This is a genomic window from Lutibacter sp. (genome assembly GCF_016342705.1).
Taxonomy (GTDB): domain Bacteria; phylum Bacteroidota; class Bacteroidia; order Flavobacteriales; family Flavobacteriaceae; genus Lutibacter.
In genome coordinates this window covers 1-230,686 of record NZ_JAEINV010000003.1, presented here as the reverse complement: position 1 = coordinate 230,686, position 230,686 = coordinate 1, and the positions used below count along the sequence as shown (strand labels likewise).

Here is a 230,686-nt window from a genome sequence, read left to right as displayed (position 1 = left end):
GACCAAATATGGCTTATTTTTCAAAAGAAGTTACTTTAAAAGATATGGTTAATCATATTTATGGAAAAAGCAATGTAATTGCTTACCAAAATAGACCTCATATGTTTATTAAAGAATTAGCTATGTATGTTGATTATTTTTCAAATAAAGTTGATGAAGTTAAAGATTCCTTTTCTGCAAAACAGGAAAAATATTTAACAACTTTTAAAAGTAATTTAAATGATGGTATCGCTTATTACCATAATCTTTTCTCATCAACTAAAGAAGCTTTTGAAAATAACAAAGAGCATTTAATTGTTGAATTAGAAAAACTACAGCAAGAGTTATTTAAAATTGAAATACCTATTTTGGTAAAAGCATAAAAATAAAAAGGGCTTTCAAATGAAAGCCCTTTTTATATATTAGGTACCGCAATGAAAATCTTCAAGGGTTTTATTTTCTAAAATTTTTAGGGTGTTATCTCTAACTTCTGCCATTAACCTATTTAAACTACAGCTTTCTTCACTATTGCAATCATCACATTTTTGATAATAATTTAAACTTACACAAGGTAACATTGCTATTGGACCTTCCAAGATTCTAATTAAAGTTGAAATTTTAATTTCACTTGGTTTTTTTAGTAAATAATAACCGCCGCCTTTTCCTTTTTTAGAGGATAAAATTCCATTCTTTTTAAGAAGCAACAAAATACTTTCTAAAAATTTTTTTGAAATATTTTCTGATTCGGATATTTCAGAAATTAAAATGGGTTCAAGAGGTTTTTGCCTAGCTAAATAACTAAGTGCTTTTAAACCATATTTTGTTTTTTTTGAAAGCATTTTTTAAAATTACTAATTAAATTTATATTACCCCATTTTTGGCAAAAAAACTTCAGCCATCATACAACGTGCACTTCCTCCTCCACAAGCCTCAATAGTATCTAATGAACTATGTACAATTTTACAATGCTTTTCTAAACTGTTAATTTGTTGTTTGGTTAAACAGTTATATGCAGAAGATGACATTACTAAATATTTTTCGTTATTTGCCCCCATTACTTGCAACATATTTCCAGCAAAATTAGTTACTTGTTCTTCTGTTATATAAATAATTTCCTTTTTATCTTCTTTTAAATGCTTTAGAACATTTTTCTTATCATCTTTAGCGTCAATGCTATCCATACAAATTACTGCAAAAGTTTCTGTCAAACACATCATCACATTTGTATGATAAATAGGTAGTCTTTTACCATTAACGGTTTGATTGGCAACAAATGAAACTGGTGTGAATTCAAAATCTTCACAAAATTCAATAAATAAGTCTTCATCAGCTCTTGGAGATAAGGCACAATAGGCTTTAGAATTTGCTCTATCTAATAATAAACTTCCTGTTCCTTCTAAATAAACTTGTTCTTCTTCTGCAGACGTGTAATCAATCACATTCGTAATTTCAAAACCTTTATCTTCTAAAATATCTAAAATATCTTCTCTTCGTTCAAGTCTTCTATTTTCAGCAAACATAGGATACATTGCAACATCTCCACTTTCGTGAAATGAAATCCAGTTATTTGGAAAAATAGAATCTGGTGTATCTGTAGTTTTCGTATCATTTATAACAATAACATGTACGCCAATATTTTTTAATTTCTCTACAAAAGCATCAAATTCCTGAACGGCCTCAAACTGAACTGTTTCAGGTGTTAAAGAATCCATTACTTTTTGGTAATAGTTATTTACAGCAGTTTGTTCATTCATTCTGAATGAAACTGGACGAATCATTATTATGGTATTGGTAATTTGTTTCATATTTTAATCTCTAATTAAAGGCATTGTTGAACATCTCAAAAGTCCTTCTTGTTTACTAATTTCTGCGTATGGAATTTCTTCTACAACAAAACCTTGTGCTCTTAGCCAATTATTTAAACGTGTAAAGTTTTTTTCTGACACAACTACTTCTGGTGATATTGAAAATACATTTGAAAACATATTATACATTTCATCTTTAGTAATATGAAATAAATTCTCCATTCCAAATAAATTTACTAAATAGTGGTAGTCATTTATATCTCTAAAACCTTCTTTATGAATAATTGCCTTATTGGTACCAACTGGCTGAAAACAACAATCTAAATGCAACGCATTTTCTCTTGCAACGGTATTAGACTTTACCAAATCAAATTCTTTTACAATTTTATTGGGAAATAAGTTTTTAATAAAATTAACACCTTTCATATTTGTACGAGCTGTTATAAATTTTTCATAATCATCGCCTTTATAAGTTCCTATAAAAATGTGATTATTCCAAAGCATAACATCACCTCCTTCAAAATGAATATCATCGGTAGCTTTTATAATATTTCTCTCGTCTATTTGTTCCAATACATATTGAATTGCTTCAATTTCCTTTTCTCTATCTGGTAATATATTTGATTTAAATAATTTATCTTCTATAACAAATGCAATATCTCTTGAAAAAATTTGATTATAATTCTCAATTATATTTGGGCGATAAACTTTAACATCATATTTTTCAAACACTTTATTAAATGCCTCCATTTCTGCCACCATATCCTTTTCTAATGGATATGTTCCTGCTTTTATATGTTCTAATGATTTAGGATCATATGCTTCTTCTATAGATGGAGTGCTTCCGTTGTTAAATGCAGTTCCTAATACAACCGCTCTTAATTGAGAAGTTTCATCTTGAACGTTTAAATTTATCATATTAATAATATTTTGCAGTAAAAATAACAAAACCCCATAAATTAATACGAGGTTTTATCAATATTTTAAAAACAAAAAAAATTATCTTTCGGCTTCTTCAACAAATGCTCTTAAAGGAGCTCCTGTGTAAAGTTGTCTTGGTCTACTAATTGGTTCTTTTCTTAAACGCATTTCTTTCCATTGAGCTATCCAACCTGGCAGTCTTCCTAAAGCAAACATAACAGTAAACATTGGTACTGGAATGCCTAAAGCTCTATATATGATACCTGAATAAAAATCAACGTTTGGATATAAATTACGGGATTTAAAATATTCATCGCTTAAAGCCTCTTTTGCCAATCCTCTTGCAATATCTAATACTGGATCATCTATTCCTAAATCATTTAAAACTTCTTCTGCGGCCTCTTTAATTATGTTTGCACGCGGATCAAAGTTTTTGTACACACGGTGTCCAAATCCCATTAAACGGAAAGGATCATCTTTATCCTTTGCCTTTGCTATATATTTTTGATAATCACCACCATCTTCTTTAATAGCTTCTAACATTTCAATAACTGCTTGGTTAGCACCACCATGAAGTGGCCCCCATAAAGCAGAAATACCAGCTGATAGTGAAGCAAACAAACCAGTTTGAGAAGAACCAACAACACGAACTGTAGATGTAGAGCAATTTTGCTCGTGATCTGCATGTAAAATTAATAATTTATCTAATGCTTTAACCACCACAGGGTTCATAACAAACTTTTCATTAGGTCTTTCAAACATCATTTTAATAATATTCTCAACATAACCTAATGAATTATCTCCATAAGCTAAAGGCAAACCTTCTTCCTTTTTATAAGTCCAAGCAACTAAAACAGGAAATTTTCCTAAAATTTTACAAACTGCTTTAAACATATCTTTTTCAGATTCAACATTAACACTTTTTGGATTAAAAGCTGTAAGTGCACTTGTTAATGCAGAAAGTACACCCATTGGGTGCGCTGACCTTGGAAAACCATCTAAAATTTTCTTAATGTCTTCATCTACAATATTATTCTTCTTGATTTCTTTTGTGAAATCAGCCTTTTGCACTTTGGTAGGTAATTCACCAAATATTAAAAGATAAGCAACTTCCAAAAAATCGGACTTTTCAGCTAATTCTTCAATTGAATAGCCTCTATATCGTAAAATTCCTTTTTCACCGTCTAAAAAAGTAATAGCACTTTCACAAGAACTCGTATTTTTAAAACCCGGATCTAAGGTGGTAATACCTCCTGTTACAGATCTTAAATTGTTAATATCAATGGTAATTTCATTTTCCGATCCTTTTAACATTGGAAACTCATACCTCTTTCCGTCTACTTCTAATATCGCGATATTTGACATAGTTCAATTATATATAAATTAATTTAAGAATTTTTATTTTAACTGTAGCGAATTTAATGATTTTCTAACTATTCTAAAAGGATTTTGTAGAATGTTTTACTAATAATGTATATATTGTTACAAACGTAAAAAAGCCGAGTAAAAACTCGGCTTTTTTAAAAAATATTTATTTAAAATTAAAGAACCTTAAAAGCTTTCGCTTGTGGGTAGTAAGCAACGCTTCCTAACTCTTCTTCAATTCTTAATAATTGGTTGTATTTAGCCATTCTGTCTGAACGAGAAGCTGAACCTGTTTTAATTTGCCCACAGTTTAAAGCTACCGCTAAATCAGCAATAGTATTATCTTCTGTTTCACCAGAACGGTGAGACATAACAGAAGTATATCCTGCATTATGAGCCATATTAACAGCTGCAATAGTTTCAGTTAAAGTACCAATTTGGTTAACTTTAATTAAAATTGAATTAGCAATACCATTTTCAATTCCACGTGATAAACGCTCTACATTAGTTACAAATAAATCATCACCAACTAATTGAACTTTATCTCCAATTTTTTCTGTTAAGTATTTCCATCCTTCCCAGTCATTTTCATCCATACCATCTTCAATAGATATAATTGGGTATTTAGCACTTAATTCAGCTAAATAATCCGCTTGTTCTTCAGAAGTTCTAATAACACCTTTATCTCCTTCAAATTTAGTGTAATCGTATTTTCCGTTCACATAAAATTCTGCAGCAGCACAATCTAATGCTAATTTTACTTGTTCTCCTGGTTTGTATCCTGCATTTTCAATAGCTTTTAACACTGTTTCAATTGCATCTTCTGTACCATCAAAAGTTGGAGCAAATCCACCTTCATCACCTACTGCAGTACTTAAACCACGATCGTGAATTAATTTTTTCAAATTATGAAAAATTTCACTCCCCATTTTTAAAGCCTCCGTGAAGTTTTTAGCCATAACTGGCATAATCATAAACTCTTGAAAAGCAATAGGGGCATCTGAATGAGAACCTCCATTAATAATATTCATCATTGGAACTGGTAAAGTATTTCCACTTACACCACCAACGTAACGATATAAAGGCATTTCTAATTCATTTGCTGCTGCTTTTGCAACTGCTAATGAAACACCTAAAATTGCGTTAGCTCCTAATTTAGATTTGTTTTTTGTTCCATCTAATTCAATCATCATTTGATCGATATAGTTTTGTTCAAAAACTGAAGTACCTAAAAGTTCTTCTGCAATAATTTCATTTACATTTTTTACTGCTTTTAAAACTCCTTTACCCATATAATCTTTTCCACCATCACGCAATTCCATTGCTTCATGTTCTCCAGTAGAAGCTCCAGAAGGAACCGCTGCTCTACCTAATACTCCATTTTCTGTGATTACATCAACTTCTATAGTTGGATTTCCTCTTGAATCAAATATTTGACGTGCATGCACACTTAAAATTATACTCATTTTATTATATTTTTGTTAATTATTTTTCTAGTTCAAATTTACAAAATTTACCCGATTTGTCACTTTTAATTTATTCTTTTATACGATAACGTTTTCGGATAGATTAGTTATAAAAAAAGCCGTTAACTTTACTGTTAACGGCTTTATATTTAATTATTTAGATTTTTTTATGTTTTCTATAAATTCATCAAAAAGATATGATGAATCATGGGGTCCTGGGCTTGCTTCTGGATGGTATTGAACAGAAGAACAATTCTTGCTTTTCATACGCATTCCAGCCACCGTATTGTCATTTAAATGAACGTGAGTAATCTCAAATTCATCATGTTTTTCTAATTCATCTCTATTTACCACAAATCCATGATTTTGGGAGGTTACTTCACCTTTCCCTGTTATTAAATTTTTAACAGGATGATTTATTCCTCTATGTCCATTATGCATCTTATATGTCGAAATTCCATTAGCTAATGCAATAACTTGATGTCCTAAACAAATTCCAAACAAAGGCAAATCTCTTTCAATAATCTCCTTTGCTACCAGCTGAGCATCTTTTAATGGCGTTGGATCACCAGGTCCGTTTGATAAAAAGAAACCATCCGGGTTAAATGCATTCATTTCCTCAAAAGTAGCATTGTATGGAAACACCTTAATATAACAACCTCTAGTCGCCAAATTTCTTAAAATATTCTTTTTTATCCCAATATCTAACGCTGAAATTTTATATGCAGCCTTTTCATCACCATAAAAATATGGTTCTTTAGTTGATACCTTTGATGCTAACTCCAAGCCTTCCATATTTGGAACTGATCTCAATTTTTCTTTTAAATTTTCAATATTTAAATCGGTTGAAATAATAGCATTCATCGCTCCTTTATCTCTAATATAGCTCACTACAGCTCTCGTATCAATATCAGAAATTGCCATTAATTTTTCATTCTTAAAATAATTTTCTAATGAATCCTGAGCATCCTCTCTTGAGTAATTGAAACTGAAATTTTTACAAACCAAACCGGATATTTTTATAGAATCAGACTCAATTTCATCTGTATTAATTCCATAATTACCAATATGTGCATTGGTAGTTAGCATTAATTGTCCAAAGTAAGAAGGATCTGTAAAAATTTCTTGATAACCAGTCATTCCAGTATTGTAACATATTTCACCATATGCCGTACCATCCATTCCAATTGATTTTCCTTCAAAAATAGTTCCGTCTTCTAATAACAGAATAGCTTTTTTACGTTGCGTATATTTCATTTATTTAAAAATTATTAAAGTAGTACTAGATTATTAAGTCTGGGTTTTTATCTATAAACTCCATTATTTTTATAATATCATCTTCCTTTTTATACGATAATCTTTCTTCTTTAACAAAAGCTTCCAGTTTATCTTTATTTTCATCATTATTAAACAAATCTAAAATATCATTTTTAGAAAGTTCGATCATTTGATATTCATTAGTTAGTTTTATCAAATAGCGATAATCCAACTCTTCTTTAGGTTTCCCGGTAGACCCATCTAATCGATTAAAAGTTCCAGGTTTAATTTTAATGTCATATTTTTTGAGAAATTGTCGATTAAAATTTTCAAAAAGAACTTCATAAAAAATATTACCAATTTTTTTAAAAAAATGATTATTTATTTTAATAGAGTCTACAGAGGTATTTCTATATGAAAAATTTTTATTTCTATTAATTCTACTTTCAAAAGAATTTGTTTCAACATTAAAATTTAAATTTGACAAGGAATATACATTATTATTAACATATATCATTCCATCATTATTAAAATTGTCAAAAACATATAAATCATTAGAACTATCTTTTAGTTCTCCTTTAAATTCCACACCTTGGTGAGTTATAAGAGTGCTTTCAATTAATTTAATTGTAAGTTGTTGACTAAAGGCCCAAGTACTTATAAAAATCAAGGATACAATTATAATAAAACTCTTTTTCATATTCAATCTATATTTAATTATAAACAAAAGGGATAAACTTTATAAAAGCTTATCCCCTAGTGTTTTAAATAAAAGCTAACATTTAATTATCGCTCTTAGTTTCTTCAGTTGTTTCAACAGTGTCAACAACAGCATCATCAGCCTTTTTAGACCTTCCTCTACGCGTTGTTTTCTTAACCTTTTTACTATTAGGGTTATAAGTTGTATTATAATCAACTAATTCAATCATTGCCATTGGAGCATTATCCCCTTGACGATTTCCTAATTTAATAATACGTAAATACCCTCCTGGTCTGTCGGCAACTTTAACGGATACTTCATTAAATAATTCAGAAATTGCATATTTGTTACGTAAGTAACTAAATACAATTCTACGATTATGTGTAGTATCGTCTTTTGATTTTGTAATTAAAGGCTCAACAAACTGACGTAATGCTTTTGCTTTTGCAACAGTAGTGTTAATTCTTTTATGCTCAATTAAAGAACAAGCCATATTAGCAAGCATTGCTTTTCTATGCGCCGTTTGTCTTCCTAAGTGATTAAATTTCTTTCCGTGTCTCATCTTATCTTATCGTAATTAAAACTTTCGTTTTAAATTAATCTTTATCTAATTTATATTTGCTTAAATCCATACCAAAATTCAAACCTTTATTATGAACTAATTCATCAAGTTCAGTTAAAGATTTTTTACCGAAATTACGGAACTTCATTAAATCGTTTTTATTAAATGATACTAAATCTCCTAATGTATCTACTTCGGCAGCTTTTAAACAATTTAGTGCTCTTACAGATAAATCCATATCCACTAACTTTGTTTTTAACAACTGACGCATATGTAAAGATTCCTCATCATAAGTTTCAGTTTGAGCAATTTCATCAGCTTCTAAAGTAATACGCTCATCAGAGAATAACATAAAGTGATGAATTAAAATTTTTGCAGCCTCCGTTAAAGCATCTTTAGGTGCAATAGAACCATCTGTAGTAATATCAAAAACTAATTTTTCATAATCTGTTTTTTGTTCTACACGAAAATTTTCTACAGCATATTTTACATTCTTAATAGGTGTAAAAATTGAATCAGTAAAAATGGTTCCTAAAGCAACACCAGATTTTTTATTTTCCTCTGCAGGTACAAACCCTCTTCCTTTTTCAATTGTAATTTCAAAATCTAAAGTAACAGATTTCTCCATATTACAAATTACTAAATCATGATTTAGCACTTGAAATCCAGAAATATATTTTTGTAAATCTCCAGCAGTTAATTGATTTTGATTTGAAATTGAAATATTTACAGTTTCTCTGTCAGTATCATCAATTTGCTTTTTAAAACGAACTTGCTTTAAATTTAAGATAATTTCAGTTACATCCTCAACAACACCTTTAATTGTTGAAAACTCGTGCTCAATACCTTCAATACGAAGTGATGTTATTGCAAAACCTTCTAAAGAAGATAATAACACCCTTCTTAAAGCATTACCAACCGTTAAACCAAATCCAGGTTCTAAAGGTCTGAACTCAAATCTACCGCTAAAATCAGTAGAATCGATCATAATTACTTTATCGGGCTTTTGAAAATTTAAAATTGCCATAATAGAATTGGTATCTTTAAAATTATTTAGAGTATAACTCTACGATTAATTGTTCCTTGATATTTTCAGGGATTTGAATTCTTTCAGGTACACTAACAAAATTACCTTGTTTAGTGTCTGAATTCCAAGTAAGCCATTCATATACATCATTTCTATTAGCTAAAGAGTCTACAATAGCTACTAATGATTTAGATTTTTCTCTAACTGCAACAACATCACCAGCATTTAGAGTAAAAGAAGGAATACTTACTAATTCTCCATTCACAGTAATATGTCTATGAGAAACTAATTGACGTGCTGCGCTTCTACTACGAGCAATTCCTAATCTGTATACTACGTTATCTAATCTAGATTCACATAATTGTAGTAAAATTTCACCAGTAACACCAGAAGATGCCGATGCTTTTTTAAATATGTTTCTAAATTGTTTTTCTAAAATACCATAAGTATATTTAGCTTTTTGTTTTTCTTGTAACTGAATAGCGTATTCAGATTTTTTCCCTCTACGCTTGTTAGCTCCGTGTTGTCCTGGAGGATAATTTCTTTTTTCAAAAGCTTTATCATCTCCAAATATTGCTTCGCCAAATTTACGAGCAATTTTAGTTTTTGGTCCTGTATATCTTGCCATTTCTTTTTGTTAATTAATAGGGATTATGAATTAAGGCTAATCCTTCGATAATCATATAATCCTATCGGTTAAAATTTATTATAATTATACTCTTCTTCTTTTTGGAGGTCTACAACCATTGTGTGGTAATGGAGTAACGTCAATAATTTCAGAAACTTCTATTCCTAAATTGTGAATAGATCTAATTGCTGATTCTCTACCGTTACCTGGTCCTTTCACATATACCTTTACTTTTCTCATTCCTGCTTCATGGGCAACTTTACCACAATCTTCAGCAGCTAATTGAGCAGCATAAGGAGTATTCTTTTTTGAACCTCTGAATCCCATTTTCCCAGCTGATGACCAAGAAATTACATCACCTTTTTTATTAGTAAGTGATATAATAATATTGTTGAATGAAGCAGTGATATGTGCTTCACCAACTGCCTCAACAATAACTTTACGTTTTTTTGTACTTGCTTTCGCCATAATATTAGTTATTATTTAGTTGCTTTTTTCTTATTAGCTACAGTTTTACGCTTACCTTTTCTAGTTCTAGAATTGTTCTTAGTTCTTTGACCACGTAAAGGTAATCCAGATCTATGACGGATTCCTCTATAACAACCAATATCCATTAAGCGTTTAATACTTAATTGAATTTCAGAACGTAATTCACCTTCAATATTGTAAGTTCCTACTTGTTCTCTAATGTTATGAATTTCATCATCAGTCCAATCTTGAACTTTAGTGTCTTCATTAACCTTTGCAATTGCTAAAATTTCTTTAGCTCTGCTTTTTCCAATTCCGAAAATATATGTTAAGGCAATAACACCTCTTTTATTTTTTGGAATATCAATACCTGCTATTCTTGCCATAATTATCCTTGTCTTTGTTTAAATCTAGGATTTTTTTTGTTGATTACATATAATCTGCCTTTTCTACGCACAATCTTGCACTCGGCACTTCTCTTTTTTACTGATGCTCTAACTTTCATCGTTTTATCTTTAGTATCTGTAAGTAATTCTTGCTTTTGTTAAATCGTATGGACTCATTTCTAACTTTACTTTATCTCCAGGTAAAAGTTTTATATAATGCATACGCATTTTTCCTGAAATATGAGCAGTTACCACGTGTCCATTTTCCAACTCCACACGAAACATGGCATTAGATAATGCTTCTGTAATCGTTCCGTCTTGTTGTATGGCTGATTGTTTTGCCATTATGCTAATGATTTTCTTTTAGTTCCTTTTTTCATTAAACCATCATAGTGACGATTCAATAAATGAGAATTGATTTGTTGAATAGTATCTATTGCAACTCCAACCATAATCAATAATGATGTACCTCCATAAAATAATGCCCATCCCTGTGTTAATCCAAAATTGATAACAATAGAAGGCAAAATTGCCACTAACGCTAAAAATAACGAACCCGGAAATGTTATTAATGATAATATTCTATCTAACATTTCTCCAGTATCTTTTCCAGGTCTAATTCCAGGGATAAATCCTCCACTACGTTTTAAATCATCTGCCATTTTATTGGTAGGTATTGTAATTGCAGTGTAAAAGTAACTAAAAATTATAATTAAAAATGCAAATAACAAATTATACCATAAACCAAACATATTAGAAAATTCAATCCCAATAGATTTAATTACTTCATTATCAGACCTAGCTAATAACGCAGGTGCAAACATAATTGCCTGAGCAAAAATAATTGGCATTACTCCAGATGAATTCAATTTTAAAGGTAAATAATCCCTTGATCCAGCAACGCTATTAATATTTCCAGCCACTGTTTTTCTAGCATACTGTACAGCAATTCGTCGAACAGCAGTCACTAAATAAACACAAACCATAATCACTAAGAACCATATAATTACCTCAATAAGTATCATAATTAAACCACCATTTGATGCTGAAATTTTTGATACCGCTTCTTGAATAAAAGCTCCAGGAAAACGTGCAATAATACCAATCATAATTAATAACGAAATACCGTTACCAATTCCTTTATCAGTAATTTTTTCACCCAACCACATTGCAAATATTGTTCCAGCTGTTAAAATTACCATAGATGATAACCAAAACATACTACCACTAATGTAAAATGCAGAGGAAGGAATTAATTGATAAATATTTGTAATATATGCAGGTCCTTGAACCATTGTAATTGCAATTGTTAACCAACGTGTAATTTGGTTGATTTTTTTTCTTCCACTTTCTCCATCCTTTTGAAGTTTTTGTAAATAAGGAACAGCAATTCCCATTAACTGAACAACAATAGATGCAGAAATATAAGGCATAATACCTAACGCTACAACAGAAGCTCTCGCAAAAGCACCTCCGGTAAACATATCAAGTAAACCTAAAATTCCACCTCCACTAGTTTGATTATGTAATGCAGCCTGAGCAGCAGTGATATCAATTCCAGGAAGTGGTATTTGAGCAGCAAAACGATAAATAGCCATAAACCCAAGTGTCAATAAAATCTTATTTCTAAGTTCTTCTATTGTCCAAATGTCTTTAATGGTTTGTATAAATTTTTTCATCTTACTTAAATATTATATTGTTTCTGCTGTACCGCCTAATTTTTCAATAGCTTCTTTAGCAGTAGCTGTAAATTTATGAACTTTTATATTTAATTTACCTTTTAATTCGCCATTTCCTAATATTTTAACTAGGTCATTTTTACCGGCTAATCTATTTTCAATTAAAATATCTAAAGTTACAGTATCTGTAATAATATTATTATCTATTAATTCTTGTAATTTATGTAAGTTCACACCCACATATTCCTTACGATTAATATTTTTAAAACCAAATTTAGGCACACGTCTTTGTAAAGGCATTTGACCTCCTTCAAAACCAACTTTCTTAGAATATCCAGAACGTGATTTTTGTCCTTTGTGTCCTTTCGTAGCTGTACCTCCTTTACCAGATCCTTGACCTCTACCTATACGTTTACCTTGATTTTTAACTGATCCTTCTGCAGGTTGTAAGTTATTTAATGTCATTTCTTAAATATGTTATTTAACTTCTTCAACAGAAATTAAGTGTTTAACTGTATTTACCATTCCAAGGATTGAAGGAGTAGCTTCATGCTCCACTACTTGATTCATTTTACGTAATCCTAGTGCTTCCAAAGTTGCCTTTTGACTTTTTGGACGTCTAATTTTACTTTTTACTTGAGTAACTCTAATTTTTGCCATCTTCTCCTTGTTTTATCCTTTGAATAATTTTTCTAAAGAAATTCCTCTCTCTTGAGCGATCATACTAGCACTTCTTAATTGTAATAAAGCATCAAACGTTGCTTTTACCACATTATGAGGGTTTGAAGATCCTTGAGATTTAGAAAGTACATCGTGTACACCAACTGACTCAAGTACCGCACGAACTGCACCACCTGCAATTACTCCAGTACCATGTGAAGCTGGTTTTAAAAATACTTTTGCTCCACCAAATTTACCTTTTTGTTCGTGAGGTAATGTTTGTTTAAACAAAGGTACTCTTACTAAGTTTTTCTTTGCGTCTTCAATTGCTTTTGCAATAGCAGAGGCAACATCTTTAGATTTACCTAATCCATGTCCAACTACACCATTTCCATCTCCAACTACAACAATAGCTGAAAATCCAAATGCCCTACCACCTTTTGTTACTTTAGTAACTCTTTGTACTCCAACTAAGTGATCTTGTAGTTCTAACCCACTAGGTTTTACTCTTTCTACGTTATTGTATTTCTGATACATAATTTACTAAAATTTTAAACCTGCTTCTCTTGCAGCGTCTGCTAGAGCTTTCACTCTTCCGTGATACAAAAATCCATTTCTATCGAATGCTACATTTGATACTCCAACTTTCACAGCTTTTTCAGCAATACTTTTACCTACTAATTTAGCTACTTCAATTTTTGTTCCTTTTGCATCGATTTCTTTATCTCTAGATGATACAGATACAATAGTAGTACCTGAATTATCATCAACTAACTGAGCATAAATTTCTTTATTACTTCTAAACACAGATAATCTTGGTTGATCAGCAGTACCAAATACTACTTTTCTAATTCTGTGTTTAATTCTAACTCTTCTTTCAAGCTTTGATAATGCCATAATATACTTAATTATTATGCAGATTTACCTGCTTTTCTTCTTAATATTTCTCCAACAAATTTAACACCTTTTCCTTTGTATGGTTCTGGTGCACGGAAAGAACGAATCTTAGCTGCAACTGCTCCAACAAGTTGTTTGTCAAAAGAAGTTAATTTAATAATTGGATTTTTTCCTTTTTCTGAAATGGTTTCAACTTTAATTTCAGGAGCTAATTCTAACACAATATTGTGAGAAAAACCTAAAGCTAAATCAAGTACTTGACCTTGATTACTTGCTCTATATCCTACTCCAACAAGTTCTAATTGTTTAGACCATCCTGTTGAAACACCTGTAATCATATTGTTTAATAAAGCTCTGTATAAACCATGTTTTGCTTTATGGTCTTTACTATCTGATGGACGTACTAAAACAACGTTACCATCTTCAACTTTAACAGTAATATCTCCTGCTAATTCCTGAGTTAACTCTCCCAATTTGCCTTTTACGGTTACTACATTTTCTTTAATATCAAATGTAACATCTTTTGGTAAAGCAATTGGATTATTTCCTATTCTTGACATCTTTGTTTAGTTCTTTATTAATATACGTAACATAAAACTTCTCCACCAACATGCTCTTGGGTAGCCATTTTACCAGTCATTACACCACGAGATGTAGAAACTATAGCAATACCTAAACCATTTAATACACGAGGCATTTCAGTAGCCCCAACATATTTTCTTAAACCTGGTGTACTAACTCTTTGTAATTTTTTAATTACTGAAGATTTAGTAGCCTTATCATATTTCAAAGCTATTTTAATAGTTCCTTGAACCTTATTGTCCTCAAACTTGTAGCTTAAAATATAACCTTGATCGAATAAAATCTTAGTTATTTCTTTTTTAATTTTAGAAGCTGGAATTTCAACAATTCTGTGCCCTGCCATAATAGCATTTCTAACTCTAGTTAGATAATCTGCGATTGGATCTGTAATCATTTTATTTAATTTTGCGGTTTTGGTTTTCAATTGTTTATTGAACCTAAAACCAATTTATAATTTTACCAGCTAGCTTTTCTAACTCCTGGAATTAAACCTTGGTTAGCCATTTCACGGAATGTTACACGTGAAATACCAAATTGTCTCATATATCCTTTAGGTCTTCCCGTTAATTTACAACGGTTATGTACACGAATTGGAGATGCATTTTTAGGAAGTTTTTGTAATGCTTCATAATCACCAGCTTCTTTTAAAGCTTTGCGTTTTTCAGCATATTTTGCAACAACCTTTTTTCTCTTAACCTCACGGGCTTTCATTGATTCTTTAGCCATTCCTTAATTATTTTTAAATGGTAAACCTAATTCCGTTAATAATGATTTTGCTTCTTTATCAGTATTTGCAGATGTTACAAAAGTAATATCCATACCACTAATTTTGTTTACTTTATCAATATCAATTTCCGGAAAAATGATTTGTTCAGTAATACCTAAATTATAGTTTCCTCTTCCGTCAAAACCATTTGCTTTAATTCCGCTGAAATCTCTTACACGAGGTAATGATGAAGTTACCAATCTATCTAAAAATTCATACATTTTATCACCTCTTAAAGTTACTTTAGCGCCAATTGGCATTCCTTTACGTAATTTAAAAGTTGCAACGTCTTTTTTAGATATAGTTGATAATGCTTTTTGACCAGTAATTTTAGTCAGTTCTTCAACAGCGTAATCAATTAATTTCTTGTCAGCTACTGCAGCACCAACTCCTTTACTAACTACAATTTTTTGTAGTTTTGGAACTTGCATTACATTTTTGTAACTGAATTCTTCAGTTAGAGCACCTATTACTCTACTGTTATACTCTTCTTTAAGTCTTGGTATATAAGCCATAACTAAATTGCTTTATCAGATTTTTTAGAAAACCTAACTTTCTTATCACCTTCAGTTCTAAATCCAACTTTAACTGCAGTACCATTTTCGATAAGCATTAAATTTGAAATATGAATAGAAGCTTCTTTTTTCACAATTCCCCCTTGAGGACTTTGTGCACTAGGTTTTGTATGTTTTGATATCATATTGACACCTTCTACAATTGCTCTGTTTTTACTTGAAAAAATAGTAACTATTTTTCCTTCTTCACCTTTATGGTCTCCTGCCATTACTCTAACAGTATCTCCTGATTTTATCTTTAACTTCATAATTTATAAGTTTTAAAGCACTTCAGGTGCTAATGATACAATCTTCATAAATTGTTTTTCACGAAGTTCTCTTGCAACAGGACCGAATACACGAGTCCCTTTCATTTGCTCAGAAGCATCTAACAATACACAAGCATTGTCATCAAAACGAATGTAAGACCCGTCTTTTCTTCTAATTTCTTTTTTCGTTCTAACAACTACCGCTTTTGCAACTTGGCCTTTTTTAATAGATCCATTTGGAGTAGCATCTTTAACTGCTACAACAATTTTATCTCCAATTGACGCATAACGTTTTTTGGTTCCTCCTAAAACGCGGATAACTAAAACTTCTTTAGCTCCAGTATTATCTGCTACTCGTAATCTTGATTCTGTCTGTAACATATTATTTTGCTCTTTCTAGGATTTCTACTAATCTCCAACGTTTAGATTTACTCATTGGACGTGTTTCCATTATTCTAACAGTATCTCCAATATTGCAATCATTTTTCTCATCGTGCGCAACATACTTTTTAGTATTTAACACGAATTTACCGTACATAGGGTGCTTCACTTTTTTAACTTCAGAAACAACAATAGATTTCTCCATTTTATTGCTTGAAACTACACCTATTCTCTCTTTTCTAAGATTTCTTTTTTCCATCTTTTACTTCTGAATACAATTATTGTAATTCTCTTTTAGTTAATTCTGTTGCCACACGTGCTACAGATTTTCTAAGGGCTCTTAATTGCATTGGTGTTTCCAATGGCGAAATAGTATGAGCCATTTTTAGGTCTGTATAACTTTTCTTTAAACTTCCAAGTTTCTCTTGTAACTCTTCCGTTGATAATCCTTTAATTTCTGATTGTTTCATTTCTTTAATCGGTTATTAAGCGTTATCAAAATCTCGAGCTACAATAAACTTAGTCTTAACAGGCAATTTTTGCGCTGCTAAACGTAAAGCTTCTTTTGCAATTTCCATAGATACTCCACCTACCTCAAACATTATTCTTCCTGGTTTCACTACGGCTACAAAATATTCTGGTGCTCCTTTACCTTTACCCATACGTACTTCTAATGGTTTTTTGGTAATAGGCTTGTCCGGAAATATTTTAATCCATAATTGTCCTTCCCTTTTCATATGTCGAGTCGCTGCAATACGAGCTGCTTCAATTTGACGAGATGTAAGTAAGTCTTGTTCCAAAGCTTTGATACCAAACATTCCATTAGAAAGTTGGTGCCCTCTTTGTGAATCTCCAGTCATTTGTCCCTTTCCTTTCTGTACTTTACGATATTTAACTCTCTTTGGCTGTAACATTTTACCTTGTAAATTTTAAATATTATTTTCTTCTACGAGTTTGTGACTTTTTCGAGTTTCCTCTACCTTCTCCTTTTCCTTCTTTTTTAGAAAGACCCACTAAAGGTGATAATTCTCTTTTTCCATAAACTTCGCCTTTCATAATCCATACTTTTACACCCAAACGGCCATAAGTAGTATGAGCTTCAACAAGAGCATAATCAATATCGGCTCTAAAAGTAGAAAGTGGAATTCTTCCTTCTTTATAATGTTCAGAACGTGCCATCTCAGCACCATTTAAACGGCCTGAAATTTGAACTTTAATACCTTCTGCATTCATACGCATTGTTGCTGCAATTGCCATTTTAATAGCTCTTCTATACGAGATTCTATTCTCAATTTGACGAGCAATACTTGCACCAACTAAACGAGCATCTAGTTCTGGACGTTTAATTTCAAATATATTTATCTGAACTTCTTTACCGGTAATTTTTTTAAGCTCTTCTTTTAACTTGTCTACCTCTTGTCCGCCTTTCCCAATAATAATACCAGGCCTAGCTGTAGTGATAGTAACGGTTACAAGTTTAAGTGTACGCTCAATAATTACAGTTGAAACACTTGCTTTAGATAATCTGGCATTAACATACCTTCTTATCTTATCATCTTCAGCAATTTTATCTCCGTAGTTTCTTCCTCCATACCAGTTAGAATCCCATCCTCTGATAATTCCTAAACGATTTCCTATTGGATTTGTTTTTTGTCCCATTTCTACTTATAATTAATTGCTAACGTTTTTACTTCCTAAGACTAAAGTCACATGATTAGAACGTTTTCTAATTCTGTGTGCACGACCTTGTGGTGCTGGTCTTAATCTTTTTAACATTCCTGCGCTATCCACAAATATTTCTTTTACAAATAAACCTGCATCTTCAATATTTGAACCTTCGTTTTTTGCTTGCCAATTTGCAATAGCACTCAATAATAATTTCTCAAGATTAATTGACGATTCTTTCACATTAAATTTTAAGATTTGTAAAGCTTTCTCAACTTCCACTCCTCTTACTAAATCTGCAACTAAACGCATTTTTCTTGGTGATGTAGGACAACCTGTAAGCTTAGCAAAAGCTACTTGCTTTTTCTCTTCTTTTATCTGTTGTGCTCTTATTTTTTTTCGAACTCCCATGATTACCTACTATTTTTTTCCTTTATTTTTTCTGTCAGCACCATGTCCTCTGTAAGAACGTGTTGGTGAAAACTCTCCTAACTTATGCCCTACCATGTTTTCAGTAACATATACAGGAACAAACTGACGTCCGTTATGAACAGCTATTGTTTGTCCAACAAAATCTGGTGTAATCATTGAAGATCTCGACCAAGTTTTGATAACTGATTTATTTCCTGATTCTATTTTCTCTTGAACTTTCTTTTCAAGTTGAAGAGCAACGTAAGGTCCTTTTTTTAATGAACGTGCCATATATCAATTATTTTTTTCTACGTTCTATAATATATTTATTACTCGCTTTAGTCTTAGACCTAGTTTTGAATCCTTTAGCAGGAATTCCTTTTCTTGATCTTGGATGACCTCCAGAAGATTTACCTTCTCCACCACCCATTGGGTGATCAACAGGGTTCATTACAACTGGTCTTGTACGTGGTCTTCTTCCTAACCAACGAGATCTACCTGCTTTTCCAGAAACTAATAACTGATGATCTGAATTTGATACAACTCCAATTGTCGCTGAACAAGTTAATAGAATCATTCTAGTTTCTCCAGAAGGTAATTTCACAGTAGCGTATTTACCATCTCTAGCCATTAACTGAGCAAAAGAACCAGCACTACGTGCTAATACAGCTCCTTGACCAGGATGTAACTCAATACAAGAAATTGTTGTCCCTAATGGAATTTGGCTCAACAACATTGTGTTTCCAACATCCGGAGTAGCTCCTTCACCAGAAATTACAACCTGTCCAACCTTTAATCCGTTTTGTGCAATAATATATCTTTTATCACCATCAGCATAATGCAATAATGCAATAAAAGCTGTACGATTTGGATCGTACTCTATTGTTTTCACGGTTCCTGGAACACCATTTTTATTTCTTTTAAAATCAATAATACGGTATTGTTTCTTATGCCCACCACCTATGTAGCGCATTGTCATTTTACCTCTATTATTACGACCTCCAGATCTTTTATTCGGAGCTATTAAGCTTTTTTCCGGCTTATCAGTAGTAATGGTGTCGAACCCATTTACTACTCTAAAACGCTGACCTGGTGTTATTGGTTTTAATTTTCTAACTGACATTTTTTATCCTTCTTATATATTGCTATAAAAATCAATATTATTACCCTCAACTAATTGAACTACAGCTTTTTTATAAGCTCCTTTCATTGCTTGTACAATTCCACTTTTAGTGTATTTTGTATTGCGTTGAACAGGATAGTTCATTGTTTTTACACTTTCAATTGTAACACCGTACGTTTTCTCTACAGCATTTTTAATTTCAAGTTTATTAGCTTTCTTTGACACAATAAATGTATAACGATTAAATAATTCGCTTGCATTTGTTGCTTTTTCCGTTATAATAGGTTTAATTAAAATACTCATATCTGCTACCTATTTACTTAAATTAGATTCAATTCCTTCTAAAGATCCTTCAGAAAGAATTACTTTATTTGCATTCAACAATTCGTAAGTGCTTAAACTTGAACTTGTTACAGTTTTAGCCGTTTTCAAATTGCGCGATGACAAATATACATTATTATTTGATTCAGCCAACACTAATATAGATTTTTTGTTTTCTATACCTAATGCTTGTAAAACTGTTGCGTAATTTTTAGTTTTTGGAGTTTCAAAATTAAAGTCTTCTACAACAATAATATTGTTCTCTTTCGCTTGAATACTTAACGCAGATTTACGTGCTAATCTTTTTAAGTTTTTGTTTAATTTAAAAGAATAATCTTTAGGTCTTGGTCCAAAAACTCTACCACCACCTTTAAACAACGGAGACTTAATACTACCCGCACGAGCTGTACCAGTTCCTTTTTGTTTTTTAATTTTTCTTGTACTTCCAGATATCTCAGCTCTTTCTTTTGCTTTGTGAGTACCTTGTCTTTTGTTAGCCAAAAACTGTTTTACATCTAAATAAACAGCATGATTGTTTGGCTCTATTCCATATACAGCATCAGAAAGTTCAACTTTTCTTCCTGTATCTTTTCCTTGTATGTCTAAAACTGATACTTTCATTATTTTTGAATAATTACATAAGCGTTAGTATGACCAGGAACACTTCCTTTAACCACAAGTATGTTCTTTTCAGGAACAACTTTTAAAACTCTTAAATTTTGAACAGTTACTTTATTTCCTCCCATTCTTCCGGCCATTTTCATACCTTTGAATACTCTAGCTGGATACGATGCCGCACCAACAGATCCTGGAGCTCTTAAACGGTTATGTTGACCGTGAGTAGCTTGACCAACACCAGCAAAGCCGTGACGTTTTACTACACCTTGAAAACCTTTACCTTTTGTATCTGCTGAAACATCAACAAATTCTCCTTCTTTAAAAAGCTCAACTGTAAGTTGATCTCCTAATTTGTAATCTTCTCTAAAATCTTGAATTTCAACAACTTTCTTCTTAGCAGAAGATCCAGCCTTTTTAAAATGGCCTTGTAACGCTTTACTTGTACGTTTTTCTGCTTTGTCATCGAAACCAAGCTGAAGAGCACTATACCCGTCAACCTCTTCGGTTCTGACTTGGGTAACTACGCATGGACCTGCTTCGATCACTGTACAAGGAATATTTTTCCCGTTCTCGTCGAATAAGCTGGTCATACCGATTTTTCTACCTATTAACCCAGACATAATTAATTAATTATTATTTATTGTTACTATTTATTTAAAAAAATTCAGGGTTGAAAATAATTCAACCCTGAATATATTTTCTTTCCGTTTTTCCTTCGTCAATCGCTCCGGACATGTAAGCCAAACAATTACTTTTGACTTTTAAGAAATTAAACTTTAATTTCTACTTCAACTCCACTTGGAAGTTCTAATTTCATTAAAGCATCAATAGTTTTTGATGATGAACTATAAATGTCTAATAATCTTTTATAAGAACTTAATTGAAATTGTTCTCTTGATTTTTTATTTACGTGCGGAGAACGTAACACTGTAAAAATCTTTTTATGTGTTGGTAAAGGTATTGGTCCGTTTACAACTGCACCAGTATTTTTTACCGTTTTAACGATTTTCTCAGCAGATTTATCTACTAAATTGTAATCGTACGATTTTAATTTTATTCTAATTTTTTGACTCATCGTTTATAATTTAGCGATTAATTACCTTTTGCTTTAGCGATTACTTCTTCCGAAATATTTGATGGACAAGCTTCATAATGTGAAAACTCCATTGAAGATGATGCTCTACCTGATGATAATGTTCTTAAAGTTGTAACATAACCAAACATTTCCGATAATGGAACATGTGCTTTCACAACTTTCGCTCCTGCTCTATCATCCATCGCATTTACTTGACCTCTTCTTCTGTTTAAATCACCAACAATATCACCCATATTCTCTTCTGGAGTAACAACATCAATTTTCATAATTGGCTCAAGAATTACGGCTTTCGCAGCTTTTGCAGCCACTTTATAACCCATTTTTGCAGCTAATTCAAATGATAACTGATCGGAATCCACTGCGTGGAATGAACCATCATATAAAGTAACCTTCATACTATCCATTTCATATCCAGCTAAAGGACCGTTTTTCATTGCCATTTTAAATCCTTTCTCTATAGAAGGAATAAATTCTTTTGGCACGTTACCACCTTTAATTTCATTAACGAAAATTAAACCAGTTTCACCTTCACCTGCAGGCTCCATAATAAATTTAATATCAGCAAATTTACCACGTCCACCAGATTGTTTTTTATAAACTTCACGGTGATCAGCTTTTGCAGTAAGTGCTTCTTTATATTCAACTTGTGGTTGACCTTCATTCACTTCAACTTTAAACTCACGCTTTAAACGATCAACAATAATTTCTAAGTGTAACTCACCCATTCCAGAAATAATAGTTTGACCTGAAGCTTCATCTGTTTTTACAGTAAATGTTGGATCTTCTTCAGCTAATTTACTTAAAGCCATCCCTAATTTATCAACATCAGCTTTCGTTTTAGGTTCCACAGCAATACCAATAACTGGATCAGGGAAATTCATCGATTCTAATACAATAGGGTGTTTTTCATCACACATAGTATCACCAGTTTTGATGTCTTTAAATCCAACACCAGCACCAATATCACCAGCTTCAATATAATCAATTGCATTTTGCTTATTCGCATGCATTTGATAAATTCTTGAAATACGTTCTTTTTTACCAGAACGACTATTCAAAATATAAGAACCAGCATCTAAGCGTCCAGAATATGCTCTAAAGAAAGCTAAACGTCCAACATAAGGATCGGTAGCAATTTTAAAAGCTAATGCTGCAAATGGTTCTTTTACATCCGGCTTACGAATTTCTTCTTTTTCAGTATCTGGATTCATACCCATAACACCTTCTTTATCAGTAGGTGAAGGTAAATAACGACAAACAGCATCTAACAAGAACTGTACTCCTTTATTTTTGAAAGCTGACCCACATACCATTGGTATAATAGACATATCCATTACAGCAGCACGAAGCGCAGCATGCACTTCATCTTCAGTAATAGAATCTTCATCTTCCATATATTTTTCTAATAGGTTTTCATCATACGCAGCAACTTCTTCAATTAATTTACCACGTAATTCTTTAGCCTCTTCTTTTAAATCTTCAGGGATTTCAACTACATCAAAAGTAGCACCCATTGTATGGTCATGGAAAATTACTGCACGATTCTTAACTAAATCTACAATTCCTCTAAAGTTTTCCTCATCACCAATATTGATTACGATAGGCACTGCATTAGAGCCTAACATTTCTCTTACTTGTTGACAAACAGCTAAAAAGTTAGCACCTTGACGGTCCATTTTATTAACAAAACCAATTCTAGGCACTTTATAATTATCGGCTAATCTCCAGTTAGTTTCAGATTGAGGTTCAACACCATCAACTGCACTAAATAAGAAAACCAAACCATCTAAAACACGTAACGAACGATTTACTTCAACCGTAAAATCAACGTGACCTGGAGTGTCAATTATATTAAAATGATATCCTTTTGCGTCCGCAGTTGGTTCTCCGTTTTCTGTTGGGAATTTCCACTCGCAAGTTGTTGCAGCAGAAGTAATTGTAATACCTCTTTCTTGTTCCTGCTCCATCCAGTCCATAGTTGCAGCACCATCATGTACTTCTCCAATTTTGTGAGAAACACCAGTGTAGTAAAGAATACGTTCTGTACACGTAGTTTTACCAGCATCAATATGTGCAGCAATTCCTATATTTCTTGTATATTTTAAATCTCTTGCCATTTCTTATTATTAAAATCTAAGGTGAGAGAATGCTTTGTTAGCATCTGCCATTTTATGAACATCAATTCTTTTCTTAACAGCAGCACCTTCTTCTTTTGCAGCAGCTAAAACTTCACCAGCTAAACGCTGAGCCATTGATTTTTCATTACGTTTTCTTGAATAAGATATCAACCATTTTATTGCAATAGACACCTTACGGTCTGGTCTAATTTGCATTGGAATTTGAAAAGTAGCTCCACCAACACGACGGCTACGAACCTCAACGTGCGGCATTACATTTGATAATGCATCTTTCCATATCTCTAATGATGATTTTTCATCATTTTGCTTTTTTTGTTCTACAATGTCTAACGCATCATAAAACACTTTGAAAGCTACAGATTTTTTACCGTCCCACATTAAGTTGTTCACAAAACGTGTTACCAATTGATCATTAAACTTTGGATCTGGTAAAAGAACTCTTTTTTTCGCCTTTCTTTTTCTCATGTCTTTACATTAAAGTTTTTTAATTACTTTTTAGGTGCTTTTGTACCATATTTAGAGCGACGTTGTGTTCTTCCATCAACACCTGCAGTATCTAATGCTCCACGAACAATATGATACCTAACTCCTGGTAAATCTTTAACCCTTCCACCTCTAACTAATACTATCGAGTGCTCTTGTAAATTATGTCCTTCTCCAGGGATGTAAGCGTTTACTTCGTTACCATTTGTTAGCCTTACCCTTGCAACTTTACGCATTGCTGAGTTTGGTTTTTTAGGTGTAGTTGTGTAAACACGTGTACATACTCCTCTACGTTGAGGACATGAATTTAAAGCAGCCGATTTACTCTTCTTAGTTATTTTGGTTCTTCCTTTTCGTACTAATTGCGAAATTGTTGGCATACTAAAATTTTGTTATTATATTACTTATAAATTTCTTAGCTCTTTTCTAAGAGTTTGCAAATGTACAAATTAATTCTTGTTAACCAAACTTGTATATAATTTATTTTTCACATAAAAGTTCAATAAATATTCATGTATATTCACATCAAATTTATATTGTGTTGAAATCCCTTTTAAAACCAGTACTATTTTGTGTGCTATTTATCTATTGGAGTCCTAAAATTATCGCACAACAATTTGAATTAAAAATTCATTCAACTGATAGCATCCAAAACAACGAATTTGAAGGTGTTTTGTACAACAACAAACCTACTTCTAAAAAAGAAGCACTATCAGAAGTAAAAATGTTTTCTGAAAAATTACATAAACTTGGCTACCTACATAATAAGTATTCATTTACACAACTAGATTCTATTTTTATAGCTGAATTTAGTTTAGGAACAAAAATTGAGTTCACAAGGATTTATTATAAAGAGAATGTAGATCCTAATTTTTTAAAAAAAATTACTTCAAGTTTTAACGCTACTTATTTTGAAATACCATTTTCTCAAACCGAAGCAACTATAAATTCCATCGTAAATTATTTTGAAGAGAATGGTAACTCATTTACGGAAGTATCATTAATTAATCAAACCATATTAACTAATATTTTAACCACAGAACTTTCAATAAATCAATCCAAAGAAAGAACTATTGACAGAATTGTAGTAAAAGGGTATGATGAATTTCCAGAGAAATACTTCAAAAATCATTTTGAGTTAAAACCTAAATCAACATTTAACATTAATACGCTCAATAAACTTAATCAGCAACTAAGCAACCTTTCTTTCGTCACAAAAATCAAAGCACCTGAAGTTCTTTTTACAAAAGATTCAACACTGGTATATGTTTACCTTAAGAAAAAATCAAACAATAAATTTGATGGAATCCTTGGTTTTTCAAATAATAAAAATAGTAATAACCTACAATTAACTGGAAATATAAACATTGCATTAAACAACACCTTTAATAAAGGAGAAGTGTTAACACTCTCCTGGAAAAGCAGTGTAAATGAAAATATATCTTTTGAAAGTAGTTTTTTTACACCATATATATATAACTCAAAACTTAGTCCTTTCTTAAATTTTTCTATAATTAAACAAGATAGCACTTTTACCAATGTTAAAGCATCTATAAAGCTTAATTATCAAATTAATAAATCTCACAGTTTTAATGCGCTAATAAGAAACGAAAATTCAAGTACAATCTCAGCGAATAATACAACTACAATAAAGAATTTTAAAAAATCAATTATTGGAATCTCTTATGCATTTAATACTAAAAATTATAATAGTCCTTTAGCATTAGAATTTGGCTACCTGATTGGATCAAGAAAAACAGATGCTACCACTATAAACCAAAAAAATATTGAATTGTTAGGCAACTACACCCTCTCTTTAACAACAAAAAGTTCTTTACTACTAAAACTACAAAGTGAATTATTATTCTCAAAAAACATTCTTGAAAATGAACTTTTTAGAATTGGTGGCGTAAATTCCATTAGAGGTTTTGATGAGTTAGCCATTTTGGCATCTAAATATAGCATCATAAATTTTGAATACCAGTATCAATTGAATGATTCTTCTAAAATATATACAATTACGGATGTTGGTTACCTAGAAAATTCAATTATAAATCAAACTTCAAAGATTTACAGTGTAGGAATTGGATACTTTTTCATTACTGAAAAAAGTAGGACAAATTTAAGCTACGCTTTGGGTAAAAATTCAAAAACCCCTTTTAAATTAAATAATTCTAAAATTCACTTAAAGATTACCTACTTTTTTTAAGGATATACCAACAGAAATATCTAAAAATGCATATTCTGCAAAAACCAACTATTGTCATTTATTGATTATTTGTTAACATTTAAAGCCTTTTATTTAAGCAATTTTAACATATTTTAAGACTTTAACATCGAAATGTTAGGAATATTAATAAATTATTAAGATTTTTGGCAAGATTAATTCAAATAATTATATAATGAAAACAAAGTTTAATGGTTTTTTAACGCTACTATTAGCGTTTATGTTGCAAATATCGTTTGCACAAGAAAAAACTGTTACAGGTAAGGTTTCCGATGCAAGCGGACCGTTACCTGGAGTAACAGTTATTATTAAAGGTACCAAAACAGGTACTCAAACCGATTTTGACGGTAATTATTCAATAAAAGCAGCAGCAGGTAACATCCTGCAGTATAGCTTTATTGGATTACAAACTGTTGAAAAAGCTGTAGGTGCTTCGGCAACTATAGACATCATAATGAGAGAAAGTGCTGAAGCACTTGAAGAAGTTGTGGTGACAGGATTTGGTAGAAAAGTTGAAAAACGTTCTGCAACATTTGCTGTACAACAAGTTGGAGGAGATGAAATGACTCAAGCAAGAGAAACTAACATTGTAAATTCTTTATCTGGTAAAGTTGCCGGTGTTCAGATTACAAATAGTTCTGGTGCAGTTGGTGCTTCTTCAAGAGTTGTATTAAGAGGTGCAAGTTCTATTACTGGTAACAACCAACCACTGTACGTTGTAAATGGTGTACCATTAGAAAGCGGAAACTTCGGTAACGCAGGTTCAGGTGGTGGTGCAGATTTACCAAATGGTGTGTCTGATATCAGTCCTGATGATATTGAATCTATTTCTGTTTTAAAAGGTCCTGCAGCAGCTGCACTTTACGGTGTTAGAGCAGCAAACGGGGTAATTCAAATTAAAACAAAATCTGGTTCAAAAAGTAAAGGATTAGGAATTACTTTTAACAGCACTATGTCTGTTGAAACTCCTTTAATGTTGCCAAATTATCAAAACTCATATGGTCAAGGTGGAAATCATGATTATTTTGAGTGGATAGATGGACAAAATGGTGATGGTGGTGTTGACGAAAGTTGGGGACCTCCTTTAGACACTGGTTTAGAGTTTGTTCAATGGAATTCATATACTGTTGGTGGCGCTCCGCTTCCTTGGGTTTCACAGCCTGACAATATTAAAAATTTCTACGATGATGGTATTACTTTAAATAACAGTTTGTCATTTTCTGGTGGTGCTGAAAACATTGGTTATAGATTATCTATAAACTCAATGGATCAAACAGGTATGGTTCCAAATACTGATTTAAGTAGATTTTCAGTGGGTGGTTCTTCAACATATACAATGTCTGATAAATTAACAACTTCTTTAGATGTTAATTATACACGTTCTAAAAGTGACAACTTCGTAACGCAAGGATACAACAATGAAAATCCAGTGCAACAAATGATTTGGGCAGGTAGAAACGTTGACTTCAGTTTATTAAAAGATTGGAGAAACTTACCATTAGCTCCTGTAGGAACAGCTGCTGAAGGAACTCCAATTAACTGGAATACAGTGTTCCAAAACAACCCATACTGGGTGTTAGATACTAACACAAGAGAATATTACAGAGATAGAATTGTAGGAAATATAGCAATGAACTATGAATTTAGTGATAAATTTTCCGTTTCTGGAAAAGTAGGAACTAACTTCTGGAACATGAGACAAAACAGAAGACAGGCTTTTGGAAGTAATGAAGCTCCAAATGGTTCTTATTCTGAAACTAACCGTAGTTATACTGAGACAAACACTGAGTTAATTGCATCTTACAATACTAAATTAACTGAAGATTTAGATTTTGAATTTAGCGCAGGTGGAAATTCCATGTACAGAAAATCTGAATTAGCTTACACACTTGCTCCTCAATTACAATTGCCAGGATTATACAATGTGAGCAATTTAAGAGCAGGAAGCAGCTGGACAGTGAGCAATTCATTCTCAGAACAAAAAATTAATAGTTTATTTGGTTTTGGTAAATTCTCTTATAAAGATTACTTATACTTAGAATTTTCAGGAAGAAATGACTGGTCTAGTTTATTACCAACAAGTAATAACTCATTCTTCTACCCTTCTGTAACAGCAAGTGCTGTAGTTTCAGATATGGTTGATTTAAATTCAGAAGTTATCAATTTCTTAAAAGTAAGAGGTGGATGGTCTGAAGTTGGTGGTATTGGTGCTTTAAGCCCATATAGCTTACAACCAACTTATTCATTATCAACTGAGACTTGGGGTGGTAATTCAGTTGCCTTTTTACCTGGTCAGTTGAATAACCCAAATATTAAATCAGAAACTACTACTGGTACTGAGTTTGGTTTAGATATTAGATTATTAAATAGTAAAATTCGTTTTAACGCCACTTACTACGATCAAACAAGTAAAGATTTAGTGGTACCAGTTCAAGTAACTGCATCTTCTGGATATACGAGTGCCGTTCAAAACGTTGGTGAATTAAATAATAAAGGAATTGAATTACAATTAGGAACTACTGTTGTTGAAAAAGGTGATTTCAGATTTGATTTGGATTTAAACTTTGCTAAAAACAAAAACACGGTGGTATCATTAGGTGGTTTAGAATCTTTAGTTCTTGGTGGACAATGGTCTATGACTTTAGAAGCTAGAGAAGGCCAACCATATGGTTCAATTGTAGGTACTTATTTTGACAGAAGCCCTAGCGGTGACGTAATTTACGAAAATGGTTTACCTAAAATTGCATCTGGAACAAAAATATTAGGAAACATTACTCCAGACTGGACAGGTGGTGCTAACTTTACATTTACATACAAAAACTTAAGTTTTAATGCTTTAATTGACGCTAAAATTGGTGGTGATATTCATACAATGACTTATACTTGGGGTAGATACGCTGGTATATTAGCTGAAACTGCTTTAGGTAGAGAAACTGGAGTTGTTGGAGATGGTGTTATGTTAGACGCTTCAGGAAACTATGTGCCAAACACAGTTGTGGTACCTGCAGAAAATTATAACAAAAGAGCGTATTCTAACAGTATTGTAGAAAGCGCTGTATTTGATGCTTCATATGTTAAATTAAGACAATTAATGCTTACATATAAATTACCAAAAGCACTGACTGCTAAAACATTATTTACTGATATTAATTTCTCATTAGTGGGTCGTAATTTAGCTATATTGCATAAAAATGTTCCTCATATTGATCCAGAATCATCTTTTAGTGATGACAATGCTGAACAAGGACAGGAATTTGGACAATTGCCTTCTGCAAGAAGTGTTGGTTTTAACTTACAATTAAAACTATAATCTAAATTATATAAAAATATTTAATCATATGAAACGATTTAAAATTATAACAATCTTATTATTCAGCTTACTAGTTTCTGTAAGTTGTGATAATGGATTTGAAGAAATAAATACAGATCCTAACAATCCTGTTGCGGTTCCTTCGGACCTATTAATTCCAGGAGTTGTTAGAGGCGCAATGAACAGATCTTACAGTACATTTGTAGGAGGTGATATGGGAGCTTGTTGGTCACAACAATTTGCTAAAGTACAATACAACGATGAAGAAAGATACCAACCACGTCAAGGGGTAATTACTCAGGTTTGGGATGATTATTATTCTGTTGTTATTTCTGATGCTGATGCAATGTACAATATTGCCGTTGCTGAAGAAAATAATAATATGCAAGGTGTTGCTTTAACTTTACAAGCCTATGGATTTGCATTTTTAACAGATGCGTATGGAGATATTCCTTTTTCAGAAGCTATTAAAGCTGATGAAGGTATTATAGCACCTGTATATGATAGCCAAGAAGATGTTTATGCTGGTATTTTAACAATGTTAGATAACGCTATTGCATTACTTGGAACTTCAGGTACTATTAACAGTACAAATGATATTTTATACGGTGGAAATGCTGCAAAGTGGAAAAAATTTGCGACCTCTTTAAAATTTAGAGTATTAATGAGAGCATCAGGTAAAATGGATGTTGCCTCACAATTACAAGCTTTAAAAGCTTCAGGTAATTTATTTAGCAGCAATGATGACGAAGCTAAATTAGTGTATCTAAGTGCAAACCCTAGTTCTAACCCATTATACGAATCAATCGTTTTTGGAACAAGAGGTGAATGGAAAGTAAACTCAGTCATGGTAGATATGTTAATAACTGCTAATGACCCAAGGTTAAGTGTTTATGTAGCTAAAAACGGTGCAGGAGCTTACAGAGGAAAACCTTCTGGATATGTAAATGTCCCTAATGATGATTATAACTACGACAACGTTTCTCCATTAGGTTCTTTTTATTTACGCCCAGAATTACCAGGCTATTTTATCTCAAATGCTGAGTTAAAATTCTTAATGGCTGAAGCTGTTACTAAAGGATATATGACAGGAGATGCTAATGCGCTTTACTTAGAAGGAATTACTGCTTCTTTAACTTATAACGAAGTTCCTAGCGCAAGTATTAGTGCTTTTTTAAACGAAAAATCTTTAAGTGGAACAAAATCTCAAGCATTAGAGCAAATTGCTACTCAAAATTGGATAGCATTATTTAGCCAAGGAGTTGAAGCTTGGACAGAATGGAGAAGAACTAAAATACCTGTTCTTGCACCGGCATTTGAAGCGGATTTAACACAAATTCCTTCAAGATACAATTATCCAACTACTGAAAGTTCAATAAACAAAGCTAATTATGAAGCTGCTGTAGCTTCACAAGGTGCCGATTTATTGACAACACCAATTTGGTGGATGAACTAATCTAAAATTTTAAAATTAAAGTATGAAAGCAATAAAAACTTTAAGCATCTTATTTCTATCATTAATTACATTCTTTGCTTGTAATGATGATAACTTAAATGTTGACAATCCTGACGGAAACATTGTTGAAGGTGGTCTGTTAGATGTAAAGAATACTTCAATAAACTACGTAGTTGGTAACCCTGGGCCTTACACGGCTAGTATGAGAGTATACCAAGGCGCAGTAAAAACAACAAGCATTAGAGTTGCTAAAACATTTTATAGCGGTTCTTTTGTTTCCAACACAATAGAAGAGTTTAAAACTATTGGAATTTCAGATACTAACCAAAATAGTTTTGCTAGTTTTAGCTTTACGTTCCCTGAAGCAATTCAAGGGTTAATTGGAGCTAACGGAGCACCATTATCTTCAAACGACGGAGATTACCAAATTGGAGATTATTGGAAATTTGACTATTATGTTACTACTAGTGAAGGCGAACATTTAAATTACGCAAGTACTAAAGCAACTATTTCTACAAGATTTGCAGGTACTTATAAAGTTGTTGAAAGTGCTTATTGGAATTCAGGTGGTTACCAAGGCGACTGGAATGGTGATGAATTTGTGATTGAATCTATTGACGCTAGTATTTATAAGCATAACGGTTTAGCGTTTTGGGCGGACAATACCTATTATTTCACAGTAGATAATGCTACTGGTGCAATCCAAGTTTTAGGTCAAGATTTAACTGGTGCAGATGTACTATTAAACGGTTCTCCAATTATGATTTCTCCAGGCGGAAGTTACAACTTCGAATCTTTAACACCAATTAACAAAGCTACACCAAATGATGTAACTGGTGAAGACACCCTTGAATTCACAACAGGTTATTTTAGAGGTGTTGGTGCAACAAGAGAATTTTACGAGAAAATGGTAAAATTAGTAGACTAATTATTAATATTAAAAAATATAAAAATGATAACAAAAAATTATAAAAGTATTTTTTCTTATATAGCTGCTTTTACCGTAGGATTTTTTATGGTAAGTTGTGACCAAGAAGAAAATACTGGTTTGGCAACGCTAACACCAACGTCACCAGATCTAACGGTGACTACACAAGTTAGCAGTAAAAGCTTAATTGAAAATAATGATGTGTATACATTTACAGCTACCTTAAGTCAAGTTCAGCTAGTAGATACAAAATTGTATATCAATCAAGTTGGTGGAGACGCTACTATGGGAGATGATTTTGAAGTAACAGGATATATTATTATTCCTGCTGGATCATTAACTGGAAAGGGTTCCATTAAAATAATTGCTGATGAATTGTATGAAGAAACCGAAACTGTAAAAATTCAAATTGGAGATGAAAGAACTGCAAATGCAAAATTAACTCCTGCAACAATGGATTTTACTATATTAAATTATACAGATGGAGATTTAGCAGTTGATTTAAGTTGGGAACTTGCTTCTATAGCAACAGATAATGCTGGTAACGAATTTGATCCTGAAGATTTCGCTGATATGCGTTTATTAGTTTCATCAACACCAAATAACTTAAATGTTGTAAAAGAAGCTGATGGAAGTGGTTTTGAAAGTTTAGTAATCCCTTCATCTCTTGCTAGTGGTACATATTACATAGTTGCTGATTTTTATGATGCAAATAGTGATATTCCAAGAGATTTAAACTTAAATGTAGAGTTTAATCAAGCAGGTGTTATTAACGGTAGTACGGATTCTTTTTCAGGGGCTATAAATACTGCTGATGTGTGTGCTAATAATTTTTATGTACTTACAAAAATTGTAAAGTCATTAAATTCATACACAATTACAAGAGAAGCTATTAACAATTTTGAAAATCAAGTTGTAACTTGGGATGGTACTGATGCTGATTACCCAAGTGAAGTTGCAACAGGTGTTGATTGTTCTGGAAAATTAATTTCAGGATTAAACGCAGGTTGGATGTTAGATTTTTGGGGTGAAATAGTAGTAGATGCTGGAAATGTATACTATACTGTAAGTTCAGCTGGCGTTGTAACAATTGCAAAACAATTTTTATACACAACTACTTATAATGGTGCTGTACAAGATGATTATTATATTACAGGTACTGGAACATATAATGCATCAACTGGAACTTTAAATATTCAATATTATTTAGACCAAGGAGGTTTCTCTCCAAGTAATTGGGCTTTTAATAATGGCTACCAAAGTACACCTTACTTTGCAGCAACTTTAACAGTTGCTCCATAAGTATTAAATACTAAGCAAATAAAAAAGCCATCGATTAATATCGATGGCTTTTTTTGTTTAACTTAACATACTTTACAAAGAGTAATAATAGTTAACAAACTTAACAACTTCTAACTCCTTTTTTAAATTCATTTTATGTTGTGATAAATATTGTGAAACGAGTTTAGAATGTTCATTTAAAACGTTTAGTATACTTTTTTTATTTAAAGAAACCTTTTCATATAAACCAGAATGATTTTTAATAAAATAGGTCACTTTATCTTTATATTCTAAAGGTATAAAATTCATGGGTTGGCTCCCTTTACTTTTACTAGCGTCATACAAATATTTAGTGCTTTGCTTCAGAAAATAATTTTTATTTTCTAAATTAAACACAATTTCAAAATATTTTCCAGGAACCATTTCATTAAATTTTGAATTATCTAACTTCACAAAATCATGTTTTACGCCACTCTTAGCATCTATAAGTGAAAAACCAGTTAAGGAATTATCATAAATTTCAATAATTTCATTCAAATTCTTCATATTTTTAATTAACACCCTATCATTATATGCATCATATTTAACAAAATCTTGCACAGAAAATATACTATCGTTCAACACTAACATTCCTTTATTCCACTCATTATAAATATAAAGTTCTCCTTTATAATCATTGGTCTGTTCCAGAATGATACGCCCTCCTCCTTCTTGAAATAGGCTCAATGGATTTTGACCTATTGATAATGAAGATATTAAAACAACTACTGCAAAAAAAACTTTTCTCATATTTATAAATTTAAATTAAAATGACTTGTAATATTTTAGTAAAGTTAACTAAATAAACTATGCCAACCCAAACGCAACCTTTTCAAAATATGAACATCTTTTTAATACTTGATTAATATACATCTTATTTAATTACTACTCTTTTTAACAAAAAATTAGGTATTTTAATATTAATTTAAGATTTTTGGTAAAAATTTAATTCAAACAATTATATAATGAAAACAAAGTTTAATGGAATTTTAACACTAATTCTAGTGTTACTGGTGCAAATTTCTTTTGCACAAGAAAAAACGATTTCAGGGACAGTTACGGATGAAAGTGGTCCACTTCCTGGAGTGAATGTTATAATCAAAGGCACAAATAATGGTACTCAGACTGATTTTGATGGAAAGTATTCTATCAAAGCAAAATCAGGTGATATTATAGTTTTTAGCTATGTTGGTATGACAGCTGTTGAAAAAACAGTTGGTTCTGGATCAATTATAGATGCTAAATTAGAGGGTTCCAATCTTTTAGAAGAGGTTGTAATTGTTGGTTATGGTACATCAACAAAACAATCATTTACAGGTACAATTAAAACAGTTAAAGCTGAAGATTTAGAAATAAAATCAGTTTCTAACGTTTCACAAGCTTTAGCGGGTGAGGTTTCTGGGGTACAAGTAATAAATACTTCTGGACAACCTGGTACAGCTTCAACAATTAGAATTAGAGGTTTTGGTTCTGTTAATGGTAACAGAGATCCTTTATATGTTGTTGATGGTATTCCTTTTTCAGGAAGTATCAACTCTATTAACCCTGCAGATATTGAATCAACATCTGTACTTAAAGATGCAACTGCAACAGCTATTTACGGTTCTAGAGGAGCAAATGGTGTAATTTTAATTAATACTAAAAGAGGTAAATCAAATTCTTCTGCTATTGAAGTAGATGTAAAAACAGGTATTAACGTTAGTTTATTACCTCGTTATAGTACTATTAAATCGCCTGAAGAATATATCGCTTTAAGTTGGGAAGCACTTTATAACAAAGGTGTTGCTACTGGTGAAGCTAATCCTACTGATTACGCAAATAACACTTTATTTTCAGGTGGAGGAATTGACCCTAAATACAACTTATGGAATGTTGATGGAGCAAATCTAATTAACCCATTAACTGGTGCAGTAAATGATAACGTTACAAGAAAATACGATCCGGAAAATTGGGAAGATTACGGTTTTCAAGATTCATTTAGAACAGAAGCTAACTTAAAAATGAGTGGAGGAAGTGATAAAACAAGGTATTTTTCTTCTTTCGGTTATTTAGAAGATGTTGGATATATTATTAATTCTGACTACAAACGTTATACTACTAGAATAAATTTATCTCATGAAGTGAAACCATGGTTAACAGGATCTGTAAACTTAGGTTATGCAATGTCTGAAACTAATAATAATGGACAAAGCTCAGACTCAGGAAGTATTTTCTGGTTTGTTGACAATATCCCTTCTATTTTCCCTTTATTCTCAAGAGATGCTAGTGGGAATTTTATTCCAGAAACTATTTATGGTGGAAATGAATACGATTATGGTGTTGGTAGAGCATTTGGAGCTTTAACAAATTCAATTGCAGATGCACACTATGATAGAAGTAGAGCTAAAAGACATGAATTAAATGGTAATTTTAGCTTTAACATAAAATTTAGTGATAAATTTACTTTTGAAAACTCATTTGGTGCTCAATACTATAATAACAAATACAATAGCTTAAACAATCCTTTTTATGGATCTGCAGCTGGTCAAGGTGGTTCAGTTTATAAAAGTGATACGGAATTATTGGCTTACAACTTCTTAAACTTATTACGTTATAAAAATAATTTTAATGACCATAGCGTAGAGGTTTTAGTAGCACACGAAAGTAATGCTTGGGAGCAAAAAAGGTTTACTGCCAGTATGGAAAAAATGGTGCATCCTGACATTGATGACTTAAACAACTTTGTAATTGTATCTTCTCCTCCAAGATCTTGGACAGACGAATCAAGTTTAGAAAGTTATTTTGGACAAGTAAACTATAATTTCCAAGAAAAATATTTTTTAACAGGTTCTGTTAGACGTGATGGTTCTTCAAGATTTATAGGTGATAACAAATGGGATACATTTGGTTCTGTTGGAGCATCTTGGATTTTAAGTAAAGAAAATTTCATGACTCAATATAGTTTAATTGAATTCTTGAAGTTTAAATTGAGTTATGGTTTAGTTGGAGAGCAAGCAGGTGTTGGATATTATCCTGGTTACACAACTTATAACGTAAACAACTTAAATGATGAAATTTCAATTTCTGAAAATCAAATTGGAAATCCTGATTTAACTTGGGAAACTTCAAAACAATTCCAAACAGGTTTAGAATTTAGTTTAGGAAAGTATGTTGATGCGGGTATTGATTATTACATTAAAGATACAGATAACTTATTATTTGACAGAAGAGTTGGTCCTTCAGTAGGATACGCACTTCAAACTGTAAATGATGGTCAATTACGTAACAGTGGTTTAGAATTTGATATCACAACTCATATTCTTAAAAAAGAAGATTACAGTTTAGACTTTACTATTAATGGTGAACTTTTAAAGAATGAATTAACTCAAATGCCGATAGACCCTGCAACTGGAGAGCCTAAATTGTTAGATATTAGCGGTTTATATGGTAGATCTACTGGACATTCTTTATATGATTTTTATACAAGAGAATGGGCTGGTGTTGATCCTGCAGACGGTACTGGTATGTGGTTTGTTTATTACAACGATGCCAATACAAATGGGGTAGTAGATTCAGGAGAGCGTATTAGTTCTTTAACAGAGTATATGGATGCTAATCCAGATAATGTTATTAGTAAAAGTACTACTAAAACATATTCTGATGCCACTCAAAAATATATTGGAAAATCAGCTATTCCTAAAATAAGAGGAGCGTTCAGATTATCTGCAACATTTAAAGATTTTGATATTAGTTCTCAATTTATTTACAGCCTTGGTGGTTATGCTTATGATGGTGCTTATGCAGGTTTAATGCACAACCGTACCATTGGAAATAACAACTGGTCTACAGATATTTATGACAGATGGCAACAACCAGGTGACATTACTAATGTTCCAAGATTATCAAGCAACTATGATACAAACGTAAATAGTTCTTCAACAAGATTTATTTCAAAATCTGATTTCTTATCATTAAACAATGTTAAAATTGGTTATACAATTCCTAAAGCTTTTGTTGAAAAAGCAGGACTTTCAAGTTTAAACATTTCTTTATCAGGAGATAATTTATTCTTCTTAAGTGAAAGAGATGGTTTTAACCCATCTACTGCTGAAACAGGTGGATCTGACACTTATAGATATTCACCATTAAGTACATTTACTTTAGGGGTAAGAGCAAAATTTTAATAACGTAACAAATTTTAAATTATGAAAAAATTAATAATATATTCACTTTCAGCTTTTGCTCTTTTAACAATTAGCTATAGTTGTAGTGAAGACTTTTTGGATGCAAAGCCTACTGAATTTTTGACATCTGAGCAAATTCAAGAAGCTAGTGCAAATAACCCAGACGTAATTGCTGGTAGTATGAAAGGTATTTATACCTTAATGTTCGAAACAGGAACTGGAGGAACAAATTTAGACCATGATGATTTTGGTCAAAAAGGATATGATATCTATAGTGATATGTTATCTGGTGATATAGCTTTATCAATTAGTACTTATGGATGGTATAGAACTGGAATTACAGAATTTCAAGCTACCACAGACTATACTAATATTGCAAATTACAAAGTATGGAGATATTACTATAGACTAATCCGTTCAGCTAACTCAGTTATTGACGCGCTAGGTGGAAATGATATAACTCCAGAATTGGATGCAAATAAACACATTATGGGACAAGCAAAAACAATGCGTGCTTACTGCTACTTTTATTTGACTCAATTTTTTCAAGAGAGCTATAACCCAGATGAATTAATATTACCTATTTATACAGATGCACTTTCTCCAAATCAACCAAAAAGTACATCTAAAGAAGTGTATGACTTAATTATAAAAGATTTAACAGAATCTATTACACTTTTAGAAACTTTTAATAGATCTGCTAAAAATGAAGTAAATAAATCTGTTGCACAAGCATTTTTAGCCTATACCTATGGAGCAATGGGTGGTACTGAAAATTATAAAAAAGCAAAAGATCTAGCTGCATCTGTAATTAACACTGGAGGATATACACTAATGTCTGCTGATGAAATCGCATACACCGGCGCTGGTGATGAAATTGGAGGTTTTAACGATGTGAACACTGCAGGATGGATGTGGGGAGTAGATTTAACTAGTGACAATGGCCTTGATTTAGTTTCTTGGTGGGGTCAAATGGATGCTTATACATATAGTTACCAATGGGCTGGTGATAGAAAAGCAATTGATGCTGGATTATATGCAAAAATACCTGCTGATGATGCACGTAAAAAACAATTTCACCCAACAACAACATCTTCATATTACTTAGTACCTTTAAACAAATTCTATGACCCAGCACGAAAAATTGGAGGGCAAAGAACAGTAATAACAGATTACCTTTATATGAGAGTTGCTGAAATGTATTTATTACATGCGGAAGCTGCTTCTAAATCTGGAGATGATGGTGCTGCAAGAACTAGCTTAAAAGCTTTGTTAAGTTTAAGAATTCCAAATACTTCATACGTGGATGGCCTTTCTGGACAAGCTTTACAAGATGAAATTTACTTACAAACCAGAATTGAATTATGGGGAGAAGGAAAAAGTTATTTAGCTATGAAACGTAATAAAGCTACAATTACTAGAGGTTCTAATCATTTATCAAATGTTGGTGTTGCAATTAGCTATGATGATGATAGATTAACTTTTGAAATTCCACAAAGTGAAGTTCAAAATAACCCTTTCATTGATTAATTTATTATAACATAAGCAAATCAACTTTTTAAGTTGGTTTGCTTATTATAAACTTTTTAAAACAATATATATTATGAAAAAAATTTCACTTTTACTTTTGATGACAATATCATTATTTGTTTTCAATAGCTGTGGAGACGATACTGAAACAACAGATGATTTGAATTTTGTGAGTTTTGAAAGTACTTCCTATGATTTTGGTGTAGCTTTAGATGGAACTACTTCACAAGAAGTTCTTGTATACTCAACACAAATTAAAGGTTCTGATAGAAATATCAATATAACAGTTGACACTGAAAAGTCTACTGCTGATCCAGCTTCTTATACTATTCCTTCTTTTGTAACTATTCCTGCAAAATCAAATGTTGGGGCACTTCCAATAACAATATCAGATATTAACATTGGTGATGCTGGAAAAAAATTAGTTCTTAAATTAAGTCAAGAATCTAATTTATTTGTTGGTAAGGATATTACAATTAACGTAACTCAAGTATGCCCATTTAATGAAGTTGTTCTAAACATTTTATTTGATGGTTACGGAAGTGAAACTACTTGGGACTTGAAAAATAGCTCAAATGTAGTTATTGCATCTGGTGGACCATACACTGATGGATTAGCTAGTGCTTCTGCTAAATTTTGTTTAGCAAATGGTACCTATTCATTTACCGTGAATGATGCTTACGGTGATGGACTTTCTTATCCTGCGAATGGAAAAGTTACCCTAATTAACAATGGTAATGTTTTAGCTGAAGTTATTGGAGACTTTGGTGCTTCTGCTACAAAAACTTTTACAGTAGGTAACTAATACGTTACTTTAAAATATTTTTAAAAAACCACCTCTAACGAGGTGGTTTTTTTATTCAAACAATATAGCTACATTTGCAGCATGGAAAACGAAGTTTCAAAAATATTTGGATTAAGAGCTGTTATAGAAGCTATAAACTCCGGCAAAACAATTAGTAAAGTTTTTTTACAAAAAGACTTAAGTGGTCATTTATTTTCAGAACTAAATACGCTTATTAAAAAAAATAATATTGCTAGTAGTTTTGTACCTGTAGAGAAACTAAACAGACTTTCTAAAAACAGTAATCATCAAGGGGTTGTTGCCCAAACTTCTGCTATTGATTTTATAGATTTAGAAGATTTAATTACGGATACTTTAGAAAAAACAACGACACCTCTATTTTTATTACTAGATAAAATATCTGATGTTAGAAACTTTGGCGCTATTATTAGAACGGCTGAATGTACCGGAGTAGATGGTATTATTATACAAAAACAAGGCAATGCGCCCGTAAGTGCAGATACTATAAAAACTTCTGCTGGTGCTGCTTTTAAAGTGCCTGTTTGTAAAGTTGACCACATAAAAGATGCTGTTTTTCAATTACAAGCAGAAAACATTCAAATTGTTGCTGCCACTGAAAAAACAGATCAGTTAATTTACGATGTTGATTTAACCTTACCTACTGCCATTATTATGGGATCAGAAGATAGAGGAATCAATCCATCCATTTTAAAAATAGTAGAGCACAAAGCTAAATTGCCTTTATTGGGTGACATTGAATCTTTAAATGTTTCGGTAGCTTGTGGTGCAATTTTATATGAAGTAACAAGACAACGCATAAAATTATAACAGGCCAAATTAAGCGTTACAACATTTAAAAATAGTTGCACAACAAAAAACAAAAGTTGCGCAACTTTTAAAATTAGTTGTGCAACTATTAAAATAAGTCGGGCAACTTTTTAATTGTATTCATATTCCTTTTAATCTTGTGGTTCTTGTACTTCCTCAGGTGGATTATAATTTCCGTTTTCATCAAACAAACTTTCAAATTCTTCATTGGGCGTAAATTCAAAAGTTTCTGGTTGCGGCCCTACCCTTTTAAACAATATTGCAAAAATTAAACCTGTTACAAAACCCGCTAAATGACCTTCCCACGAAATGCGTTCTTCTACTGGTAATACATACCAAATCATACTTCCATATAAAAATACAACGGTTAACGACAGTGCAATTAAGCGATAATATTTTCGGAAAATTCCACTAAAAAATATAAAGCTTACTAAAAAATAAATAACACCACTTGCCCCAATATGATTGGCTGGACGTGCAATGAACCACGTTAATAGTCCTGAGACCATGATACCTAAAATTAAAACTCTGTTCGCTATTTTATGATAGAAAAAATACAAACTCCCCAACATGACAAACAATGGCACTGAGTTGCTAAGTATATGGTTTATATCACTATGTATAAAAGGTGAAAAAAGAATGCCTCGCAATCCTACTATAGTTTTAGGATAGATTCCGAATTTATTGAAATTAAAACCAAAACCAATTTCAATGGTATAAACAAGCCAAATAGCCACTAATGCTGCTATTGGCACTGTAAAAGTTCCTTTTTTAATTTTAAATTGATGCTCTGACATTTAAAACCGTTTATTTTTTAGTATTTTAAATAATGCTAAATTTAAGAAATTATCTGCGTTAGGGATAGCAGTGGTATCCTTTTTTATTTTTTATAAAAAAGATTTAACGTATAGCCCGACACAAATGTAATGCAGTGTAACGCCCAAAGCATTTTTATTATTATTTTTACAGTATGAATGAACCATTGGCAGAACGTATTAGACCAAAATGTTTAGAGGACTATATTAGTCAACAACATTTGGTGGGTAAAAATGGTGCGTTAACGCAGCATATTAAACGTGGTATTATTCCTTCGTTAATTCTATGGGGACCTCCAGGCATTGGTAAAACTACCTTGGCAAATATTATTGCACAGGAATCTAAACGTCCGTTTTATAGTTTAAGCGCTATTAATTCGGGTGTTAAGGATGTACGTGATGTTATTGATAAGGCAAAACAAAGCGGTGGTTTATTTACAACTAAAAATCCTATTTTATTTATTGATGAAATTCATAGGTTTAGTAAATCTCAACAAGATTCTTTATTAGGTGCTGTTGAAAAAGGTTGGGTTACGTTAATTGGCGCAACTACGGAAAACCCGAGTTTTGAAGTTATTCCAGCGCTCCTATCTCGTTGCCAAGTGTATATTTTAAATTCGTTTAGTAAATCTGATTTAGAAGAATTATTAGAACGCGCTATAAAAACAGATGCTTTTATTGCCAAAAAGGAAATTAAAATTGAGGAAACAGAAGCTTTGTTGCGTATTTCTGGTGGAGATGCGCGCAAATTGCTGAATATTTTTGAATTGGTTGTGAATAGCGAAGATGAACCTATTACAATTACCAATGAAATGGTGCTTTCTAAAATTCAGAAAAATACGGTACTTTATGATAAAACTGGCGAGCAACATTATGATATTATTTCAGCCTTTATAAAATCGATTAGAGGAAGCGATCCGAATGGAGCTGTTTATTGGTTGGCCAGGATGATTGAAGGTGGTGAAGACGCCAAATTTATTGCCAGACGTTTGTTGATTTTAGCGAGTGAAGATATTGGAAATGCAAATCCGACTGCGTTAATTATGGCGAATAATACCTTTCAGGCAGTGAATACTATTGGCTGGCCAGAATCTCGGATAATTTTGAGTCAATGCGCAGTGTATTTGGCTACTTCAGCAAAAAGTAATGCTAGTTATGAAGCTATTGGAAAAGCACAGGCTTTGGTGCGTGAAACTGGTGATTTATCGGTTCCGTTACATTTAAGAAATGCACCTACCAAATTAATGAAAGAATTGGATTATGGTAAAAATTATAAATATGCACATAGTTTTGAAAACAACTTTGCGGAACAAGAGTTTTTACCTGATGATATAAAAAACACGAAACTATATGAGCCTGGAAATAATGCCAGAGAATATAGTATTCGTGAGTTTTTAAAAAAATTGTGGAAAAGTAAATATAATTACTAACGCACTCTTTTATATGTTTTTATTCCTGTAGCACTATCTACTTTTAAACTACCATCTGCGCTTAATTCTAACATTTGAGGTTGTTTGTACGCCGCATATTTAATAATAAAAATAGTTGGTTTTGAAGTTGGATATACTACTGCAAATTCAAAGTTTTCATCGCCTGCGGTAAATGCATAGCCTTCATCTGTTTTTAAAATTTTACAGCTCCCCCACTTTTCAACTTCGTATGTTCCTTCAATTGCTACTACTGGTTTAATTTCAATTTCTTTAATTTCTTCTTGAATTGGTTTTGTTATTGTTTTCTTTTTTTCAATAATAGGTGCTACCACTTTTATTGCCTGTGTTGTTTCTATCTTTTCTTCAACAACCACCACTTTTTGAATATCATCTACAGCCTCAACAACTTCTTTTACAATTGGTTTTGGAAGTGCTGTTTCAACCACCTTCACCTCTTGTTTTGTTTCTATTTGTGGCTTATTATATTCATAATTTAATGCTTCAATTTCTTCAAATGCCTCTCTAATTGCCTCATGATATGCTTTTTGATATTCTTTTTCTTTAGAATTTCCTTCTTCTGTTAAATACACTACATTATTGTAACAATCTACTAACTTTAATTGCATTTTGGTACGTAACATTCCGGAATTGTTTACTACCATTGCTTTTAAAGCCATACACGAATTATTTGCCAATTCAGCTGGTATGGTTTCATTGGTCATAAATACAGTAAAACCAGCTCGGTTAAATAAAAATTTGGTTAATGAATTTACTTGGTATGCATCTTCACTTTTTTGAAATTCATATTGTGCAGGTACTAGTATATATTTATAACTATTAAGATTGTTTTTTTGTGCGTAACTCACAGCTGAAATAGCCATTATAAAAGTTACAATTAAGAAAGATTTTTTCATTTTTATAAGTATTGTTTTATTTCTATTAATTTTGAAACTGATTTTATATTTTCACTCACTGGTTTTGAATTAAAATTACAATAAATTACATCAAAACCAACATTTTTTGCACCCATGATATCGGCTTCCCAATTATCACCAATCATAATAGATTCTGATGAAATCGCATTGGTTTGTTTTAAAGCATATTCAAAAATAACAGGGTTTGGTTTTTTTACACCTGCTTCTTCAGAAGTTATTGTTTTATCGAAATATTTTGTTAAACCCGAATTTTCAATTTTTTTAAATTGCACTTCATTAAAACCGTTGGTAATAATATGCAATTTATAATTAGGCTTTAAATGTTCTAAAATTTCAAACGTACCATCAAAAAGTTGATTGTTTTTTGGGAGGTATTCAATATAATCAACTGATAAATTATCAATTAATTCCATATCTACTTGATACTTAATTTTGGCAAATGCATCTCTTAACCTACCAATACGCAACTCTTCTTTACTAATACGTTCTTCTCTGTATAGTTTCCAATAGTTTTCATTAATACTACGGTAATAATTTAAAAACTTTTCTAAACTGGCATTTACGCCATATTTTTTAAAAATGGCTTCAAATGCAATATCTGAATTGGTTTCAAAATCCCAAAGTGTGTGATCTAAATCGAAAAATATGTGTTTGATGTTGTTCATAGGGTAAAAATATCAATATTAATTGATTTTGAATATATGATTTTAATTTAAAGTATATTTGAAAAAAATATTTTGGTGTTAAATCATTTCAAAAATATAAAAATAACATCTTTTCAAAAGGATATTCTTTCAATGTTTAGAGGAACTATAATTGCCCAAATAATTGGCGTTATTGGATCTATCTATTTAGCAAAAATTTATGGCTCTGAAGCTTATGGATTTTTTGGTCTATTTATTAGTATTTCAAGTGTCTTGACTATAATAAACACACTTCAGTTAGATAATCTAATAATTACTATAAAAAACAAAAATGAAAGTAAAAACTTAATGAACTCTCTTTTTATTATTAGTTTAATAATGGCATTTATTTCATTTATTATTTATATTTTTTTAGTTCAGTTTTTTGATTTAACATCATTAAACTTGAGTGTTATATCTCTTTCTATTTTAGCCTCAATTATATTCTCTTTTAATAAAATTCATGAGTCTTTTTTTACATTTAGAAAAAAGTTTATACCAATTTCAAATGCCAAAGTACTTATTGTTATTTTTAACATTTGTTTTCAGCTTGCATTATTTGTTAGATTTAATTTATCAGGGCTGGTGGTTGGTAACATTCTTTCAATATTTATTATAAATATTTATTATTTAAAGAAAAACAAAAAGTACTTTAATAAAATTGATATTGAACAATTAAAAAATAGCATCAAAACAAGTAAATCAATTTTAAAATATAATTTCCCTTCAACTCTTATTAATAGCCTCGCTATTAACTTAATGCCAATTTTAATAGTTACCTATTTTAATTTAAATGATTCAGGTGTTTACTTCTTAAGTTTAAAGTTATTAGGCACACCCCTTTTTTTAATTTCATCATCAATTTCACAAGTATATTATCAAAAATCTTCTGAAATGTTTTACACCTCAAAAGAAAACTTATTTGCTTTAACAAAAAAAATAGTATTAACAAACATAGTGATAATGATTATATTTATAATTTTAATAAATACTATTGGAATTTACTTTTTAGAACTTTTATTTGATAAAAATTGGGATGACTTAAGGCTATACACTTTAATATTATCATTTTTAATATTAGCAAGGTCATCGTTTAATCCAATCAGTAATATTATAATTGTACTCAATAAGAATCATGTGAGCTTAATATTTAACAGTTACTTATTATTTGTAAATTTAGCAGCTATTTTATTTGGCTATTTAAGTAATAGCTTAATAAATACAATTATTTTTCTATCTATATTTGGTGGTCTTGGATATATTGCATTGCTAATTTATTTCATGAAGAGATTAAAAGAATTAAAGTCATAACATGAATAAAACGACTAAATTTAAAAAAATTGATTTCCTTATTTTTGGATGGATTATTAATTTAGCCTATCCAGAATATTACAGACCAAAATATGATTACATAAAATATCGTGTCCTATTTTTTCATTATTTAATTCCACAAAAGCTATTTAGATTAAATCCCAAAGTAAAATGGCCAGTACATTTCACTTCAAAGGTAATAGATCATCAAAATATAAAAAAAGGCATTTTATGCGATCCTGGGGATAATTTAAACAATTATATTCAAGCTACAAACGGAATTTTTTTTGGAAACAACATTGAATTAGGTCCTGGTGTAAAAATAATTTCATCAAACCATGATACTTCTAATTTTAGAAAACATGTTAAATGCAGTCCTATTATTATTGGTGATAATGTTTGGATTGGTGCAAATAGTATTGTTTTGCCAAGCGTAGAAATTGGTAATAACGTGGTAATTGGAGCAGGAAGTGTCGTTGTAAAGGATATTCCCTCAAACTCAATTGCTTTTGGTAATCCTTGTCAAGTAATCAAAAAAAAGGAGGAGTATATAGAAGATTTTTCTAAAATTATATTTAATAAAAAAATCCCTAAAATTTACTCAGAATTTCTAAAATAATTGAATTGATTTTTGAAAACTAGAATACTCTTCCGTTTTCCCCCCAAAACTTTTATAAAAACTTGAAATCCCCTTTATCATAGAACCTTCAAAATCTAATACAAAATTGCTTAATGAAAACTCTTTAATTACATTGGCTAAAACTAAACTAATTACGTGATTTTTCTTGCCCATTTCAGTAGCAACGGAATACAAATAGGTTACCCTCGTATTATCCTTTAAAAACATTGAACCTCCTAAAAAATGATTATTAGCATCATAAACACCTAATAAAAAACCCGAATCATTAATTAAAACTATTTCTGAAAGACTTTTTAAGTTCTGATAACTTTTATTTTCAATTTTTAAATATGAATAATCGATTTTTCCGAGCAAAATAAGCTCATCAATGGTAGTGTTTTTAATAATAAATTTTTTATTATTAATTTGATTTAGACGGTATTTTCTATCCTTCCTAAAACTTTTAAGAAGTGTTTCATAAGGCTTATTCAAATCCAATACATAATTGATTCTCTTTTCAGTTTTTATTAAACTCACATTGTTTTGAGAATTAAACTGAATGGTAATTTTTTTAAATTTTTTAGGAATAGAATTTACAAACTCCTCCATAAGTGTTTCATGTACCTCAGCACTTGAAAAAACACCTAATTGCTGAGTCCAAGCTGGTGGATAAATATACTTTATAAAATATTTTTGTCGCCACGGTAATGGCATCACAGCTTCATAATCATTCAACACCAATGCATCCCAATTATCGGCTACGCAATTTAAATACCAACTATACGCATAAATTCGAGAATTTATTGCTGATTCAATACAAGCATCATACTTCTTAAAATCAATTTCATTGTTCTTTAAATATTGAATCATGCGGTTAACTCAACATTTGTTTATAAATGGTACTCCATCCTTTCCACTCCTCATTTTCACTCAATGTATTGTTATGAAACAAGCTAATAAACGTACCATTTACCTTTTGAACTTCATCTTTTAATTGTAATATTTTGGCTAAACTTTCTTCATTGGTTAATTTCATATAATCTTTTAAAGTTCCGTCCATAAATGCAAATGGGTACAATTTTAAAGGTGTTTGAATTTCAAAATCAAGATCATAAAAATAAAAAGGCGTACAAGTACTGGCTCTAAATCCAACAACTCTTGCATAACCCATGGTGTAATCTTCTTCAATATCTAAATCAATTAAATTTTGATAAGTTTCTGGAATGCTTAACCGTAAATAATGCTGTCTAGAAAAAGTTATTGGTGTATTAATTATATTTTCTAAACGCAGCTTTTCTTTCTTTAAAAGAGCGGCATCTGTATGAGAATAATATGATGGATGCAATCCAATTTTAGCATAGTCTGCAACAGATTTTACCAATGACCTATATTTATTATTTGAAGAGGAAATATTTTTATCAAACGTGGTATAATCGCCCACTAAAAAGAAAAAAAGTGTGGTTAAGTTTAATTCTTTTTTAATTTTTAAAATTTCGGAGAAGGTATCATATGGGTCTTGTCTAAAATTAAGAATTGTTAATAATCTATACCAAATATTTACAAATCTAAATTGAACAAAGTCTTTAAAAAACCCTCCAAAAGTTCTTATAACTCCTTTGTTTTTGTATGAAAACGCAATATCAACATCTATCGTTGATATCATATTAAATGACCTCTCTTTATACGTATAATTTGGAAACTTTTCTTTTAACAGCTCTAAAAATTTAAATGCCCAAATATCTACTACTGGTTTTTCTAAAAATCCATTTTCAAAAGCTAAACTTTCATTTGATGGAAATCGTTCATGAATATCTCTCACGTGAGGTAAATATTCTTCATATCTGCTAATTAAATAAAAACTTGCTGCAAAAATATCATAAGGAATTGATGAAAATTCACCTGCAGGAAAAAAACAAGGAATAGTATCCCATGTTAACACCTTAATATCTATATCATTAATTCCTTGTTCAAATAAAATATCATGACTTCTTATAAAAAACTCCGAACCTAAGGGTGATTTTGAATACGTTATTTTTGGCCCGCTATGAACCACAAACTCTTCAACTTTGGTGGTAAAACTTACTGGAATTTGTAATATTCTAACAAAAATATGTTTAAAAATATAATTGAGTCTTGGTGTAATTTTGTGTGTATAAACTAGGAGCATCTTTTTAAATAGTTGGTTATTTGTCTTAAATTAAATCAAAACTCATAATTTGTAAAAGTATTTTATTCGCTAAAGAATATTTTCATCAGCAAAGCTAAAATAAGCATTTTCAGTAACAATTAAATGGTCTAAAACTTTTATATCTAATGTTTCTCCTGCTTGCTTCAACTTTTGTGTAATTGATTTATCAGCATTGCTTGGTTGTAATTTTCCTGACGGATGATTATGACACAAAATTATGGCTGTAGCGTATAAATCCAGTGCTTTTTTAAACACCAATCTAACATCTACTAATGTACCCGTTAAACCTCCTTTACTTAATTGTTCTTTATACAACACCTTGTTAGAATTATTTAAATAAATGACCCAAAATTCTTCGTGCTTTAATTCACCAATAATAGGTTGCATAATATCAAAAACAGCTTTACTACTACTTATTTTTGGCAGTTCCAAAGCTGCTTCTAGTCTTCGTCTCCTTCCTAACTCCAATGCCGTTATTATTGAAATGGCTTTTGCTTCACCAATTCCTTTAAATTTTTGTAAATCTTCAACTGTTAATTTTCCTAAACTATTTAAATTATTATCAATAGAAGCTAAAATTCTTTTCGCCAAATTAACCGCACTTTCATTTTTACTTCCTGAACCTATTAAAATTGCAACTAACTCAGCATCAGACAAAGCTGTTTTACCTTTTAAAATCAATTTTTCACGCGGCCTATCATCTTCCGCCCAGTATTTAATTGATATTGAATTATTTTCATATCTCATACGCAAATTTTTTTATCAAAGATAAGAGTAATATCTTTGTAACAAATAATCAATATATGAAAATTATAATTGCTGGTGCAGGAGATGTGGGATTTCATTTAGCAAAACTTCTTTCTTTTGAATCGCAAGATATTTACCTTGTTGATACAGATGCTGAAAAATTAGAGTACGCAAGTAACCATATTGATGTAATTACCAAGCGTGGTGATGCTACTTCCATAAAACTTTTAAAAGAAATAAATATTGATAAAGCTGATATTTTTTTAGCGGTTACTGAATCTCAAAATACCAACTTTACCATTGCTGTTTTAGCAAAAAAATTGGGGGCTAAAAAAACAATTGCTAGAATTTCTAACCACGAGTTTACCCAAAATTCTGAAATTGATTTTGTTGAATTAGGGATAGATAATATGATTTCTCCTGGTGAATTAGCTGCTGATGAAATTAAAATGTTATTAAATCAATCTGCGTTTAACGATACCATTCAATTTGAAAATGGCACCTTAAATATTTTAGGAAGTACATTAGACTATAACTCGCCGCTTATAAACTTAACCGTTCAAGAAGCGAGAGAAAAATTTTCGGATATAGATTTTATAACAATTGCCATAAAACCAGAAAAATCTGACGAAACTATCATTCCAAGAGGAAATACAGTGTATAGAGCCGATGATCAAATTTATTTTTCTGCTCCAAAAGAAAGTATTAAAAAACTTTACAAATTAATGGGGAAAACCCAATTTGGAGTTAAAGATGTGATGATTTTAGGTGGTGGTAAAATTGGGGTAAAAGCTGCACGAAGTTTATGTGATAATAAATTCAATATTAAATTAATTGAAATTAATAAAGAACGCGCAAAAGAAATAGCCGAAAAAATTCCTAGTGCTTTAATTATAAAAGGTGATGGACGAAATGTTGAACTTTTAGAAGAAGAAAATATTTCTGAGATGGATGCTTTTGTAGCTGTAACAGGAAATTCAGAAACTAACATTATGTCGTGCTTAGTTGCAAAATCTAAGGGTGTTAAAAAAACAATTGCCTTGGTTGAAAACATGGATTACATTAATATTTCTCAAACCATTGGTATAGATACACTTATAAATAAAAAACTATTAGCTGCTAGTGCTATATTTAAACACGTGAGAAAAGGAGATGTTTTAAAATTAGCCAATTTACATAATGTAGATGCTGAAGTTTTAGAATTTAGAGTAAAAGAAAATTCATTTGTTACAAAAAAACTGGTAAAAGATATAAACATTTCCAAAAAAGCTGTTTTTGGGGGTGTCATTAGAAATGGAGTAGCACATATGACTTTTGGTAATTTTCAAATTTTAGCAGGTGACAAAGCTGTTGTATTTTGCTTGCCTGAAGCTATTCATAAAGTAGAGAAACTGTTTAACTAATTTATGAAAGGACTTAATATTAAAATCATCATCAGTTTTTTAGGATTAACTTCTATGTTAAATGGAATGTTTATGCTGTTTGCAGTTCCTTTTAGCATGTATTACGGTGAATCTGAAAAATGGGGAATTTTACAAGCTGGACTTACCACCATAGTAATTGGTTTTATTCTATGGTTTTTTAATAGAAATGCAAAAAAAAATCTTGGAAAAAAAGAAGGGTATTTAATTGTTACTTTAGGATGGTTAATGCTAACCATTACAGGAACGTTACCTTATGTATTCACTAACTCTATCCCCGTATATACCAATGCTTTTTTTGAAACACTTTCCGGGTATTCAACTACAGGTTCTTCTATTTTAACAGATATAGAATCTATGCCAAAAGGTATTTTATTTTGGCGAAGTGCAACACATTGGATTGGTGGTATGGGAATTATTGTTTTAACAGTTGCCATTTTACCATTATTAGGAATTGGTGGTATGCAATTATTTATGGCAGAAGCACCAGGACCATCAGCTGATAAAATGCATCCAAGAATTACCGAAACCGCTAAAAGACTTTGGTTAATTTATTTTATATTAACATTTACAGAATTTTTTCTTTTAAAAATTGCAGGAATGACTTGGTTTGATGCTATTAATCACGCTATGGCAACTATGAGCACGGGTGGTTTTTCAACAAAAAATGCAAGTATTGCACATTATGATTCTTTTCCTATCATTCAATACATCATCATTATTTTTATGTTTATTGCTGGTGCAAATTTTGTGCTTACTTATTTTGCTTTAAAAGGAAAAATTAGAAAAGTTTTTAAGAGTGAAGAGTTTAGGTATTACTTTTTTGGAACAATTGGGGTTACTCTTTTAATTACTTATTTAATTGTAAATTATCAAGATTCCGATTTACAAACTAGTTTGCAACACGCTTACACTTGGGGAGAAACCGAAAATGCATTTAGGCATGCCGCTTTTTCTGTAGTTTCCGTTTTAACCACCACAGGATTTGTGTCTGCAGATTTTACTATGTGGAATTCTATGGTAACAGCTATTATATTTTCACTCTTTTTTATTGGTGGCTCTGCTGGATCTACTAGTGGTGGAATTAAAGTTGTTAGGCATATTATTATGATAAAAAGTAGTTTTTATGAATTTAAAAAATTATTGCATCCAAACGCCATAATTCCGGTAAGGTATGATGGCGGAAGCGTTCCTAAAACTATCATTTACAACATATTATCATTTTTTGTATTGTATATGCTTATTTTTATTGTAAGCAGTTTATTATTAACTTTTTTTGGATTAGATTTTTTATCAGCTATGGGAGCTGCCGCATCATCTTTAGGAAATATTGGTCCTGCAGTAGGTTCTGTTAGTCCGGTTGATAATTTTGCACATTTAACTATACCTGCTAAATGGTTTTGTTCATTTTTAATGCTAATAGGAAGACTTGAATTATTTACGGTTTTAATTTTATTAACGCCATTCTTCTGGAGGAAAAATTAAATAATCTTTTTTTAGTATTTTATTTTAACAATGGGCATCCGCAATTTCTACAAATGTGTTCATCAATCTCGTGCATAAAAGCACAAGCATTGCAAAAAATAATGTCATCTTTTGATTTATCAAATTTCTCATAAGATCTTAATTTTCCATGATAACGAACCTTCTCCCCTATTTTATAATAATTATACAAAGTTGCATCATTCTCTGATCTAATTTCATGTTTTTGATGTTCTTGATCTTCTATATACACAACAAAATCTGTGCTTTTTTCTTTTTCAATAATTTCTTTTTCTACTACTTCTCCATCCCAAGTTGGTGTTTTTTTAACGGAAAGCGCAGCATAAACTCCAATTAAAAAAAACATTCCACCAATTCCTAATCCTATATGAAGTGCTTCTGGATTGTCCATTTCATCACTCATTTCTCCATATAAATAAAAACCTACAATGGCTATAATTGCCAAAGCAAAACCAAACTGGTATCTATAATCTTTCGTATTTTTTAAATACTTGTCAAATCTAGGATCGTGAATTTTTAGTGAATAAGCCATCTTATATTTTGTTTAAGTTACTCTTTATTTAATACTGCTAGCAATGGCGATAAATCAACCCATTCTGAAGCAGGGATATTCAATTCTTCTGTATTTGTAAATGTTCTATCTGTGTAATAATACTTTATATATAAACCATAAAACGGCTCTTTTATAATCTTAGCTTTTTTAATTCCTGAAAGGGGAAAATCCCAATTATGAAAAAACCCATTGATATAGGCAAAATTCTTTCCTATTAAAATTTTACCATCGTTTTTTAAATTTTGATTTTTATAATAGTAGGGCATTCCAAAAGCAAAAAAGGAAACAAAAGCTAGTAATCCTATTAGGGTTAAAAACATAAATAACTTACCTTCTTCTATTACCAAAATAAATATTCCAAAAATTACAATTGCCAAAACCGAAATAACAATAAGCAAACCCTTATTTTTAGCTTTTTCATTATTATACAAGAAATCTACGTAATTACGCTTTTCACTATCTGTTAAGGTCCAAGCGGCTATTAAATTTTCACCTGATATTAACGATTGTAATTTTGTTTCACGACTTCTAAATATAAAACCAATTACCAAAGACGATAATAAAAAGAAAAATGATAGAAAAGCAATTGCAGGATGAATTGGCATTGTATCAAAATTCATGATGGCAATTAATATGACTAACCCAAAAAATAACGCTGAGTACATTGATTTTTTTACAATACTTGTTTGATTATTTTTAAGTGAAATGACATTATTTATTTGTTTTAATGCATTTGAAGTCAAATCGTTTGGAAGCTCTGAGGTAGGTTTTTGCTTCTTTTCCTCTGAGGTTTCATCTTTAAAATTTCCATCCATAATTTTAACACCACAATTTGTGCAAAACTTAGCTCCTTCATTTAATTCTTCGCCACAATTAGTACAAAATTTCATATCATTTAGTTTTAATTATTCTTTTTTAAATACCAACTACTTTTTGTTAAAGTGCTAAAAAACACCAATTTGTTTTCTTCTTCATAAAAATGCAATTCAAAATCTCCTTCTACACCTCTCAACGTCACTATTGCCTGATAATTATTAGCGCCAAAAGGGGTTATTTTAGCGGAAAACAAATTATTTTCATCTTTTCCAATCACTACATCTCCTTTTTTATTGAATTCAATAATCGCATCATTATTCCCTAAAATAACACCAGTAGGATCGTGCCATTCACCTTCAATTTTTGACAATTGTTCCTCAATAGAAAATGGTTGTTCTGAAGGCACAATATCTTCCATAAAAAATTTTCCAATAAAAAACAATATTGCTAAAACTACCATTACTAAGAGTGCAATAGAAAATCTTTTGCCTTTATTTGGTTGGTTTAAACTTTCTTCAACTAGGTTAATATCATTATTATTTGTGTGATTATCAATTAATGAAATTCCACATTTTGTACAAAATTTTGTTTCTTCCTTTAACTCAGTATTGCAATTTGAACAGTATTTCATAATTTAAATATTTCTAATTGTTTTGCGGATGGTTTTTCTATATTTATCCATTTCTTCTTCTGTGTAACTTTTTCTTATGCAAATACAAAATTTTGGATAAGCGCACCTATTCATAAATTATTGTCGGGGTTCGTTTTCTTTGACAATTACAAGATGTTGTATCTTTTTCTAATTGGAAATCAGCTTTCATTTTTGCTAAGTTTTTACTTGCTTTTTCAGCATCTTCAGTGCGGCCTTGTTTTATAAAATCATTAATTACCTTTTCCATTTCTTTTACAGAGTTTTCAAACATTACCTCGCCAGAAGGACTTACATTGCAACCATAATAATTTGTATCACAGCGATATATAACTTTCTTTACTTTACCACCGTCAATATCTGTCAATTCTTTTGTTTTTTCATCTTCTTCCACATAAATAGTCACATTATCTTCACTTAAAAATTCATTTTTTAAATTATAAAGTTTAACGTTTACATTATACTTACCTAATTTTTTAGCAACCGGTGTAAAAGTAGATTCTTCTCCTTGATACGTATATGAATTACTCATACCTTGAATATACCATTTGAAGTTGTAAGTGTCTGTTGGTGATGCTTTAGCAGTTACATCAAATGTTGCTCCTGGAGGACCAATAAGATGCCGTGTTGTAATAAAAACGGTAGGTTTAGGTAACTTTAACAGTATATTTGCTTCAGCCATTGCTAAAACTTTTTTTGTACTGCTTTCTCTTAAAATTACTTTTAAAGGATAGGTTTGTTCTTTATCGCTTTCTTCATAGGTATGTGCAACTTTAATTTTTACTTCACCTGAACTTGGTATAATACTATTTTGAAAACCTGTACTTTTTTCAGTGTTATCGCTAAAATCCCACTCAATATCTACTTTTTCAATAACATCAATAATATCTTTTGCTGATATTTCAAAACTATAGGCTTTATTGCTAACAGCATCAAGCAATTCTGAAGGTGTAATTATTAACTGAGGGCTTACATCTTTAACTGTTACTTTGGTTGTACCGCCTCCATAATCGCTATTGCATAGAACTAAACTAATAAGATCACCATTATTTACTGAAATAAGTTTTTTATCTTCTTTTTTAAATAGCGTTCCAATAGTAGTTGTTTTTTTTGTAGCTTCATTTATAATAACTATATCAACAGTTTGTCCTATTACTTCTTTTTCTTCTAAAGTTATGAGCACTAATTTAGATTGTTGGTTTTTAATATTAACTTTTACTACACCCATTTGTGCACTAAACTTATTTCCCATAGTAAACTCTTGAGATTTTTCTTTGATTTTTTCAATATCCCAGTTGTAAAAATTGGTTGCAAGGTCAAGACTAAAATCAAATTTACTTAATGGGCTTTTCTTTGAAAAAAACATATCAATAGAAAATTTGCGATATATATCCCCCATATTATTCTTTAAAGTATTCCATAAGAATTTTTGCTGACTGTAAAGTGGTTTATAATAATCTGCAGCATCATATTCAATTAGATCTTTAAGTTTAACACCCGATGCTACTAAATATTTAATCCAAATGGATGTTTTGTATTCATATCCTTGGTCTGTCCAACCTTTACCTCCAAGTCCTTTTTTACTGCCTGAGGAATTTATTGAATATTTAAGATAATCACTTCCTGTAAAATTCGACATTTTATCTTTTTGACTTGGCCAAGCAATTTCATAAGCTGCGTATTCAGCTGTTGCTTCAATAAACCAATTATTAGCTGGCCTAGCCATTCCTAAAACACCGTAATACTGCGCTTGCATTCTATGAAATAGCTCATGAGCAAGCACAATTTGTGCTCTTTTGTAATCTGAAGTCTCAAACGATGGAATATGTATTCTTTCGTAAATCTTTTCGTAACTTGGTAAACCTTGCGAGTTATTAGAAAGAGGATTTTCAAAACTAGAAACTTTAGAATAATAAGAGTCTAATTTAACCGTAATAGGTTTTTTATAAGTACTATTAAACATTTCCTTATCAGATGCTGGATTTGAAAAGCCAGCTTCAACATACCTTTTTAAACTAGTCTCCAAGAAATAACCCATATCTTGAATGTAATTTGGATACGCTTTATTATAGGAATAGTTTGATCTTGTAAAATTATGTTTCCAAGTTTTATTATTAAAATGAAGACTATTATCTATAGTACTTTTTGAATAGTAAATTCTAAAATTTCCTTCTGGAGTAATATACATATTGTTCCATATACGCTCATCAAGTTCATCAATTTTTTCATTTATTTTATCATTAGCTTTTATTACTGTATCAATTACAGTGGAAAAAAAACCTATAGGAGAAAAGTGATCTACATATGCAGAAACAATATTATTTTCATAATCAATATGTATAGGTAAACTCACCCATCCACCACCTTCTTCATCCCAGCGAAAAGCGTCTAATTGCTCTTCAATAGTTAAATTTGGATTTAATTCATTTGCATCAAATTTATATGATAATTGAACCGGTTTATTTGGTTGCTTACCATTATCTAGTGTAAGATCAACTAAAAATAATGGTTTACGATCTTCAACCATTATAGCTTTATTAACAGCAGCTTTACTAATTGCAAGTGATTGCTCAAAACTATTAAAACTTGCAGGAATACTAACTTTTATTTTATTACCGTAATTGATTTGTTGAAATTTACTACTCGGGGAAATAGTATACCTAATAGTTTCAGTAATAACAAGATTAGCATTACGTACTTTCATTAAAGGTAATTTCATTTCTTCATCTGAAATAGTTTGTTCTAACCCAACTTTATTTCTTGTTTTATCTACAATTGGGTTTTCTTCTGCATCTCCAATAAAATAAAGAACTATTAAACCAACAAACAAAAAACCAACAATCCATAAAAATGTTTTAAATAGTTTTTTAAAACAACCTGGCTTGTTATTTTTTTTAGTATATATTGGTTTATTTACGGTACTTTCAACAACTTGCTTATAAATATTCTCTGTTGGTTCATTTATTTCCTTTATTTTGAATTCTGTTTGTTTATTTAAATTACTTAGGATTTCTCCACATTCTGGACAATATTTATCATCCTTTTTCACAAAACATCCACAGTTAAAACAAACATTATTATCTGTTTTAATTGAAGTTACTTTTATGCCACATGTTCCACAAAAACTAGCTCCTTCAATAATTTTAACTCCGCAATTTTGACAATATACTGACATAACTTTTATGAATTATTTCCTTTTAATAATAACATTATATTAGTAATTAATAATCCTATAAATAAAATTGTAATAGCTGAAAAATTTTCTAATCTATCTGCAACCAATGCAACTAAAAAAATGAGTTGAACACCTATAATAATTTTAACCAACCAATTATATGGTTTTTCTTTTTTTCTTCTAAAAAAAACAATACCTAGAATTAATATAGAAAAAATTAAAACTCCTATAACTTCTTCAGATTGATTTCCAAAATACAATAATAAAACAGTGATGATTATATATATCCAAGTCCATTTATTTATTTTTTTTGTTGATGAATTTGGCTCTTCTACTTCATTATTAAAAGTTTTTGTTGCCTTAAAAACTTCAGAAATACTTTGGCTTTCTTCTGAAATATTTTTACTTTTTGACAGTGCGGAATTAAATACTTCTTTGGCTTTGTTTTCTACAATTTTTTTACCTTCATTTTTTAGGCCTATAATTGTATTTTTGTACATCTTTTCTTTGTAGGACGAAAGGTGTTTTTTTGAAGCTTCAATACCTATTTTAGTACCGCAAGAAGGGCAAAATTTAGCTTCCAAAGGATTATTTATTCCACAATTTGAGCAATAGGACATCTTTAATTAAGATTTATAAATTATACAACATTCTTATTAGTATTACCAACCAAAAATTACCTGTCTAGGATCATTTGAGTCGTGTTTTTTCAAATCTTTAAAACTCTCAGCCATATCTTTAGCTACATCCCCTACATTTTCATATTTTAAATCTTTAAGCTGTTCGTTGAGCATTTTTAAATGTTCCGGTGTAGCGCTAGCATCTATGTGAGCTTTTTCAACAATATCCATTGCTTTTTTTAACCTATCTGGAATTTCAGGAACATCCAGACCTTGAACTCCATAACCATCTCGAACCTCTTTTAACGTTTTCACTCCTTTTTGTGCTTGCGCATAAGCTTCGGGTTCCATTCCTGGATCTAGTGCATTATTCACTTTATTTTTATACATATTACCCAATTCTTCGGAGTCAATCAAACGGCCTTTGCCTTCTTTTACTTGTAAAATATTAGGTTTATTTCTATTGACTTCACCTGTGCTTGGATTGTATGTGTTATCGGCATAATCTTTACAGGCTTCAGCATCAAATCTATCTGTTCCTCGTTGTTGATGCCTTTCAGCCCATTCTAGTGCATCCACTCCAAAAGGTTTACCTGTGGTTTCTCCAAAAATTTCATACGATTTTTGTTTCCAATTTGGACTTTGAACTTCTATCCAAACATCGCCACTTTCAGTTTTCACTTTTCGTAATACCCTATAATCTCTATCGGTATTAAGATTGGTTTTTCCTCCTGTTCCAGGTGTTCTGAAATCATCTATTTTTATATCATTTGGGTCAATTTTGTAGGTTTCAGAAATATATTTTTTAAGATCAGCATCGTGTTTTTGATAAATTTTATCACGTGATTTTTCAAAAACCTGTTTCATCCATTCCGTTCCGTGTTTTTTTATGGTTCTCACTGCTGCAGGATCTCGCATAAATTCCAATAATTTTTTTGGATCTATAATTTCTTCGCCATTTACGGTTTTCACACTTTTCACCAAATCATCTAAAACTTCATCAGGTGATGTGAATTTCACATTATATTTTAATGCGTTTTTTTGTAATTGAGCGGTTATTTTACGCATAATTAATTCATCTCGCATTTGAGCTGCTGTTAATTTAGCTGCTTCCACAACAGACTTTGTTTGATACAAATTGTATAAAAATTCACAACTGATGAAAATAGTCCAGGCTAAAACTTTATTCTTTTTGACAACCAGTTCAATGTTTTCGATGCTTATAATCCTTCCTTTGGCAACATTCATTAATAATGGAATTATTTTTTCATATTGTCTATCTGCAAAAGCATCCCAACCTTTATCATTTTCATAAATGTAAAAATTCAAAGCTTCAATTATAATTCCTTTAGACAATCCAGTTACTGTTGCTCCAGCTCCTTTTAAATAATATGCCATTAATGCATTAAAAGCCAAATCTCCAGCCCATTCTGTCCACTCAAGTGTTACGGTTATTCGATTTGCCCAAACCTCCATATTTTTATAACCTTCTGCTCCTTCAGCTAATATTAAATTTTGGGCAATTTCCCAAATATTATTTCTTAATTTGGTTAAGCCTTCAGCACCTAAAGTATATTTCCGTTTTTCTAATATATCATTTAGTTTATTTCGTGATTCGCCAGCAGGAACATATTTATTGATGATGGTTTTACATTGTTCATAAGCTTCAACCCATTCGGGGAATTCTTTTCCAATACCAAAAGTTCGGACTCTTACTTTTAATACTTGTTCAAAAACTTCCGGATTGTCATCCATTCCAAATGGTGCCTTTACTAAATAATTCAATGTTCTAATATCACCAAAACCAGGAATATCTTCTTGTGTTTTAAATATATAACGGCCATATGGTATGTTAGAAACCAATGTGTCATATTTAAAAGTTGGTTGCAAAACACTTACAAAATTGATACTTTCCTGATCCTCGTTTTGCAATTCAAATGTCAATTTATTGTCTAAACCATCTTTATCTACTATGATTTGATTGGTATTTTTATCAAATTTATAAAGGGCAAAATCTAAATTAGATTCAAAAGGCTTATCAGCTGTAAACATCAATTCATTTTTACCTTCCACTCCATGTTTTACAAATAATCCAACTTGCGAAACGGTAACGCTTATGTGTCTTTCCAATGGTTTTTCTTCACCTTGTGCGGCAAAAATAACCAACGTTTTATTCAAAAACGTTTCATCATCACCAGGTTTTAAAATAGGACCAGTAAGTGTAATACTAACTTCTGTTTCAGATTTTCTACTAATACTAATTTCTGTAAGTGGTTCATCTAGGTCAATTCCTTTGCGGTATTCTCCATTAAAATTCCAATCTTTCTCTCCATCAGGATTTTCTATATAAGCATCAAAGGTCACTTCACTTAAATCATCAATTACAGGAAACGAGCATTCCGTAATTTCTACTTCTAGTTTACAATCTATTAATGCAATTTCTAATTCTGTCTGCAAAGGTTCTACTCCTTCTGCAACATCATCCATTATAATTTTAACAATTACAGATTTTGGAGGGTTTGGAATTGAAGCATTTGGATTTGGATTTGTACATCCTATATTGAGGCCTTTTTTACTATTTTCAATGATACTTGTTGATAAATCTAACCAATCACTTTTTGGTACAAACTGAATTTTTTCTGTTAAATCGGCTATACATTTACCGTTTTCATCTACAACTTGCGCATAACAAGCAATGGTTTGATATGTATCTGGCCGTAAAGTTCTTTTGTTATCCGGTAGCGTTTCTATTACAATTTGTAGTTCACCAAAAGGCTGAATACTAACCTCTTTTTGAAATTCATGACCTTCAGCATTAGCGTTTACCAAAATAGTAAAACTCGTTTCTTTGGGTTGCTTTTCAAGTAGTAATTGTGCTTGTAAACTATTTACACCCGTTGTTGGAGTTATTTTTAGTGCTTTTTCAAAGTTTTGAATTTGTATGATCGCAGAACATCTTTTTTCACCTTTTGATGTAACTTTCCAAATTTGAATATCTAAATTTTCTGGTTCGTTTAACTTTAATTGAAAGCTGTTTTTATTCAGTTGTAAAATGTAATTGGCATCCTCTTCGTCCTCTTTTTTCTCCTTTTTATTTTTATTGGGTTTTGTTGTTTTAGAAGTAGCTGTTTTTTTTAATATTTTTCTAATTATTGCAGCTACAGCCGCAGCAATTGAACCTCCAATAACAAGTTCCCAAGGAATTTCACTTTCTTCTCCTTCAGTTGAAACAATGCCATCTATATCGGTTCCCGAATTAGTTGAAGTTGATGATGATGAACCCATTGGAGGAGCAAAACCAAAAGCGAAATCATCTGAATTTTTAATAAAATTATATTCTTCATCATAAGTTTCCAAAAGAGTAGTTGGGCAATCTGCACAAAAACTATATCTAAAAGCAAACTTTCCTGTTTCATGATCCTGAACCAAATGATATCTTTGTATTTTATTTCCAACTATATATGGATAATATACATATATTTTTACAAATGATATTCTTGAAGGTTCATATTGTCCAGCTAATTTCTTATTATGATATTTAAGAATTTTAGATAATTCAAGATCAGTGTCAATTTTTGCTGTACCAGCCACACATCCTTGAGTTAAACCATACGTGGCGTTTAGTGCATTGTTAATTTCTGTGTCCGAGGGTAAATATGTCCATTCATCTTGATAAAAACCTTGATCTGATTGAGAATATATTATTAATGAAAAGAAAAAAAACAATAAATAAGAACAAAAACTTTTCATAACCATCTAATTTAAAACATCAATTAATAATTGTGTTAATTCAGACCTGTTTTGATTTTTGTTTAGTAGCTCAATAAATTTACAATTAGTTTCCTAAATTTCCAAAGAAATTATATAAATTTGGAATACAATCAGTTACACATTAACTATGAACTGTATTAAACAAAATAATTTTGGTAAATGGTTGATTTTTTCAATAGGTTTTTTATTTACTATTTACGGACTTTTTTTAGGGAGTTTAACCTTATTTGGAACAGAAACAAAAGCCAAAATAACAAGTTATAGACAAGAATATGGTGAACGAAATGAAACCATTAGAAACCAATATACGTATTTATTTGGCTATGAATTTGAATACAAAGGCAAAGTTTATACTGGAACTGGACAACAAATAGGAAGTCCTGTGTTTTTAAAAAACAATGGAAATAGTTTTATAACAGTTAAGTTTCTACCAGCAATTCCTCAATTAAATTCAAGTTTTAATGGTGAAAAAACAATTTGGAACATCGCCATTTCCTTTGTAATAGGGATTGGATTAATGTATATTACAAAAAAAATGGAATAACAATTACTTCTTAAAATAGACTATACAGTTTCTAGTATTTCTTTAAACTTATTTAAATCTAAACCACCATAATTTCCTGAACTCATTAACAATAAAGCTGTGTTTTCAAAATTTTGATTAAATATAAACTCCTGAAATTCAGCAGGGTTTGTGTATACAATTAAATCTTTTCGCTGAAAAGCATCTTTAATTTGTTTTTCTGTAATTACTTCTAGCTTTTTAATTTCCAATGCGTGTGGAGAATAAAAAACCACTGCAACATCTGCTGAATCTAACGCTCCAACATATTCCTTCAAAAAATTAGCATTTAAACTACTATAGGTATGTAACTCTAAACAAGCCAACACTTTTCTATCTTTATATTGATTTTTAACCGCTTTTGTTGTAGCTTCTACCTTACTTGGTGAATGCGCAAAATCTTTAAAAACAACAGTTGATTGATTTTCAGCAATTTTCTCTAATCGTTTACTCGCTCCTTTAAAACTTGCAATTGCCTCATAAAATTCATCTTCATTAACGCCCATATGTTGGCAAATCCATTTAGCACCCGCCATATTTTGTAAATTATGTTTTCCGAAAAATTCTAACGGCATTTCTCCTTCAGAAGTTTCAATATACGTTGTGCCATTTACAATTTTATATTCGGGTGTTTTATATGGGTATTTTTTAATTGGGCTTTCAGACTTTTCAACGACATTCTTCACTTCTATATCTTCTTCATTATACACCATAATTCCACCATTAGTTAATGAATTGGTAAATATTGAAAATTGTTCCACATAATTTTTAAAAGTTGGAAACACATTAATATGATCCCAGGCTATGCCACTTAACAAAGCTATATTAGGTTTGTACAAATGAAATTTAGGACGCAAATCTATTGGACTCGATAAGTATTCATCTCCTTCTAAAACTATAAATTCATTTTTTTCGGTTAAACGCACCATTGTGTCAAATCCATCTAATTGGGCACCAACCATATAATCTACATCAATAGAATGATAATGCATCACATGTAAAATCATGGAGGTAATTGTAGTTTTTCCGTGAGAACCACCAATTACAACCCGTGTTTTATTTTTAGATTGCTCATATAAAAATTCTGGATAGGAATAAATTTTTAACCCTAACTCTTTAGCTTTCAACAACTCTGGATTATCCGCTTTTGCATGCATTCCTAACACAACGGCATCAATATTTGAAGTTATCTTGTCTGAAAACCAACCAAATTCTGCAGGTAATAACCCTTTTTTTTCTAGTCTAGATTTAGAGGGTTCAAATATAGTATCATCACTACCAGTAATAGTGTACCCTTTTTCATATAACGCTAATGCCAAATTATGCATTGCACTTCCTCCTATTGCTATAAAATGTAAATTCATTTGAAGTAAAAATTTATAAAATCAAAAGTAAATATTCTAACAAATATAGCATCACTTAAACTAATTTCTTTGTAAAATAACTACAAAATGTAATTGATTACACATATAACGTTAGCTTTGACAAATAAATGGTTTTTTTCCATATATTTATAATCATTTTCAAAAGTAAATAAATTTAGCCTTGAAAGCGACAACTTAAAAAATATATTCTATGAAAAAGGGGAAATTTTCAGTACTACTATCAATAGTTTATCTGGTACTTTTTTTTGCTGTTACTCAAGAATCTTTTTCACAATGTACAAATCAGACACCCACAGGTGCTACGTCTCAATCATTTTGTAAAAATGATAATAAAAAAATTTCAGATTTAGTTGTGCAAGCAACCTCTATTGCTTGGTTTGACAGTGCAACTGGTGGTAATCAACTAAACCCAACATCATTACTTTTAAATGGAAAAACCTATTATGCTGATGATATTTCGGGAGGAAGTTGTAGTACTCCTCGTTTAGCTATTACAGTTGCTATTTATGGAAACTATCCTTCTGGTGTAGATATATTTGTTGGAAAATGTAAAAGTGATAATCCAACAATTGCAACATTATCTGCCACTGGTAGTAATATTCAATGGTATAGTGCTCAATTTGGAGGGAATTTACTTCCTAGTAATTTACCTTTAACAAATGGACAAACATATTGGGTGCAACAAACTGAAAATGGCTGTACTTCTAACCGTTTACCAACAACTGTGACAGTTGTAGATCCTCAACCACCTATTGTTGCTCCAATACAATCTTTTTGCTCACCACCAACCCCAACGGTAGGTAATTTAAGTGCAACAGGGATAAATATTAGCTGGTACGATAGTGAAAACTCAGAAATTCCACTAGACCCTAACGTTCCTTTAGAAAACAATAAACAATATTGGGCATCACAAAATTCGTTTCCTTGTGAAAGTACTGAAAGAGTAAGTACAACTGTATTTATTGATACAACTCCAAATGCTGGAACAAGTAATAATTTTAATGTGTGTGAAAAAGACGCTGTAAAAACTGATTTATTTAATTTATTAGGCGGATCCCCTGATATTTCTGGAAGTTGGTCTGGGCCGAGTAATTTAAGTGGTGGATATTTAGGTGCTTTTGAGCCTGGAATTAATATTGAAGGTGTTTACACATATACCGTTTCAAGCACTTTAAATATTTGCCCGGATGCCGCTGCAAATATTACAGTTACCATACAAAAAACACTTCCTCCAACTACCAATCAAACAATTCAAACCTTTTGTGAAATTGATAAACCCACCATATCAAATTTATCTGTAAGTGGAAATAACATACAATGGTATAGTTCTGAAACTTCTACATCTCCTTTAGACTCCACTGAATTGTTAATGGACGGTGAGGATTATTGGGCCGCACAAAAAGATCCTCAAACCAATTGCGAAAGTGTGACTAGAGTTATGGTAACTGTTACAATTATTTCTGTACAACCGCCAACTGTTTCTGAAACCAATCAAACTTTTTGCGAAATTGATACACCAACCATTGCAAACCTTTCTGCAAATGGAACCGGTATTAAATGGTATGCTTCTGAAACTGATACCGCTGCCATAGATCCTACTGAATTGTTAATTAACGGTTCAACATATTGGGCTTCTCAAACAAATACAAACAATACATGTGAAAGTGCAAATAGAGTTGCTGTAAATGTTACAATTATTTCTGTACAACCGCCAACTGTTTCTGAAACCAATCAAACTTTTTGTGAAATTGATGCGCCAAGTGTTGCTAACCTTACTGCAAATGGAACTGATATTGAATGGTATGATTCTGAAACTGCTACTACGCCACTTGACTCAACAGTGTTATTAATTGATGGCCTTTCTTATTGGGCTTCAAATAAAAATTCACCAAGTGGTTGTGAAAGTATCTCTAGAGTCATTGTAACTGTAACAATTAAAAACGTTCCACCTCCAGAAATTTCAATAACAAATCAAACTTTTTGTGAAGTAGATAAACCAACCGTTGCAAATCTTGCTGCAAATGGAAATACAATTGAATGGTATGCTTCTGAAACTGCTACTGCTCCATTAAACTCCTCTGAATTATTAATTGACGGGGCAACTTATTGGGCAACTCAAAAGGACGCTCTAACAAATTGTGAAAGTGCCACTAGGATAGCAGTGAATGTTAGTATTATTTCAGTTCCTCCACCAACTATAACAGAAACAAATCAAACTTTTTGTGAAGTTGATAATCCAACTGTTCTAAATTTATCAGCCAATGGAAATAACCTTCAATGGTATAGTTCTGAAACTTCTACAACTCCTTTAGACCCAAGTGAATTATTAATTGACGGTTTAACTTATTGGGCAGCTCAAAAAGAACAAAATGGTTGTGAAAGTGCTAGCAGAGTTGTTGTAAATGTTACTATCATTTCAGTTCCTCCACCAACTTTAACAGAAACGAATCAAATTTTTTGCAAATTAGACAATCCTACTGTTTCAAATTTATTTGTTAATGATTCTAATATTGTTTGGTATGCTTCAGAAATATCTAATATTCCTTTAAGCCCTTCGGAATTATTAATAGATGGGTATGCTTATTGGGCGGCCCAAAAAGATGCCTTAACAAACTGTGAAAGTACTTCTAGAATAGTTGTAAATGTAACTCTAACTGAAACACTACCTGTAAATACAATTATTAAAAATCTGCAATTTTGTATAGATGAAAATGCCACAGTTTTTAATTTAAATGCTGTAGAAAACAATCTACAATGGTATTCCAACAATAGTTTTGAAACTCCAATAGCTAGTGATGAGCTTTTAATAAACGGACAAACTTATTGGGCGAAAATTTCAAATACAACTTCAAATTGTGAAGGAATTACACTTTATCAAGTGACTATTTCTATCTTAAATTTACAAGCTCCAACAACAGAAAAATCAAACCAAGCTTTTTGTATTGATGAAAACGCTACCATATTTAATTTACAAGCTACTGGAGAAAACATAAAGTGGTATGTTTCAGAAAGTTCAACAATTCCATTAAATAGTTCGGATATATTAGAAAATGGAAAAACTTATTGGGCAACACAATCAGATAATATTACAGGATGTGAAAGTGTTTCAAGATTGCCAATAACTGTTTCAATAAATGCTAAAATTCCTCCAATAAAACTAGAAAAAATTGAAACTTATTGTGAAATTGAAAAACCTACAATTGCGAGTTTAAGTCCTAAAAATACAGTTTGGTATGCTTCAGAAAATTCAACAGTTGCTTTAAATCCAAATGATATTTTAATAAATGGAGAAGATTATTGGTCCACTAATATTGATACTTCAACTGGTTGTGAAAATAGCGTAACAACTGTTATAACTGTCATTATTAATGTTGTAACCCCCCCTACAACGGCAAGTGTAAATCAATCATTTTGTGAAATTGACAATCCAACTATATCAAATTTAAATATCAATGGAAATATTATAAAATGGTATAGTTCAGAAACGTCAATTATTGCACTATCTAATAGCGAGTTTTTAATAAATGGATCCGCTTATTGGGCTACAAATACAACAAACGGTTGTGAAAGTGCAAAAAGAATTAAAGTTAACGTAACCATTAATTCAACACAAGCTCCTACTACTTTGCAAGAAAATCAATCTTTTTGCATTAATAATGCTGCAACCATAGCAAATTTAATAGCCAATGGTACAAACATTCAATGGTATGATACCGAACTTTCAACAACTCCGTTAAACACAACAGATTTATTGATTGATGGGGAAGATTACTGGGCAACACAAACCAATATAACCACAGGTTGTATAAGTAAGAATAGATTAATGGTGAAAGCTCATATTTTAAATCTTCAAAAACCAACAACTATAAATATAAATCAACAGTTTTGTAAAGCTGATAAACCAACTATTGCCAATTTACAAGTAAATGAAAATGCCATTTGGTTTGATTCAGAAACAGCTACTATTCCTTTAAATAGTACAACGATTTTAGTTAATGGTAAAGAATACTGGGCTGCACAAATAAATACCGTTGTAAATTGTGAAAGTATAGAAAGAACAAAAATTACAGTTACTTTAACCGATGTAGAAGAAGCTATAATAGTAAACACCAATCAAACATTTTGCGCTGCTGATTTACCTACAATTGCACATTTAGAAGTTAGTGGAAATCAAATTATATGGTATGCAACAGAAACTTCTATTTCACCGCTAGAAATGAATGAATTATTAGTTGATGGAGAAGATTATTGGGCAGTTCAAACGAATGCTTCAAATGGTTGTGAAAGTTCAACTAGAAAGGTTGTAAACATTGCTTTAACGCCAAATAGTACACCACAACTAATGGAGTATGGTAATGAATTTTGTAAAATTAGTAACCCAACGCTACTAAATTTAAACGAAAATGTACTACCTCAAATAAATGGAAGCGTCACTTGGTATGATAACTTTCCAAATGGTACTCTTTTAAATTTATCAGAAGCATTAATTGATGGTGAAACTTATTATGCTGTTGAAACAAAAAATGGTTGTACAAGTACAAATCCATTAGCAGTAACAGTAAATTTAAACAAGTGTGAAACCTATGATATTGAAATTTTTGATGGATTTTCTCCAACAGGAAATGGTATTAATGATACTTTCACTATTAAAAATTTAAGAACATTATACCCTAATTTTAAAGTGGAGTTTTACAATAGATGGGGTTCATTAGTGTATACATCAACTAGTTCAAATAGTGATTGGAATGGAAAAAATAATGGAACTGGAGAATTAGCACCTGCAGGCATTTATTATTTCATCATATATTTTAATAAAGACAATAAAAAACCTATTCAAAAAAGATTGTACTTAAGCAGATAAAGAATGAAAAATCTAACACTAAAACTTGTAGTTCTTTTAGCACCACTTATGTTATGGGCACAACAAGATGCTCAATATACTCAGTATATGTACAATATGAGTGTCATTAATCCTGGCTACACAACAGATAATTTTGGAGTTTTAACCTTAGGTGGTTTACACAGATCTCAATGGAGTGGCGTTGTTGGGGCTCCTTATTCATCTAATTTATTTGCACATATTCCTTTAAACAACAATATTGAAGTTGGAGCTTCTATAATAAATGATAATATTGGAGATGTAGTAAAAGAAAATAATTTATTTTTTGATGTTGCTTACAAATTAAATTTAGAAGAATTAGGCACTATTTCATTTGGAATTAAAACCGGATTTACGTTATTTGATGTTAATTTTAATGGATTCTCATTAGAATCTGGTGATGTTTTTACAGATCCTGATTTTGAAACAAATATCAATAAAACTTTTTTCAACTTTGGTACAGGTGTTTATTATAATACTGAAAATTACTACGTTGGATTTTCAATTCCAAACATATTAAACTCTAAACATTTAGATAGAAATAACGGAAAATATCAAGGAACTGAAAATGCACATGTGTATTTAACAGGCGGTTATGTTTTTGATTTAAATGATCAATTTAAAATTAAACCTGCCTTTATGATGAAATCTGTAAAAGGTTCTCCAATTGCACTGGATATTACTGCAAATGTTTTATATAACAATAAAGTTGAATTCGGGTTGGGTTACAGAATTGAAGATGCATTAAGCGGTATGGTTAATTTTAGTGTAACTCCAGAATTTAGAATTGGTTATGCTTATGATCATACTATTTCAAATTTAGGTCCATTTAGTACTGGATCACATGAAATTATTCTTTTAAACAATTTATTTATTTCAAACCTAAATAAAGGTTTTGAAAAATCACCTCGATTCTTTTAATAAAATGCTTATAAAAATGAAAAAAAACGTACTCTTACTTTTTATTGTAGCATTTTGCTCCCAGCTTTTAGTTGCTCAAAACTTAAAAAAAGCCAATTATTTATTTGAAAAAAGAGCCTATTTAAATGCTGCCGAATTATTTTTAAATGAAACTGCCAAAACGCAAGATGTTTTAGCAAAATTAGGAGATTGCTATTATTTTAATTCAAAAATGGCGGAAGCTACTGTTTGGTATCAAAATTTGATGAATTCATATGAAAATTCAGTTGAACCAGCCTACTTTTTCAGATATTCTCAAGCCTTAAAAGGAATTAAAAAATTTGATGAAGCCGATAAATGGTTTCACAAATATGCAGAAAAAAAGCAACCTAATTCAACAACTATAAATACTACTCAAACCTTTATTGAAGATTTAGCAACTAACAAAATAGAAACTTATACTGTAAATAAAATTGATATCAATTCTGAATTTTCAGATTTTGGAACGTCCTTTTTTGGCGATAAAATTGTGTTTGCTTCTAATAGAATTCAAGGCAAAAATTACGACTGGAATAATTTACCTTATTTAGATTTATTTCAGGTTGAAATTAATAATTTAAACAATTCCTCTAAAGTAATTCCATTTTCTGAAACTATAAATACCAAATTGCACGAATCAAATGCAGTATTTACAAAAGATGGTAAAACCATGTATTTTACTAGAAATAATTTTATTGATGGGAAAAAAGGAAAAGATGAACATAAAATAACGCATCTTAAAATTTACAAAGCAGAATTATTGAATAATGAATGGACAAATATTGTTGAACTTCCTTTTAATGGCTCAAATTATTCTACAGAACATCCAGCTTTAAGCAAAAATGAAAAACAATTATATTTTGCATCCGATATGCCAGGAACCATAGGTTCTTTTGATTTGTTTATGGTTGATATTCATGAGGATGGCTCTTATGGTTTACCCATAAATTTAGGTCCATCAATAAATACTGAACAAAGAGAACAATTTCCTTTTATAAGTAACCAAAATGAATTATTTTTTGCATCTGACGGGCATTTTGGCTTTGGTAATTTAGATGTTTTTAAAAGCAATATTTCAGAAAATAATTTTTCAAAACCCCAAAATTTGGGTGAACCTATAAATAGCAATTTAGATGATTTTGCCTTTATCATAAATGCTGAAAATAACAATGGGTTTATTTCATCTAATAGATTAAATGGTATTGGAAACGATGATATTTATAGTTTTACCTATAAAAAATCAATTTTTGTTTCTGGAATTGTTCAAAATAAAAATAGTTTAGCCTTACTTCCGGGCACTTTAGTAACCTTATATAACAATACTAACAAAATTTTAAATGAAACAATAGTTGATAAAAACGCTTCTTATTCTTTTGAAATTGAACCAAATAAGGCTTATAAATTAAAAGGTGCATTAAAATTATTTAATCCAACAATTATTGAATTTTTAACTGATACGAAAGGAAATATTAATAAAAATATTTTATTACACCTTGAATCGTATGAAGATGCAGAAAAAAATATTGTAGTTGATAATGGTAAAACTCAAATTAAAATTAATCCTATTTATTTTGATTTTGATAAATGGAATATTAGAAAAGATGCCGCTTTAGAATTGGATACTATTGTTGAAATAATGAAAAAATATCCTGATATGGTGATTGAAATTGGTGCGCATACAGATTGCCGTGGAACCGAAGAATACAACTTAACTTTATCACACAAACGTGCAAAATCTGTTCGCGAATATTTAGTACGTCAAGGTATTTCTAATGAAAATGTAAAATCTGTTGGTTACGGAGAAACACAACCTTTAAATCATTGTATTAAACCAGGCATGTGTAAAAGTGAAGAATACGATATTAACAGACGATGTGAATTTGTTATTTTGAACTAAAAAATTTAAAAACCGCTAATTAGCGGTTTTTTTTATTCAATTATTTATAATTGCAATTTTAGGCATCACTTTTGCTAACTTTACTTTAATAAATAACGCATTATGAAAAAAGCTATTCTTCCAATTATTATCGTATTATTTTCAACCGTAGCAAATTCACAAAACAACACTCAAAATTTCCAAGAACTTTGGAATGAAGTTCAAAAATTTGAATTGGAAAACCTGCCAAAATCGGCATTAAAAGTTGTTGAAAACATTTACACTAAAGCAAAAAAGGATCATAATGCTTCTCAAATAATTAAATCGTTATTATACAAATCTAAATTTGCGTTAACCCTTGAAGAAGATGCGCAACTTTCAATAATTAAAAATTTAAAGCAAGAAATTTCAGAAAGTCCTTTTCCAACAAAAAACATTTTAGAAAGTGTTTTAGCCGATGTATATTGGCAATATTTTCAACAAAACAGATGGAAATTCTACAATAGAACCGAAACCGAAGAAAAAATAGATACCTCAGATTTTAGGACTTGGGATTTAAAAACCATTTTTAGTGAAGTTCAAAATCATTATAACAATTCACTGTCAAATAGTTTAGAAGCGCAATTAACTGCATTAGATAAATTTGATGAAATTATTGACACCACCAAAGATTCTAAAGTATTTCGCCCAACTTTATACGACTTTTTAGCACATAGAGCCATTGATTTTTTCCAAAATGAAGAACAAAATATAATTCGACCTTCCTATAAATTTGAATTAGATAATGAACATCTTTTAGGGAACAATTCAGAATTTACATCCCAAACAATACAATCAAAAGACAGTATTTCTAATCATTTACAAGCGTTAAAAATTTATAAAAACTTAACGTTATTTCATTTAAAAGACACCAATCCAACTGCTTTAATAAATGTAACTCTTGAACGTTTAAATTTTGTTAAAACAAATACTGTTTTAAATACTAAAGAAGAATTATACCTTAAAGCACTTCAAACATTTAAAAAAGAATTCAAAAATCACGAAGCTTCATCAGAAATAGACTTTGAAATGGCTAAATTATTAAACGATCAAGGTAAATTATATCAGCCAAAAACAGCCACCACAAATCAGTTTAAACTAAAGGAAGCATTAGAAATTTGCAATACTGCCATTCATAATTACCCAACTTCAACAGGTGCAAAAAAATGTGAACTATTAAAAAATGAAATTCTTTCAAAATACATTTCCATCCAAACGGAAAATTATGTTCCAATAACTACAAATGCACGATTATTAGTTACCTATAAAAATTTAGAACAAGTATATTTTACCGCTTTTGAAATAACTAAAACCCAACAAACTAAATTCAACAGTATTTATAAAGATTCTTTAAAAACAACATTTATAAATAACTTAAAACCAACCATAAAATGGGAAGCTGAATTAAAAAGTGAAAACGATTTTCAACAACATGCCACTGAAGTTTTATTACCAAAATTAACCCAAGCAACCTATTTAATTGTGGCAACTGTAGCAGATAAACTAACATATGAAAATCCAATTTTTACACATACATTTATACAAGCTACTAATTTAGCATTGATTGAAAACAGACAAACTTCCAAATACGTATACCAAGTTGTAGATAGAAATACAGGAAAACCAATTGAAAATGCTCAAGTAAATTTAAAAAATTATAACACTAGCAGATACAATAAATCTATAAATAAAAATTTTGTAACCAATAATAATGGAGAATTTAATTACACCCCCAACAACACCTATAGAAATATAATTGCCACTGTAAAAACTAACAAAGACCATGCTACTTTTGGAGATTTTTACATGTACGAAAACCGCTATAGAGATACAAAAAACAAAGATGAAAAGCCACGTATAAATTCATTTATTTTTACAGACAGAAGTATTTACAGACCAGGGCAAACTGTATATTTTAAAGGAATTTCATTAAAAACCTTTAATGAAAAAACGGAAGTTCACACCAACGAATTTATTGAAATCTCGTTAAAAAATCCAAACGGTGAACTCGTTAAAAAACACGATTTAAAATTAAATGAATTTGGTTCCATTTCAGGTGAATTTATCTTACCAACTAACGGTTTAACTGGTGAATATACTATTGTTTTAAATAGAAGTAATCAGCAAAACGGAACAGATTTCAATACTGTAAATTATAATTATACAAGCAAATCTATTTCCGTTGAAGAATATAAACGTCCAAAATTTGAAACCACATTTAAACCAATAAAAGAAACCTACAAACTAAACGATAGTGTTGTAATTAACGGTGAAGCTATTGCTTTTGCAGGAAGCAAAATAAGCAACGCCAAAGTTATTTATCGTGTAAAACGAACCGCCAATTTTCCACGTTGGTATAATTGGAGAATGTCAAATAATTACCAATCTGAAGCATTAGAGATTACCAATGGAGAAACTTCTACAGATAACGATGGTAGTTACAAAATAACTTTTAAAGCACTACCAGATTTAAAAGTTTCAGAAGAAAGTTTACCAACATTTAACTACACCGTTTATGCCGATGTTACCGATATAAATGGAGAAACCAGAAGCACTGAAACTATTGTAAAAGTTGGTTATCATGCATTGGAAGCATCTGTTGCAATTCCTTCAAAAATTGATAAAAACAGCAAAGAGAATTCACTAACTATTACTACAAATAATTTAAATAATGAGTTTATTCCTACCAAAGGAACTATCAAAATTTATAAGTTAAAATCACCTAAAAATCCGCTAAGAATTAGACCTTGGGAAGCTCCAGATTATGAAGGTTTTTCTAGAGATGAATTTGAAAAATTATTCCCTCACGATCCCTTTTCTAGTGAAGAGAATGGTATTGAAAATTGGGAATTAAGCACGTTAGTTTTTGAAAAAGAATTCAATACTGAAACTTCTAAAAAAATGGAGCTAGGGAACTTAAAAAAATGGCTATCAGGGAATTACAAAGTTATACTAGAATGTAACGATGAATTTAATCAAGCTGTAAAAGACAAACAAACTTTTGAGTTGTTTGGAGAAAATGAAAAAGTAATTGCAGATAATAAATTGTTTATAATTTCAACGGATAAAGATAACTACAAACCAAATGAATTTGTAAACCTTTCTGTTGGATCAGCATCACTAGATATGACTGTAATGCTTTTTGTAGAAAAAAATTATGCAGTCGTCGCTTCACATTATATACATTTAAATAATGAAACTAAAACTATAAAAATTCCAGTAAGTGAGAATGACTTAGGTGGTTTTGCCATTAAATATCATTTTGTTAATTATAATAGTTTTCAAAATGGTACAGCGTTAATTTCGGTTCCTTATCCACAAAAGAAGCTTCAAATTGAAACACTTACTTTTAGAGATAAATTACAACCTGGAAGTGAACAAACTTGGAGTTTTAAAATTACTGGCTCTCAATCAGAAAAAATAACTTCAGAAGTTTTAGCATCTATGTATGATGCTTCTTTAGATGAGTTTAAAACACATCATTGGAATTTCAATCCAATTAGTTACCCAACCTATTATTCGTATTCAAATAGCAACGCAAATAACAGTTTTAAAACATTGCAATTTGTGGTTAAAAATGAAACTTTCAGGTATTCATATTTTCCAACTCAAAGCTATGATGCGTTAAATTGGTTTGGTTTTAGTTTCAATAATAATTTTTGGGTAAAACAACAATATTTAAATAGTGTTAGAGCAGTAACCGTTAAAAATTCGTACGATGCTACAAAACCAAAAGGTTTTATTTATGGAACCGTTTATGCTTCTGATGGTTTACCATTACCTGGAGTTTCAATTATAGTAAAAGGAACAACCAACGGTGTTGTAAGTGATTTTGATGGAAATTACACTATAAAAGCAACCAAAGGAGATAAAATAACATTCAGTTTTATTGGTATGAATACTTCTGTAGTTACAATTGATAAAAACAACATAATTTCTGTATATCTCTCAGAAAGTGGAGAAAGTTTAGACGAAGTTGTAGTGACTGGTTATGGTTCTGTTAAAAGAAAATCAGTAACAGGTTCAGTTGTTGAAATGGAAGAAGATGTTTCAATGGATTTAGAAGGCGTTGTTGCTGGTGTTCAAATTAGAGGTGTTGCTTCGTTAGATTCAAAAGCACAACCAATCTATATTATTGATGGCGTTATTTACGAAGAAAACCCAAATTTAAATCCTAATGAAATTACTACTGTAGAAGTTTTAAAAGATGCCGCTGCAACAGCTTTATATGGCGCAAAAGCTGTAAATGGCGTAATTATTATCACTACAAAAAATGGTTCTTCAAAAATTGAAAATGAATTATTAAAAGTTCAAACTAGAAAAGATTTTAAAGAAACCGCCTTTTTCTATCCGCATTTAACCACTGATAAAGATGGATCTATTAGTTTTAACTTTACTATTCCTGAAGCTTTAACCCGTTGGAAATTGCAATTATTAGCTCATACAAAAGAAGCTACTTCTGCAATAAAAACATTAACAACTGTAACACAAAAAGAGTTGATGGTGATTCCAAATCCACCTCGATTTTTACGTGAAGGTGATGAAATTATTTTTTCAAGTAAAATTGCGAATCTTTCCGATAAAAAACTAAACGGATTTGCGCAATTAATTTTAACCGATGCTATTTCTGGTAAAGAGATTAACCATCTAATTGAAAACAGTTCAACAACACAAAATTTCACTGTTGATGAAAAAGGAAATACAAACTTGAGTTGGAAATTAAATATCCCTAACGGAATACAAGCAATTCAATATAAAATTGTGGCAAAAGCAGGAGATTTTAGCGATGGCGAACAAAATGCTTTGCCTGTTTTATCTAACAGAATTTTGGTGACAGAAACTTTACCAATGTGGGTTAGAAGCAATCAAACTAAAACATTTAGTTTAAATAAATTAAAAAATAATACCTCCACTACACTCCGCAATCATAAATTAACGCTAGAAATTACGTCAAATCCGGCTTGGTATGCTGTGCAAAGTTTACCGTATTTAATGGAATATCCGTATGAATGTGCAGAGCAAACTTTCTCTAGATATTACTCAAATACCTTGGCTAGTCATATTTTAAAATCTAATCCCCGTATTCAGGAAGTATTTAATCAATGGCAAACAAGTGATGCTTTAGTTTCAAACTTAGAAAAAAATGAGGAGTTAAAATCTATCATTATTCAGGAAACACCTTGGCTACGCGATGCACAAAGTGAAACCGAACAAAAAAAACGAATTGCCTTATTATTCGATTTAAATAAATTGAATAACGAAAAAGAAACAGCTATTAAAAAATTAGAAGAAATGCAATTTGGCAACGGTGGATTTCCTTGGTTTAAAGGAAGTAACTATCCAAACCGATATATTACACAACACATTGCAACTGGTTTTGGACATTTACAACAATTACAAGTTGATTTGAATTCTGATTCAGATAAAATTCAAAAAATAATCAAAAAAGCTGTTCAGTTTTTAGATGATGATATTGAAGATGACTATAACAAATTACTTATTGAAGCTAAAAAAATTAGAGAAAAAGCAAAAACCAAACAACAAGGTGTAAAAGATGAAGCTACATATTTGGCTAAAAACCATTTAGGGCATATTCAATTGCAATATTTATATATGCGTAGTTTTTATACAACTATAAAAATTGATAAAAATCTACAAACGGCCATAGATTATTATACCAACCAATCGGCTACCTTTTGGAAAGATTTTAACTTATATTCTAAAGGATTAATTACTTTAATTCAACACAGAAATGGAAACAAAGTTTTAACTGCTGCTATTTTAAAATCGTTAAAAGAAAACAGCATCATTAGTGAAGAATTAGGAATGTATTGGAAAGAAAATACTGCAAGTTGGTATTGGTACCAAGCACCTATTGAAACTCAGGCATTGTTAATTGAAGTTTTTTCTGAAATAGAAAATGATACTGCAACTGTTGATGAATTAAAAATTTGGTTGTTAAAAAATAAACAAACCAATAGTTGGAAAACTACCAAACAAACTACAGAAGCTGTTTACGCTTTATTATTACAAGGAAGTGATTGGTTGGCCGTAAATGAAACTGTTGACGTAACTATTGGAAACAAAAAAATAGAGCCTTCTAAATTAGAAAATGTAAAAATTGAAGCTGGTACAGGGTATTATAAAACTTCGTGGAATGCAAATGAAATTAAACCAGAAATGGGAACAGTTACCATTGCTAAAAAGGATAAAGGTATTGCCTGGGGAAGTTTATATTGGCAATATTTTGAAGATTTAGATAAAATTACCTCAGCTGAAACTCCTTTAAAATTAAGTAAAAAATTATTCTTAAAAACCAATTCCGATACTGGTAAAAAACTAACAGAAATTAAAGAAACCTCTGTATTAAAAGTGGGCGATTTAATTACGGTTAGAATAGAATTAAAAGTAGATAGACCAATGGAATTTGTGCATATGAAAGATATGCGCGCCAGCGGATTAGAACCTATAAATGTGCTGTCTAGTTATAAATACCAAGACAATTTAGGGTATTATGAAAGTACTAAAGACGCAGCAACCAATTTCTTTTTTGACTATTTACCAAAAGGGGTGTACGTTTTTGAATATGATTTACGCGTAAATAATGCAGGTAATTTTAGTAACGGAATTACTACAATTCAAAGTATGTATGCGCCAGAATTTAGCAGTCATAGTGAAGGTGTTAGAATTAAAATAGCTAATTTAATTTACTGAATTCAATGTTAGATTTTTAAACTTTCAACTCAATAATGTACCTTTGCATAAAAATTATTTAAAATGAATTTAAATCTAATTCCGAAAATAAAACATACAGATTCTAATAATTTCTTTCTATTAGCTGGTCCTTGCGCTATTGAAGGTGAAGAAATGGCTTTAAGAATTGCTGAACATATTTTAAAAGTAACTGATAAATTAGAAATCCCATTTGTTTTTAAAGGCAGTTTTAAAAAAGCAAACCGAAGTAGAATTGATAGTTTTTCGGGAATTGGAGATGAAAAAGCATTAAAAATATTAAGAAAAGTATCTGAAACTTTTGACATTCCTACCGTTACAGATATCCATACAAATGAAGATGCAGCAATGGCTGCTGCCTATGTTGATGTTTTACAAATACCTGCTTTTTTAGTTCGTCAAACTGATTTAGTGGTTGCTGCTGCAAATACTGGAAAAGTAGTGAATTTAAAAAAAGGACAATTTATGAGTCCGGGAGCAATGAAACACGCCGTACAAAAAGTGAAAGATTGTAATAACGAAAAAGTTTGGATTACAGATAGAGGAACAATGTTTGGCTACCAAGATATGATTGTTGACTTTAGAGGGATTCCTGAAATGCAACAATTTGCACCCGTAATTTTAGATGTAACCCATTCTCTACAACAGCCAAACCAAACAAGTGGTGTAACTGGCGGAAGACCAGATATGATTGAAACAATTGCCAGAGCTGGAATTGCAACAGGCGCTGATGGAATTTTTATTGAAACACATTTTGACCCTGCAAATGCCAAAAGTGATGGGGCTAATATGTTAGATTTAAAATATTTAGAAAATTTAATGACTCGCTTGGTAGCTATTAGAAAAACTATTAATTCATTCTAGTTTATTTCGGAATTGCATTGGCGTTTCTCCAAAATATTTTTTAAATGCTGCACTAAAATGTGTGGCATTTTTATATCCAATTGCATCTGAAATTTCATAAACAGAGAGTTGGGTGTTTAATAATAGCACTTCAGCTTTTTCCATTTTTAATTTCTTTGAATATTCACTCATAGTTGCACCATAAATTCTTTTAAATTCTATTTTTAAAACATTTTCATTTAAACCAACTTCATTTGAAAGATTTTTAACTAAATAATTTTTTGCTAAATTTTCTTTTATTAAACGTTCAACGGCATATACTTTTTTAATACTTCCCATACATATTCTATATTTATTAAAACTCATTATGTTATAATTTTCCATTTGAATTGCTAACAACTCAAGCACTTTTGCTTCCATAAATATTTTTTTAGAAATGCCATTTAAACGGGATGATTCAAAATTTAATAGTATATTAAATAAATCATTTGAAATTGGTTGAGCCCTATTTGTTTCAACTATTTTTTTAAAATTTAATTGATTTGTAATTCCGTGCTTAAGTAAAAAGGTACTCGGTAATTTTATTCTTATTTCTTTATAAGTTTTTGCACCACAAATTCTTATGGTTCCTTTAAAATTATGAGTATTTGCTATATAAGAATCTTGACTTTCTAATAAAATATCATTTTTAAAATTAGATGAGGAAATTATTTTTTCACCTTCTACTACATATGTTAATTGAATAAAATCATCATCATTGTTATAATGAATTACTAAATCTTTAGTTAATTTAAACCTACAAATAATAAGTCTAACCTCATCAAAAATAAAACTAGAAATACAACCATTACCATATTTAGGTTGTACAACTTGCTTCTTAAATTGAAAAAAGGAATTATTTTTTCTTTCCATTTCAATGGCCAAGGTTTGAAAAACTTCGTCATCCGATTGATCTACATGCAGTATTTCACAATTTTTATAATCACGTCTTTTTTTATTCAAAATGCGTCTTTATTGATTAAATATCTCTTCTATTTTTGCGGTAAATTTATTTAGACTAAATTAAAATAACAAACAAATCATGAAAAAATATTTTACGATTATTACAATACTTCTAACTATTGTAATAGTAAACGCACAAAATGAAAGCCTTAAAGGAAATGTAGTTTCAATTCAAAATACACCTTTATCTGGTGTTAACATTCAAATTTTATCAACAACTAAAGGTACAATTACCAACAATTTAGGAGAATTTGAAATTAAAGGACTTTTAGTAGGAACTTATGAATTAAAAGCTTCCTATGTAGGCTATACAAGCAAAACAATATCCGTTAAAATAACTAATAACCACAACGTAAATTTACAACCAATTGTTCTAATAGAAGGCGAAGAGCAATTAAATGAAATTGTTATTGAAAGTAACGGAATTAATAAAATTATAAAAAGTGAAGGGATTTTTGTTTCCAAACTACCACTAAAAAACATAGAAAATCCCCAAGTTTATAATTCAATTTCAAATGAAATTTTAAAAGAACAAGTAGTTACTAATATTAATGATGCTATAAAAAATGCAACTGGCGTAGCACGTTTATGGGAATCTACCGGACGAGGAGGTGATGGTGCCGAGTATTATTCATTGCGAGGTTTTTCAGTACAACCCTCAATTACCAATGGTTTACCAGGTTTAAACAATGGTGGATTAGATCCAAGTAATATTGAAAGAATTGAAGTAATTAAAGGCCCTTCGGGAACATTATACGGCAGCAGTTTAATTTCTTATGGAGGTTTAATTAATGTTGTTACCAAACAACCTTACGAAGAGTTTGGCGGAGAATTATCAAACACAAATGGCTCAAATGGACTCCATAGAATTACAGCAGACATAAATACACCTATTGGAAAAAACAATGCCTCTTTTTTAAGAATTAATACAGCTTATCATTCAGAAAATAGTTTTCAAGATGCTGGTTTCAACAAATCTTTTTACATAGCTCCTTCGCTAAAATTAAAAGCAAATGACAAATTAACGTTTTTAATAAATACCGAAATTCTCAACAAAGAAAGTGCAAATGCGCCAATGCTTTTTTTAAACAGATACGCACCTTTAACGTATAACTCCATAGATGTTTTTGAAAAAAACTATCATAATTCATTTACAAGCAATAACTTAACAGTTAAAAATCCAACATTTAATTTACAAGCGCAAGCTTTTATTAAACTATCTGAAAATTGGACATCTCAAACAGTACTATCTTCTGGAACCGCTAAAACTGATGGGTATTATTCTTATCTATGGGATTTAAGTGATGGTGATACCTTTGCTCAATATATTTCTAAAGCTAATAGTGAAACAAGAACAACGGACATACAGCAAAATTTTATTGGAGATTTTACAATTGGAAAGTTAAGAAACAGACTTGTAGTAGGACTTGATTATTTTAATAGTAACCTAAATAACAATGGCTTAGGATGGGTAGCTATAGGATCTGTATCAATAAATAACAGTACTACAACTTCAACGCTTTCACAGGCCGCTGTTGATAATGCTTTGGCTGCAACATCTGTTAGTAATTCAAATGCCGAACAAGAAATATTTAGCGTTTACTTTTCAGACGTATTAAATATTACTCCAAAACTATCTGCAATGGCAAGTGTTAGAGTTGATAAATTTGAAGGTGATAAAAATAATGACGATGACGACCAAACGGCATTTTCACCAAAATTAGGGTTAGTTTATCAACCAATAATAGATAAAATATCTGTATTTGCAAATTATATGAATGGATTTTCAAATGTTTCGCCAACGCAAGTGTCTGATGCAGATGGCTCAAATCCAAGAATAAAAACTTTTGATCCAGAAAAAGCAAATCAATGGGAATTGGGAATTAAAACCAATTTAATTGATAACAAATTAAATGTAACAGCTAATTACTATAATATAAATGTGTCAAATAAATTAATGACAGATCCAACGAATATAAACAATTCAATTCAAGGTGGTGAAGTGGAAAGTAACGGAATTGAATTAAGTCTAATTGCAACTCCAATACATGGGTGGAATTTAATTGCTGGATTTAGCCATAATAAAAGTGAAGTTTTAAAAGAAACAGAAGACGCAGGATATTTAGGATTGAGACCTGAAGAAGCTGGACCAGAAAAATTAATAAACTTTTGGACAAGTTACACCATTCAATCTGGAACTTTAGAAGGATTTGGGGTTGGATTAGGAGGAAACTATGCTAGTGAATTTAACACCTTAAATAGAGAAACAACAGGTTCATTTACATTACCAGAGTATACAATTTTAAATGGTTCCTTATCTTATTCTGAGGACACATTTAAAATTATTTTAAAACTTGACAATATTACAAATAAAAAATATTTTACTGGTTGGTCTACTGTTACACCTCAAAAAACAAGGAGTATTTCAGCAAATTTAACTTACAACTTTTAACCTTTAATATTTGAGTTTTTTTGAATAAAAGGCTCTTGTAGAATTTTACAAGAGCCTTTTTAAAATTTAACATTATACAATATGAAAAAATTACTACTAACAATCAGTGCCGTTCTATTAGTTTCAGCATCAAGTTTTGCACATTATTTATGGATAGAAACAAATTCTATAGGAATAATAAATCAAGAGCAAGAAATTAGAGTTCATTATGGAGAATATACATATGGAGTTGTTGAAGAAGTAAAAGGTGATGCTTTTTTAAAAGTTCAAAATTTTACTTTATGGATTTCTGATCCTTTAGGTAACAAAACTGAATTAAAAACAACAGCAGAAAACACTTACTACAAAGCAACTTTTAAACCTGAACTTAATGGAACATATACTGTTTATTTAAACAATAACGCTATAGATGTAATTGATTATACTCAATACAATTTTGGAATTTTTAAAACGCACTATCATTCCGTTGCTAAAATAGTTGTTGGAAATAAACACTCTGAAACAACTGCAGACAACCAAAATGGAATTACAATAAAAGATATTTCTGAAAACAACACTAATATTACACTTAAAGTTTTGTTTAAAAACAATCCTTTACAAAACAATGAAGTAAAAATTTTTGTAGCCGATTTATGGTCTAAAACTTTACAAACCGATGAAAATGGTAATGTATCATTTAAACTGCCTTGGAATACTAAATATATAATAGAAACTGCTTATAAAGAAGAAATTCCGGGCAAGTATAATAATGAAAACTACCAATTTATTTGGCATTGTGTTACTTATACCATTCCATCTAAATAACTTTTATGAAAAAAATTAACTTCAAAAAATTTATTAGAAAAATACATTTATGGCTCGGACTCACCTCTGGGCTTATTGTGTTTATTATAGCTATTACTGGTTGTATTTATGTTTTTAGTGATGAGTTTACCTATTCATTCCGTAAAAATGACATGTATGTTCAATCGCAAGAAAAACCACTTGATTTAAATATACTTTGGGAAAGCACACAACAACAACTTGGACCAACTTTTCAGTTATCTTGGGTAAATGTGTATAACAATCCTACAAAAAGTTACATTTTTTATGCCTACAAAAGCAATGAAAATGCAATAACCTATTTTGAAAATTTAGAATATTATAAATCTATTTATGTAAACCCATATACAGGTAAAATACTAAATATTTATAATGAAGAGCTCGACTTTTTTAATATTGTAAAAATGTTGCATTGGAGCTTATTATTAAAAACGGAATATGGTCAACCAATTGTTGGATATAGTACTATAATTTTTGTACTAATGCTAATTTCGGGACTTATTTTATGGTTGCCAAAAAATAAAAAATCAAGAAAACAACGATTAACATTTCAATGGAAAAATACAACAAAATGGAAACGTAAAAATTATGATTTCCATAATATTTTAGGCTTTTATGTTGGCTCAGTGGCTATAATTATAGCTTTAACAGGATTGGTTTGGGCATTTTCTTGGTTTCAGGCAATTGTTTACGTGGTTGGTTCTGGCACAACTACTCCACCAGATTTTTCAAGAGCAACATCAACATATACTGTAAGTCCAAAAGAAACTGCATTAAAACTTGCATTAGAAACTTCAAAAACTAAATACTTAACAGCTAATGGATTTAGAATAACACAAGCAAAAGATAGCACCGATATTATAAATGTTTACATACAGCAATATGATGGATTATATTATGTAAATCACAGTTTACAATTTGATCAATATTCTGGTAAATTATTAAAAGAAAGAAATCATAAAAATAAAAATTTTGGAGAAAAAATAATTAATGCAAATTATGACATTCATGTTGGGGCTATTTTAGGAATGCCAGGTAAAATTATTGCTTTTATAGCTAGTTTAATATGTGCCTCTTTGCCACTAACAGGATTTTTAATATGGATTGGAAGGAAAAGAAAAAATAAAATTGATTATAAAAAAACACTGGTAAAAAATTAAATTTTACCAGTGTTTTTTATTGTTTACCTATTAATAGTTTTTATCCACATTTAGTTTGTCCGCAATTTTTACATTTTAAACAACCTTCTTCATAAATTAACCCTTCAGGATCTCCACATTCTGGACATTTTTTATCTGCAGCTACTGTACCGTCTTCTACAAATTGTTTTAGTGTACGTGCAATACCATTTTTCCATGTATTTATATTTTCATCGTACATATTTAAATTATTTACTAAATCTACTACATATTGTATAGGCATTCCGTGACGTAAAACACCAGAAATTAATTTAGCATAATTCCAATATTCTTTATCAAATGTACGCGATAATCCTTCTAAAGTAACTTTATAACCTTGTTTATCTTCAAATTGAAAATCGTAACGAGTAGCTCCTTTATCATCTTTATTTTTAATTACCCAACCTTGCTCTAACCAAGTAGGTAATAAAAATGCATCTTCTAACTTACCTGTAAAAATTTCATAGGGTCTGTTATTTATTAAACCTACAACAGCCACCCATTTATCATAATCATTTTGAAAACGAACTACTTTTGCTTCAATTCTTTTTGGCCTTTTTGGAAAGATAGTTTCTGCAAAACATTCGTTGTTTTTTTTCTCTTTTTTCGCATCGCTCGCTACTAAAATTCCGCTTCTTGATCCATCTCTATAAACAGTAATTCCTTTCAGTCCTTTTTTCCAAGATTCAATATAAATATCACCCACATTTTCTACAGGAACATCTGCCGCTAAATTAATTGTTGAACTAATTGAATGCGTTGTGTATTTTTGAACTAATGCCTGCATTTCAATTCTTTTTAACCAATCAATTTCTGGAGCTGTTGCACCAGCGTATGGACTTTTTTTAATATCAGTTTCTCCTGTAACTTCCATCCACTGTTTTAATTTTGGATGATACACTTCAAATTCTTCAAAAGCATCACCCATATCATCCACATATGCAATTTTAGCATTTGCATCATCTTGATTTACTTTTCTTCTTCGTTTATACGACAATAAGAAAACTGGTTCAATTCCTGAAGAGGTTTGTGCCAACATACTTAAACTTCCTGTTGGTGCAACGGTACTAATTGATATATTTCTTCTTCCATATTTCATCATTCTCTCATACAAATCAGGGAACTCTTTTTGAACCATTTGAATAAATTCAGAGAAGTTTTCAATTTCAGGGCTAAAAATTTCAAATTTCCCACGAGTGATAGCCATATCAATACTACTATCAAATTCCCCGCGTAACTTGGTTTTCATAATTTCATCAACCATGGCAATTGCTTCATCCGTATCAAACTTTTTACCTAATGCAGCCATAGCATCTGCTAATGCAGTAAATCCTAAACCTGTTCTTCTTCCTTTTTTACCCGTTTTGTATAACAATTTCCAAGTATCAATTTCAACTTGTTTAATATTATTTGGCTCTTTATCGTGCATTATTTTGTTGAAAATTTTATCAACTGCCTCTAATTCTAAATCTACCAAATCGTCCATTAAACGTTGAGTTTCATATACTACCTTGTAAAACTTATCAAAATCGAATGTTGCTTTATCTGAAAATGGATTATCAACAAAACTATATAAATTAACAGCAATTAAACGACAACTATCTCCTCCTTGCATTGCAATTTCTGAACAAGGATTTGTAGAACTATTCTTAAATCCTGGATAAATAGATGAAGTTGAATAATAATGTTGACGATCCCAAAAAATTAATCCAGGCTCAGCAGTATTATGGGCACATTTAATAATTGTATTCCACAAATCTTTTGCCTTTACTACTTTTTTATACGTTGGAGTTTTGCTTTCAATTGGCCAACGTAATGTAAAATCATCATCATTTACTACAGCCATCATAAACTCATCAGACAAACGCAATGAAATATTTGCTCCTGTTACTTTTGATAAATCTTGTTTAATGGTTATAAAATCTTCCACGTCTGGATGTGCAATATCCATAGTTAACATTAACGCACCTCTTCTTCCATTTTGAGCAACTTCACGTGTTGTATTTGAAAAACGATTCATAAATGAAACTGCTCCCGTTGTAGTTCCAGCTGAATTTGATACTTGCGCTCCGTTTGGTCTTAAATTAGATAAATCTACTCCTACTCCACAACGTCTTTTAAATAATTGTGCCAATTGTTGATCTGTGTAAAAAATACCTCCATAAGAATCAAAAACTGGTGGTACAACTACACAATTTGATAATGAAGCTATTACATTTGTATTTCCTAAAGAAGACATGACACTTCCTTGAGGAATTACATATTTAAACTTATCGAATAATTCAAAAATTGCTGTTTCCGACAAAAATTTACGATTTTTTCCATATTCAGATAAACCTTCTGAATTGGTTTCGCTTTCTTTATAATTCTTTTCTATTCTTGCAAATTCCTTTGCCATTCTAGTATGCATTTCAACGGGTGAAGCTTCTAGCAAATCACCTTTTTTGTTTTTCATTGCATATTTATTTATCCAAGTAGTGGCGGCTAACTCATCATTATTAAAATAAGCTAAAGCTTTCTCTAACACCTCATTATAAGTGTAAATTTTCGGGAACACTAATTCTTCTGTCATTTTTCTCGTATATTTTTTTGTTTGATTTTTGAATTCTTAAAAATATTGAATATTTAAACCCAAATAGTCTTTTTATGAGATTAGTTAATAACATTTTATTGTTGAAAAGTTGAAAAATTAATTTGCTATATTCAAATATTATTATTTACTTTGTTTTTCAAAGTACTTTTTATGAAAGATAAAGACTATTTAAAAGACATCTTAGAAATTAAATCAATCATGAATAAATCATCTCGATTTATCTCATTAAGTGGCCTTTCTGGAATACTTGCAGGAATTTATGCTTTAGCTGGAGCAATTGCCGCAAATTATATAATTTCAAATTACCAAATTGCAGATAGCCCAGTTTCGGTAATTCCAATTTCGTATTTAGAGTATATTTTAATAAGTATTGCTTTATTAGTTTTAGCATTGTCTGTAATTTCAGCATTTATTCTTTCTTCAAAAAAAGCAAAAAAAAGTGGCGAAAAATTATGGGATGCTACTTCTAAACGTCTTTTAATAAATTTTTCAATTCCGCTTTTTACGGGTGGTGCGTTTTCAATAATATTGTACCAATTTGGTTTAATTGGTTTAATTGCTCCAACAACACTCATTTTTTACGGTTTAGCTTGTGTAAATGCAAGTAAATACACGTTGGGTGATATCCGGTATTTAGGCGTGCTGAATATTTTAATTGGACTAATTTCAACGCAGTTTATTGGATATGGACTTTATTTTTGGGGATTTGGTTTTGGAGTTCTACATATTATATATGGTATTGTTTTATATAATAAATATGATAAAAAATAAGCATTGAAAGATATACTTAAACATATTAATAAAGTTTTTGATCATAGAGTTCGGCTAGGAATTATGTCGGCTCTTATGGTAAATGAAACTGTAGATTTTAATACACTAAAAGAAATTTTAGGTGTTACTGATGGCAATTTAGCTAGCCATATTAAAGGCTTAGAAAAAGTTAATTATATTAAGGTTGAAAAGCAATTTATTGGAAAAAAACCGAATACCACCTATAGTGTTACTAAATTAGGTAAACTTGAATTTCAAAAACATATTAACGCTTTAGAAAAATTAATAAATAACAACTAAAATTTTTTATTCACTTACTTTGTTTTACAAAGTTCTTTTAATTATTAAACAATGGAAAAACAACAAAACAAATTCGGAAATTGGTTAAAAACATCATTAACAGCAAGAATGCTTATGATTGGAATATTAATAATTGTACTATTAATACCTTTATCATTTATAGTAAATTTAATAAATGAACGTGCAATTAGGCAAGAATCTGTTGTAAATGAAATTAACGAAAAATGGGGAAATGAAGTTTTACTTTATGGGCCAATTTTAAAAATACCCTATAAAACGTATTCAGAAAAAATTATAACAGCGGCAAATTCTAGAGAAAACCGAACAGAAAAAATAGAATCTATAAACTATGCCTACTTTTTTCCTGAAAAATTAGATATGAAGGCAACTATAAATCCTGAAGAAAAAAAACGTGGGATTTATAAAACTTCCGTTTATAAAAGTGAAATTGCCATAACGGGAAATTTTGATAAACCAAATTTTTCCTCTATTGATATAAATGATGAAAATATACTTTGGGACAAATCAATTATATTAATAAAAACATCTAACTTAAAAGGAATAAATAATCAGGTTGAAATAAATTTTGACAATAATTCATCACCTTTTTTTCCAAAATACGAAGAAGTTTATAATAAACTTAAAGACAATATTATATTAAATAATTTAGAAACCAACCATTTAACTAAAGAAGCCCTTCAAAAACTAACAACTAATCCGTTTTCCTTAAAATTAAATATTAGTGGAAGTAAACAAATAAGTATTATTCCAATTGGTAAAGAAACAGATTTAAACATAAAATCTAACTGGAAAACAGCCAATTTTATAGGCAATTTTTTACCTTTAAATCCGGATAAAATATCTGAAAACGGCTTTAATGCCAAATGGAAAGTTTTACATATTAACAGACCTTTTCAGCAAGAATATTACACTGCATTACCAAATTTAAACGAATTTGCCTTTGGTGTAAACTTTATGATTCCGGTAGATGAATATCAAAAAAGTGAACGTTCTGCCAAATACGGATTTTTAGTAATTTCACTAACTTTTTTAATTTTCTTTTTAATACAATCTATTAGCAAAATAAACATTCATCCGTTTCAATATTTAATGATTGGTTTGGCGCTAACAATGTTTTATACCTTATTAATATCAATTTCAGAACATAGTAATTTTTTAAAAGCATATTTAATTGCCGGAAGTTCTGTTATTGGTTTAATAACGCTGTACTCAAAATCAATTTTAAAAAATTTCAAATTTCCAATATTTATAGGTTTATCACTTTTAGCATTGTACACATTTATATATGTAATTATACAATTGGAAAATTATGCACTACTAGTTGGAAGTTTAGGATTGTTTATAATATTATCTATAATAATGTACGCCTCTATAAAAATTGATTGGAATTAAAAATAAAATAGCCTGTTTGAAAAGTGAAATACATCAACCTGAACTTCATTCAGGTTCAGAATGACGATTCTAATTACTACCCAGACAGGCTATTTAAAAATTTTCTAAGTTTTAATATTTTAATTTTCGAACTAAATCTTCCAATCCGTTTAACTGAATTTCATACACCAAACGAAGCTGGTCGCCCAATTTTCCCGTAGGAAAACCTTTATTATTGTACCAAACTATATAATGTTCCGGTAAATCTATTAAATATTTGCCTTTATATTTTCCGAAAGGCATTTTAGTATTTGCCAACTTTTCTAGCTCATGTTGTTGATTATTTACCATCTATAAAATCTTGCAAATAATTAAAACGTTTGGTCAATTTTCCGTTTGATGTCATTTTGGCTCTGTTTAATACACCATCTTCATCATTATTAAAAAAAGCAGGAATTACGTGTTTTGCAAAACTTTCACCAAATCCTTCTGATGCGTCTTTTGGTAATTCACAAGGTAAATTATCAACAGCCATAACTGCTATAGCATTTTCATCTCGATAATCAACTTCCTTTTCTAACTCAGGATTATACCCATAAATAGGATTTTCTATGGTTGAAGAACGAATTGTTGAAGCCACTGGACCATCAACATCACAACTAATATCAGCAACAACTTTTATGTTAAAATCTTTAGACCTAGCATCATTTCTAGTAAAAATATACGGAGCTCCAGTTCCATAAAAATGTCCGGCAATATATAAATCAGCAACTTTTGCAAAGCGCATAAAATCACTTTTGTATTCTGTTGGGTTTGTAAAAAAATCTATCTCATCTTTTACATCTCCATCTTTTCGTTTATTATAATCTAGCACATCAATTTGAACATATACTGGTTCATTAAAAGTTTTATGTAAAAAATCATTTACCGAAACTTTTTTCATTCCCATTCCTTTCAGCATTTCTTTGGCTCCATTTCCTACTCTACCTTTACCAGTTAAAACAACTTTAATATTTGGCAACTTTAATTTTTGTAGCTCATGAATTAACATTAATTGATCGTGTAATTCCTCAGCCTTTGGTAAATTATATAAATTAAATTTTAACCCATAAGCTCTAAAACCATTATAAGCACCAACAATCCCTGCATATCTTCCAAAAGCAACTAAACGTTGATTTTTTTCGTTAACAATAACTTCGTGGTCATACAACTCAATATTTTTTGACAAAATGGCTTGCAATAGTTTTCTGTTGTACTGTTGCTTTTTTATAGTATGCGAAAAGAAAAAATACTTTTTATTTGGAATTAAAAAATCAATAGGTACTTCTTTTACACCTAGTAAAACATCACAATCGGAAACATCATCAACCACATCAATTCCCTCAATTATATAGTCATCATCTGTAAAAAAACGATTATTAGATGATTCAACTTTAATCACTAAATCAGAAAATTTTCGCAACAATCTTTTACATTCTTTAGGTGTTAATACCACTCGCCTATCTGGTGGATTTTTACGCTCTTTTATAATTCCTATTTTCATGATTTGTTTGGTATAAATATTGTTACTAATATATTATGAATTAAAGGAACTGACAAATAAACTATGTAACATATTTTTAGTAGATTTGCAGCCTTAAAGATTTTGTTCTTTGAAATTTTGGGGACGACTGGTTTTGACTGCAAGGTCAATTAACATAGAAGCATGTCGAGTAATGAAATCGCACTCGTTAATCTCAATTTCAAACCTATAAACGGCGAAGATAACTACGCTTTAGCTGCTTAATCCGAATTACAGTAGGATAAGCCTCGGCACACTAGGTGTGCAAGCTAAATGTCTCTTGAAAGCCTTGGTTAGCGGCGGTCAGCATAGAGGCATCGTAAAAGTTAACATAGATTTGCTATAGTTTCGATAGCATTTTGAAATTTAAGAAACTAAGCTTAAAGTAAATTGTTTTCGGTTAGCTTTAAGACTAAAATTAAAAGAAAACTAAACATGTAGAAACTATCTTGGTTGCTTGTTTGGACCCGGGTTCGATTCCCGGCGTCTCCACTATTATTTTAATTCTTTTTAACTTTTCCTTTTTGTATGAAATTAATTATACGAACTTTTAATTTAGAATTAAAAGATCCTTTTACAATATCTAGAGGAACACGCACAGAAATTCCTTCATTAATTGTTGAATTGCAAGAAAACGGATTTTCTGGTTTTGGTGAAGCCACTGCAAACCCATATTACAAAACTACAACTACTCAATTTGTTGAAGAATTAAATAAAAAACGACTAATTATTGAAAATAATTTTTCAAAAACTCCTGAAAAATACTGGGAATACTTATTTCCACATTTTAAAAATAATATGTTTTTATTATGCGCTTTAGATGAAGCATACAACGATTTATATACAAAAAGCTTAGGAATTAAATTATATGAGTACTGGAATTTAAACTTAAAAAATATTCCACTTACTAATTATACAATTGGAATTGATAATGTTGAAAAAATGGTGTTAAAAATGAAAAAAATGCCATTTCCAGTTTATAAAATTAAATTAGGTACAAAAAACGATTTAGAAATAGTTACAGAACTTAGAAAACATACCAATGCTATTTTTAGAATTGATGCAAATTGCGGTTGGACTCCAGAAGAAACTATTAAAAACTCTATGGCACTAATAAAATTAGGCGTTGAGTTTATTGAACAACCGTTGCCAACAGATGATTGGCATGGAGCCGAAAGGGTTTTTCACAGGTCTGAACTACCAATCATTGCCGATGAAAGCTGCCAAATTGAGTCAGATATTGATAAATGTTATACTCATTTTCATGGTGTAAATATAAAACTTATGAAATGTGGTGGATTAACACCCGCTTTAAAGATGATTAAAAGAGCTAAACATTTAAATCTAAAAACAATGGTTGGCTGTATGACGGAATCTTCCATTGGAATTTCTGCAATTGCTCACCTTACTCCATTACTGGACTTTGTTGATATGGACGGCGCACTTTTATTAAAAAACGATATTGCAACAGGAGTTAAAGTAGTAAATGGAAACATTATTTTCAATAATTCCAATGGCATTGGTGCTAAACTTATGTAAAAAACATCTCTATTTTTCATGGAAAACTGATTTATATCATATAATAAGAAATTTAGAAAAATTTAACAAAAAAAATGTTTTACAAATTAAAATAGTTTGTATATTTGCCTCGGTAAGTTTCATAGCTTACCAATCTTTTTCATAGCAATTTTCCTCACTCATACTTTGGGTGAGGTTTCTTTTTTTAAGGACATATTGTATTTTAATTTATTGTATATTTGTCGCCCTTAAAAAAATAATATGTTTTTAAATATTTCAATTACCGAGTGGGTTGGTTATTTGGCTTCCTTAGCATTAATCATTTCTTTTATGATGAAAAACCTGAACACTTTAAGAATTATAAATTCTATTGGAGCAGTTCTATTTGTAGTTTACGGTGTTATGTTAGCTATTTCTTGGCCAATAATTATAACAAACGCTTTTATTTTACTTGCTAATATTTACTACCTAACTTTTAAGAGAATTAAGAAATAATCCTTAATTTGCAAGAAATTTTTTCTTTTGAAACGCATAATTGTTTCTGTTACAAACGATTTAGTTACTGACCAAAGAGTACATAAAATTTGTACTACTTTATTCAAAAATAATTTTGATGTCTTACTAATTGGCAGAAAATTAAAAAATAGTTCATCAATTTCAAAAGAATATAAAGTTTTTCGCTTTAAATTATTGTTTAGAAAAGGGTTCTTATTTTATGCTGAATATAATATTCGTCTATTTTTTAAACTGTTCTTTTTAAAAAAAGACATTTTACTTGCCAATGATTTAGACACTTTGCTTCCCAATTTTTTAATAAGCAGTATCTTTAAAAAAAAATTAGTTTATGATAGTCACGAACTTTTTACTGAAGTTCCAGAATTAATAAACCGACCTTTTCAACAAAATTTTTGGTTGAAAATTGAACAGTTTATATTTCCAAAACTTAAAAATGTTTACACCGTAAATGAAGAAATTGCAAAAATATATTGCAACAAATACAATGTAAACGTACAAGTAATAAGAAACTTAGCGCCAGTTTTAAGTAATTTAATTATAAACAAAACTTTAGCTGAGTCCATAAAAGGAAAATCTAAAATGATTATCCTACAAGGTTCCGGTATTAATATAGATAGAGGAGCGGAAGAAGCAGTTGAAATGATGAAATATTTAAATGGATTTATTCTATATATTATAGGTTCTGGAGATGTTATTAAAACATTAAAATCTAATGTTATACATATGAATCTTACTGATTTTGTATTTTTTAAAGATAAAATGCCTTATGAAAGTTTAATGGAATATACTAAAATTGCAGATTTAGGACTTTCTTTAGATAAAAACACCAACCTTAATTACACCCTCAGTTTACCAAATAAAATATTTGATTACATTCAGGCTGGCACTCCTATTTTAGCATCCAACACTAAAAATGTATCTCATTTAATTACCAGGACAAATATTGGAAAAGTTATAGACTCTCATAACCCTATAATATTAGCAAAAGCTGTTGAAAATATTTTTTCAAATGAAACCCAATACAATACTTGGCGCAAAAATTTAAAAGACGTTTCTAAAGAGTTAAATTGGGAAAACGAATCAAAAAAATTAATAGAAATATTTAAAAATATTGAATAAATTTCTAAACCTCAATATAAACACTTTATATATTTATTACTCCATTTCCTATTACAAATCATATAATTAATCATTTATTTAAATAACAAAAATATAAAAGTTTATAGGTATCAAAAACAATCAAATTAGGCTTGTTGCTTTTTAAATTATATTCGAATGATTTATGAAAATTAATAAATATTCTAACTAAAAGCCTATTTAATTTAATTGCTTTTATTATGTTAAATATTTTTAGAATTTTTATAGACTTTCCAGTTAATAAATCATTATTTCTTAAAAAATTTAAATTTTCTAATGCTTGTTTTGTTTTCTCTAAAAATATTAAATTGTTATCCAATCCAAAATGGCAAACAGGATTATATATATGACTAATACTTATCTTGTTTTTTTTCAAGTCTTCAGCAAAAAGTAAATCTTCATAACCATATTTTGAAATATTTTCATTAAAACTGCAATTTTCAAAAATAGATTTATTTATTAAAATATTTGCGCCTGAAAATTTTTCGTATGGATTAAGAGTCCTCTTGGATACCTGAATTTCTTCTCTTTTTTTACCATAAACCCATCTTAATAATTTACTTGATTCTGGCTTATTTCTTTGATAAACAATTCCACCACAACAAACTCTATTTGAATTTTTCTTTATAAAATCAATATAATTAATTATAAAATTTTTATTTTCTGGAAGTACGTCAGTATCTAAAAAAAGTAACCATTCAAATTTAGATTCCTTTACTAATATATTTCGAATTTTACTTCTGCCTACATTAGTTTTTAACTCTATCAATCTAAAATTAGGAATAATAAAATTAATTTCATTTAAATATTTTTCAGAAGCATCATCAATACAAATTATTTCATACTCAATATTTGCTTTTGACAATTGAAAATTTAATTTGGTAATTAAATTTTCAATATTATAATTATAAACAGGTATTAATATTGAAATCATAGCTAATGTTGACCTCTTTGCTGCACCACTTCAAACAATTCGCCTCCTTCACACTTAATAGTTTTGTGCGGAAACTTTAAAATAATGGCATAATCATGCGTTGCCATTAAAATAGTTTTTCCGCTATCGTGAATTTCTTTTAAAACATTCATTACACCAACTGAAGTTGCCGGATCTAAATTCCCTGTAGGTTCATCTGCTAAAATTAAATCTGGATCATTTAATAACGCTCTGGCAATACCAATACGCTGTTGTTCTCCTCCAGATAATTGAAAAGGCATTTTAAAATCTTTAGTTTCCATTCCAACTTTTCCTAAAACTTCCATAATTTTAGTTTTCATTTTAACATCATCTTTCCAACCTGTTGCTTTTAAAACAAATCGTAAATTTTCAAAAACATTTCTATCATTTAACAATTTAAAATCCTGAAAAACAATACCTAATTTTCTTCGTAAAAATGGAATTTCTTTTTCCTTTAGCGTATTTAAATTAAATCCAACTATACTTCCGGTGCCTTTTTCTAAAGGTAAATCTCCGTACAAAGTTTTCATTAAACTACTTTTACCACTTCCAGTTTTTCCAATTAAATATACAAACTCACCTTCATCAATTTTCAAATTAACATGAGACAAAACCAAGTTATCTCTTTGAAAAATTTGAGCATCTTGCAACATTAAAATATTTTCTGGCATAGGAATTGTTATTTTAAACAAAACTAAATATTTAAATGTAAAGTTTCAACAATTTAGCAGTTAATAATTTTAAAGTTTTTAATCTTAACAAACCAAAAATGTTAATAAAGTTCTTTATTAAAAATATAACGTAGGTATGCAATTTCAATAAAATATTACGTTATTAGAGTATAAGTTTAATACATATAATGTTTATTAAAAATGATAAATAAAAAAGTTGTTCACGTAGTTGTAATGTTTCTAATAACATTTTCAATATCAGCGCAAAAAACCGAAATATACACCAACAATCTTAGAGAATACAATCATGCTGTTGAATTGTATCAAAACAAATCTTATGCAGCTGCACAGCAAAAATTTGAAGAAATAAAACATAATTACGATAATTTATCTGAACAAAAAGCAAATTGCGAATACTATATTGCAAATTCAGCCATAAGACTTGGGCAACAAAATGCCGATGAATTAATGCAAAACTTTGTAGATAAATACCCAACTAGCACAAAAAGAAACGGTGCTTTTTTAGATATTGCAGAATATTATTTTAAAACAGGTAATTACCCTTATGCTACAAAATGGTATGCAAAAGTTAAAACAATAAACCTATCCTTAAAAAAGGAAGAAGAATTTAACTTTAATTACGGATATTCCTTATTTGCTACCAAAAATTTTAAAGAAGCTCAAAGCTATTTTTTAACTTTATTAGATTCTCAAGAATATGGCGCTAGAGCAAAATATTATTATGGCTATATTGCTTATGATACTGACGATTATGTTACTGCCGACAAATATTTAGGTGAAGTTGCCGACAATTCTTCTTTTAAAACTGATGTATCGTATTATTTGGCAGATATGAATTTTAAGTTAGGAAAATTTGACAAAGCTATTGAAAACGGTTTACCATTATTAAAAACTGCCAGAGGTGTTGAACATTCTGAAATTTCAAAAATTGTTGGTGAAAGTTATTTCAATCTTCAAAAATATAATGAAGCATTGCCACATTTAAATAATTACAAAGGAAAAAGAGGTAAATTTAATAATACCGATTTTTACCTATTAGGTTACAGCTATTACAAACAAAAAGATTTTGAAAATGCCATTAACAACTTTAATAAAATTATTGATGGAACAAACAGTGTGGCTCAAAATGCCTATTATCATTTAGCAGAATGTTATTTAAAACTCGATAAAAAACAAGAAGCTTTAAATGCATTTAGAAATGCTTCGCAAATGGAATTTGATTCCGAAATAAAAAAAGACGCTTGGTTAAACTATGCCAAATTAAGTTATGAAATTGGAAATCCTTATAAAAGTGTACCTGATGTTTTAAAAGAATACATTGATTTATATCCAAATTCTACCTCAAAAAATGAAATTAACGATTTAATTATAAGTGCTTACATCACTTCAAAAGATTATAAAGGCGCACTTGATTTCTTAAAAAGTAAAAGAACTACAAAAGAACAAGGTTTGTATCAAAAAGTGGCATTTTACAGAGGTGTTGAGTTATTTAATGAAGAAAATTATTCGGCGGCCAAAGAAAATTTCGAAAATTCTTTAACAGTCACTCAAGATGTAACTACAACCGCACAAGCTACTTATTGGAAAGGTGAAACTAATTACCGATTAAATAATTTTAATGATGCTATTAAAGATTTTAAAAACTTTATTTCAAACAATAGCGCATCTAAAACAACCGAATTTAATGATGTAAATTACAACTTAGGTTACGCCTATTTTAAACAAAAAGAATTTGACAATGCAATTGATCAATTCAAAAAATATATTGGGAAAAGCACTACAGATCCAATCAAAAAAAATGATAGTTATTTAAGAATTGGCGATAGCTATTTTATAACCAGAGATTACAATAACACCATTTCTTTTTACAATAAAGCTATTGAAATGAAAGGTGTTGACACAGATTATGCGCAGTTTCAAAAAGCTATAAGTTATGGCTTAGTTGGTAATGAAAACGCCAAAATTAAAGAGTTAAATTCATTTTTAAATACACATACTAAATCTGGATATAGAGATGATGCGTATTATGTTTTAGGAAATTCTTACATCAATAAAAATGAAAATAATTTAGCCTTAGAAAATTTTGATAAACTAATAACTGGTTTTAAAAGAAGTCCGTTAGTTTCAAAAGCAATGTTAAAAAAAGGTTTGGTGTATTACAATACAGACAGAAACGAACAAGCTTTAACAACTTATAAAACAGTAGTAAAACAGTTTCCAAATTCTGCTGAAGCAAAACAAGCCATTAAAAACTCTCGTCAAATTTATGTAGATTTAGGTAGAGTTGATGAGTATGCAACTTGGGTAAAAGATATAGATTTTGTGAATATTTCTGATGCAGAATTAGACAATGACATGTACGAATCTGCGGAAAAAAAATACTTACAAAACGATCATAAAAAATCTATTTTAAACTTTAAAAAGTATTTGCAAAGTTTTCCAAATGGTTTACATAAAATTCAAGCAAATTTTTACTTGGCGCAATCTTTACAATCTAATAATGAAGCTTCAGAAGCCATAAAATATTATACGTTTGTAATTGATCAAAATCAAAATGAATTTACTGAAAATGCCTTGTATAAATTAGCTGTTATTTATTTAGAAAAAAATAATTGGACAGCCGCAATTCCTGTCTTAGAACGTTTAGAAAAAGAAGCTGAACAAGCACAAAATAGAACCTTTGCTCAATCTAACTTAATGAAAGGTTATTACGCAAAAGAAAATTATTCAAGTGCTGAAAGTTATGCAGAATTAGTTTTAAATGATGCCAAAGTTGAAGACAGAATTAAATCTGACGCCCACATAATAATTGCTCGTTCAGCCATTAAAACCAATAATGAAACCAAAGCAAGAGCAGCTTACAAAAAAGTTGAAGAAATTGCTGGCGGCGAATTGAAAGCCGAAGCGTTATACTATAAAGCTTATTTTGAAAACCAAGACGGAAGCTACAGAGTATCCAATGAAATTGTTCAAAAAATTGCCTCAGATTACGCCGCTTATAAATATTGGGGTGCAAAAGGTTTAATTTTAATGGCTAAAAATTTCAACAAATTAAACGATGCTTACCAAGCAACCTACATTTTAGAAAGTGTTCAAAAAAACTTTGCTGAATTTAAAGATATTGTTGAAGAAGCAAATGCCGAACTTACTAAAATTAAAACCGAACAAGCAAAAACAAACGAATCTGTAAAAAATTAAATTGACGAGTAATAAAATGTACAAAAATTCAATTCCAACATTAAAAAAACATACAATGCAAAAGCTTTTTATAACTTTCATTTCAATTTTAATAACAGGATTTTCTTTTGCTCAAGTAAAAAAAGATACGCTAAAAACCGAAGAAATTGTTGTTGAAAAACCATATACACCAACAATTTCCGATGCCTTTAAAATAAAAATAAATCCAAGTTTGGAAAGCGTTACAAATTTTTCAAAAGAAAAAGTGAACTATAGTATTTTCTCAATTCCTGTAGCCTCCACTTTTACACCTACAAAAGGAAAAGCACAAAATATTGCCAGAGCTCCAAAAGAACAAATTTATCAAAACTATATAACAGCCGGTTTTGGAACGTTTAAAAGTCCACTTCTTGAAGCTTTTATTCATACTGGAGATACACGTTATAATGATTATGGCTTTTTTGTAAAACACGAATCTTCAGAAGGCGGTGTTGAGGATAGTCCGTTAAATGATAATTTTGCAAATACTAGAGTTGATCTTTTTTACAAACAATTTGATAGAGAATTTAATTGGCAAGTAAATGCTGGAGTTCAAAGAAAATTGTATAATTATTATGGTCTTCCAGAAAGTACGGTTTTTGATACTTCTTTCATTGATAATTTAGATGAAAAACAAGTTTATAAAACCATTTATGCTGGAGGAAAAGTTGATGTTGAAGATGGAATTTTTAAAGGCGCAACTGCGGAAGTAATTAATTTTTCAGATAATTATGACAGTAATGAAATACGCTTATTGGCAAAACCAACTATTGAATTTCCAATTTCTTCTGAAATAATTACTTCAGAATTTATGGTAGATATTGTTACTGGTAAATTTCAGCAAGAATATAATTCAATTTCAAACCTAAAACATAGTTTTGTAAATTTAGGAGCTAGTCCAAATTTTGAAGTTTTACGTGAAAACTTAACAATTAATTTAGGTGCTAAAATCTATTATTCTAATGATTTAGAACGAAAAATAAATAAATTTTTTGCATACCCAAATGTTTCAGCATCCTTTAAAATTGTAGATGATATTTTTATTTTATTAGCAGGAGTAAATGGAGATTTAATTCAGAATACCTACAACAGTTTTGCAAATGAAAATCCATACATTTCCCCTACTTTAAATATTCTTCAAACGGACAAACAATATAATGCTTTTGTAGGTGCAAAAGGAAAACTGGCTTCAAATATTGGTTTCAACTTTAATGTGAGCCATAGTAATGAAAAAAATAAACCATTATTTATCCAAAATCAAACAAAAACCGATGGAACTATCACAACTACTGAAAGTTACCAAGCCGGAAATTCTTTTCATGTAATTTATGACGCAATAAAAACGTTAAACTTTTTTGGAGAAATAACCATTGAAGCGTCCAAAGAATTTAATTTTAGCACTACTGTTAATTATGCAAATTACACAACTACCAATGAGTTGGAGGCTTGGAATTTATCTCCAATAACTGCAACTATTTCGGGAGATTTTCAAAAAAACAAATGGTTTGCTGGCGCTAAATTATTTTACCGTGGCGAAACAAAAGATTATGTAATTCCATACACAATGCCTTTTGAAAATGGTTCCATTGTAAAAAATGATTCGTACTTAGATTTAAACTTAAGTGGTGGCTACAATTTTACAGATAGATTAACAGCTTTTGCAAAAATTAACAACGCTTTGGGTAAAAAATACTACCAATTTAATAATTATCAGGTGCAATCTCTACAAGCGTTGGCAGGAATTACTTATAAATTTGATTTGTAAAACATTAAACATATCTTATTTTTTCAAGATTTTTGTGTAGTTTTAAACTTTTAAAAAACTACACAAATAATGAAACACATTTTTACTTGTATTATCTTAATTATCACATTAAGTTCTTGCACTAATGTTAAAAATTCAAAAACTACTGAAAATCAAGTTAATAAAAAAGATTCCATTGTTATTAAAAACATTTTCAACACAGCTTTAACAAATGGACAATCGTACCAATGGTTAGATTATTTATCTAATGAAATTGGAGGTAGATTATCTGGTTCTCACGAATCCATAGCTGCTATTTTATGGGGAGAACGATTAATGCAAGATTTACGTTTTGATAAAGTTTGGTTGCAAGATGTAATGGTTCCAAATTGGTATAGAGGGGAAAAAGAAGAAGCTAGCTTTACTTTAAATACAGAAAAATATAATGTTCCAATTTGTGCTTTGGGAGGTTCTATTCCTACTCCAGTAACTGGAATTACTGGTGAAGTTATTGAAGTTCAAAATTTAGAGGAAGTTGAAAGTTTAGGAGAAAAATTGAGAGGCAAAATTGTATTTTTCAATAGACCTTTTGATAATACACATATACAAACTTTTAAAGCTTATGGAGGTTGTGTAGACCAAAGGTATGCCGGAGCAATGGTTTGTGGTAAATTTGGTGCTATAGGAGCAATTGTTAGATCTATGACAAGTAGTATTGATGATTATCCACATACTGGAGCTATGAGCTACGGAGATATTGCTGAAAATGAAAAAGTTCCAACGGCAGCAATAAGCACAAAAGCAGCAAATTTATTAAGCGAAAAATTAAAAGAAAATCCAACTTTAAAATTTTACTTTAAGCAAAGTTGTAAAACATTACCTGATGAACCATCTCATAACGTAATTGGTGAACTAATAGGAACCGAATTTCCTGATAAAATAATTACTGTTGGTGGTCATATAGATTCCTGGGATTTGGGAGATGGCTCTCATGATGATGGGGCAGGAATTGTGCAATCTATTGAAGTTTTACGTTTATTTAAATTGAACGGAATTAAGCCAAAACATACTATTAGATGTGTTTTATTTATAAATGAAGAAAATGGTTTAAGAGGAGGAAAAAAATATGCCGAAGAAGCTAAAGCTAAAAATGAAAATCATATTGCAGCTTTAGAATCAGATTCTGGAGGATTTACACCTCGCGGTTTTACGTTTGAAGCAACAAATGAAAATGCCGAACTATTTTTAAGCTGGAAACCATTATTAGCACCATACGGTTTAAGTGAAATTGAAGAAGGCCACTCAGGAGCAGATATTGGCCCTTTAAAATCTGAAACAATATCATTATTTGGTTACAGACCAGATTCTCAACGTTATTTCGATTACCATCATGCAGAAACAGATACTTTTGATAAAGTGAATAAAAGAGAGCTAGAACTTGGAGCGGCATCCATGGCTTCTTTAGTATATTTATTAGACACATATTTAAAATAAATACAATGAAAAATTTATACTTTTTTTTAATTTTCTCTTTCGTGTTTTTTTCTTGTACAAAAAAAATTGAAGTTGATACAATTATAATAAATGCCCATATTTATACTGCAAATGATAGTCTTCAAAAAGCTGAAGCCTTCGCCATAAAAGATGGTAAAATAATTGATGTTGGAACTTCAGTGGAAATGCAATTAAAATACTCTCCAATATATATTAATGATGCAAAAGGTAAAACTATAGTTCCTGGATTTATTGATGCACATTGTCATTTTTACGGATTAGGTTTACAACAACAAAAAGTAAATTTAGAAGGCACCAAAAGTTTTGACGAAGTTGTACAACGCATTGTTGATTTTCAAAAAGAAAAAAATGTTACTTATATAACAGGAAGAGGTTGGGATCAGAATGATTGGGAAATAAAGGAATTTCCTTCAAAAGAAAAGCTAGATGAATTATTTCCAAATACACCAATTGCCGTAACCAGAATTGATGGTCACGCAATATTAGCCAATCAAGCTGCTATAGATTTAGCAGGAGTTACAGTAAAAACACCATTTTCTGGTGGAGAAATCATTCAAAAAGATGGAAAACTAACGGGGATTTTTATTGATGCTCCAATGGAATTAATTGAAGCAAAAATTCCTGAACCTACAAAAGCTGAGAAAATTAAAGCATTAAAAGATGCTGAGAATATTTGTATTAACCTTGGCTTAACAACTGTTGATGATGCCGGTTTATCAAAAGAAACTATTGAATTAATTGATAGTTTACAACAAGCTGGAGAATTAATAATAAGAATATATGCCATGGTTTCTGTAAGTGATAAAAATATTGATTATTTCACTAAAAGAGGAATTATAAAAACCGATTTACTGAACGTTCGTTCTTTTAAAGTTTATGCAGATGGTGCTTTGGGATCTCGTGGAGCCGCAATGAAACAACCATATAGCGATCAACATAATCATTTTGGAGCATTAGTTACGCCATTAGCAGATTTGGAACGTTATGCTAAAAAAATTGCAGGTTCCGATTATCAAATGAATACACATGCAATTGGAGATTCTGCAAATTTTGTAATGCTAAAAACTTATAAAGAAGTATTAAATGACAAAAAAGATAGACGTTGGAGAATTGAACACGCCCAAATTGTTGACAAAACAGATTTTCACCTTTTTAATAACATAATTCCATCCGTACAACCCACTCATGCAACAAGTGATATGTATTGGGCTGAAGGCAGAGTTGGTACAGAAAGAATAAAAGGCGCTTATGCTTATAAAGAACTGTTAAACACTTATGGAAAAGTGGCACTTGGTACAGATTTCCCTATTGAAAAAGTAAGTCCGTTGTTGACATTTTATGCGGCTGTGGCTAGAAAAGATTTAAATAATTTTCCTGAAAATGGATTTCAAAAAGAGAATGCTTTAACTAGAGAAGAAACCTTAAAAGGAATGACCATTTGGGCTGCCTACTCTAATTTTGAAGAACAAGAAAAAGGAAGTATTGAAATTGGTAAATTTGCTGATTTTATAGTTATTGATAAAAATATTATGGAAATTGAAGAATCTAAAATTCCGACTATTAAAATTGAGGAAACTTATATTAATGGAGTGAAAGTAAAATAGATTTTTAAACTATTTTTTATACTTTTTAACTGATTCTATTAAATTTTCAGAAAGCTTAAATAACCACTTTAATTGTTCTGAAACTAATAGTATTTCTTTCAGTTGACTTCCCGTTTTTGCGGAATGTTCTTCGCCTTGAGCAATTTCAAAATCTCTTTTATCAGAAAGTTCATTAAATGTTTTTTCATAAGAATTTTCAGCATCTTCAATTGATGTTTCTGCCAATTTATGAGAAATTTCAGTATCTTCTAAAATGCTAATTGCTGTTTTTATATTAGAGCATATTCTTTCAACAAAAACATCAAATTCAATAGGTACAGTAGATGTTTTATTATTTCTAAAATAGGTTCCTAATGAAGTAAGTGACGATAAAAAAGTATTGTTAAAAACAGTAATTTCATAAATAGTAGAAAGTTCTAGTTGTTTAGATTTTGGATCTTGGCTCAATCTTTGAAAAGCTGAATTCATTTCTGCAATATCTAAAAACGCTTTCTTTCTAATCACTTTATAAGTTGTTGAAACCTCGCCTTTTGCATGATAAAATGACGCTATTTCTTTCAAAAACAATTGATTAGATTTTATAGCGTTTATAAAATATTCATGAATATTTTGAAACTGCCAAGAAGGCCATAAAAAATAGGTTGCCGAAAATGCCAATGCTGCGCCAATAAGAGTATCAATAATTCTAAATTGAATAACCGATAAAATATTTGGTTCAAACAAAGCATATACAAAAACCACATTTAACGTAATAAATACGGCTGCATTTCTATAATTTAATTGAACTAATGAAAAAGCCAAAGGCAATGATATTGTTGCAATTATACCATAAACTACAGGGTTTTGAGTGAATAAGATTACCACAGCGGCAATTGTTGCGCCAATTAATGTACCAATAACTCTATGAATAGATCTGGTTTTTGTTAACCCAAAGCTTGGTCGCATTATTACGGCTATGGTTAATAAAATCCAATATGGATTTTGCATTGAAAATAATTTTCCAATTATAAAACCAATAATTGTAATAATAGCTAAACGCAAAGAATGCTTAAAAATAGGAGAACTAAATGTGAAATTCTCTGTTAACTTTTTAAAGTCGTAATCCTGCGGAGTTAAAAAACGTGTTGCTTCCTTAACGCTTAAAATCTTATCATTGGTTGCATAATTATTTAAAATTCGTTCTAAAGAAATAACATTTTGAACTTGTTTTTCTTGGTAGTTTTTTAAATTTAATAACATTAATGTACCAAATCTAGCTTTTGGCATTGTTACTAAAATTCTATATAAATCAATATTTCGTTCAATATTTTTTATAATTGAAGGTATTTCAGTATTTGGTTTTAATTCTTCTTCTTTTCTAATAACTCTAGAAATATGATCTAATTGATGTGATATTTCATACATTAATTTTTTAAAATCCTCAATTTTTTCTTTATGCTTTTCAAAAACTACATCAAATTTTTCATAATCAACTGGATTTGCAACAGCCAATTCTAAAACATCAACCAATTGCGTAAATAACAGTTGTTGTCTTCTAACTTTATTAGATAATGTATTTTTACTTTGTGAAGTTAAAATAATATCTCTTAAAGTTTCATGATGCTCATTAATTTCAAATTGTAGTTTAAATAGCTTCTGAAACAATTCGTTTCTATCAGTTGTACAAAGCAGCAAATCTCCTCTCACTCTTAAATAATCAGCCGTTTTTTCTATGGTTTTAATAAAAAATTGATCGGTTTGAATTTTAGGAAATAATCGTGTTTTTAAAAATGTTAACATTAAATACCACAAACCACCCAAAGCTATTAAACTTGCATGTTGCAGTAAACTTTCTTTAGAATAATCTCTGGTAAAACTTAATATAATTGATAGTAAACCTACAAATGAAATTAACGAAGCTCTAAAACCAAAAACAGCAATATACGATACTGCAAAAACTGAAATTCCTAAAATTGGCAGCAACAACCAAAAAATAGTTGCAATTGAACCAAATAATAATGTTAAACTAAACGATAAAAATGTAGCAATTAAAATACCGAAAAAAACGTGTTTTGTGCTTCCTGGAACGTCTGCAGGCGCACAAAATAAAACGCCTAACGCAATACTAAACCCAAAATGAATATCTTGTAAAAAGTATTTACTTAAAAAAACAGGAATTAATATGGCAATTGCCATTACAATTCCTTTTAAAAAATCTAAACTTTTAAAAAACCGTTTTAAAACTTCCAATTGTATATATTTTGAAAGTTCAAATTTACGCAGTATTATTTTTATCTAACAACTATTGAAATATTTATTAGTAGATTTATCAAGTAAATAACCATTGTATTATAAATGATCTTCCATAAACATCCATACAAACCATTTATTCCAAAAAACGCAACAAAATTAATAGTAGGAACTTTACCTCCGCCAAGATTTTCGTTAGGAAATTTAAAACAAGGTGATGTTGATTTTTGCTATGGAAGTATTGATGGGCAATTATGGAAAATTTTAAATGAAATATACTCTTTGAATTTACAATTTGAAACTACCGATTTTGCTATTGAACAACGAAAAGATTTTTTAATTAAAAACAACATTGGTATTTGTGATATTGTTGAATCTTGTGAACGTAAAAAAATAGATGCTTCCGATATTGGGATGGAAAATATTCAACTACGCGATATGCTTTTTTATTTGAAAAAAAATCCAACAGTTACTTCGTTGCTTTTAACTGGCGGAAATAGTAAAAATGGTCCAGAATACCATTTACGAAAACAATTAAAAGCCCATAACATTCCTTTAAAAACGATTTCATTAGAGACACCAAAAATTCATCATTTTGAAATTGATAATACCAGAATTATTGAAGTAATTTCTTTAACAGCGCCAACAGGAACAGCAAACAGAGCAGTTGGAAGTAATCCAGAATATAAATTATTAAAAAAACAAAACCCTAACTTCAATACATTTGACTTTAGGGTTTTACAGTATAAAAAATACTTTTAACTATTTGTGTGAACCATCACAAAATGGGCCATTTTTAGTAGCTTTACACGTACATAAATGTTTTGTTTCAGACTTTTCAGCTATAAAAACATTCGGACTCATTCCTTGTCCTTTATGTTTTCCATCACAAAAAGGTTGACTTTCAGACAAACCACATGTACACCAAGCATATCTCTTTCCTTCTTCTAATTCAATTTTTATTGGCGCATCTCCTGCTCTTTTTGGTAATTCCATTTTTTATTTTTTTAGTTAATTTATAAAGTTAATCCTTTAAAATTGCACTTACAAACTTATCTATACTGTTTACTCCATTTTGTGAAAGATGATTCACAAAAGCTGAACCAATAATTGCTCCTTTAGCAAATTTAGTAGCTTGCTGAAAAGTTGCAGCGTTTGAAATACCAAAACCAATAATTTGCGGTGCTTTTAAATTCATTGCTGAAATACGTTTAAAATATTCATTTTGAACAGCACCAAAACTATTTTTAGAACCCGTTACACTTGCTGAACTTACCATATAAATAAATCCGTTTGATATTTCATCAATAAATTTAATACGTTCATCTGAGGTTTGAGGTGTAATTAAAAATACGTTTATTAAACCATATTTTTCAAATATTACTTTAAAATTATCGTTGTATTCATTTACTGGTAAATCAGGAATAATTAATCCATCAATCCCAATTTCAGCACATTTTTTACAAAACTCTTCAATTCCGTATTGCATCATAGGGTTAAAATATCCCATAATAATTAACGGAATTGATACCGTTTTTCTAATATCTTTTAACTGATCAAATAAAACCGATGTTGTCATTCCATTATTTAAAGCAGTAGTTGAGCTCGCCTGAATTGTAGGACCATCAGCCAGAGGATCACTAAAAGGTAATCCAATTTCAATCATATCAACACCACTTTTTTCTAACTTTTCTATAATGGAAACGGTATCTGTTAAAGTTGGAAAACCTGCTGTAAAATAAATAGACAGCAACTTTTTACTTTCTTGTAATTTATTATTTATTCTGTTCATTATTTTACAACTTAAAATATTTAATATACGTATCTAAATCTTTATCACCTCTTCCAGATAAATTCAAAACAACAACATCATTTTCCTTAAACGTTTTTGAATTAAAAACTGCCAATGCATGTGAACTTTCAATTGCTGGAATAATTCCTTCTAATTTACAAAGGTCCAACCCTGCCTGCATTGCTTCAGCATCGGTAATTGAAATAAATTCTGCACGTTTAGATTTGCATAAATGAGCGTGTAATGGACCAACTCCTGGGTAATCCAATCCGGCGGAAATTGAATATGGCTCAGTAATTTGTCCGTCTTTAGTTTGCATCAATAAGGTTTTACTTCCATGAATAATTCCTTCGTTACCTAAAACACTAGTTGCGGCACTTTCTCCTGAATTCACCCCCAAACCTGCTGCTTCAACTGCAATTAATTGTACACTTTCTTCATCTAAATAATGATAAAATGCACCGGCCGCATTACTTCCACCTCCCACACATGCAATTACATAATCTGGATTTTCTTTTCCTTCTTTTTCTTTTAACTGCCATTTCATTTCTTCAGAAATAACCGATTGAAATCGAGCCACCATATCTGGATACGGATGTGGCCCAACAACAGAACCAATAATATAATGTGTATCAACTGGATTGTTAATCCAATCTCTAATCGCCTCATTTGTAGCATCTTTCAATGTTCTACTTCCTGATAACGCTGGAACAACTGTTGCGCCTAACATTTTCATACGCGCAACATTTGGCGCCTGACGCGCAATATCAATTTCGCCCATATACACAATGCATTCAAGTCCCATTAAAGCGCAAACTGTAGCTGTTGCAACTCCATGTTGCCCCGCGCCTGTTTCGGCAATAATTCTATTTTTACCTAAACGTTTTGCCATTAAAATTTGCCCAATTGTGTTATTCACTTTATGTGCTCCAGTATGACAAAGATCTTCTCGTTTTAAATAAATTTTTGTGTTGGATTTTTCTGATAATCTTTTAGCAAAATATAATGGTGTTGGTCTTCCAACATATTCTTTTAATAAGCTTTGAAATTCCTTTTGGAAAGAAGGTTCTTGCATTATTTGAACATATTTAAGACGTAATTCTTCAACATTTGGATATAACATTTCTGGAATATAGGCTCCGCCAAATTCCCCATAATACCCATTTTCATCTACAAAATAATTCATAATAAATTTTGTTTAAATTCTTTAATATCATCTATATTTTTTAGTCCTGGCTTTAATTCAAAACCACTATTTACATCAACTCCAGCAAAAGCTTTGTGCTTTATTTTAACAATTTCAGTGCTATCAATTTTAGAAATCCCTCCACTCAATAAAAACGGTGTATTCCCTTTATATTTTGAAAGAATTTCCCAATTAAATTTCACTCCGTTTCCACCATAATCTTTTCCTTTGGTATCAAAAATAAAATAGTCACAAATTTGTTCAAATTGTTCCGTTTTTGAAAAGTCAAAATTTTCATCAACTGAAAAAGCTTTAATAACCCCTAACTGAAATGGCTCCATAAAGCCATCATTAACTTGTTGACTTTTTGCTAATTGCAAACAAAACTCAGACGATTCATCTCCGTGTAATTGCACATAATCTAAATTATATGTACTTACCGTTTTTAAAATATTTTCGGTAGTTTCATTTACAAAAACACCCACCTTTTTTATATATAACGGAATTTTAGTTTTTGGAAAATCACTCACAAATCGTTTAGATTTATCATAAAAAATAAAACCAATAAAATCTGGTTCCAAAGCTATTAAACTTTGAAGATTTTCTGATTCTCGCATTCCACAAACTTTAATTTTCATTTTTATCTAATTTGAGAAATAAATTCTTGACAAGCATATCCAGGATCTTCAGTTTTCATAAAATTTTCACCAATTAAAAATCCTTGAAATCCATATTCTTTTAAACCAGTTATAATTCTTGGATCGGAAATACCGCTTTCTGAAACTTTTATACAACTACTTGGAATTTGACTAGCTAATTCTATAGAATGTTCTAAATCCACTTCAAAAGTTTTTAAATTACGGTTATTAATTCCGATAATTTTATTGTCTAATTCAATTTTATCGAGTTCTTCTTTACTGTGCACTTCATACAATACATCTAACCCTAAATCTTCTGCTAATTTTCCGTAATTTTTTAATTCTTCTTTAGTTAAAAAAGCAGCTATTAATAAAATTACATCGGCACCAATAGCTTTAGCTTCAACTATTTGAAAGCCATCAACAATAAAATCTTTTCTTAAAATTGGTGTTAAATCATTTACAGCACGTGCCTGCATCAAATCTAAAATAGTACCACCAAAAAAATGAGTATCTGTTAAAATAGATTGCGCTGCAACTTTGGCTTTTAAATAACCTTCGGTAACATCTACCACCGAAACTTTATCGTTTATAATTCCTTTTGAAGGAGATTGCCTTTTAAACTCAGCAATAATTCCAGTTGACCCATTTATTAATAAAGATTCTTTTAATGAAAGTGGTTTCCGCTTAAAACCCGGACTTTTTACTAATTTTTCAACTAAAACTTCTCTTTTTAATTGAGCAATTTCTTTCTTTTTATATGCTATAATTTTATCTAAAACGTTCATTTTAACTTACTAATTTAGTTAAACATTCCTTTGCTTTTAATGCTAGTAATGAGTCTTTTGCCTCTTCAAAGGCGTCTTCAAAAGTTTTATTGCTATCAAAAGTTTTTAATGCAAAAGCTGCATTTGCCAAAACCACATTGTTTTGAGCTTCTGTTCCTTTTCCTTCAATAATTGAAATAAATATTTTTGCAGATTCTTCAACCGTATTTCCTCCAAAAATTTGAGATTGATTTAATCTCTTTAACCCTAAATCTTCTGGCGTAATTTGCGCTTCATTGTTTTTAGTAAATAACTTAAAACCACTTGTTAATGAAATCTCGTCGTACCCATCTATACTATGAACTATCCCATAATTCTGAGCTGTTTCTTGCAATAAATAGTTATAAATTCTAGCAATTTCTAAATTAAAAACACCTACTAATTGATTTTGAGGGTTGCTTGGATTTACAATTGGTCCTAACATATTAAAAAATGTTTTAATACCTAATTCTTTTCTAATAGGCCCAACTGCTTTCATTGCCGGATGAAAAAGTGGTGCATGTAAAAAACAAATGTTTGCTTTATCTATTTGGGATTTTAAAATGTCTTGATTATTTGTGAATTTATATCCTAAATACTCCAACATATTTGAAGAACCACTTACTGATGAGGCACTATAATTTCCGTGCTTTGCAACTTTATTTCCGGTTCCTGCAACCACAAATGAAGTTAATGTAGATATGTTAAAAGTATCTTTTCCATCTCCTCCAGTACCACATAAATCTATGGTGTTAAATTCAGATAAGTCAATTTTAACTGCTAATTCTAGCAAAGCTTCTCTAAAACCAGCCAATTCATTTACTGAAATTGGTCTCATCATAAAAACAGTTAAAAATGATGCTAAATGAGCTTTATTAAATTTTTCACTTGCTATTTCAATTAACACTTTTTTCGCTTCTTTTTTAGTTAAGCGTTGTTGTTCAAATAATTTATTTAAAATTGTTTTCATACTCATTCTATTTATTTGCTTCAATAAAATTACGAACCATTTGCTCTCCCAAAGGAGTTAAAATAGATTCCGGATGAAATTGTACTGCGCTAATATTATGCACTTTATGTTGTAACGACATAATATCTCCAAACTCATCAACCGATGTGATTTCTAATTCTTTTGGAAAATCATGTTTTGCTGCAATCCAAGAATGATACCGTGCAGCTTCAAATTCTGTTGGAATATCTTTATAAATTACCGCATCAAAGTTTGTGATAGACATTTTAGTTGCTACGCCATGAAAAACTGAGTCTAAATTTTGTAAACTACCTCCAAAAACTTCGGTAATTGCTTGTAAACCTAAACAAACACCAAAAATTGGTTTTTTACCCGCATACGCTTTTATGGTTTCTTTTAAAATACCAGCTTCATCTGGTATTCCAGGTCCTGGTGATAAAAAAATTAAATCATACTCATTAATTGCTTCTATTGAAATTTCATCATTTCTAAATACAGATGGATATTCACCTGTTATATCTTCAACCATATGTACTAGGTTGTAAGTAAATGAATCATAATTATCTAATATTAAAATTTTCATAGTTTTAAATTTTTTCTGCTAAGATTAATGCTTTTTTCAAAGCAGCCAATTTATTATTAACCTCTTGTAATTCACCCTCTTCTGTTGAATTTATAACAATTCCTGCTCCGGCCTGATAAAACAATGTATTGTTTTTGCTTACAAATGAACGAATGGCAATTGCTAAATTCACTGAATTATCTAGCCCAATAAATCCAACTGCTCCACCATAAAAACCTCTTGATTGGTTTTCATACGTATCTATTAATTCCATTGCTTTAAATTTTGGAGCTCCACTTAAGGTTCCTGCTGGAAAAGTGTCTCCCACAATTTCAATAGCTCTCCCTTTTGGTTTTCCTTGAACCGTAGAAACTAAATGAATTACGTGACTAAAATATTGAACTTCTTTAAAAACCTCCACAGTAACATTACTGGCGTGTTTACTTAAATCGTTTCTTGCTAAATCTACTAACATTACATGTTCAGCATTTTCCTTTTTATCTTTTGATAGTTTTTCACCTAAAGCAATATCTGAAGTCAAATCTCCTGTTCTTTTAAATGTTCCGGCAATTGGATTAATAATTGCTTTCTCTTCATTTATTTTAATTTGAGCTTCTGGTGAAGATCCCATTAATTTAAAACTTCCATAATCGAAATAAAATAAATATGGTGAAGGATTTATTGAACGTAAGGCTCTATATACATTAAACTCATCGCCTTTATATTTTTGTTGAAATTGACGTGATAACACCAATTGAAAAACATCGCCTCGTTTACAATGCTTTTTTGCTTTGGTAACATTGTTTTTAAACTCACTATCTGTACAGTTTGACTGTTCCTTTCCAACAGATGCATATGTATACAATCCATATGTACTTGAATTAATTAAGGTTTCAATTTCATGAATTCTCGATTTTTCTCCTTCTTCAATATTTTCAATTAAAGTTAATTCTTCATTAAAATGATTGATTGCAATAATAAATCTAAAAAAACTAAACTGTAAATCTGGAATTTCAGATGGCGCTTTTGTAGCCTTCAGCTTTATGGTTTCAAAATATTGAACCGAGTTGTATGAAATGTAACCATAAAACCCATTATAAGATTTTACTGATTCATGACAATCTACAGCTAAAGTTTTAGTGTAATTTTGAAAAATATTATAAAAATCTCTATTAATTTCTTTCATATCAATTACACTATTTTTATACGTATAATAAAACTTGTTTTTATCTGCTTTTAAAGTGACTATTGGCTCAATACAAATAAACGTATAACTCTCTTCCTTACTGTGATAATCAGAACTTTCCAACAACAAACTATTGGCATACTTGTCTCTAATTTTTGAATACAATCCAACCGGAGTTACTGTATCTGCCAATTGTTGTTTTGTTATTGTTTTAAATTTTAATTGTTTCATATTTCTTGAAATAAAAAAGGACTTATCTTGCGATAAGTCCTTTCATTTATATTTTTAAAATAATAAATATAGTAGTTGCTTCTCGCTTATTGTTTAAGAGAGTTCCACCACCAATTCATATTTACGTTATTGTCCTTCATTTGATTTAGCAAAAGTAACATAGATTTTTAAATGAGCAAATAAATCATAAAAAAATATTATCTTTAATAACGATAAAGTTTAAAAAAATGAAAAATATTTACAAGCTTTCACTATTAATTGCATTTTTTATATCATTTTCTACTTTTTCTCAAGAAAAATTAAAAGGAAATAAAGATGTTACTAACATTGATAGAAATATTTCCAATTTTGAAAAATTAGAAATTATTGATGATGTTGATATTTATTTAACTTTTGGAGAATCACAATCGGTTTTTGTTGAAACTGATTCTAATTTACAAGAAGTTGTTACAACTGAAGTAAAAAATGGTGTTTTAAACATTAAAACGGATAATAAAATTGGACGTAAAAAAGAATTAATTGTTCATATTAAATTAAATAAAAACTTTAAAGAAATATCTGCTTATAATAATGTAAATGTAACTTCAAAAAGTTTATTGATTATTGATTCATTACAAATAAATGCTTTTGATAATGCGGATTTTAATTTGAATTTAAATTCTAAAGAAGTTCAGTTAAACTGTAAAAAAACAAGCAATCTAAAACTGGAAGTCCTGTGTAATGAAATAACAATAACTTCAGAAGAATCTAGTAATTTTAAAGGTACTATTCAAGCCAAATCCTTAAATATCCATTTGTTAGATAAAGCCAGTATTAATATTACCGGAAGCGCTAACGATATTGAAACAGAATCACTCGGAAACAGCTCTTTTAAAGGTAGTGATTTTAAGGTAAGTAATGCAATTATTAAAGCTACTAATGATTCTAAAATTTACATTAATGCATCGCAAAACATTGATGTTTTTGCAAGAAACTCATCTGAAATTTATATATACTCTAACCCAAAAATTCAGTTAAAAGAATTTTTTGATAGGGCTACACTTTATAAAAGAGAAGTCGATAAAAAATTATTTTAATTACAATTAAAGTAAACTTAAAATTTGCACAACTACAATTAGTAATACCATTGCAATTGGGTAAACTGTTGCATAAGCAATTGCAGGAGCGTCAGCATCTACCATATTATCTATGGCGGCTAAACCTGGTGTACTCGTCATACTTCCGGTTAAAGTTCCTAACAATGTTAATATGTTTAATTTAAAAAAATATCTTGCAAAAAATGTTGTTATTAACATTGGTATTAACGTTATTAATACTCCATAGAAAAATAATTCCAACCCATATTTTTGAAAGGTTTCAACCAAACTTGTGCCAGCACTTGTGCCAACGGCGGCTAAAAAGAATAACAACCCAAATTGCCTTAATAATTGGTTTGCTGCACCAGTCATTGTCCATAAAATTGGTCCTGTTTTACCAGTTCGTCCCAAAACTAAAGCAACCATTAAAATACCACCAGTAAGCCCTAAACTAAATGAAAAACTATCAAAAGTAAGGCTTATTTTCCCTACTAAAATTCCTAATATAATTCCTGTTGCAATAGGTAAAAAATCGGTACTTGATAATTTACTTGTATCATCACCAAAAATTCTACTTACATCTTTCATGTTATCTTTATGACAAACCACAATCAATTTATCACCAAATTGTAATTTTGATGAAGGACTTGGAGAAATATTAATACCTGAACGTCGGATTCTGGTAATTGTGGCATGATACGTTTGTAAAATATTTAATTGCCCTAATGTTTTTTTAACAACCTCTTTATTTGTTACTAAAATAGATCTAACATCATAATTAGTATCCAACGGAATTTCAGTATCAACTTCTGCTCCAATTAATAATTTAACTCTCTCTAAGGCTTCTAAAGTTCCTACAGCCTTTACAATATCACCTTTATGAAGAATAACTTCAGGTTCTGGAGCCATAGCAACATTATCGTGTACAATTCTTGAAATTACAGCCTTTGTCATAAATCGAATATTCAATTCTCCAAAATTTTTCCCAATAACATTTTCATTTTCAACTACAAAATGCTTTCTAATAATTTCAGGAAAGTCAGTTGTTAATTGTTCTTTGTATTTTTTTTCTTCATCCTTAATATTCAAACGTAACGCTTTTGGTAAAAAACTTACAAAAAGAATCACTCCAATTACCCCAAAAGGATACCCAATACCATAACCAATAGATGCTAGCGGAGAACCAGTTGAATCAATTGCGGCAGCTAAACCAGGTGTACTAGTTAAAGCGCCATTTAACAATCCAATTACTAAACTTTTATCTATATCAAAAAAATAAAATATTAAAAAAGTAATAAACCCTGCACTTAAAATAAGTATACTTGCCAAAATTGCTAATTCTCTACCATTCTTTTTGAAGGATTCAAAAAAACTTGGTCCTGCTTGTATACCAATGGTGAAAATAAAAAGCACTAATCCTAAATTTTGAAAATCTTTTGGAACAACCATACCAAAATGTCCAAAAACTAAAGCAACAAATATTACCGCCGAAACATCTAGCGATATTCCTTTAATTTTTATTCTCCCAATAATAAAACCAATTACTATTATTAAAAACAATACAAAATAACTACTTGTAAATAAATCCATTTTTATAAAAATTTAGTTGTACAAAATTAATGAGTTCACATATTCAAAGTAATTAATAATTTCAGAAATTACGAAAACGATTGCTCTATAATAGCTAAAAAAAAGACCTAAGTAAAAACTTAGGTCTAAATTACTATACTAATAAGTTTAATCTAACGCTCCTAAATAACGTTCAGCGTCTAAAGCTGCCATGCAACCTGTTCCTGCAGCAGTAACAGCTTGGCGGTATTCTTTATCCTGCACATCACCTGCAGCAAATACACCCGGCACATTAGTTTTTGTAGATTTTCCTTTGGTTGTTAAATAACCCGTTTCATCCATATCTAAAATACCTTTAAATATATCTGTATTTGGCTTATGACCAATAGCAACAAATACTCCAGTAACTTCTATAACTTCTTTCTCTCCAGAAATATTATTAAATACTTTAACGCCTTCTACAACATTTGACCCTAAAACTTCTTCAATTTCAGTATTGTATTTTACTTCTAAATTTTTAGTTTTATCAACTCTATGCTGCATTGCTTTTGATGCTCTCATATAATCTTTACGAACCAAAAGTGTTACTTTTCTACAAATATTTGATAAGTAAGTAGCTTCTTCAGCAGCCGTATCTCCTGCTCCAACAACTACAACATCTTGCCCTCTATAAAAGAAACCATCACAAGTTGCACATGCAGAAACTCCACCACCAATTAAACGCTGTTCACTTTCTAAACCTAAATATTTTGCGGTTGCTCCAGTACAGATTATTATTGAATTTGCTTCAATTATTTTTGAACCATCAACGGTAACTTTATGAATACCTCCAACTTCCTTACTAAAATTAACTTCAGTAACTAAACCAAAACGCACTTCAGTTCCAAAGCGTTCTGCTTGATTTTTTAAATCCTCCATCATAGCAGTTCCATCGGTACCTTTAGGATATCCCGGAAAATTATCAACTTCAGTTGTTGTTGTAAGTTGACCTCCCATTTGCATTCCAGTATACATAACTGGCTTTAAATCTGCTCTTGCCGCATAAATTGCAGCTGTATAACCTGCAGGACCAGAACCAATTATTAAGCATTTTATTCTTTCAATTGTATCAGACATGATTAAGTTTTGTTTTAATGATCAACAAATTTATACCATTTAATCTTATATTAACACCATTGTTTATAATTTTTAATAATGTACTTATAATAAATTGTAATCATTAACTTTTGTTACTTTAAAAACATTATTAAACGTTAAATTTGCGCCTTAAATAAGAAAAATGTTTACCGAAAATACAATAACAACTATTAATGATGCAACGAGCGTTTTAAATACAGAAACCGCTGTTTTAATTTACTTTTCAACAATTTCTTGCAGTGTTGGAGAAGCTTTTGAACCAAAAGTTAGAAAATTGCTTGCAACAAAATTTCCAAAAGTAAAATTTTATAAAGTTGATTTAAATTTAGCTCCTGAAGTTGCTGCTAGCTATTCAGCGTTTGTTGAACCTACTATTCTGGTGTTTTTTGAAGGAAAAGAAACCATTAGAAAAAGCAGAACCATTGGGATTTTTGAATTGGAAGAAGCAATTAAAAGACCGTATGAACTTATTTTTGAATAATTACTTGTATTCTATATTATATGTTTTATATTTGCAGCCTTAAATTAAGATAACTATTCGGGGTGTAGCGTAGCCCGGTTATCGCGCCGCGTTTGGGACGCGGAGGTCGCAGGTTCGAATCCTGCCACCCCGACTGCATTAAAACCTTTCAATAAAATTGAAAGGTTTTTTGTTTTAATACAAATTACTCATTTCCCAACTCTAAAAACTTAGCTTAAATGCTAAAAATACCGTACCTTTAATAGTCAATTCACTCAACGTATTTTATTTAGTTGAAAAATAAATCATCTTTAAAAGATGAAAAATTCAGTACAAATATTAGGTAACTTTAAATTGTTTTTTATTGAAATAGGTGAACTTTCTTATTTTGCAAAACGCTTTTTCATTGAAGTTTTTTCTACACCTTTTGAATTTAAAGAACTTTTAAGACAATGTTATAATATGGCAAATAAATCGCTTGTATTAGTTGGCGTTACTGGTTTTATTTTAGGACTTGTTTTTACATTACAATCGCGACCAACATTAGCACAGTTTGGTGCAGTTTCTTGGATGCCATCAATGGTAAGTATTTCAATTGTAAGAGAAATTGGCCCAGTAATTATTGCCCTCATTTGTACAGGTAAAATAAGTTCTGGTATTGGAGCCGAACTGGGCTCAATGCGCGTAACTGAGCAAATTGATGCTATGGAAGTTTCAGGAACAAATCCGTTTAAATACCTAGTTGTTACACGAATTTTAGCCGCTACTTTAATGTTGCCTTTACTAATTATTTTTGGTGATGTAATTGCACTATTTGGATCTGCACTAGTAGAAAATTTAAAAGGAAGCGTTTCTTTCTTATTATATTTTAATAAGGTTTTTGATGCTATTAAATTTTCAGACATAATACCTGCAACTGTCAAATCGTTTTTCTTTGGCTTTGCCATTGGCTTAGTGGGCTGTTTTAAAGGCTTCTACTGTAAAAAAGGAACTGTTGGCGTTGGTGAAGCGTCAAATTCAGCAGTTGTTTACACATCAATGTTATTGTTTATTATAGATTTTATTGCTGTATTTATTTCTGATATATTCTTTGAAATTTAAAAAATGGGAACTATAAATAAAAAAACTTCTGTATTAAAAATTCAAAATTTAAAAAAAAGTTTTGGCAATAATGCTGTATTGAATGGTTTTTCTATGGAATTATTTGAAGGGGAAAATTTGGTTATCATGGGGAAATCTGGCTCAGGAAAATCTGTAATGATAAAATGCTTGGTTGGTTTACTAATTCCAGACGAAGGAAGTATTGAAATTTCAGGGAAAACAATTTCAGAATTATCACAAAAAGAAATGAATTTATTGCGGACAGAAATTGGTTTTCTTTTTCAAGGAAGTGCCTTGTACGATTCTATGACAGTGAGAGAAAACTTGGAATTTCCTTTACGAAAAAGTAATTTAAATTTAACTGAAATTGAAAAATTAGTAAATGAAGTTTTAGAAAGTGTTGGGCTACTAAACACCATAAATTTAATGCCTGAAGAACTTTCTGGAGGTATGAAAAGAAGAATTGCCTTAGCCAGAGCTATTATAATGAAACCAAAAATTATAATTTTTGATGAACCAACAACAGGTTTAGATCCTATTACGGCAAAAGAAATTCTTGAATTAATGAAAAACATACAAAACCAATATCATACATCTTCTTTAATTATTACGCACGATATTGATTGTGCCAGAGTGATTTCCAATAGAATGATTTTGCTAATTGATGGAATTAATTATGCGGAAGGTACTTTTAAAGAATTATCTTCTTCAACAGATAAAAAAATTCAAGCATTTTTTAAATAAACAACAATGAAACAATCTAGTACACAAAAATTTTATTTAGGCCTATTTATTGTTATTAGCACTATTGCGTTAATTATTGCGCTATATTTTATTGGAAATCGTCAAAATTTATTTGGAAAAACTTTTAAAATAAATGCTGTTTTTAACAATGTAAATGGCTTACAATTAGGTAATAATGTAAGATATTCTGGAATTAATGTTGGTACAGTGAAAGGCATGAATATGGTGAACGACACAACTATTTGTGTTGAAATGATTATTGAAGATAAATTTTTAAGCCATATAAAAAAGAATGCAGTTGCTGCGATAGGATCGGACGGTTTGGTGGGAAGTATGGTTATAAACATTGTTCCAAATTCAGAAATATCTTCAGCACTAACTCCTGGAGATACTATAAAATCTTTTAGTAAAATTTCTACCAATGATATGCTAGAAACCTTGAACACCACAAATCAAAACGCTGCACTTTTAACATCGGATTTACTAAAAATAACTTCTGCCATAAACCAAGGAAAAGGAACTTTAGGAATGTTAATTAAAGATCCTGAATTAGCAACCAATCTTAAACAAACAGTATTTAATCTTAAAATAGCAAGTGCAGATGCTTCCACAACAATTAAAGATTTAAAAAACATTGTAAGCGCTATAAATTATGATGAAAGTTTAGCGTCAGTTATTTTAAGCGATTCTATATCAGCAAATAAAATGAAAACTATTTTAACAAACTTAAAAAAATCGAGCAAACAAATTAATACTTTAACAGAGAATTTAAACGAGCTTATTTTAAATTTTAAAGAAGCAAAAGGAACCGTAAATTATATGGTTAACGACACTTCTTTAGTAAAGACCATTGATACAACCATAAAAAATATTGAACAAAGCAGCGTGAAATTAAATGAAGATTTAGAAGCATTACAGCACAACTTTTTGTTTAGAGGTTATTTTAAAAAATTAGAAAGAGAAAAAATTAAAGAAGCGAAAAAGAGAGAATAAAATTAATAATTATGTATTTGCAATCTTATTTAGTAATTATAGGTTCTTTATGCATTTTTTTTACGAAATTTAAAGTGAATTAGTCTTTTTTATAAATTTTATGTTTTATAAAGATAAACATATCTTAAATATTCTTTTTGAAGCAATTCCAGAAGGTGTAATTATAGTGGATGAAAACCAAGTTATAGTGGCTGCAAATCATCCTGCAGAAAAAATGTTTGGTTACAAAAAAGGCGAATTAACCAATAACCCGTTAAACTGTTTAATTCCAAAAAAAATACATTCTGTGCATAATTCGCACTTTACTAATTTTTTAAATTCGAATGGAAAAAGGCAAATTACACATAATCTAAATTTAATAGGCGTTAAAAAAAGTAACAAAACATTTCCATTAGAAATTGGGTTAAATCCATTTAAAGTTGAAAATAAAATTTATGTTTTAGCATTAATCATTGATATTTCTGAAAGAAAAGAAAATGAAAGAAGAATAGATTTTATAAATACTGAATTAGAAAAAAAAGTACAACAAAGAACAGCAGACCTTCACAATACAATAACGCAACTAAAAGAACTAAACCTAAGTTTTAAAAAAGAAATAAGAAAAAGGAAGGCTGCAGAAAACCAATTAAAAGAGGCTTTAAAAAAAGAGATTGAACTAAATGAATTAAAATCAAAATTTTTAACAATGGTTTCTCACGAATTTAAAACGCCTTTAAGTGGTATTTTAACATCATCAATGCTACTAAACAAATACCAACTCACTGAACAACAAGAAAATAGAGAGAAACACATAAAGACAATTACAAATAAAGCACATTACCTTGACACCATTTTAAATGATTTTCTATCCATTGAAAAATTAGAAGCAAACAATATAAATTATAAATTCACTACTTTTAATTTAAGCACTATTATTAACGAAGTTGTATACAACGCCAACATGTTATTAAAAGAAGGGCAACACATTCAATTTCCTAATAATATAGATGAATTTAAAGTTACGCAAGACGAAAAATATTTAAAATTGGCTTTATCAAATATTCTAAATAACGCCATAAAGTATTCACCTAAAAATAGCACTATAATTTTAGAAGTTTATCAAAACAACTCCACTATAGAATTTAAAATAACCGATAATGGCATTGGAATTCCTGAATACGACCAGAAATTTATATGTAACAGATATTTTAGAGCTGAAAATGTATTAAACGTTCCCGGAACCGGAATAGGGTTAAATATTGTAAAAACTCATATTGATAATTTAGGTGGAAATCTAAGTTTTTTAAGTAAAATTAATGAAGGTTCAACATTTATTATAAGCTTACCTAACAAACTTTAAAATGAAAACAATTTTATTAATAGAAGATGATGCAGTTGTGCGAGAAAATACAGCAGAACTTTTAGAGCTAGCAAATTATAAAGTATTAACTGCTGCACATGGTAAAATTGGAGTTAACATAGCAAAAACTCAATTGCCAGATTTAATAATTTGCGACATTATGATGCCAGAATTAAACGGCTATGGCGTGCTTCAAATATTATCAAAAGAAAAAGCAACACAACAAATTCCGTTTATTTTTCTATCAGCAAAAACTGAACATAAAGATGTTAGAAAAGGAATGAATATGGGAGCTGATGATTATATAACAAAACCTTTTGATGAATCGGAATTATTTAGCGCTATAGAAAGTAGGTTAGCAAAAGTGGCTATTTTAAATGAAAACATACATACTTCAAATAAAAAAGAACAAATTGTTGCTAATGAAGGTGAACTTAAAACAATAGAACATTTAAAAAACTATTTTATAAATAACGCAGAAGAACATACTTTGTTTGCTGGAGAAGTTATTTATCATCAAGGCGACAACTCTAACTATATATATTTAATAAACAAAGGAATTGTTAAAACATATAAAATAGATGAGCAAGGTAAAGAGCTAATAACTGAATTGTTAAAAGAAGGCGATTTTTTCGGATTCACATCCTTTTCACTCAACATTCCGCATCAAGAATTTGCTGCAGCTATTGAGGACACATCAACTTTAAGATTATCAAACAATCATTTAAAAACAATTTTAAATAACAACCACGATTTAACATTAGAATTATTTGATTATTTAAGTGATAATGTGTACGAAATTAAAGAACATTTATTAGAAATGGCTTATAGTTCTGTTAGAAAAAAAACAGCAAGTACCATTTTACAATTTTCCGAAAAAATTAAAAAAACTCCCAACATTTGCGTGCAAATATTACGAAGCGATTTAGCAAGTATTGCTGGAATAGCAACCGAAACTTTTATAAGAACACTTTCCGATTTTAAAAAAGAAGGATTAATTGATGTTGATGGAAGAAATATTAAAATTTTAAATATTGAAAAATTAAAACGAATAAATTAATATTACCCAAATATTCCTTTCTTCCTCCTGACGAATATCATTTTACTGTTTCATTTTGCTTCCTAACTTTGAGTATCACAGAAATTAAAAAGCACCATGAAAAATATACTATTACCAACCGATTTTTCAAAAAATTCTTGGAATGCCATAAAATATGGTCTTGAATTTTACAAAAATTTACCGTGTAACTTTTATATATTACACGTTACCCTAATGCCAACTTATATTGGCGGCGAAATTCCTATATACCCAACAACCAACATATTAGAAGCTACTGTATTAAAACAAGCTAAAATTGAATTACAAAAATTAATAAAAAAAATAAAAAAAATAGATTCAAACCCAGAACATCATTTTTATACCATTTCAAAATATGACTTTTTTATTGACGCAGTAAAAACTCAAATTGAAGAAAAGAAAATAGATCTTATAATTATGGGTACAAAAGGAGCAACTGGTTTTAACGAAGTTGTAATTGGCACAAATACTGGTGATTTAATAACAAAAATAAAATGCCCTGTACTAATAATTCCAGAAAATTCAACATTTATTGCACCAAAAGAAATTGCTTTTCCTACAGATTTTCATAATTTTTACCAACCAGTTATATTAAATAATATTTCTGAATTTGCCGAAATATATAATTCATCAGTTAGAATTTTACATATTGCTAAAAAAAATGAAATACTAACAGGCAACCAATTAGAAAACAAGCATTATTTACATAATTATTTTACTGAAGAAAAACACAGTTTTCATAAAATTACCAACAATAAAATTGAAGATGGCGTAGAATGTTTTGTAGAGAGCAGACATATTGATGTTATTATAATGATTGCAAAAAATTTAACCTTTTTTCAACGCATTTTGTTTAAACCAACTGTTGAAGAAATTAGTTACCATACAAAAGTTCCTTTTTTAGTTTTACACGAAGATTAAATATACAATTATGGAAAATGCGTCAACTTTTTTAGCCAAATTTTGGGGATGGTATTTAATTATATTCTTCTTAATATTAAGTTTTAACCCAAAAAGAATTGTGCAAATAATGAAGGATTTAAAAGATCAAAAATTTGTAATAATTTCCTCTTTTATTGCCATAATTATTGGATTATTAAACATCCTTTTTCATAATATTTGGGAAAACAACTGGACAATAATTATAACTTTAATAGGCTGGTGTTCTCTAACTATAGGCTTATCTCTATTTATTTTTCCACTTCGAACAGTGAATTGGTTAAATTTTATTAATATTAAATTTGTTCAATTACTATATATGTTGCTTTTTTTAGTGGGTGTTTTTTTATTAAGTATGGCTTACGGCTTTGTTTTTGTGTAATTTATTAAAAAAACACAAATTATAAAACTGACAACAATCAATCACTAATTTGATTTAAATCATTTAAAATCTTTAATTTACACCTTAAATTTATACTGTAACTTAAACGTTCTTTGAGTTCTTTGAAAATTCAAAAACTTCAAAAAAATTTACATCGGTTAACAAAAATGTAAATGGAAAGGTTTAGATACTGCATGAGTAGTTTGGTTATATTCTTAATTTTAGAAATAAAATTTTGAAAAATTATTTAATCTCATAACGTTACTGTAATCTTCCCAAAAGGAAACAGGAAGTGAAAACTTCCTGTTTCTTAATAATTTAAGTCTAGATTATTATAATTTTAGACAATTTTGAGGATTATTAATATTATAATTTAATATAACGGAGTATTAATTTCAAAAAAGGTGAAAGCCGAAGTTAAAAAGAAGAAACGTTAAATTATAAAATTAAGCCTCAAAAAGGAAACAGGGAAGCGCAAGTTTCCCTGTTTCTATTTACAGCATAAATTATGCTACTAATCTTTTAAATACTTATCAAACCAACCACTTGACAGTTTTGTGATCATTTCTAATTTTCCTGTTTCCGTGAACAAATGTGATGCTCCGTCAATTATTTTCAACTCACTATAGCATTTTAAATTAGCTCGTGCTCTTTTATTTAATTCAACAACAACATCATCATTCCTTCCTACGATAAATAAAGTTGGTGCTGTTATATACATTAAACTATAGGTTACTAAATCTGGTCTTCCTCCACGCAACACAACAGCTTTAACTTTATTTCCCAAATATGCTGCGGCATTTAAAGCAGAAGCTGCACCTGTACTAGCTCCAAAATACGCAATAGGTAAATGCTTTGTATGCTTATAGTTACGCACCCATTTTGTAACCTTTAATAAACGTTCTGTTAGCAAATCTATATCAAATCTATTTTCGTAAACCAAATCTTCTTCAGGTGTTAGTAAATCAAAAAGTAAACTAGCAAACCCTTCTTCAATTAATAAATTAGCTACAAAATTATTTCTAACACTTAAACGGCTACTTCCACTTCCGTGTGAAAATAAAATTATTCCTTTAGTTTCTACATTTTCTGGAAGTCTCAATTTTCCTTTTAAACTTATATTACCAATATAAATTTCAATTTCTTTATAAGCATCTGCAATTTTCATTATTTTTATTTTTTAAAACATAACACTCTGATAAATTATAAATTTTAAATCTTTTGGAAGTTCAGTTCTTATATCTTCTAGCTCTCCCAAAGACACATATTTTCGTAAAACGATAAAGGTTGTTTTTATATAGTTTTCAGCTTTTTCATCAGATTCAAAATCGTGTATAGAAGTGTTTCCATCATACCTTCGAACTAAATCTATAAAATCGACCAAATTTTTAACTTTTCTTTTCTTTTTAAGTGACCAGCCATTTACATAAACAGCTTTTAAAAACATTGGAAATTGAGCAATTAACTGTAAAGATTCTTCTGTAGAAATTATATCGCGCAATCCATGAAGAGTTGCAGAAAGTATTCTACCTGCCTTTTCTATATCATTGTTTAAATTCATTTGTTTGGCATACGCCTTTAAAAATGAATTAGCTTCTTTTGCAAATTGATTAAAATTAAGTCCCATATTTGTTATTGTTAACTCCTAAAACTTATAAATATCCCACTTTTCTCTTTTGTTTTTTACAGCAATTAAATTTGGAGCTATAAATTTTGAATGGAATTCTGGCGGTGTATTATTTTTTGATGGAACGTAATTTCGTATGTTATTTAAAAACATATATAAATTTCCATTTACATCAATAATATATTCCTCTAACTTTTCTGCAATTATTTGTTTTTTCAACAATTCATTATAACCTATTTCTGTTTTAACTAGTTTTATAATAATTGCAAAACCGTTCATAAAATTTGAAGCATTTAAGAATTGTGGTTCAATTATTTCTTCCCCTTTTTCATTAATATATCCATAATAATACACCCCATTTATAAGTTTTTTTATTAAACATCTATTATCGCTTAAAACTGGATGAATTGTAGATTCAAATTCTGAGTTACACACATTTTGACTGCTTTTTTCAACAACTAAATCATTTCTAAAATTTATAACTTGTACACCTTCCCTATTTATAAAACCCCATTTTCCATCTTGTTTTACCGCAGCAAAATAGCCTTGAAAAGGAAAACACTCATCAATTTCATTTAATATTTGGGAATTAGATTGTGAATAAACAAATAGACAAATAAATAAAAAATACAAACTTTTCATTATACTAATATTTTAAAGTTTTATAAATCTATTATTTGTTTAAATTTTACAAAATGATATTGCTCAATGAGCTTATGCATTAAAGAAAATACAGCTTTCCAACAATAAAAAAACTCATACTAAATCAATGTTTTTCAATTGTTTAATTATTTTTCATCTTATTTTTATAATTTTTATTGAAGTAAATTTTTCCAATTAAACTGATAAGAATCATTCCTAATCAACAAAACATTTTATTACTTTATATGAATATAAAACTGAAAAAAATGATCACCGAAGTTCACTATAAAACATTTGGTTATGGCAAAAGTATTAATGAAATACTTTACCAAATAAATTGCTGGGAGAATGAATTTGGGTATATGCACACAGAACTTAATTTTATCACAAATTTGCTAAAAAACTACCCTGTTAATTCTAATACTCCAAACCTTTATGAACGTATTCAACTATTTTTAAAAGAACTTTCAAATGTTGAAAACACAAGACATTCACTACTTATTGAAATTGATGATTATAAAAACGATTTAATTGGCCAAGATGAGAAACATCATCTTGAAAGTCACGATTACTATTTGATTACTTATCAAAAAATAGCAGAATCAATTTTTAATTATTTCAAAAATTATAATACCTTAAAGTGCAATATTTATGAATATGTTGAAGGCTTATTGGAAACTAATTAAGAAATTGAAAATAAATAATACTATTTTTTAAATATTAAAAAAACTTAAAATTATGACAACAACTATAAAAAAAACTTGGTCAAATACCCGAAAAAGTGTTTCAGAATTACATGAAGAATCTAAAAATTGGCTTTCTGAGTTAGCTTTTATAAGAGATGAAATTAAGTTCTTAAATCATTTATTAAGTGAAAAATATATAGATTATCTTTTTGCAGGCTTGGGTAAAAGAATTGAAATATTTACAAAGAAAATGAAAGTTGAAGATGCCTCTGGAGAAATTTTAATCGAAACAATAAATAAACACGAACTTTTATTGGCTGAATTAATTGAACATAATAACCTACTAACTAACATCAACTATATTGATCAACACAAAAAATTAGAAAAAGAAATTGAAATTTATATGAAGAAATATAAAAATTTAAAAAAACAAATTTTTGAAGTTGTTGAAAAAGTAATGCGTAAAAAAAACATAAAACAAATTCAATAATCAAATAGTTTAATTTCTATAAAACTACGCCAGAATATATGTTAAATATACTTCTTTAATTGGTTTTTTAACAATTTTAAAGTCTACAAACAACTAAAACCTAGTATCTACAAGGAAAATATTTTTTTAATATCTGAAAAATTTAACAACCAACATATTTAAAAATAAAATACATTTGCCTAAATTTTAAATATTAATTTGGCATCTAAATGAAGTTATATCAATTAATTATAGTTCTTGTACTATTTATTTCATCCGTAGCAAATTCTCAAAACGATTTACCTTTACGTTTAGATGATTCAAAAATTAAAACGTTAAATAATTTATCAAATCCCTTACTTCAAAAAAGTTTAGAACAAGAATTAAATAAAGTGCCTGCTTGGAAAAAATTAATTGCAGAAAACAAAATGGCTGTTGGAGTTATAGATTTAAGTAATCCAGAAGACGCAAAATATGCAAGCGTAAATAGCAACCAAATGATGTATGCTGCAAGTTTACCTAAAATTGCTGTGTTATTAGCAGCAATGGATGCTATTGAAAAAGGACAATTAAAAGAAACTCCAGAGGTAGTAAAAGATATGAAGCTAATGATTAGTAATTCTAATAATCAAGCTTCTACAAGAATGATAGATAGATTAGGTTATGCCAAAATAGAAAGCGTTATGACCGATGATAAATACAAATTATATGATAAAACTTATGGAGGTTTATGGGTTGGCAAACGTTATGCCGCAGGAGGACCTACCAATAGAGAACCTCTAAAACATTTAAGTCACGCTGCAACAGTAGCCCAAGTTTGCAAATATTACTATTTATTAGCAAATGGAAAACTGGTAAATAATGAAAGATCTAAAGAAATGTTAGATATTATGGAAAATCCAGCTTTGCATCACAAATTTGTAAATACGTTAGATTTAATTGCTCCGGATGCGCGACTATTTAGAAAATCCGGTTCTTGGAAAAACTTTCATTCAGACTCTATTTTAGTTTGGGGAAAAGAAGCTACCAGGCGCTATATTTTAGTGGCATTAATTGATGATGCAAATGGAGAAAGCATAATTAGAAACTTAGTAGTTCCTGTTGAAAAGGTACTAAAAAAAGCATTGGTTATATAAACAACATACTAAAGTTGTAATTATATAGTTTTAGTATAGTATTCTTCTAAATTACAAATTATCAAATTTAGTTTAATACATTTAAAACAAAACGGAAAATGAATAGGTTTCAAGCACTGCTATTTACAATTATTTTTGCCACAACTATTATGTTTGGGCAAAACGACTTACCAATACAAACTAATGATTTAAATATTAAACCATTAGGAAGCCTTTTAAATAAAGAATTGCAAACTGGTTTAGAATTAGAATTAAATAAAATTCCTAAATGGAAAAATTTAATACAACAAAATAAATTAGCTGTTGGTGTTATTGATTTAAGTAATCAAAACCAAATTGAATACGCCAGAATTAATGGCAATAATATGATGTATGCCGCAAGTTTACCTAAAATTGCTATTTTATTAGCTGCCATGGATGCTATAGAAAAAGGAGAATTAAAAGAAACTCCTGAAGTTAAAAATGATATGAAATTAATGATTAGCAAATCTAACAATCAAGCTGCAACCAGAATGATTGACAGATTAGGCTTTGATAAGATTGAAACCGTTTTAACAGATGAGAAATACCAATTATATGATGAAGAACACGGAGGTGGTTTATGGGTTGGTAAACGTTATGCTAGCAGTGGAAAAACGCATAGGGAGCCGCTAAAAAATTTAAGTCACGCTGCAACTGTAAATCAAGTTTGTAGGTTTTATTATTTATTAGCCAATGGAAAATTGGTAAACAAAGAAAGATCTAAAGAAATGTTAGGTATTATGGAAAAACCAGCATTACATCATAAATTTGTAAATACTTTAGATCAAATTGCTCCAAATGCACGGTTGTTTAGAAAATCCGGTTCTTGGAAAAATTTTCATTCAGATTCTATTTTAGTTTGGGGAAAAGACCCAAAAAGACGCTATATTTTAGTGGCTTTGGTGAATGATGCATCTGGTGAAAAAATAATCAGAAATTTAGTAAAACCAGTTGAAAAAGTATTGGCTAAATATTAAACTAAATTCTATTTTTTTAATATTTCTTCAAAAAACACACACTTATTTATTTTAGAATTGTTTGGGAATAAATACTTTGCAATCACTTTTCAATTCAATACCTTTATCAAAAAATCATCAACTTACAAAAGCATTATAAATGTTGATTAGCGTTGTTTTAAAAAAATATATATTAAAAGTATTTGATTTAAAAGAAGAAGAACTTCATAAAACACTTTTACTACAACTTAATATATTTTTATTAATAACCACATTATTAATTGTTAAACCCACCATAAATTCACTTTTTTTATCGGAATTAACTTCTGACGCCTTACCGCTTGGTTATGTATTAACGGCAATAATGGCAATGGTTGGTTCCTTTTTTTACGATAAATTACTAGAAAAGAATCCATTAAATAAAATAATTGAAGGCACTATAATTGGATCGGTAATTTCATTAATTGTTTTTGGAGTTGCTTTCACCTTTAATATTGCTGGTGGAATAATTTTATACATTCCATACGTTTGGGTGGCTATTTTTGGCTTACTAACAGCATCTCAATTTTGGATTTTAGCCAACTTAGTTTATAATGTTAGAGAGGCTAAACGAGTATTTGGTTTTATTGGTGCAGGAGCAATTGCAGGTGGTATTTTTGGTGGTTATTTAACATCAATCTTGACTACGTTTTTAAGAACCGAGGTGTTGTTTTTTGTGGCTGCAGTTTTTGTAGCTTTTTGTTTACCTATCACAAAATACATTTGGAAAAATGAAGTCGTTAAGTTAAACACATTTCAAGTTTCACTTCGTACAAATCCAAAAGGAGAATCGCCATTTAAATTAATTAAACAATCTAAACTTCTCAGTTTAATTGCCATTGTTGTTGGTTTAAGTGTACTGGTTGCAAAATTGGTAGATTACCAATATAGTGATTATGCTTCACGGCTAATTCAAGACCAAGATGAATTAACTTCCTTTTTTGGTTTTTGGTTTTCAACTTTAAGTGTTATTTCTTTATTAGTACAACTTTTTTTAACACAACGTATTGTTGGTACTTTTGGAGTTGGAAGATCGTTATTATGGCTACCTTCAGGAATTGTAATCGGTTCTATTTTACTATTATTTCTACCTCAAATTTGGGTAATAATAGTTATTAAAATCATTGACGGAAGTTTAAAACAATCGGTTAATAAAGCAGCAACCGAATTATTATCCATTCCAATTCCAATTGAAACAAAAAAGAAAACAAAAACATTTACCGATGTTGTTGTAGACAGTATTGCAACTGGTTTAGCAGGATTTATATTAATATTTTTTATTAACGGATTAGATATTTCTTCCACCTATATTAGTTTAATTATCATCGCTTTAATTTCAGTTTGGTTGTATTTTATCTATCATTTACGAAAAGAATATATTATTTCTTTTAAAGAATTATTAGATACATCTCACGTTAAAAAAGAAAAAGTAATTAAAAAAGAAATTGCAGTTACTTCTATTATTGATACGGTAAATAAGGTTTTAAATAATGGTTCTGAAGGACAAATTCTGCATATGCTTCAAAAAACCTTAGAAGCAAAAGATGAACGCTTTTTTACTGCAATCAAAAAATTATTAATTCATGAATCTCCAAAAATCAGAGCTTTAGCTATTGAAAATTTATACTTTTTAAAGTCCGAAAATTTAAGTTTTCAAATAGAAACTATGGTAAATGACCGCGATCAGCAAGTTACAACGGCTGCTTTTAGGTATTTATTAAAAAAATATGGTGAAGATACTATTGACCTTTTTGATAAATATTTAAACAGAAAAGATGACACTATTGCTAATGCTGCACTAATAGGACTTTCGTTGGAGTTAAGAAACCATCCGTTACTTCAAAATAGATTTGATTTAGAAAAAAGAATTCAATTAGCGTTACAACAAAGTGATGAATTAATTTCTGAAGAACAAAAAACATATAAAATTCAAGCTATTTTAGAAGCTATTGGAAATGCAAGAGTTGAAAATTTTTACCCTATTTTAAATCAACAATTACACTCCAAAAATCAAACTATCCAGAATACAGCAATTTTAAGCAGCGGTAAAACTTTAGATAAAGTATTTATTCCTCAACTAATTGATTTTTTAAGCGGAAAAGACACGAGAAAAGCGGCAATTGATGCATTATTTAGCTATGGAGAGCCTATTAATGATATTTTGGTTAAAAGCGTTAAAGAAGAATCTATTGCTTTAGATGATGCCGTTCATGTTATTGCAGTTATTGAAAAATTTGCTTCTCAAAAGGCTATTAGTTCCTTAAAAAAATTAACAGATGAAACAGAACATTCTGTTAAAATTGAAGCTATTGAAGCTTTAAAAAGATTAAAATGGAAATATCCAAACTTATATATTAAAGATAGGTATATTGTTGATAAAGTACTGGATGAATGTCATTTATATCAAAACACACTTTCTGTAATTCATTCTCAAATTGTTATTCAATATAAAAAGAAAGATTTTTCAAAAGATAATGTTGAAGTTATAGAAGCTAGAAATGGTTTAATGCAATTATTAGAACAACGTTTAGATAGACAGTTACAACGTATTTTTAGATTTTTAGGAATTAAATACCCCCCAAATGATGTAGAGCCAATACTAAACATCATTCTAAATGGAAAAGAAGAACAACGCATACACGCTATTGAATTTTTAGATAATATTTTAGATAACCAGCTAAAAAAGGAATTAATTCCAATTGCCGAATCTATTTTAGTAGAAGCAATTTCTGAAGAAAAAATAAAGAAACTGAACTTAAAAATGCTAAGTGAAGCTGAGTGTTATAGAACTTTATTAGAAAGAAAAGACAGTAAGTTAAAACTTGCCGTTTTATATTTAATTGAAAAAACCAACGATTCTAAATATAAACCGTTGGTTGAATTAGTTATAAATGACACAAATGACAATATTAAAAATAAAGCATTGGAGATTTTAAATAAAATTTAGCTTATTTATTAATTAACTTATCTATACTTCCTGCTAAATACATATGATCACTTGCTGAGTTTTTACGCAAAACATTGGTCATTAATGCAACCATATATATTTTACCATTGGGATGTTCAACAATCGCCACTGAATTCATGAAATTTTGAACATTCCCCATATATTTTCCACAAACTTCACCTTTACTTCTATCGCATTTATATAAACTTCCAGATTTAAAATAAACTGCAGCATCTTTTAATGCAGTTGCTTGTGCATAACGTATTCTTCTATCTGTCATATACATTAATCTTTTCATTTCTAAACTAGATTTTTCGTCAACCACTTTACCTTGCTCTAATTGCACTAAAAACTTCATTAAACCAATTGGACTACCAATACTTCCATCTTTACTGCCTATATAATTATTAGCACCTCTTGTAAAAAAAGTTCCCAAACGCCATTCTTCAAATGTAATTCCCAATTTTCTTAAAGGTAAATTCACTACATCATTTCCTAAATCTGTCAATTCTTTTTTCGGTGTATTTTTAAAATAAGCATCTGCTCCTTCTTGTGTTAAAGATGGGTAATCTTTGCCAAAAGAAGCCATCAATAACGTTTCTCTCCAAACAATACTCGCGGCTCCATTATTACTGACAGACATCATATGGTCTGCCCATTCAAACAATGAAAAAACATCACTAGGAATTACTGTTCGTTTTACCAATTTATTTGTTTCAATATTAAAAATTGGAACTGTATGTTCATCTGTCATTCCCCATTGTCCTGCTTTTACTGATTTTGTTCTTAATAATTCAATTCTTTTTTCAAAAGAATCTGGATATATTTTTGCTAATTGTGTAAATAAACCTGTTAAAACCGCTAATTTCCCAACACTTCCAGGCTGATATCCTGCCGATTCATTTCTGGCAGCATATCTAATATTATTAACATCAGAAATATCTAAAACAGACAACGAATAACTTTTATCCAACCCATAAAATAAACCATTAATTTCCTTGTTAAATTTTTCATCTTTAACTAAAAACTGAGCTGTACTATCTTTCTTTTTTGAAGTTAAACTTAATGCAATTTCATTGTAAGATTTTAATGCACCAGAAGGTAAATTTAAATTCTCTTTTATTACACCACTCTTTATGCGTTCTAATCTCAATAGTCGTTTTATTCCTGTTCTTGAATATCCATCTATTGGATACGGATTCATTCCAACAAACGTCCAACTTAATATTGCAACAACTGCTATTTTTAAATAATGCTTCATTTTATAATTTTTTAGAAAGTATTACTTCCTTGTTTTTATCAATTTTTGGTGTAATGGATTCTAAATATCCAGAACTTAATGCCTTTTTATTTTCTACAAATGGTCTAATTTGAAACAACCATAATTTATTATTTTTAAATCCGAGCTCCACATCATACGCACCTTTGTATTCTGCATTTACTTCTTTGGCCATTTTTTGTCGCACATTGTCTGCTAATTCTCTAATTTCTTTTATATTCTGTTGATTTAGAATAGAACTTTCAAATGTTGCAGATTTTTTAGCTGTTCCGCCGGTAGTTGGCAAACTATTGTAATCCGATTCTCTTGCCGGTGCAATTAATTTGGTTGTTCCATCAGCACCTAACTGATAAGCTTCTGCCGATTGTCCGTCAACTGCACCCCCTGCTCCTCTACTAAAAGCAATGGTTAAATCTTTTGAATTTCCAGAGTTTATTCCCGTTGTAATCATAACACCAGAATAATCAACATCAACACTCGGAATTACCAAAATAGAAGGAAATACATTTTCTGGATTCAATAAATATTTTTGACGCCATTTAAAACTACGTTCTGTATAAGGTGATGCCCAAACATCCTTTATTCCTTGTAAGATTTTATCTTTTGCAACAACATTAAACAAGGTTAAATTTAAACCAGCTCCCGAAAAATCTTTTAAATCTTCCATATTGGTATCACTTCTTAAAAACACCGGAACTTCACCTAATTTTTTTCCTAAAACCGCTACAAATTCACTTTCTAGTTGTGAAATAAAACTTGCTTGAATCGGCATTTTTTTAATTGCTTCTCGTAAAATTTCTAGTTGTTTTAATTGAAATTTTTCCACTTCAGCTTCCGAAATATTAGTAGAACGCTGTTTATCTGCTTCCAAAAACATATTGGTTAAAAATTTCCAATAGGAAACATTTTGACCTGGCATTGGTTGATTCATATGCGATTTAAAAATCCCAAAAGGAATTACAACGCCTTCCACTACTTTATCTGGAAACATTTTTTTCAATTGTCCCAAATTAGCTGCTTTCGGTCCGCATATTTTCCCTGAATCCTTCGCATCAACTTTTCTCATATTTAAAATGCTATTCACATCTAAACGAATTTGTTCAACAGGAACAGCAATTTTAGCTTCATTTCGTGCTGTTTTTGAAAACAATGCCTTCTCTTCAGCAGTCATATCTTTTTCTAATTTCATAATAACATTTCCTTTATTTGAAACCGCGTAAAACACTTTTTGACCGTTGAATTTTTTTAAATTTTGAAGATTATCATCCGACAATGCCGCATTTGGAATTCCTAAATTACGCGCCAATAATTGCACGTGCGAAACTAAATTTCCTTCAGCAACAGTGGCAATTCCTCCTACAGGTTTTAAATCTGATGGTGGTTTTTGAAAAATATAAATTTTTTTTGAAGAAACCTCAACACCTTCTGGTAAACCATCAATAACTACCAATTCTCCAAAAGCATAACCTGGATTTAATCCACGAACAGAACTTTGGTTTGAAATATTAAACACTTTATTGGTTAATGAAGATTCTGTGGCAATAAAATCTCCTAAATCACCCACCGTTTTACCTAAATGTAACGTCACCGAACTTCTAATTTTATCATCAATAAAACCATACGATTTTGGTTCAAATCCAGTGTAAATATTCACAACATCTTCATAATTTGCTTTTACCATAGATGAACTCCACTCTACAACACTTCTTGCCGATTGTAAAATAGTGGTTAACTCATTTAAAGTAAGTGAAGTTGCGCTTTTTGATTTTAAAATTGGTTCAATTTCATTCCATTCCCATAATTCAATATAACCAGCTCCAGCAGTTGCCATTGCTAAATAATATGTTTTATCTAATAATTCTTTTATAGTTATTGGCTGCCATTGGGATGCGTTTTTAAAAACAACTTCTTCCAATTTTAAAGAAGCATCTAGTAATTGAACTCTGGCTTGTGCTCGTTTTTCAACTAAAACTGCTTTTCTTAATTCCAACAACAACAAAGCAGATTCCGAAACTAGTTTTGAAGCATTAGCAGTTGTACTAATATTCACAGCATATTCTTTAATGAAATTTCCAATGGGTGTATTTTTAACCAAACCGGTTTTATTAGGTAACGCCTGAATATCAATTGGCTTGTAAAAATTGGCCATAGTTACCAATAACTCATCAAATTTTAGATTTAATGCAGCTGTTAATTTTGTTTCATTTTTTATTTTAAATTGTTTTACTTTTTCTATATCTACAAATTCTGGTTGTCCGTGAATTTTAACACGTAAATCCATAAATTGAGGAAATAAATCTGATAAAACTTTAGATTGGCTGCGCATTAATTGCGCTACATTATCATCTCCTTTATGTGGAATATCTTTTAATGATTGACGAATTAAAAAGAAATTTTTAGTAATACTTGTATCACCTGTTAATAACCATTTATAAAAATCAATTCCCCAAGCTTCTTCATCTTCAACCTGAACCGCTCCTCTATAATATTGTGCTTTTTGTAATACCCAACCATCATCTACACTTCGTAAATACTTATCTAATTGATATTGTTTAATACGTGAATTGTGATTTTGAGAATCCCAAAATTCTTGATTTGTGGAATATGCCAAAATTTGTCCTAAAAAAACGTGATTTTTTTTACCAATATTCTCAACTACATCTTTATAACGCGCATGTTGTACTCCAGGTCCAATTTCTAGTGGACAAGGATCTTTTGGTTGGCGCACACTTCCATCTTTACAAAACCATCGTATATCTTTATAAGGACCTCTTACATCATTTTTAAATACTGCTATTTGTTCTTTAATATATTGATTACTTAAATTTTGCGAAAAAATTACTATTGAGAAAATACTTGCTAAAAAACTGAAAAGTATTTGTTTTTTCATATAATTGTTATTGATATAATAGTTTGAATTTCAAATATAATGCCATAAATTCTAAATTTAAGGTAAATCCATTTTAAATCAAATTAAAAAAATCCATTTATTCTTAATTTTATTTTAAATTTAAATTGTTGACAGCATTATTTGTTTACTTTTATCCAACAAAAAGTGACTAATTTTATAGTTACTTTAAATGAAATTTAACTAGTATTTATTTTTTATTATGAATAAAACATTGGTATCCGCTAAGGCAAATTTTGGCACTCTTCCTGTTTTTTTAACAGCTATTTCAACAATTTTAGGAGCCGTAATGTTCTTACGATTTGGATTTGCTGTTGGTTCCGTTGGTTTTATGGGAACACTAGCTATTATAATAATTGGCCATTTGGTAACAATTCCAACCGCAATGGCTTTAGCAGAAATTGCTACCAACCAAAAAGTTGAAGGTGGTGGCGAATATTTTATTATTTCTAGATCATTTGGAGTTAATATTGGTGCTGCTATTGGTATTACGTTATACCTTTCTCAAGCAATTAGCGTAGCCTTTTATGTTATTGCATTTGCCGAATCTTTTGAAGCCATAAAACCTTGGGTTGCATCTGAATTTGGTTACGAGTTATACGACAATCGTTTATTTAGTATCCCTGCATTATTACTTTTAATTTGGCTCATGGTTACTAAAGGTGCAGATTTAGGAATGAAAGCATTATATGTTGTTGTGGCTATTTTGGCCGTTTCATTAGTATTATTCTTTTTTGGTTCCACTGAATTTGGAAATGTTTTTGAAAGTTCACAATTATTTAAAGGAACTACTCCCGAAAATGGTTTCTTTTATGTTTTTGCTATTATTTTCCCCGCATTTACAGGTATGACAGCCGGCGTAGGATTATCAGGAGATTTAAAAGATCCGAAAAAATCTATTCCAATGGGAACATTATCTGCCACTATTATTGGTATGATAATATATGTATTTATAGCTTTAAAATTAACCTCATCCGCTAGTGCTAGTGATTTAATTAATGACCAGCTTATAATGAGTAAAATTGCACTTTGGGGTCCAATTATCCCAATTGGTTTGGCTGCTGCAACTATTTCATCAGCTTTGGGTTCGTTTATGGTTGCTCCACGTACTTTACAAGCTATTGGGGGAGATTATGTATTTCCGAATAAAATGTTAAATACTTTTGTGGCTAAAGGAACTGCAAAAAATAACGAGCCAAGAAATGCAACTATTTTAACAAGTGGAATTGCACTTATTTTTGTTTTAATGGGTGATGTAAATGCCGTTGCTGAAATTATTTCTATGTTCTTTATGGTAACTTATGGTTCTCTTTGTTTAATCTCTTTTATGCAACATTTTGCTGCAGACCCATCATACCGTCCTTCATTTAAATCTAAATGGTATTTATCTCTTTTAGGAGCTGTAATGTGTGTGTTTTTAATGTTTAAAATTAACACAACTTATGCTATTGCAGCAATTGCTTTAATGGTTGGAATTTACTTTTATATTACCATAAAAAGTGAAAATAAAAAAGGAATGGCTACTATTTTTCAAGGAGTAATTCATCAATTTAGTAGAACAATGCAAGTATTTCTTCAAAAAACGGAAAAAGAAAAAACTGAAGAAGCCTGGAGACCGGCTGTAATTTGTTTATCTAAAGATAGTTTTGAACGTTATGGAGCTATGGAAATGATGAAATGGATATCTCATAGATATGGGTTTGGAACCTATATTCATTTTGAACAAGCTTATTTTTCAAAAGAATCTAAAAAAAGTGCTGAAATAAAACTTGAAAAATTAATTAAAACGGCGTCTTCTAGTAAAAATAATGTTTTTGTTGAAACTTTAATTTCACCTTCAAATACCGCCGCAATTATTCAGGCAATTCAACAACCAGGGATTTCGGGTCAGCCAAATAACATGATGCTTTTTGAATATAAAAAAGGTAAAAAAGATTGGCTAACTACTATTATTGATAACTTTAGTGTTTTAAAAAGTGCTCAGTACGATTTATGTATTTTAGCTTCTTCTGATAAAGGTTTTGGTTATAAAAAAGATATTCATGTTTGGATAAGCAAACAGGATTATGAGAATGCCAATTTAATGATTTTACTATCTTATATTATTTTAGGCCATCCAGATTGGAAAAAAGGAGAAATTAAAATATTTGCAACTTTTGCAAAAGAAAATATTGCCCAAGAAGAACAAAATTTAATTGAATTAACTTCTTCTGGACGTTTACCAATTTCAGCAAATAATATTCGTGTGCTACCAATTGAAGATGATAAAAGTAGAAGAGACTTGATTAATGAAAATTCCGTAGATGCTGATTTAACTCTTATAGGATTCCACGAAGGAATGATGAAATCTGAAAATAACCTAGAAATATTTGAAGGTTATGATAATATTGGAAATATTCTTTTTGTTAACACATTAACCTCTAAATCAATTAAATAGATAATTAAAATTGTTTTAAAATTATTGGTAACGTAAATTCTGTAGTAACTGGCATATCTCTTTTTATTGCCGGTTGCAATGTGGGTAAATTTTGTAAACTAACTTTAACAATACTATCAAAATTTGGGAGAAGTGTTTTTGTTTTTTCTGAAATTTTTATGCCCGACAAACTAATTTTACCAAAATTATCAACTTTTAATTTTACTAAAACAGTATCATTTATAATTTCTTTAGCATTCAACTGGTGCTCTTTTATAGACGCGTAAATGTGTTGCGACATTTCTAACTGAAAACAAATTTGTTGCTTTTCTCTTGATGGAATATGTTCACAATTTGGAAATAATGGAAATGCATCCACCGTATTAAAATCCACAATAGTATCTACTGGCATAATGCCATCCTTTTTGGATGTATTACCAAAATAGGAACAAGAAACTAATACGATAATTAAAAATACTAGACTTAAAAATTGCTTCAACATGGTTTTTTAATTCACCGGGTGAAAATACAATATTTTCTGTTAGTCAACAATTTCACCTTCAAGAAAGTATTGTTTTTTAATTTCTTGAATTCTTCCTTCAGCATAAATGGTCATTTTTTCATCGTTTCCTTTAAACCTACTTACATATTGTTGAAACCTTTTTAAAGCCATTTTTTTATCTTCATAATACATATCAGAAGTTGTTGCCAATTCAAACAAGGCTTTATAATTGTTATAATTATTTTGAAAAGATTTCTCAAAATTATCAATAGCTTCTTTTAAATTATGCTCTTCTTTTAACATAATTCCCATTAAAAAATATTGCCGATCTAAATCTGGTTTTGCCGTACCAATAGATCGAATGAGGTAAAATCTAGCCATTTCAAAATCCTTTTTATCATAATACAAAGTGGCTAAACGGTAATAAATAGTATAATCACTTGGATCTAACTTTATGGCATTTTTAAAATATTTTTCAGCCAAATCAAAATCTTGTAAATTATAATAACACATTCCAGCCATTTCATACGTACTTACTGAAACATAATTTAAACTGTCTAATTTTTTTAAATAGACTAAGGTGTTTTTAAAATCTTTGGTATAATATAAATCGTTTGCTTTTAACTGGTTGAAATTAATGTTATTAGAATCTATTTGTAACCCTTTATTAATAAACAGTGTTGTGGAATCTTTAAAACGTAACTTTTTAAAAAAATTAACCAATTCAAAAATACTTTTTAAATGAAGTGTATCTAATTTATAGGCATCTAAATAACTCTGTCCCATTTCATTAAACTTGTTTTGCTTATCTAAGCACTCACCTATTTGGTATGGATAATTTGGGTTTTCAGCATCTTTACTTTGTAAAAACCGAAACAATTTCTCAGCTCTTATTGGCTGATTTTGTGATAAATACAACTTTCCTAAACTATTTGCAACCAATAAATTAGAAGTATCTTTTGCAATTAAAACCTCATACGTTTCTATAGCTTTTGAAGTTAATCCAATGGCTAAATACAATTGTGCTAATTTTACTTTTGCCGTTTCACTATTTTCTAATTCAAGGGCTTTATTTAAATATATTAACGCTTTATTTTCATTGCCTACGGATTGATAAATACTAGCTGTTTTTTCAAAAATTGCAAAGGTTTTTGGTTGTGACCTTTCTAACAAAACCAATGCGTTTTGATAGTTTCCTTTTAACAACAAACTATCTACAGCGCTAAAAACCGAAAATTGTGCTTCGGTTTTTAATACAACTAATAATAGCAATAATGATATAATAATCTTTTTCATAGCATTTAAATTTTTAATCTACTTTAAACGCAATTGGCAAACTATATTTAACACCAACTGCTTGTCCACCATATTTCCCTGGTATCATTTTAGGCAAACTACTCACAACTCTAACAGCTTCTTCTTCTAAATTTTCATGTGGTGCTCTTGCTTGAACATCTGTAATATTCCCTTCTTTATTAATTTTAAATATCACAAAAACTCTTTTAATTCCAGGTTTTAAACCCAAGGTTTTTGCTAATCCTGAATTAAAGTTTTTAGCCACATGATTTGTAATGTTTTCTTGGATACAAGCTTTTAACTCTTCTTCTGATCCTTCACAACCTGGAAAAACAGGAACATTTTCAATAACAGCAAAAGGAAGATCAACATCCACATTTTCTGATATTAAACTATCAATGCGTTTTTTAGTATATTTTGGAATTTCATCTTTAGCTATTTTTCCATCAACCTTAAAAGCAATTGGTAGAGCATATTTAACATTTACAAAATTACTTTTGTGCTTTCCTGGAGTCATTTTTGGCAACAAACTAACCACTCGAATAGCTTCATCTTCTAGTGCTTTATGCGACGCTCTAGATTTAATATCAGAAATATTTCCATCTTTATCAATTTTAAACATCACATAAATTCTTTGAACACCAGGTTCTAGTTTTAATTCTTTTGTAAGATTTGTATTAAAATTCTTATTTACATGATTAGTAATACCTTCTTGTAAACATTTTTTTAATTCTTCTTCAGTTCCTGTGCAACCCGGAAAAACTGGAACATTTTCTATTTCACTAAACGGAACATCTAAAGTTTCAATAAGTGTATCATTCTTCTTTAACACTTTACTACTTTCTTCAACTTTTACATTCTCAATAATTTCATTTGAACTTATAACCTCATCAATTATAGGCAATGCTTGAATATTAGATTCTTTTTTATCTTCAAATGAACTTAAAACCAACATTCCTCCAATTAAAGGGATCATTAATAAATACTTTAATTGTTTAATTTTTTGTGATTTGTTTTTGGTAATCATAGCTATTCTTTTTTTAATTAATGAATGTTTAAAAAATTGGTTGATAAATGAAATGTTTTCTACATTAAAAGTTTGGGAAAGTATGGTGTTAAAATAATTATGCTTATCCGTTTTCTTTACAACTTCGGCATCAGAAATATACTCATGTAATAAGGTAATACGGTTTTGATACACATAAATTAAAGGATTAAACCACATTGCTATTTTTAAGAATTCAAAAAACAATAAATCTAATGTGTGTAATTGTTTGCAATGCACCATTTCGTGTTGGATAATGGAAAATACTTTTTGTTTAACAAAATCTCTTTTTATAAATATATAATTGAAAAACGAAAAGGCTGACTTCTTTTTATTTAATAAAACCAATTTAAAGTTTTCGCTTTTCACAACTTCATTAGTTACAATTAATTGAATAATTTTAAATAATTTGATTAAAAATAGAATTAAAAAAAGTACGATTCCAACATAAAAACCAATTTCAAAATAATTCATAGAAGACTCAATTTTAACGGTTTGCAAAATTACTGCTTGCGGATTTAAAAACACAGTTGGCAATTGTTCAACATATTGAATGGGAACACTTTTTTGCAAACTTTCAAATTTTAAAAAAGGAATTACAAATGCTAAAACGGGAGTTAACAATAAATAAAATCTGTTCCATTTAAAAAAGGTTTCCTTTTGTAAAAAGAAATCGTACACCGCTAAAAACAGTGCTTGAAACAATACCACTTGAAGTATAAAATTTATCATTTATCAGCATTTTTTTTGTTAATACTTTTTAAAATAGTTTCTAATTCATTTAAATCAACATCGTTTTTTTTCACAAAAAAGGATACCAAACTTTTAAATGAACCATCAAAATAGCCATCAACCAACTTTTGCAAACTTTGGTTACTATAATCCGCTTTTTTTATGAGCGGAAAATAAATATAACCTCTACCCTTGGCTTTATGAGCAACAAATTCTTTAGTCTCTAAAATTCTAATAATAGTTGAAACTGTGTTATACGCTGGCTTTGGCTCGGGTAATTTGTCAATAATATCTTGCACACTTCCCTGCTCTATTTCCCATAAAACTTGCATAAATTGCTCTTCAGCTTTTGTTAATTGTTTCTCCATTTTATAACTAATTGTTTAGTTCAATAATACAAATATAACTAAATATTTAGTTTTAACTAATATTTTAGTTGTAAAATAGTAAATTTTTAGAAAAACCTTTACAATTTAAAATTGAAAACTTACTTTAGCGTATGGATATTTTTCTTTTAATAGTTGGTTTTTTATTAGCCGTCACAGGAATTATTGGTTCAATTTTACCGGTTTTACCTGGTCCAATATTGGGTTGGTTTGGTTTATTATTATTGTACCTCACAAAAATTGTTCCTATTAATTATACACTGTTAGGTATTACTTTGGTAGTTGCAATTGCAGTTTTAGTTTTAGACTATGTCATTCCATCGGTTGGAACTAAAAAATTTGGAGGTACTAAATTTGGAGTTATAGGCACAACCATCGGTTTAATTCTGGGAATATTTTTCTTCCCTCCTATTGGATTAATTATTGGACCTTTTGTTGGTGCTTTTATTGGAGAAATGATTTATGATAGTAAAAATCCGAAAAAAGCATTAAAAGCATCTTACGGATCATTTATTGGTTTTTTAACAGGAACGCTGTTAAAATTTGTAGTAGCAGTAATTTTTACAGGCTTGTATTTTTCAATTTTTTGGGAATATAAAGCCTCTTTTTTCAATTTTTAAGCTTTAACATATACCTCTTAAAAACAAAAAAAGCGTCCCGGTTTTTCGGGAAGCTTTCCATTGGTTTATTAAACCACGACGCTTTTACACGTCAAACAACACAACTAAATCGCTTTAAAAGCGATACGCAAATATATAAATTTATTTTTGATTACAAATTCTAAACACTTTTTCTTTCTAAATTACCTATTTTTCTGAATTGATTGTATCTTTGCGCACTGTAAAATAAATACAACATATAAAAATCGCATTATGCAATTATCACCACTTGAAATAATTAGAAGAGAATCGTTACAAAAATTACGTGATTTAGGTATCAACCCATATCCTGCTGAAGAATTTAAAACTACAGCAACTATAAAGGATATCATAAATAATTTTGAAGATTTTGATGGTAAGGAGGTTGTATTAGCTGGGAGAATGATGAGCCGTAGAATTATGGGTAAAGCATCATTTGCAGAATTAAAAGATGCCAGTGGAAGAATGCAAATCTACATTAACAGAGATGAAATTTCTTCTGATGATGAAGGGACAATGTACAATACTGTATTCAAAAAATTATTGGATATGGGTGATATTATTGGAATTAAAGGTGAAGTTTTTAAAACCAAAGTTGGGGAAGAATCTGTAAACGTAAAAGAATTAACAGTGCTTTCTAAAAGTTTACGTCCATTGCCGGTTGTAAAAACAGATGCTGATGGAAAAGTTCACGATGCTTTTTCAGATAATGAACAACGTTATAGAAGACGTTATGTAGATTTAATTGTAAACGATCACGTTAAAGAAACATTCATAAAACGTACAAAAATAACCACTTCTATGCGTGAATTTTTTAATACACGTGGGTATTTAGAAGTTGAAACACCAATTTTACAACCAATTCCTGGAGGTGCAGCTGCACGCCCTTTTATGACACATCACAATGCATTAGATATGCCATTGTATTTGCGTATTGCCAATGAATTGTACTTAAAAAGATTAATTGTTGGTGGTTTTGATGCTGTTTACGAGTTTGCGAAAGACTTTAGAAATGAAGGAATGGATAGAACGCATAACCCTGAATTTACAGTGATGGAATTGTATGTTGCATACAAAGATTATAACTGGATGATGAGTATGACGGAAGAGTTATTGGAGAAAATTTGTTTGGATACAAATAATACTTCTGAAGTTATGATTGGTAATAATAAAGTAAGTTTTAAAGCGCCTTATCCAAGAGTTCCAATTTTAGAAGCTATTAAAATCCACACTGGTTTTGACGTGGCTGGAATGAATGAAGTTGAATTAAGAGACGTTTGTAAAAAAGTAGGGATTGATGTTGATGAGACTATGGGAATTGGAAAAATGATTGATGAATTATTTGGTGAAAAATGTGAGCACCACTACATTCAGCCAACATTTATAACGGATTATCCAAAAGAAATGAGCCCACTTACCAAAGAACACAGAACAAATCCTGCTTTAACAGAACGTTTTGAATTAATGGTAAACGGTAAGGAATTAGCCAACGCATATTCTGAGTTAAACGATCCTATTGACCAACGTGCTCGTTTTGAAGATCAATTGGCACTTTCAGAAAAGGGTGATGATGAAGCTATGTTTATAGATCAAGATTTTATTCGTGCTTTAGAATACGGAATGCCTCCAACTTCAGGAATTGGAATTGGAATTGACCGTTTGGTAATGTTTATGACCAATAATGCTTCTATTCAAGAAGTTTTATTCTTCCCTCAAATGAAACCAGAGAAAAAAGCACCTTCTGTAGAATTAAATGATGATGAAAAAGTATTGTTTGAAATGCTTAAAAAAGTAAATAAAATTTTATTGAATGATTTGAAAATACAAAGTGAATTCAGTAATAAAAAATGGGATAAAACCTTAAAAGGATTAACTAAACACAACTTAGCCAAAGTAAGTAATACCGATGATGGTTTATTTGTTGAGTTAATTTAAATTAAAACGTCATGCTGAACTTGTTTCAGCATCTCATATATTATTAAAAGGGAATTACTTCAACGTAGTTCCTTTTTCATATAAAAGCTATTTAGTATTAAAACCTGCTAAATAAAGTAAAATACCAATCAGTAAAAAAGTGTATCTTCGGAGGCTAAAATTAAAAAATTACATATGTTTCAAAAATTTAAAGGATTTACAAGAGCTTTTTGGACAGCAAATATTGTTGAACTACTAGAAAGAGCCGCGTATTATGGTGTATTTATTGTAATTACACTTTATTTATCAAGAATATTAGGGTTTAACGATATGGAAGCCGGTTTAATCTCTGGTGTGTTTTCTGGAGGGCTTTATTTATTACCAACTTTTACTGGAGCTTTAGCTGACAAAATCGGATTTAAATATTCATTAATAATTGCTTTTTCATTACTAACATTAGGTTATTTTGGACTTGGAGTATTGCCTTCAATTTTAGAATCAATGGGACTTGTTGACTATTCTGGTGATATTACTTTTACAGGTATTGTTGAATCTTACCAAAGATGGGCGATTGTACCAATTATGTTAGTACTTATGATTGGAGGCTCATTTATTAAATCAGTTATTACGGGAACTGTTGCAAAAGAAACCACTGAAGCAAACAGAGCTCAAGGATTTTCAATATTTTATATGATGGTAAATATTGGTGCTTTTTCTGGCAAAACCATTGTAAAACCATTAAGAGATTCTATGGGAGATATTGGTTATGTTTATATCAATTATTTTTCTGCAGTAATGACATTGTTAGGTTTAATTATGATTGTTGCGTTTTATAAAAGCTCAAAAAATACTGGAAAGGGAAAAACTTTTGGTGAAATATGGACTGGTTTAATAAAAGTTTGCACAAACGGAAGATTAATTTCACTTATATTAATTATTACCGGATTTTGGATGGTGCAACATCAATTATATGCAACTATGCCAAAATATGTACTTAGAATGGCCGGAGAAAATGCATCTCCATCATGGTATGCAAATGTTAATCCATTAACCGTGGTATTAACAGTAGCTTTTATTACTAGAATGATGGCAAGCAAAACTCCGTTATTTTCCATGACTGTTGGTATGTTTATAATGCCGCTTTCTGCTATTGCAATGGCTTCTGGAAATTGGTTTGGACAAGCTGAAATTGATTTAGTATTTATAAGTATGCACCCAATTGCGTTGATGATGATTGCTGGTATTGTGTTACAAGGTATAGCAGAATCGTTTATTTCTCCAAGATTTTTACAATTTTTCTCTTTACAAGCCCCTAAAGGTGAAGAAGGAATGTACTTAGGGTTTAGCCATTTACACTCTTTCATTTCATCTATTTTAGGTTTTGGTTTATCTGGTTATTTATTATCTAAATATTGCCCTGAACCAAAGTTATTTGAAACCAGAGAAGCTTGGGAAGCTGCGTCTGTAAATGCGCATTACATTTGGTATTATTTTGCTGCAATTGCACTAGTTTCTGCTATTTCTTTAATTATTTATGGAAAAGTAATTAAAAAATTAGACGCCAAGGAAGCTTAAAAAGTAATTAGTAACACATATTTATTAAATAAAGAAGCTTTCTACAAGAAAATTTTCGTCAACCTTAACTTGATTCAGGTTCTCATAATCATTGATTATAAACAGAATAAGATTCTGAAATAAATTCAGAATGACGATTTTAAATTTCTTGTAGAAAGCTTCTTCTATTGTTTATTTTTCACAAACTAATTCAACTTGTAGAAACTACTCAACGCCTTTATCATAAATGTATGGTCATCTACTCCACTTATTTCTCTAACGGAATGCATTGCCCACATAGGATTTCCAATATCAACAGAACGAATGGCTAATTGACCTGCAGAAACATTTCCTAAAGTACTTCCCCCAACCATATCCGATCTATTCACAAATTTTTGATACGGAACTTTTGCTTCTTTACAAACCATTTCAAAAACTGCACACGAATTACTATCGGTTGTATATTTCTGATTTCCTTCAATTTTAATAGCTGGACCACCATTAATTACAGGTCTTGAAACTGGGTCATGTTTATCTGGATGATTTGGATGTAATCCGTGCGCCATATCTGCACTAACCATAAAAGAATTATAAATTGCTCGCTGAACTTCCTCTTCATTTTTACCTTGAACAAAAGCAATTCTGTTTAAAATATCTTTTAATATTGGAGAACCAGCTCCTTGTTTAGAGCGGCTTCCCACCTCTTCATTATCAAAAATAGCCAACACATTTGTAGCTTTAGAAATTGGCGCGTCAATAAAAGCTGTTAAACCAGCGTGAACCATTGCTAAATCATCTAATTTACCCGATGAAATAAACTCATTATTTAAGCCAATAATACTTCCTTTTGTAAAATCGTATAAATTTAAATCTACTTCTAAAATGTCTTCAACTGCTACATTTATATGCTCTGAAATTTTAGTAGCTAATAAATTCTCTTTATTAATTTCTTTAGTTACAACAGCTGCAACAGGCAACATATCAACTTGCTTGTTTAAGGCAACTCCATCATTTACAGTTCTATTAAAATGAATTGGCAAATTAGGAATAACAAGTATTGGTTGTTTAATATTAAATAAATACGTTTTTGGTTTTAAAGGGTTTTCACCTTTTACACTTACTCTACCTGCAATTGATAAAGGTCTGTCTAACCAAGTATTTAAAATTGGACCTCCATAAGTCTCCGTATTAAATTTTATATATTTATCATCTACTGAAATTTCAGGCGATGGTTTAATTTTAAATGTTGGAGAATCAGAATGCGCAGCAACAATTTTAAAACCAGTTTCTTCAACTTCACTAGTTCCCAAAACAAAAGCAAAAAGCGAAGAATCATTTTGGCACACAAAATATTTTCCTCCTTTTTTAATTTGCCATTTTTCACCTAAATTCAATTCAATAAATCCTTTTTCTTTTAGAATTTTTACTGAATTTTCTATGACGTGATATGCACTTGGACTATCGTAAATAAAATCGATAAGATTTTGAGCGTTTTTTAAATTTTCATTCATAAAATTAGAATTATAATACAATTCAAAGATACTATTATTAACTATGAATTTTAACAATTGAAAGGAAACATAGGTCTCGATTTCAATTTTAACATCATTCAGATTCAATTAGTATTATTTTAACATTTCATTAACAAAAGTAAGCACTAAAATAAAATTCAAACACTACGGTTCTAACCATAAATACTTAATTTTGAGAAATTCAATCTACAAAATCAATTTAATTATGAATCTTTATTTTAATTCTAAAAAGTTTCAATTAATTACAGCTTTAAGTTTTATACTGGCTTTAACTAGTTGCAAGCAAACAAAAGAAAACGAACAACCTATGGAAGCAAACAATATTTTATTATCTGAATGGACAGGAGATTACGGTGGAACTCCAGCCTTTGATAAAATGAATATTAAAGATATTAAACCAGCCATTGAAAAAGGTATGGCAGAAAAATTAAGTGAAATTGACGCTATAACAAGCAACACAGAGCCTCCAACTTTTGAAAACACCATTGTTCCTTTAGAAAAATCTGGTAAAACGTTAGATAGAGTTTTTACATATTACGGAATTTGGAGTAGCAATATGTCTTCTCCTGAATTTAGAGAAATTGAAAGCGAAATGGCTCCAATTTTATCGGATTTCAATTCTAAAATCTCACAAAATTTAGAATTATTTAAACGTATTAAAACAGTTTATGACAATTCATTAGAAACACCTCTTGAAGAAGATCAACAAAGAGTAGTAAATTTAATTTATGAAGGTTTTGCTATGAATGGCGCTGAATTAGATGATGCAAAAAAAGAGAGATATGCAGCAATAAATAAAGAACTTTCTACTTTGTATACCAATTTTTCTAACAATGTGTTGGCCGATGAAGAAAACTATGTAGAATATTTAACCAAAGAACAATTAGGTGGTTTACCTGAATCTTTAGTAAAAGCAGCTGCAAATGCTGCCAAAGAAAAAGGAAAAGAAGGTATGTATGCAATTACAAATACACGTTCTTCTATGGATCCTTTTTTAACATATTCAACAGAAAGAGCCTTAAGAGAAAAAGTTTGGAAAAATTATTATTCTCGTGGTGATAATGGAGACCAATATGATAATAATGCAAATATTGCTAAAATTTTACAACTTAGAAAAGAGCGTGTTGGATTACTAGGGTTTGATAACTATGCTAATTGGCGTTTACAAAACAGAATGGCTAAAACTCCAGAAAATGCAATGGCTTTAATGAATGCTGTTTGGCCAGCTGCAATTGCCAGAGTAAAAGAAGAAGTTGCGGATATGCAAGCTGTTGCTGATAAAAATGGAGACAAAATAACCATTGAACCTTGGGATTACAGATATTATGCTGAGAAAGTTAGGAAATTAAAATACGATTTAGATTCTGATGAAGTAAAACAATACTTGCAATTAGATAAATTAACACAAGCATTATTTTTTGTTGCTGACGAATTATTTAACTATAAATTTACACCAGTTCCTGAAGGGTCAGTTTCAGTTTTTCAAGAAGATGTAAAAGTTTGGGAAGTTACTAATAAAACTACTGGAGAACATATTGGTTTATGGTATTTAGATCCGTTTGCGCGTCAAGGAAAAAGATCTGGTGCTTGGGCAAATACATATAGAAGTCATACAACTTTTGATGGAAATAAAACTGTTTTAGGTTCCAACAATTCAAACTTTGTAAAACCAGCACCGGGTGAACCTGTATTAGTTTCTTGGGATGATGCAACTACTTTTTTACATGAATTTGGTCATGCCTTACATTTCTTTTCATCAAACGTAAAATATCCAACATTAAATGGTGGTGTAAGAGATTATACAGAATTCCAAAGTCAGGTTTTAGAACGCTGGTTATCAACTGATAAAGTTATTAATCAATTTTTAGTACATTACAAAACAGGAAAACCAATGCCTGCAGAATTAATTGCTAAGATTAAAAAATCTGCAACTTTTAACCAAGGATTTTCAACAACTGAATATTTAGCATCAGCAATTATGGATATGAAATTTCATATGGCTGACCCAACAAATATTGATGTTGATGCATTTGAAAGAGAAACTTTAGCAGCATTAAATATGCCTAAAGAATTGGTGATGCGTCATAGAACACCACATTTTGGACATGTATTTTCTGGTGAAGGATACGCAACAGCGTACTATGGATATATGTGGGCAGATGTTTTAACTGCCGATGCTGCCGAAGCCTTTGCTGAAGCTCCAGGAGGATTTTATGACAAAGAATTGGCCGCTAAAATGGTAAAATATTTATTTGCACCTAGAAATTCCGTAGATCCTGCTGAAGCATATAGAAACTTTAGAGGAAGAGATGCAAAAATTGAAGCCCTTATGAGAGATAGAGGATTTCCAATTCCAAAAAAATAAAACTATTTCAACAATTTTATCAAAAGGGAGTACGGAAACGCACTCCCTTTTTTCTTTGTTATTATCTTATTAATTAGTAACTTGTATAGTCAAATTATGCTTCAATTAAATATTTGAAAATTATGAAACAGACACCTTTAAAAATAGCTTCAAAAAAAATAGTGAGCACCCTTTCTCTGCTATTTTTGTTTACTTTTTTAATTCAAACTAATGGTTTTTCTGCAACAACAATTAAAAAAGATACCGTTGAATTTAAACAATACCAAGGTGTTGTTATTGATAGTAAAACCAAAAAAGAATTGGTTTATGCCACCATTACGGTTAGCGGAACAAACATTAGTACAATTACAAATTCGCAAGGTGATTTCTCTATAAAAATCCCTACAGTTTACCTTACAAATAAAATTATAGTTTCATATTTAGGATATACTAGTCAGGTAATTGATATTCAAAATTTAGCCGAAAATAATAATATCATAAAACTTGAAACTTATATTGAAGAACTTTCCGAAGTGAAAATTGAAGTAAAAGATGCCAAATCACTTGTACTGGAAATGCTAAAAAGAAGGAGTCAAAATTATTTTTCTGAACAAACTACAATGACTGGTTTTTATAGAGAAACTATTAAAAAAAGAAGAAGTTATGTGTCACTTTCTGAAGCTGTTGTAGAAATATATAAGCAATCTTATTCCAACTCAAAAAATGATATATTAAAATTATACAAGGCTAGAAAAAGTACTGACTATAACAAATTAGATACCATTACTTTAAAATTACAAGGCGGACCATTTAGTGCTTTGTATATGGATATCATTAAAAATCCTAATTTATTTTTTAGTGAAGAAGGAACAGATAGTTATGATTTTCATTTTGATGCTGCTACAAAAATTGACAACAAACCAGTTTATGTAGTTAGTTTTGCGCCGAAACCACATATTGAAGATCCTCTTTATATTGGTAAATTGTATATTGAAGCAAAATCATTAGCATTAAAAAGTGCCACCTTCCAATTAGATTTAAAAGATATAGAAAAAGCAGCAAGATTATTTGTTGTTAAAAAGCCAAACAGAGCGGATGTTATTCCAATTGAAGCCAATTATCACGTAGATTATAGAGAGAAAAACGGCGAATGGTTTTATGGTTATAGCAGAATTGAATTAGGCTTTAAAATTGATTACGATAAAAGATTGTTTAATTCCGTTTATTACTTAACTATGGAAATGGCAATTACAGATTGGGAAAAAAACGAAGAAAATATGTCGCTCAAATATAAAGACAGATTTAAATCTAATGCAATTTTAAGCGATGAAGCATCCGGCTTTAGTGATCCAGAATTTTGGGGAGAATATAATGTAATTGAACCTGAAAAACCGATTGAATCTGCCATTAAAAAAATTCAAAAACAACTTAAAAAATCAAATTAAATTAATAGCTATAAAATTTCTTTAACAAAAAAAGCCATATTGTAACAAATATGGCTTTTTCTTTAACAAATATTTAAGAAATTTTGAAGTTTCATTTAATAATTTCAGCGCTTAATAATTATGCAATCAAACTTCATATTAATGACAAAACGAATTCTAACTTCAATTTTAACACTATTGTTAATTATAGGAGTATCGACTAGTGCCGAAGCACAAAAGAAAAAGAAAAACAAAGAGGATAAAGAAGCTCCAACTCCTCCAAAACCAAAAAAAGGAGAAATTGAACCTTATTCCAAAGTTATAACTAGCGAAGCTAAAACTGATGAAGGTTTATTTAAAGTTCATTTTTTAGATGATAAATATTTTTTTGAAATTCCTGATTCTTTGATGGAACGAGAAATGTTAATGGTAACTCGTATTGCTAAAAACACATCAAACAATGCAAGTTTTGGTGGTCAAAAAACAAATACACAAGTTTTACGTTGGCAAAAAAAAGATAAAAACATTATTTTAAGAGTTGTCTCGCACAACATTGTGGCCGATGAAGAATTACCTATTCATGAAGCTGTTGTAAATTCAAATTTTGAACCTGTTTTATTTTCTTTTCCGATTAAAGCATTTACTGATGATAAAAAAGCAACAGTTATAGATGTTACAGAATTATTTTCTACGGATGTAAAACCATTAGGCTTGCCAGAATATGTTAGAAAAGGTTATAAGATTTCACGACTAGAAACAAAAACATCCTTTATTGAAAGCATAAAAAGTTATCCTTTAAATATTGAATCTCGTCATGTAAAAACATATGTTGCAAGTGAGCCACCTTCTAATTCAAGCACAGGAACAGTTTCTGTTGAAATGAGTAACTCCATGATTTTACTTCCAAAAGAACCAATGAAACGAAGAATTTTTGACGAAAGAGTTGGTTGGTTTACTACAAGTCAAACAGATTATGGGTTAGAAGCTCAAAAAAGTAAAGAAATTACATTCTTAGATCGTTGGAGATTAGAAATTAAAGATGAAGACATTGAGAAATTTAAAAATGGTGAATTAGTAGAACCAAAAAAACAAATTGTTTATTATATAGATAGAGCAACACCAAAAAAATGGATACCATATATTAAAGCCGGTATTGAAGATTGGCAAGTTGCCTTTGAAGCTGCTGGATTTAAAAATGCCATTATTGCAAAAGATCCACCGTCAAAAGAAGAAGATCCAGAATGGACTCCAGAAGATGTGCGTTATTCAGTTGTAAGATATTTAGCTTCACCAATTGCAAATGCAAATGGTCCTCACGTAAGCGATCCACGCTCTGGTGAAATATTAGAATCTGACATAAACTGGTATCATAATGTAATGAGTTTATTACAAGGATGGTTTTTTGTACAAACCGCAGCTATAAATCCAGAAGCTCAGGGAGCAGAATTTGAAGATGATGTGATGGGAAGATTAATACGTTTTGTATCATCACATGAAGTAGGTCATACTTTAGGTTTACCACACAATATGGGAAGCAGTGCTGCTTATCCTGTAGATTCTTTAAGATCTGCCACTTTTACTAAAAAACATAGTACAGCGCCTTCTATTATGGATTATGCTCGTTTTAATTATGTAGCGCAACCAGGCGATAAAGATGTTGCTTTAAATCCAAATATTGGAGTGTATGATAAGTACGCAATGAGTTGGGGATATCGCCCAATTTTAGAAGCTAAAACTGCTGAGGAGGAAAAACCAATTTTAGATAGCTGGATTTTAAAACATGCTGGAGATCCATTATACAGATTTGGACATCAACAAGCAGGAAGTGTAGTAGATCCAAGTTCTCAAACTGAAGATTTAGGTGATGATGCTATAAAAGCAAGTGCTTACGGAATTGCAAATTTAAAAATAATTGTTCCTAATTTAATTAAATGGACAGCTGAAAAAGGTAAAAATTATGATGATTTAGAAACTATGTATGGTCATGTAATTGCTCAGTTTAACAGATATATGGGTCACGTTTCATCTAATTTAGGTGGTGTTTACGAAAACTATAAAACCTATGATCAAGAAGGTTTAGTGTATACTCATGTGGATAAAGCGCATCAAAAAAATTGTTTAAACTTTATTAATGAACAATTATTTGCAACACCTAATTGGTTAATAGATAAAGAAATTATTGGTAGAACTGAATATTCTGGAATTACAGAAAGAATTAGAAGTATTCAAGTTAGAACCTTAACTAATATTCTAGACATAGGTACTATGATGCGAATGATTGAAAACGAAACTTTAAACGGAAACAAAGCGTATACATTAATAAGTATGATGACCGATTTAAGAAATGGTATTTGGTCTGAATTAAATTCTGGAAAAGATATTGATACGTATAGAAGAAATTTACAAAGAGCCCATGTTGAAAGACTTGCGGAATTGTTAAATTCTAAAGATGTTAAAGTAAGTAGTCGTAAATCAAGTTATGTAAAAACAACTGCTGTAACGGTTAAAGAATCTGATATTATTCCAATTGTTAGAGGAGAATTGAATAGAATTAAAAAAGATGCTTACAGAGCTTCTTTAGCTACAACTAACACTGTTAAAAAATATCATTTACAAGATATTTCTGAAAGAATAGAAGCTATTTTAAATCCAAAAGGTTAATAATAGAATAGGTTTTTATAAAAACAAAAAAGGCTCTCAAAAATTTGAGAGCCTTTTTTTATATGTATTATTTTTTACATCATTCCTGGCATTCCTCCACCCATTGGAGGCATTGCAGGAGTGTCTTCTTTAATGTCAACAAGCGTACAAGCAGTTGTTAAAATCATTCCAGCTACAGAAGCAGCATTTTCTAACGCAATTCTTGTAACTTTAGTTGGATCAATAATTCCGGCTTTTAGCATTTTTGTATACTCATCTGTTTTAGCATTGTATCCAAAATCACCTTTACCTTCCATTACTTTTGCTACAACTACAGAACCTTCTCCTCCGGCGTTTTCAACAATTTGACGTAATGGCTCTTCAATAGCTCTTGCTAAAATTTTAACACCAGTTAATTCGTCTAAATTGTCTGTAGTAATAGTTTTTAAAACATCAATTGTTCTAACCAAAGCAACTCCACCACCAGCAACAATTCCTTCTTCAACAGCAGCACGTGTTGCGTGTAAAGCATCATCAACTCTATCTTTTTTCTCTTTCATTTCAACTTCACTAGCAGCTCCAACATATAAAACAGCAACTCCACCAGCTAATTTAGCTAAACGTTCTTGTAGTTTTTCTTTGTCGTAATCTGAAGTTGTAGTTTCAATCTGAGCTTTAATTTGGTTTACCCTAGCTTTAATATCTTCAGGATTACCTGCTCCATTTACAACTGTAGTGTTATCTTTATCAATAGTAATTCTTTCTGCGGTACCCAACATATCAATAGTTGTGTTCTCTAAAGTCAATCCTCTTTCTTCAGCAATTACAGTTCCACCTGTTAAAATTGCAATATCTTCTAACATTGCTTTTCTTCTGTCTCCAAAACCAGGAGCTTTTACAGCTGCAATTTTTAAAGCACCACGTAATTTATTCATTACTAATGTTGCTAAAGCTTCACCTTCAACATCTTCAGCAATAATTAATAATGGTTTTCCGCTTTGAGCAACTGGCTCTAAAATTGGTAATAAATCCTTAAGATTTGTAATTTTCTTTTCAAATAATAAAATGTAAGGATTTTCTAAATCGGTTAACATTTTATCTGCATTTGTAACAAAATATGGTGAAAGATACCCTCTATCAAATTGCATTCCTTCAACAATATCAACATAAGTAGCAGTTCCTTTTGCTTCTTCAACAGTAATTACTCCTTCTTTTCCTACTTTTTTAAATGCTTGAGCAATTAATTCTCCAATGGTATCATCGTTATTTGCTGAAATAGATGCTACTTGTTTAATTTTATCTGAATTGTTACCAACTTCTTGAGATTGTGCTCTTAAATTTGCAACAATAGCTTCAACAGCTTTGTCAATTCCGCGTTTTAAATCTAATGGATTTGCACCAGCAGCCACATTTTTCAATCCTTCTTTAACAATAGCTTGTGCTAAAACGGTTGCTGTTGTTGTTCCATCACCTGCTAAATCGTTGGTTTTAGATGCAACTTCTTTCACCATTTGAGCGCCCATATTTTCTAATGGATCTTCTAATTCAATTTCTTTAGCAACGGTTACACCATCTTTTGTAATTATTGGTCCCCCAAAAGATTTTCCAATAACAACATTTCTTCCTTTTGGTCCTAATGTTACTTTAACTGCATTTGCCAAAGCATCTACCCCACGTTTTAAACCATCACGTGCTTCAATATCAAATATTATATTTTTTGCCATTTTATTTTATTTTTTAATATTTAAACAATTGCTAAAATATCGCTTTCTCTCATAATTAAATAGTCAGTATTATCAACTACTAGTTCAGTTCCTGCATATTTACCATATAAAACGGTATCACCAACTTTAACTGTCATTGGTTCGTCTTTTAATCCGTTACCAACTGCAATTACAGTTCCTTTTTGCTGTTTTTCTTTTGCTGAATCTGGAATAATTAATCCTGACGCTGTTGTTTTTTCAGCTGGAAGAGGTTCTACTAAAACTCTATCTGATAATGGTTTAATATTAATTTTATTCATTTTTAATTAGTTTAAAAAATTATTAATTCTGTGAATTAAATGGTCTAAAAGTGTGCCAAGGTTTTAAAACTGACAAATGTACTTTTTAAGTGTTGTTTAAAAACAAAAAATGCCAACGTGTCATTTACGTTGGCATTTTCTAAAATATTATTTATGTACAATTATTGAACAGTATCTTGCGTAGTTGCAGGAGCTGTTGTTTCAATTGGTGCACTTTGAACTTCTCTATTTTGAAGTGTATTTTCAATTTCTGAACTAGTATCAACTGCATTTGGTTTTGGTGCAGCAAAATTAGATAATAAAATTAGTGCTAATAATACTACTGAAAGTGTCCAAGTACTTTTATCTAAAAAGTTAGTAGTATTCTGAACACCACCTAATGATTGTGATCCACCACCACCAAATGAAGAAGATAATCCTCCACCCTTAGGATTTTGAACCATAATAATTAATATTAGCAAAAATGCTACTATCATAATTAGAACTAAAAATAATGTATACGTCATGACTTATTTTTTTGTAAAATTTTTATTGCTTTAATTCGGTTTGCAAAGAAACTACTTTTTTCTGGATATTTCAAACTTAAAATGCGGTAAGCTTGCAGTGCATTATCATATTTTTTTTGTTCAAGGTAAACTTTGGCTAAAGTTTCGGTCATTAAACTTTCATTTTGATGATTACTTTCACTAGAAACATCAATATTTACGGCTTGTTTATCTACTGGTTTAATTTTAGGATTAGCTTCTATAAACTTATCAATTAAACTAAACTTATCTTCAATTTTTGATGAAATTTCTTCAGTTTCAGGAACTTTTTCTACTCTCTCAATTGGTTTTTGAGAAATTAACTGCATCCATTCATTAAAGGAATGCGGCTCAGAGTCACTAAACTGTAATGGTTTTCCTATTTCTAAAACTTCATTCACATCTTCTGTTTCAACCAATTTATTTTCTTCCTTTTCACTTTTTTCAACAAAATTAGTTGGTGTTTCTTTTGGTGGTTTTGGTTTAAACAAGTTAGTTATTCTAGTATGAAGAACTTTTATGGTTTCTGGCTCAATAACCTCAATTTCTTCTAAAATTTCAATTTCTTTTGAATTTTTTTTATCGAAACTCTTAGATGTTATATATTCAAATAGTACTTTTCTATCTATAGTATATGCTGCAGTTTTTTTTAGCGCTTCGTTATATTTAAAATTGTTATTTTTTTTAAAACTCTTTAATTGCACTGCTTTTACAGCTTGAAAATAAGGAAATTCATGAATAATACTCTCTAATACTTCAGATGATATAGCATCAGTATTTTCAGAATTATCCAATAAATTATTAAATTCAGTACTATTCATTTTTTACCATTTTGCTACAGAAGCATTAAAAATATCTTGTGTTATACGTTCAATAATTTCACTAAAAGCATCTTCTAACGCACTCCCTGAAAGAATTACATTTGCATCATAATCATAGTAATGTGAAAATGATTGTTCAAAATTATCATCTTCAAATTTATTGTTGAAAAAGCGAACATTTACGGTAATTGTTAACCTGTTTTGGGCTGCAGTTTGAGCTGCAGTAGCTGTCATTGGGTTAATTTTGTATCCTGTAATTTCACCTTCAAACTGTAAGTCTCCACCAGATTTTACTAAATCTAAATTGGTTTGTCTTAAAAACAAATCTTGTAAATCAGTTGTAAATTTCTGACTTAAACTTGGCTCAACTAATACAGCATTATTGGGAAAATAATCTATTTGAATTGTTTTTACATCTGGTTGAATATTTGTTCCTGTAAAAGAATAAATACCACAACTTTGAACTATAAAAGATAAAATTAATAAAACTACTATCTGTATTTTTTTCATTTATGAAATTGCTTTTTTTAAAATGTTTTCAAATTTAGGTATTTTAACTATAAATCGTATTGTTTAATTTTTCTATATAAAGTTCTTTCTGAAATACCCAACTCTTTTGCGGCTAATTTTCTTTTGCCATTATTACGTTCTAACGATTTTTTAATCAATTCTATTTCCTTTTCTTGAATTGATAAACTTTCATCAGCATCTATAGTTTCCGCAAATTCGTATTCTGTAGATTCATCATATTTTTCGTTTAAACGAACAACTTCAACATGATTTTCTTCTTGTTGCTGAGAAGGAACTTCGTTGTATATTTTTTTAATTAAATTTTTATTTTCTTCCTGAACCTTTTCTGCATCACCACTTTGCATTAACTCTAATGTAAGTTTTTTAAGATCGTTAATGTCATTTCTCATATCAAAAAGAACTTTGTACATTATTTCACGCTCTGAGCTAAAATCACTGTTGTTTTTTTTATTTTCAATTACAGAAGGTAAGTTAGTTCCTTTAGTAGGTAAATATTGTTGTAAACTAATTGGTGTAATTATTCTATTTTCCTCAACTACTGAAATTTGTTCGGCAATATTTTTTAGTTGACGAATATTTCCAGGAAAACCGTAATTTTCTAAAACTTTTACAGCTTCATCAGTTAGCCTAACGCCTGGCATATTATATTTTTGAGCAAAATCTGAAGCAAATTTTCTAAATAACAAATGAATATCACTTAAACGCTCTCTTAAAGGAGGTAAATGAATCTCAATAGTACTTAATCGGTAATATAAATCCTCTCTAAACTTTCCTTTATTTATTGCTTGATGCATATTTAGATTTGTAGCGGCTACAATTCTAACATTGGTTTTTTGAATTTCAGACGAACCAACTTTTATAAATTCTCCATTTTCTAAAACACGTAATAATCTTACTTGTGTTGTTAATGGCAATTCTCCAACTTCATCTAAAAAAATAGTACCGCCATCAGCCACTTCAAAATAACCCTTACGCGAAGCTGTTGCACCAGTAAAAGACCCTTTCTCATGTCCAAATAACTCACTATCAATGGTTCCTTCAGGAATTGCACCACAGTTTACAGCAATATATTTGGCGTGTTTGCGATGTGATAAAGCATGAATTATTTTTGGGATATTTTCTTTTCCAACACCACTTTCACCTGTAACTAACACTGAAATATCTGTAGGAGCAACTCTTACTGCTTTTTCTAACGCTCGGTTTAAATGCATATCGTTTCCAATAATGCCAAAGCGTTGTTTTATTGCTTGTAATGAATCCATAATTTTAAATTCTTTTCCCTAATAGTGTTGCAGAAGTACAATCTTCTATATAAATATTTACAAAATCACCAATTTGTTCATCTCCTTTTGGAAAAACAACTGTGGCGTTTTGAGAATTTCTTCCTTTCCAATGCGCATCCGATTTTTTTGATGAACCTTCAATTAAAACCTCTACAGTTTTACCAACAAATTTTTGGGTATTATATAAGCTGTATTTTTGTTGTAAAAGAATTATTTCAGCCAGGCGCCTTTTTTTAACTTCTAAAGGAATATCATCAACCATTTTTTTCTCGGCAGCTGTTCCAGGTCGTTCAGAATAAGCAAACATAAAACCAAAATCGTATTTCACGTACTCTATTAAACTTAATGTTTCTTGGTGTTCTTCTTCTGTTTCACCACAAAAACCTGTCATCATATCTTGTGAAATAGAGCAATCTGGTAGAATCCTTCTAATATTGTCTACTAATTCCATATATTCTTCTCTAGTATGTTGACGATTCATTCTTTGTAAAACAGCCGTACTTCCAGATTGAACCGGTAAGTGAATATATTTACAAATATTTTCGTGCTTTGCCATTGTATAAATAACATCTAAACTCATATCTTGAGGGTTAGATGTTGAAAATCTAAAACGCGTTTTTGGAAATTCAGCAGCTACTAAATCTAATAAATGTGAAAAATCTACCGCTGTGGCTTGGGCTATTTCTGAAGCATTTTTAAAATCCTTTTTTAATCCGCCGCCATACCAAAGATAACTATCTACATTTTGACCAAGAAGTGTAATTTCTTTATAATTATTATCTACTAGCTGTTTAATTTCTTCAACAATACTTTTCGGATCTCTACTTCTTTCTCTTCCTCTGGTAAACGGAACAACGCAAAAAGTGCACATGTTGTCACAACCTCTTGTTATTGAAACAAATGCAGATACTCCATTGCTATTTAAACGAACAGGAGAAACATCTCCATAGGTTTCTTCTTTAGATAGAATTACGTTTACAGCATCACGTCCAGCTTCTACTTCTTCCAATAAATTAGGTAAATCTCTGTATGAATCTGGCCCAACCACTAAATCTACTATTTTTTCTTCTTCTAAAAATTTAGCTTTTAAGCGTTCTGCCATACAACCTAAAACCCCCACTTTCATAGTTGGATTTATTTTTTTTACAGCATTGTATTTTTCCAATCGTTTACGAACAGTTTGTTCTGCTTTTTCCCTAATTGAGCAGGTATTTACCAAAACCAAATCCGCTTCTTCTAATAAATGTGTTGTATTATATCCTTGATCAGCAAGGATAGCTGCAACAATTTCACTGTCATTTAAATTCATGGAGCAACCATAACTTTCAATAAAAAGTTTTTTATGATTTCCTTCCTTATTTTCAGTTAAAAGCGCTTGTCCTTGCTTTTTTTCTTCTATTACTTTATCGGCACTCATATGTTTTATTTGGTTTGCAAAGATATAACCAAAAAATTAAAATCGTGACAATTTGGCAGAATTTTAACAATCAATTAAAGTGATAAATAAACCCAATAAAAAATAATCTAAATAGTTTCTGGAACTATTTAAATCTTCACTGTAGCGTTTTTATGTTTTTTATCGTATTGATTTATATAATTTTGAATTAAATTTAAACAAATGAAATATTCTTAAAATGAAAACAAAATTAATAGTACTTATCTTAAACTTAGCACTTATCTTTTCATGCACTAAAAATAATGAGGGCCTTGAAACCGTAAATGTTGCTAAGCCTCAATTTATGAGTTTAACGGCGTTTAGGTCTTCTGTAAAAATTGAGGAGCCTAAAAGCATCACAGAATCTGGAAAAATTTATGCTTTTAATAATTTGGTTTTAGTAAATGATGTTAATGAAGGAATTCATATTATAGATAATTCAAATCCAAATAGCCCAAAGAAAATTGCATTTATAAAAATAATTGCTAATAAGGATATGGAAATTAAGGACAATTATTTATACGCAGACAGCTTAATGGATTTATTGGTTTTTGACATTTCAGATCTTAATAATATTAAGGAAGTTTCGCGTCTAAATGATGTTTTTCCAACTTATATACCAATGCCATTTATGGATAACTTAATATTAGATTATAACACAAGTGGAAATGTTCAAAACGGTGTAATTGTAAAATGGACAATAACTCAAGAATTAAGAAGTAAGGAAGAAATAAATACAATTAGAAATAATACAGATATGATTTTTACTATGAATATGGCTTCTGCCGCTTCTACTGGGCAAGGTGGATCATTGGCTAGATTTAAAATTGTAAACGAGTATTTATATGCCGTTGATAGTCATAATATTAATATTTTTAATATTCAAAATTTAAATGCTCCAAGTTTATCAAAAACCGTTTTTGCTGGGTATGATATAGAAACTATTTTTTATAATGGAAATAATTTGTTTTTAGGAAGTATGAGTGGTATGTATGTTTACAATATTGAATTTCCAAACAATCCTCAATTTATTTCTGAATTTAAACACGGAACAGCTTGTGATCCGGTTGTGGTAGACGAAAAATATGCATACATAACATTGCGTGCTGGTAATAATTGTGGTGCTTTTGAAAGTAGTTTGCAAATTGTTGATATTTCAAATATTGAAAAACCATTTTTGGTAAAATCATACGCAATGGTAGGTCCATATGGATTAGGTGTTAAAGATGAAAAACTATTTATTTGTGATGGAGATGATGGTTTAAAAGTATATGATAAAACAGATATAAGTAATTTAAAACTCTTAAATCATTTTGAAAATATAAATACATATGATGTCATTCCGATGGAAAATCACTTACTTATGATTGGGGATAAAATATTGTATCAGTACAAATATTCTAACAATGGCATCACATTATTGAGTGAGTTTAAATTAATTTAAAATCAATTTTCATCAATAAAAACAGGCCATACAGCCTGTTTTTTTGTTTTTTTACAAATAGTTTTTCATAATTATTAAAAATCTTATATACATTTGCAATCCAAAATCACATATAATATATGTGGTGTATTTTAAGAAAAAGAAAAGATTTATGGCAAAAAATTTAGTAATAGTAGAGTCACCAGCAAAAGCAAAAACAATTGAAAAGTTTTTAGGAAAAGATTTTCAAGTAGAATCCAGCTTTGGTCATATTGCTGATTTACCTTCAAAAGAAATTGGAATAAATGTAGATGGAGATTTCATGCCAAATTACAGAGTGCCTTCAGATAAAAAAGCACTTGTTAAAAAATTAAAAGATTTATCTAAAAAAGCTGAAATGGTTTGGCTAGCATCAGATGAGGATCGTGAAGGAGAGGCAATTGCATGGCATTTATTTGAGCAATTAAAATTAAAAGATGCTAATACAAAACGTATTGTATTTCACGAAATTACCGAAAAAGCAATTTTAAAAGCAGTTGAAAACCCTAGAACTATTGATTATAACTTAGTAAACGCTCAACAAGCACGTAGAGTTTTAGATAGATTAGTAGGATATGAACTTTCACCTGTTTTATGGAGAAAAGTTAAAGGAGGTTTATCTGCAGGACGCGTTCAATCGGTTGCTGTCAGACTAATTGTTGAAAGAGAAAGAGATATTATAAATTTTGTTCCACAAGCTTCTTATAAAGTGGTTGCTGAATTTTTATCAGAAGAAGGTAAAAAGTTTAAAGCATCTATTCCTAAAAACTTTGAAACTAAAGAAGAAGCTCAAACTTTTTTAAATTCATCAATTGGAGCTAAATTTAAAGTTGAAGATTTACAAAAAAAACCAGCTAAAAAATCACCTGCTGCACCTTTTACAACATCAACTTTACAACAAGAAGCATCAAGAAAATTAGGTTTTCCTGTTGCAAAAACTATGATGATTGCACAACGTTTATATGAAGCCGGTTTAATTACCTATATGAGAACGGACAGTGTAAATTTATCTGAAGATGCAAAAAATGATGCCCAACAAGAAATAATTTCATCCTACGGCAAAAAATATAGTAAGCCAAGAAACTACAATACAAAAACAAAAGGTGCACAAGAAGCACACGAAGCTATTAGGCCAACAAGTATGAGCCAACAAACTATTAATGTTGATTTTGATCAAAATAGATTGTATGATTTAATTTGGAAAAGAACTATTGCTTCACAAATGAGTAGCGCACAAGTAGAGCGCACAAACGTTAGAATTGCTAATAACAATAACGAGAGCATTTTTACAGCAAATGGTGAAATGATTAAGTTTGAAGGGTTTTTAGCCGTTTATTTGGAAGGAAATGACAATGAAGATGAAGAACAAGAAGGTATGTTGCCAAAACTAGCCATTGGAGAAAACCTAGTAAATAAATATATTACTGCAACTGAACGTTACACAAAAGGCCCTTATAGATTTACAGAAGCATCTTTAGTTAAAAGTTTAGAAGAATTAGGTATTGGTAGACCATCCACGTATGCGCCAACCATTTCTACTATTCAAAAAAGAGAATACGTTCAAAAAGGAACTATTGAAGGAGATGACAGAAATTATACGGAGCTAAAATTAAAAGGGAAAGAAATTATCACTAAAATTTTAACCGAAAAAGTTGGTTCAGATAAAGGAAAATTAGTTCCAACAGATATTGGTAATATTGTAAACGATTTTTTAGTTGAAAATTTTTCAAGTATTCTAGATTTTGGGTTTACAGCTAAAGTTGAATCTGAATTTGATGATATTGCTGAAGGAAAGGAAGATTGGATAAAAATGATTAAAGATTTTTATAAAAAATTCCACCCAAATGTTGAGCATGTTGCTGAAAATGCAGACAGAGCAAAAGGAGAGCGTTTACTTGGTATTGATCCAGAATCTGGTAAAAACGTATATGCGCGCTTAGGTAGGTTTGGCGCTATGGTTCAAATTGGAGAAGCTACAGATGAGGAAAAACCGAAATTCGCAAGTTTATTAGTAGATCAAAATTTATCTACAATAACATTTGAAGAAGCAATGGATTTATTTAAGCTCCCAAAAACAGTTGGAAACTATGAGAAAAAACCAGTAGAAGTTGCTATTGGTAGATTTGGTCCTTACGTAAAATTTGATGACATGTATGTTTCCATCCCAAAAGATGAAAACCCTATGGAAGTAGATTTAGCCAGAGCAATTGAATTAATTGAAGAAAAGCGAGAATCAGATGCCCCAATTGCAACCTACGAAGACTTGCCAGTTCAAAAAGGAGTTGGTAGATTTGGTCCTTTTATTAAATGGAATAACACTTTTATTAATGTAAATAAAAAATATGATTTTGATAATTTATCTAAAAGCGATATAAAACTATTAATTGAAGATAAAAAAAGAAAAGATATAGAGAAAGTAATTCAAAATTGGCCAGAAGAAAAGATTACTGTTGAAAAAGCACGATGGGGAAGATTTAATATTATTAAAGGAAAAACGAAGATAGAATTAGCCAAAACTGTAGATGCAGCCAATTTAACATTAGAAGAAGTAAAAGAAATAATTGAAAAAAATGCTCCTAAAAAGAAAACAACAAGGAGTAAAAGTTCCAAAAAATAATTTTTTTTAATTATCTTGGCACCGAAAAAGAAAGTTTTAACCCCTAAAAATGAATTTCGAATACCTAAGTCCTATTGATGATGCATTGTTAATGCATTCAAAAATGCAATCCAACAAACCCATTGGTCAGTGTATTGATATTTATACTACTCTAGGTGAATTTCCTGATTTAGAAGGTAAAAAAATAGCTATAATTGGTGTTGAAGAAGATCGTAGTGCAATTGATAATTATGGCACTGGTAATAACTTAGATACTGTTAGAAAAGAATTTTATTCTTTATATCCTGGAAATTGGCCTATAAACCTTGTTGATTTAGGAAATATTAAGAAAGGTAACTCTATAGAAGACACTTATTTTGCCCTAAAAAGCATCCTATCAAGTTTAATTAAAAATAAAATTATTCCAATCATTCTTGGAGGCGGTCAAGATTTAACCTACGCAAACTATAGAGCCTATGATGTTTTAGAACAAACCGTAAATTTGGCTTGTGTAGATAACAAATTTGACTTAGGTTCAATAGAAGCCGATTTAAATTCTCAAACATTTTTAAGCAAAATTGTTATGAATCAACCCTGCAACCTGTTTAATTACAGCAATATAGGGTATCAAACTTATTTCAACTCACAAAATGAAATTGATTTATTAGAAAGCTTATTCTTTGAATCGCATAGATTAGGAGAAGTTTCCAACTCATTACAAATTGTTGAACCAGTTTTGAGAGATGCCGATATAGTTAGTATAGATTTATCTGCAGTAAAAAATTCTGAGGCTCCAGCAAATAATAAAGCTACTCCAAATGGATTTACTGGTGCTGAAATATGCGCAATCTCAAGATACGCAGGGATAAGTGATAAAGTTTCATCCTTTGGAATTTATGAATACAATTCTAAGTACGATAACAAAAACCAAACTGCTCAATTAATTGCCCAAATGATTTGGTATTTCATTGAAGGTGTAAATTATAGAGCAAATGATTACCCTTTTGGTTTGAAGGATAATTATCAGAAATTTATTGTTCCCATAGAAAATGAAGTTTTGAATTTCTTTAAAAGCAACAAAAGTGGAAGATGGTGGATGGAAATAAGTTTAAATGAAAATAATAAATACAAAAGACATGCGTTAATACCTTGTACATATCAAGATTATATTAGCGCTACCGACCAGGAAATTCCTGATAGATGGTTAAATACATTAAAAAAATTAATATAAAATAGCATTAGAATATAATAAAAACTGTTTTTTTTAGTTTTAAACAGATTAAAGAAAATATTGTTTATTAAAATAATTAGTAATAGGTTTGTCTTAAAAGAATAAGAGTATAAAATATGAAGAAAATATCATTGTATATTTTATTAGCTTTAATCATATGGAGTTGTGGATCAAATGATCAAGGAGAGTTAGTTGGTGTACGTTCGGCTAGTAAATGGAATTCTGAAAAACCTTTTGGAATGACATTAATTCCTGGAGGTTCTTTTACAATGGGAAAACAAAGTGAAGATGTTGCAGGATCATTAAGTACCCCTACCAGAACAGTTACAGTTCGTCCTTTTTATATGGATGAAACTGAAATTACAAACAGTGAATACAAAGAATTTGTTTTTTGGGTTAGAGATTCAATAGTAAGAACACAATTAGCCTTGTATTCTGAACTAATGTCTGCCGGCGGAACTCCAGTTCCTGGTTTAGAAGATTATCAATTTTTAAATATTGATGAAACTAAAATGACACCTTACCAAAAGTATATGATGAATACTTATGGAAGTTTAGGAGATTTAAACTCACCAACACAAGGTAAAATGTTAAATTGGGATGCTGATATTATTTGGAATGTAAATGAATTTCCAAGTGAAGAATATACAGAAGTTATGATTGATTCTGTTTTCATGCCAATTGAAGATAGTTTTGAAGGAAGAAGAATGATTAATACCGACAAACTAAAATTTAAGTATTTTTGGTTAGATCAAGAATCAGCTGCAAGAGATAAAGGAGATCGAAGAAAATTTATAAAGCAAGAAGTCGTAAAAGTTTATCCTGACACAACTGTTTGGGTTCGAGATTATAATTATTCTTATAATGACCCAATGCATCAAGATTATTTTTATCATCAAGCCTTTAATGATTACCCTGTTGTAGGTGTAACTTGGATGCAAGCAAAAGCATTTTGTAGATGGAGAACAAAAAAGAAAAATGACTACTTAAGTACCAAAAGAAAATCTACACAAATTCCTCAATTTAGATTAGCAACTGAAGCTGAATGGGAATATGCAGCTAGAGGTGGTCTTGAAAATGCAACATACCCTTGGGGTGGACCATATGCTACTAGTGATAGAGGATGCTTTTTAGCAAACTTTAAACCTACAAGAGGAAATTACTCAGTTGATGGGGCATTGTATACTGTGGAAGCCAAATCCTATTTTCCAAATGATTATGGTTTATACAATATGGCTGGAAATGTTTCAGAATGGACAAATACAGCTTACAGTGAGGCATCCTACTATATTGGATCAACAATGAATCCAAACGTAGAAATGTCTAAAAATCATAGAAAAATTATTCGTGGTGGCTCATGGAAAGATGTAGCTTACTTTTTAGAAGTTAGTACACGCGATTATGAATATGCTGATACAGCAAGAAGTTATATTGGATTCAGAACAGTACAAGACTTTTTGGGAACCAATTTAAGTGGAAAATAATTTTATAAAAAACCAATACCTATTTTATCATGTCACAATCAAAATCAACTAAAAAATTATTTAATATGGCCTATGGCCTAGGTGCATCAGTCGTAATTATTGGTGCTTTATTTAAAATTATGCATTTTAAAATTGGACCATTAACAGGTGGTGTAATGTTAACAATTGGAATGGCTGTAGAAGCTTTAGTTTTTGCTATATCAGCTTTTGAACCAGTAGAAGATGATCTTGATTGGTCTTTAGTTTATCCAGAATTAACTGGTGGAAACATAAGAAATAAAGATGCCGCACAAACAAAAGAAGCACAAAGTTTACTTTCTCAAAAACTTGACTCTATGCTTAAAGAAGCTAAATTAGATGCAACATTAATGCAAAGTTTAGGTGAAAGTATCCAAAATTTTAAAGGAGCAGCTGATAATATAGCACCAGCCGTGAACTCTATTGCAGCTACAACAAAATATAGCGAACAATTATCATTGGCAGCTGCACAAATGGAGTCATTAAACAGTTTATACAAAATTCAATTAGAAAGTTCAAGCAGACAAGCTGATATTAATGAACAAGTTACCGTAAATGCTGGTAAACTAAAAGAGCAAATGGAATCATTAGCTACTAACTTATCTTCTTTAAATGGAGTTTATGGAGGAATGTTATCTGCAATGTCAAATAAAAAATAATTAGTTGTGTATCATAATTATTTATTAACCAAAAAAACTAATTAAAATGGCTTCAGGTAAATTATCACCAAGGCAGAAAATGATTAACCTTATGTATTTAGTATTCATTGCTATGTTAGCAATGCAAATGTCTAAAGAGGTTCTTTCTGCATTTGGTTATATGAATGAAAAATTTTCAGAAACGAATATAACCGCAGATGCTAGAAATACAGCTACATTACAAAATTTAGCTACAAAAGCATCCGAACAACCGGAAAAGTATAAATCACTTTATGAAACCGCTACTAAAGTTAGCGCACTGTCTAAAAGTTTTAGTGACTACTTAGATACTAAAAATTCATTCTTTTTAGAAGAACAGGAAGACCCAAAAGCTTATGAAGCTATGGATAAAACTGATGTAGTTGATAATCACTTTTTTGCCGGAGATAAATATACAAAGGATGGTCAAGAATTTCTTGATCAAATTAATGGTTACCGTGATGGAATCATTAGTTTATTAGGAGAAAACAATACATTATCAAATACCATTGCAAATAGATTTGATACATCTGATCAAGATGTTGAAGGAGGAAAACAACCATGGCTAAAAAACAGGTATGAAGGTTTCCCTTTAATTTCAACAATTACTAACTTAACTTCTATGAAATCAGATATCAAAACAACTGAATCTGAAATCTATAGTTTATTATTAGGCGGTCAGTTAGAAAGTGATGTTTCAATGACAAAATATGAAGCAATTGTAATACCAGAAAAAACAGCATTTTTTCAAGGTGAAACATTTAAAGGTAAAATAGTTTTAGGTAAGGTGGATCCAACGTTAAAACCAAAAAGCGTTAAGGTTAATGGTAGTATGTTACCAGAGTCAAGCCTTCAAGCCGGACAAGTAATGTTAAGCTTTGCCGCAGGATCAGTTGGAGAAAGAGATATTGTTGGAGAATTTATTTTTACCGAAAAAGGGGAAGATATCTCAATTCCAATTAAAAGTAGTTATGCTGTAATTCCTAAACCAAATAGCGCAGTTATTTCAGCAGATAAAATGAATGTGGTTTATAGAGGTGTTGCAAACCCTATGACAATTTCTATACCAGGTGTACCAGACAACTTAGTTGCAGCATCAGGTGCTGGATTATCTAAAGCTAGTGGAACTGGAAAATATATTATGACTCCTAGTTCTGGGTCTGAAGTAAAAATTAGTGTTACTGGAAAGTTACCTGATGGAACAAGTGTTAGTAATTCTCAATCATTTAGAATTAAGGATATTCCATCTCCAAACGGTACTATTAGAAAACAATCTGGTTATGTAAAAATGCCAAGTAGTAGTTTAGAAAATGCTACCGTAGGCGCAGAATTACCAGATTTTGATTTTGATTTATCTTTAAATACTACCGGATTCACAATAAAAGTTCCTGGTCAAGGAGCTGTAGTTGTTAGAGGAGATAGAATGGATAGCGCAGCACAAAAAGCAATTGCAAAATCTAAAAGAGGTGATGTAATTGTAATATTTGATATAAAATCTTCGTTATCAGGAAATAGTTCATATAGAATTAAAGATGCTTCTGCAGTAAGTATAGAAATACAATAATAAAGTTTGTAATGATGAATAAAAGAAATATTGGAATTTTTATTTTGGCTTTTATGCTGATAAATACATTGTATTCGCAATCTAATTTGTTGAATGCCAAAAGACCTTCTGATATTGGTGTTAAAACTGCCGAACAATTGGCTGTTGATAACGATAAACCTTTAGAATATGGTTATGTAGATGATAGAGATATTCTATGGTCTAAAGTAGTATGGGAATATGTTGATTTAAATGAAAAAATAAATTTGCCTTTATATTACCCTGTTGATACTACAAATGTTTCTAAAGAAAGAAGATCTTTATTTGATACACTTTTAAGAGGTATTAAAAATGGAAAAATTACTGAAATTTATGATGATTCCTATTTTACTGCTAAAATGACAAAATCAGAAATTAGTAATAAATTATTTAGAGTTGACACAACTGATGCTGGTTTTGATGAATTAAATGCCGGAAGTACTGATATTAGCGAATATATTGATAAAATAAATTTAACATCACAAGATATTGAAGGGTTTAAAATTAAAGGATTATGGTATTTTGATAAACGCCAAGGTGAACTAAAATATAGAATGCTTGCCCTTGCTCCTGTTGCTCCAGATGTACAAACAATGGGTAGAGAAGATTTAAATATTGATGAACAACTACCTTTATTTTGGGTTTGGTTTCCAGATGCTCGAAATATTTTACATGAAATGAAAGTATTCAATGAAAAAAACTCAGCGTATCCAATTTCATTTGATCACTTATTAAATGCCAGAAGATTTAGTTCCCTTATCTATAGAGAAGAAAACATCTATGGAGATAGAGATGTGGATCAATATGTTAAAGGAAATTCATTATTCCAAGTTATAGAGTCTAATAAAATTAAAGAATATATTAGAAATAAAGAATTAGATATGTGGAACTATTAATACTCCATTTATTAAAACAAAAAACTCCTGTAATTTGCAGGAGTTTTTTGTTTTAATATATATTTGTTACTTATGAAGGTAGATTATATAATTGTAGGCTTAGGTCTCGCTGGTTTAGCTTTTTCCAAAGAATTAGAAAAAAATAATAAATCATTTATTGTTTTTGAAAACAATTCTCAAAACTCATCAATTGTTGCTGGTGGCGTTTACAATCCTGTTATTTTAAAACGATTTACACCAGTTTGGGAAGCTAAAAATCAGTTGGAAATTGCAATACCTTTTTATTCAGAATTAGAAGATCAATTCAAAAAAAAATACAATTATTCCTTAGATATTTTCAGAATATTTAAATCTATTGAAGAACAAAACAACTGGTTCATTGCAACAGATCATCAACAGCTATCAGAATATATGATTCCGAAAATTGAGAATTCGAAAATAAAAGGAATTATTTCAAATTATGGCTATGGAAAATTGATAAACACTGGTTGGGTTGACACAAAGAATCTTTTAGAAGATTATAGAAATTATTTATCAATCAATAAAAAGTTACTTCAAGAAGATTTCCAATATACAACCTTTAATATTCAAGAGAATTCCATAATATACAATTCAATTACATGTTCAAAAATTGTTTTTTGCGAAGGTTTTGGCATCAAACAAAATCCTTATTTTAATTATTTGCCAATGCAAGAAGCAAAAGGAGAACTTATAATTATTCACGCACCAAATTTAAATGTGAACGCCTTAATAAAAGCGGCTGTGTTTGTACTTCCTTTGGGAGATAATTATTATAAAATTGGCGCTACTTTTAATTGGAACCACAAAACCTCAATCCCAACAGATGAAGGCAAAAATGAATTGAAAGAAAAGTTGGATACTTTTATAAATGTTCCTTACAAAATTGTAGAACAATTAGCTGGAATTAGACCAACCGTAAAAGATAGACGACCATTATTAGGAACGCATCCAAATTATCCAAATTTAGCAGTTTTAAATGGTTTAGGAACACGCGGAGTAATGATTGCCCCTACTGCTGCAAAACAACTTTATAATTACTTAGAGAATAAAATTGAAATAAATAATGAATATTCTATTCTTCGTTTTTTAAAGAATTAAAAGCGTTTTTATCAAAATGCACAAAAATATTAATCCAAATAATTCTAGATAACCGAATTGAAATAGGTGTAGTTAATATCAACACTACAACAATTGGAATAAAACTTTCTAACATCGTTAAATCAAAAAACAGCACAGAAATAGCAAATGTAATAATGGCTAAACCCACTGTTAAACCGTAATTAACATACATTGCACCGTAAAAAAATGAAGGTTCCATCATATATTTTAATCCACAATTACTACATTTCTCATGCATTTGAAATGCTTTATGTAATATAAATATATTTTTTTCTTTCATAAAATCTCCTTCCTGGCATTTCGGACATTTATTGTGTAATATACTGTAGAGTTTAGATCCTTTCTTAAACATTTTAGTGAACTATTTTTAATTAAAAACTTTAATTGAGTGCCAATTTTTTTTATAGTAAATTTGTACGTTTTTTTAAAACTAATACAAAATTACACTAAATAATAAAAATAAATGCTTAACGTACATAATTTAACGGTAACCTTTGCCGGTTCTGATTTATTTTCTGGAATAACTTTTAAGTTAAATAAAGGAGATAGAATTGGATTGATAGGGAAAAATGGTGCAGGGAAATCGACATTATTAAAAGTAATTTCTAAAGATATTGAAAGTTCTGGCGGAACCATGGCTTTTGATAAAGATGTGCGTATTGGTTTTTTACGACAAGATATTGATTTTGTTGAAGGTAGAACTATATTAGAAGAAGCGTACCAAGCCTTTGAAGAAATTAAACAATTAGAAGCTAAAATTGATCAAATTAATTTTGAATTAGCCGAAAGAACCGATTATGAAAGCGAGTATTATCATGATTTAATGGTAAACTTAAATGAATTTTCTCATAGATATGATTTAATTGGTGGTTATAACTACCAAGGAAATACTGAAAGAATTCTACAAGGTTTAGGTTTTCAACGTGAAGATTTTGATAAATTAACTGAAACTTTTTCTGGTGGATGGAGAATGCGTATTGAATTGGCAAAATTATTATTACAAGATAATGATATTTTATTGCTAGATGAGCCAACGAATCATTTAGATATTGAATCTATTATTTGGTTAGAGAATTTCTTAAAAGCCTATTCAGGTGCCATAGTTTTAGTTTCACACGATAAAATGTTTTTAGATAATGTGACAAACCGAACTATTGAAATTTCATTGGGTAAAATTTATGATTATAAAAAACCGTACTCGCAATTTTTATTATTACGCGATGAAATAAAAGAAAAACAATTACAGGCTCAAAAAAATCAGGAGAAAGAAATAAAAGCAACGCAAATATTAATTGATAAATTTAGAGCAAAAGCCAACAAAGCTTCCATGGCGCAATCTTTAATCAAAAAATTAGATAAAGTTGAGCTAATTGAAGTTGACGACGACGACAATGCTGTTATGAATATTCGTTTCCAAATATCAAAAGATCCTGGAAAAGTAGTTTTTGAAGCTGAACATTTATCAAAAAGTTACGGAGACAAACATGTATTAGAAAATGTTGATTTATTAATTGAACGCAATAGCAAAATAGCATTTGTTGGTCAAAACGGCCAGGGAAAATCTACGTTGGCAAAAATTATGGTGGGTGAAATTGCCCATGGTGGTCATTTAAAACTGGGCCATAATGTTCAAATTGGCTATTTCGCTCAAAATCAATCAGAATATTTAGAACCTGAGAAAACGGTACTAGAAATTATGGAAGATGCCGCAACAGATGGAAATAGAGCGAAGGTTAGAGATATGCTGGGTTCATTTTTATTTGGAGGTGATGCCGTTGATAAAAAAGCAAAAATGCTATCAGGAGGTGAACGAAACAGATTGGCGCTTTGTAAATTATTATTATTACCATTTAACGTACTAATAATGGATGAGCCAACAAACCACTTGGATATTGCATCAAAAAATGTATTAAAACAAGCCCTTAAAAAGTTTGATGGAACGCTAATTTTAGTTTCGCATGATAGAGATTTTTTGCAAGGTTTAGCAACAACAGTGTATGGATTTAAAGATAAAGTTATAAAAGAATATTTAGGAGATATAGACTTTTTCTTAGAGCAACATCAAATTGAAAATTTAAGAGAAGCTGAAAAAAGAACTGTAGTAGAAACAGCTTCTAAACCATCCAAAAAAGGTGAATTTCAACTTTCAAAAGAAGAAGAAAAAGAACTAAAAAAGTTAAAAAATCAATTATCTAAAATTGAAACCCAAATTGATACGTTGGAAAAAGAAATTTTAGAAATGGATACTGAGCTAGCTAAAGATTATGAAAAAACAGCTTCTGAAATTAATTTCTTTGAAAAATATGAATCTAAAAAGAAAAAAATTGAAGATTTAATGGAAGAATGGTCTGAAATTGAAGAAAAAGTAACAAATTGTTCCTAGAAAATTTACATAGCAGAATTCAGCAAATTCACTTTTCGGAAATTGCAACTAAAGAAGTTTCGTTATATATAAAGCGAGAAGATGAATTGCATCCATTTATTTCAGGAAATAAATACCGAAAACTAAAATACAATTTACAGGATGCTAAACGGTTAGAAAAATCTAAACTCATAACCTTTGGTGGTGCATATTCAAATCATATTGCGGCAACTGCTGCTGCTGGATTTGAATATAATTTTGAGACAATTGGAGTAATTAGAGGCGATGAATTAGCTTTAAACACTGATGAAGTTATTCTAAACAATCCAACTTTAAAATTTGCTTCACAACATGGAATGAAATTTCATTTTGTATCAAGAAGCACCTATAGAGAAAAAGAATCAACAAGTTTTATAAATAATTTAAAAGCAGAATTTGGTGATTTTTATTTGATACCAGAAGGTGGAACAAATAATTTTGCAGTAAAAGGTTGTGAAGAAATACTAACTGATAAAGATGAAATATTTAATGTTATTTGTTCTGCAATAGGTACTGGCGGAACCATTTCTGGAATTATAAATGCTTCAAAAAAACATCAAAAAGTAGTTGGTTTTCCGGCACTAAAAGGTGATTTTCTTCAAAATGAAATTAATAAATATATACTAAAAAAAGATAATTGGTGTTTAAATACTAATTATCATTTTGGTGGATATGCTAAAATATCTGAAGAATTAATTACATTTATCAATAAATTTAAAAAGGAAACAACCATTCCACTAGACCCTGTTTATACTGGAAAAATGTTGTTTGGAATAATAGATTTAATTAAAAATGATTATTTTAAAAAAGGAACAAAAATAATAGCTATTCATACTGGTGGTTTACAAGGAATTGATGGAATGAATCTATATTTAAAAAACAAAAACTTACCTCAAATTAATTAATTTATGAAATTTAAATATCTTATAATTTTTATTTTTTCAATTGTATTTTTATCAAGTTGTAAATCAAAAAAACATGTTGTTCATTCACAACCCAAAAAAATATATCCAAAAGTTGTCCAAAAAAATAAAGATGAGGTAACGAAAATTGAAGACAAAACTTCTATAAAATCAACTATTTTTAATTCCACTGAAGACTATATTGCGTTTTTTAAAGATGCCGCAATTGAAGAAATGAAAATTTATAAAATTCCTGCAAGTATTACATTAGCACAAGGAATTTTAGAATCTTCAAGCGGAAATAGTGAATTAACAAAAAGATCTAACAATCACTTTGGAATTAAATGTCATAAAGGCTGGGAAGGCGAACAAACACTTCATGATGATGATGAAAAAGGAGAATGTTTTAGAGTATACAAAGACCCTACAACCTCGTATAGAGATCACTCTCTATTTTTAACCTCAAGAAGTAGATATTCAAAATTATTTTCATTAGAATCTGGCGATTATGTTGGTTGGGCTAAAGGGCTTAGCGAAGCTGGTTATGCCACAGATAGAAGATATCCAGCAAAATTAATTGGTTTAATAGAAAAATTTGAATTACATAAGTATGATACTCAGGTTTTAGGAAGAAAACATATTGTTGAAAAATCAGATATAACTAAAAACCATAACGTTCAAAAAGGAGATACTTTGTATAATATCTCAAAAAGGTATGGGTTATCTGTTGATGAATTGAAAGATATAAACGATTTAAAATCTAATGAAATTAGTATCGGACAAATATTAATTATTTCAAAATAAAAAAAAAAGATGCTACAAAATGTAGCATCTTTCCAAACAAATATAATTAAACTAATTTTATCCTTTATTTTTAAATTGTCTTTGCGAATTATTTCCTTTTGTTCCTTTCGCATCTTTATTTTTAGATCTGTTCATCATAGTACTTTCCCATTTGACAAACTGATCTTTATTTAAGATTTTTTTCATTTCAGCTTTATGAGCCGCTTGTTTTTCTAATCTGTTATTTTCAAAAGCATATTTCTCATCAGCTGTTAAATTGCCACTTTGTTTTTTTTGTCTAAATTCATCTCTCAACTGATCATTTTCATTTGCAGATTTTAAAAGCATTTGTTCAACTTCTTTTTGTTGATTCGCATCTAAGTCAAGATTTAGTGTCATTCTCTTAGTTTGTAAAGCCACTCTTTGCTCTATTGATAAATCAGAATCGCTATTCGCTCCTCCTCTTTGTTTTCCTTGTGCACTCATTGAAATTGACAATAAAAGTACGATTGCTGTTAAGCCTATTAATTTTTTCATAATTATGTGTTATTTAATTTATTTTATATCCTTAAGACTCTTGAAAATATGAAAGGTTTAATATGTTAACAATCATTAACACTACTTAACAATAGTTTTAAAGTCAACTTTAACAATTTTATTTAGAATTATTAAAAATAGTGTACTTTTGCAGCGTATGATGAATAAACTTTCAGACTGGTTACCTACAACAAATAAAGAGGTAAAACTTAGAGGATGGGAAGAATTAGATGTAATTCTTTTTAGTGGAGATGCCTATGTAGATCACCCAGCTTTTGGTCCTGCCGTAATTGGTAGAATTTTAGAAAGCTATGGTTTAAAAGTTGCTATTGTACCTCAGCCTAGTGTAAATGATAATTTACAGGACTTTACCAAAATGGGAATTCCTAAATTATTTTTTGCAGTAACTGGTGGTTGTATGGATCCAATGGTTAGTAATTACACTGCCAACAAAAAAAGTAGAGATCACGATGCGTATACTCCAAACGGAGATAAAGGGTTTCGTCCAGATTATGCAACAACAGTTTATACCAATATTTTAAAAGATAAATTTCCTGATATTCCCGTTTTAATTGGTGGAATTGAAGCCTCCTTGCGTAGAGTTACACATTACGATTATTGGAGTGACACCTTAAAACCAACCATTTTAAAAGATTCAAAAGCAGATTTGTTGGTGTATGGAATGGGTGAACAACCACTGAGAGAAATTGTAAACTTGTTACAAAAAGGAGTTCCTTTTTCAAGTTTACGAACAGTAAAACAAACAGCTTTTTTATTAAATAAAGGGGAAGAAATTCCAAAAAATAAAAATTGGAAAGATGTTACAATTAATTCTCACGAAGTTTGTTTGAAAGATAAAAAAGCGTACGCTTCAAATTTTAAAGTTATTGAGCAAGAGTCTAACAAGTTGTTTGCAGATAGAGTTTTTCAAGATGTTGGAAATACCAAATTGGTTATAAATCCGCCTTTTGAAACAATGACAGAAGCTGAAATAGATGCTTCGTTTGATTTACCTTTTACAAGATTACCACATCCAAAATATAACAAAAGAGGTCCAATTCCTGCTTTTGAAATGATTAAATTTTCTATAAATATTCATAGAGGATGTTTTGGAGGTTGTAGTTTTTGTACAATTTCTGCACATCAAGGAAAATTTATTGCGAGCAGAAGTCAAGAATCTATTTTAAAAGAAGTTGACAAAGTTGCAAATATGCCCGATTTTAAAGGCTATTTATCTGATATTGGTGGACCATCGGCAAATATGTATAAGATGAAAGGAAAAGTGCAAGAAATTTGTGATAGATGTGTTTCTCCTTCGTGTATTTCGCCAGTAATTTGCCATAATTTAGATACTTCACACAAACCATTAACAGAGCTTTATAAAGCAGTTGATAGTCATCCTAAAATTAAAAAATCGTTTATAGGAAGTGGTATTCGTCACGATTTATTAGTTCCGGAATTTAATAAATTGGCTGATCCAAAAGAGTTAGATGCGTATACTGAAGAAGTAATGACAAACCACGTTTCTGGACGATTAAAAGTGGCTCCTGAACATACATCTGATAATGTGTTGAAATTAATGCGTAAACCTTCATTTATTTATTTTCATAAATTTAAAGAACGGTTTGATAAAATTAATATCCGAAAAAGATTAAATCTACAATTAATTCCATATTTTATTTCAAGCCATCCTGCTTGTGAGTTAGAAGATATGGCAAATTTAGCTGCAGAAACCAAAGATATGGGATTTCAGTTAGAACAAGTGCAAGGTTTTACACCAACACCAATGACGGTAGCTACGGTAATTTATTACAGCGGTTACCATCCGTATACGCTAAAACCAATGAAAACTCCAAGAACAAAAACGGAACGCGAAGAACAACATCGCTTCTTTTTTTGGTATAAAAAGGAAAATCAGCAGTGGATTAGAAATACATTGACAAAAGTTGGAAGAACCGATTTACTTCAAAAATTACTGCCAGACACCAATAAATGGAGAAAAAATAAAGGTAATAAAGCAAAAGACACTTTTGATGATACTGTTTCTTTCAATTCTGGAAGAAAGAAAAAATTCAACAAAAAGAAAAAGGGTTAAGAATTTATTGTAAATAATTAATATCTTAAATTTGTCAACTACAAAAACATTAATTTAAGATGAAAAAAATTTGCTTATTATTTCTACTAATAACAACTTCAATATTTGCACAAGAACCAGTTAAAGTTGATTTAAGTAATCCAAACGCAACTATTTTAACACATTGGTATTTTTTACAAGAAAATTCATACGAGCCAGAAAATGCAGCTAAAACAATTTATGGTTTTGAAGGAGAAGAAGCCGTTGAAATTGCAAAAAAACTAAAACAAATTATTGTTGGAAAAGGCTTGAAATTTGATTTCAATAAAATCCCAATGGATTCTATGTTTGTAGATTCTTCTCAAGTTTTAAACAAAAACAGATATTTGGTTTTCCCAATGCAATTACCAGATGTTTATTTAGAAAAAATTGGCAGCAATTGGTATTACTCTCCAGAAACAACAAGTAAAATAAATGAAATTTGGTCCAATGTTTTTCCTTGGTATACGGAGCAACTTCTTCAAATAATCCCAGAATTTGGCCATAAAACTTTTTTGGGAATTGAACTTTGGCAATACTTTGGTTTTGTATTTTTAATTTTTTGCTGCTTTATTCTATTTTATATTTTATATAGACTTGTATATTTTATATTACGAAAACTACAATATTGGATAGTACATTATAAAAATCAAGATGTAAATATTGCATTAAAAAAATTAACCAGACCAATTGTATTTCTTTTATTAATGGAGTTTGCTAAAAAGGTGCTTCCATCACTTTTTTTACCTTTAGACATTAATAACGTGCTGTTTTTAGGCTTAAACATAATGGTCACTGTATTTTGGATTTATGTTTTTCTTAAATTAGTAAAAGTAGCAATGAGTATTTATGCAATTTATGCAGAATCTACAGAAAGCAAACTAGACGATCAATTAATTCCTGTACTAAATAATTTCTTATCTGGTTTAGTTATATTTTTAGGATTTTTAAAATTCTTAACCATTTTTGGAGTAGATCCTGTAACGGTTGTTGCTGGAGCTTCAATTGGTGGTTTGGCGGTTGCATTGGCTTCACAAGACACTGTTAAAAACTTGATTGGAACCATCATGATATTTATTGATAAACCATTTCATATCGGTGACTGGATTGAAGCAGATATTGCTGCCGGAACTGTAGAAAAAGTTGGGTTTCGTTCAACAAGAGTTCGTGCAGCTGATACTTCAATTTTTCAAATTCCAAATAGTGCTTTGGCTGAAATGATTGTAAATAATAAAGGATTGAGAGCATTCAGAAGATATCAAACTAATTTAGGCGTAAGATATGATACACCTCCAGAATTAATTGAAGCATTTGTTGTTGGAATTAGAAAAATAATAGAAATTGATCCAGGAACAAGAAATGATGCTTTTAATGCAGAATTTATAGGTTTTGGTGATTCCTCATTACAAATTCTTTTAAATGTGTACTTTACAGAACTTGATTGGAATTCTGAACAAGCTTCAAAACATAAACTACATATGGAAATTTTAAAATTAGCCAAAGAATTAGGTGTAGAATTTGCATTCCCATCAACTACTTTAATGATAGAGCAATTTCCTGATAAAAAAGGAATTACAATGCCGTATAATATCGATAAAGAAAGAACTCAAAAAGTTTTAGATGCTATTAAATAATTTTTAAAAATGAAAAAAATACTATTTATTCTAGTAACCCTTGTGCTTTTTTCTTGTAAAAATGAAAAAGTTGCACGTAAACCAATTAAACAGGTTACTATTGAAGATAATATAACAGAAATGGAAATAAAATTGAGTAAATATATTTCATTTAAATTAACAGCAAACACAGATAATTTAACTGAAAATGAACAAAAAATGTTGCCGATTTTAATAAAAGCGGCATCTATTATGAATGACTTATTTTGGTATGAAGCTTACGGAAATAAACAGCAATTATTAGATAGTATTTCTGATGAAGACACCAAAAAATATATTGAAATAAATTATGGGCCTTGGGATAGATTAGATGGAAATAAATCATTTGTTGAAGGAATAAATGAAAAACCTTTAGGCGCAAATTACTACCCGAAAAATATTACAAAAGCCGAATTTGAAGCATTTCCAGATGAATCTAAATTAAGTGAGTATACATTTATTAGAAGAGATAGTTTAGGAAAATTAATAACAGTTCCATACCACCAGCAATTTAAAGAAAAGGTTGCAAAAGTTTCTATGTTGTTAATGGAAGCATCTATGTTAGCTGAAGATGAAGGACTTAAAAAATATTTAGAATTACGCTCTTTGGCTTTTTTAGATGACAATTACCAACCTAGTGATTTAGCTTGGATGGAAATGAAAACCAATACGTTAGATATTGTAATTGGCCCAATAGAAACCTATGAAGACCAACTTTTTGGAATTAAAGCTTCACACGAAGCGTACGTTTTAATTAAAGATCAAAAATGGAGCGCAAAACTAGCACGTTTTACTTCTTTTTTACCAGAACTTCAAAATGGATTACCTGTTGATTTTATTTATAAAGCTGAAATTCCAGGAACTGATTCTGATTTAAATGCGTATGATGTTGTTTATTATGCTGGAGATTGTAATGCGGGAAGCAAAACTATTGCAATAAATTTACCGAATGATGAAGAAGTACAATTACAAAAAGGTACAAGAAGATTGCAATTAAAAAATGCAATGAAAGCAAAGTTTGATAACATAATGCTACCTATTTCAAAAGTTTTAATTGACAGCACTCAACAAAAATACGTAACATTTGATGCGTTTTTCGCAAACACCATGTTTCATGAAGTTGCGCATGGTTTAGGTATAAAAAACACCATTAACAATAAAGGAACCGTTAGAAATTCATTAAAAGAATTGGCATCTGCATTAGAAGAAGGAAAAGCTGATATTTTAGGATTATATATGGTGCTACAACTTCATAAAAAAGGTGAACTTGATGGAAATATTCAAGAGTATTTCACAACATTTATGGCAGGAATATTCAGATCGGTTAGATTTGGAGCATCTAGCGCACATGGAAAAGCCAATATGATTCGTTTTAACTTTTTTAAAGAAAAAGGAGCTTTTACCAAAAATAAATGGGGAACATATACCGTAAATTACGATAAAATGGAAATTGCAATGACCGAATTATCTGAACTTATTTTAAAGTTACAAGGAAATGGTGATTACAATGGCGTTGCTAACTTGGTAAAAGAAAAAGGTGTAATTTCTCCAGAATTACAATCCGATTTAAATAAATTAAGTGAATCTAACATTCCCGTAGACGTTATTTTTGAGCAAGGAATTGAAATGTTAAAATAAAAGATGAAATAAAATTTCATCTTTTATTTTAACAATATTATTTAAATGAAAATCATGTTTAATTAACTGTATCTTTCTTTTTCTTTTTACCTGAAAGTAAACTATTTAATTTATTTTTCACTAAATTATCCACAGCTTCTTTAGGCTTAGTTACATCAATTTTTGGAGTGGTGGTTGTATTATTCACAGTGTCTGTTTCTTTGGTAACTGGAACTTTCAACAATCCAGATAACATATCTACACCCTTTCCTTTTAACTTATTTACATCCACCAATTGTTTTGTTAAGTTAGTAACAGACGATTTATAATCGGTTGTAACCGTTGGTTTAGTAAAATTTCCTCCAATACTTGCTGTAACGGGTACAATTAGCTTAGAAACATCTACTGAGCTCATTTTCGCCATTAATGAAGTCACTTCTGTTCCCAAATATTTTGCAGGAACCATAAAAGTTGCTTTATAATCCATTGTTTTATCAAAACCGTGGCTTCCGCTAATGTTAATATCAATATCTTTATATTTAATGGTAAAAGGTTTCACATTTACTTTACCGTTTTCAAAAGAAACCAATGCTTTAATATTATTTAAATCTAATTTTGAAAGGTCTATAAATTTAAGTTGAGTAGCTAAAGTATTTAATAACGGTGACGTTTTAGTATCCACATTTTTTGTTATAATTTCAGCTAGCGCATTTCCAGAAATTGTTCCTAAATTAGGAATAAAATCTTCATTTAAATTTCCAGAAAATTTTAGTGTTGAATTTAAAGTTCCATCAATAATTTGAGCAATTGGTGCAATTGCATTTAACATTTCCATTTTACTAAATGATTGTGCAATATTAAATGTGTTCATACCAATATCCATTGCAAAAGTTGGTGGAGCTTCTTTGGTTGAAACATTTCCATTCAACGCTATATTTCCACCAAAAATAGATGAAGTAACATTTTCAAGCGTTACTTTTTCATCTTTAATATACATTTTCCCTTTTAAGTTTTGAAGTTCTAAATTATCATACAAAACGGTTTTTGCTGAAGCTGTAATTGTACAATCTAAAAAAGCTGGTATTTTTAATGCTGCTTTTGAAGTTGATGCAGTTTCTTCTTTCGTTTCAACAGCATCACTCATAAAATCATTCACAGAAAAAGTATTAGATGTCAAATTAAAATTACCTTTTAATTGTTTATTTGAAACCACAAAACCAATAACATCTTGCATGGTTCCAGTTGCATTCATATCTGTTTTTCCAGTGGATGCACTAAACTGTGTTAATGTGATAACTTCAGGGGTGAAATTTATAGCAGTTGATTTTATATTAAACGGATTTTTAAATTCACTGCCGTTATACACAAAATCTGTTAAGGCCATTGTTCCGCTACTTTTTATGCGAGCATAATTACTTTTTTCAACAGCTTCCATATCAAAATTTGTGGTGATATCCATTTTCAATATTCCCGCTAATTTTTGTTCCATTTTAAACGGATACGCTTTTGAAATATTTGCTAAATTAATAGTTCCTTTCAATTTTGCATTTACCAAAGGATTGGTAGTTAAATTTTTAATTGCAGCACTTGATTCAAATCTATCTTGATCAATTCTAAAATTTAAAGCATCTAAATTAACATAAGTATCAGCAATAATTCCAGTTTCATTTTTAATAAGCGCTTTAATTACAATATTTTCCACACTTTTTGGTAAATCTGGATATTTAAAAGATGCGTTATTTGAAGCAATATTTATATCAAAATTAGGAATTCTATCATCATTATTCATTCCTTTAATAGCACCAATTACAGTAAAATCGCCTTCCGTTTTTACATTATCTAAATTTTTAGCATACTCTTTTGGCATTACTGCTAAAAAGTTTTTAAATGAAGATGTTGGCGTTTTAAAATTAATATCAATTTGTTGTCCGTTATCTAATAAAACTACATTTCCATCAAAAGTTAAAGGTAAACCGCTAATATTTGCTTCATTTTCTAAAAATGAAAAAGTAAATGTTTTTAAATCAATTCCAATTAAGGCGTCTAAGGATAATTCATTTTCTTCAAAATATTTAACTTTATCAAATTCAAAAGATAATTTAGTAGATGATTTTGTATCTAACTTTGATTTTTCGACTGACAAATCTCCTGAGCCAGAATGGTTAAAATCTTTTAAATCTAATAAAATATTCGATTCTTCATTTTTGTAAATAATACGGCTATTTGTAATTTCATAACTTTTTACAGCAAAATTTAAAGCGCCTTCCTCGTTTTTATTTTTATCATCAGAAGGTTTCATGATATCGTAATTTGTTTTCCCGTCTTTATTGGAAATAAAATTTAAATAAGCACCTTCTACTTTAATATCAGTTATTTGTATGGATTCGTTTTTACCTTTAAAAAGTTCACGAATTGGCATATTTAAACTTAATTGTTTTACAAAAGCCAGCGTATCATTTTCAAATGGAGCATTGGTAGTTATTTTAAAATCTGAAATAGTAAGTGCCGCACTTGGAAAGCTTTTAAACAAACTTAAATCAACGTCATTAAAAGCAACCTTCGCATTTACATTTTCATTGATGGCAGTTAAAACAGCTTCTTTAATTTTTCCTTTTAATAAAAATGGCGCCGCAATTAAAACACCTATAAACAGTATAAAAATTATAGCAAGTATTTTAATAATTTTTTTATTTTTCATGATTTAAAATATAATTTTAGGTTCTTTTTTTGCAAAGTGAAATTATTAATTTTTCAGATAAAAATATAACGAAAAAATAATAATTGAATTGTACTTATAATATAACAAAAAGGTATTAACTAATTGTTAATACCTTTTTGAGAATAAATATCAAATTTTTTAAATAGGTAGTTTATAACCAATAGAAATTTGATTATAGTCAAATGTATTTCTCATAGTGTAATCAATGTATAAATTATCACTAATTACCGGAAGGTTGGCACCTAAAATTGCATTATAAATTCCTTTAAAATCATTTCCGTTATGCAGTGCTCCTACTCCTGCCCCAAAATAAGGTTTTACGTTTTGATTCTTTAAATTAACTGAATAAATTATATTTCCTGAAACACCATAATATGTAGTATCTCCAAAGCCCACAAAAGCTTCAGGCATAAATATTAAATTAGTTTTAGTAATTTTAAAATGCGATCTAATTCCTGCATTTAAATAACCTGAATTTGAAAAATCATATCCAAAAAACAAATTTGACCACTCATACTTTAAAAGTTTCTCGTTTTTTTCAATTGAAGAATCATCAGATTGTAAATCAGCTATTTCTTTTTTTATGGTTAAAGTATCTGTTTCTTTATTTTTAATCTCATTAGATTTCAACTCAATTTCATCATCCATATTTTTTAAGCGATCTTCAGATTTAGATTTTTTAACCTCTTTATTTTCTTTCTTATTATCCTTAGTTACATTTATATCTTTAATTTCTGATTCTTGAGTTGCTGTTTTTTTTGATTCTGAAAATATTTTCTCTAGCATTTCAATTCTTTTATTTAAAGAATCAATTGCTTTACTTTCTATTACTTCTGATTTTTGAACATTCCCGTCTGAATTTTCATTTAATCCTTTTAAAATACGATCAATTAACGATTCAAATTCTGCAGGTGTCATTTGAATAATAGTCTCCTGCTGAGGCGTTTTATTTTCTATATTTTTTTCAACTTGTATTTCAGAAACTTTATTAATTTCTTTTAAAGCCGTTTTAAGATCATTTTTCTCTTCTAATAGCTCAATAGCTTTATTAACATCTTTTTCTTGATTGGCCTTTTTTAAGTCTTCCTCTAGAACTGCTAACTTTAAAGAATATTCATTCTTTAATTTTTGAATTTTCAAATCATTTGTTGCTGATTGAGATTTTTCCTCACTTTTAATATTTGTATCAAAAACCTCATTTGGTGATTTTGATTTTTTTCCTAAAGTAAATTTCAAACCTGCATTATACATCATATGAGTTTGAATTTGATTTGGTGCAGAAATGTTTGAAATATCATCACCTGATGTTAATATTGCTCTTAATCCACCTGAAATTAATACTCTTCTACCTAAAGGAATATTTAAACCTAATCCACCAGATCCAAACTCGCCGCTTTTAACATTTAAATCATTTTTTCCTAAATAAGAGTCTGCAGCATTTAAGTAACCTCCTCCTAAAATTAAATATGGAGTTACTCCATTTCCATCATTTAATCGCGCTCTAAATTCTACACCATACATGGCTAAATTGTCAAAACTTGTTGATATTTCATCATTTACAGTTCCTTTAAAGTAAAAACCTCTTAACCCTATATATTCATTAAAATCTAAGCCAACATAACCTCCTAAAAAATATGTATCGCGTAAAAGCGACTTTTCATCAAAAGAAATATGAGCAATACTTGGCTCAACAACTAATTGCAATCCTTTAAAACCACCTTTAAACTTATTTAAATAAGCTTCATCTAATTCTGATAGTGTTCCTGGCTTTCTACCACCTAAATAAAATTGTAATGAACCCAAAACTGCCCAGTTACTCAAACTTTCAGTAGAAAAATCTGCATCTGAAACACCAAAAGAAATTTTATCAACTGTACTTAATAAATTTGAACCAGCATTAAAATTATAGGTAGTATTTTTAGCTTCTACAGATAAAACAGCCCTTTTTGCAATATTAAATTTAAAACCCAAACCTACAGTTCCATAAATTTGTTCAAAATTAGTTGCGTTTACTTCAATATTTTGAACTCCTGTTCCTAGTGTTAAATAAGGCATTAATTTTTTTGTGCCAATATTCGCCTTAAATTCTCCTCCCCATCTAGTTAATTTAGCATTTTGTTGCGTAAATAAAGTAGCATCAAAATTTGTTAATCCAAAATTTTCAAAATTAGTTGTCAAATCTAATGATTGCAAATACACACCTCTTAATTCAATATATTCACCAAAACCAAAACCCAATTTTCCACCAATTAAAGTTCCATCATTAAATCCAGCTTTAGCATCCCACCAAGTATATTCAGCAGATGGTGAAAATGTGAAACTGATATCTTTCACTTGAGAATTAGCTACAGTAAGTCCAAAAAAAGCAATTAGCACTAAAAATATTTTTCTCATTTATATAATTATATATTTAATTAATTCTATTATTTTAACCTTCTTCATTTAGGAAGAAATTTTAGATATGACACAAATTAATAACAAAAGTCACAATTAATACTATTAAAATTATAATTTAGATGTGACATAATTTAATTTTTTGTGTCTCAACTAAAAAAATATAGATTAATTCATGAAAACATATTTAAATTCAGCTATCACTTTATTCATTTTATTTTTAAGCTCATCTATATTGGGGCAGCAAATACAAAATAATGCTACTATAAAAGTTTCTGAAGGACAGTTATCATCTTTTACAAAAATGTTGAAGAAGCACAAAGTAGCATCCTATAAAAATGATCAGAAAAACGAAAAAACTTTTATAAATAATAGCCTTGATTTACAACAAGATTCATTAGTTAAAAACAATCCTGTAAAATTAGATTCAAAAATTGTTGAAATAAAAAATGATTCATTTTTAAGTAAAAAACCTCAATTTAAAACTGAAAAACAGCTAAAATATAAAAAAGAATTAGTTGTAACGGATATAGAAAATACCGTTTTAGTAAATAAAGCAGATTTAGATAGCATTCAAACTGAGATTAAAGAATTAAAAGCAGTAATTACATCATTTATATTAAATAAAAATAGCATTCATAAGGTTGATGAACTAAAACCTATAGAAGCTAAAAACACTATTGATTCAAAAAAGATTGAACAAAAACCAATAATTTCAGAGACTTTTGTATATAAAACCGATACTATTTATGTGCTGCAAAACAAGGAAAGTATTAAAAAAGTTGATTCCTTAACAATTTTGAATTCAAATGAAAGAATAAGTGTTTTAGAAAATAAATTAAAGACACAAGATTCAATTCAGAAAAGCATCTTAAAAAATTCTATTGAATTAAATAAGAATGCTATTGTTTCAGATTCAATTAAAAAAATACCTCAAAAAATTGCTTTTAACAAGATTCTTTTATTTGAAAATAACATCTCAAACTTGAGTTATGAAAACCAGGAAACTTTAAAAGAATTGTTGAACATAGCTTTACCAAACAAATTAATTCATATCTATTTAAAAGGATATTCAAGTAATTCTGGAAATAAAAACTACAATAAAATCTTGTCTTCAAAAAGAACAGCATCAGTGAAATATTTCCTAATTGAAAACGGTATTGAAGCAGAAAGAATTTCCTCAAATTCCTTTGGAATAGATTACAATGAAGGTAATGAAGCCAAAGCTAGAAGAGTGGAAATAAAAATATTTAACAATTAAATTTAAAAAATTAAATTAGCTTCAAATGAGTCCGACCAAGCTGAAGCTCTTCCAATAGCAGGAATTAATGTTGCAAATACCTCTAGCTTTCTGGAAAAATAAGAATCTCCTTCTTCTAAATTTCCTAATTTTAAAGCTATTGGTGTTTCAAAATCTAATTGATTATTTTCTGCAGTTATCAAAATATTAACTTTCCCTAAAAGGTGGTCATTTCTATCATTTGAAACTCCATAAACCTGAGTTTCATTCCAATTTCCAATAATAACAGGGATATCTATTTCACCATTTATATCATATACAAACAAGAATAATTGATATTCCATTTGAAGGGAAATATCCAACGGATGAAATTCAATTTTTGTATGAACAATAATATCAGTCACCTCATCACCTACATTTATAATTTCCGGGATTGCACCTAAAAGAACAGATTTTATTTTAGCCATTACTATCTTTTTTTAAATATTTTTTTTTCATTGAAATTAACACACCTACTAAAATTCCAATAGCAAAACTTCCTAAAATTATTAATACTCTTGAAATAGATAATTTCCAAAAAAGGAATTTAATATCTGTTATTTCTACATTTTGTATTGAAAAAATTACAATAAGTGAAATAAATACTACAATTAAAAAAGTTTTAAATTTCATTCGTTTATCTTTTAATTATTTCAGATTTATCATTTAACCCTTCCACTTTAATTTCTGGCTTTCCATACACATATATTTTACTTTTATCTTTTGCATATATTTTTAAAAGTTTACTAGTATAAATATGTACAAGTGCAGATTCGGCTATATTCACATTTGAATTTGTTGTTTTTAAATCTTTTCCTTTTAACGTACCCGAACCAGTTCCATTAAATTGTAAATTGTTCACTTCTCCAGACAAATCTAGGTCAGATCTGTCAGTCATTTTCAATTCTAACTCTTCTAAAACAACATTTCCTTTCATAAAAGAATTTTCATCAAACATCATCACCGCTTTTTGTCCGTTTAAACTAATTTCACCCGACACACTTTTCGCCAACCTAAAATAAGAATTATCAGCCTTTAAATCTAGTTTAAATGAAGCATTATCAAAAGCTGCAAAGGTTAAACTTTTTGCGTAAATTTTACTAATACACGTCAATTTAGCATCATCTCTTAATGTTAAATTCGAAATATTTTTTACTGTTAAATCAATTTCAAGTTTTTTCTTCGAAACAATGTTTGAAGTAGTGTAAATTTTTAAAACACTATCTATAACTTGAAAATTAATATCACTCACCAAATTTTCATCTGCCATTAAATGATATCCGTTATTCCCTGCTTGAGAAATTGTAACTTTTAAATTATCCCCAATATCAACAGCATTAAACCCTTCTAAGGTATTAAATACATCCGTCACTATTTTATTTCCCTTTAATTTTGCTTTTTTTTGCGCAAATACATTAGTTATACAAATCACTAAAATTAGCATTAAAACTATTTTTTTCATCTTTGAAGTTTAAATTATATAAAATTAGACACTAAACACTAATTTAAGTCACATTATCACCTTATAAATATTACCTATCAAATATAAATATAATACGTAACTAATTCTGTTACTGAAGTAATAAAAAATAATTAAAAAAATATCGAAAAATATTTGGTAATTAAACAGAAAGTAATTTAATTTGCACCCGTTAATAAGCCGATGTAGCTCAGCTGGCTAGAGCAGCTGATTTGTAATCAGCAGGTCGTGGGTTCGAGTCCCTCTATCGGCTCAAAAAAGCCTCTTCAAATTTGAAGAGGCTTTTTTATTTGATTTAATATAAATGAATACTATTTAAATTTATTAAATTCGCAGTTGAAAATAAACTTATAAAAGTATGCTTATAATAGGAATTGCTGGAGGAACTGGAAGTGGTAAAACAACTGTAGTAAATCAAATATTACATGAATTACCTGCCGATGAAGTATGTGTTATATCTCAGGATTCATATTACAACGCAACCCACAACCTTTCTTATCTAGAACGTACCAAAATTAATTTTGACCATCCAAAAGCAATTGATTTTGAACTGCTAGTTTCTGATTTAAATAAATTAAGAAAAGGCGAAGTTATTCAACAACCTGTATATTCTTTTGTGACGCATGACAGAACTGTAGATACACTTTTAACACATCCAAGAAAAGTTGTAATTGTTGAAGGAATTCTTATTTTTAACAACAAGGAATTAAGAGATTTGTTTGATATTAAAATATTTGTTCATGCAGATACTGATGAACGCTTAATTAGAAGAATACGACGAGATATTGAAGAGCGCGGAAGAGATATTAATGAAGTTTTAACTCGCTATCAAAACACATTAAAACCTATGCATCAGCAATTTATAGAGCCAACAAAAAATTATGCAGATATTATAATTCCTAATGACAGGTATAATACTGTTGCCATAGATATTGTAAGGACGGTTATTAGTAACAAACTTTAAAATAATGACTTTTTCACAATTCAGAAATAAACCATTCATAAAATTTATTACCAATAAATATGTTATTATTTTAGTGACATTTATTGTTTGGATGCTTTTTTTTGATGAAAACTCTTACTTAACTCACAGAGAGTTTAATAAAGAGATTGATAAATTAAATAGTGAAAAAGAATATTACAATTCTGAAATAAATCACGATAAAGAACTCATCAATAAGTTAAAAGACAAAGAAGAATTAGAAAAATTTGCTCGTGAAGAATACCATATGAAAAAAGAAAATGAAGATATTTACATTATTGAATACGATACTTTAGAAAAAAAATAACGTATTTTTAATCTCATCATTTTATTCAACAATAAAAACTATGTCTAATTTTTTCACCAATGAATTTCAACCAAGTTCATCAGCAGCTTGGAAACAAAAAATTCAGTTTGAATTAGACGGTGCAGATTATAATCAAACACTGCTTACCAAAACAAATGAAGGAATTACTATAAAACCTTTTTATCACTCTGATAGTTTTGAAAAAATACAGGTTCCAATCATTGATAATACTTTTAAAATTTGCCAATCAGTTACTATTTTAAATGAAGAAACTGCTAATAATGAAGCTGTAAAAGCTATTAATAAAGGTGTAAACACCATTCAATTTAAAGCTGCAAAACCATTTAGTGTTAAAACAGTATTTCAAAATTTATTGCATAAAAATGTTGAGTTCCATTTCAGTTTCAGTTTTTTATCTGAAACTTTTCTACAAGATCTTTGTAAAACGCTAAATACCGAAATTGTTTATTTAAATATTGATATTATTGGAAATTTAGCAAAAACAGGGAATTGGTATTCTAATTTAACTACTGATTTTAATACATTAGAAAACATCCTAAAAACTGCGAAACCAAATTTTGTGATAAGTGTAAATTCAGAAATTTATCAAAATGCAGGTGCAAATAGTATACAACAAATAGCGTATGCATTGGCACACGCAAATGAATATTTAAACAAATTTGGAGGGAATATTGCAGCTAAAATTCAATTTAAATTTGCTTTAGGCAGTAATTATTTTTTTGAAATTGCAAAAATTAGGGCTTTTAGATACTTATATCAACTAATTTGTGAGCAATACAATACAAATTGTAGTGCACAAGTTTTTGTTGAACCAAGTTTTAGAAACAAAACCTCAGATAGCTACAATAACCATGTGCAAAGGGTTTCAACCGAATTTATGAGCGGAATTATCGGTGGCGCTAATACTATTTCAAACAATAGTAATAATAAATCTTGCTTACAAAATTTAGTAAGTTTAAAAGAGGAATTTTTAAAAAATAATATCCAAGAAATTACAGAAGGTAATTATTACATAGAATCTTTAACCAAACAAATTGCCGAAAAAGCACTCGATATTTTTAAAGAAATTGAAAAAAGCGGTGGATTTTTACACCAACTTAAAGAAGGAATCATTCAACGTAAAATAGCTGAAAACGCAAAAAAAGAACAAAATCAATTTAATACTGGAGAACTTATTTTAGTTGGAAGTAATAAATTTAAAAACAACGTTGAAAAAGCAACTATGTTTAAAGAAACCTCAACCTTAAAAAATTATAGACAAACCTTAATAATTCCTATTATAGCGAAAAGATTAGCCGCTAAATTAGAGCAAAAATAACAATAAAAATGAAACGTAAAGATTTTTCAGCCCTTTCAATTCAAACTCAAAATGAGAAAATCTCTTATTTTGAACATGAAGATTTTATTGCTGGAACTGCTCCGTTTCTGCGAGGTATTGATGCTACTATGTTTTTAAAAAAACCTTTAATTACACAATTATTAGTTAATTTTTCATCACCTGAAAAAAGTAATACTTTTATTAAAGAACATATTTCTTTAGGTTATAAAGCCGTAATTCTTGATATAAAAACGTTTCCCGAAGCAACTTCAGGAATTTTAATTGAGTCTGTTGACGATATGAAGCTATTGTTAAGAGAAATTCCTTTAAAGGAGCTCTCCATAACTTTAACTACAAAAAACGCCATTTTAACTGTTTTATCTTTATTTATAGCAGCAACCAAACAACTAGGAATTGTACAGGAAAGCTTGACTTTATCTATTAATTACAATTATAAAAATGCTATAATTAATACTGAATTTCATCAAAATATAATTGAATCCATTTTAAAATATTCAAAAAAGCATTTACCAAATTTTAATACCATATCAATTTCTGCAACTCTACCAAAGAACAAAAAAACTGTTGAAACTGAATTAGCTTATTTTTTAGCGGAAACTTATGAAAACATCACAAATTGTATTTCAAAAGGAATGACTATTGATAGTATTGCTCCAAAAATATCTTTTAATTGTTCCATTGAAGACAATCATTTTTTAGAAATCTCAAAAATGAGAGCGGCAAGATTTCTTTGGGCAAAAATGATAAATCAATTTAACCCTAAACAACAACAATCTTTAGCTCTTAAAATACACGCGCTTCAAAATTTTAATAATTCCCACAAAGTACTTTCAGTATTTTTAGGAGACGCACAAAGTGTAATTTCAAATATAAACACCGTGCTTTTAATTGAGAATGAAACTGCAATTACAAAAACTGTAGATTCTTGGGCTGGTTCAACTTTTGTTGAAAAAACTACTGAAGAAATTTCAAAAAATATGTGGGCTCTTTTTAATGAACTCCTTAATAATGGTGGCTTTTCAAAGAATATTAATCTTACCTTAAATACTGAGAATCAAAAAGAATTTTCATTAGAATTAATGATAGAAGCAGCAGAGAAAAACGCTGCAATTAATGAATTAAACTCATTTTAATATTAAAATCTATTTCTAAAAAAACCCATAATTATAATTTTTAAGTTATAATTATGGGTAGTGTAAATATAAAGAACTCTGTGTAAATATTGTCTAATTAGAATAAAGTAACTGCCAATTGAACTCTTGCTATTTTAGTAGAAGGATTCCACATTGTAGTTGCAGAAACTGGAATACTTAAATCAGAAAGTTTTAATGTTTTTGAAGCTGTTAAACCAACATTCACAATATCAAAATTTTCTTGTCCATCACCATATAAATGTGTATCTCCATTTAATGAGAAACCTGCACCTACATAACCACTTAAATTAACTTTTGAATTACTTACTAAAGGATATGAAACCTGAACATATGTTGAAGTTCGTTGTTCAAAATCACCATTAGTAGCAAATTGTGAATCTCCACTACCAAATAACAAAAAGTCTGCTTCTAAAGTTAAAGGAAAACTTTCTCCAAAATTATAGGATGTTCTTAAATCTAATAAATGCCCTGAAGTTTCTTTATTATAATCCCAAACATCTGGACTTGCAACACCTCTTGTGTTAAATAAATCCCATAACCCAATAGAAAATCCATTTGCAGCATATTGCATGTAATAGTTTATTTCCTTGTAATGAGTTCCATCGCTATCATTAGACATCGCCATTCCACCCCAAAAACCTGCAGTAAAATTACCTGACTCGTTTAATTTAAAAGTTGTAAGCACCATTACCAATGGTTTATCAGTAATAACTAAACCTCTCCACAAATGGTTTGATTGTATATTTACCGAAAAATCAACAGGACCATCTTTCAATTCAGCTTTTTGAGCTACACTCATTTGAACTGATAAAACAGCAACTAATAATATTAATAATATTTTTTTCATTATTATATTTTTAAAATTTAATTATTTTATTTTTTAAACTAAGGCAACATATAGAAGAGCTGCAATTACACATCCAATAATTGGACCTACAACTGGAATCCAAGCATATCCCCAATCACTTTTACCTTTTATTGGTAAAATAGCGTGCATAATTCTTGGTCCTAAATCACGTGCTGGATTAATTGCATAACCAGTTGTTCCACCTAATGATAAACCAATTACCCAAACTAAGAATGCTACTGGAAGTGCTCCTAAAGATCCTAACCCTATAATTGCTTTTGCATCAACATTCCCTATAATATCTAAGTTTGGTCCTGCCAAATAAAATATTACAAATACCAAAACAAAGGTTCCAATAATTTCGCTGATTAAATTTGAAAACGTGTTTTTAATAGCTGGTCCTGTACTAAAACAAGCTAATTTTCCACCTTCATCTTCAGTTGCATTAAAATGATCTCTATAAAACAACCAAACTAAAAATGCTCCTAACATTGCCCCAATCATTTCTCCTGCAATGTATTCAGGTACTAAACTCCAAGATAATTTTCCTGCGGTTGCTAATGCAATAGTTACTGCTGGATTTAAATGCGCACCACTATAAGGTCCCGCAACTACTACTCCAACAAATACAGCTAACGCCCAAGCTGTTGTAATAACAATCCATCCAGAATTGTTACCTTTTGTATCTTTCAATACTACGTTTGCTACTACTCCGTTACCTAATAAAATAAGCAACATTGTCCCTAATATTTCTGCTACTAGAATTGACATAATCTAATTTTTTATAATTTTTATTTGTTTATTATTCTTCGATCCAGTTTTGTGCACATTTTACAGCTTTATGCCAGTAATGCAACATGTTTTCAACTTTCTCTGCTTCTAGTTGTGGGTAAAACTCTTTATCAACTATCCATTGAGATTGAATGTCATCAACACTATCCCAATAACCTACTGCCAAACCTGCTAAATATGCAGCACCTAAAGCAGTTGTTTCTAAAGTTTTTGGACGAATAATTTTAAATCCAAATAAATCTGATTGAATTTGCATTAATAAGTTACTCGCTGCTGCTCCTCCATCCACTCTTAACTCAATACTTTTTTCACCAGCATCAGCTTCCATTGCTTTTACTATATCATACACTTGAAAAGCAATACCTTCTAGTGTTGCACGAGCAATATGATTATCTGTTGTTCCTCTAGTAATACCCATAATTACACCACGAGCATATTGATCCCAATAAGGAGCTCCTAAACCAGTAAGTGCAGGTACAAAATAAACGCCTCCATTATCTTCAACTGTCTCAGCTAATGAATTAACTCCCGGAGCTGTTTTAATAACTCTTGCTCCATCTCTTAACCACTGAACTGCAGCACCTCCAACAAATACACTTCCTTCTAATGCATAGGTAGTTTTTCCGTTAATTTTCCAACCAATAGTAGTTAATAAATTATTTTTAGAATACACCGCTTTCTCACCAGTATTCATTAATAAGAAACATCCTGTTCCATAGGTGTTTTTTACCATTCCTGGTTTTGTACACATTTGACCAAATAATGCTGCTTGTTGATCTCCAGCAATACCCGCAATTGGAATTTTTGTTGAAAATAACGTAGTAGCAGTTGTTCCATAAATTTCACTACTTTCTTTTACAGTTGGTAAAATTGCTTTTGGAATATTAAACAATGTTAATAATTCTTCATCCCACTCTAAAGTATGAATGTTCAATAACATTGTTCTACTTGCGTTTGAAACATCAGTAATAAACATATTACCTCTTGTTAGTTTCCAAACCAACCAAGTATCAACAGTACCAAAGCATAATTTACCTGCTTCAGCTTTTTCTCTTGCTCCTTCAACATTATCAAGAATCCATTTTAATTTAGTTGCAGAAAAATAAGCATCTAAAACTAATCCGGTTTTCTTTTTAATCATATCAATATGACCAGCAGCTTTTAATTCATCACAGTATTTAGCCGTTCTTCTATCTTGCCATACAATAGCATTGTATACTGGCTCACTAGTTTCGCGATCCCACACTATTGTAGTTTCTCTCTGATTTGTAATTCCAATTGCAGCAATTCCCTCACCTGAAATTCCTTCTTGCGCAACAACTTCTGCAGCAACAGATATTTGTGATGACCAAATTTCATTAGGATTATGCTCTACCCATCCCGGTTTTGGAAATATTTGTTCAAAAGGTTTTTGAGATGTTCTAACAATTTCTCCATTGTGATTAAACAATATCGCTCTAGAGGATGTAGTACCTTGATCTAAGGCTAAAATTAATTTGTTTTTCATTATATATTGGGTTTTATGGTTAATCTTTAATTCTGTAATTACAAAATGTAATTCATTGTTACATTAATATAATCTTCAACTTGTTTTGCTTGCCAAGCTTCATCTTGACCTAATTTTTCAGCCATTATTTTAGCAACTCTTGGAGCCATTTTAACACTCTCTCGAGCATCTAATAATTGACATCTTGTTCTTCTTGCTAAAAAATCTTCAACCGTCCGACACATTTCGTGCTCCACAGCCCATAGCACTTGAGCTTCTATTACCTGAAGACTTTTGCTAATTACTTTATTATTTCCATTTATTTTTGCTAACTCTAAAATTGGAGCCTCATCTGAACCATAGAAATACAAAGGATTATTGTGATCTGGGTTTTCTTTATACCCATGAATTTTTAAATGCTTGGTTTTTGTAGGCTTTTTAGTCCAACCATTTTTACTTTCAGATTTATCTACTAAATCTTCACCCATTTTTCTAAAAGTTGTCCATTTTCCACCAACCATTGTCAACATTCCTGAAGCTGATGTAAATATTTTATGACTTCTAGAAATCTCTTTCGTTTTCTTTCCCTCTTGAGTTGCTGCCAAAGGTCTAAGTCCTGCAAAAACACTTAACACATCACTTCTCTTTGGTGCTTTTGTTAAATATCTGGCTGCGGTATTTAAAATAAACTCTATTTCTTCATCTAAAGCAATTGGCTCTAAAGATTCTTCTTTTATAGGGGTATCTGTTGTTCCTACAACAACTCTTCCGTGCCAAGGCACCAAAAACAATACTCTACCGTCATCAGTTTTCGGTATCATAATAGCATCATTATCCGGTAAAAAAGATTTATCTAACACTAAATGAACACCTTGACTTGGCGCTATTGTTTTCTTAGCATTTGGAGAATCCATCATTAAAACATCATCTGCAAACACACCCGTTGCATTCACAACTTGCTTTCCTTTTATTTCGTATTGTTTACCTCCTTCTTCATCAAACACTTTAACTCCTGTAATTAATCCTTTATCATCTTTCAATAATCCATTTACAGAACAATAATTAATAACAACAGCACCTAATTCTGTTGCACTTTGTAGCGTATTAATTGCTAAACGAGTATCATCAAACTGACCGTCATGATACACAACACCCGCTGATATTTTTTCTGGATTAATTGTTGAAATACGCTTTAAAGTTTTAGCTTTTGAAATTCTTTTAGATCTCCCTAAACTTAATTTTCCTGCTAACAAATCGTACATTGTTAAACCAACAGTATATTGTAACTCATCAAACAACCCATGTGTAGGTATAATAAATGATTGGTTTTTTACCAAATGAGGGGCATTTTGAGTTAACAAACCTCTTTCTACTACAGCCTCTCTAACCAACCCAACATCTCCTTGTGCCAAATAACGAACTCCTCCGTGCACAAGTTTTGTACTTTTACTAGAAGTTGATTTTGTAAAATCAGATTTCTCTAACAATACAACCGAATAACCTCTTGCTGAAGCTTCTAAAGCTATTCCAATTCCAGTAGCTCCACCACCTATAATAATAAAATCAAATTCTTTTGAATTTTTACTAATTTTATTAATCATCTCACTTCTTTTCATATCTCAAATAATTTAAATCAATAGTTTATTTCTTTTCACGAAGTAAATATAAAAACTTTCGAAAGCTTTCGAAAGTTTTTTTTAGTTTTTTTTTCAATTTAATGACAAATATCAGTGTTTCGTATTATTTCTATAAAACCTAAATCATTTTCAATCTAACTTAAACGCCTTTAAAAGCTAAACATTAAATTACTTCAATTCCAATACCTAAAACACTTAAAATTTCTTTCGAAATATTTCGAAATATTTCAGTATTACCGTATATTTGTTAATCTAAAAAGCTTTCCTATGATTTTAAATATAGCCGAACGACATAAACTAATTTTAAAAAAGCTGGAGGAAAAAGGCTTTGTTGAAGTAGCCGATTTAAGTCAAGAGTTTGATGTTTCTTTAGTAACTATAAGAAAAGATTTAAAGGCTTTGGAAGAAAAAAAATTACTCTTTCGTTCTCACGGAAGAGCAATTCCATCTGATCCTTACACAACTGAAAACCATGTAAATGTTAAAGAAAAAATTCAAACTAAGGAAAAAATTAGAATTGCAATAGCGGCTGGCTTAATTTTAGAACCAAACGATAGTATTATTATTGCTTCTGGAACTTCTGTTATTGAATTTGCTAGACATTTAAAACCTGTTGAAGGCTTAACAGTTTTAACAGCATCATTAAACACTGCTTTAATATTATCTGAAAATCCAAATATAGATGTCATTCAATTAGGAGGTATTGTTAGACGAAGCTCCTCTTCTGTCATTGGGCCGATAAGCGAAAAAATGCTTGCTGAATTTACTTTTACCAAATTATTTCTAGGAGTAGACGGGATAGATTTAGATTATGGCCTTACCACAACCAATTCCATGGAAGCATCTTTAAATAAAGAAATGATTAAAGCTGCTCATAAAATTATTGTTTTGGCAGATTCTTCAAAATTTGGAAGAAAAGGATTTGGAAGAATTTGTGGACTTCACGAAGTTGACCAAATAATTACGGATAGCGGCATTGACGAAAAAACAAAAACCAAACTTTTTGAGTTAGGAATAGATGTTACAATAGCATAAAAACCATATTAAAATTAAGAAAAAATATGTCTGAAAATTATTTTAAAAAATACCCAAACCAAGAAGGATTCTTTAATGAATACGGTGGTGCATTTATACCTCCAAATTTAGAAGAGGAAATGAAAAAAATAAATGATGCCTATTTCTCAATAAGCAAATCACATAAATTCATATCTGAACTAAGAGATATTCGAAAACATTTTCAAGGCAGACCAACTCCAGTATATCATTGTCATCGTTTATCTCAAAAATATGGTGGACAAATCTATTTAAAAAGGGAAGACTTAAATCATACTGGTGCTCACAAATTAAATCACTGCATGGGGGAAGCTTTACTAGCTAAACACATGGGTAAAAAGAAATTAATTGCCGAAACTGGTGCAGGACAACATGGAGTAGCTTTAGCAACCGCTGCCGCATATTTTGGTTTGGAATGTGAAATTCACATGGGAGAAGTTGATATTGCAAAGGAATATCCCAACGTTCTTAGAATGAAAATTTTAGGAGCTACTGTAGTTCCTGCTACACACGGATTAAAAACTTTAAAAGAAGCTGTTGACAGCGCCTTTGAAGCATATTTAAAAGACCCCATAAATACTATTTACTGTATTGGTTCTGTAGTTGGACCTCACCCATTTCCAATGATTGTTCGCGATTTCCAACGCATTGTTGGCATAGAAGCCAAAGAACAATTTTTTAATATGACAGGTGAATTACCAGACAACATTGTTGCTTGTGTTGGAGGAGGAAGTAATGCAATAGGAATTTTTTCAGCCTTTTTAGAAGATGAAGAATGTAAACTTTATGGAATTGAACCTGGAGGAAAATCACTCAAAACAGGAGAACATGCAGCAACAATGACTTTAGGAAAACCTGGTATTATTCACGGTTTTAAATGCTATACTTTACAAGATGAAAATGGAAACCCCGCACCCGTTCATTCCATTGCAAGTGGAATGGATTATCCAGGAGTTGGACCAGAACATAGTATGTTGAAAGATTTAGAAAAAGTAACTTATAACAGTATTACAGATAAAGAATGTATTGACGCCTTTTTTGAATTAAGCCGTTTAGAAGGAATTATTCCGGCTCTAGAAAGCGCACACGCCGTAGCTTTTGCTTTAAAATTAGCTAAAGAAAACCCTAAACAATCAATTTTAGTGAATTTAAGTGGTAGAGGCGATAAAGATTTAGACTACGTAGTAGAAAACTATGGGATACCTGAGTAACTCATTCCATATTAAGGAATTTTAACATTATTATAATTCAATAAAAAAAATGAGAAAAATATATATTTTATTATTAATGCTCTTTGGAACTATTATTAACTATGCACAAAACATTAATGATAAAAATATTGGCGATAAAATAGCACCATTTTCAAGCTTAGATGATTCTGGAAAAACTTGGAAATCATCCAATGTAAAATCAGATTTTTTGGTAGTTTATTTTTACCCAGCGGCTATGACAGGAGGTTGCACAAAACAAGCATGCGCTTACAGAGATAATAAGGATTCCTTTGATAAAATGGATGTATCTATAATAGGAGTTAGCGGTGATGAAGTTGAAGGTTTAAAGCATTTTAAAGAATCATACCAATTAAATTTTCCTCTTTTATCTGATTCCAAAGGAACTATTTCAAAACTATTTGGAGTTCCAACTACTGAAGGCGGAACTATTAACAAAGAATTTAATGGTGAAAACTTTTTATTAGTAAGAGGAATTACAACACCTCGCTGGACCTTTATCCTTAATAAAGAACGAAAAATAATTTACAAAAACGCATCGGTGAATGCTTCTGATGATAGCGAAATTGTTAAAGAAATCATTAAAAAACAAATTTCAAAATAACCTTAAAAATCCACTTAAATAAGTGGATTTTTTTCTTCATAAATTTTTCTTCGCAACCAAAACATTAAAATTATTGCAATGATTCCTAAAATACCCATTAAGTACCAATTTGCTGCATAACCAAACTGATTAATAACTTCCATACCTGTTTTTGCACTAAAAATATGCGCAAATGAAAACGCCATAGAATATAACGCTAAATATCGCCCCTCTTTTCCTTCGGGAGCTCTACTCATCGCAAAATTATTTGTAAACGGAAATGCCAACATTTCACCAACGGTAATAAAAATCATGCCCAAAATTAGAATACTTACCCAATTAAAGGTATTCAAAACAACAAAACTTAGCGCAAATAAAGCTAAACTCCACGTAATAATTCTCATTCTATCAAACAGCGTTTTTTCTATATAATGAATTAAAGGCATTTCAAATAAAAAGATTAAAAATCCGTTTAGCGCCATAATTAAACCAATTTGTACTTCCGTTAAACTATGTACTTCTCTATAAAATAATGGCAATGTTGTAAACAACTGTAAAAACATGAAACCCATTAGGAAAACTACCATTAAAAAAATCCAAAATGGTTTATCTTGATATATGGATTTTGAACTAGTTTCTAATGCCAAATCTTTACTTAAAGACTTTTTAATTGCTTTTTTCTTCAAAACTATTTTCATAATAAAAATAGCTAAAATACAAGTAACCCCATCCACCCAAAACAATCCAGCATACCCAATTCCAGCAATTATAATTCCACCTAAAAATGGCCCAAATGAAAATCCTAAATTAATTGCTAACCTTATTAAAGTTAAAGATCTGGTTCTGTTTTCTGGCTTACTATAAGCTTTTAAAGAAACAAACATTGCAGGACGAAACATATCTGCAACAGTCATTGTTAAAAAAATTCCAATCAAAAATCCTTCAAAAGTTGTAATAAATTGAAGCATAATAAACAAAAAACCGGTAGTAAATAAACTCCAAAACATTACAGAATAAAAACCAATTTTATCAGTTAGCTTACCCCCAATCCAAGAGCCCAGTAAAGATCCTACTCCAAAACTACTCATAACCCAACCTACTTGCGTTAAAGAAAAGTTTAAATCCGAAGTTAAATACAACGACAAAAATGGTAAAACCATGGTGCCTGCTCTATTTACAAATGTAATTAAAGCCAAATACCAAACCTCACTTGACAATCCTTTAAAAGAATCTTGATAACTCCTTATTGTACTTTTTACCATTATATTAAACTAAAAAACCCAGCTTTTAGCTGGGTTTAAATTGAATTGATATTATTTATTATATATAATCACAACGCATACACAGCAAGATAGTTATTTAAAAACCACTTATTTACTACTATGTTTTGCTTACAATATTTCATTTTTCTTATTTTAAAGTTCAAACATACAAAATTATTTCCAATCGATATCTTTGCTCAAATAAAATTATTATTTAGTACTTTTGATTTCTAATTATTTTTTTATGAAAAACATAGTATTTATATTCATAATTTCACTAGCAATTACTCAATGCTCATCGCAAAATACTTCTTATACTGATGAAATAAAACTATTTCAATATGAGCTAAATACTGAATATGCAGATAAATCTAAATCTCCTTTAACAGAGGAAGATTTCAAATCATTTAAATCGTTAGATTTTTTTGAAATTAATGAAAAATATAAAGTGATAGCTGAGTTTGAATTAACACCAAATACGCCCATTTTTGAATTAAAAACCACAACAGATAGATTACCATTATATAGAAAATATGGAATTGCAACTTTTATTTTAGAGGGTAAAAAACACACATTAAATATTTATCAAAGTCAAGATTTAATGAATTCTTTGGAATATGAGAATTATCTATTTTTACCTTTTAACGATGCCACAAATGGAAAAAGCAGCTATGGCGGCGGACGGTTTATTGATTTAGAAATTCCAAAAGACGGCAGAAAAACTATAGTAATAGATTTCAATAAAGCATACAACCCTTATTGCGCCTACAATCACAAATATTCTTGTCCAATTCCTCCCAAAGAGAATTTATTAGCAATTCCCATTTCAGCCGGAGTAAAAGCCTATAAAAAACATTAAAAAAAGAGCTTTCTAAAAAGTATTTGGAAACGTCATTCTGAACTTGTTTCAGAATCTCATCTTACGGGGCATCAATCCCTATGAGAACCTGAAACAAGTTCAGGTTGACCATTTTTCCACTTTTTAGATAGCTCTTTTAAAATTTATAAAAGAAATATATTAATGCTGATTTAAACGAAAGTCTGGATATGCATCCATACCATGCTCGTGAATATCAAGCCCTTCTTGTTCTTCTTCAGCAGAAACTCTAATTCCAACAGTTTTCTTTAAGGTATAAATAATTCCAAAAGAACTAATTACACAAAATGCACCAATAGCAACAACACCTAATAATTGAGTTCCAAATTGCGACCAACCAGCTAAATCCCCAAAGATTCCCACAGCTAAAGTTCCCCAAATACCATTAATTAAATGTACTGCAATAGCACCAACAGGATCATCTAATTTCATTTTATCAACCAAAGCAACACCTAAAACAATTAAGGCACCTGCAATAAATCCAATTACAATAGAATCGGTTACACTCATTACGTCGGCCCCTGCAGTAATACCAACCAATCCACCTAAAATTCCGTTTAAAAACATAGATAAATCATATTGTTTATATTTAAATAATGAGACTAAAAATGCAGATAACCCACCAGCTGCAGCTGCCATACAAGTTGTAACTAATACTTTTGAAGTTGCTCCTGGATCTGCAGAAAGAACAGAACCACCATTAAATCCAAACCAACCTAACCATAAAATTAAAACTCCTGCAGTTGCAAAAGGAACATTATGTCCAGGAATTACACCTATTGATCCATCTTTTTTGAACTTTCCAATTCTTGCACCTAATAAATATACTGCAACTAATGCTGCCCATCCACCAACTGAATGCACCAAAGTAGACCCTGCAAAGTCATAAAAACCTAATTCATCTAACCAACCTGCTCCCCATTTCCAAGATCCTGCAATTGGATACACAACTCCAACATATATTATTGTAAAAATCATAAATGCTCCCAATTTCACTCTTTCCGCTACCGCACCAGAAACTATTGTTGCAGCAGTTGCAGCAAACATTCCTTGAAATAAGAAATCTGTCCAATACGTATAATGACCATCAGCATAAGCAATAGTTAATCCATTTGCTGGTTCATTTAATCCAAATAAACCAAAAAAGTAATCTGGAATTACCCCCCCAATAAATGACCCCGGGTACATTAAGTTAAACCCAACTAATGCATAAAGCACCAATCCTATAGAGATTATAAATACATTTTTAAATAAGATATTAATAGTGTTCTTTTGTCTCGTTAAACCAATTTCTAACAATGAGAATCCTAAATGCATTAGAAAAACTAATGCAGTACAAATCATCATCCATACATTGTTAATTGTAAATATTGTTTCTTCCATAATATAATTTCTAAATTTTTATTTTAAAGATTCTGAACCAGTTTCTTTTGTTCTTATTCTATACGTTTCAATAATATCTGAAACAAATATTTTCCCATCCCCAACTGCACCTGTATAAGCTGTTTTTAACAAAACATCAATAGTTCTATCTAAAAATGGGTCTGAAACTACGATTGATAAATATCTTCTTTGAATATCTGAAGTACTATAACTAACACCTCTATATACGTGTCCTTCTTTTTCATTACCAACTCCTGTCACATCCCAATAGCTGAAAAAATTCACTTCAATTTGGTGTAACGCATCTTTAACTTCCACAAATTTTGATTTCCTGATTATTGCTTCAATTTTCTTCATAATTGTACTTTTTTATAATTGATTCGGCCAAAAATATATTATTTTTTCTTTAACCCCTAATTTTTTTAGGGTGTAAATTTTATTTTTAATAAATAATTACTTTTACCCCTTATTATTTTATAGTTAACTATAAATAATTGCTATTTATTAAAAATTCAATAAAATAAAATCACCCTTAAGAATTAATCCTAAGGATGATTTTTAACTAAACCTCAATTAAAATATTATAGTGAAAACCCAAATGTTAGATAAACATTTTCAGCATCAGGATTAATAGTTAGAGCTGCATTTACAGGTAAACTAAAAGAATCTGAAATTTTGATTTCTTTTGAAGCACTGATTCCTAAATTAATTAAACCAGAACCTGAAGTAAGATAATAACCCGCATCATCCATAAAAACAGCACCAGCAAAAATTCCAAAATCAGCGGAACCAATGGTAGTTCCATAACTAATTTCAGCATACGTAGAATACGCCTGATCTCCGTTTGAATCTAAATCCGCATTTCCAGCAACATTAGTAGCAAGGGTAAAACCAAAATCCCCAGCCGTATAACCTAACATTAATTCTAAAACATGTCCATTATATTTTAAATAATCCATAGCAACACCTTCCGAAGGGAAGAAATAATCCGTCAATGTAATTGAGAAATTATCTGTCGCATTAAAAGTTGCGTATAAATCTGCCTCCTGACCTGCAGAAACTCCACCAGTTGAATAAGCACCCCAAGCACCAAATGCAAATTTACCTGTTGACAACTCTACATAAGGCTGTAAACTAGGGCTACTCCCTCCAAATTGAAGACCTCTCCAAATATATCTTGATTGCACATCTAATCCTAAATCTAATGAAGAACCTGATTCTTCTTGAGCATTTATTGCCGTTATCGATAATAATGCCACAAAAACTAATACTATACTTTTAATTGTTTTCATTCTTTTTAATTTTAATTATTAATAATTGATTGATTGAATATTGTTATTTTAATTTATTTAATCGTTGTAAACATTCGCTTTATGCTCATGAATATCTAAACCATCTATTTCCTCTTCCTTAGAAACTCTTAATCCAATTACTTTCTTCAAGGTAAATAACACTACAAAAGCAGTTGTCATAGCCCAAGTCCCAATTGCAATAACACCCGTTGCTTGCACTCCCAATAAATGAAATCCACCACCATAAAACAATCCACCATCTACCGCAAACACACCAACTAGTAAAGTACCAAACGCACCACAAACTCCGTGCACTGAAACCGCACCAACTGGATCATCTACTTTTAATTTTTTATCAATAAATTCAATAGAGAACACTACTAAAGCCCCTGCTAAAACACCAATTATAGCAGCTCCCATTGGACTTACAGCAGCACAACCAGCAGTTATTGCAACCAAACCAGCTAAAGCACCGTTTAATGTCATTGAAATATCTGGCTTTTTATACAGTCCCCAAGAAACAAACATTGCTGATATTGCAGCTGCAGCTGCAGCCAAATTTGTAGTAATAATAATCCCAGCAACAGCATTCGCGTTATCTCCAGAGATGGCCAACTGAGACCCTCCATTAAAACCAAACCATCCAAACCACAAGATAAATACACCTAAAGCACCAATTAATAAGTTATGGCCTTGTATTGCATTTGACTTACCATTAGTATACTTTCCAATTCTTGGCCCCACTAAATAAGCCGCAACTAACGATGCCCAACCACCAACAGAATGCACAACAGTTGATCCTGCAAAATCAATAAATCCAAGGTTTGTTAACCAACCCTCACCTTGCCAAACCCAGTGACCTGAAATTGGATAGATAAAAACCGTCATAATCATTGAAAAGATAAGATATGTTGTAAACTTTGTTCTTTCTGCAATTGCTCCTGAAACAATAGTTGCTGCCGTTGCCGCAAAAACTGTTTGAAAGAATAAGTTATGCATATTTTCTGAGTCACTAAAAAACAAACTTGGACTACCAACAAACGACCCAATAGTATCTCCATACATTATTGTGTATCCTATTGCCCAAAAACCAAGACTTCCAATACAAAAGTCCATAATGTTTTTCATTATTATATTTCCCGCATTTTTACCTCTTGTAAATCCTGTTTCAACAAGCGTAAAACCCGCCTGCATAAAAAACACTAAAATACCCGCTATCAAAATCCATAGTAAGTCTAAAACTCCATTAGTATCCATAATATTTAATTTTTTTAAAGTTTAAAATTGATTTTTTATTATTTTAAGGCGTCAGATCCTTTTTCTTTGGTTCTTATTCTATATGTCTCCTCAATATCCGAGACAAATATTTTTCCATCTCCAACCACACCTGTATATGCCGTTTTTAACAAAACATCCATTGTTCTATCTAAAAATGGATCAGAAACCACAATTGATAAAAACCTTCGCTGAATATCAGACGTGCTATAACTAACACCTCTATACACATGACCTTGTTTTTCATTTCCAACACCAGTTACGTCCCAGTAACTAAAAAAATTAACCTCAATAAGATGTAAAGCCTCTTTAACTTCATCAAATTTTGATTTTCTAATAATTGCTTCAATTTTCTTCATAATAAAGTGATTTTTATAATTGATTTCGAAGCAAAAATATATTTAATTTTTTTTACCCCCTAATTTTTTAGGGGTATCAATGTTATTTTTGTGTTTTATTTATTTTTAACCCTATTTTTTTATAGGTATAAAAATAATATAGTTCTATTTTATCGAATATAATCGAATAAAATAGAACTATAAATAAGTTTTGAAGTTAAAAAATAGGCCTTAAAGTAGTTTTGAAATGTAAATTCCAGCAAAAACTGCTGAAAAACCTACTAGCAAGGAAATAAATGTGTAAACTAAGAAATTGAAGTAATCACCATTTTTTATAAAAAGTTGATTTTCGTAAGCAAACGTGGAGAAAGTTGTAAAACCTCCACAAAAACCTGAAGCTAATAATAATGATTGACTTTGGGACATATTAGAAGTTTTGGATAAATAACCTAAAATAACTCCTATTAATAAGCTCCCCAATATATTTGCCAAAAAGGTTCCATAAGGAATATAGTTTCCTGAAGTGTTTAAATACTTGCCTATAAAGTATCTGGCAACACTTCCAAACCCACCTCCTATAAAAACCAAAATAGCTTGTTTCATTTATATTTAAGTTAAAAACCTTAGATGCTATTTGAATTTCACTTTATCAGCATCAATCCAATTCCATTTACCTTTTACAACACCTTCTTGTAAAGTTAAAATTCCAGGATTTGCTCTAATAATAGTTTTCAACGTTGTTTCATCACAAAACAACATATCAAAATTCAATTCAAACTCTTCTTTAATATCAATAAACTCATCACTTAAAGATGCGGAAAGTGCATAAACTGAAAATCCATTTTGCAAAGCTTTATCTGTAACTGTTTTAATATTAGTAAAACCGTCTCTATCACTTTTACTAATATTATACATAATAATCAACATTACATTTTTATCTGTTAACACTTTATCAGTTAAATTTTCACCATCATTAGATTCCAAATAAAAATCATGAATTGGCGGTAATTCTTGCCCAACAAACTCCATTCCTTCAGGAATACTTTTACCAATAGCATACGGTCTAAAATCTATAATTGGTAAATGCACCAATACATAGTACGTAATATATAAGAATGTAAAAAACGAAAGAAACGTAGACCATTTAGCAATTGTTACACTAATAATAGGTGTAATTAGTTTTGCTTTCCAAACCAAAACTAAAATTAAAGCTATTAAAACAACATTTTTATAAAAAGTTCCCCAAGTAGATAATTTTACAGCATCACCAAAACATCCACAATCTGTCACCTTATTGTAATAAGCGGAATACCAAGTTAAAAATAAAAATACAGTGATTAAAAGCAATAAACTCCAAGCTGTAAATTTTGGTAAATACCCAACAAATAGCATAACCCCTAACATTATTTCAGCCAAAATTAATACTATTGAAAATGGTAAAGAATATGGAATTAAAAATTCCAGATTTAAAACATCAACTCCAAAATATTCCTGAAATTTATATGATGAACCCAGCGGATCAACCAATTTCACAAATCCTGAAAAAATAAATGTGAACGCAACAAAAAACCTACAAATTTGAACTAATACTTTCATTTTCTAATCTTCTTTTAAATGAATCAGTGCAAAAACAGCATAATTAATCATATCCTGATAATTGGCATCAATTCCTTCTGAAACAATTGTTTTTCCTTTATTATCTTCTATTTGTTTTACACGTAATAATTTTTGAAGAATTAAATCTGTTAATGAACTCACGCGCATATCGCGCCAAGCTTCACCATAATCGTGATTTTTATCTTCCATTAATTTTTTGGTAATACTCACGTGCTTATCATACAACTTTACAGCTTCATCCATCGCTAAATCTGGCTGTTCAACAACACCTCTTTCTAACTGAATTAAAGCCATTACAGAATAATTAATAATTCCGATAAATTCAGAAACTTCACCTTCATCCACTTTCCTTGTTGAATTTTCTTGTAACTGACGAATTCTTTGTGCTTTAATAAATATTTGATCGGTTAAGGATGGTAATCTTAAAATTCGCCAAGCACTCCCATAATCTTTTAGCTTGTTACTATATAAGGTGCGGCATTTTTCAATAACCTCATCGTATTGTTTTGAAGTTTGTTGCATGTAACTTTAATTATTTCCGTAAATTTCCAACAAATTTAATGAATTAAAAAATCAATTCCCTATTTATGAAGAAAGTTGCTGTTTTTTGTGGTTCCAGTTTAGGATTTAATGAAATATATAAGAATGATGCTATAAAATTAGGGCTTCATTTTGCTGAAAATAACATTGGATTAGTGTATGGCGGTGGGAAAATAGGAATGATGGGCGTTATTGCCGATACCATTATTGAAAAAAAAGGGGAAGTTATTGGTGTTATTCCTGGGTTATTGCGGCATGAAGAAGTTGCGCATACCAATATTACTGAAATGATTGTTACTAAAACAATGAGCAAACGAAAAGTAAAAATCAGCAAATTGGTGGATGGATATATTGCATTGCCTGGTGGATTTGGAACCTTAGATGAAATTTTTGAAGCCCTAACTCTAGGACAATTAGGTATTGAAAAAAAACCAGTAGGAATTTTAAATACCAACGGATTTTTTAATCACCTTATTAAACAATTAGATGTCATGGTAACTGAAGGTTATTTAAAACAATCTAATAAAGAAATGCTGATTGTTAGTGAATCTGTTGACGATTTAATTACCAAAATGTTTAACTACCAAGCTCCAGACATGAGTAAAGTAATTAATAAAGTAGTTAGTTAATGAAAAGTATAAATTGTAAAGGAAATTTAATTAATCTTTCTTCACCAAAAGTGATGGGTATTTTAAATATTACGCCAGATTCTTTTTTTGACGGTGGAAAATTTAATAATACCACTTCCATTATTTCACAAGTTGAAAAAATGCTAAGCGAAGGCGCAACTTTTATTGATATTGGCGCATATTCCTCACGTCCTGGCGCAAAACATATTACCGAAGAAGAAGAATTAAGTAGAATTATACCTGTTGTTGAATTATTAATCAGTGAATTTCCGGATATTTTAATTTCTATAGATACTTTTAGAAGCGCTATTGCCGAACAATGTATACAAAAAGGCGCAAGTATAATTAATGATATTTCAGCAGGAAGTATGGACAAAAATATGTTTTCAACTATTGGAAAACTACAAGTACCATATATTATGATGCATATGCAAGGAACACCTCAAAATATGCAAGAAAACCCAACGTATGTAGCTATTGTAAAAGATGTTTTACTGTATTTCTCCAAAAAACTTACAGAATTGCGTTCACTTGATGTAAACGATATAATTACCGATGTTGGTTTCGGCTTCGGAAAAACCTTAGAACATAATTACAATTTATTAGCTAACTTGGAGTTATTTAAGAATTTAGAAGCTCCAACTTTGGTTGGTTTATCAAGAAAATCAATGCTTTTTAAACCGTTGGGAATTTCAGCAAAAGAAGCTTTAAACGCAACAACTATTGCAAATACCATAGCACTAACAAAAGGCGTTAATATTTTAAGAGTGCACGATGTAAAAGAAGCTATGGAAGCCATAAAGATTGCGGAATTATTAAAAAATAATTAAATGAAACATATAACAATTATATTTCTTACTCTATTACTTATAAGCTGTAATAAAAAAGAAGTTAAAATTCCAACCTTGGCTGAAAAAGGAATTCAAGAAGTATTTAATCACTCACAAGTTTGGTTTTTCTTTGATGTAAAGGAAAATGATACTATTGCCATTTTAAATAGAAAAAACACTATTAGCACAACACATTGGATTTATAATATTGATAAAAGATTACCATTAAAAGCAATAATTTCATCTCTTATAATATTACAAGATAAACACAAAAACTCATTACATTCAGAAGAAGGAATGCATGATTACTTTAGTTATTCTGATACTATTTCAAAAAAATTATCTTTTTTAGAATTTGATACTGTTATTTTTAAAACGGATAGCTTATTATCTAAATTTGAAATTAAATTAAATAGTGACACCTATAAAAATTATAACAACATTAATATTACATTTAATTCAAATAACACTTGGATAAACGATTCTAAAATAGAAACAGATGAATTTAAAAATACGTTGCTTGAATTTATAGATTTCTCTTCTGAAGGAAAACAAACAATGCTTCATCTCAATTTTAATGAAGATTTAACATATCAAAAATATTTATTTTATAAAACTATGGTTCAATCAATAAAGTCTCCAAGTATTTTAATCAATAATTTTGAATATGTTTTTAATTCAAAAAAAGTTCCAGATTGCGGTTGCGAATAACTATTTAGTGTGCAATCTTTTTCCTATTTTTACAAAAAATACTAACTAAATGCTCGATTTTTTAGACTTCACCTTTTTAGATGCTTTAGACATTTTATTAGTTGCTACTTTATTGTATTACATATATAAATTGTTAAAAGGAACTGTTGCCATCAATATTTTTATTGGAATTGCATTGGTGGTTTTAATATGGAAAATTACAGAAGCATTGCAAATGAAAATGCTAAGCAGTTTATTAAACGCATTAATTAGTTTAGGAGCAATTGCTATATTAATTGTATTTCAGCCAGAAGTTCGGAAGTTTTTATTAATGATTGGATCTACTAATTTTACGAATAGAAAGAATTTTTTAAAGCAGTTGAAATTTTTAAATACTGAAGTACAAACCGCTATGGATGTTGAAACTGTTGTTGCAGCTTGTGAGGCTATGGCAAACACAAAAACAGGCGCTTTAATTGTATTAGAAAGAACTCATAATTTAGATTTTGTAAAGCCTACAGGCGATAAAATGAGTGCCGAAATTAGCTTGCCATTATTAGAGAGCATTTTTTACAAAAACAGCCCGCTACATGATGGCGCTATTATTATTAAAGATAATTTTATTATTGCAACACGTATAATTTTACCATTATCTACCAAAACATTGCCTTCTCGTTTTGGATTAAGACATAGAGCTGCCATTGGTATTACTGAAAAAACGGATGCACTTTGCCTAGCTGTTTCAGAAGAAACTGGAAAAATATCTTATATAAAAAATGGGGAGTTTGTTTTATTTAATTCTATTAACGAATTAATTGAAACCATTAGATACGATTTAAATTAAAGCTTCATTAGCAAACTGCATATCATATAAGTTTTTATAATAACCTTCTTTAGAAAGCAACTCTGCATGAGTACCTTGCTCTACAATATTACCTTTATCCATTACAATAATTCTGTCTGCTTTTTTAACTGTTGTTAACCTATGTGCAATAATTATTGACGTTTGGTATTGTGTAATTTTATCTGTTGCTAATTGAATTAATTTTTCGGAATACGAATCTATTGAAGAAGTTGCTTCATCTAAAATTAACACACTTGGTTTACTTACATAAGCTCTTAAAAAAGCAATTAATTGTCGTTGTCCTGCTGATAACATTACGCCACGCTCTTTCACATTATAGTTGTAATCGTTTGGTAAACTCATAATAAAATCGTGTATTCCAATTTCTTCTGCAGCTCTTTTTACCTCTTCTAAAGAAATTTCGTAATTATTTAATACAATATTATTATAAATGGTGTCAGAAAAAAGAAATACATCTTGCAACACTACCGCAATTTGCTTTCTTAAGGATGTTAATGTATAGGCATCTACATTATTCCCATCAATACAAATTTCACCATTATCAATTTCATAAAAACGATTTACTAAATTAATAATTGTTGATTTTCCAGCTCCAGTAGCTCCAACAATGGCAACAGTTTCACCTGCTTTTACATCTAAATTTATACCTTTTAAAACTTCTTCTCCTTTTATATAACTAAAATGAACATTTTTAAAAGAAATATCACCTTTAAAATGAGTTGCCTCTAAATCACCTGTTTTAGCAATTTTACTATCTGTGTCTAATACTTCAAAAACACGATCTCCAGCAACCATTCCCATTTGAAGTGTGTTAAATTTATCTGCAATTTGACGCAATGGTCTAAACAACATTTGAGACATCATAATAAAAGCAATTATTTCACCTGCATTTGTTGCTCCAGAAGAAACTACATCTAATCCACCATACCAAACCGATAACCCAACGGCTATTGATGATAAAATTTCAGCAATTGGAAAGAAAATAGAATAATACCAAACTGTTTTTATATATGCTTTTTTATGTTTATCATTGATATTTACAAAATTATTATACTCTATTTTTTCTCTATTAAAAAGCTGAACAATGTTCATTCCTGTCACTCTTTCTTGTACAAAACCATTTAAATTAGCAACTTGCAAACGAACTTCCTGAAAAGAAGCTTTTATGGCAATTTGAAATAATTTAGTAGCATAGATTAAAATTGGCAAAACAATAAATGAAATTAATGCCATTTTCCAATTCATCCACAACATTACAATTGCAACCACAAACATTTTTAAAATATCACTAACAATCATAAATAATCCTTGCCCAAAAAACTGTGCAATTGTTTCAGTATCTGAAACCAATCTAGTTACTAATTTCCCAACAGATGAATTATCAAAATAGGTCATTTTAAATTGCAGCATATGCTTTTGCAGTTTAATTCTAATATCTTTAATAATATGTTGCCCCAACCAATTCACTTTATAAATAAATATAAACTGTAAAAAAACTTCACTAAACAAAAAAACCATCATTAATAAAGAATAGTCTAACAATCCCTGTTTATCCTTATTTTCTAAGTAAACGTTTACCACTTTTTGCAATAAAATAGGCTTCACTACAGAAACTAACGATAGTAAAATGGCAGAAATTATTCCTATAAAAAATTGCATTCTATAGTTTTTTGCAAATCCCATTAAACGTTTAAAAATAACTGGATCAAACGCTTTACCTGTAACTTTTTTACTCATTAATAAATATTGTTTTTGGGTATTCAACCTTTGTTAAAAATAGTCCGTGGGCAGGTGCTGAAGGCCCAGCATTGCTTCTATTTTTACTTTCTATAATTTTTTTAAAATCTTCAATGGATATTTTGTCTTCTCCAACTTTTATTAAAGTTCCAACTACTGCTCTTACCATATTTCTAAGAAATCTATCTGCAGAAATATGAAAAATTAAAAATTCACCACTCTCAATCCACTCAGCATTTGTAATTGCACAGTTATATGTTTTTACATCAGAATTTGAACGAGAAAAACATTGAAAATTAGTGTAAGTTAATAAAATTTCAGCCGCCTCATTCATTTTATCAATATTTAACTTTTTATTAATAAGTTGATACGTTGTTTCTGTTAAAAACGGGTTTCTTCCTCTATAAATACGGTATTCATAACTTCTGGAAACGGCATCAAAACGCGCATGTGCTTCATCTTCAACCTTTAAAACGGCATGAATTACAATGTCTTTTGGTAATAGCGCATTTAACTTATAAAGTACTTCTTCTTCATTAAATTCATTTTCCAAATCAACATGCGCATACATTTGCTCCGCGTGTACACCACTATCTGTGCGCCCAGCTCCCAAAATATCAATATTAACTCTAAAAACAGTAGACATTGCTTTATTTATAAGTTCTTGCACGCTTATTGCGTTGGGCTGATATTGCCATCCGTGATAATTAGTTCCTTTATATGATAATTCAATAAAATATCTCAACTGAAATGTTATTTTTGCACCGATGCAAATATACAGCATATTTACAATTTCTTTATTTTTAAAACGAAATGAAAAAAATTTTACTGCTTTCAGACACTCATAGCTATATTGATGACCAAATTTTAAAATTTGTTAAACTGGCTGATGAAGTTTGGCACGCAGGAGATATTGGTTCGTTAGAAGTTGTTGATACCATAAAAAAATTAAAACCATTGCGAGCAGTTTATGGTAATATTGATGACCATTTAATGCGAACAGAATTTCCCTTAGATTTAAAATTTACCATTGAAAATGTTACTGTTTGGATTACTCACATTGGAGGTTACCCTAATAGATATGATTTTAGAATAAAAGAAGAATTAGCTAAAAACCCACCAAAATTATTTATTTGTGGACATTCTCATATTTTAAAAGTTATTTATGATAAAAAGTTGAATTTACTACATATGAATCCTGGCGCAGCTGGCAAACACGGTTTTCACAAAGTTAGAACAATTCTTCGCTTTGAAATTAATGAAGAAAACATCTCCAACTTAGAAATTATTGAACTGGAAAATCGTTAATATATTATTGGAACGGAAATAAAAATACGGGTTCCGCCTTTTATTGAGTTTACTTTAAACAAACCTTGCAACACACTTATTCTGGCTTCAATTTGGCTAATACCAATACCATCTTTTTCCTGAATTTTCTCAACATCAAATCCAATTCCATTATCACTTACAACAACTTGTAAATTACCTTCAATTTGCTCTAGTTTGATTAACCCTTTGTTTGCGCCACTATGTTTTAAAATATTATTTAATAATTCATTTATGATATTAAATATTTTAATTTCAAAATTCTGCTCAAAACGAGATAGGTTTTTATGCTCACATTCAATAATTAAATTAGAATTTGAAGATTTCTCACATAAATCTTGAACCGCCATTCCAAGTCCAAACTTTAACAAAACTGCTGAAATTAAATTGTGCGACAAATCTCTAATTTGATCTGAAGCTTCTTTTAAAATACTTTGAGATTTCTCAATTTCTTGAGGAACTATTCCCTTTAATTGTTTTTTGCTGGCGTACAAATGTAAATTTGCAGCAGACAACAAAGCACTAATATTGTCGTGTAAAATTGATGCTATTTTTTTACGTTCTTCCAATCTTCCATCTAAAGTTGCTGTTAAAATTTTCAATTGAAAATCTCCTTTCACTTTTTCAACTTTACTTTGATGGACTAATTTCTCTTGTTCAATTTTTAGTTTATAATTTTTTTTCCGTAATTTAATTATTTTGTACAAAACATAAATACCTGATAAAAGAATTAAAATAGCCACACTCAAACCATACGTTAAATACTCTGCTTCTTTTCTTTTTGCTTTTTCAATTTCAGCTTCCTTAGCTTTAGACTCAACATTATACTTAGATTCAATTTCAGCAATTTCTTTATATTTTAACTCTTGATTTAAAGAGTCATTTAATGAGAAATATTTATCCTGATATTCAAATGCCTTTTCAAAATCTTTTAACCCACTATAGGCATATGCCATATTTATATATGAAGTGTTTCTAGTTTTTTTCTGAAGTTCCTTTTGACCAAAACCAACCAATGCCAAAGCACTTTCAAAAGTTTTAAGCGCTTCTTTGTATTCACCAGTCATATAATAAATACCTCCTAAATTATTTAAAATACCTGCTTCAATTTCTTTGTTTCCTAAAATTCTTTGATATTCTACAGCTATTTTAGAATGTTCAATAGCTTTTGGATAATTGGCTTTTAAATAATAAATTCCTGAAAGATTTGCGTGTACTTTTGCTTTTAAATCGTATTTTTTCTCAATTTGGTTTCCTATAAAAATAGATTTTTCATAATTCACCATAGCACTATCTACATTGCCTTCATATTGAAAATTCCCACCCTTTTTAAAGTAAATAATTTGAATTTCATCTTTATTTTTTTGAGCGGAATTTAACGCGTTTGTTAAAAAACCATTAGATTTAATATAATCTCCATTATCCCTATAAATATCTGCTAACAGCAAATTTACCTCTAAAATTAGTCGATTATTTTTTTTATGATTAGCTTCCTTTAAAAGTACATAAAGTCTTTCCAGCGCATCCTTTGTATTGCCTTCTGCTAATAATTTTTTAATTGCTATAATTTCTTTATTCTCAGAATTAACTTGAAGTTCAAATTCCGTAAAAAAGTTTTTAGAAAAGGAATTTTGAATGGTAAATACCAATAAATTAAAAAGTATAATTTTACAAATAGTAAGTCTTAGTTTGTACATATTAAATAAATATAAATACTAAGATACCTAAACTAAGTCATTTTTTAGCGCATAAATAGCTAATCCAACAACATTTTTTACATTTAGTTTTGAAATTAGGTTTTTTCTATGTGTTTCAACAGTATTAACAGAAATATGTAGTTCTGCACTTATTTCTTTTGTGTTATATTGTCTTGCAATTAATTGAAGCACTTCTAATTCACGTGGAGTTAATGAGCTAAAAAATGGGCCATCTTGAGAAATAGACTCTTTACTTGTAGATTGTTTGTTAAAAGTATTTAATAGCTTTTGCTGTATACTTTTTTCTAAATATTGTTCTCCTTTAGAAACTTTAATAATTGCTTCAACAATATTTTCTCCGGCACATTTTTTAGCTAAAAAACCAACTGCACCTATCTTTAAGACTTCTTTAATTAACTTAACATCATCATAACTAGATAAGACAATTACTTTTTGTTGAAAATTTTGTTTTACAAAGTTTTGCAGAACTGCAATTCCATCAACTTTTGGCATATTAATGTCTAAAATTAAAACATCAGCTTCATTAGCAGCAAACCAATTTAAAACATCCGCACCATTAAGTGAGTACCCAACAACTTCAATGTTTTCTTCAGAAGATAAAACTGCAATAATACCATCAATTAAAATTTGATGGTCGTCTGCAATATGTACTTTGATCTTTTCCATCTTTTTCCTCATTTCAAATATATTTAATTAGATAATCTTAAACATACCCAAAAGTAGTGATATTTATTTATCACTGAAAACCGTTAGAAATAAAAAACCATTTCAATAAAAATTGAAATGGTTTTTTTGCACATAATATACTAAGATGTTAGGTTTATCTCAATCTATCCACAGATTTTACAAGTTCTTCATCCCTTTTTATTGCTCTATTAGCTAACACAACTAACACAATGGACAAAATAGGAATAACTAACCCAATACCTTTCTCAGAAACTATTGTTTCTCCAGATAAATTTTGTGAAAAATATATAAGAACACCTAATAAAATAAAATTGATCAAAATTGATAGCCTTCCCAAAACAAATTGCAATTTTCTATTCTTAAATAGAAATATTGTAAAAAATGTTAAAAATGCTGAAATAAAAAATAATACCGCCATCATCAATAACCATGTATTTCCAGAATTAAAAGCATCTATAACAAAAAACGAAATGCCTTCCACATTTTTCCATAAATCAAAAACAAATATTAGTCCACCTGAACCAATAGTTGCAAGCAATAAATAAACGGTTTGAATTCTTTGAATCATATTATATTTTATTGTTTGCAAAAATACATTTTATTTTTAAAGAATTAAATATAACTATATAAAATAAATTTATATATTTGCATTATTGATACTCATAATTGTGTACAACAACTACAACCAAAACTTATATCACCACAATTGATTTACTCACAATTAAATTCTTAACAATTAAGAAACTACAATTAATACATTAACAATTATTATATATTTAAATAATGTTTGAAATTTCCCAACTAAAGGAGAAAACCCTTTTAGAATTACAAGAGATTGCTAAAACTATTGGAGCTAAAAAATATAGTCAACTAAAAAAATTAGATTTAGTGTATGCTATATTAGACATCCAAGCAGCAACTCCTGTTAACGTTACACAAAACGAAAAAGCCAATGATAGCGATGGCAAAATAAAACGAAAAAGAATCGTTAAAAAAGCTAAACCTAACAAGGAAAATGTAAAAGCTGCCAACCCTTTTAAAAAGACTATTATTTCCGATGTACCATCTATAGTAACTGAATCAACAGTAGAAACTACAACAGCTACAGAAGTGACTTCAAAAGAAATAGCTTCAAAAGAAGCTCAAACTATCAACAAGCCAGTTTTTAAGGAAGTTATTAAAAAACCAGATGTTAGAAAAGTAGTAAAACCTTTACCTGCTCAACCCAAATTAGATTTTGAGAAAACCGATAAAGAAGTAAATACTAATGAAAAACCAACTCCAATTCAGGCTAAAAGGGAGCGAATAAATCCTAATCAACAAAATAAACCTAAACACCAAAATAAGCCTCAAGGTCAAGGAAATCCTCAACAAAACAACCAACAGAACACTAATACACCGCAAACACCTAACCAACCTAGAGACACTAAAGTACCTAGAAAATCTGGCAATAGATATAGAGATCCAGATTATGAATTTGATGGAATTATAGAAAGTGAAGGTGTTTTAGAAATGATGCCTGATGGTTATGGATTTTTAAGATCGTCGGATTATAATTACCTTTCATCACCAGATGATATTTACTTATCTCAATCTCAAATAAAATTATTTGGGTTAAAAACAGGAGATACAGTTAAAGGTGTAGTTAGACCACCAAAAGAAGGTGAAAAATATTTTCCTTTAATTAGAGTCTCTAAAATTAATGGTTTAAGTCCAAATGTGGTAAGAGACAGAGTTTCTTTTGAGCATTTAACACCATTATTTCCTCAAGAAAAATTCAACTTAGCAGGTAAAAACAGTACACTTTCAACTAGAATTATTGATTTATTTTCACCGCTAGGGAAAGGACAAAGAGGTATGATTGTATCTCAACCTAAAACTGGTAAAACAATGTTATTAAAAGACATTGCTAATTCAATTGCATCAAATCATCCTGAAGTTTATCAAATCATCTTATTAATTGACGAAAGACCTGAAGAGGTAACCGACATGCAACGAAGCGTTAAAGGTGAAGTTGTAGCGTCAACTTTTGATGAACCTGCAGAAAAACACGTACGTGTTGCTAATATTGTTTTAGAAAAAGCTAAAAGATTAGTAGAATGTGGACACGATGTAGTTATTTTACTTGATTCAATTACACGTTTAGCAAGAGCCTACAACACAGTTGCACCAGCTTCTGGAAAAATTTTATCAGGTGGTATTGATGCAAATGCTTTACACAAACCAAAACGCTTTTTTGGAGCTGCAAGAAATATTGAAAACGGAGGTTCTTTATCTATTATAGCAACTGCTTTAACTGAAACTGGTTCTAAAATGGATGAGGTTATTTTTGAAGAATTTAAAGGTACAGGTAATATGGAGCTTCAATTAGAACGAAATATTGCAAACCGAAGAATATATCCTGCTATTGATTTAGTGAAATCTAGTACGCGTAGAGATGATTTACTATTAGATGCTAAAACAGTTCAACGTATGTGGGTTTTACGAAAATATCTTGCTGATATGAACCCTGTGGAAGCTATGGAGTTTATTAAAAGTAAAATTCAATACACAACTTCAAATGATGAATTTTTAATCTCTATGAACGGTTAAAATAATCACTTTTTAAGGTTATAATTTATAAAACCAGAGAATTGAATTCTCTGGTTTTTTTTATCACTATAAATGTATTTATTTAAAAAAATAACTTGTGAACCAACAATTCATTAAATAAAAAAGACCGAGATTTATCTCGGTCTTTTTTTATGTTTAAGTAGTAAATTCTAATTAAAAGAATTTAGCTCTATTATCAACAATATCAGCATTATCCTCTAACACTTGGTACAATTGATAACTTCTTGCTCCTAATTTTGCAACAATTTGTTTACGGAAATTATCATAATTTTCCAATTCAGCTGGATTAGGTCTATTCGTTACTTTTACAATAAACACACCCTTATCACCTTCAATTAAACTAGAAACTTTATTAACTCCCAAAGTAGACATAGCTCCAACAACTCCCGGCTCATTTCCAACTCCTGAGATTAATGGGCTAGCCATTGTTATTAATGAAGCCGCACTAACAGTTGAATTAGAATTTTTTGCAACTTCTTCTAAGGTAGCTCCTGTCATTTTCTTTTTAATTAATTCAGCTTTCTTTTTATTTATAAGTTCAGGACGAATTTGCGCAATTAAATCTGAAGTTATTACAGTACCGTTTTTATCTGTTTTATTTTTTAAAACAACAACCACATAACCTCTGTTTCCATTCACATCAAAATCAAATCTTTTAGAATCACCAATTTCTCTTGAAGCATCAAAAGACCAAGTTACAATTTGACGTTGGTTAAGTAACCCTGGTAAATTTTCATCCAATGCTTTTAAATTAAAGGCTGATTGAACATTGTAGCCATTTTCTTTAGCAATATCTTCTAGATTACCTTCACCAGCTAATTTAGACGCTAATGTTTCAGCGCTTTCAAAAATAGCATTCTCTGTTTCTTCAGAAGGTTCAATTAATCTTGAGAATGTAGCTAATTTAACAGCTGGTTCTGCTTTCTTTTGCTCATCAACGCTAATTACATGGTAACCAAATGCAGTTTCAACAACTCCCATTGTACCAGCGTTATTTTTGTAAATAAAGTTTGCAAAATCCTTATCAAAAGATTGCGAAAATGCTTGATCTTTTCTAATCCAACCTATATCACCACCTTTTCCTTTTGTTCCATCAGTATTAATTTCATCAGCTATTTCAGCAAATTTAGTTTTATTACCTTTTACTAAAGCAAACACACTATCAGCAGATTTCTTTGCTTCTTCTTTAGTTTTTAATGAAGTAGAACGAGTAGCTCCAACAAATGGAATTAAAATGTGACTTGATTTAACAGAATCTGCAATTTGAACAGTCTCAATAACTTTTGAAATTTTATAAAAACCATTTTCTTTATAAGGCCCTACAACATCACCATTTGATGCTGCAAAAATTTCTTCTGAAATTGTTGCAGGAAGTTGATTTTTATATTTATAACCTTCAGTCATTGGTAAATCAGACTTGTTGTCATTCATAAAAGACTCATAGTGAGTAGCTGTTTTTAATCCTGCAATTTGAACTGTAGTTTTAGCAGCATTACTGTACTCTTCTCTATCGTTAATATAGCTTTCAACTACACTTTTCACTTCTGCATCATCTTTCTCTGAAGGAGCAATATCAAATTTTACATATTCTAAGGAACGTGTAGCTTCAGACTTAAATTTCTTAGTGTTATTTTCTAGATATTTTTTAATCTCATCTCTTGAAACAACAGTTAAACTATCACTTATAGAAGAATAAGGAACAAAAACATACTCAGCATCTATTTTGGTGTTTTGAGATAAATAATCTCGTCTACCTTCAGCTAAAGATGCACCTAAACCAGCACTCACTAACGATGTGTATGCCTGACGCTCTAAATTTTGTTTAATGTTTTTTTCTGTAGCTAACCAATTTACCCAAGCTTCTTTATTACCTGCTTCAGCCTCGTCCTTTAAATTAGCAATATATTCTTTTAACTTTTCTTCGTCAAATAAATTTGCTTCATTTTTAAACATAGGAGAATTTTGTACTTCAGGTAAAGAAACCATCGCGTCCCAAATATCTTTTTCACCAACTACAATACCAGCTTTTTCTAACTGGTTTGCAAACATTTTTTCACTTACCATAGCATTCCAAACAGCGTTTACAGCTTGCATTTGAGTTGCTCTTCCTCCGCTTTGTGTTCTATAAGCTTCTACTTGTTGTGCAAATTCTTCTCTATCAATATCATCTCCATTAACTTGACCTATTGAATTAATTTTGCTTGAACTGAAAAAATTTTGAATTGAGCTTGGATCAAGTACAAATGCAAATAACGCTAATCCTACAATTAGGATTAAAAACATTGAACGATCTCTAATTTTTGATAAAATTGCCATTATATTATTTCTTTTATTACAGTTTGCGAAAATACAATTTAGTATTTAATTATGAAAGTTAATTGAATATTATTAACCAGTATTTGGATGAGTTTTTTATATAATTTTTCAATTAATCAGCTTTATCCATTACTTTCACATAAACTTCCATGATTTTTGAAGAATCTACCTTTAACATTTTGAAATGAAGATTGTTAATTTTAATTATTTCATCTTGTTTTGGAATGTCTTCGTTATGATAAACTATAAAGCCTCCTAAGGTTTCATAAGCTTCATCTTCTTCAATATTTAGATTGTAATTCTCATTTAAATAATCTACCTCCAAGCGCGCTGAAAATTCAAATTCACGATTATTAATTTGATTTTCTAAAAGCTCTACAGTATCGTGTTCATCAATTATTTCACCAAATAGCTCTTCTACAATATCTTCTACAGTAATAACTCCTGATGTTCCTCCAAACTCATCTAAAACAACAGAAATACTTCGTTTCTTTTTAATTAAAATGTTTAAAACATTATTAATCATCATACTTTCAGGAACAAATTCTACAGGTAATAGAATGGATTTAATATTTTTTGGTTTTTTAAATAATTCAAATGCATGTGCGTATCCTAAAATATCATCAAGAGACTCATTATACACCAATATTTTAGAATATCCTGTTTCAATAAATAATTTTTTTAAGGCCGAAATATTTTCCTTAATATCAACTGCAACAATTTCAGTTCTTGGAATCATTATTTCACGTGCTTTTACAGTATCAAATTCTAGGGCATTTTGAAATATTTGAATTTCAGAATCTACATCATCACTACCATTAGAATGTTCTAATTGGGTTGAAATATAATTTCCAAGTTCTTCTTTACTAAATTCTGTTTGTTGAATATCTTTATCTGAATTAAAAATAATTTTTAAAAAGAAATCTGAAATAAAAGTTATAAAATTAGATATATAATGAAATATTATATAAAAAACATAGGTAACAGGTGCTAAGAAAACTAACGTTTCATTGGCGTAAATTCTAAAAATTGCTTTCGGTAAAAATTCGGCTGTAACTAAAATAACCAAGGTAGAAATTACAGTATGAATTATTAATATACCAATTTCATTAAATGTTCCATTTGGCAGTAAATCTGTTAAAAACTTACCCATTGAAAAACTGTAAACTACTAATGCAATGTTGTTACCAACCAACATGGTTGTAATAAATTTTGATGATTTTGCCGTAAGCTTCCCTAATATTCTTGAAGTAAAACCTTCTTTCTTTTTTTCTAATTCTATTTGAAATTTATTAGCCGACACATAGGCTATTTCCATTCCAGAGAAAAAAGCTGAAAGTAAAATTGAAATTAAAATAACAACAATATCAATCCCCATTTAATTTTTATTTCGGTTTTGAATTCGATTTCTAAATCTTCTTTTGAAAAAATACATAAAAATTGCAACTACAGCAAATAACAGCATTAAATAGGCTTTTTCTCTATCTGCATTCCAACTCAACACTGTTTCAACAATAAAAACAATAGCTATTATTAAATAACCATACTCAAATATTTTATAAATTTTATTCATTTCTTAATCTTTAATTTCAATAACTCCACTTTGGTTTTTAACCCACCATTTTTTTAAATCTTCAGATGCTTCAAAACCTATTCCATTAATTGTATCAGTTTCAGTATAAAAAACAAATCTTTTCTCTGTAAAAAAGTAATGTGTTTTTTGATCCCAATAAACTTCTTCCGTTGTTAACTTCGTTTTTTCTTTATGGTTAATAATTATTACATTATTTCTCAATTCAGACACTTGTGTTAACCTATAATTTTTAGCATAATCACCTTCTATAGTTACAGAATCTTTATTTTTATCAATAGTCGTAATTTTAATTCCTTTAGGGAATTCTGAATATGGATGCACCTTTCTATTGTCAAAATCTAGCATTACTGGCGCCTTCATTTTAACATCTATTCTACCGGAATCTGTATGCTTATGGTCAATATTATAAGATTCACCTATTGGTAAATTTTTATCTGCTAAAAAATCACGCACTTCTTTTGCGTCATTTTTACACGAAAAAAACATTGCCATAGTTATAACTACAGCAATGTTTATTATATTTTTTACAACTGATTTTGTCATTCAACAAATATAATCAATTATACTATTTTAAAACTATTTATTAAGGAACTCTAACAGTTTCATTAATCCAACAGTTAATTTTAAACGATGTACCAGATTTTACACCCGCAACAAATAAATCTTTTGTAGTTGGAATATTTTCTGAATAACTTGCAATATATTTATTTGCATGACCACTAATACTTGGATCTACAGCTTTTGCTTTATATGCCATATTTAAAGCAGCTACATATACCATTCTTTTAGAAACTACATCATCTCCACAAGAATTAGCACTAGTTGCATACATACTTGCAATTAATAAATAGGCTTTTCCCATTGTTGGTGCATAATCTAATGCTTTATAACAATAGCTTCTAGCTTCACTTTTTCTACCTTGCTTACTTAAAATTCTAGCAACTTTATATAAATTTCCAGCTTTTTTATAAGTATCAGTTTCCTGATCAATAGCTCTCTTAAAATAATCCATTGCTTTGTTAGTTTCTCCTCTGTTCATTAGGATATCTGCATAAAAAACAGAAGCAGAAGGTGAAGGATCTGCATGTACATAGGCTTCAACCAATTTTGGGTAGAAAGGGTCTCCAGTACATTCTTTATTAAACATTCTTGATACTGCTCTTTTTAACCATTCTGCATTTGTTTTGTTCTCTTCAAAATACTTTTTATTTAAAGGTATTAAGTTTTCACAAGTTGAAATTGCAGATAATTTAGCATCTAACCCTGTTTCAACTAATGATAAGTTAGTTAAAACTTGTTGGTATGCATCTCTATTTTTAACATCTTTAGAACTTAATCTAGTAGAATCTTTCGCGTTAATAATATCAATTTTCTTAGTGTATTCTTCTCTTTTTAATTCAAGACCTTCACTTACTTCATCATACGTATCAAAAACTTTTTGAGCATCAGTATCTTTATTTTTATTCAAAATTATATCAAAATACTTATAGATATTTCTAGCATTTACCGCAGTAACATCAGCCTTAAATGCCTTTTCAATCCAACCAAAAACTTCATCATCAGAAGCACCTTGATCTGCTTTAAAGCTAGCTACATCATTATATACATCAGCTGCATCGTCTGGAAAATGTTGTAATCTTTGTGTATAAACTCTCATTACTAGTTCTCTTGCAGCTGGTTTATCTGCTTCAGTAGCATTCTCTAATCTATCTTCAGCAATTTTAATACCCATCTTATAAATATTTACTGATAATGTAGGACAATTATCCATACACCATATCCAGTTCTCATAAGCAGTATCATATTTTTTAGAGCTGTAGTCTCCTTTAAAAAGATTGTATTTAATATAACAATCATTATTATCTTCTTGAGAAAACACAACCGATACCGAAACTACTAAAAATAGTACTGTTAAAATTTGTTTCATTTTTTTCATCTTCTTGTTCTTTTATTAAAATATTTCTAATTTTCTAAACCATTTATCGTTAAGCGAAAGACTTAATCTAAAATTTACATAATTTTCTTTAACTAATCCATTTGAGACTTCACCTCTTTTTCCAAACTCAAAACCTAAATTTAAATTTGATAACTGGTTACTCACTGGTAATCCTATACCAAAAGATATGCCAAAATCATCAATTGCAGTGAAATCATTCCCACTTCCTAAACCATCTACTAAAAGTCCCGTTTTCTCTAATTTAACACCAGCTCTATAAGTAACTCTATTCCAGTAACTTGTAATTGAATTGTATTTTGGAATATAGTAACCACCTAAAGATAACTTATTAGAATCATCATATTTAATTTTAGAATAATTACTAAAAACACTACCGCTTAATTCAATTGCTTTTTGATAACTATAATCAATCCCTGCGTACCATTTATTTTCCTTACCAACTCCAACTCCTAATGAACTTTTCAAAGGATATTTCATAACACCTTCGCTTTCTGTACTTAAAATTGTATCTTTTGGTGTTTCATAAGAACCTAAAGAAACAGAATACAAATATTCATTCCCGTTAGATTTAATCTCACTTTCTAGGTTAAAATTCCCTCCAAAGTGCAAATTTAATTTATTTTTTAATTCCTTCTTATATTGAAAGCCAGTATTTAATGAAAAACTTTTAACATTTGCAATTGTTTGGTATTTAGTTGCTAATGTTACATCTTTAATTTGATTAACTACACTATTATCAATTTTACCAAATAAATAATTTCCTTGCAATCCAACACTAAAACCTTTAAATACTTCAAATCCAAATCCTAAAAAAACTTTATTTGTTCCGCCTTCTCCATTATAAAAAGTTATCTCTTCTAACTCATCACTTGATGAATAAGTATTAGAAGTTAAAGAATAGCCTACAGATGAATTTGGCAACAATCCAAAGGTTAAACCTCCTTTTTCACCCAAAGGAATTCCTAAAGCTAAATATGATAAGTACGTTGCTGCCGCTTTTTGTTTATCCGTACCATCATTTGCTCTAATATTTTTATTTTCAAGACCAATTGCATACGTTGTAAAACTTAATGATGAATTTGATGCTGGGTTAGATAAATTTAAATGAAAACTATCATCTAAAGAAACCCCAATACCACCCATACTTAATTGTTCTACCGTATTTGAGCTATTAACATCTCCAATACCAAAAAAAGAATATGCTGAAGTGTTGTTTTTTTGAGCAAAACTACCAATTGTTATAAATAGAGTTGTAAATACTACTATTATTTTTTTTACCATTTATTTTAAATTATAGGTCAAAATTGAGTTCAATCCTTCTAATAAGAAATTAGAATTGGCAAAGATGCTATTTTTTAATTTATTTGACAAGAATTTAACGTCACCACCTGTTAAAACTACTGTTAAATCTTCATTTTTAATTCTATACCTTTCAATTATTGAGTCCATTTCACCTAAAACACCATTAATTATACCAGAATGAATGCTTGTTTCTGTAGAATCTCCAATTAATTGAACATTAAAATTGGGCTTTAACAAAGGTAATTTTTTTGTAAATTTTTTTAAGGACTTATATCTAATATTAATTCCTGGAGAAATTGCACCACCATAATAGTTGGCTTTAGCATCAACAAAATCATAGGTTATACAAGTTCCTGCATCAATAACTAATACATTTTTTTTTGGAAATTGAGAAACAGCTGCAGCCACCAATCCAATTCTATCTACTCCAAGCGTTTTTGGGGTGCTATATTTGTTGAAAAAAGGAATTTTCAACGTTGAATTTACCTGAATAAGTGGAATTTTTTCTTTAATTGTATTTATTTCTTCAATTTTTAAATCACCAACTGAAGAAATTATTGCATTATTACACTTATACTTTTCAATACAATTTACAACCTCTTCTAAAAAATTATGAGTCGTAAATGCTTCATTATAAATCATTTTGCTATTGTTAAAAACAGCTAATTTAATTCTCGTATTTCCGCAATCAATTATTAAGTTCATATAATTTTTTAAGAAGTATCAAAAATACAACAGATTTTTTTAAAATTGTTTTGATTTGTCTAAAAAATACATTTATATTTGCAACCGCTAAAGCGATGGTGCCTTAGCTCAGTTGGTAGAGCAAAGGACTGAAAATCCTTGTGTCCCTGGTTCGATTCCTGGAGGCACCACCATAAAAACCCAAACATAAGTTTGGGTTTTTTAATTTATAATGTTAATAGAAACAAAAAAAGCTATTGAAAAATCAATAGCTTTTTTTGTTAAAACTGTCCCGTCCTAAAATAAGTTGACACAAAATCAACTTATTATGTATTATTCAGAGAAACCGCTTAAGAAGCG

At 29.8% G+C, this 230,686-nt stretch carries 204 protein-coding genes, 3 tRNA genes and 1 other RNA gene (1 of these 208 cut by a window edge); 89 read left to right on the top strand and 119 right to left on the bottom strand.

Annotated elements, in window-relative coordinates:
* Positions 1-362, top strand: partial view of a hypothetical protein gene (locus JEY78_RS04670; protein WP_291847266.1) — the final stretch only. It extends 1,447 nt beyond the left edge of the window; the window shows 362 of its 1,809 coding nt (coding positions 1,448-1,809); its start codon lies beyond the left edge, outside the window; its stop codon occupies positions 360-362.
* A gap of 39 nt (positions 363-401) precedes the next feature.
* On the opposite strand, the gene JEY78_RS04665 is transcribed toward JEY78_RS04670, so the two are convergent.
* The 39 genes from JEY78_RS04665 to rpsL form a co-directional block, all read right to left on the bottom strand.
* Positions 402-818, bottom strand: a complete 417-nt coding sequence (locus JEY78_RS04665) for an Rrf2 family transcriptional regulator (RefSeq protein WP_291847264.1) — start codon at positions 816-818, stop codon at positions 402-404.
* A gap of 27 nt (positions 819-845) precedes the next feature.
* Positions 846-1,784 carry a citrulline utilization hydrolase CtlX gene (ctlX, locus tag JEY78_RS04660; RefSeq protein WP_291847261.1) on the bottom strand — a complete coding sequence of 313 codons (939 nt, stop codon included), beginning with the start codon at positions 1,782-1,784 and terminating at the stop codon, positions 846-848.
* 3 nt (positions 1,785-1,787) lie between these two features.
* Positions 1,788-2,702, bottom strand: a complete 915-nt coding sequence (locus JEY78_RS04655; RefSeq protein ID WP_291847259.1) for a dimethylarginine dimethylaminohydrolase family protein — start codon at positions 2,700-2,702, stop codon at positions 1,788-1,790.
* A gap of 81 nt (positions 2,703-2,783) precedes the next feature.
* A complete protein-coding gene (locus JEY78_RS04650) occupies positions 2,784-4,070 on the bottom strand; it encodes a citrate synthase (RefSeq protein ID WP_291847257.1) in 1,287 nt (428 codons plus the stop codon).
* A 176-nt stretch (positions 4,071-4,246) separates the two neighbouring features.
* Positions 4,247-5,536 (bottom strand): phosphopyruvate hydratase, encoded by a 1,290-nt coding sequence (eno, locus tag JEY78_RS04645; protein ID WP_291847255.1) that lies wholly within the window; start codon positions 5,534-5,536, stop codon positions 4,247-4,249.
* A gap of 153 nt (positions 5,537-5,689) precedes the next feature.
* The gene (gene carA, locus JEY78_RS04640; protein WP_291847254.1) at positions 5,690-6,793 is read right to left on the bottom strand and encodes a glutamine-hydrolyzing carbamoyl-phosphate synthase small subunit; all 1,104 of its coding nucleotides are present in this window, start codon (positions 6,791-6,793) and stop codon (positions 5,690-5,692) included.
* A 25-nt stretch (positions 6,794-6,818) separates the two neighbouring features.
* The gene (locus JEY78_RS04635; protein ID WP_291847249.1) at positions 6,819-7,493 is read right to left on the bottom strand and encodes a hypothetical protein; all 675 of its coding nucleotides are present in this window, start codon (positions 7,491-7,493) and stop codon (positions 6,819-6,821) included.
* A gap of 82 nt (positions 7,494-7,575) precedes the next feature.
* Positions 7,576-8,055, bottom strand: a complete 480-nt coding sequence (rplQ, locus tag JEY78_RS04630) for a 50S ribosomal protein L17 (RefSeq protein WP_291847246.1) — start codon at positions 8,053-8,055, stop codon at positions 7,576-7,578.
* Between the two features lie 34 nt (positions 8,056-8,089).
* Positions 8,090-9,082 (bottom strand): DNA-directed RNA polymerase subunit alpha, encoded by a 993-nt coding sequence (locus tag JEY78_RS04625; protein WP_291847243.1) that lies wholly within the window; start codon positions 9,080-9,082, stop codon positions 8,090-8,092.
* Between the two features lie 22 nt (positions 9,083-9,104).
* Positions 9,105-9,710, bottom strand: a complete 606-nt coding sequence (rpsD, locus tag JEY78_RS04620; RefSeq protein WP_291847240.1) for a 30S ribosomal protein S4 — start codon at positions 9,708-9,710, stop codon at positions 9,105-9,107.
* 84 nt (positions 9,711-9,794) lie between these two features.
* Entirely contained in the window at positions 9,795-10,178 is a 384-nt protein-coding gene (gene rpsK, locus JEY78_RS04615; protein WP_291847237.1) for a 30S ribosomal protein S11, read from the bottom strand.
* Between the two features lie 11 nt (positions 10,179-10,189).
* A complete protein-coding gene (gene rpsM, locus JEY78_RS04610) occupies positions 10,190-10,564 on the bottom strand; it encodes a 30S ribosomal protein S13 (protein WP_291847235.1) in 375 nt (124 codons plus the stop codon).
* Between the two features lie 2 nt (positions 10,565-10,566).
* A complete protein-coding gene (gene ykgO / locus JEY78_RS04605; RefSeq protein WP_073370549.1) occupies positions 10,567-10,683 on the bottom strand; it encodes a type B 50S ribosomal protein L36 in 117 nt (38 codons plus the stop codon).
* 10 nt (positions 10,684-10,693) lie between these two features.
* Positions 10,694-10,909: a translation initiation factor IF-1 gene (gene infA / locus JEY78_RS04600; RefSeq protein ID WP_129365759.1), complete on the bottom strand. Its 216-nt coding sequence runs from the start codon at positions 10,907-10,909 to the stop codon at positions 10,694-10,696.
* Positions 10,909-12,243 (bottom strand): preprotein translocase subunit SecY, encoded by a 1,335-nt coding sequence (gene secY, locus JEY78_RS04595; RefSeq protein ID WP_291847226.1) that lies wholly within the window; start codon positions 12,241-12,243, stop codon positions 10,909-10,911. The genes infA and secY overlap by 1 nt, the downstream gene beginning before the upstream one ends.
* A 12-nt stretch (positions 12,244-12,255) precedes the next feature.
* Positions 12,256-12,708: a 50S ribosomal protein L15 gene (rplO, locus tag JEY78_RS04590; RefSeq protein WP_291847223.1), complete on the bottom strand. Its 453-nt coding sequence runs from the start codon at positions 12,706-12,708 to the stop codon at positions 12,256-12,258.
* Between the two features lie 12 nt (positions 12,709-12,720).
* Positions 12,721-12,903, bottom strand: a complete 183-nt coding sequence (rpmD, locus tag JEY78_RS04585; protein WP_291847220.1) for a 50S ribosomal protein L30 — start codon at positions 12,901-12,903, stop codon at positions 12,721-12,723.
* A 12-nt stretch (positions 12,904-12,915) separates the two neighbouring features.
* Entirely contained in the window at positions 12,916-13,440 is a 525-nt protein-coding gene (gene rpsE / locus JEY78_RS04580; RefSeq protein ID WP_291847217.1) for a 30S ribosomal protein S5, read from the bottom strand.
* A gap of 6 nt (positions 13,441-13,446) precedes the next feature.
* Positions 13,447-13,800, bottom strand: coding sequence for a 50S ribosomal protein L18 (gene rplR / locus JEY78_RS04575; RefSeq protein ID WP_291847214.1), 354 nt, complete (start codon positions 13,798-13,800; stop codon positions 13,447-13,449).
* A 14-nt stretch (positions 13,801-13,814) separates the two neighbouring features.
* Positions 13,815-14,360 (bottom strand): 50S ribosomal protein L6, encoded by a 546-nt coding sequence (gene rplF / locus JEY78_RS04570; RefSeq protein ID WP_291847212.1) that lies wholly within the window; start codon positions 14,358-14,360, stop codon positions 13,815-13,817.
* 17 nt (positions 14,361-14,377) lie between these two features.
* Complete coding sequence (gene rpsH / locus JEY78_RS04565; protein WP_291847209.1) at positions 14,378-14,776, bottom strand: 30S ribosomal protein S8; 399 nt, start codon at positions 14,774-14,776, stop codon at positions 14,378-14,380.
* Positions 14,777-14,838: 62 nt separating this feature from the next.
* Positions 14,839-15,108: a 30S ribosomal protein S14 gene (rpsN, locus tag JEY78_RS04560; protein ID WP_291847206.1), complete on the bottom strand. Its 270-nt coding sequence runs from the start codon at positions 15,106-15,108 to the stop codon at positions 14,839-14,841.
* Positions 15,109-15,111: 3 nt separating this feature from the next.
* Entirely contained in the window at positions 15,112-15,663 is a 552-nt protein-coding gene (rplE, locus tag JEY78_RS04555; protein WP_291847203.1) for a 50S ribosomal protein L5, read from the bottom strand.
* A gap of 2 nt (positions 15,664-15,665) precedes the next feature.
* Positions 15,666-15,974 (bottom strand): 50S ribosomal protein L24, encoded by a 309-nt coding sequence (gene rplX / locus JEY78_RS04550; RefSeq protein ID WP_291847388.1) that lies wholly within the window; start codon positions 15,972-15,974, stop codon positions 15,666-15,668.
* Positions 15,975-15,983: 9 nt separating this feature from the next.
* Positions 15,984-16,352: a 50S ribosomal protein L14 gene (gene rplN / locus JEY78_RS04545; protein ID WP_090226625.1), complete on the bottom strand. Its 369-nt coding sequence runs from the start codon at positions 16,350-16,352 to the stop codon at positions 15,984-15,986.
* Between the two features lies 1 nt (position 16,353).
* Complete coding sequence (gene rpsQ / locus JEY78_RS04540) at positions 16,354-16,611, bottom strand: 30S ribosomal protein S17 (protein ID WP_090226622.1); 258 nt, start codon at positions 16,609-16,611, stop codon at positions 16,354-16,356.
* A 19-nt stretch (positions 16,612-16,630) separates the two neighbouring features.
* A complete protein-coding gene (gene rpmC / locus JEY78_RS04535; protein ID WP_090226618.1) occupies positions 16,631-16,822 on the bottom strand; it encodes a 50S ribosomal protein L29 in 192 nt (63 codons plus the stop codon).
* 15 nt (positions 16,823-16,837) lie between these two features.
* Positions 16,838-17,266, bottom strand: coding sequence for a 50S ribosomal protein L16 (rplP, locus tag JEY78_RS04530; protein WP_291847198.1), 429 nt, complete (start codon positions 17,264-17,266; stop codon positions 16,838-16,840).
* Positions 17,267-17,288: 22 nt separating this feature from the next.
* On the bottom strand, positions 17,289-18,011 hold the full coding sequence (gene rpsC, locus JEY78_RS04525) for a 30S ribosomal protein S3 (RefSeq protein ID WP_291847195.1): 723 nt from the start codon (positions 18,009-18,011) through the stop codon (positions 17,289-17,291).
* 12 nt (positions 18,012-18,023) lie between these two features.
* A complete protein-coding gene (gene rplV, locus JEY78_RS04520; protein WP_090226607.1) occupies positions 18,024-18,428 on the bottom strand; it encodes a 50S ribosomal protein L22 in 405 nt (134 codons plus the stop codon).
* Positions 18,429-18,437: 9 nt separating this feature from the next.
* Entirely contained in the window at positions 18,438-18,719 is a 282-nt protein-coding gene (gene rpsS, locus JEY78_RS04515; RefSeq protein WP_291847186.1) for a 30S ribosomal protein S19, read from the bottom strand.
* Positions 18,720-18,726: 7 nt separating this feature from the next.
* Positions 18,727-19,551 carry a 50S ribosomal protein L2 gene (rplB, locus tag JEY78_RS04510; protein ID WP_291847184.1) on the bottom strand — a complete coding sequence of 275 codons (825 nt, stop codon included), beginning with the start codon at positions 19,549-19,551 and terminating at the stop codon, positions 18,727-18,729.
* A 12-nt stretch (positions 19,552-19,563) separates the two neighbouring features.
* Positions 19,564-19,854: a 50S ribosomal protein L23 gene (gene rplW, locus JEY78_RS04505; protein ID WP_291847180.1), complete on the bottom strand. Its 291-nt coding sequence runs from the start codon at positions 19,852-19,854 to the stop codon at positions 19,564-19,566.
* Positions 19,855-19,863: 9 nt separating this feature from the next.
* The gene (gene rplD, locus JEY78_RS04500) at positions 19,864-20,493 is read right to left on the bottom strand and encodes a 50S ribosomal protein L4 (protein ID WP_291847178.1); all 630 of its coding nucleotides are present in this window, start codon (positions 20,491-20,493) and stop codon (positions 19,864-19,866) included.
* Positions 20,493-21,110, bottom strand: coding sequence for a 50S ribosomal protein L3 (gene rplC / locus JEY78_RS04495; RefSeq protein WP_291847175.1), 618 nt, complete (start codon positions 21,108-21,110; stop codon positions 20,493-20,495). Before rplC ends, rplD begins: the two co-directional genes overlap by 1 nt.
* Before the next feature lie 149 nt (positions 21,111-21,259).
* The gene (gene rpsJ, locus JEY78_RS04490; protein WP_070237956.1) at positions 21,260-21,565 is read right to left on the bottom strand and encodes a 30S ribosomal protein S10; all 306 of its coding nucleotides are present in this window, start codon (positions 21,563-21,565) and stop codon (positions 21,260-21,262) included.
* Positions 21,566-21,582: 17 nt separating this feature from the next.
* On the bottom strand, positions 21,583-23,703 hold the full coding sequence (gene fusA / locus JEY78_RS04485; protein ID WP_291847172.1) for an elongation factor G: 2,121 nt from the start codon (positions 23,701-23,703) through the stop codon (positions 21,583-21,585).
* Positions 23,704-23,712: 9 nt separating this feature from the next.
* On the bottom strand, positions 23,713-24,189 hold the full coding sequence (gene rpsG, locus JEY78_RS04480; protein ID WP_291847169.1) for a 30S ribosomal protein S7: 477 nt from the start codon (positions 24,187-24,189) through the stop codon (positions 23,713-23,715).
* 23 nt (positions 24,190-24,212) lie between these two features.
* Positions 24,213-24,587 carry a 30S ribosomal protein S12 gene (rpsL, locus tag JEY78_RS04475; protein ID WP_068206887.1) on the bottom strand — a complete coding sequence of 125 codons (375 nt, stop codon included), beginning with the start codon at positions 24,585-24,587 and terminating at the stop codon, positions 24,213-24,215.
* A gap of 161 nt (positions 24,588-24,748) precedes the next feature.
* Here rpsL and JEY78_RS04470 point away from each other — a divergent pair, with 161 nt between their 5' ends.
* From JEY78_RS04470 to JEY78_RS04450, 5 genes are all read left to right on the top strand, one after another.
* The gene (locus JEY78_RS04470) at positions 24,749-26,416 is read left to right on the top strand and encodes a POTRA domain-containing protein (RefSeq protein WP_291847167.1); all 1,668 of its coding nucleotides are present in this window, start codon (positions 24,749-24,751) and stop codon (positions 26,414-26,416) included.
* Between the two features lie 193 nt (positions 26,417-26,609).
* Positions 26,610-29,744, top strand: coding sequence for a SusC/RagA family TonB-linked outer membrane protein (locus JEY78_RS04465; protein ID WP_291847165.1), 3,135 nt, complete (start codon positions 26,610-26,612; stop codon positions 29,742-29,744).
* Positions 29,745-29,772: 28 nt separating this feature from the next.
* Positions 29,773-31,200: a SusD/RagB family nutrient-binding outer membrane lipoprotein gene (locus JEY78_RS04460; protein WP_291847163.1), complete on the top strand. Its 1,428-nt coding sequence runs from the start codon at positions 29,773-29,775 to the stop codon at positions 31,198-31,200.
* A gap of 22 nt (positions 31,201-31,222) precedes the next feature.
* The gene (locus tag JEY78_RS04455; protein ID WP_291847161.1) at positions 31,223-32,128 is read left to right on the top strand and encodes a hypothetical protein; all 906 of its coding nucleotides are present in this window, start codon (positions 31,223-31,225) and stop codon (positions 32,126-32,128) included.
* A gap of 24 nt (positions 32,129-32,152) precedes the next feature.
* Complete coding sequence (locus JEY78_RS04450; RefSeq protein ID WP_291847159.1) at positions 32,153-33,430, top strand: hypothetical protein; 1,278 nt, start codon at positions 32,153-32,155, stop codon at positions 33,428-33,430.
* Between the two features lie 72 nt (positions 33,431-33,502).
* On the opposite strand, the gene JEY78_RS04445 is transcribed toward JEY78_RS04450, so the two are convergent.
* Positions 33,503-34,198: a hypothetical protein gene (locus JEY78_RS04445; RefSeq protein WP_291847157.1), complete on the bottom strand. Its 696-nt coding sequence runs from the start codon at positions 34,196-34,198 to the stop codon at positions 33,503-33,505.
* 215 nt (positions 34,199-34,413) lie between these two features.
* On the opposite strand from JEY78_RS04445, the gene JEY78_RS04440 reads away from it, so the two are divergent.
* The 4 genes from JEY78_RS04440 (at position 34,414) to rlmB (ending at position 40,774) form a co-directional block, all read left to right on the top strand.
* Positions 34,414-37,611 (top strand): SusC/RagA family TonB-linked outer membrane protein, encoded by a 3,198-nt coding sequence (locus JEY78_RS04440; protein ID WP_291847155.1) that lies wholly within the window; start codon positions 34,414-34,416, stop codon positions 37,609-37,611.
* Positions 37,612-37,632: 21 nt separating this feature from the next.
* On the top strand, positions 37,633-39,141 hold the full coding sequence (locus tag JEY78_RS04435) for a RagB/SusD family nutrient uptake outer membrane protein (RefSeq protein ID WP_291847153.1): 1,509 nt from the start codon (positions 37,633-37,635) through the stop codon (positions 39,139-39,141).
* 73 nt (positions 39,142-39,214) lie between these two features.
* Positions 39,215-39,946 carry a hypothetical protein gene (locus JEY78_RS04430; protein WP_291847151.1) on the top strand — a complete coding sequence of 244 codons (732 nt, stop codon included), beginning with the start codon at positions 39,215-39,217 and terminating at the stop codon, positions 39,944-39,946.
* An 81-nt stretch (positions 39,947-40,027) separates the two neighbouring features.
* Entirely contained in the window at positions 40,028-40,774 is a 747-nt protein-coding gene (gene rlmB, locus JEY78_RS04425; RefSeq protein ID WP_291847149.1) for a 23S rRNA (guanosine(2251)-2'-O)-methyltransferase RlmB, read from the top strand.
* A gap of 131 nt (positions 40,775-40,905) precedes the next feature.
* Here rlmB and JEY78_RS04420 read toward each other — a convergent pair whose 3' ends face one another.
* Positions 40,906-41,571 (bottom strand): rhomboid family intramembrane serine protease, encoded by a 666-nt coding sequence (locus tag JEY78_RS04420; RefSeq protein WP_291847147.1) that lies wholly within the window; start codon positions 41,569-41,571, stop codon positions 40,906-40,908.
* 173 nt (positions 41,572-41,744) lie between these two features.
* Between JEY78_RS04420 and JEY78_RS04415 the strand changes: the two genes are divergently transcribed.
* Entirely contained in the window at positions 41,745-43,019 is a 1,275-nt protein-coding gene (locus JEY78_RS04415; protein ID WP_291847145.1) for a replication-associated recombination protein A, read from the top strand.
* Here JEY78_RS04415 and JEY78_RS04410 read toward each other — a convergent pair.
* Positions 43,016-43,933, bottom strand: a complete 918-nt coding sequence (locus JEY78_RS04410) for a hypothetical protein (protein ID WP_291847143.1) — start codon at positions 43,931-43,933, stop codon at positions 43,016-43,018. The two genes, JEY78_RS04415 and JEY78_RS04410, sit on opposite strands and share 4 nt — an antisense overlap.
* A 2-nt stretch (positions 43,934-43,935) precedes the next feature.
* Positions 43,936-44,619 carry a YjjG family noncanonical pyrimidine nucleotidase gene (locus JEY78_RS04405; protein ID WP_291847141.1) on the bottom strand — a complete coding sequence of 228 codons (684 nt, stop codon included), beginning with the start codon at positions 44,617-44,619 and terminating at the stop codon, positions 43,936-43,938.
* Between the two features lie 75 nt (positions 44,620-44,694).
* On the opposite strand from JEY78_RS04405, the gene JEY78_RS04400 reads away from it, so the two are divergent.
* Complete coding sequence (locus JEY78_RS04400; RefSeq protein WP_291847139.1) at positions 44,695-45,948, top strand: lipopolysaccharide biosynthesis protein; 1,254 nt, start codon at positions 44,695-44,697, stop codon at positions 45,946-45,948.
* A gap of 1 nt (position 45,949) precedes the next feature.
* Positions 45,950-46,567: a DapH/DapD/GlmU-related protein gene (locus JEY78_RS04395; RefSeq protein ID WP_291847137.1), complete on the top strand. Its 618-nt coding sequence runs from the start codon at positions 45,950-45,952 to the stop codon at positions 46,565-46,567.
* Here JEY78_RS04395 and JEY78_RS04390 read toward each other — a convergent pair.
* The 3 genes from JEY78_RS04390 to radC all read right to left on the bottom strand — a co-directional run bounded on the left by JEY78_RS04390 (position 46,559) and on the right by radC (position 49,502).
* Positions 46,559-47,437, bottom strand: coding sequence for a hypothetical protein (locus tag JEY78_RS04390; protein WP_291847135.1), 879 nt, complete (start codon positions 47,435-47,437; stop codon positions 46,559-46,561). The two genes, JEY78_RS04395 and JEY78_RS04390, sit on opposite strands and share 9 nt — an antisense overlap.
* A gap of 4 nt (positions 47,438-47,441) precedes the next feature.
* Positions 47,442-48,734, bottom strand: coding sequence for a polysaccharide deacetylase family protein (locus tag JEY78_RS04385; RefSeq protein WP_291847132.1), 1,293 nt, complete (start codon positions 48,732-48,734; stop codon positions 47,442-47,444).
* A 69-nt stretch (positions 48,735-48,803) separates the two neighbouring features.
* Positions 48,804-49,502, bottom strand: coding sequence for a DNA repair protein RadC (radC, locus tag JEY78_RS04380; RefSeq protein WP_291847130.1), 699 nt, complete (start codon positions 49,500-49,502; stop codon positions 48,804-48,806).
* Between the two features lie 56 nt (positions 49,503-49,558).
* Here radC and trkA point away from each other — a divergent pair, with 56 nt between their 5' ends.
* Together trkA and JEY78_RS04370 are read left to right on the top strand one after the other, a co-directional pair.
* Entirely contained in the window at positions 49,559-50,905 is a 1,347-nt protein-coding gene (trkA, locus tag JEY78_RS04375; RefSeq protein WP_291847129.1) for a Trk system potassium transporter TrkA, read from the top strand.
* A 3-nt stretch (positions 50,906-50,908) separates the two neighbouring features.
* Entirely contained in the window at positions 50,909-52,408 is a 1,500-nt protein-coding gene (locus tag JEY78_RS04370; RefSeq protein WP_291847127.1) for a TrkH family potassium uptake protein, read from the top strand.
* A 19-nt stretch (positions 52,409-52,427) separates the two neighbouring features.
* Here JEY78_RS04370 and JEY78_RS04365 read toward each other — a convergent pair whose 3' ends face one another.
* From JEY78_RS04365 to JEY78_RS04340, 6 genes are all read right to left on the bottom strand, one after another.
* On the bottom strand, positions 52,428-52,958 hold the full coding sequence (locus JEY78_RS04365; RefSeq protein WP_291847126.1) for a hypothetical protein: 531 nt from the start codon (positions 52,956-52,958) through the stop codon (positions 52,428-52,430).
* Positions 52,959-52,975: 17 nt separating this feature from the next.
* Positions 52,976-53,869 carry a zinc ribbon domain-containing protein gene (locus JEY78_RS04360; protein ID WP_291847124.1) on the bottom strand — a complete coding sequence of 298 codons (894 nt, stop codon included), beginning with the start codon at positions 53,867-53,869 and terminating at the stop codon, positions 52,976-52,978.
* Positions 53,870-53,880: 11 nt separating this feature from the next.
* Positions 53,881-54,426, bottom strand: coding sequence for a zinc ribbon domain-containing protein (locus JEY78_RS04355; protein ID WP_291847121.1), 546 nt, complete (start codon positions 54,424-54,426; stop codon positions 53,881-53,883).
* A gap of 106 nt (positions 54,427-54,532) precedes the next feature.
* Complete coding sequence (locus JEY78_RS04350; protein ID WP_291847119.1) at positions 54,533-57,619, bottom strand: zinc ribbon domain-containing protein; 3,087 nt, start codon at positions 57,617-57,619, stop codon at positions 54,533-54,535.
* Between the two features lie 5 nt (positions 57,620-57,624).
* Entirely contained in the window at positions 57,625-58,239 is a 615-nt protein-coding gene (locus JEY78_RS04345; protein WP_291847117.1) for a zinc-ribbon domain-containing protein, read from the bottom strand.
* A 42-nt stretch (positions 58,240-58,281) separates the two neighbouring features.
* Positions 58,282-61,989, bottom strand: coding sequence for a hypothetical protein (locus tag JEY78_RS04340; protein WP_291847115.1), 3,708 nt, complete (start codon positions 61,987-61,989; stop codon positions 58,282-58,284).
* Positions 61,990-62,137: 148 nt separating this feature from the next.
* Between JEY78_RS04340 and JEY78_RS04335 the strand changes: the two genes are divergently transcribed.
* Positions 62,138-62,554 (top strand): hypothetical protein, encoded by a 417-nt coding sequence (locus tag JEY78_RS04335; protein ID WP_291847113.1) that lies wholly within the window; start codon positions 62,138-62,140, stop codon positions 62,552-62,554.
* A 20-nt stretch (positions 62,555-62,574) separates the two neighbouring features.
* On the opposite strand, the gene murC is transcribed toward JEY78_RS04335, so the two are convergent.
* Positions 62,575-63,936, bottom strand: a complete 1,362-nt coding sequence (gene murC, locus JEY78_RS04330) for a Mur ligase family protein (protein WP_291847111.1) — start codon at positions 63,934-63,936, stop codon at positions 62,575-62,577.
* A 211-nt stretch (positions 63,937-64,147) separates the two neighbouring features.
* Here murC and JEY78_RS04325 point away from each other — a divergent pair, with 211 nt between their 5' ends.
* The 5 genes from JEY78_RS04325 (at position 64,148) to kdsA (ending at position 79,286) form a co-directional block, all read left to right on the top strand.
* On the top strand, positions 64,148-68,818 hold the full coding sequence (locus tag JEY78_RS04325) for a gliding motility-associated C-terminal domain-containing protein (RefSeq protein ID WP_291847109.1): 4,671 nt from the start codon (positions 64,148-64,150) through the stop codon (positions 68,816-68,818).
* 3 nt (positions 68,819-68,821) lie between these two features.
* Positions 68,822-69,757: a type IX secretion system membrane protein PorP/SprF gene (locus JEY78_RS04320; RefSeq protein ID WP_291847106.1), complete on the top strand. Its 936-nt coding sequence runs from the start codon at positions 68,822-68,824 to the stop codon at positions 69,755-69,757.
* Positions 69,758-69,773: 16 nt separating this feature from the next.
* On the top strand, positions 69,774-71,672 hold the full coding sequence (locus JEY78_RS04315) for an OmpA family protein (protein WP_291847103.1): 1,899 nt from the start codon (positions 69,774-69,776) through the stop codon (positions 71,670-71,672).
* Positions 71,673-71,774: 102 nt separating this feature from the next.
* The gene (locus tag JEY78_RS04310; protein WP_291847100.1) at positions 71,775-78,404 is read left to right on the top strand and encodes an MG2 domain-containing protein; all 6,630 of its coding nucleotides are present in this window, start codon (positions 71,775-71,777) and stop codon (positions 78,402-78,404) included.
* Between the two features lie 63 nt (positions 78,405-78,467).
* Positions 78,468-79,286, top strand: coding sequence for a 3-deoxy-8-phosphooctulonate synthase (kdsA, locus tag JEY78_RS04305; RefSeq protein ID WP_291847097.1), 819 nt, complete (start codon positions 78,468-78,470; stop codon positions 79,284-79,286).
* On the opposite strand, the gene JEY78_RS04300 is transcribed toward kdsA, so the two are convergent.
* Positions 79,278-80,267 carry a helix-turn-helix transcriptional regulator gene (locus JEY78_RS04300; protein ID WP_291847094.1) on the bottom strand — a complete coding sequence of 330 codons (990 nt, stop codon included), beginning with the start codon at positions 80,265-80,267 and terminating at the stop codon, positions 79,278-79,280. The two genes, kdsA and JEY78_RS04300, sit on opposite strands and share 9 nt — an antisense overlap.
* A gap of 79 nt (positions 80,268-80,346) precedes the next feature.
* Here JEY78_RS04300 and JEY78_RS04295 point away from each other — a divergent pair, with 79 nt between their 5' ends.
* The 3 genes from JEY78_RS04295 to JEY78_RS04285 all read left to right on the top strand — a co-directional run bounded on the left by JEY78_RS04295 (position 80,347) and on the right by JEY78_RS04285 (position 84,701).
* Positions 80,347-82,719 carry a TonB-dependent receptor gene (locus JEY78_RS04295; RefSeq protein ID WP_291847091.1) on the top strand — a complete coding sequence of 791 codons (2,373 nt, stop codon included), beginning with the start codon at positions 80,347-80,349 and terminating at the stop codon, positions 82,717-82,719.
* An 81-nt stretch (positions 82,720-82,800) separates the two neighbouring features.
* A complete protein-coding gene (locus JEY78_RS04290; protein ID WP_291847089.1) occupies positions 82,801-83,523 on the top strand; it encodes a DUF4198 domain-containing protein in 723 nt (240 codons plus the stop codon).
* 5 nt (positions 83,524-83,528) lie between these two features.
* Entirely contained in the window at positions 83,529-84,701 is a 1,173-nt protein-coding gene (locus JEY78_RS04285; RefSeq protein WP_291847087.1) for a PepSY domain-containing protein, read from the top strand.
* A 40-nt stretch (positions 84,702-84,741) separates the two neighbouring features.
* On the opposite strand, the gene JEY78_RS04280 is transcribed toward JEY78_RS04285, so the two are convergent.
* Positions 84,742-87,291 carry an adenosylcobalamin-dependent ribonucleoside-diphosphate reductase gene (locus tag JEY78_RS04280; protein ID WP_291847084.1) on the bottom strand — a complete coding sequence of 850 codons (2,550 nt, stop codon included), beginning with the start codon at positions 87,289-87,291 and terminating at the stop codon, positions 84,742-84,744.
* Positions 87,292-87,462: 171 nt separating this feature from the next.
* On the opposite strand from JEY78_RS04280, the gene JEY78_RS04275 reads away from it, so the two are divergent.
* The 3 genes from JEY78_RS04275 to creD are packed head-to-tail and all read left to right on the top strand — an operon-like array spanning position 87,463 to position 89,796.
* Entirely contained in the window at positions 87,463-88,083 is a 621-nt protein-coding gene (locus JEY78_RS04275) for a hypothetical protein (protein WP_291847082.1), read from the top strand.
* Between the two features lie 3 nt (positions 88,084-88,086).
* Positions 88,087-88,383 carry a transcriptional regulator gene (locus JEY78_RS04270; RefSeq protein WP_291847080.1) on the top strand — a complete coding sequence of 99 codons (297 nt, stop codon included), beginning with the start codon at positions 88,087-88,089 and terminating at the stop codon, positions 88,381-88,383.
* Positions 88,384-88,434: 51 nt separating this feature from the next.
* Positions 88,435-89,796, top strand: coding sequence for a cell envelope integrity protein CreD (gene creD / locus JEY78_RS04265; RefSeq protein ID WP_291847078.1), 1,362 nt, complete (start codon positions 88,435-88,437; stop codon positions 89,794-89,796).
* A gap of 111 nt (positions 89,797-89,907) precedes the next feature.
* Here creD and JEY78_RS04260 read toward each other — a convergent pair whose 3' ends face one another.
* Together JEY78_RS04260 and JEY78_RS04255 are read right to left on the bottom strand one after the other, a co-directional pair.
* Positions 89,908-90,126 (bottom strand): DUF3820 family protein, encoded by a 219-nt coding sequence (locus JEY78_RS04260; RefSeq protein WP_291847075.1) that lies wholly within the window; start codon positions 90,124-90,126, stop codon positions 89,908-89,910.
* A complete protein-coding gene (locus tag JEY78_RS04255; protein ID WP_291847072.1) occupies positions 90,116-91,318 on the bottom strand; it encodes an NAD(P)-dependent oxidoreductase in 1,203 nt (400 codons plus the stop codon). Before JEY78_RS04255 ends, JEY78_RS04260 begins: the two co-directional genes overlap by 11 nt.
* 119 nt (positions 91,319-91,437) lie before the next feature.
* On the opposite strand from JEY78_RS04255, the gene ssrA reads away from it, so the two are divergent.
* From ssrA to JEY78_RS04235, 4 genes are all read left to right on the top strand, one after another.
* Positions 91,438-91,831: a transfer-messenger RNA gene (gene ssrA / locus JEY78_RS04250) on the top strand.
* Between the two features lie 33 nt (positions 91,832-91,864).
* On the top strand, positions 91,865-92,875 hold the full coding sequence (locus JEY78_RS04245; protein ID WP_291847070.1) for a dipeptide epimerase: 1,011 nt from the start codon (positions 91,865-91,867) through the stop codon (positions 92,873-92,875).
* A 240-nt stretch (positions 92,876-93,115) separates the two neighbouring features.
* Positions 93,116-93,349: a uroporphyrinogen decarboxylase gene (locus JEY78_RS04240; protein ID WP_291847067.1), complete on the top strand. Its 234-nt coding sequence runs from the start codon at positions 93,116-93,118 to the stop codon at positions 93,347-93,349.
* Between the two features lie 27 nt (positions 93,350-93,376).
* Positions 93,377-94,489 (top strand): glycosyltransferase, encoded by a 1,113-nt coding sequence (locus JEY78_RS04235; protein ID WP_291847064.1) that lies wholly within the window; start codon positions 93,377-93,379, stop codon positions 94,487-94,489.
* A gap of 70 nt (positions 94,490-94,559) precedes the next feature.
* Here JEY78_RS04235 and JEY78_RS04230 read toward each other — a convergent pair whose 3' ends face one another.
* Complete coding sequence (locus JEY78_RS04230; protein ID WP_291847061.1) at positions 94,560-95,441, bottom strand: glycosyltransferase; 882 nt, start codon at positions 95,439-95,441, stop codon at positions 94,560-94,562.
* A gap of 2 nt (positions 95,442-95,443) precedes the next feature.
* A complete protein-coding gene (locus tag JEY78_RS04225; RefSeq protein WP_291847059.1) occupies positions 95,444-96,133 on the bottom strand; it encodes a cell division ATP-binding protein FtsE in 690 nt (229 codons plus the stop codon).
* Between the two features lie 201 nt (positions 96,134-96,334).
* Between JEY78_RS04225 and JEY78_RS04220 the strand changes: the two genes are divergently transcribed.
* The 4 genes from JEY78_RS04220 (at position 96,335) to JEY78_RS04205 (ending at position 104,233) form a co-directional block, all read left to right on the top strand.
* On the top strand, positions 96,335-99,352 hold the full coding sequence (locus tag JEY78_RS04220; RefSeq protein WP_291847055.1) for a tetratricopeptide repeat protein: 3,018 nt from the start codon (positions 96,335-96,337) through the stop codon (positions 99,350-99,352).
* A 55-nt stretch (positions 99,353-99,407) separates the two neighbouring features.
* Positions 99,408-101,135 carry a TonB-dependent receptor gene (locus JEY78_RS04215; protein WP_291847054.1) on the top strand — a complete coding sequence of 576 codons (1,728 nt, stop codon included), beginning with the start codon at positions 99,408-99,410 and terminating at the stop codon, positions 101,133-101,135.
* A 69-nt stretch (positions 101,136-101,204) separates the two neighbouring features.
* A complete protein-coding gene (locus JEY78_RS04210; protein WP_291847052.1) occupies positions 101,205-102,608 on the top strand; it encodes a M20/M25/M40 family metallo-hydrolase in 1,404 nt (467 codons plus the stop codon).
* 5 nt (positions 102,609-102,613) lie between these two features.
* Positions 102,614-104,233, top strand: a complete 1,620-nt coding sequence (locus tag JEY78_RS04205) for an amidohydrolase (protein WP_291847050.1) — start codon at positions 102,614-102,616, stop codon at positions 104,231-104,233.
* Between the two features lie 9 nt (positions 104,234-104,242).
* Here the strand turns inward: JEY78_RS04205 and JEY78_RS04200 are convergent, their stop codons facing one another.
* On the bottom strand, positions 104,243-106,462 hold the full coding sequence (locus JEY78_RS04200) for an FUSC family membrane protein (protein ID WP_291847047.1): 2,220 nt from the start codon (positions 106,460-106,462) through the stop codon (positions 104,243-104,245).
* 105 nt (positions 106,463-106,567) lie between these two features.
* Between JEY78_RS04200 and JEY78_RS04195 the strand changes: the two genes are divergently transcribed.
* Positions 106,568-107,224, top strand: a complete 657-nt coding sequence (locus JEY78_RS04195; RefSeq protein ID WP_291847045.1) for a uracil-DNA glycosylase family protein — start codon at positions 106,568-106,570, stop codon at positions 107,222-107,224.
* On the opposite strand, the gene JEY78_RS04190 is transcribed toward JEY78_RS04195, so the two are convergent.
* The 8 genes from JEY78_RS04190 to JEY78_RS04155 are packed head-to-tail and all read right to left on the bottom strand — an operon-like array spanning position 107,225 to position 113,833.
* Positions 107,225-107,458, bottom strand: coding sequence for a CDGSH iron-sulfur domain-containing protein (locus JEY78_RS04190; protein ID WP_291847043.1), 234 nt, complete (start codon positions 107,456-107,458; stop codon positions 107,225-107,227).
* 28 nt (positions 107,459-107,486) lie between these two features.
* Complete coding sequence (gene trpA, locus JEY78_RS04185; RefSeq protein ID WP_291847041.1) at positions 107,487-108,254, bottom strand: tryptophan synthase subunit alpha; 768 nt, start codon at positions 108,252-108,254, stop codon at positions 107,487-107,489.
* 4 nt (positions 108,255-108,258) lie between these two features.
* Positions 108,259-109,440 carry a tryptophan synthase subunit beta gene (gene trpB / locus JEY78_RS04180; protein ID WP_291847039.1) on the bottom strand — a complete coding sequence of 394 codons (1,182 nt, stop codon included), beginning with the start codon at positions 109,438-109,440 and terminating at the stop codon, positions 108,259-108,261.
* A complete protein-coding gene (locus JEY78_RS04175; RefSeq protein ID WP_291847038.1) occupies positions 109,437-110,078 on the bottom strand; it encodes a phosphoribosylanthranilate isomerase in 642 nt (213 codons plus the stop codon). The genes trpB (JEY78_RS04180) and JEY78_RS04175 overlap by 4 nt, the downstream gene beginning before the upstream one ends.
* Before the next feature lie 2 nt (positions 110,079-110,080).
* The gene (trpC, locus tag JEY78_RS04170; protein WP_291847036.1) at positions 110,081-110,866 is read right to left on the bottom strand and encodes an indole-3-glycerol phosphate synthase TrpC; all 786 of its coding nucleotides are present in this window, start codon (positions 110,864-110,866) and stop codon (positions 110,081-110,083) included.
* 1 nt (position 110,867) lies between these two features.
* On the bottom strand, positions 110,868-111,854 hold the full coding sequence (gene trpD, locus JEY78_RS04165) for an anthranilate phosphoribosyltransferase (RefSeq protein ID WP_291847034.1): 987 nt from the start codon (positions 111,852-111,854) through the stop codon (positions 110,868-110,870).
* Positions 111,855-111,861: 7 nt separating this feature from the next.
* The gene (locus JEY78_RS04160; RefSeq protein WP_291847032.1) at positions 111,862-112,437 is read right to left on the bottom strand and encodes an aminodeoxychorismate/anthranilate synthase component II; all 576 of its coding nucleotides are present in this window, start codon (positions 112,435-112,437) and stop codon (positions 111,862-111,864) included.
* Positions 112,438-112,441: 4 nt separating this feature from the next.
* The gene (locus tag JEY78_RS04155; RefSeq protein WP_291847029.1) at positions 112,442-113,833 is read right to left on the bottom strand and encodes an anthranilate synthase component I family protein; all 1,392 of its coding nucleotides are present in this window, start codon (positions 113,831-113,833) and stop codon (positions 112,442-112,444) included.
* Positions 113,834-114,060: 227 nt separating this feature from the next.
* On the opposite strand from JEY78_RS04155, the gene JEY78_RS04150 reads away from it, so the two are divergent.
* Positions 114,061-114,909, top strand: a complete 849-nt coding sequence (locus JEY78_RS04150) for a DUF2807 domain-containing protein (RefSeq protein WP_291847026.1) — start codon at positions 114,061-114,063, stop codon at positions 114,907-114,909.
* 6 nt (positions 114,910-114,915) lie between these two features.
* Here the strand turns inward: JEY78_RS04150 and JEY78_RS04145 are convergent, their stop codons facing one another.
* Together JEY78_RS04145 and trxB are read right to left on the bottom strand one after the other, a co-directional pair.
* Positions 114,916-116,499 (bottom strand): aspartate:alanine exchanger family transporter, encoded by a 1,584-nt coding sequence (locus JEY78_RS04145; protein WP_291847023.1) that lies wholly within the window; start codon positions 116,497-116,499, stop codon positions 114,916-114,918.
* Positions 116,500-116,646: 147 nt separating this feature from the next.
* Positions 116,647-117,594, bottom strand: coding sequence for a thioredoxin-disulfide reductase (gene trxB, locus JEY78_RS04140; protein ID WP_291847020.1), 948 nt, complete (start codon positions 117,592-117,594; stop codon positions 116,647-116,649).
* Positions 117,595-117,757: 163 nt separating this feature from the next.
* Here trxB and JEY78_RS04135 point away from each other — a divergent pair, with 163 nt between their 5' ends.
* The 9 genes from JEY78_RS04135 (at position 117,758) to JEY78_RS04095 (ending at position 124,651) form a co-directional block, all read left to right on the top strand.
* On the top strand, positions 117,758-118,096 hold the full coding sequence (locus JEY78_RS04135) for a co-chaperone YbbN (RefSeq protein WP_291847018.1): 339 nt from the start codon (positions 117,758-117,760) through the stop codon (positions 118,094-118,096).
* Between the two features lie 58 nt (positions 118,097-118,154).
* Positions 118,155-118,229 (top strand) — tRNA-Pro (locus tag JEY78_RS04130).
* A gap of 164 nt (positions 118,230-118,393) precedes the next feature.
* Positions 118,394-119,176: an ABC transporter permease gene (locus JEY78_RS04125; protein ID WP_291847015.1), complete on the top strand. Its 783-nt coding sequence runs from the start codon at positions 118,394-118,396 to the stop codon at positions 119,174-119,176.
* Positions 119,177-119,179: 3 nt separating this feature from the next.
* On the top strand, positions 119,180-119,920 hold the full coding sequence (locus JEY78_RS04120; RefSeq protein WP_291847013.1) for an ABC transporter ATP-binding protein: 741 nt from the start codon (positions 119,180-119,182) through the stop codon (positions 119,918-119,920).
* 6 nt (positions 119,921-119,926) lie between these two features.
* Positions 119,927-120,913, top strand: coding sequence for an MlaD family protein (locus JEY78_RS04115; RefSeq protein ID WP_291847011.1), 987 nt, complete (start codon positions 119,927-119,929; stop codon positions 120,911-120,913).
* A 100-nt stretch (positions 120,914-121,013) separates the two neighbouring features.
* Positions 121,014-122,252, top strand: coding sequence for a PAS domain-containing sensor histidine kinase (locus tag JEY78_RS04110; RefSeq protein WP_291847010.1), 1,239 nt, complete (start codon positions 121,014-121,016; stop codon positions 122,250-122,252).
* A 1-nt stretch (position 122,253) separates the two neighbouring features.
* Positions 122,254-123,312 (top strand): response regulator, encoded by a 1,059-nt coding sequence (locus tag JEY78_RS04105; RefSeq protein ID WP_291847008.1) that lies wholly within the window; start codon positions 122,254-122,256, stop codon positions 123,310-123,312.
* A 96-nt stretch (positions 123,313-123,408) separates the two neighbouring features.
* Positions 123,409-124,251: a universal stress protein gene (locus JEY78_RS04100; RefSeq protein ID WP_291847005.1), complete on the top strand. Its 843-nt coding sequence runs from the start codon at positions 123,409-123,411 to the stop codon at positions 124,249-124,251.
* 10 nt (positions 124,252-124,261) lie between these two features.
* Entirely contained in the window at positions 124,262-124,651 is a 390-nt protein-coding gene (locus JEY78_RS04095; RefSeq protein WP_291847002.1) for a hypothetical protein, read from the top strand.
* Between the two features lie 514 nt (positions 124,652-125,165).
* Here the strand turns inward: JEY78_RS04095 and JEY78_RS04090 are convergent.
* Genes JEY78_RS04090 through JEY78_RS04080 form a run of 3 tightly spaced genes read right to left on the bottom strand, consistent with a single transcriptional unit; the run spans position 125,166 to position 126,920 of the window.
* Positions 125,166-125,819 (bottom strand): alpha/beta hydrolase, encoded by a 654-nt coding sequence (locus tag JEY78_RS04090; protein ID WP_291846999.1) that lies wholly within the window; start codon positions 125,817-125,819, stop codon positions 125,166-125,168.
* 12 nt (positions 125,820-125,831) lie between these two features.
* Positions 125,832-126,278 (bottom strand): DUF2267 domain-containing protein, encoded by a 447-nt coding sequence (locus JEY78_RS04085; protein ID WP_291846996.1) that lies wholly within the window; start codon positions 126,276-126,278, stop codon positions 125,832-125,834.
* Between the two features lie 18 nt (positions 126,279-126,296).
* Entirely contained in the window at positions 126,297-126,920 is a 624-nt protein-coding gene (locus JEY78_RS04080; protein WP_291846993.1) for a WG repeat-containing protein, read from the bottom strand.
* A gap of 266 nt (positions 126,921-127,186) precedes the next feature.
* Between JEY78_RS04080 and JEY78_RS04075 the strand changes: the two genes are divergently transcribed.
* The 5 genes from JEY78_RS04075 (at position 127,187) to JEY78_RS04055 (ending at position 133,174) form a co-directional block, all read left to right on the top strand.
* Complete coding sequence (locus JEY78_RS04075; RefSeq protein WP_291846991.1) at positions 127,187-127,606, top strand: hypothetical protein; 420 nt, start codon at positions 127,187-127,189, stop codon at positions 127,604-127,606.
* Between the two features lie 52 nt (positions 127,607-127,658).
* Positions 127,659-128,096, top strand: coding sequence for a hypothetical protein (locus tag JEY78_RS04070; RefSeq protein ID WP_291846989.1), 438 nt, complete (start codon positions 127,659-127,661; stop codon positions 128,094-128,096).
* 209 nt (positions 128,097-128,305) lie between these two features.
* Positions 128,306-129,211: a serine hydrolase gene (locus tag JEY78_RS04065; protein WP_291846986.1), complete on the top strand. Its 906-nt coding sequence runs from the start codon at positions 128,306-128,308 to the stop codon at positions 129,209-129,211.
* A 98-nt stretch (positions 129,212-129,309) separates the two neighbouring features.
* On the top strand, positions 129,310-130,209 hold the full coding sequence (locus tag JEY78_RS04060; protein ID WP_291846984.1) for a serine hydrolase: 900 nt from the start codon (positions 129,310-129,312) through the stop codon (positions 130,207-130,209).
* Positions 130,210-130,348: 139 nt separating this feature from the next.
* Positions 130,349-133,174, top strand: coding sequence for an MFS transporter (locus JEY78_RS04055; protein ID WP_291846982.1), 2,826 nt, complete (start codon positions 130,349-130,351; stop codon positions 133,172-133,174).
* 1 nt (position 133,175) lies between these two features.
* On the opposite strand, the gene JEY78_RS04050 is transcribed toward JEY78_RS04055, so the two are convergent.
* Both JEY78_RS04050 and JEY78_RS04045 read right to left on the bottom strand, forming a co-directional pair.
* Entirely contained in the window at positions 133,176-134,435 is a 1,260-nt protein-coding gene (locus tag JEY78_RS04050) for a serine hydrolase (RefSeq protein WP_291846980.1), read from the bottom strand.
* Between the two features lies 1 nt (position 134,436).
* Entirely contained in the window at positions 134,437-137,343 is a 2,907-nt protein-coding gene (locus JEY78_RS04045) for a PEP/pyruvate-binding domain-containing protein (RefSeq protein WP_291846978.1), read from the bottom strand.
* 220 nt (positions 137,344-137,563) lie between these two features.
* On the opposite strand from JEY78_RS04045, the gene JEY78_RS04040 reads away from it, so the two are divergent.
* On the top strand, positions 137,564-139,798 hold the full coding sequence (locus JEY78_RS04040; protein ID WP_291846976.1) for a hypothetical protein: 2,235 nt from the start codon (positions 137,564-137,566) through the stop codon (positions 139,796-139,798).
* Positions 139,799-139,802: 4 nt separating this feature from the next.
* On the opposite strand, the gene JEY78_RS04035 is transcribed toward JEY78_RS04040, so the two are convergent.
* The 4 genes from JEY78_RS04035 to JEY78_RS04020 are packed head-to-tail and all read right to left on the bottom strand — an operon-like array spanning position 139,803 to position 143,720.
* Positions 139,803-140,279 (bottom strand): hypothetical protein, encoded by a 477-nt coding sequence (locus JEY78_RS04035; RefSeq protein WP_291846974.1) that lies wholly within the window; start codon positions 140,277-140,279, stop codon positions 139,803-139,805.
* A 39-nt stretch (positions 140,280-140,318) separates the two neighbouring features.
* Positions 140,319-141,575 carry a tetratricopeptide repeat protein gene (locus tag JEY78_RS04030; protein ID WP_291846973.1) on the bottom strand — a complete coding sequence of 419 codons (1,257 nt, stop codon included), beginning with the start codon at positions 141,573-141,575 and terminating at the stop codon, positions 140,319-140,321.
* Positions 141,576-141,588: 13 nt separating this feature from the next.
* On the bottom strand, positions 141,589-143,352 hold the full coding sequence (locus JEY78_RS04025; RefSeq protein WP_291846970.1) for an energy transducer TonB: 1,764 nt from the start codon (positions 143,350-143,352) through the stop codon (positions 141,589-141,591).
* Complete coding sequence (locus tag JEY78_RS04020) at positions 143,349-143,720, bottom strand: BlaI/MecI/CopY family transcriptional regulator (protein ID WP_291846968.1); 372 nt, start codon at positions 143,718-143,720, stop codon at positions 143,349-143,351. Before JEY78_RS04020 ends, JEY78_RS04025 begins: the two co-directional genes overlap by 4 nt.
* 131 nt (positions 143,721-143,851) lie before the next feature.
* On the opposite strand from JEY78_RS04020, the gene JEY78_RS04015 reads away from it, so the two are divergent.
* From JEY78_RS04015 to JEY78_RS04005, 3 genes are all read left to right on the top strand, one after another.
* Complete coding sequence (locus JEY78_RS04015) at positions 143,852-144,358, top strand: DUF456 domain-containing protein (RefSeq protein WP_291846965.1); 507 nt, start codon at positions 143,852-143,854, stop codon at positions 144,356-144,358.
* A 252-nt stretch (positions 144,359-144,610) separates the two neighbouring features.
* The gene (lysS, locus tag JEY78_RS04010; protein WP_291846962.1) at positions 144,611-146,311 is read left to right on the top strand and encodes a lysine--tRNA ligase; all 1,701 of its coding nucleotides are present in this window, start codon (positions 144,611-144,613) and stop codon (positions 146,309-146,311) included.
* 174 nt (positions 146,312-146,485) lie between these two features.
* Positions 146,486-147,865 (top strand): MFS transporter, encoded by a 1,380-nt coding sequence (locus JEY78_RS04005; protein ID WP_291846960.1) that lies wholly within the window; start codon positions 146,486-146,488, stop codon positions 147,863-147,865.
* A 185-nt stretch (positions 147,866-148,050) separates the two neighbouring features.
* Here JEY78_RS04005 and JEY78_RS04000 read toward each other — a convergent pair whose 3' ends face one another.
* Positions 148,051-149,355 (bottom strand): M18 family aminopeptidase, encoded by a 1,305-nt coding sequence (locus tag JEY78_RS04000; protein WP_291846957.1) that lies wholly within the window; start codon positions 149,353-149,355, stop codon positions 148,051-148,053.
* Between the two features lie 226 nt (positions 149,356-149,581).
* Between JEY78_RS04000 and JEY78_RS03995 the strand changes: the two genes are divergently transcribed.
* The 3 genes from JEY78_RS03995 to JEY78_RS03985 all read left to right on the top strand — a co-directional run bounded on the left by JEY78_RS03995 (position 149,582) and on the right by JEY78_RS03985 (position 155,805).
* Positions 149,582-151,741 carry a M3 family metallopeptidase gene (locus JEY78_RS03995; protein ID WP_291846955.1) on the top strand — a complete coding sequence of 720 codons (2,160 nt, stop codon included), beginning with the start codon at positions 149,582-149,584 and terminating at the stop codon, positions 151,739-151,741.
* A gap of 122 nt (positions 151,742-151,863) precedes the next feature.
* Positions 151,864-153,165, top strand: a complete 1,302-nt coding sequence (locus tag JEY78_RS03990; protein WP_291846952.1) for a carboxypeptidase-like regulatory domain-containing protein — start codon at positions 151,864-151,866, stop codon at positions 153,163-153,165.
* Between the two features lie 141 nt (positions 153,166-153,306).
* Positions 153,307-155,805, top strand: coding sequence for a zinc-dependent metalloprotease (locus JEY78_RS03985; protein WP_291846950.1), 2,499 nt, complete (start codon positions 153,307-153,309; stop codon positions 155,803-155,805).
* A 74-nt stretch (positions 155,806-155,879) separates the two neighbouring features.
* Here JEY78_RS03985 and groL read toward each other — a convergent pair whose 3' ends face one another.
* From groL to miaB, 7 genes are all read right to left on the bottom strand, one after another.
* Positions 155,880-157,508 carry a chaperonin GroEL gene (gene groL, locus JEY78_RS03980; RefSeq protein ID WP_291846948.1) on the bottom strand — a complete coding sequence of 543 codons (1,629 nt, stop codon included), beginning with the start codon at positions 157,506-157,508 and terminating at the stop codon, positions 155,880-155,882.
* A 20-nt stretch (positions 157,509-157,528) separates the two neighbouring features.
* A complete protein-coding gene (gene groES / locus JEY78_RS03975; protein WP_291846946.1) occupies positions 157,529-157,807 on the bottom strand; it encodes a co-chaperone GroES in 279 nt (92 codons plus the stop codon).
* A 161-nt stretch (positions 157,808-157,968) separates the two neighbouring features.
* Complete coding sequence (secG, locus tag JEY78_RS03970) at positions 157,969-158,313, bottom strand: preprotein translocase subunit SecG (protein WP_291846944.1); 345 nt, start codon at positions 158,311-158,313, stop codon at positions 157,969-157,971.
* Positions 158,310-159,152, bottom strand: coding sequence for a hypothetical protein (locus JEY78_RS03965; RefSeq protein ID WP_291846942.1), 843 nt, complete (start codon positions 159,150-159,152; stop codon positions 158,310-158,312). The genes secG and JEY78_RS03965 overlap by 4 nt, the downstream gene beginning before the upstream one ends.
* A 3-nt stretch (positions 159,153-159,155) precedes the next feature.
* Positions 159,156-159,662: an LptE family protein gene (locus JEY78_RS03960; RefSeq protein WP_291846940.1), complete on the bottom strand. Its 507-nt coding sequence runs from the start codon at positions 159,660-159,662 to the stop codon at positions 159,156-159,158.
* A gap of 47 nt (positions 159,663-159,709) precedes the next feature.
* Entirely contained in the window at positions 159,710-160,945 is a 1,236-nt protein-coding gene (locus JEY78_RS03955) for a sigma-54-dependent Fis family transcriptional regulator (protein ID WP_291846937.1), read from the bottom strand.
* A 4-nt stretch (positions 160,946-160,949) separates the two neighbouring features.
* Positions 160,950-162,383, bottom strand: coding sequence for a tRNA (N6-isopentenyl adenosine(37)-C2)-methylthiotransferase MiaB (miaB, locus tag JEY78_RS03950; protein ID WP_291846934.1), 1,434 nt, complete (start codon positions 162,381-162,383; stop codon positions 160,950-160,952).
* A 217-nt stretch (positions 162,384-162,600) separates the two neighbouring features.
* On the opposite strand from miaB, the gene JEY78_RS03945 reads away from it, so the two are divergent.
* The 8 genes from JEY78_RS03945 (at position 162,601) to JEY78_RS03910 (ending at position 173,466) form a co-directional block, all read left to right on the top strand.
* Entirely contained in the window at positions 162,601-163,845 is a 1,245-nt protein-coding gene (locus JEY78_RS03945; protein WP_291846931.1) for a hypothetical protein, read from the top strand.
* A gap of 151 nt (positions 163,846-163,996) precedes the next feature.
* On the top strand, positions 163,997-166,480 hold the full coding sequence (topA, locus tag JEY78_RS03940) for a type I DNA topoisomerase (protein WP_291846928.1): 2,484 nt from the start codon (positions 163,997-163,999) through the stop codon (positions 166,478-166,480).
* Between the two features lie 49 nt (positions 166,481-166,529).
* The gene (locus tag JEY78_RS03935) at positions 166,530-167,690 is read left to right on the top strand and encodes a formimidoylglutamase (protein WP_291846925.1); all 1,161 of its coding nucleotides are present in this window, start codon (positions 166,530-166,532) and stop codon (positions 167,688-167,690) included.
* Positions 167,691-167,806: 116 nt separating this feature from the next.
* The gene (gene gldK / locus JEY78_RS03930) at positions 167,807-169,174 is read left to right on the top strand and encodes a gliding motility lipoprotein GldK (RefSeq protein WP_291846923.1); all 1,368 of its coding nucleotides are present in this window, start codon (positions 167,807-167,809) and stop codon (positions 169,172-169,174) included.
* A gap of 29 nt (positions 169,175-169,203) precedes the next feature.
* Positions 169,204-169,851 carry a gliding motility protein GldL gene (gldL, locus tag JEY78_RS03925; protein WP_291846920.1) on the top strand — a complete coding sequence of 216 codons (648 nt, stop codon included), beginning with the start codon at positions 169,204-169,206 and terminating at the stop codon, positions 169,849-169,851.
* A gap of 46 nt (positions 169,852-169,897) precedes the next feature.
* Entirely contained in the window at positions 169,898-171,433 is a 1,536-nt protein-coding gene (gldM, locus tag JEY78_RS03920) for a gliding motility protein GldM (protein ID WP_291846917.1), read from the top strand.
* 11 nt (positions 171,434-171,444) lie between these two features.
* Positions 171,445-172,347 (top strand): gliding motility protein GldN, encoded by a 903-nt coding sequence (gene gldN / locus JEY78_RS03915; protein ID WP_367158765.1) that lies wholly within the window; start codon positions 171,445-171,447, stop codon positions 172,345-172,347.
* 72 nt (positions 172,348-172,419) lie between these two features.
* Positions 172,420-173,466 (top strand): FAD-binding oxidoreductase, encoded by a 1,047-nt coding sequence (locus JEY78_RS03910; RefSeq protein WP_291846914.1) that lies wholly within the window; start codon positions 172,420-172,422, stop codon positions 173,464-173,466.
* On the opposite strand, the gene JEY78_RS03905 is transcribed toward JEY78_RS03910, so the two are convergent.
* Positions 173,441-173,839 (bottom strand): DUF983 domain-containing protein, encoded by a 399-nt coding sequence (locus JEY78_RS03905; RefSeq protein ID WP_291846911.1) that lies wholly within the window; start codon positions 173,837-173,839, stop codon positions 173,441-173,443. The two genes, JEY78_RS03910 and JEY78_RS03905, sit on opposite strands and share 26 nt — an antisense overlap.
* A 111-nt stretch (positions 173,840-173,950) precedes the next feature.
* Between JEY78_RS03905 and JEY78_RS03900 the strand changes: the two genes are divergently transcribed.
* Genes JEY78_RS03900 through JEY78_RS03890 form a run of 3 tightly spaced genes read left to right on the top strand, consistent with a single transcriptional unit; the run spans position 173,951 to position 177,594 of the window.
* Positions 173,951-175,870 carry an ABC-F family ATP-binding cassette domain-containing protein gene (locus JEY78_RS03900; protein WP_291846909.1) on the top strand — a complete coding sequence of 640 codons (1,920 nt, stop codon included), beginning with the start codon at positions 173,951-173,953 and terminating at the stop codon, positions 175,868-175,870.
* Positions 175,861-176,793 carry a 1-aminocyclopropane-1-carboxylate deaminase/D-cysteine desulfhydrase gene (locus JEY78_RS03895; protein WP_291846906.1) on the top strand — a complete coding sequence of 311 codons (933 nt, stop codon included), beginning with the start codon at positions 175,861-175,863 and terminating at the stop codon, positions 176,791-176,793. Before JEY78_RS03900 ends, JEY78_RS03895 begins: the two co-directional genes overlap by 10 nt.
* Before the next feature lie 3 nt (positions 176,794-176,796).
* Entirely contained in the window at positions 176,797-177,594 is a 798-nt protein-coding gene (locus JEY78_RS03890; RefSeq protein ID WP_291846903.1) for a glucosaminidase domain-containing protein, read from the top strand.
* 57 nt (positions 177,595-177,651) lie between these two features.
* On the opposite strand, the gene JEY78_RS03885 is transcribed toward JEY78_RS03890, so the two are convergent.
* Positions 177,652-178,110 (bottom strand): hypothetical protein, encoded by a 459-nt coding sequence (locus JEY78_RS03885; protein WP_291846901.1) that lies wholly within the window; start codon positions 178,108-178,110, stop codon positions 177,652-177,654.
* A 160-nt stretch (positions 178,111-178,270) separates the two neighbouring features.
* Here JEY78_RS03885 and JEY78_RS03880 point away from each other — a divergent pair, with 160 nt between their 5' ends.
* The 3 genes from JEY78_RS03880 to JEY78_RS03870 are packed head-to-tail and all read left to right on the top strand — an operon-like array spanning position 178,271 to position 183,513.
* Entirely contained in the window at positions 178,271-180,205 is a 1,935-nt protein-coding gene (locus JEY78_RS03880) for a YgiQ family radical SAM protein (RefSeq protein WP_291847381.1), read from the top strand.
* Between the two features lie 59 nt (positions 180,206-180,264).
* Positions 180,265-181,857 carry a mechanosensitive ion channel family protein gene (locus JEY78_RS03875; RefSeq protein ID WP_291846897.1) on the top strand — a complete coding sequence of 531 codons (1,593 nt, stop codon included), beginning with the start codon at positions 180,265-180,267 and terminating at the stop codon, positions 181,855-181,857.
* Between the two features lie 9 nt (positions 181,858-181,866).
* On the top strand, positions 181,867-183,513 hold the full coding sequence (locus JEY78_RS03870) for a Zn-dependent hydrolase (RefSeq protein ID WP_291846894.1): 1,647 nt from the start codon (positions 181,867-181,869) through the stop codon (positions 183,511-183,513).
* A gap of 58 nt (positions 183,514-183,571) precedes the next feature.
* Here the strand turns inward: JEY78_RS03870 and JEY78_RS03865 are convergent, their stop codons facing one another.
* Together JEY78_RS03865 and JEY78_RS03860 are read right to left on the bottom strand one after the other, a co-directional pair.
* Positions 183,572-186,190, bottom strand: a complete 2,619-nt coding sequence (locus JEY78_RS03865; RefSeq protein ID WP_291846891.1) for an AsmA-like C-terminal region-containing protein — start codon at positions 186,188-186,190, stop codon at positions 183,572-183,574.
* 159 nt (positions 186,191-186,349) lie between these two features.
* Positions 186,350-188,605: a hypothetical protein gene (locus JEY78_RS03860; protein ID WP_291846889.1), complete on the bottom strand. Its 2,256-nt coding sequence runs from the start codon at positions 188,603-188,605 to the stop codon at positions 186,350-186,352.
* Between the two features lie 175 nt (positions 188,606-188,780).
* Here JEY78_RS03860 and JEY78_RS03855 point away from each other — a divergent pair, with 175 nt between their 5' ends.
* On the top strand, positions 188,781-189,866 hold the full coding sequence (locus tag JEY78_RS03855) for an OmpA family protein (RefSeq protein ID WP_291846888.1): 1,086 nt from the start codon (positions 188,781-188,783) through the stop codon (positions 189,864-189,866).
* A 2-nt stretch (positions 189,867-189,868) separates the two neighbouring features.
* On the opposite strand, the gene JEY78_RS03850 is transcribed toward JEY78_RS03855, so the two are convergent.
* Genes JEY78_RS03850 through JEY78_RS03840 form a run of 3 tightly spaced genes read right to left on the bottom strand, consistent with a single transcriptional unit; the run spans position 189,869 to position 191,346 of the window.
* Complete coding sequence (locus tag JEY78_RS03850) at positions 189,869-190,312, bottom strand: hypothetical protein (RefSeq protein WP_291846886.1); 444 nt, start codon at positions 190,310-190,312, stop codon at positions 189,869-189,871.
* On the bottom strand, positions 190,305-190,517 hold the full coding sequence (locus JEY78_RS03845; protein ID WP_291846884.1) for a LapA family protein: 213 nt from the start codon (positions 190,515-190,517) through the stop codon (positions 190,305-190,307). Before JEY78_RS03845 ends, JEY78_RS03850 begins: the two co-directional genes overlap by 8 nt.
* A gap of 4 nt (positions 190,518-190,521) precedes the next feature.
* Positions 190,522-191,346, bottom strand: coding sequence for a DUF2807 domain-containing protein (locus tag JEY78_RS03840; protein ID WP_291846882.1), 825 nt, complete (start codon positions 191,344-191,346; stop codon positions 190,522-190,524).
* Positions 191,347-191,543: 197 nt separating this feature from the next.
* Here JEY78_RS03840 and JEY78_RS03835 point away from each other — a divergent pair.
* The 5 genes from JEY78_RS03835 to JEY78_RS03815 all read left to right on the top strand — a co-directional run bounded on the left by JEY78_RS03835 (position 191,544) and on the right by JEY78_RS03815 (position 195,146).
* Positions 191,544-191,617: transfer RNA gene (locus tag JEY78_RS03835), tRNA-Thr, on the top strand.
* 105 nt (positions 191,618-191,722) lie between these two features.
* The gene (gene udk, locus JEY78_RS03830) at positions 191,723-192,328 is read left to right on the top strand and encodes a uridine kinase (protein ID WP_291846880.1); all 606 of its coding nucleotides are present in this window, start codon (positions 191,723-191,725) and stop codon (positions 192,326-192,328) included.
* Between the two features lie 4 nt (positions 192,329-192,332).
* Positions 192,333-192,653: a septum formation initiator family protein gene (locus JEY78_RS03825; RefSeq protein ID WP_291846878.1), complete on the top strand. Its 321-nt coding sequence runs from the start codon at positions 192,333-192,335 to the stop codon at positions 192,651-192,653.
* 40 nt (positions 192,654-192,693) lie between these two features.
* Complete coding sequence (locus JEY78_RS03820; protein WP_291846876.1) at positions 192,694-193,992, top strand: methylmalonyl-CoA mutase family protein; 1,299 nt, start codon at positions 192,694-192,696, stop codon at positions 193,990-193,992.
* 8 nt (positions 193,993-194,000) lie between these two features.
* Entirely contained in the window at positions 194,001-195,146 is a 1,146-nt protein-coding gene (locus JEY78_RS03815; RefSeq protein WP_291846874.1) for a methylmalonyl-CoA mutase family protein, read from the top strand.
* A gap of 97 nt (positions 195,147-195,243) precedes the next feature.
* Here JEY78_RS03815 and JEY78_RS03810 read toward each other — a convergent pair whose 3' ends face one another.
* The 4 genes from JEY78_RS03810 to JEY78_RS03795 are packed head-to-tail and all read right to left on the bottom strand — an operon-like array spanning position 195,244 to position 199,908.
* Complete coding sequence (locus tag JEY78_RS03810) at positions 195,244-196,014, bottom strand: hypothetical protein (protein WP_291846872.1); 771 nt, start codon at positions 196,012-196,014, stop codon at positions 195,244-195,246.
* A 33-nt stretch (positions 196,015-196,047) separates the two neighbouring features.
* Complete coding sequence (locus tag JEY78_RS03805; RefSeq protein WP_291846870.1) at positions 196,048-196,785, bottom strand: MIP/aquaporin family protein; 738 nt, start codon at positions 196,783-196,785, stop codon at positions 196,048-196,050.
* 31 nt (positions 196,786-196,816) lie between these two features.
* The gene (gene glpK / locus JEY78_RS03800) at positions 196,817-198,313 is read right to left on the bottom strand and encodes a glycerol kinase GlpK (RefSeq protein WP_291846869.1); all 1,497 of its coding nucleotides are present in this window, start codon (positions 198,311-198,313) and stop codon (positions 196,817-196,819) included.
* Positions 198,314-198,351: 38 nt separating this feature from the next.
* Positions 198,352-199,908, bottom strand: a complete 1,557-nt coding sequence (locus JEY78_RS03795) for a glycerol-3-phosphate dehydrogenase/oxidase (RefSeq protein WP_291846867.1) — start codon at positions 199,906-199,908, stop codon at positions 198,352-198,354.
* 288 nt (positions 199,909-200,196) lie between these two features.
* Here JEY78_RS03795 and JEY78_RS03790 point away from each other — a divergent pair, with 288 nt between their 5' ends.
* Genes JEY78_RS03790 through JEY78_RS03780 form a run of 3 tightly spaced genes read left to right on the top strand, consistent with a single transcriptional unit; the run spans position 200,197 to position 202,815 of the window.
* Positions 200,197-200,964: a DeoR/GlpR family DNA-binding transcription regulator gene (locus tag JEY78_RS03790; RefSeq protein ID WP_291846865.1), complete on the top strand. Its 768-nt coding sequence runs from the start codon at positions 200,197-200,199 to the stop codon at positions 200,962-200,964.
* A gap of 26 nt (positions 200,965-200,990) precedes the next feature.
* Positions 200,991-202,193: a tryptophan synthase subunit beta gene (gene trpB / locus JEY78_RS03785; protein ID WP_291846863.1), complete on the top strand. Its 1,203-nt coding sequence runs from the start codon at positions 200,991-200,993 to the stop codon at positions 202,191-202,193.
* Positions 202,194-202,242: 49 nt separating this feature from the next.
* A complete protein-coding gene (locus tag JEY78_RS03780; protein WP_291846861.1) occupies positions 202,243-202,815 on the top strand; it encodes a peroxiredoxin in 573 nt (190 codons plus the stop codon).
* Between the two features lie 14 nt (positions 202,816-202,829).
* Here the strand turns inward: JEY78_RS03780 and JEY78_RS03775 are convergent, their stop codons facing one another.
* A complete protein-coding gene (locus tag JEY78_RS03775; RefSeq protein WP_291846859.1) occupies positions 202,830-204,056 on the bottom strand; it encodes an MFS transporter in 1,227 nt (408 codons plus the stop codon).
* 244 nt (positions 204,057-204,300) lie between these two features.
* Between JEY78_RS03775 and JEY78_RS03770 the strand changes: the two genes are divergently transcribed.
* A complete protein-coding gene (locus tag JEY78_RS03770; RefSeq protein ID WP_291846857.1) occupies positions 204,301-204,915 on the top strand; it encodes a DUF1684 domain-containing protein in 615 nt (204 codons plus the stop codon).
* A 159-nt stretch (positions 204,916-205,074) separates the two neighbouring features.
* Here the strand turns inward: JEY78_RS03770 and JEY78_RS03765 are convergent, their stop codons facing one another.
* From JEY78_RS03765 to JEY78_RS03730, 8 genes are all read right to left on the bottom strand, one after another.
* Positions 205,075-206,316, bottom strand: coding sequence for an ammonium transporter (locus JEY78_RS03765; RefSeq protein ID WP_291846855.1), 1,242 nt, complete (start codon positions 206,314-206,316; stop codon positions 205,075-205,077).
* 18 nt (positions 206,317-206,334) lie between these two features.
* The gene (locus JEY78_RS03760; RefSeq protein ID WP_291846854.1) at positions 206,335-206,673 is read right to left on the bottom strand and encodes a P-II family nitrogen regulator; all 339 of its coding nucleotides are present in this window, start codon (positions 206,671-206,673) and stop codon (positions 206,335-206,337) included.
* 224 nt (positions 206,674-206,897) lie between these two features.
* Positions 206,898-207,608, bottom strand: coding sequence for a TorF family putative porin (locus JEY78_RS03755; protein WP_291846853.1), 711 nt, complete (start codon positions 207,606-207,608; stop codon positions 206,898-206,900).
* A 57-nt stretch (positions 207,609-207,665) separates the two neighbouring features.
* Positions 207,666-208,865 (bottom strand): ammonium transporter, encoded by a 1,200-nt coding sequence (locus JEY78_RS03750; RefSeq protein WP_291846852.1) that lies wholly within the window; start codon positions 208,863-208,865, stop codon positions 207,666-207,668.
* 38 nt (positions 208,866-208,903) lie between these two features.
* Positions 208,904-209,242 carry a P-II family nitrogen regulator gene (locus JEY78_RS03745; RefSeq protein WP_291846851.1) on the bottom strand — a complete coding sequence of 113 codons (339 nt, stop codon included), beginning with the start codon at positions 209,240-209,242 and terminating at the stop codon, positions 208,904-208,906.
* Positions 209,243-209,452: 210 nt separating this feature from the next.
* A complete protein-coding gene (crcB, locus tag JEY78_RS03740; protein ID WP_291846850.1) occupies positions 209,453-209,824 on the bottom strand; it encodes a fluoride efflux transporter CrcB in 372 nt (123 codons plus the stop codon).
* Positions 209,825-209,851: 27 nt separating this feature from the next.
* Positions 209,852-210,817, bottom strand: a complete 966-nt coding sequence (locus tag JEY78_RS03735) for a DoxX family protein (RefSeq protein ID WP_291846848.1) — start codon at positions 210,815-210,817, stop codon at positions 209,852-209,854.
* Positions 210,818-210,820: 3 nt separating this feature from the next.
* Complete coding sequence (locus JEY78_RS03730; RefSeq protein ID WP_291846846.1) at positions 210,821-211,360, bottom strand: DUF1599 domain-containing protein; 540 nt, start codon at positions 211,358-211,360, stop codon at positions 210,821-210,823.
* A 65-nt stretch (positions 211,361-211,425) separates the two neighbouring features.
* Between JEY78_RS03730 and JEY78_RS03725 the strand changes: the two genes are divergently transcribed.
* From JEY78_RS03725 to cdaA, 4 genes are read left to right on the top strand one after another with little or no spacing between them, the layout of a single operon-like run.
* Positions 211,426-212,007, top strand: coding sequence for a TIGR00730 family Rossman fold protein (locus JEY78_RS03725; protein WP_291846845.1), 582 nt, complete (start codon positions 211,426-211,428; stop codon positions 212,005-212,007).
* Positions 212,007-212,837 carry a dihydropteroate synthase gene (gene folP / locus JEY78_RS03720; RefSeq protein WP_291846844.1) on the top strand — a complete coding sequence of 277 codons (831 nt, stop codon included), beginning with the start codon at positions 212,007-212,009 and terminating at the stop codon, positions 212,835-212,837. The genes JEY78_RS03725 and folP overlap by 1 nt, the downstream gene beginning before the upstream one ends.
* Entirely contained in the window at positions 212,838-213,548 is a 711-nt protein-coding gene (locus JEY78_RS03715; protein ID WP_291846843.1) for a hypothetical protein, read from the top strand.
* A 49-nt stretch (positions 213,549-213,597) separates the two neighbouring features.
* Positions 213,598-214,371 carry a diadenylate cyclase CdaA gene (cdaA, locus tag JEY78_RS03710; protein WP_291846841.1) on the top strand — a complete coding sequence of 258 codons (774 nt, stop codon included), beginning with the start codon at positions 213,598-213,600 and terminating at the stop codon, positions 214,369-214,371.
* Here the strand turns inward: cdaA and JEY78_RS03705 are convergent.
* Together JEY78_RS03705 and truA are read right to left on the bottom strand one after the other, a co-directional pair.
* A complete protein-coding gene (locus JEY78_RS03705; protein WP_291846840.1) occupies positions 214,363-216,129 on the bottom strand; it encodes an ABC transporter ATP-binding protein in 1,767 nt (588 codons plus the stop codon). The two genes, cdaA and JEY78_RS03705, sit on opposite strands and share 9 nt — an antisense overlap.
* Positions 216,122-216,874 (bottom strand): tRNA pseudouridine(38-40) synthase TruA, encoded by a 753-nt coding sequence (truA, locus tag JEY78_RS03700; protein WP_291846839.1) that lies wholly within the window; start codon positions 216,872-216,874, stop codon positions 216,122-216,124. Before truA ends, JEY78_RS03705 begins: the two co-directional genes overlap by 8 nt.
* Before the next feature lie 68 nt (positions 216,875-216,942).
* On the opposite strand from truA, the gene JEY78_RS03695 reads away from it, so the two are divergent.
* A complete protein-coding gene (locus tag JEY78_RS03695; protein ID WP_291846838.1) occupies positions 216,943-217,437 on the top strand; it encodes a metallophosphoesterase family protein in 495 nt (164 codons plus the stop codon).
* On the opposite strand, the gene JEY78_RS03690 is transcribed toward JEY78_RS03695, so the two are convergent.
* The 3 genes from JEY78_RS03690 to JEY78_RS03680 form a co-directional block, all read right to left on the bottom strand.
* Positions 217,434-219,152, bottom strand: a complete 1,719-nt coding sequence (locus JEY78_RS03690) for a tetratricopeptide repeat protein (RefSeq protein ID WP_291846837.1) — start codon at positions 219,150-219,152, stop codon at positions 217,434-217,436. The two genes, JEY78_RS03695 and JEY78_RS03690, sit on opposite strands and share 4 nt — an antisense overlap.
* A gap of 27 nt (positions 219,153-219,179) precedes the next feature.
* Complete coding sequence (locus tag JEY78_RS03685) at positions 219,180-219,839, bottom strand: response regulator transcription factor (protein ID WP_291846836.1); 660 nt, start codon at positions 219,837-219,839, stop codon at positions 219,180-219,182.
* 154 nt (positions 219,840-219,993) lie between these two features.
* The gene (locus JEY78_RS03680) at positions 219,994-220,428 is read right to left on the bottom strand and encodes a DUF4293 domain-containing protein (protein WP_291846835.1); all 435 of its coding nucleotides are present in this window, start codon (positions 220,426-220,428) and stop codon (positions 219,994-219,996) included.
* A 215-nt stretch (positions 220,429-220,643) separates the two neighbouring features.
* Between JEY78_RS03680 and rho the strand changes: the two genes are divergently transcribed.
* Positions 220,644-222,452, top strand: a complete 1,809-nt coding sequence (rho, locus tag JEY78_RS03675) for a transcription termination factor Rho (RefSeq protein WP_291846833.1) — start codon at positions 220,644-220,646, stop codon at positions 222,450-222,452.
* Between the two features lie 174 nt (positions 222,453-222,626).
* On the opposite strand, the gene JEY78_RS03670 is transcribed toward rho, so the two are convergent.
* The 7 genes from JEY78_RS03670 to JEY78_RS03640 all read right to left on the bottom strand — a co-directional run bounded on the left by JEY78_RS03670 (position 222,627) and on the right by JEY78_RS03640 (position 230,347).
* Positions 222,627-224,789 carry a peptidylprolyl isomerase gene (locus tag JEY78_RS03670; protein ID WP_291846832.1) on the bottom strand — a complete coding sequence of 721 codons (2,163 nt, stop codon included), beginning with the start codon at positions 224,787-224,789 and terminating at the stop codon, positions 222,627-222,629.
* A 112-nt stretch (positions 224,790-224,901) separates the two neighbouring features.
* Entirely contained in the window at positions 224,902-226,167 is a 1,266-nt protein-coding gene (locus JEY78_RS03665) for a hemolysin family protein (RefSeq protein ID WP_291846831.1), read from the bottom strand.
* On the bottom strand, positions 226,168-226,362 hold the full coding sequence (locus JEY78_RS03660) for a hypothetical protein (RefSeq protein WP_291846829.1): 195 nt from the start codon (positions 226,360-226,362) through the stop codon (positions 226,168-226,170).
* A gap of 3 nt (positions 226,363-226,365) precedes the next feature.
* Positions 226,366-226,926 (bottom strand): LPS export ABC transporter periplasmic protein LptC, encoded by a 561-nt coding sequence (gene lptC / locus JEY78_RS03655; RefSeq protein ID WP_291846828.1) that lies wholly within the window; start codon positions 226,924-226,926, stop codon positions 226,366-226,368.
* A gap of 40 nt (positions 226,927-226,966) precedes the next feature.
* Entirely contained in the window at positions 226,967-228,319 is a 1,353-nt protein-coding gene (locus JEY78_RS03650) for a hypothetical protein (RefSeq protein ID WP_291846826.1), read from the bottom strand.
* A gap of 15 nt (positions 228,320-228,334) precedes the next feature.
* Positions 228,335-229,621, bottom strand: coding sequence for a hypothetical protein (locus JEY78_RS03645; protein ID WP_291846824.1), 1,287 nt, complete (start codon positions 229,619-229,621; stop codon positions 228,335-228,337).
* Positions 229,622-230,347 carry a type III pantothenate kinase gene (locus JEY78_RS03640; protein ID WP_291846823.1) on the bottom strand — a complete coding sequence of 242 codons (726 nt, stop codon included), beginning with the start codon at positions 230,345-230,347 and terminating at the stop codon, positions 229,622-229,624. It abuts the gene before it with no gap.
* Between the two features lie 97 nt (positions 230,348-230,444).
* On the opposite strand from JEY78_RS03640, the gene JEY78_RS03635 reads away from it, so the two are divergent.
* Positions 230,445-230,520 (top strand) — tRNA-Phe (locus JEY78_RS03635).
* Positions 230,521-230,686 lie beyond the last annotated feature (166 nt).

Excerpts from the sequence above, each read along its gene's own strand:
- eno (WP_291847255.1), bottom strand. The coding sequence starts at position 5,536 with ATGAGTATAATTTTAAGTGTGCATGCACGTCAAATATTTGATTCAAGA.
- JEY78_RS04245 (WP_291847070.1), top strand. The coding sequence starts at position 91,865 with ATGAAATTAATTATACGAACTTTTAATTTAGAATTAAAAGATCCTTTT.
- JEY78_RS04015 (WP_291846965.1), top strand. The coding sequence starts at position 143,852 with ATGGATATTTTTCTTTTAATAGTTGGTTTTTTATTAGCCGTCACAGGA.
- rplW (WP_291847180.1), bottom strand. The coding sequence starts at position 19,854 with ATGAGTATTTTAATTAAACCTATTATAACGGAAAAAGCAACAAATGCA.
- rpmC (WP_090226618.1), bottom strand. The coding sequence starts at position 16,822 with ATGAAACAATCAGAAATTAAAGGATTATCAACGGAAGAGTTACAAGAG.
- JEY78_RS04435 (WP_291847153.1), top strand. The coding sequence starts at position 37,633 with ATGAAAAAATTAATAATATATTCACTTTCAGCTTTTGCTCTTTTAACA.
- JEY78_RS04240 (WP_291847067.1), top strand. The coding sequence starts at position 93,116 with ATGTTTTTAAATATTTCAATTACCGAGTGGGTTGGTTATTTGGCTTCC.
- JEY78_RS04145 (WP_291847023.1), bottom strand. The coding sequence starts at position 116,499 with ATGGATTTATTTACAAGTAGTTATTTTGTATTGTTTTTAATAATAGTA.
- JEY78_RS04060 (WP_291846984.1), top strand. The coding sequence starts at position 129,310 with ATGAATAGGTTTCAAGCACTGCTATTTACAATTATTTTTGCCACAACT.
- groES (WP_291846946.1), bottom strand. The coding sequence starts at position 157,807 with ATGAATAAAATTAATATTAAACCATTATCAGATAGAGTTTTAGTAGAA.
- JEY78_RS04050 (WP_291846980.1), bottom strand. The coding sequence starts at position 134,435 with ATGAAGCATTATTTAAAAATAGCAGTTGTTGCAATATTAAGTTGGACG.
- rpsN (WP_291847206.1), bottom strand. The coding sequence starts at position 15,108 with ATGGCTAAAGAATCAATGAAAGCCCGTGAGGTTAAGAGAAAAAAGGTT.
- rpsG (WP_291847169.1), bottom strand. The coding sequence starts at position 24,189 with ATGAGAAAAAGAAAGGCGAAAAAAAGAGTTCTTTTACCAGATCCAAAG.
- rplN (WP_090226625.1), bottom strand. The coding sequence starts at position 16,352 with ATGTTACAGACAGAATCAAGATTACGAGTAGCAGATAATACTGGAGCT.
- infA (WP_129365759.1), bottom strand. The coding sequence starts at position 10,909 with ATGGCAAAACAATCAGCCATACAACAAGACGGAACGATTACAGAAGCA.
- JEY78_RS04350 (WP_291847119.1), bottom strand. The coding sequence starts at position 57,619 with ATGTCAGTATATTGTCAAAATTGCGGAGTTAAAATTATTGAAGGAGCT.
- trpD (WP_291847034.1), bottom strand. The coding sequence starts at position 111,854 with ATGAAAACAATTTTAAATAAATTATTTGAACAACAACGCTTAACTAAA.
- JEY78_RS04005 (WP_291846960.1), top strand. The coding sequence starts at position 146,486 with ATGTTTCAAAAATTTAAAGGATTTACAAGAGCTTTTTGGACAGCAAAT.
- JEY78_RS04070 (WP_291846989.1), top strand. The coding sequence starts at position 127,659 with ATGACAACAACTATAAAAAAAACTTGGTCAAATACCCGAAAAAGTGTT.
- miaB (WP_291846934.1), bottom strand. The coding sequence starts at position 162,383 with ATGAGTGCCGATAAAGTAATAGAAGAAAAAAAGCAAGGACAAGCGCTT.
- JEY78_RS04310 (WP_291847100.1), top strand. The coding sequence starts at position 71,775 with ATGAAAAAAGCTATTCTTCCAATTATTATCGTATTATTTTCAACCGTA.
- JEY78_RS04135 (WP_291847018.1), top strand. The coding sequence starts at position 117,758 with ATGTTTACCGAAAATACAATAACAACTATTAATGATGCAACGAGCGTT.
- JEY78_RS04415 (WP_291847145.1), top strand. The coding sequence starts at position 41,745 with ATGAATGAACCATTGGCAGAACGTATTAGACCAAAATGTTTAGAGGAC.
- JEY78_RS04115 (WP_291847011.1), top strand. The coding sequence starts at position 119,927 with ATGAAACAATCTAGTACACAAAAATTTTATTTAGGCCTATTTATTGTT.
- JEY78_RS04120 (WP_291847013.1), top strand. The coding sequence starts at position 119,180 with ATGGGAACTATAAATAAAAAAACTTCTGTATTAAAAATTCAAAATTTA.
- JEY78_RS03760 (WP_291846854.1), bottom strand. The coding sequence starts at position 206,673 with ATGAAGAAAATTGAAGCAATAATCAGGAAATCAAAATTTGTGGAAGTT.
- lysS (WP_291846962.1), top strand. The coding sequence starts at position 144,611 with ATGCAATTATCACCACTTGAAATAATTAGAAGAGAATCGTTACAAAAA.
- crcB (WP_291846850.1), bottom strand. The coding sequence starts at position 209,824 with ATGAAACAAGCTATTTTGGTTTTTATAGGAGGTGGGTTTGGAAGTGTT.
- JEY78_RS04205 (WP_291847050.1), top strand. The coding sequence starts at position 102,614 with ATGAAAAATTTATACTTTTTTTTAATTTTCTCTTTCGTGTTTTTTTCT.
- JEY78_RS03680 (WP_291846835.1), bottom strand. The coding sequence starts at position 220,428 with ATGATTCAAAGAATTCAAACCGTTTATTTATTGCTTGCAACTATTGGT.
- JEY78_RS03795 (WP_291846867.1), bottom strand. The coding sequence starts at position 199,908 with ATGAAAAGAAGTGAGATGATTAATAAAATTAGTAAAAATTCAAAAGAA.
- JEY78_RS03770 (WP_291846857.1), top strand. The coding sequence starts at position 204,301 with ATGAAAAACATAGTATTTATATTCATAATTTCACTAGCAATTACTCAA.
- rpsQ (WP_090226622.1), bottom strand. The coding sequence starts at position 16,611 with ATGGAAAAAAGAAATCTTAGAAAAGAGAGAATAGGTGTAGTTTCAAGC.
- trpC (WP_291847036.1), bottom strand. The coding sequence starts at position 110,866 with ATGAACGTTTTAGATAAAATTATAGCATATAAAAAGAAAGAAATTGCT.
- secG (WP_291846944.1), bottom strand. The coding sequence starts at position 158,313 with ATGACGTATACATTATTTTTAGTTCTAATTATGATAGTAGCATTTTTG.
- JEY78_RS03945 (WP_291846931.1), top strand. The coding sequence starts at position 162,601 with ATGAAAACAAAATTAATAGTACTTATCTTAAACTTAGCACTTATCTTT.
- JEY78_RS03965 (WP_291846942.1), bottom strand. The coding sequence starts at position 159,152 with ATGAATAGTACTGAATTTAATAATTTATTGGATAATTCTGAAAATACT.
- JEY78_RS04365 (WP_291847126.1), bottom strand. The coding sequence starts at position 52,958 with ATGGCTTATTCACTAAAAATTCACGATCCTAGATTTGACAAGTATTTA.
- ctlX (WP_291847261.1), bottom strand. The coding sequence starts at position 1,784 with ATGAAACAAATTACCAATACCATAATAATGATTCGTCCAGTTTCATTC.
- JEY78_RS03790 (WP_291846865.1), top strand. The coding sequence starts at position 200,197 with ATGATTTTAAATATAGCCGAACGACATAAACTAATTTTAAAAAAGCTG.
- JEY78_RS04460 (WP_291847163.1), top strand. The coding sequence starts at position 29,773 with ATGAAACGATTTAAAATTATAACAATCTTATTATTCAGCTTACTAGTT.
- rplO (WP_291847223.1), bottom strand. The coding sequence starts at position 12,708 with ATGACATTAAATAACTTACAACCTGCAGAAGGATCAGTTAAAAATCAA.
- JEY78_RS04210 (WP_291847052.1), top strand. The coding sequence starts at position 101,205 with ATGAAACACATTTTTACTTGTATTATCTTAATTATCACATTAAGTTCT.
- JEY78_RS03900 (WP_291846909.1), top strand. The coding sequence starts at position 173,951 with ATGCTTAACGTACATAATTTAACGGTAACCTTTGCCGGTTCTGATTTA.
- gldN (WP_367158765.1), top strand. The coding sequence starts at position 171,445 with ATGATGAATAAAAGAAATATTGGAATTTTTATTTTGGCTTTTATGCTG.
- rpsL (WP_068206887.1), bottom strand. The coding sequence starts at position 24,587 with ATGCCAACAATTTCGCAATTAGTACGAAAAGGAAGAACCAAAATAACT.
- trkA (WP_291847129.1), top strand. The coding sequence starts at position 49,559 with ATGAAAATTATAATTGCTGGTGCAGGAGATGTGGGATTTCATTTAGCA.
- JEY78_RS03885 (WP_291846901.1), bottom strand. The coding sequence starts at position 178,110 with ATGAAAAAATTAATAGGCTTAACAGCAATCGTACTTTTATTGTCAATT.
- JEY78_RS03645 (WP_291846824.1), bottom strand. The coding sequence starts at position 229,621 with ATGGTAAAAAAAATAATAGTAGTATTTACAACTCTATTTATAACAATT.
- JEY78_RS03775 (WP_291846859.1), bottom strand. The coding sequence starts at position 204,056 with ATGGTAAAAAGTACAATAAGGAGTTATCAAGATTCTTTTAAAGGATTG.
- rpmD (WP_291847220.1), bottom strand. The coding sequence starts at position 12,903 with ATGGCAAAAATTAGAGTTACTCAAGTAAAAAGTAAAATTAGACGTCCA.
- creD (WP_291847078.1), top strand. The coding sequence starts at position 88,435 with ATGGAAAAACAACAAAACAAATTCGGAAATTGGTTAAAAACATCATTA.
- JEY78_RS03780 (WP_291846861.1), top strand. The coding sequence starts at position 202,243 with ATGAGAAAAATATATATTTTATTATTAATGCTCTTTGGAACTATTATT.
- murC (WP_291847111.1), bottom strand. The coding sequence starts at position 63,936 with ATGAATTTACATTTTATAGCAATAGGAGGAAGTGCAATGCATAATTTG.
- topA (WP_291846928.1), top strand. The coding sequence starts at position 163,997 with ATGGCAAAAAATTTAGTAATAGTAGAGTCACCAGCAAAAGCAAAAACA.
- JEY78_RS04360 (WP_291847124.1), bottom strand. The coding sequence starts at position 53,869 with ATGAAATTTTGTACTAATTGTGGCGAAGAATTAAATGAAGGAGCTAAG.
- radC (WP_291847130.1), bottom strand. The coding sequence starts at position 49,502 with ATGAGATATGAAAATAATTCAATATCAATTAAATACTGGGCGGAAGAT.
- gldM (WP_291846917.1), top strand. The coding sequence starts at position 169,898 with ATGGCTTCAGGTAAATTATCACCAAGGCAGAAAATGATTAACCTTATG.
- gldK (WP_291846923.1), top strand. The coding sequence starts at position 167,807 with ATGAAGAAAATATCATTGTATATTTTATTAGCTTTAATCATATGGAGT.
- JEY78_RS04160 (WP_291847032.1), bottom strand. The coding sequence starts at position 112,437 with ATGAAAATTTTAATATTAGATAATTATGATTCATTTACTTACAACCTA.
- udk (WP_291846880.1), top strand. The coding sequence starts at position 191,723 with ATGCTTATAATAGGAATTGCTGGAGGAACTGGAAGTGGTAAAACAACT.
- JEY78_RS04370 (WP_291847127.1), top strand. The coding sequence starts at position 50,909 with ATGAAAGGACTTAATATTAAAATCATCATCAGTTTTTTAGGATTAACT.
- rpsM (WP_291847235.1), bottom strand. The coding sequence starts at position 10,564 with ATGGCAAGAATAGCAGGTATTGATATTCCAAAAAATAAAAGAGGTGTT.
- JEY78_RS04340 (WP_291847115.1), bottom strand. The coding sequence starts at position 61,989 with ATGAAAAGTTTTTGTTCTTATTTATTGTTTTTTTTCTTTTCATTAATA.
- rplB (WP_291847184.1), bottom strand. The coding sequence starts at position 19,551 with ATGTCAGTTAGAAAATTAAAACCAATAACACCAGGTCAGCGTTTTAGA.
- JEY78_RS04260 (WP_291847075.1), bottom strand. The coding sequence starts at position 90,126 with ATGGTAAATAATCAACAACATGAGCTAGAAAAGTTGGCAAATACTAAA.
- JEY78_RS04345 (WP_291847117.1), bottom strand. The coding sequence starts at position 58,239 with ATGTCCTATTGCTCAAATTGTGGAATAAATAATCCTTTGGAAGCTAAA.
- JEY78_RS04025 (WP_291846970.1), bottom strand. The coding sequence starts at position 143,352 with ATGATAAATTTTATACTTCAAGTGGTATTGTTTCAAGCACTGTTTTTA.
- JEY78_RS04085 (WP_291846996.1), bottom strand. The coding sequence starts at position 126,278 with ATGGGACTTAATTTTAATCAATTTGCAAAAGAAGCTAATTCATTTTTA.
- JEY78_RS03650 (WP_291846826.1), bottom strand. The coding sequence starts at position 228,319 with ATGAAAAAAATGAAACAAATTTTAACAGTACTATTTTTAGTAGTTTCG.
- JEY78_RS03865 (WP_291846891.1), bottom strand. The coding sequence starts at position 186,190 with ATGAAAAATAAAAAAATTATTAAAATACTTGCTATAATTTTTATACTG.
- JEY78_RS03705 (WP_291846840.1), bottom strand. The coding sequence starts at position 216,129 with ATGAGTAAAAAAGTTACAGGTAAAGCGTTTGATCCAGTTATTTTTAAA.
- JEY78_RS03910 (WP_291846914.1), top strand. The coding sequence starts at position 172,420 with ATGAAGGTAGATTATATAATTGTAGGCTTAGGTCTCGCTGGTTTAGCT.
- JEY78_RS04275 (WP_291847082.1), top strand. The coding sequence starts at position 87,463 with ATGAAAGATAAAGACTATTTAAAAGACATCTTAGAAATTAAATCAATC.
- JEY78_RS03745 (WP_291846851.1), bottom strand. The coding sequence starts at position 209,242 with ATGAAGAAAATTGAAGCAATTATTAGAAAATCAAAATTTGATGAAGTT.
- rpsH (WP_291847209.1), bottom strand. The coding sequence starts at position 14,776 with ATGATTACAGATCCAATCGCAGATTATCTAACTAGAGTTAGAAATGCT.
- JEY78_RS04035 (WP_291846974.1), bottom strand. The coding sequence starts at position 140,279 with ATGTTGAAGCAATTTTTAAGTCTAGTATTTTTAATTATCGTATTAGTT.
- JEY78_RS04655 (WP_291847259.1), bottom strand. The coding sequence starts at position 2,702 with ATGATAAATTTAAACGTTCAAGATGAAACTTCTCAATTAAGAGCGGTT.
- JEY78_RS04420 (WP_291847147.1), bottom strand. The coding sequence starts at position 41,571 with ATGTCAGAGCATCAATTTAAAATTAAAAAAGGAACTTTTACAGTGCCA.
- rpsK (WP_291847237.1), bottom strand. The coding sequence starts at position 10,178 with ATGGCGAAAGCAAGTACAAAAAAACGTAAAGTTATTGTTGAGGCAGTT.
- rplD (WP_291847178.1), bottom strand. The coding sequence starts at position 20,493 with ATGAAAGTATCAGTTTTAGACATACAAGGAAAAGATACAGGAAGAAAA.
- JEY78_RS03990 (WP_291846952.1), top strand. The coding sequence starts at position 151,864 with ATGAAACAGACACCTTTAAAAATAGCTTCAAAAAAAATAGTGAGCACC.
- rpsS (WP_291847186.1), bottom strand. The coding sequence starts at position 18,719 with ATGGCACGTTCATTAAAAAAAGGACCTTACGTTGCTCTTCAACTTGAA.
- JEY78_RS04150 (WP_291847026.1), top strand. The coding sequence starts at position 114,061 with ATGAAAAATATTTACAAGCTTTCACTATTAATTGCATTTTTTATATCA.
- JEY78_RS04155 (WP_291847029.1), bottom strand. The coding sequence starts at position 113,833 with ATGAAACAATTAAAATTTAAAACAATAACAAAACAACAATTGGCAGAT.
- JEY78_RS03805 (WP_291846870.1), bottom strand. The coding sequence starts at position 196,785 with ATGTCAATTCTAGTAGCAGAAATATTAGGGACAATGTTGCTTATTTTA.
- JEY78_RS04635 (WP_291847249.1), bottom strand. The coding sequence starts at position 7,493 with ATGAAAAAGAGTTTTATTATAATTGTATCCTTGATTTTTATAAGTACT.
- groL (WP_291846948.1), bottom strand. The coding sequence starts at position 157,508 with ATGGCAAAAAATATAATATTTGATATTGAAGCACGTGATGGTTTAAAA.
- JEY78_RS04125 (WP_291847015.1), top strand. The coding sequence starts at position 118,394 with ATGAAAAATTCAGTACAAATATTAGGTAACTTTAAATTGTTTTTTATT.
- JEY78_RS03875 (WP_291846897.1), top strand. The coding sequence starts at position 180,265 with ATGAAAAAAATTTGCTTATTATTTCTACTAATAACAACTTCAATATTT.
- rplC (WP_291847175.1), bottom strand. The coding sequence starts at position 21,110 with ATGTCTGGGTTAATAGGTAGAAAAATCGGTATGACCAGCTTATTCGAC.
- gldL (WP_291846920.1), top strand. The coding sequence starts at position 169,204 with ATGTCACAATCAAAATCAACTAAAAAATTATTTAATATGGCCTATGGC.
- JEY78_RS04000 (WP_291846957.1), bottom strand. The coding sequence starts at position 149,355 with ATGAATGAAAATTTAAAAAACGCTCAAAATCTTATCGATTTTATTTAC.
- JEY78_RS03640 (WP_291846823.1), bottom strand. The coding sequence starts at position 230,347 with ATGAACTTAATAATTGATTGCGGAAATACGAGAATTAAATTAGCTGTT.
- rplR (WP_291847214.1), bottom strand. The coding sequence starts at position 13,800 with ATGGCATTATCAAAGCTTGAAAGAAGAGTTAGAATTAAACACAGAATT.
- JEY78_RS03870 (WP_291846894.1), top strand. The coding sequence starts at position 181,867 with ATGAAAAAAATACTATTTATTCTAGTAACCCTTGTGCTTTTTTCTTGT.
- JEY78_RS03985 (WP_291846950.1), top strand. The coding sequence starts at position 153,307 with ATGACAAAACGAATTCTAACTTCAATTTTAACACTATTGTTAATTATA.
- rho (WP_291846833.1), top strand. The coding sequence starts at position 220,644 with ATGTTTGAAATTTCCCAACTAAAGGAGAAAACCCTTTTAGAATTACAA.
- JEY78_RS03715 (WP_291846843.1), top strand. The coding sequence starts at position 212,838 with ATGAAACATATAACAATTATATTTCTTACTCTATTACTTATAAGCTGT.
- JEY78_RS04075 (WP_291846991.1), top strand. The coding sequence starts at position 127,187 with ATGATCACCGAAGTTCACTATAAAACATTTGGTTATGGCAAAAGTATT.
- JEY78_RS03935 (WP_291846925.1), top strand. The coding sequence starts at position 166,530 with ATGAATTTCGAATACCTAAGTCCTATTGATGATGCATTGTTAATGCAT.
- JEY78_RS04225 (WP_291847059.1), bottom strand. The coding sequence starts at position 96,133 with ATGCCAGAAAATATTTTAATGTTGCAAGATGCTCAAATTTTTCAAAGA.
- cdaA (WP_291846841.1), top strand. The coding sequence starts at position 213,598 with ATGCTCGATTTTTTAGACTTCACCTTTTTAGATGCTTTAGACATTTTA.
- JEY78_RS04280 (WP_291847084.1), bottom strand. The coding sequence starts at position 87,291 with ATGACAGAAGAATTAGTGTTCCCGAAAATTTACACTTATAATGAGGTG.
- JEY78_RS04090 (WP_291846999.1), bottom strand. The coding sequence starts at position 125,819 with ATGAAAATTGCAGATGCTTATAAAGAAATTGAAATTTATATTGGTAAT.
- JEY78_RS03765 (WP_291846855.1), bottom strand. The coding sequence starts at position 206,316 with ATGGAAGAAACAATATTTACAATTAACAATGTATGGATGATGATTTGT.
- JEY78_RS04650 (WP_291847257.1), bottom strand. The coding sequence starts at position 4,070 with ATGTCAAATATCGCGATATTAGAAGTAGACGGAAAGAGGTATGAGTTT.
- JEY78_RS04290 (WP_291847089.1), top strand. The coding sequence starts at position 82,801 with ATGAAAAAATTACTACTAACAATCAGTGCCGTTCTATTAGTTTCAGCA.
- JEY78_RS04105 (WP_291847008.1), top strand. The coding sequence starts at position 122,254 with ATGAAAACAATTTTATTAATAGAAGATGATGCAGTTGTGCGAGAAAAT.
- JEY78_RS04405 (WP_291847141.1), bottom strand. The coding sequence starts at position 44,619 with ATGAACAACATCAAACACATATTTTTCGATTTAGATCACACACTTTGG.
- JEY78_RS03880 (WP_291847381.1), top strand. The coding sequence starts at position 178,271 with ATGAATAAACTTTCAGACTGGTTACCTACAACAAATAAAGAGGTAAAA.
- JEY78_RS03855 (WP_291846888.1), top strand. The coding sequence starts at position 188,781 with ATGAAAACATATTTAAATTCAGCTATCACTTTATTCATTTTATTTTTA.
- rpsC (WP_291847195.1), bottom strand. The coding sequence starts at position 18,011 with ATGGGACAAAAAACAAATCCAATAGGAAATCGTTTAGGAATTATCAGA.
- JEY78_RS04385 (WP_291847132.1), bottom strand. The coding sequence starts at position 48,734 with ATGCTCCTAGTTTATACACACAAAATTACACCAAGACTCAATTATATT.
- JEY78_RS03660 (WP_291846829.1), bottom strand. The coding sequence starts at position 226,362 with ATGAATAAAATTTATAAAATATTTGAGTATGGTTATTTAATAATAGCT.
- JEY78_RS04440 (WP_291847155.1), top strand. The coding sequence starts at position 34,414 with ATGAAAACAAAGTTTAATGGAATTTTAACACTAATTCTAGTGTTACTG.
- JEY78_RS03670 (WP_291846832.1), bottom strand. The coding sequence starts at position 224,789 with ATGGCAATTTTATCAAAAATTAGAGATCGTTCAATGTTTTTAATCCTA.
- JEY78_RS03825 (WP_291846878.1), top strand. The coding sequence starts at position 192,333 with ATGACTTTTTCACAATTCAGAAATAAACCATTCATAAAATTTATTACC.
- rplE (WP_291847203.1), bottom strand. The coding sequence starts at position 15,663 with ATGGCTTATATACCAAGACTTAAAGAAGAGTATAACAGTAGAGTAATA.
- kdsA (WP_291847097.1), top strand. The coding sequence starts at position 78,468 with ATGAATTTAAATCTAATTCCGAAAATAAAACATACAGATTCTAATAAT.
- JEY78_RS03995 (WP_291846955.1), top strand. The coding sequence starts at position 149,582 with ATGAATCTTTATTTTAATTCTAAAAAGTTTCAATTAATTACAGCTTTA.
- trpB (WP_291846863.1), top strand. The coding sequence starts at position 200,991 with ATGTCTGAAAATTATTTTAAAAAATACCCAAACCAAGAAGGATTCTTT.
- JEY78_RS04390 (WP_291847135.1), bottom strand. The coding sequence starts at position 47,437 with ATGATTCAATATTTAAAGAACAATGAAATTGATTTTAAGAAGTATGAT.
- JEY78_RS03960 (WP_291846940.1), bottom strand. The coding sequence starts at position 159,662 with ATGAAAAAAATACAGATAGTAGTTTTATTAATTTTATCTTTTATAGTT.
- JEY78_RS04255 (WP_291847072.1), bottom strand. The coding sequence starts at position 91,318 with ATGAAAATAGGAATTATAAAAGAGCGTAAAAATCCACCAGATAGGCGA.
- JEY78_RS04110 (WP_291847010.1), top strand. The coding sequence starts at position 121,014 with ATGTTTTATAAAGATAAACATATCTTAAATATTCTTTTTGAAGCAATT.
- JEY78_RS04065 (WP_291846986.1), top strand. The coding sequence starts at position 128,306 with ATGAAGTTATATCAATTAATTATAGTTCTTGTACTATTTATTTCATCC.
- JEY78_RS04335 (WP_291847113.1), top strand. The coding sequence starts at position 62,138 with ATGAACTGTATTAAACAAAATAATTTTGGTAAATGGTTGATTTTTTCA.
- JEY78_RS03860 (WP_291846889.1), bottom strand. The coding sequence starts at position 188,605 with ATGAGAAAAATATTTTTAGTGCTAATTGCTTTTTTTGGACTTACTGTA.
- JEY78_RS03735 (WP_291846848.1), bottom strand. The coding sequence starts at position 210,817 with ATGAAAGTATTAGTTCAAATTTGTAGGTTTTTTGTTGCGTTCACATTT.
- JEY78_RS04355 (WP_291847121.1), bottom strand. The coding sequence starts at position 54,426 with ATGAAATACTGTTCAAATTGCAATACTGAGTTAAAGGAAGAAACAAAA.
- JEY78_RS04230 (WP_291847061.1), bottom strand. The coding sequence starts at position 95,441 with ATGATTTCAATATTAATACCTGTTTATAATTATAATATTGAAAATTTA.
- JEY78_RS03725 (WP_291846845.1), top strand. The coding sequence starts at position 211,426 with ATGAAGAAAGTTGCTGTTTTTTGTGGTTCCAGTTTAGGATTTAATGAA.
- ykgO (WP_073370549.1), bottom strand. The coding sequence starts at position 10,683 with ATGAAAGTTAGAGCATCAGTAAAAAAGAGAAGTGCCGAGTGCAAGATT.
- JEY78_RS03845 (WP_291846884.1), bottom strand. The coding sequence starts at position 190,517 with ATGAAATTTAAAACTTTTTTAATTGTAGTATTTATTTCACTTATTGTA.
- JEY78_RS04320 (WP_291847106.1), top strand. The coding sequence starts at position 68,822 with ATGAAAAATCTAACACTAAAACTTGTAGTTCTTTTAGCACCACTTATG.
- JEY78_RS04100 (WP_291847005.1), top strand. The coding sequence starts at position 123,409 with ATGAAAAATATACTATTACCAACCGATTTTTCAAAAAATTCTTGGAAT.
- rlmB (WP_291847149.1), top strand. The coding sequence starts at position 40,028 with ATGGAAAACGAAGTTTCAAAAATATTTGGATTAAGAGCTGTTATAGAA.
- JEY78_RS04430 (WP_291847151.1), top strand. The coding sequence starts at position 39,215 with ATGAAAAAAATTTCACTTTTACTTTTGATGACAATATCATTATTTGTT.
- JEY78_RS03690 (WP_291846837.1), bottom strand. The coding sequence starts at position 219,152 with ATGTACAAACTAAGACTTACTATTTGTAAAATTATACTTTTTAATTTA.
- JEY78_RS04465 (WP_291847165.1), top strand. The coding sequence starts at position 26,610 with ATGAAAACAAAGTTTAATGGTTTTTTAACGCTACTATTAGCGTTTATG.
- folP (WP_291846844.1), top strand. The coding sequence starts at position 212,007 with ATGAAAAGTATAAATTGTAAAGGAAATTTAATTAATCTTTCTTCACCA.
- JEY78_RS04325 (WP_291847109.1), top strand. The coding sequence starts at position 64,148 with ATGAAAAAGGGGAAATTTTCAGTACTACTATCAATAGTTTATCTGGTA.
- rplP (WP_291847198.1), bottom strand. The coding sequence starts at position 17,266 with ATGTTACAGCCAAAGAGAGTTAAATATCGTAAAGTACAGAAAGGAAAG.
- JEY78_RS04195 (WP_291847045.1), top strand. The coding sequence starts at position 106,568 with ATGATCTTCCATAAACATCCATACAAACCATTTATTCCAAAAAACGCA.
- JEY78_RS03730 (WP_291846846.1), bottom strand. The coding sequence starts at position 211,360 with ATGCAACAAACTTCAAAACAATACGATGAGGTTATTGAAAAATGCCGC.
- JEY78_RS04080 (WP_291846993.1), bottom strand. The coding sequence starts at position 126,920 with ATGAAAAGTTTGTATTTTTTATTTATTTGTCTATTTGTTTATTCACAA.
- JEY78_RS03840 (WP_291846882.1), bottom strand. The coding sequence starts at position 191,346 with ATGAAAAAAATAGTTTTAATGCTAATTTTAGTGATTTGTATAACTAAT.
- lptC (WP_291846828.1), bottom strand. The coding sequence starts at position 226,926 with ATGACAAAATCAGTTGTAAAAAATATAATAAACATTGCTGTAGTTATA.
- JEY78_RS04455 (WP_291847161.1), top strand. The coding sequence starts at position 31,223 with ATGAAAGCAATAAAAACTTTAAGCATCTTATTTCTATCATTAATTACA.
- rpsD (WP_291847240.1), bottom strand. The coding sequence starts at position 9,710 with ATGGCAAGATATACAGGACCAAAAACTAAAATTGCTCGTAAATTTGGC.
- JEY78_RS03755 (WP_291846853.1), bottom strand. The coding sequence starts at position 207,608 with ATGAAAACAATTAAAAGTATAGTATTAGTTTTTGTGGCATTATTATCG.
- rplQ (WP_291847246.1), bottom strand. The coding sequence starts at position 8,055 with ATGAGACACGGAAAGAAATTTAATCACTTAGGAAGACAAACGGCGCAT.
- JEY78_RS03695 (WP_291846838.1), top strand. The coding sequence starts at position 216,943 with ATGAAAAAAATTTTACTGCTTTCAGACACTCATAGCTATATTGATGAC.
- JEY78_RS03815 (WP_291846874.1), top strand. The coding sequence starts at position 194,001 with ATGAAACGTAAAGATTTTTCAGCCCTTTCAATTCAAACTCAAAATGAG.
- JEY78_RS03955 (WP_291846937.1), bottom strand. The coding sequence starts at position 160,945 with ATGGATTCATTACAAGCAATAAAACAACGCTTTGGCATTATTGGAAAC.
- JEY78_RS03665 (WP_291846831.1), bottom strand. The coding sequence starts at position 226,167 with ATGGGGATTGATATTGTTGTTATTTTAATTTCAATTTTACTTTCAGCT.
- JEY78_RS04220 (WP_291847055.1), top strand. The coding sequence starts at position 96,335 with ATGATAAATAAAAAAGTTGTTCACGTAGTTGTAATGTTTCTAATAACA.
- secY (WP_291847226.1), bottom strand. The coding sequence starts at position 12,243 with ATGAAAAAATTTATACAAACCATTAAAGACATTTGGACAATAGAAGAA.
- JEY78_RS03810 (WP_291846872.1), bottom strand. The coding sequence starts at position 196,014 with ATGAAAAAAATATTATTAATATTATTAGTTGCTGTTTTATCAGTTCAA.
- JEY78_RS03890 (WP_291846903.1), top strand. The coding sequence starts at position 176,797 with ATGAAATTTAAATATCTTATAATTTTTATTTTTTCAATTGTATTTTTA.
- carA (WP_291847254.1), bottom strand. The coding sequence starts at position 6,793 with ATGAAATATACGCAACGTAAAAAAGCTATTCTGTTATTAGAAGACGGA.
- rplV (WP_090226607.1), bottom strand. The coding sequence starts at position 18,428 with ATGGGAGTTCGAAAAAAAATAAGAGCACAACAGATAAAAGAAGAGAAA.
- JEY78_RS04445 (WP_291847157.1), bottom strand. The coding sequence starts at position 34,198 with ATGAGAAAAGTTTTTTTTGCAGTAGTTGTTTTAATATCTTCATTATCA.
- JEY78_RS03820 (WP_291846876.1), top strand. The coding sequence starts at position 192,694 with ATGTCTAATTTTTTCACCAATGAATTTCAACCAAGTTCATCAGCAGCT.
- JEY78_RS04040 (WP_291846976.1), top strand. The coding sequence starts at position 137,564 with ATGAATAAAACATTGGTATCCGCTAAGGCAAATTTTGGCACTCTTCCT.
- JEY78_RS04295 (WP_291847091.1), top strand. The coding sequence starts at position 80,347 with ATGAAAAAATATTTTACGATTATTACAATACTTCTAACTATTGTAATA.
- JEY78_RS04395 (WP_291847137.1), top strand. The coding sequence starts at position 45,950 with ATGAATAAAACGACTAAATTTAAAAAAATTGATTTCCTTATTTTTGGA.
- rplF (WP_291847212.1), bottom strand. The coding sequence starts at position 14,360 with ATGTCAAGAATAGGAAATAATCCAATTGCTTTACCAAAAGATGTTACA.
- JEY78_RS03685 (WP_291846836.1), bottom strand. The coding sequence starts at position 219,839 with ATGGAAAAGATCAAAGTACATATTGCAGACGACCATCAAATTTTAATT.
- rpsJ (WP_070237956.1), bottom strand. The coding sequence starts at position 21,565 with ATGAGTCAAAAAATTAGAATAAAATTAAAATCGTACGATTACAATTTA.
- JEY78_RS03850 (WP_291846886.1), bottom strand. The coding sequence starts at position 190,312 with ATGGCTAAAATAAAATCTGTTCTTTTAGGTGCAATCCCGGAAATTATA.
- JEY78_RS04410 (WP_291847143.1), bottom strand. The coding sequence starts at position 43,933 with ATGAAAAAATCTTTCTTAATTGTAACTTTTATAATGGCTATTTCAGCT.
- JEY78_RS04030 (WP_291846973.1), bottom strand. The coding sequence starts at position 141,575 with ATGAAAAAGATTATTATATCATTATTGCTATTATTAGTTGTATTAAAA.
- rpsE (WP_291847217.1), bottom strand. The coding sequence starts at position 13,440 with ATGTATCAGAAATACAATAACGTAGAAAGAGTAAAACCTAGTGGGTTA.
- JEY78_RS03905 (WP_291846911.1), bottom strand. The coding sequence starts at position 173,839 with ATGTTTAAGAAAGGATCTAAACTCTACAGTATATTACACAATAAATGT.
- JEY78_RS04285 (WP_291847087.1), top strand. The coding sequence starts at position 83,529 with ATGAAAAAAATTAACTTCAAAAAATTTATTAGAAAAATACATTTATGG.
- JEY78_RS04190 (WP_291847043.1), bottom strand. The coding sequence starts at position 107,458 with ATGGAATTACCAAAAAGAGCAGGAGATGCGCCAATAAAAATTGAATTA.
- glpK (WP_291846869.1), bottom strand. The coding sequence starts at position 198,313 with ATGAAAAACAAATTAATTTTAGCCTTAGATCAAGGTACTACATCCTCT.
- trpB (WP_291847039.1), bottom strand. The coding sequence starts at position 109,440 with ATGAATTATTTTGTAGATGAAAATGGGTATTATGGGGAATTTGGCGGA.
- JEY78_RS04095 (WP_291847002.1), top strand. The coding sequence starts at position 124,262 with ATGGAAAATGCGTCAACTTTTTTAGCCAAATTTTGGGGATGGTATTTA.
- JEY78_RS04450 (WP_291847159.1), top strand. The coding sequence starts at position 32,153 with ATGATAACAAAAAATTATAAAAGTATTTTTTCTTATATAGCTGCTTTT.
- JEY78_RS04175 (WP_291847038.1), bottom strand. The coding sequence starts at position 110,078 with ATGAAAATTAAAGTTTGTGGAATGCGAGAATCAGAAAATCTTCAAAGT.
- JEY78_RS04215 (WP_291847054.1), top strand. The coding sequence starts at position 99,408 with ATGCAAAAGCTTTTTATAACTTTCATTTCAATTTTAATAACAGGATTT.
- fusA (WP_291847172.1), bottom strand. The coding sequence starts at position 23,703 with ATGGCAAGAGATTTAAAATATACAAGAAATATAGGAATTGCTGCACAT.
- trpA (WP_291847041.1), bottom strand. The coding sequence starts at position 108,254 with ATGAACAGAATAAATAATAAATTACAAGAAAGTAAAAAGTTGCTGTCT.
- JEY78_RS03750 (WP_291846852.1), bottom strand. The coding sequence starts at position 208,865 with ATGGATACTAATGGAGTTTTAGACTTACTATGGATTTTGATAGCGGGT.
- JEY78_RS04315 (WP_291847103.1), top strand. The coding sequence starts at position 69,774 with ATGAAAAAAAACGTACTCTTACTTTTTATTGTAGCATTTTGCTCCCAG.
- JEY78_RS04055 (WP_291846982.1), top strand. The coding sequence starts at position 130,349 with ATGTTGATTAGCGTTGTTTTAAAAAAATATATATTAAAAGTATTTGAT.
- JEY78_RS04665 (WP_291847264.1), bottom strand. The coding sequence starts at position 818 with ATGCTTTCAAAAAAAACAAAATATGGTTTAAAAGCACTTAGTTATTTA.
- trxB (WP_291847020.1), bottom strand. The coding sequence starts at position 117,594 with ATGTCTGATACAATTGAAAGAATAAAATGCTTAATAATTGGTTCTGGT.
- JEY78_RS04045 (WP_291846978.1), bottom strand. The coding sequence starts at position 137,343 with ATGAAAAAACAAATACTTTTCAGTTTTTTAGCAAGTATTTTCTCAATA.
- JEY78_RS04625 (WP_291847243.1), bottom strand. The coding sequence starts at position 9,082 with ATGGCAATTTTAAATTTTCAAAAGCCCGATAAAGTAATTATGATCGAT.
- JEY78_RS04020 (WP_291846968.1), bottom strand. The coding sequence starts at position 143,720 with ATGGAGAAACAATTAACAAAAGCTGAAGAGCAATTTATGCAAGTTTTA.